Source organism: Nonomuraea sp. NPDC005650, from assembly GCF_040605375.1.
Taxonomy (GTDB): Bacteria; Actinomycetota; Actinomycetes; order Streptosporangiales; family Streptosporangiaceae; genus Nonomuraea.
In genome coordinates this window covers 1-230,686 of record NZ_JBEXCR010000017.1, presented here as the reverse complement: position 1 = coordinate 230,686, position 230,686 = coordinate 1, and the positions used below count along the sequence as shown (strand labels likewise).

Sequence of the window (230,686 nt, the reverse complement as noted above, 5' to 3'; positions counted from 1 at the left end):
CCAGCGGGCCGGTCGACGTCCAGCGGTACGCCGACGGTAGATCGCACGTACCGGGGGTGCCGCCGTCGACCCGGACGAGCTGCCACTGCTGGTTGGTGCCGTTCCAGTCGTCGTACTGGACGATGTTCGCGCCGTCGGCGGTGGAGGCGCCCTGGACCTCCAGGGCCTTGTTGCTGTGGCGCGAGATGAACCTCACATAGCCGTCGGAGCTGTCGGCCAGCCGCCACTGCTGGTTGGTGCCGTTGCCGTCGGCCCATTGCACGATCGCGCCGCCGTTGGCGGTCGAGAGGTTGTAGACGTCGAGCACCTTGCCGGAGTGGCGGGACTTGACGCGGTAGTAGCCGCCGCCGGAGTCGACGAACTGCCATTGCTGCTGGTTCTGGTTGTTCCTGGTCCACTGGGTGATGCGGCCGCCGTCGGCGGTCGAGAGGTTGTAGACGTCCAGGGCCTTGCCGCTGTTGCGGTTGACCAGGACGTACCAGGCGTTGGTGTCGACGGTGGCCGCGCTGGCGGGCTGGATGGCGACGAACAGGCTCGCCAATAAGGTGGCCACCGTCGCGAGGACGGCCAGGGATCTGAATTTCACGATGTGCTCCGATTCATCCGACTCGGACGAGTTGCCACTGCTGGTTGGCGCCGTTCCAGTCGTCGTACTGGACGATGTTGGCGCCGTCGGCGGTGGAGGCGCCCTGGACCTCCAGGGCCTTGCCGCTGTGCCGGCTGATGAGGCGGACGTAGCCGCCGCTGTCGGCGACCCGCCACTGCTGGTTGGCGCCGTTGCCGTCGGCCCACTGGACGATCGCGCCGCCGTTGGCCGTCGAGAAGTTGTAGACGTCCAGGACCTTGCCGGACAGCCGCGACTTCAGCCGGTACCAGCCGCTCTCCGAGCTGACGAACTGCCACTGCTGCTGGTTGCCGTCGTTGCGGGTCCACTGGGTGATGCGGGCGCCGTCGTTGGTCGCGAGGTTGTAGACGTCCAGGGCCTTGCCGCTGTTGCGGTTGACCAGCGCGTACCAGGCGGTGGTGTCGATCGGCGACGGGTTGGAGGAGCCGCCGTTGAGGGCGTCGAGGGTGGCGGTGTAGGCGGCCTTCTTGTTGCCCGACGCGTCGAACAGCAGGGGGTTCTCCCCGGTGCGCCAGGAGTCGCTGTCCCGGATGCCCCAGACGGTGATGCCGGTGCAGCGGGAGACCGCCAGGCAGGCGCGGGTCACCGAGGCGAAGATGCCGGCCTGGTTGGAGCCCTGGGCGACGTCGAGTTCGGTGATCTGGACGTCGACGCCGAGATCGGCGAAGCGCTGCAGGTTGGCCTGGTAGTCGCCGGGGAGCGAGGTGCCCAGGTGGGACTGGAAGCCGACGCAGTCGATCGGCACGCCACGCGACTTGAAGTCGCGGACCATGTTGTAGACGCCGGTGCTCTTGGCGTTGATCCCGTCGGTGTTGTAGTCGTTGTAGCAGAGCTTCGCGCCCGGGTCGGCGGCGCGGGCGGCCCGGAAAGCGGCCTCGATCCAGTCGTTGCCGGTGCGCTGGAGGATCGAGTCGCGCCGCCCGCCGCTGCCGCCGTCGGCGAAGGCCTCGTTGACGACGTCCCACGAGTGGATCTTGCCGCGGAAGTAGGTGGCGACCTGCGTGACGTGGTTGATCATGGCACTGCGCAGGGTCGAGCCGGACAGGCTCTGCGCCCAGCCGGGCATCTGCGAGTGCCACAGCAGGGTGTGACCGCGGATCTTCATGCCGCGCCCGCTCGCGTGGTTCACGATCCGGTCGGCGTTGGCGTAATTGAAGGAGTTGCGGGACGGCTCGGTGGCGTCCCACTTCATCTCGTTCTCGGCGGTGACCTGGTTGAACTCCCGGTTGAGGAGGTTCACGTAGGTCGAGTCGCCGAGCTTGCCTGCGGCGATGGCGGCGCCGAAGTAGCGTCCGCCGTGCTCGGCCGCCGATGCGCCCAACGTGGAGGCGGCATCCACCGAGCTGGGGAGCGCCGCCGACAGGCCGGCGACGACCAGCCCGGCGGCGAGGGCGGATAAGAGCCGTTTCATATGAGGTTCAGGCCTTTCTGGGCAGCCATATCAGGGGGTGGTGAGGTCGAAGCGGCGTACGGTCGCCGCGCCGCCGAGGGACTGGGTGGCGTAGTTGAAGATCCCGAAGCGGTAGCCCATGAAGAACTGCCAGGCGTTGTTCAACGTGAAGGCCGGGCCGAGGCTCACGAAGTTGCTGCCGTCGGTGCTGTAGGAGAAGCGGGCCTGCCTGCCCGAACCGGGCCTGATGTCGGCGTTGACCCGCAACCAGATCCGGCCGCCTGAGATGTTCGCGCTCGCCGCCTCGGTGCCGGTGCCGGTGGTCTGCCACGAGCTGTTCATGGTCAGCCCGTTGGTCATCACGACCCGGTTGACGCCGTTGTCGCGTTTGACGCCGATCCAGGCCGACTGGTCGCGCAGCATCGCCAGCCCGGCGCGGTCGCCGTTGGCCAGCTGCGAGTAGTCGAGCTCGATCGTCGCCGTCGACGACGGGCCCTGGATGCGGTGGGTCAGCGTGTTCCGGGCGTTGTAGAGGTCGTTGGTGACCGTCGCGGTCTCCAGGCGCAGGCCGTTGCCGGTGGAGAAGCGGCTGGTGTCGGGGTTGTGGTTCCACTCCCAGCGGGGCCCGAGGGTGACTGAGGTGAAGGTGTCGGGGCCGATCATGGGGGCCACGGTCCGGCTGGTCTGGATGTTCGGCTTCGGGTAGTTGACGCCCCACCCGCCGTTGACGGTCTGCACGGTCGGCCAGTCATTGGTCCAGGTGATCGGCGCGAGCGCGGGGACCCGGCCGCCGGGGTAGGCGTCGACGAACGACATGTAGTACCAGTCGCCGTTCTGGGTCTGGACGAGCCCGCCCTGGTGGGGGACGCCGCCGCCGGAGATGGGGCCGGGCATGTCGAGCAGGACCTGGCGCATCTCGTACGGGCCCCACGGCGACGTGGAGCGGAGCACGTACTGGCCGTTGGCGGGGCGGGTCAGCCAGATGTAGTAGTAGCCGTTGCGCTTGTAGAAGCGGGAGCCCTCCAGGGTGCCGACGTTGCTCGGAGTCTGGAACACCTGCTGCGAGCGCACCTGGCTGAGCCCGTCGGCCGAGAGCTGGGCCACGCTGATGGTGCCGTTGCCGTAGGCGACGTACATGGTGTCGTTCGTGTCGACCAGCAGGCCGGCGTCGTAGTAGCAGTTGTTGATCTGCGAGCGCTTGGTCCACGTGCCGTCGACGGCCGAGGCGGTGTAGACGTAGGTCCGGTTGAACTCGACGCAGCCGATCCAGTAGTAGGTGCTGTTGCTGGTGCGGTAGTTGAAGGCCGAGGCCCAGATGCCCTTCACGTACGCCCGGCCGCCGTTGAGGTCGTAGGCGGCGGAGTTGAAGTCGAGCCTCGGGACCGAATGCCCGGCGTACTCCCAGTCGACCAGGTTGTAGGAGCGCAGGATCGGCGCGCCCGGCGAGTAGTGCATCGTCGAGGCCGAGTAGTAGTAGGCGTCGCCGACCCGGATGATGTCGCCGTCGGCGAAGTCCTGCCAGACGACCGGGTTGGTGTAGTCGCCGCCCGGGTTCGGGGCGCTGCCGATCGGGACGAGCTGCCATTGCTGGTTGCCGCCGCCCCAGTCGTCGTACTGGACGATGCCGGCGTTGTCGGCGGTGGAGGCGTTCTGGACCTCCAGGGCCTTGGCGCTGTTGCGGTTGATCAGCCGTACGTATCCGCCCGTCGAGTCGGCCAGGCGCCACTGCTGGTTGGTGCCGTTGTGGTCGGCCCACTGGACGATGGGGCCGCCGTTGGCGGTGGAGGAGTTGTTGACGTCCAGGACCTTGCCGCTGTTACGGGACTTGAGGCGGTAGTAGCCGCCGCCGGAGTCGACGAACTGCCATTGCTGCTGGTTGCCGTTGTTACGGGTCCACTGGGTGATCCGGCCGCCGTCGGCCGTGGAGGCGTTGTAGACGTCCAGGGCCTTGCCGCTGTTGCGGTTGACCAGGACGTACCACGCGTTGGTGTCGACCGTGGCGGCCGACGCCGTGGGCGTGAGGAGCACGCCCACGAGCAGCAGGGACGAGAGAACCGCGAGCACGCGCCGCACAGGAACGGGTGACATCCGAAGCTCCTTGACTGGATCGAGGAGGGTGGCCACGAAATCTGTTAGCGTTAACATTCGATTCGGCAAAGCTGCATGGTCTACTTCGCTAAGTACGTTGTCGCGGAGTACATCCGACTGCCCGAGCCGGCGTCAACGCGAGGCGACCCCTGCCGACCTGGGTGTCGCCGACGGAACGTCGCCCCGCCTGGACATTCGTCCGGAGGGAGATCGCAGCGCATCGCCCTCGAATGTGAAAGTTTCACAGAAGTTACCTGCCGGCAACTGGGGAATTCGAATCAACGAGGCGTTAACTTGCTGGCGCCGCGCCACGGCAGCGATGAGAAACGGCTTCGGCCGGAGACCGAAATGTACCTGGATACACTCCCGATATGAGCTCGACCGGAGAACCCCCCATGGGCGAATCGGCACCTTCGGTACCACTGACCCTGACTCAGCTGGCCGAACTGGCAGGAGTGTCCACCGCTACAGTCTCCAAGGTCATCAACGGTCGGTCGGAGGTCGGGCCGACGACCCGCGCGCTCGTCGAGAGGCTCATCGAGGAACACGGCTATCGCCGGCAGCGTCGCCGCATCAAGCCGGCAAGCCTCATCGAAGTCGTCTTCCATGAGCTTGCCGGAGACTACCCGACAGAGATCGTCAAGGGAGTTCAGCAGGTCGCATGGGCCCATGGCCTGAGCGTGGTGCTCTCCGAACTCGGCGGCCGGCACACTCCCGGGCCCAGATGGATCGGGGACCTGCTCACCCGCCGTCCCGCCGGTGTGATCACCGTGTTCTCCGGGCCGGAGGACGATCAGCGCGTACGGCTGGCGACCCAGGAGATTCCCCTGGTGGTGCTGGACCCTGCGGGCAATCCGGGGCTCGGCGTACCGTCCGTGGCCGCCACGAACTGGAGCGGCGGCCTGGAGGCGACCCGTCACCTGCTCGAACTGGGTCACCGCCGCATCGCGATGATCACCGGACCCGCGTTCGCGCTCTCCAGCCGGGCTCGGCTGGATGGTTACCGTGCCGCTCTTGACGCCGCGGGTGTGCCGGTGGACCCCGCTCTCATCCGCGAGGGAAACTTTCAGATCGAGGACGGGATAGCCCACACTCGTCAATTGCTGAAACTGCCCGAGCCGCCCACCGCGATTTTCACCGCCAACGACGGGCAGGCCATCGGTGTCTATCATGCGGCTCATGAGCTGCGGTTACGCATTCCCGACGACCTGAGCGTGATCGGCTTCGACGACATGCCGGTCTCGCGCTGGGCGATACCGCCGCTCACCACCATTCACCAGCCGCTGCGCGAGATGGGTGCCACGGCCGCGGCCATGCTGATCAGCCTGGCCGAAGGGGAGATTCTGCAGCAGAAGAGGGTGGAGCTGGGGACCGAGCTCATAGTCCGCGAGAGTACGGCTGCTTTGCGGCGCAGCCGGGATCCGTCCTGATCTTGATTAAGTTACTGCCACCGCGGCGCGGACGTAGCGCTGGGGCCATGGCGTGCGTGGGAGGCGAGGGGCTGTGACGGAACTCCGGGAGACCGTGCTCGGCGACCCTGCCGAGCTGCCCGGACGTAGCTTGGGCGGGCGGCTGTTCGGGGGCTTGCTGCTCCTCCTCGCGCTGGCGATCTGCGGCGCCGGGGTGGACAAGGCGCTGACCGCGGCCAAGGTGAACGGCGTGCAGGGGACGCTGACCGTGGAGCGGTGCTGGATGCAGGAGCGCAGCGGCAGGGCGTTCGACGAGCCGCGCTGCTCGGGGAGGTTCCGGCCGGACGGGGGCGGAGAGCCGGTGGAGAACGCCGAGTACCGGGGCGGTGGCGCGGCGAATGTCGCGGTCGGCCAGGAGCTTGAGGTGCACCGGTCCGGCGCGACGTACAAGCTGTCCGGCGGCAGGGGCCTCGCGCAGGGCGTGATGGCGGTCTCCGGAGGGCTGGCCTTCTCGGCGCTGGCGGTGCCGTTCCTCGCGACGGGGATTCAGCCGCGCTGGTTCGGGCGCGGCCAGAACCGTACGCGGGTGCTGGCCATGGTGACGTTCGGGATCAAAGGGACGACGGCCGGGCGCGTGCGCAACGCGCTGCTGCTCGTCGGGCTCGTGGGCATGGCCGTCTCCTACATCACCTTCGGAGCCATGAGCTGAGGCGGGGCCGTATCGTCCGCCCCGCGATGGATAGGATCTCGGCCATGACGTCCGGCGAGGTTCCCGGCGAGCGGTTCCTCCTGCTCGTCTACCGCGTGCCCTCCACCACCTCCCGGGCCCGGGTGGCCGTCTGGCGCGAGCTCAAGCGCATGGGGGCGCTCTACGTCCAGCAGGCCGTGTGCGTGCTGCCCGACCGGCCGGGCGTCCGCGAACGCCTCGACAAGATCCGCGCCCGCATCGGCGAGCTGGAGGGTGAGAGCATGCGCTTCGTGCTCGACGACATCGACGAGCACGAGCGCCGCACGCTGGTCGGCTCCTTCAAGGAGAACTCCGCGAAGGAGTACGCCGAGATCGTCGAGGAGTGCGACACCAGGTTCTTCAAGGAGATCGAGTTCGAGCGCTTCCGCGGCAACTACACCTTCGAGGAGGCCGAGGAGATCCGGCAGGACCTGGAGAAGCTCAAGCGCTGGCTGCTCAAGGTCGAGGAGCGCGACTGGATGGCCGCGCCCGGCAGGGACGAGGCGACGGCCAAGGTGGCCGAGTGCGAGCAGTTGCTGGAGGCGTTCGAGGCGGACGTCTACGAGCGCGTGGGCGGCTCCGGGCGAGGATGAGCGGGGTCACCGCACGAAAAGCCGGTACGAAACTCGTGCTCCCGCACAAATCGGCCCACTGGCCCGGCCGGGTATGTTGCGCCAATGGACACCCATGACCTCGTGCTGAGCGGCGCCCGGGTCCTCGACCCGGAGACCGGTCTCGACACCGTCGCCCACGTAGGCGTGACCGGCGGCGCGATCTCGGCCGTCTCCACGCGTGCGCTGTCCGGCCGTGAGCACCTCGACGTCTCCGGGCTGGCGATCGCGCCCGGCTGGATCGACCTGCACAGTCACTCCCACACCGTCGCCGGGCACCGGCTGCAGGCGCTCGACGGCGTCACCACGGTGCTCGACCTGGAGGCGGGGCTCAGCCCCGTGGCGGAGGCGTACGCGGAAGCAGCGGCGGAAGGGCGCCCGCTCAACTACGGCTTCTCCGCCTCCTGGGGCATGGCCAGGATGGCCGCGGTCGGCGGGATGCCGCGCGGGGGAGGGCTGGCCGCCGCGCTCGGCGCCCTCGGCAGCCCGGCCTGGCAGGCGGAGGCGAGCCGGGCACAGCTCCAGGCGCTGCTCGGGCTGATCGAGGCCGACCTCGCCGACGGCGCGCTCGGGATCGGCCTGCTGATCGGGTACGCGCCCAGGGTGGACCCCCACGAGTACGTCGCGGTCGCCGCGCTGGCCGCCAAGGCGGGCACGCCCACCTACACGCACGCCCGCGACCTGGTCGAGCAGACTCCCGACCTGCCGATCGACGGCGCCGAGGAGATCGTCAAGGCGGCCGCGGAAACAGGCGCCCACATGCACTACTGCCACGTCAACAGCACGTCGCTGCGCCAGCTCGACCGGGTGCTGGCGCTGGTGGAGCGGGTGCGGGCCGAGGGCGCGCGGGTGACCACCGAGGCGTACCCCTACGGCGCGGGGATGACCGGTATCGGCGCCGCCTTCCTCGCCCCCGAGGCCCTGCCCGCCTCCGGCATCGGGCCGGAGTCCATCGTCTACGTCCCCACGGGAGAACGGGTCGCCGACGCCGAGACGCTCCGCAGGCTGCGTGCCGCCGACCCGGGCGGGCTCGCCGTCATCCACTTCTTCGACGAGGACGACCCCGCCGACCTGGCCTTCGTCGACCGGGCCCTGCTCAGCCCCGGCACCGTCGTGGGCTCCGACGCCATGCCGCTGACCTGGGTGGGCGGGCCGCCCGAGCCGCTCGCCTGGCCGCTGCCGCCGTCCGCCGTCACGCATCCGCGCACGGCGGGCACGTTCTCGCGCGTGCTGCGCCGCCACGTCAGGGAGACGGGCCGCCTCACGCTGCTGGAGGCGGTGGCCCGCTGCAGCCTGCTCCCCGCCCGGGTGCTGGAGGACGCCGTGCCCGCCATGCGGCGCAAGGGCAGGATCCAGCCGGGCTGCGACGCCGACCTGGTCGTCTTCGACCCGGAGACCGTCGGCGACCGGGCCACCTACGCGCGCAGCACCACCCCGTCGGCCGGCTACGCGCACGTCCTGGTCGGCGGCCGGTTCGTGGTGCGTTCAGGGGCGCTCCTGCTCGACGCGCTGCCCGGCCGTCCCATCAGGCGCTGAGCCCTCAGCCGGCCTCCCCGGGCAGCAGGCGAAGTTCGAGCGCGGCCACCAGGCGCACGTCCGGATCGGCGAGGTCGAGGCGGAACAGCTCGGTGATCCGCCTCAGCCGGTAGCGGAACGTGTTCGGGTGCACGTTGACCCGGGCCGCCGCCGCGGGCACGTCGCCGAACGCCTCAAGGTAGGCGCGCAGCGTCGGCAACCAGGCGGTCCCCCTGGCGGCGTCCTGCTCGACGAGCCCGACGAGGAGGCCCCGCCGCAGGTCCGGATGCTGGTCGACCAGCCGTCTCAGCCGGTGGAGCGTCAGCCGGGCCTGGACGTCCTCCACCCGTACGACGGCGGGGGCGTTCCGGCCGGCGACGTCCAGCACCAGATCGGCCTCGGCGCGCGAGGCGGCCACGCCGGTCAGGGCGGGAACGGTCGGCCCGACGCCGGCCCGCACCGGCAGGCCGAAGGCCCGGGTGACCGGGTCCGCGAACTCGCCCGCCAGGGCGCACGCCCGCGACCTCGTGCCCGCGACGAGGGCGTAGGCCCGCACGCCCAGGGCCACGGACGCGACGGCGCGGCGGTAGGCGGAGCCCGACAGGGCGACGAGGTCGGCGATCCGCCTGGCTGCGGCGGCGTCCGCGGGGGCGTCGCCGGTGCCCGTCCCGAGGGCGATCACCGTCACCGGCGCGACGAGGCCCAGGCCGGACGCGTCCTGCGACGCGCCGTCCAGCAGGCGTGTCAGCGCCTCCACACGCCTTCGCCGCTCGGGGTCGGTCTCGGCGCGGCGGCGCAGCAGGTGCAGCGCCACGTTCTCGGCGGCGGACTCGAGGGTCCGCCGCGCCTCCCGCCCCAGCGGCTCGTCTCCCTCGACGACCCAGATGCTGCCCAGCATCTCGTCGCCCGCCCGGACCGCGATGGCCAGCCGCCCCCGGTAGCCGTGCACGTCGAACCCGGTCACGCTGACGGCCCGCGCGCTCTGCCTGATCCGGTGAAACACGCCGGCGTCCTGGAGGCGGCGCTGCCACTCCTCCGGCACCTTCCGGCCCAGGATGTTCTGGCGGCGCGGCGGATCGATGCGGTGGCCGAGGTCGGAGTAGGCGAGCAGCCTGCCGTGCGGGTCCTCGACGGTGGAGGCCGCGCCCGCGCCCGCGGCCACGGCGTTGGCCAGGGCGAACAGGTCGCCCGCCGAGTCGTCCGTGGCGACGGCGCCGAGCAGCGCCGTGTAGAGCCCGCCCCAGGGCAACTCGGCGCCGGCCGCGAGCACGGCGATCCCCACGCTCTCCGCGGCGGCCACGACCGGAGGGGAGACCGGGCGGCGCAGCACGACCGCGGCCGGACGCGTTCGCGCGAGGCGGCCCAGCAGGTGGAGCTGCTCGTTCTCGCCCGTCACGCCGACGGCGAGCACGATGGGGTGGGCGTCCGCGGCCTGCGGGTCGCCGGAGTCGAGGATGACCGGCGGACCGGCGGGCCAGTCCTGGCCCGCCGGCGTGAGCAGCTCGATCCCGATTCCCGGTGGAAGCCGCGCGACCACGCCGCTCAGTGTCAGATCGGCCGGAGACATGGTGGTGGTTCCTTTCCGCTGTTGTGCCCGCACGAGAAAGCGGGGCACGGAGTGTGGCGTCCCGGACAAGACCGCGGCGGTTGGGGCGGGCCTAGCGTTCTCGGCATGACACGCCCACCCGCCCCGTACTCCCCGGCCAGGCGCGCCGGTGAGCTGCTGTTCGTCTCCGGCCAGCTCGGCTACCTGCCCGAGGGCCGGCTTGCCGAGGGCCTGGCCGCCCAGGCCCGCCAGGCGCTGGCCAACCTGGAGGAGGTCCTGGCCGGTCACGGCCTGAGCCGCGACGACGTCGTCAAGTGCCAGGTCTTCCTGTCCTCGATCGAGGACTGGTCCGACTTCAACGCGGTCTACGAGGAGCACTTCAACCGCCCCTATCCCGCCCGCTCAGCCCTCGGCGTCCGGCTGCACCCCGGAGCCCTGGTCGAGATCGAGGCCGTCGCGGTCTGCAGGACGCCATGACCCCGACGACCCCGACGACCCCGACGACCCCGACGACCGCGGACGTGCGCCGCGCCCGCGACGCGCTGCGCGGCCAGGTGATCCGCACGCCCGTGCTGTTCTCCGAGTCCCTGGACGCCCTCGCCGGGTGCCCGGTGTCCGCCAAGGCCGAGTGCCTGCAGCACACGGGCTCGTTCAAGGTGCGGGGCGCGCTGTACCGGCTGCTGACCATGCCTGCCCAGGCGCCGGCCGACGGGCTGATCACCGTCAGCGCGGGCAACGCGGCGCTCGGCCTGGCCCACGCGGCGCGCGAGTTCGGCGCGAAGCTGACGGTGGTCATGCCGGCGAGCGCGGTGCCGGAGAAGCTGGCGGCGGTGGCTGCGTACGGCGCGACCGTGGTCACCGAGGGCGTCGTGGACGCGACCGCCGCCTTCGCCAGGGCCGAGCTCCTGCGTGCCGAGCAGGGGCTCACCTTCGTGCACCCCTTCGACGACCCCATGGTCGTGGCCGGGGCGGCGACCGCCACGCTGGAGCTCCTGGAGGACCGGCCCGGCCTGGAACGGCTGCTCGTGCCGGCCTCGGGCGGCGGGCTGCTCGCCGGCGCGATCATGGCCAAGCGCACCCTGGGCTCCGCCGTGGAGATCATCGCGGTGCAGCCGTCGGGCGCGGCCGGGTTCGTCGCGTCGCTGGCGGCGGGGGAGCCCAGCGCTCCCGCGGTCATCCGCACCGTCGCCGACGGGCTCACCGCCCCGATGCCGGGGCGGCTCCCGTTCAAGCTGGTGGCGGCCGCCGGGATCAAGGTGCTCACCGTCGAGGACAGGGACATCCTGGATGCGATGGTGACGCTGGTCAGAACGTTGCGCGTGGTCGTCGAGCCGTCCGCCTCTGTCGGCCTGGCCGCGCTCACGCACGCGTCCGGCCTCCGGGACGGCCGCCCCACGGGCCTGATCCTGTCCGGCGGCAACATCAACTGGCGGCTGCTGGCGGACACGCTCCGCGTGCTCCCCGGCGTCGCATGACCCGAGGAGTCGAGTCTCATATGCGCCTGCGCGTCCATCCGCACGTCATGGTCTCCGGGGACGGCGGCCACGGTGTGCCCTGCGAGATCGGCACGCTCGAAGTGCCGGAGGTCCGTTCCCGGCCGGGGTCCCGGACGATCGAGCTGGCCTTCGCCCGCTTCCCCGGCCACGCGCCGGGCCCCGCGCTGGTCTACCTGGAGGGCGGGCCGGGATCGTCCGGTCTGTCCACCTGGCGGGAGCTGCCCGACCGCTATCTGCCCTTCCTGGAGTACGGCGACGTCGTCGTGTTCGACCAGCGCGGCACGGGCGCTTCCCGGCCCTGCCTGGAGAGCCCGTTCACCAGGGAGCTGCCGCTCGACCGGGTGGTCGACCGGGCGGAGTTCCTGGCGGAATCCCTGGACAAGGCGAAGGCCACGGCCGCCTTCTGGCGGGAGCGCGGCGTCGACCTGGACGGCTACACGACCGAGGAGAGCGCCGACGACGTGGCCGACCTGATGTCGGCGCTCGGCTACGAGACGTTCCGGACGATCGGCGGCTCGTACGGCTCCCACCTCTCGCTGTCGGTCATCCGCCGCCACGGCCACCGCCTGGACCGGAGCATCCTGTACGCGGTCGAGGGCCCCGGCGACACGTACAAGCTGCCCTCGGCCACCGACCGGCACCTGGCCGGGCTCGCCGCCATGGCGGCCGAGGCGCCCGAGCTGGACGGGCGGGTGCCCGACCTGCCGGGGCTGATGGAGCGGGTCTTCGAGCGCCTGGCCGGGACTCCGGCCGAGGTGGACGGCGTGGTGATCGGCGAGTTCGACGTCAGGTACCTCACCGTGTCGGGGCTGGGGCTGCCCTCGTTCCTGCGGCGGCTGCCCGGTCTCTTCCTGGCCATGGACGGCGGGGACTTCACCCCGTGGGCCGGGCACGTCAGAGGGCTGCGCACCGGACGGGCCGAGGCGCTCATGCCCCTGGTCATGGACGGCGCGTCGGGCGCCACGGCGGCGCGGCTGCGCAGGATCGAGGCGGAGGCGGCGGCCTCGCCGTTCGGCGACCTGATGAACCTGCCCTTCCCCGGCATCGCCGCCGCCGCCGGCGGGCCCGACCTGGGGGACGGCTTCAGGGCCCCGGTCCGCTCCGACGTCCCGGCGCTGCTGGTCAACGGCACGCTGGACGGGCGCACGCCCGAGACCAACGCGCTCGCCGTCCTGGAGGGTTTCGCCAACGGTCATCTCATCCTCGTCGAGAACGCGGCCCACGAATTCGCTCGGGACCAGCCGGAGGTGCGGGCCGCCGTCCACGCGTTCATGGGCGGCCGTACTCCGTCGCTCTCGCGGGCCCGGCTCGGCTTCGAGTTCGTGCCGGACCCGCGAGAGATCTGATGTCAGGAGATCTTGGGCGCCACCCTGCCCGACCACTCGACGGCGACGATCTTCCCGTCAAGCCTGACGAACCGGCCGTGTGGGCGCTTGCCCGGCCGACCGGCCTGCTGGAAGGCGTCGCCGGCGAGCGGGACCAGGGTGATGGGCTCCTGCACGGGCACTTCCAGGTCCGGCATGAGCTCGCGGTACCTGGCGATCAGCTCGTCGCTGAAGCGCCGCTCCACCGTGACGCGGTCACCGTCGGCGCTCATCACCAGCAGGTGGCCCTCGCCCCGGTCGTAGACGCCGGTCAGCTCGGCGAGCTGCTCCTCCGCGAGGTTCGCGGGGACGAGCGGCTCGGGCTCGGCGCCGAGATGGCCCTCCAGCACCAGCGCCCTGACCTCCTCCAGCAGCTCGCCCGCTCCCGCGCCGATGGAGTTGGCCAGGACCGCCAGGACGAGCCCGTGCTCGGGGACGAGGGTGAGCAGGGCCACGCCGACCGTCGTGCCGCCGGTGTGCTCGGCGACGCGGACGCCGCCCGCGTCGCGCAGGAACCAGGAGATCCCCACGTCGCCGTCCGTCGAGGTGCCGGCGGTGGAGGGCCGGCGCATCCGCCGCAACGTTTCCGGCTCCAGCACCCCGTCACCGTCGCCCAGGTGGAACCGCCCGTAGTCGAGCAGGTCGCCGACGCCGCAGAAGAGCCCGCCCGCGGGAGCCGCGCACCGTTCCATCAGCCACTGGCCGACGACCTCGGTGGCGCCGCCGGCCTGGCCCTTGCTGCCGTGCCCGACCACGAACCGGCGGGTGACGATGTCGGCGACGTCGAAGAAGCTGTGGGTCAGGCCGAGCGGTTCCAGCACCAGGTCTTTCACGGCGGCCTCGTACGTCGTGCCCATCACCTTCTCGACGACCCGGCCCGCCAGCGACAGCGCCGCGTTGTTGTAGGAGACGACCGCGCCCAGCGGCATGACCTGCTCGAACTCGGCCATCGTGGCGACGTAGGCGGCCAGGGCGCCGTCGTCCCTGCCGGTGTCGACGACGCGGTCGCCCTCCCAGCCGGCCGTGTGGTTGAGCAGGTGGAGCACCGTGACATGCTCGGCCGCCTCCGGGTCCTTGAGGCCGAGTTCGGGGATGTAGCGCCGGACCGGCGCCGCGAGGTCGATCTCGCCGCGCTCGACCAGCCGCATGACGGCGGTGGCCGTGACGGTCTTGGTCACCGAGCCGATCGCGAACAGGGTGGTCTCGTCCACGGGCAGCGGGTTGGCCGTGGAGGTGACGCCGTGGCAGGTGAGGAAGCGTTCGCCCTCGTGGAAGACGCCGACGGCCACGCCGGGCACGCCGAGCGGTTCGGCGCGTTCGGCGATCAGGCGCCGCAGGCGTTCGTGCAGGTCGCTCATGGGATTCTCCTCAGTGGTTCGCGTCGCCGGCCGCGGGGGCGGGCTCGATGTCGTGAAGCGGGCGCAGGTCGTGGGTCGCGCCCTCGTGGAAGACCACGACGCCGTCGGCGCCGAGCCGGGTCCAGGTGCCGTCGGGCTCGCGTACGACGGCGGCGTACTCGGGCACGCCGACGATCGGGACGTCCGTCGGCGTGCAGGCGAGCAGGCTGGTCAGCAGGTGTTGCCCCTTGGTGGTGTCACTGTGCGGGACCACGCGAAGGCCCGGCAGCACGCCGAGGCCGGGCCGCTTCCAGGAGAAGGAGTGGCCGTCCGCCGCCGGGTCCTCCTCCAGGGACGCGGAGATCCTGCCGGTGAGCGCCATCGCGCCCGCCGACTCGCCCGAGAGCACCGCGCCGGCCTGCCAGGCCGCCACGATCGCCCGCCACACGGGCGTGCCCTGCAGGATCTCGGTCAGCGGTCCCGGCCGCCCGCCGGTCAGCATGATGTAGCGGGCCTTGTCCGCCAGCGCGACGTTGGCGGGGTCGGACGCCTCCTCCCGGCTGAAGATCATCGGGCACGTGACGCGGGTGCCCAGGCGGCGGCCGTACAGCTCGACTCTGGCCTCCAGCATGCGCTGGAGCTCTTCCCGCGGCCACTCCGCGCCGGCGGTGGGGATGATCAGCACCTCGTCCCCGCCGGATCGTGCGAGCAGATCGGCGTCGATCTTGGCGTCGGTGTCGAGGTCGCTCAGCCCGATGAGGGCGAGAGGGCCTGGCATGGATGTCCTCCAGTTCATTCGAGAGAGAAGGTGACATGGAAGCCGGATTCCCCGACTACCTGTGCCGTTGCGGCCGCACCCACGTCCTGAGCGCCGGCCGCTGGCGCTGCGACTGCGGCGGGCCACTCGACCTGCCGATCACCGCGGCCGCCTGGCCGCCCCGGCAGGAGATCCACTCGATGTGGCGCCATGCCGGGAGCATCGCGGGCGCGGGGGCGCTGCCCTGGCCCGCGATCTCCCTCGGCGAGGGGCTCACCCCGCTCGTCGAGGCGGGTCCCCGGCTGCGGCTGAAGGTGGAGTACGCCTCGGTCACCGGTTCCTTCAAGGACCGGGGCGCGGTGGTGCTGGTGGCGCTGGCCAAGGCGCTGGGCGCGACTCGCGTGGTGGCCGACAGCAGCGGGAACGCCGGCACCGCGGTGGCCGCCTACGCCGCTCGCGCCGGTTTGGCCGCGGAGATCTTCGTCCCCGGGGGCACCAGCGAGAAGAAGGTCCGCCAGATCCGGGGCCACGGCGCGCAGATCACGCTGGTGGACGGCTCCAGGGAGGACACCGCGGCCGCCGCGGCCGAGCGGGTGGAGCGGGCGGGCCTGTTCTACGCCAGCCATGTGCACAACCCGTACTTCCTCGAAGGGACCAAGACCTACGCCCTGGAGCTGTTCGAGCAGCTGGGCGGGGCGGCCCCGGACACCGTCGTGGTGCCCGCGGGCAACGGGACGCTGGTGCTCGGCGCGTACCGGGGCTTCGCGGCGCTGCTCGCGGCCGGGCTCATCGAGCGCCTGCCGCGCATCGTCGCCGTCCAGGCCGAGCGCTGCGCGCCGGTCGCCGCGGCCTTCGGCGAGGGCCTGGCCGAGGTCCCCGCCGTGCCGCCGGCCGCCACGCTCGCCGAGGGCATCGCCATCGCGGCCCCCGCCAGGGGCGGGCAGCTGCTCCGGGCCGTGCGCGACAGCGGCGGCACGGTCATGACGGTGAGCGAGCAGGACATCGTCGAGGCACACGCCCGCCTGGCGGCCCAGGGGTTCTGGGTGGAGCCCACGGGCGCCGTCGCGTACGCCGCCGCCCGCCGGCTGGAGGCCGTGGGATCCCCGCTGGTCGAGGGCGGGGTCGTGGTCGCGCCGCTGTGCGGCTCGGGGCTGAAGGCGGCGCCGCCGGAGCGCTGAGCTCACGCCGCCCTCCTGGCCGCGTCGATGTCCCCGGCCACCGAGCGCGTGGCGGCCAGCTGCACCAGGGCGGCCGCCACCACGAACGGCACCGTCGACAGCAGGACGTACCGCAGGCCCATCCCCTCGGTCAGCGCGAGCAGCAGCGGACCGAGGACGCTGCCCAGCAGCTGGAACGGCACCGCGAGCTGGAACCCGACCCCGCGGTGCCTGGCGGGCAGCACGTGGGCCATCATCGCCAGGTAGGTGGGCGTCTGCATCGCCACGATCACCGAGAACACCACGTTGGCCGCGACGAACACCGTCAGCCCGGGCACCAGCCCGACCGCGAGCACCAGGACGGCGATCGCGAGCGTGCCCACGCCCTGGACGAGCGCCAGCCCCGACGGCCTGCGCGCCACGAGCCGGTCGTTGAGCAGGCCCGCCACGAGCACGGCGACCAGGCCCGCGACCAGCTGGGCCTCCATCATCATCGAGCGCTGGAAGGGGGTGAGGGCGTAGTCCCGCGCCGCCATCAGCGCGACCGTCATGGTGAGCGGGCCGCCGATCAGGCTGTAGACGAAGCCGCTGATGGCCTGCAGCCTGAGCGTCCTGATCGCCCACGCCGCGCGGACGCCCTCCCAGAAGCGCGGCGGGGGCGGCGGCTCCGCCGGGGCCCGCAGCCCCGCCGCCGCTCTGTCGGTGCCGCCCTTCACCGGCTCCTTCAGCAGGAACGTGGTGCAGGCCACGGCCGTGGCCAGGACCGCCAGCATGAGCGTGGCGTGCCGCCAGCCGTACGCGGTGACCAGCAGTCCCGCGACCGGCGCGCCGATGAGGCCGCCCACGGTGGCGGCGGCCTTCAGCAGCGCGATGACCCGCCCTCGCGACGCGGGCGAGTAGTAGTCGGCGAGCAGCGGGAGCTGGGCCACGCCGTCGGGCACTCTGGCGACGGAGCCGAGGGCACGCCCGGCGAGCAGGGTGGCGCCGTTGGGGGCCAGCGCCTGGATGAAGTCGCCCAGGTTCGCGGCGACCTCGCCGTACTGGATGAGCCTGACGCGGTTGCGCATCCGGTCCACGAGGTAGCCGAGCGGCAGCCCGGCCACGGTCGTCACGACCATGGTGACGGAGGCGATGGTTCCCACCGCGGTCAGCGAGAGGCCCAGGTCGTCCTGGATCTCGGGGAGCGCGAGCTGGAGCGCCTTGTCGTCCCACCCCGCCAGCAGCGAGGTCAGGCAGAAGACGAGCAGGGGGACCCGGGGTCCGCTGATGGTACGCGGATCGAGCTCGGCGAGCAGGGCACGCCGGCGGGTGACGGAAGGGGGTGGGGCCACATCGACTCCAAACAGGAGATGAATCAGCCGTTACAGCGAACTAGGTGTTGCGATCGTAGGGATCACCCGGCTGGGCGGAAGTGGCCGACCGGCCGCTCTTCGCGGCCACTAGGAGGAGGCGGCACAGGTACGCCCGATCGCACCATCGGCACCATGACCATCACTGTGTTGCGAGCGGCCCGCGTTCTGGATGTCGTGGCCGGAGTCATGCGCGAGGGCGCCGACGTGGCGGTGCGGGACGGCACGATCGTGGCCGTCGGCCCCGGCCTCGAGGGCGACTCGGCGCTGGACCTCGGCGACGTGTCCCTGCTGCCCGGGTTCTTCGACGTGCACCTGCACCTGACCGGGTTGCGCTCCTACGACGAGGGGCGCCTGCCCGACCGCGAGACGCTGGCCGTGCGCGCGGCCAAGGACTGCGAGACGCTGCTCGCGGCCGGGTTCACCACCGTGCGCGACTGCGGCGGCGCCATCGCGCTCAGGCTCAGGCCCCTGGTGGCGGACGGGACGATCCCCGGCCCGCGGATCTTCGCGGCGGGGCCCGCGATCTGCCAGACCGGCGGCCACGCCGACACCCACCACCTGCCCCTGGAGGAGGTACGCCGCCAGCCGGACGCGCTGATCGCCGACGGGCCCTGGGAGTGCCGGCAGGCCGTCCGCCAGGCCGTACGCGCGGGCGCCGACTTCATCAAGATCTGCACCACCGGCGGGGTCGGCTCCGAGCGGGACCACCCGCAGGACGCGCACTTCACCCCCGAGGAGATCGCCGCCATCTGCGACGAGGCCCACCGGCTCGGCCGCCGCGTGGCCTCGCACGCGCAGGGCACGGCGGGCGTCAGGGCGGCGGTGCTCGCGGGCGTGGACTCGATCGAGCACGGCTACCACCTCGACGAGGAGTGCGTCGCCGCGATGCGCGAGCGGGGCACCTTCTACGTGCCGACGTTCGCGTTGAAGACCTTCTTCGAGCGCACGTCCGACGGGGGTCACGGGCTGCCGGAATGGCGCGTACGCAAGCAGCGGGAGGTCGTGGGAGCCATGTCGGCCTCGCTCAAGCTGGCCAGGGAGGCCGGCTTGACGATCGCCACGGGGTCCGACTACTACGGCCCGCCGATGCGCAGCCACGGCGACAACGCCGACGAGCCGATCACGATGGTCCGCGACGGCATGCCGGCGGCCGACGCGCTGCGCGCGCTCACCCTCAACGGGGCGACGGTGCTGGGGATGGCGGACGAGGTGGGCAGCGTCGAACCCGGCAAGCGGGCCGACCTGGTGGCGGTCGAAGGGGATCCCCTGCGCGACATCGAGGCGTTGCGGCGGGTCCGCTTCGTCATGCAGGACGGCAAGGTGATCCACCACCGTCCCTGAACCCGCGCCGAGGCCGCCCTGGTGAAGCTGTCCGTGGACGTCCGAACGCCGACGATCGCCCCTGCCGGGCGACCGCCGAGCGCGCGCTCAAGCTGCATCAGGACAACCGCGGGCCGCAGGGCTCAGGACAGTTGCTCAGGAGTCGAGGTCAGGCCGTAGTAGATGCGCGGGGCGCCGTCCAGCCGGATCTTGACCTTGCCGTCGCGGGCGGTGAGCAGCCGTTCCCTGCCCAGGCAGTCGAGCTCCCGCACCGAGCTCCCGGCGGCGGCCACCTTCAGCTCCGTCTTGGTCGGCCAGCCGTCCACCCACGGCTCCGGCGCGGCGAACCACGTGGATCCCGCCGCGTGGTCGGTGTTGAGCAGGTACCCGTCCTTCCTGCTCCACAGGATCGAGACGGGTCCCTCCGGCGTGCTGAACAGCAGTCCCTTCAGGTCGGGGTCGGCCGGCTTCAACCAGCGCACGAACGTCGCCCGGTCCAGCACCTGCGCGGCCGTGGCGTAGGCGAGCATGGACGGCTTGGCGCTGGTGTCGCGGTTCATGAGCCCGTAGTGGTACTCGGAGTTGGCCGGGTCGGCCATCTGCGGCTTGCCGAGGACGCTGTCGTGCAGCTGGTACCAGTTCACGCAGCGCACCCCCTCGGCCTTGGCCAGCGCCAGGGTGAGCAGGACGTTCTCCGCGGCCTGCCGGTAGGTGTCGTGCCACCAGCTGTTCGGCTTCGTGCAGGCGTAGGCCTCGGTCAGCCACAACTCCTTGTGCCCGTACTCCGCGATCGTCTCGCGGGCCTTGCGCAGGCCGCCGAGGAAGTTCCAGTAGGAGCCGTTGGCGCCCTGCGTCCACTCCTCAGGAGGCGGCGCGTAGTCCGGCGTGAAGTTGCCCCTGCCCGGGTGGAAGGCGAACCCGTCGATGAGGTCCCAGCCGCCGGCGTCGTGGAAGTTCTTGGTCCAGACGTGGTCCATGCCGGCCAGGCCGGCGTTGAGCACCTTGGTGGGCGCTCCGGCGGCGGTCAGCCGGTCGCGTACCGGGCGTAATCCGTCCCGCACGTAGGCGGCGGCGGTCTCGCCGCTCATCCATGGCTTGTTCACCTCGTTGGCGACCTCGAAGTAGCCGGCTCCCGAGTTGATCGCCTTCTGCGTGTTCGTGTCGGCCCAGGCGGCGACCTCGGCGGCCGTTCCGCCCAGGGGGATCCCGGCGAGCTCGATGTTGTGGGCGATCCCCGCCGCGTCGAGGGCGGCGGGCGGGAGGCCCGGCCCGCCGTCGTAGGAGATGCGGACGCGCTGGATGCCCAGGCGTTTCATCAGTCCCACGACGGCGGCGGCGTCGGGCTGGAGCAGCCATGGGTAGTTGGCGATGCCGAACATGCTGTCGGCGCCGGCCTGGTAGGTGTGCGGTGGCAGGACGGCGAGGTTGGTGCGGGCGAACGCGCTGTCGGTGCCCGCGGTGGCGCGCACCTCGGTGAACACGATCCCGCGGGGTGGCGAGGTGACGGTGAAGGTCTGTCTCCACGCGGCTCCCGCCGCGACCGTGCCGGTCACGCTGCCGCTGGCCAGCGTCTTGCCGTCGAAGTCGCGGGCCCACCACGACAGCTTCACGCTGCGGGCGGCGTTCCCCCCGTTGGCGACCTCCGCGTGCAGGGCCATGGGCCGGCCGCCGGCGTCCCAGAGGGAGAAGGGCTGGTCGGTCCAGACCTCCACGCCGAGGGGCAGGCCCGCGCCCATGGTGCCGCCCGCGGCGGGCCGCATCGAGCCGAGCACCAGGTCGGCCTCCGTCACGGCCGCGCTCGCGGTTCCCGTGCCCGGGGCGTGGATCCAGGTGGCGTTGGTCCAGGCGGGGGTGGTGGTGGCCAGCCGGAAGTAGGCGCGGGTGTCGGCCCAGGTCTCCTGGTAGACGACACCGGCGTTGCTTTCGTACGGCACTCCGCCGCCGGCGTCGCGGTTCCACGCGGTCAGCGCGGCGAAGGACTCGGGCGCCGAGGGCGAGACGACGGTACGGCCGAGCATGAAGCCGGCCGGGATCAGCGTGGTCGAGCCGCCGACCTCCCAGCGAAGCTTGGCGCGGTGTGGCGCGACGCGGAAGACGCCGCGGACGGTGATGCCCCCGGCCGCGCCGGGGAGCGTGTAGTCGACCTGGATGGCCTGCGTGCCGTCCTGGAGTGTGACGAGCGACGGCGTTCCGCCGGTGGTGCGCTGGATGCCGGTCACGGAGTCCTTGGCCATGAACCCGGTGAGCCTGACCCGTTCCACGCCGCCGCCGTCGCGGACGGTGATGCCGCCGTCGGTGCCGGCGGTCAGCGTGATGCCGTCGGCGGAGATCGAAGGGGTGTCGGCCTGGGCCTGTGCCGCGGGAACCAAGGCCCCTGCGAGTCCGGCCGCTACGGCTCCGCCGAGGAAGCGGCGTCGGGGGATGTCAGACATGAAGAGCTCTTCCCTGTCGACCTAATGCGGATTAGGGAGATGTGTACTCCGGCTGGAACGGGAGTGTCAAGGGTGACCTGTGCGCATCAGGTAATCCGCCGGTAACGCCTTGACACGGTTTCCTAATACGGATTAGATGCCTCCTAATTCGCATTGACCCAGAGGAGTAGCCATGGATGTGCCAGCCTCCAGAAGGTGGATGGCGGGGGCGCTCGTGCTCGCCGCCGCGACGGCGGGCTGCGCGTCCGGCTCGTCGGGTGGGGACCCGGGCAAGACCGTGATCACCGTGGCGGGCATGCCTCCCACGACCGCCGCGAAGACCCGCGCCCAGTTCCTCGACGCGGTCGCCGCGTTCGAGAAGGCCAACCCCACCATCGAGATCAAGCCGACCGACACGCAGTGGGACGCCAGGACGTTCGCGACCAGGCTGGCCGGTGGCAACGCGGAGACGGTGCTGACCGTGCCGCTCACCGAGCCTCCGGGGCTCATCGCCCGGCGCCAGGTCGCCGACCTCAGCACCGAGATCAAGAGCCTGCCGCACGCGGGAGACTTCGACCCCCGCGCGCTGGCCCCCGCGACCGGCGCCGACGGCAAGGTTTACGGCCTGCCCGTCACCGAGTACGCGCTGGGCCTGGTCTACAACCGCGCCCTGTTCACGAAGGCGGGCCTCGACCCGGACCGGCCACCCGCCACCTGGGACGAGGTCAGGGCGGCGGCCAAGAAGATCGCCGGGACGGGGGCGGCCGGGTACACGCAGATGACGGTCAAGAACACCGGCGGCTGGATCCTGACCGCGATGACCTACTCCTTCGGCGGCCGGATGGAGAAGCAGGAGGGCGACAGGTACGTCCCCTCGCTCCTGGACGGCCCGGCGGAGCAGGCGCTGCGGCACCTGTCCGCGATGCGCTGGCAGGACGACTCCATGGGCGCCAACCAACTGCGCACCCAGCAGGACGCGGAGCGCGACTTCGCCGCCGGCAAGATCGGCATGATGATCGGCACCGTGAACAGCTACAACCGCTACACCACCCTCTACTCCGGCAAGCCGGACGACTTCGGCATCGCGGCGCTGCCGCAGCAGGGGAGCGGCAAGGCGACACTGCTGGGCGGGCTGGTGGCGGCCGTCAACGCCAAGGCCACAGCCGCGCAGCGAGCCGCCGCGGTGAAGTGGATCGACTTCTACTACCTCAAGCCCAACTACGACCCGGCGGCCGCCGAGCAACTGGCCGTGGCCAACGCCGCGGACAAGCTGGCCGTCGGCCTGCCCACGCTGCCGTTCTACGGCACGTCGGTGTCAGGCCCGGTGAACGCCGCGATCGCCAAGCACACCAACATCCCGGTGTCGAACTTCGCGCCCTACGTGAAGGAAACCGACAAGCTGGAGTACGTCGTCGAGCCTCCCGTCGCCGCCCAGGACCTGTACGGCGCGCTCGACACCGCCGTGCAGGCCGTTCTGACCCGCAAGAACGCCGACCCGCGCGACGAGCTGACCAAGGCGGCGGCGCGCGTCGCGCCGCTGCTCGAGAAAGCACAGTGACCCGGGGCAAGGGCGCCGCGGCCGCGCTGTTCCTCATCCCGACGGTGCTGGTCTTCGGCCTGTTCTCGTGGTGGCCGATCATCCGCAGCGTGGTGCTCGGCTTCCAGCAGACCAACCTGGTCGAGGCGGCGACCTTCGCGGGCCTGGACAACTTCCGCACCCTGCTCGCCGACCCCCTGCTGGGCACGGCGGTGCGCAACACGCTGCTGTTCACCGGCCTGGCCCTGCTGATCGGTTTTCCGCTGCCGATCTTCCTGGCGGTGGTGATGTCGGAGCTGCGGCGCGGCTCCGGGCTGATGCGGGTGCTGGTCTACCTGCCGGTGGTGGTGCCGCCGGTGGTGGCCGTGCTGATGTGGAAGTGGTTCTACGAGCCGGACTCCGGCCTGTTCAACCAGCTGCTCGGGTTGGTCGGGCTGGGACCGTACCCCTGGTTGCAGTCCACGGGCATGGCGATGCCGAGCCTGATCCTGGAGGCGACCTGGGCGGGCGCGGGCGGCGTCGTGCTCATCTACCTGGCCGCGCTGTCCAGCGTTCCCACCGAGCTGTACGAGGCGGCCGAGCTGGACGGGGCGTCGGTGTGGCGCAGGTTGTGGCACGTGACGCTGCCGCAACTGCGGCCCATCCTGCTGATCATGCTGCTGCTCCAGGTGATCAACACCTTCCAGGTGTTCACCGAGCCGTTCGTGCTGACCGACGGCGGGCCGGAGGACTCGACGGTCACGGTGCTGCTGCTGATCTACCGGTACGCGTTCGTCAACGGCGACTACGGCACGGCGGCGGCGTTGAGCGTGAGCCTGGCCGTGGTGCTGGCGGTGCTGTCCGCGGTGTACCTGCGGCTCACCAGAACTTGGGGGACGAAGTGAGGGGAGTGATCTCCGACACCGAAAGGCGTGGGCGCGGGATGCGCCTCGGGCTGGGCACCACCCAGGTGCTGCTCATCGTGGCCCTGGTCCTGGAGGGCGCCGGGCCGATCTACTGGATCTTCAAGGGCGCGATCTCCTCTACCCAGGAGTCGCTGCGCAGTCCGCTGGCCCTGTGGCCGGCGGACGTGCGATGGTCGAACCTGACGGAGGCGTGGACGACCCTGGAGGTCGGCCACTACCTGACGAACACCGTCGTGCTCGTCGGCGGCTCCTGGTTCACGCAGCTGTTCGTCGCGACGACAGGCGCCTACGCGCTGTCGGTCCTGCGGCCCTCCTACGGGAAGTACGTCTACGGCGCGGTCCTGGCGACGCTGTTCCTGCCCGGCACGGTCTCGATGGTCTCGCTGTACCTGACCGTCCTGGACCTGTCCATCGCCAACACCCCGCTGTCGGTGTGGTTGCCCGCCGGGGCGCACGCCTTCAATGTCCTGCTGGTCAAGCAGTTCTTCGACGGCATCCCCAAGGAGCTGTTCGAGGCGGCGCGCCTCGACGGCGCCGGGCCGTGGCGGATCTTCACCCGGGTGGTGCTGCCCATGTCGCGTCCGATCCTGGCCGTGGTATCACTGCTGGCTGTCATGAACGCGTGGAAGGACTTCCTCTGGCCCATGATCGCCATCACCGACACCGAGAGCCAGCCGCTGGCGGTGGCCCTGCCCCGGCTGGCGGACACCTCGGACCAGGCCCTGCTCATCGCCGGGATGCTGATCGCGATCATCCCGCCGGTCCTGGTGTTCCTGCTGTTCCAGCGGCAGATCATCCGGGGCATCGCCTTCACGGGGCTGAAGGGATGAGGGTCCTGGTCACCGGTGCGGCAGGCCGGCTCGGCTCCGCCGTACTGGCGGAGCTCGCGTCGCGGGACATCGCCGTGACCGCGCTCGTCGAGCGGGATCCCGGCCCGCTGGCGGCGGAGCGGGTCGTCGTGGGCGACGCCCGCGACCCGGCCGCCGTCCGCGCGGCCCTCGAAGGGGCCGACGCCGTCGTTCACACGGCGGCGCTGGCCTCGCCCGAGGTGGCGGCGCCCGAGGTGGTGTTCTCGGCCAACACGCAGGCGACGTTCGTCGTGCTGAACGAGGCGGGGGAGCAGGGGGTACGGCGGGCCGTGATCGCCGGCAGCCTGTCGGTCACCGGCCTGCCCTTCGCCAGGTCGCGCCCGCGCCCGCCGTACCTGCCGCTGGACGAGCACATGCCGTTGCAGGTCGAGGACCCGTACGCGCTGTCCAAGCAGGTGGACGAGGCCACGGCGGCGATGATGCACCGGCGGCACGGCATGACCGTCGCCGCGCTGCGCCTCCCCTTCCTCGGCGACCAGGCCCGGCTGGCCGCCCGCGCGGAGCGCCTGGCCGGGGATCCCGCGGCCGGGGCCGCGGAGGTGTGGAGCTACCTCGACCTGCGCGACGCCGCGCGTGCCTGCCTGCTCGGGCTGACGGCCCCGCTGCACGGCGCGCCGGTCATCTTCGTGGCCGCGCCCGAGACACTCGTGGCGACCCCCACCGAGGAGTTGCTGGCGGCGCACCACCCCGGCGTGCCACGCCGTACGGCGTCGCCCGGCAGGACCGTGGCCATCGATCTCGAGCCGGCCAGGCGACTGCTCGGATTCACTGCTCGGTATCGGTTCCCAGAGGAGCGACAATAATGATCATGCCGGAGACGCAGGCGCCGTGGCAGGCCAGGGACGGGCTGCGCATCACCGGCGTGCGCACGATCGTCACCGCCCCAGGCGGGGTCCCGCTCGTCGTGGTGCGGATCGACACCTCAGAACCCGGGCTGTACGGCCTGGGCTGCGCCACCTTCACCCAGCGCTTCCACGCCGTGGTCGCCGCGATCGAGCGGCACCTCGCTCCCATGGTCATCGGCCGGCATCCCGCCGACATCGAGGACATCGGCCGGATGCTGCACTACTCCTCGTACTGGCGAGGCGGTCCCGTGCACAACAACGCGCTGTCCGGCATCGACCAGGCGTTGTGGGACATCGCCGGCAAACGTTTCGGCGTGCCGGTGTACGAGCTGCTGGGCGGGCGGGTCAGGGCGGCTGCCGCCGTCTACACCGGGGCCCGCGGCGGCGGGGTCGAGGAGTCGATCGAGCGGGCCGCCGCGCTCACCGAGCAGGGTTACCGCTACGTGCGGCTGCAGGCGGGCGGGCCGGGGCTCGGCACGTACGGCGGCGTCGGCACGCCCGGCGGCTATCCGGACAGCCCCCACCCTGACGGCTGGGACGTCGGCCACTACCTGCGGAGCACGCCGAAGCTGTTCGAACGCGCCCGCGAGGTCCTCGGGGAAGAACTCGGCCTGCTGCACGACGCGCACAACCGGCTCACGCCGAAGGAGGCCGTGGTGCTCGCGCGGTCGCTGGAGCCGTACCGGCTGTTCTTCCTGGAGGACCCTCTCGCACCCGAGCACTTCGACCGGCTGCCCGAGGTGCGGGCGGCGGCGCCGATGCCGATCGCCTCCGGCGAGCTGGTCTCCTCGGTGACCGACGCGGCGCGGCTCATCACCTCCGGTGGCGTCGACTACCTGCGCCTGCACGTATCGGCCGTCGGCGGGCTGACGCCCGTGCGCAAGCTCGCCGCGCTGTGCGAGCTCACCGGGGTGCGGACGGCCTGGCACGGGCCGCCGGACGTTTCGCCGGTCGGCGCGGCGGCCAACGTCACGCTCGACGTCACCAGCCCCGCGTTCGGGATCCAGGAGGCGCACGTCTACCCGGAGACCGTGCACGAGGTGTTCCCGGGAACGTTGCGGACGGTGAACGGCTACATCACCCCTTCCGACCGGCCCGGCTGGGGCATCGACCTCGATGAGAACGCCGCCAGGCGCTACCAGCCGGAAACGCACCTGCACGAGCGATGGGCGGCGCAGGTGCGCAGGCCCGACGGCGGGATCGAGGCTCCGTGATCTACTACTTCTTGGGGGGAATGTCATGAGACCGAGCGGTCGCCCTCGTCAGGCGGACATCGCCCGGCTGGCCGGCGTCTCACAGCCGACCGTGTCCCTGATCCTCGGCGGCGGCGCCGCGGCCATGGGCATCGCCGAGGAGACCCAGCGCAAGGTCATGGCGGCCGCCGAGCAACTCGGGTACGTGCCCGACCCGATCGCCACCCGCCTGGCGGCCGGGCAGAACAACCTGCTCGGCCTCTACACCTTCACCGCGACCTTCCCCACCGAGATGTCCCACGCCTACTACCCGTTCCTGGTGGGCATCGAGGAGGAGTCGGCGGCGCAGGGCTACGACCTGCTGATGTTCATCGCCTCCAGCGTCACGGGCGAGCGCCCGCACGCCCAGGTGCTCAACCGGGTACGGCTGGCCGACGGCTGCCTGTTCCTGGGCAGGCACCTGCCCGTGCCGGAGATGGACCGCCTGCTGGCCACCGATCTGCCCGTCGTCTACATAGGGCGGCACGACGAATTCGGCGACCGCCTGCCCTACATCGGCGCAGACTACGTCTCCGCCGGCGCCTCCGTGGTGCGGCACCTGGCGGGGCTGGGCCACGAGCGCATCCTGTACGTGCGCGAGGACGACGAGGCGATCACCTCCGTCGACAGGGAGGCGGGCTTCAGAAGCGGCATGGACGAGTGCGGGCTGGCGGCCGAGGTGGTGCGCACCGACGGCGCCGACCTGACCCCCGACCGGCTGCGCGCCTGGCACGACCAGGGCGTCACCGCGATGGTCACCGAGGCCACCGACACCGACGCCGCCCACCGCGCCCTCCTGGCGGCTGCCGAGCGCGCGGGTCTCCGCTTCCCCGACGACCTCTCCCTGGCCACGCTCGGCGACCCCCGCGAGCGCGCGGCAGGGCTCACCGGCTTCGCCGTACCCCGTCGCGAGATGGGGGCCGCGGCCGTCCGGCTGCTCACGAAACTCATCGCGGGAGACCGTACGGTCCCCAGGCACCAGCTCATGACCTGCGAGCTGGTGCCGGGCGAGACCGCGGCACCTCCCCGCTAGCCCTCCCGAAAGGCAGCACCCATGACCGACATCCTCATCGTCGGCGGTGGGCTCGGCGGCGTCGCCGCAGCCCTGGCCGCCTGCCGCGCGGGCCACGACGTCGTCCTCACCGAGGAGACGGACTGGATCGGCGGCCAGCTCACCGCGCAGGCCGTACCCCCTGACGAGCACCCGTGGATCGAGAGCTACGGAGCCACCGCGACTTATCGTGACGTACGCGGCTCCATCCGCGACTACTACCGGCGCTGGTACCCCATGACCGGCGGCGCGCAGCGCTGGCGCGAGCTCAACCCCGGCGCCGGATATGTCAGCAAGTTGTGCCACGAACCACGCGTCTCCCTGGCGATCCTGCAGGCCATGCTGGCTCCCCACGTGGCCGCCGGACGCCTGCGCGTCCTCCTCGAACACCGCCCCGTCGAGGTCGAGGTGGACCGCGACCGCGTCAGAGCCGTCACGCTGCTGGACCTGCGCTCCGGCGACTCGCACACCATCGCCGCCGCCTACGTCCTCGACGCGACGGAGACCGGCGAGTTGCTGCCGCTGGCGAAGACGGAGTACGTCACGGGCGCGGAGGCCCGAAGCGAGCACGACGAGCCGCACGCGCCGGACGAGCACCAGCCGCTGAACATGCAGGGCATCACCTACTGCTTCGCCGTCTCCCACCACGACGGTGAGAACCACGTCATCGACCGGCCTTCGGACTACGGATTCTGGCGCGACTACCGGCCCGAGTTCTGGCCAGGGCCGCTGCTCGGCTTCAGCGCGCCGGACCCGCGCACCCTGGAGCCCGAGGCCCGCTGGTTCGACCCCAACCCGTCCGGTGACCCCCGCGGGGTGCTGGCCGACCAGAGCGCCCAATCAGGGGACAAGGACCTGTGGATGTTCCGCAGGATCCTCGCCCGCGGCCTGTTCGAGCCCGGCTTCGCCGCCTCCGACATCACGTTGGTCAACTGGCCGCTGAACGACTACTGGCTGCGCCCGATCATCGAGGTGGATGCCGAGACGGCGGCGCTGGCGCACAGGGAGGCCAGGCAACTGTCGCTGTCGTTGCTGTACTGGCTCCAGACCGAGGCGCCCCGCCCGGACGGCGGCACCGGTTTCCCCGGGCTCCGGCTCCGCCACGACGTGGTCGGCACCGCCGACGGGCTGGCGAAGTCCGCCTATGTCAGGGAGTCGAGGCGCATCCGCGCGGTCACCACCGTCACCGAGCACCACGTCTCCAGGGCCATCCTCGGTTCCCGCGGCACGCTGCGGCACCATGACTCCGTCGGAGTCGGCGCGTACCGCATCGACCTGCACCCGTCGACCGGCGGGGACAACTACATCGACATCGCCAGCGTGCCCTTCGAGATCCCGCTCGGCGCGTTGCTGCCTGTCAGGATGCGCAACCTGCTGCCCGCGGGTAAGAACGTCGGCACCACGCACATCTCGAACGGGTGCTTTCGCCTGCATCCGGTGGAATGGAACGTGGGGGAAGTCGCGGGCCAGTTGGCCGCGTACTGCCTGCGCCGGGGGGTGGAACCGCAGGAGGTCAGGGAGAAGGAGACCTTGCTGGAGGAGTTCACCGCGGAGCTGGACAGGATCGGAGTCGAACGCCACTGGCCGGCACCGGCGGGCTACTGATCCTCGACCCCGGCGGCCCTAACAGAAGTAGACGATCAGGCGGACGTTGTCCTCGCCGTGCGACCCGGCCAAGGCGCGCATCGCCGAGAAGACCGGCTCCCATTTTCGTGAATCCTCGAAGACGAGCCGGCGCCGGGTGAAGACGACGCGCCGGTAGACGTACTCGTCCAGCTCGACCTCGGCACCCTCCGGCCAGTTCCAATGGTCTTCGCAGTCCGCGCCGAGGAGGTCCGCCGCGGCGTCCTGAAGGCCTGCCGGTGGCCACACGAACCCGTCAGGCTCCAGCGTGCCGTCCGCCCGCCTGCGCAACCGCTCCAGGTGCAGGCGGGCGGGCCGGCCGTCCTCCATACAGGGCTCGTCCCAGTCGACCGCGGCGAGCTCGGCCCACGTGGCATACGAATGGCTGTGCCCGGCAGTGGGGTCCTCGGCCGCCGACCGGAGGTCCGAGGTGGCATCGGCGGGCAGGCCCCGTTGGCCGAACAGCGGCACGATGTCCTCTGCGCTGGGGTAGCCGAAGAGACAGTCCCAGGAGAGCCGGTCACCTCGCCCGTGACGGACTTCGTGCAGCTCCAGGGTCACGTGCCATGGCGGATTCCGCTCTCCCCGCGGCCGGCACTCGATGACCCCGTGTATGTCCACTCCCATGCGCACCGACTCTATGGAAAGAGGCTGTGCTTCTCAGGCAGATCGACGACGCCCGCCAGCGCCGAACCCGCGAACACGGTCAGGGCGACGGCGAGGACACCGAGCAGGAGCCAGGCGATCGGATGGCCGAGGTTGAGTGTCCACGAGGAGGAGCCGAGACGGGCGTGCACGAGCAGGGCCGGGTCGCGGCGGTTGACGTAGACGGCGCCGGCGAGGAACCAGTGGCGGTCGTCGTCGCGCTGGCCGACCCCGGAGTCCTCCAGTTCCTCGCCCGGCAGAGCGGGCAGCCGGTGCCCGGCCTGGCCCGCCTTGATCTCCCACCACACCCAGCCGCCCAGCAGCACGACGAGCGGGGCGTAGCCGGCCACCTGCCAGCCGATCGCGGGGGTGACGAGCTCCCACAACCGCAGAGCCGCGAAAAGCAGGCTCAGGTTCAGGCAGGCCGCTGACAGCAGCGACATCGCCGCGACGCCGCGCAGGTAGACGCGGTAGCGGCGGGCCGAGCCCTTGGGCCTGGCGGCATCGAGGTCGGGGCGGGCGCGCAGCACGGCCAGAACCACGGCGAGGACGATCAGGGCGACGGCGATCTGGTAGATCACCGGCTGGAACGCGCTCAGCACGGTCGTGGGCTCACGCTGCGAGGAGGCCGTGCCGTACCCGAGAAGCAGCGGCAGCGTGGCGGGCAGCCCGCCGTAGCGTGCCCAGCCGACACCAGCGGTGAGCAGCAGCACGGCCAGGGCGGGCAGGCCCCACGACCACGGCACGCGCACCGGGTCGGTGCGGAAGGCGGTGTCCACGGTGACGCCCTGACGTCGCTCGGCCGCCCACCCGCCGGCGAGCTTGGCGGTGCGGACCATGTGATGAGCGCGGTAGAACACCAGCAGGTCCGCGACCAGCACCGCCGTCGCGGTGAGGGCGATCGTGACGGCGGATCCCGTGACCAGCAGCACCGGGATCGAGATCGCCGCGGCGAGCGCGGCCGCCACGACGGTCAGGCGAGCGTGGAAGCGCCGTGCGGCGACTACGGCAGGATCGCCCACCCGCTGCGCGTTCACGCGCACCCCGAACGGCAGGGTGGGCCTGGCCAGCGCCGGCAGCGTCAGCATGAGGGACGTGACCAGGGCGATGACGATCGGGCCGGCGGCGAGGAGCGGGATCATGAGGTCTCCTCGAAGCCGGTCAGAAGAGCCTCGCACCGGCGCAGCACGTCCTGCCGGTCCATGCCGTGAACGGTGGCTTCGGCCAGCAGCACGCGCATGCGTTCCTCCCAGTCGTCGATGAAGGGCGCCTCGGGCGGGCCGGTGGCGGCATCGCGCCGTACGACCGCGCCGCTCTTGCGGTTGATCCGGATCACGCCCTGCTGTCGCAGCAGGTCGTAGGCCTTGTTCACGGTGTGGAAGTTGATGCCGAAATCCGCGGCGAGTTGCCGGGTGGAGGGTAGCGGGTCGCCTTCGCGGGCCTGCCGTCTGGCGATCGCCTCCACGATCCGGTCCCGGATCTGCTGGTAGATCGGGACCTCGCTGTCGAGGTCAAGGGTCAGCTGCACACCTTTACTCTATCTGATATACAACTAATAGAACAGATAGAGCTGGGAGGACACATCGTGTTGCAGATAGAGATCCACCAGGAGACGTTGTCCGTCGGCTTCGCCCCGTGGACGCGGCTGTTCACCAGGACCGGCGCTGTGAGCGTGCCGCTGACGGAGATCGCCGAGGTGCACCTGCTCGACCGGCCGCTCGCGGCCGCCACGGGCACGCACTACGGCCTGCTCGTCTCCGGCGTCATCAAGGTCGGCGCCTGGACGTCGCCGGCCGGCGTCAAGCGGCTGGTCGCCGCCCGGCGGGAGGCCGGCCTGCGGATCGTCCTGAAGAGCCGGGTGTCGGACTACGACGAGCTGATCCTCAGCGTTCCGGGCGCCGAACGGCTCCGGCGGCGGCTGATCGCGGTGCCGGCATGAACATCGAGGTGCGCGGCCTGACCAAGGCGTTCGGGCCGATCAACGCCGTCACCGACCTCGGCTTCGAGGCCGGAGCGGGCATGGTGACCGGATTCCTGGGGCCGAACGGCGCCGGCAAGACCACCACCATGCGGATGATGCTGGGCCTGGTCGCCCCGACCTCCGGCACCGCCACGTTCGGCGGCCGGCGCTACGCCGACCTGCCCCACCCGTCGGCCACCGTCGGAGCCGTGCTGGACGGCGCCGGCTTCCACCCTGCCCACACCGCCCGCGACCACCTGCGGGTCTACGCCCGCATGGGCCGGTGCGGCCCGGCCCGGGTCGAGCGGGTCACGGACCTGACCGGGGTGTCGGCCTTCGCCGGCCGTCCCACGCGCACCCTGTCCACCGGCATGCGGCAACGCCTCAGCCTGGCCACCGCGCTGCTCGGCGACCCCCAGGTGCTGCTGCTGGACGAGCCGGGCAACGGTCTGGACCCCGAAGGCATCGCCTGGCTGCGGCACTTCGTCCGCGAGCTGGCCGCCGACGGCCGGACCGTCCTCATCTCCAGCCATGTGCTCGGCGAGATCGAGCACATGGCCGACCACGTGGTGGTGATCCGTGACGGGCGGCTGGTCACCACCGGACCCATCGCCGGCCTGTACGGCACACCCACCGTGCTGGTCCGCTCTCCGCAGGCGGAGCTGCTAGCGGCCAGGCTGCTGGAGCGCGGGATCCGGGCAGAACATCCGCAACCGGACCTCCTGCGTATTCACGGCCTGAGCACCGCGGAGGTCGCTACCGCGGCCGCCTCCCACGGCGTCGCGCTGCACGAGATCACCCCCGAACGCCCCACCCTTGAGCAGGCATTCCTGCATCTCACCGGAGGTTCCCGATGACCGCGTTCCCGGCCGCGCTGCTCGCCGCGGAATGGACGCGCCTGACCGGCACCAGGCTCTGGCTCTGGGGCCTGCCGGCCGCGCTGGGCAGCGGAGCGCTCGTCGGCCTGCTCGCGCTCGTCGGGCCGGAGAACTTCACCCCTCCGCTGCCCGGGCTGAACACCGCCCAAGGCACCCACGTGCTGCTGGGCCTGCTCGGCTTCACCGTCTTCGCCCCCGCTCTGCTCGGCACCGTCGCCGTGTCCTCGGAGTACCGGCATCGGACCATCACCACGACGACGTTGTTCGCCCCCAGACGCTGGACCTGGCTGGCGGCCAAGCTGGCGGTCTACACCGGGGCCGGGCTCGCCTACGGCGCGCTCGCCGCGACCGTGGCCGGCGGCGCCCTCTCCGGCGTGGCCATGCTCAAGGGCATCACGCTCGGTCTCCCGGCCGGCACGGTCGCGGCCCTGCTGGCCCGCATCGCGCTGACCATGGCCGTCTACACCCTGCTGGGCGTCGCCGTGGGCGCTCTCCTGCGCAACCAGGTGACCGCCCTCGTCGCCGTCGGCGCCTACTTCTACCTGATCGAGACCGTGCTGATGCTCATCCCGGGAGTCAAGGTGCTCTATCCCTACCTCCCGGGCGGCGCCACCGCCGCACTGACCGGCTTCACCTATCTGGCGGACGCCGTCGCCGGTCAGACCGGTACCTCCGCGGCCCGGCTGCTGTCCGCGCCGGCAGGTGGTGCCGTACTGGTCTGCTACGCCCTGATCGCGGCCGCCGTCGCCGTCGCGGCCCCGTTGCGGCGGGACATCATGTAAGGGTCTCGTCGCGGGCGGCGCGCATGAACGCGGTCGTGCGGCGGAAACCCCCTACGAAATCGGGACCTGGAGATCGGCGAAGCGGGCGATCTTGACGTTCAGCGTGCCGGCGGTCTCGGGCAGCGCGAACAGGCTCCAGAACTCGCGTTGCTGCCCGGGGGCGAACTTCGTGGTGCTCAGGCGAACGCCGGACACGTCGGTGCAGGCGCAGTAGGAGTCGACGCCGTCGTCGTCGGCCACTTGGAGGCGGGCGGGCAGGTACTGGCGGCGGGCCTGTACGTCGGTCAGCGTGAGGTTGAAGGCGGCCCGGTACTTGAACGACATCCAGTCCCGCGCCTGGTGGAGCTCGTTGAACCAGGCTTCTTCCGCGCCCCGGTTCGTGATCCGGTACGTCAGCAGCCCGAGGCCGCCCGCCAGCCGGCGCAGGCCGGTGATCTCCATGGCAATCGGCTGGCCGTCCGCCTTGCCCGTGCCCGTCAGGCCCGTCGTGCCGGGAGCGGCGGTCGCGGCGGTCGTGGTCGGCGTGGCGGTCGTGGCCGGGCGGGGCTTGGCGAACGTCACCGTCACGCGGCGGTTGCGGCGTTTGCCCTCGTCGGTGTCGTTGCCGTACAGCGGGCGGCGTGAGCCGTATCCCTTGGCCTGGAATCCCACGCCCTGCCGCGTGACCGCCGTGGACAGCACCTGACGCACGGCCTGGGCGCGGCGGCCGGACAGGGGGTCGTTGATGGCGTCGGTGCCGGAGGAGTCCGCATGCCCCTCCACCCGTACGGTCTCGCCCGGCGAGGCGTCGATGAGCTTCGCGGTGCGGGCCAGGACCGCCTTGGCCTTGGGCGTGAGCGTGGCCTTGTCGACCGCGAACAGCACGTCGGAGGAGAGGTTCACCTGGAGATCCGTGCCGTCGTCCGCCGTCTCCTCCGACCTGTCGAGCGACTCGGACGGGGTCACGATGCGGCGGGTGACGGTGATGACGGGCTCGGCGTCCGGATCGGGGATCGTCATCCCGGGCGGCGTGACCGGCGGGTCGTCGCTGATCGGGACGTTCACCATCGGCGGCCCCACCGGGGTGACGACCGTGGTGGCGGAGGGATTGCCGGTGGGGGCGGGCATGACCGCGTACAGGCTGATGGACTCGCCCGGGTCGATGAAGTAGCCGAGGCCGTCACGGTCCTGGTCGCTGCACAGACACGGGAAGCCGGCCGGCTGGTACGGCAGGATCCAGGCACGCGCCTGCGCGTCCAGCACCCCGATGCCGGACGCCCATCGGATCCGGCCGAGCGGGCGGGTGTTGTCGCCCATCTCGCCGGTCCACGACAGCTTCTTCTCGCTGCCCGTGTTCGTCAGCCTGACCTGGGCGATCAGGTGCTTGCCTTTGACCCGGTCGAGCCCGACCACCTCGACTTTGAGGTTCTCGGTCATCGTGCTGGAGGTCTGCGCCAGCGCCGGACGGGTGTCCTGCGCGGTGCCGCTCGCGGTGGCCGAGGGAGGCGGGGCGGGGGAGGCGGACGTGCGTGGCGCGGCCTCGGGGGACACGGCGCAGGCCGAGGCGGTGAACAGAGCGAGCAAGGGGACGGCGATCCGGGAACCCATTGGAGAGATACTGCCGTATTCGGATCAAGAGCGCGTAATTGGCAGAAAAGGCCCTCTCGTCAGTGCACCATCCGGTGCGGGGCGGGCGGCGGCTCCAGGCTGACCCGGGCCACCGCCTGGACCTGATCAAGCTGCAGAGTGTCGCGCATGTGCGGCAGCGCGATCGTGGACAGGTGCCGGCTGAGCTCTCCCATAGGCGCCCTCTCGTCGGCGACCACGCGTAGCCGCACTTCAGGGCGGTGATGCGAGCCGGTCAAGCCCGCGTCGGCGCTGAGCACGGCCGGGCTCGACGCCACGTCGGCGGCGACCGCGTGCGCCATCCCGTCCGCGGACACTTCGGAGAAGCCGGTCGGCGACCTCTCCAGCCGGATCGGGCGGTGCGTGATCTCCCTGCGGCCCTGTGCCAGAAGCCAGCGCAACGCCAGCAGCGCCACCACGATCGACACGATTGCCACGGCCCACCAGATCGCCGGGCTGTTGCGGGCGAAGAACCCCTGCACGCCGCCGTCCACGATCGGAGTCCGCGCGGATCCGAAGCCGCCCAGCCCGCGGGCCGCCGCGAGCCCGCCCAGGACGACCAGCACCGTCCCGACCAGCGCGAGTCCCCATCGGTTGCCCCGGCTGGCCTTCCTGCTCACTTGCGCTCCTTGACGTCCACGGTCACCCGGTACGGCTCCACGAGGTCCAGTCCCGCCAGCCTGGTGAGCACGGCGGCGCGCACCTCCTGGGTGAACCTCTCCTTGTCCCACCCCGACGTGGCGGGCGTGACGGCGACGGTCCAGCCCCGAAGCCTGGCGTGGGCCGAGTGCACGCCCGGCACCTCCTCGGCCGCGTGTGCCAGGGCCCTGGTGAAGCTCTTGGGGCGCAGTCCGATGATCACGTCGGGGTCGCCGCTGCGTACCGGCATCATGCGCGGCCGTCCCGGCACCAGAGCGAGGATCAGCAGCGCCAGCCCGAGCAGGGCCACGACCATCGAGGCCACCACGAACAGCGGGTTCGACCACGGTGTGGACAGCGCCCAGCCGAGCATCCGGTCATAGGGCACCAGGCGCAGCGGAGCGCCGAGCAGCGCGGAGACGGTCTCGGCGGCCACGAGCAGGCCCAGAAGGGTGAGCAGCAGGGCCACCACGATGGCCGGAGCCCTCCTGGACGGGCGGAACGCCCGCCTGGCCGCCCGATCGGCGGCCCTGGCGCGCTTCGCCTGGTAGGCGTCTCCGGGGCCGCCCCCGGGTGGGATGGCGCCGTGCTCTTGCTCCGGTGTTCGCCCGGTCACGGCAGGTCACCGCCGAAGTCGGTGATGGTCACGTCCAGACGGGTGACGTTCAGGCCGGTCTGGGCGGCGACGCGAGCGATCACGTGCTGCCTGAGCCGCGCCCCCACGGCGCGCAGCGGTGACGGGTAGGCGACGTTCACGTCCAGGTGAACCATGGCCTGCTCGCCGCGGACCTCGGCGCCCGGCGAGCGCGACGTGCCTGTGGGACGCACCCGCAGCACCTCGGGAACCTCCTCGGCGGCGAGGCAGGCGATCTTGGCGACCACCCGGCCCGCGATCCGCGTGCGCCCGCGCACCTCGGGCGGCGGGGGCGTGAGCCGCTGCCCGGGCACGGTGGCGGTGCCTGTGGCGGTGCCTGCGATCACTTTCGCCTCACGGACAGGTTCACCTCGCCGGTCTCGGCGATCCGGCCGACGAGGTAGCCGACGGCGCCGAGCACCAGCACGATCAGGAACGCCACCAGCCCGCCGAACGCCCCGACGATCCCGAGAACGATGCCGACGGTCATCCCGATCACCGGTAGCCACTGGTTGTTCATGGTCCCTCCACGATGTCGTCCACGATGTCGTCGATGCGCACGTCCACCCGGCGCTCGCCGGCCAGGTCCGTCACGGCTCGCCGTACTTCGTCGGCGGTCTGCGGGAGCGGGCGGGCCGTCGTGGCCACGATGGCGATCTCGACCGCGCGGTCGTTCACGGAGACGCCGGTCAGCCGCCGGCCCGGCAGGTAGGTGGCCACGGTCCCGAACCGGCCGCCGGACAGCCCGGCCACGCCGGCACACGATCGCGCCCGCTCGGCGATCGCCCGCGCCTCGTCCTCGGCTGGGCGCGTTCCGGTTCCCGGGCCCGTGCCGGTTCCTGGGCCCGCGCCGGACCTTGGGGCCGGGCCCGTGTCCGTCATTGGACCCGCGGCTCCGTCTCGGTGTCCTGCCCGCGGCTCCTGTCGCTGTCTCGGTCGCGGTCCTGCTCGGGCAGATGGACGTCGTCGACGCGGATGTTGACCTCGGTCACCTCGAGCCCGCACATCCGCTCGACCGCGTTGATGACGTTCTTGCGCACCGCGCCCGCCAGGTCCGGGATCGCCATGCCGTACTCCACCACCAGGTCGAGGTCGATGGCGGCCTGCCGCTCGCCCACCTCCACCGACACGCCCTGCGTCACGCTCTCGTCGACACCGACCATGCCGCGTACGCTGCCCAGCGCGCGCGCCGCACCCCCGCCCATGGCGTGGACGCCGGACATCTCGCGGGCGGCGAGCCCGGCGATCTTGGCGACGACGACGTCTTCGATCCTGGTGGTGCCCTTCTCGGTGACCAGCCCGGTCCCCGGTCCGCCCTCGTACGTCCTGGCCCTCGGCACGGTCGTGGCCTGACCGGTTTCCGCAGCTCGGTTGGACATTGTGTCTGACACGACCCGTCACCTCCCTGGTTGTCCTCCTCAATAGGCACTGATATCCGCCTATGTGCACCTGATGCCTCATAAAAAGGACTTTGGGGGCATTTGTGGCAATTACTTACTAATGGGCGGTTGATGGTGGCCGCATGTCGCCGGATCGCGTCCCCGGCGAAAGAGGCCAGGCGCACGGATACGATCGAGTGGTTCCGTTCGGAGAAGGAGGCGCGGTGCCGGGCACGGAGGAGCAGGCCAAGGCTGTCACCTGGCTCATGCTGATCTACCGGGTGCCCAGCGAGCCGACCAGGCTGCGGGCCGCGGTCTGGCGCAAGCTGCGCAACCTCGGCGCCGTCTACCTGCAGAACTCCGCGGCCGCCGCGCCGCGCACGCCGCAGAGCGAGCGGGCCCTGCGGGCGCTGCGCAGCGAGATCGTCGAGTCGATGTCCGGGCAGGCGTTCCTGGTCACCACCTCGTCGGTCATCGGCGAGTCCGACCTGGTAGCGCTCTACAACGCCGCCCGCGACGACGAGTACGAGGAGATCCTCGACAAGTGCGCCGACTTCCACGAAGAGGTGGCCAAGGAGGTGCGGGCCAAGCACTTCACGTACAGCGAGCTAGAGGAGAACGAGGAGGACCTCACCAAGCTCAGGGGCTGGTACGAGAAGGTCAAGACCCGCGACGTCCTGGGCTCGCCGCGGCGCAAAGAGGTGATCAAGGCGCTCGACGACTGCGCGCGGACGCTGGAGGAGTTCGCCGCCTCGGTGTATGAGGCCGAGGACAACGCGATCTTCCAGCACGGCGCCGGGTGAGCGCGGGCGGCCCACCCCGGCTACCGGTCGCGGACGTCGATCCGCAGCGCGATGGCGAAGGCGGCCATCAGGCAGACGCCGAGCACCGGCGTGAGCACCGTCGACGGCACCGCGAACGCCAGCAGCGCCACCGTGCCCAGCGCCAGCGTGACGACCACGGCGACGGCTATCTTCCAGTCGTCGCCGACGATCAGGTCGTACCAGAACTGTCCGAACCCTCGGATGAACCCCATGCCTAGCTCCCTGAAGTAGTGGGCACGGCCTCGGGCCGCGCCTGCGACGGACGCCTGAGCGCGCGCACCATCAGGCGCGACAGCCCGTACCAGGCGGCGATGAGCACCAGGATCGCCAGGTCGGAGCCCGGCCACTCCAGGCTCTCGCGGCTGCCGGTGAAGATGCCGAGCCCCTCGACCGCCCAGTACGTGCCGAAGCCGGCCAGCAGCAGGCCGACGCCGTACTTGAGCGTGTTCTCCGGCACCTTCGACAGCGGCCCCCTGACGGCGATGCCGACGACGAGCACGAGGAGCACGCCGACCACGGCCGCCCCGATCGCCACCGGCATGTTGTCGGCGCTCAGGCCGAAGGTGATCACGATGAAGACGACCTCGACGCCTTCGAGGAAGACGCCCTTGAAGCTGATCATGAACGAGAACCAGTCGAGCCCCTTGGCCTTGACCTCGCCCGCGTCCTTCGCGGCGGCCACCTCGTCCGCGAAGATCTGGTCCTCGTCGTGCATGGCCTTGCGCCCCGACGATCTCAGGATCGCCTTGCGCAGCCACTGCAGGCCGAAGATCAGCAGCAGGCCGCCGATCGCGAGCTGCAGCGCCGCCTCCGGCAGCCAGGTCGCCAGGGCGTAGCCGGCGGCGGCGGTGAACGCGGCCAGGGCCACGAGGGCCGCGCCCACGCCCATCAGGGTGGAGCGCCAGCTCCGCGTCATGCCCATCGCCATGACGATCGTCAGGGCCTCCACCATCTCCACGATCGAGGCCAGCAGCACCGCCGCGCCCAGGCCCCATGCGGCCGCAGTCATCGGCCCACATCCTTCCGTTGCGCCATGAATGTAACAGTTGTTAGTTTTCCCATATATCGCTGGATATGTCCATGCAGGCCTGGATGCTCGCCCGTGCGAGATCGTCGTTCCAGGGCTCCGGCCAGGAAGAGAACTTGGCGATGACCAGCTCGGCCCTCTCGTGCACGAACAGCAGCTGGCCGTGGATGCCGAGGGCCAGATACGCGCCGCCCCGATCGCGGGGCGCGGCCACCCACCACTGGTTGCGGTAGTAGGCGCCGGGCAGCGTCAGCCACGGCGAGCCGTTCCGGGTGAAGGCCGCGGCCTGGCCGGCGTCGGGCTCCAGGGTGTCGGCGACCCAGCCCTCGGGCACCACCCGCGTCCCGTCCGGGCGCAGCCCGCCCCGTCGCAGGACCTCGCCGAGCCTGGCCAGGTCGCGGGCCGTGCAGCAGACCCCGATGTCGGCCAGGGCGTTGCCGTTGCGGTCCACCGTGATCTCGGCGTCGTACTCGGCGCCCAGCCCCTGCCAGAGGTGCTGCGAGATCAGCTCGGGCACCCGCAGGCCGGTCGCGCGCTCCGCCAGGATCCCCAGCACGCACGTCAGGGTCGAGCGGTACTCGAAGTCGCCGCCATGGGGCCGCACCCGGGTCAGCCGCCACAGGTGGCTGCGCGAATCCTCGTCCTCCCCGGGCGACTCTGGGAAGCTCGACGGGGGCGCCCACAGGCAGGTGGCGTAGTAGGCGCGCTGGAGTTCGAGCGTGGTGATGTCCTCGCGGGTGCCGGTCCGCATGTCCAGCACGTGGCGGACGCCGGCCCCCTCCAGCCCGGTGCCGCGGAACTCGGGCACGATCGCGCAGACCTCGTCGTCGGCCGACAGCGCCCCGGAGGCGATGACGGAGCCGACGGCCGTGGCCGTGATGGACTTGGAGACCGACATGCACAGGTGCCGGGTCGCGGGCCGCATCCCGTTCTCGTACCGCTCGTGCACGAGCCGGCCCCGGTGCAGCACGACCAGGGCGTCGGTGTGGGTGCCCTGGTCCAGCCCGTGCAGGCGCGGCTCGGGCCCGCCCGGCACGAGCTCGAACGCGGGCCCCTCACCTCGGGAAACGACCGCGGTGGGGATCAGCTCCCTGACACGCTGATACCCGACGACGTTGTGCGGGGGGCGCATCCAGTTCTCCAGCGTCACCGCTTCAGCGGACACGGTGGGGTCCTCCTTTGACGAAACCTTTCGGCACGGCTAGAAATGGCCTGTCCCCGCCGCTCGGCGGCCCCAGACACAGACGGAGATCAATGGCCACGAAGCGAGCGCGCCCCACGATCCGTGACGTGGCGATCCAGGCGGGCGTGTCGATGACGACGGTCTCCGACGTCGTCAACAGCAAGGGCCGGGTGGACCCCGCGACCCGCGAGCGGGTGCTGACGGCCGTCTCGGAGGTCGGGTGGCGGCCCCGGCGCTCGGCCCGCGCCCTGCGCTCCGGCCGGACCGGGGTGTTCGCCATGTGCCTGCCGGTGGGCCACGTCGGCGTGGGGGAGTGGCTGGTGAACGCCGAGTACGACATGGCCCTGGTGGCGGCGTGCGCCGCGGCCACCGTCGACTCCGACCGCCAGCTCCTCGTGGCCCCGCGGCCCAAGGACGTCAGGGACCTCGTACGGCTCGACGTGGACGGCGTGATCATCGCCGATCCGCGCGAGGGCGACCAGGCGCTGACGGTGCTCAACAACGCGGGCGTCCCCGCGGTGACCATCGACCGCGACATCCAGCGTACGGACGGCTGGTGGGTCGAGACCGACAACGCGGGCAGCACCGTGCAGGTGCTCGACCACCTCACCGCGCAGGGCGCCAGGAGCATCGCGCTGGTGACGGCCGACGCGCCCTGGGCCTGGTTCGAGGACACCTCGGCGGCGTACGCGCGCTGGTGCGCCGGGCACGGCGTCAAGCCGCTGGTCCGGCTGATCGACGTGGAGCGGCCCAGGGCGACCGCGGCGGCCGGTGTGCGCAGCCTGCTGCGGCTCAAGAACCCGCCGGACGCCGTCTTCGCCATCCCGTACGGCACCCCGCTCGGCGCCCTCGACGCCATCGTGGAGTCCGGGCGCTCGGTGCCCGGCGACATCCTGCTGGCCGGTGGCATGGACGGGCAGATGATGCAGGGCTCCTCGCCGCCCATCACCGCCGTGGACCTGCGGCCCGTGGAGATGGCCAGGGCGGCCGTCGAGCTGCTGGCCAGGCGGGTGGGCGGGGAGAAGGCCGCGGGCCCCGTCGTCATCGAGACGGCGCTGCGGATCCGCGAGTCGACGACGCGCTCCTGACCGGACCGGCTCACCCGCCCGCCGGGGACCCGGCGCTTGAGGGATCGGCGGCCGTTCACCCGACTGCCCGGGAGCCGGCGCCTGAAGGATCGGCGGGCGTTCACGCGCCCGCCAGCGATTCGGCCAGGGACACGCAGGCGCTGACGGTGTCCTGGGCGAGCAGCGTGGACCAGCCCTGCGGCCAGGTGGAGAACTTGGCGACGACCACCTCGGCCGGCTCGTGCACCAGCAGCAGCTGCCCGTGGATGCCCAGCGCCAGGTAGATCGCCCCCTGCGGGCCCGACTCGGCCACCCACCACTGGTTGCGGTAGTAGGCGCCGGGATCGGGCAGGTAGCGGGCGCCGTGCTCGGTGAAGGCCGCCCGCTGGCCGGCGTCGGGCACGAGCGTGTCGGCCACCCAGGCGCGCGGGATGGCCTCGACGCCGTTCACGTCGCCGTTGCGCCGCATGGCCTCGCCCAGGCGGGCCAGGTCCCGCAGCGTGCAGGAGACGCCGACGTCCGCCAGCGCGTTGCGGTGCCCGTCCACGCAGATCTCGGCGTCGCGCTCGGCGCCGATCCGCTGCCAGACCTCGCGCGAGACCAGCTCGGGCAGCCGGGTGCCGGCCGCGTGCTCGGCCACCAGGGCCAGCACGCAGGTCAGCACCGACCGGTACTGGAACTCGCCGCCGTGCGGCCGGACGTTGACCAGGTCGGCGAAGTACGAGGTCAGGTCGGTGCGCACGCCCGGGCGGGTCATGGGCGCCCACAGCGTGGCCTCCATGTCGGTCCTGGACTGCTCCTCGGTCAGCCGTCCGGTGCCGGTGCGCATGTCGAGCAGGTGGCGCACGGTCGCGTCCGCGAAGCTCGTCCCCCGCAGCGTGGGGACGACGTCCCCGGCCAGGTCGTCCGGGCTCAGCGCCCCTTGCGCGACGACCCGGCCGACCGCCGTGGCGGTGATCGACTTCGAGATCGACATGCACAGGTGCGCCGTCGCCGGGGTCATGCCGTTGTCGTAGTGCTCGAAGACCCTGCGGCCCCGGTGCAGCACCAGGAAGCCGTCCGTGAAAGTCCGGTCGAGCAGCCGGGCCAGCGGCTCCGCGCCGCTCCCGCCGCCGTCGTCGGGATGCGAGGTATAGCCCACCTCGCGCTCGCCGAGCGGCAGCGGCGCCCGCGGCAGCTCCATGACGGGACCGGCGCCGCGTTCGATGACCGCGGTCGGCACGATCTCCCTGACGTGCTGGAACGACCAGCGGTTGTACGGCGCCCGCAGCCAGTTGGCCAGCGTGGGCCGGTCCGTGACCGTCCGTGGGGGGAGGTGGATCGTCACACGTACCTCGCAATGCCGAATCGTTTCGGCAACCTTAGGCAGCTACCCCGAAAGGCGCAACAGCTATCCGGACATAGCGGCATTAGGTCGATCATTTCCATTGCCGAATGACCGTTGACACCATCAAGCGCCGGTGGTTGTATGTGCCGAAACGTTCAGGCAAGAACGCTTCGGTCGCCTGCGCTGCACGTCAACGGGCTGAAAAAGCACCCGATAGGCGCCGAGAGAGGAACAACATGAGCGCGCCCCCCACATCGCCTGACAGTTTCAGCATTCGCCCGCGTCTTGTCGCTTCCGTTACGGCCCTGTTGCTAGTCGTGACCGGCTGTGCCGGACAACCCGAGGCGGCCGGGCAGCCGGCCGGGCAACAGGCAGGGCAACAGACAGGGGCCACCGGCTCCTTCTCCTTCACCGACGACCGCGCCGAAACGGTTCGGCTGGACAAACAGGGCCTGCGGGTCGTCGCCCAGGAGGACGCCGCCAACGCCCTGATGCACCTCGGCATCAAGCCGGTGGGCATCTTCGGCGGCGCGCCGCTCAACGGCAACCCCATGCTCAAGGGCCTCGACCTGACCGGCGTCGAGTCGGTCGGCGAGGTCTTCGGCGAGGTCAAGATGGAGAAGCTGGCCGCGCTGCGGCCGGATGTCATCGTCTCGACCTTCTACACGGGCGACGGGGTGCTGTTCCCCGGCGGGGTGTACGGCTTCCAGACCGAGAAGATGCAGAACGACGCCAAGGCCATCGCCCCGATCCTCGCCATCGACTCGACCAAGCCGTCCTCCCACGTCATCCAGCGCTTCTCCGAGCTGGCCAAGGCGCTGGGCGCCGACGTCGACGGAGGGACGGTCGCGCAGGCGCGTACCACCTGGCAGAGCGCGGTCGAGGAGCTGAAGACCACCGCCAAGGAGCGCTCCAACCTGACCGTGCTGGCTGTGACCCCGGCTCAGGAGCAGGTCTACTTCGCCGTGCCCGACCTGTTCCCCGACCTGCTCGACCTCAAGGACTGGGGGGTCGACGTGATGACTCCCAAGGGTAAGCTCGTCAGCTCCTACTACGAGGCGGTCAGCTGGGAGAACGCCGCGAAATACCAGCCCAGCGTGGTCCTGGTGGACGCCCGCGGCTACACGCTCGGCAACGAGGCGCTGAAGAAGTACCCGACCTGGAACGCGCTGAAGGCCGTGCAGGCCGGCCAGGTCGGCTCCTGGGTGCGGGTCTCACTCAACTACGCCGACTACACCAAGCAGGTCCAGGATCTGACCGCCGTGCTCAAGCGCGCGGGGAACGTGTAGCCCGCATGGCGACCACTGTGCGCAGCTCCTTCCGGCGTGATCAGGCCGCTCCCCGCAAGGGCCTGGTCAACGGGCTGGGCCGGCCCGCCGGGCTGGTGATCGCGATCGCGGCGCTGGCCGCCGTCGCGCTCGCCAGCCTGGTGCTGGGCTCCCGGCACCTGCCGGCGGCGGCTGTCCACGACGCGCTGCTGAACTTCGACCCCTCGGACGAGGCGCAGACCGTCATCCGCTCCCTGCGCGTCCCGCGCACGATCATCGGGCTCCTCACCGGGCTGGCGCTCGGGCTCGCGGGCGCCGTGATGCAGGGGGTGTCCCGCAACCCGCTCGCCGACCCCGGCATCCTCGGCGTCAACGCGGGTGCCGCGCTGGCCGTGCTGACCGGGGTGCAGTTCTTCGGCGTCACGACCCTGCTCGGCTACGTGTGGTTCGCCTTCGGCGGCGCCGGCGTCGCGGTGCTGGTCGTGTACGTGCTCTCCAGCATCGGCAGGGACGGCGCCACCCCCGTGAAGCTCGCGCTGGCGGGCACGGCGGTCACGGCCCTGCTGGCCTCCTTCACCACGCTCGTCCAGCTCCTCGACGTCAGGACCATGGACGCCTACCGCGCCTGGGCCGCCGGATCGCTGGCGGGCCGCGGCGCCGACGTCGCCGCCGAGGTGTGGCCGTTCGTCGCCGTGGGCGCGATGCTGGCGCTGGCCAGTGGCCGGGTGCTCAACACGCTCGCCCTCGGCGACGACGTGGCCCGCTCCCTGGGCCAGAACGTGACCCGCGCCAGGATCGTCAGCGGCGTGGCGGTCATGATCCTGGCCGGCGCCGCCACCGCCGCGGCCGGGCCCATCGTCTTCATCGGCCTGACCGTGCCGCACATCGCCCGGGCGATCGTCGGCCCCGACTACCGCTGGATCCTGCCCTACAGCGCCGTGCTGGCGCCCGTGCTGCTGCTGGCCGCCGACGTGGTCGGCCGGCTCGCGGTGGCGCCGGCCGAGCTGCAGGTCGGCATCGTGACGGCGCTGCTCGGGGCCCCGGTGTTCATCGCCCTCGTCCGCCGCAAGAATCTGGCCTCCCTATGACCTCCACCATGGCTTCGACGCCTGACGTCCTGGAGCGGGTGTCGCGTACGCGCGGCCGCGTCGCCGCGCGCAAACGCGTGGTCACCATCGCCCTGGCGCTGGCCGCCCTGCTGGCGTTCTGCCTGAGCCTGTCCGTCGGCGACTTCACGATCTCGATCCTGCGCGTGCTGCCCGCGGTCTTCGGGGCGGGCGAGCGCGGCGAGGTGTTCGTCGTCCAGTCGCTCCGCCTGCCGAGGGCGCTGCTGTCCGTGCTGGTCGGGGCCGCGTTCGGCATGTCGGGCGCGGTGTTCCAGTCGCTCGCGCGCAACCCGCTGGCCAGCCCGGACATCCTCGGCATCACCGCGGGCGGCAGCCTGACGGCGGTGATGGGGCTGACCCTGCTGGGGCTCAGCGGCCTGCCGCTCTCCCTCGCCGCGACGGCCGGCGCGCTGATCACCGCGGGCCTCATCTACACCTTCGCCTACCGGCGCGGGATGTCGAGCTACCGCCTGGTCCTGGTCGGCATCGGCGTCGGGGCGGTCGCCACGGCGCTGACGCAGTTCTTCTGGACCCGCGCCCACGCCCACGACGCCGCCTCGGTCGCGCTCTGGCTGAGCGGCAGCCTCAACGGGCGCGGCTGGGAGAACATCGAGCCCGTCGTCCTGATGCTCCTCGTGCTCATCCCGGGCACGCTGGCCCTCGGCAAGCAGCTCAACGTGCTCGAACTGGGCGACGACTCCGCGACCGCCGTCGGCGTGCCCGTCCAGCGGGCCAGGCTGGTGCTCCTGATCGCGGGCGTGGCGCTGGCCGGGGCCGGGATCGGCGCGGCCGGGCCGGTGGCCTTCGTGGCGTTCGTCTCCGCGCCCGTCGCGCGGCGGCTGTCCAGGTCGCCGGGGCCCGCCCTGCTGCCCGCCGCCCTGACCGGGTCCGTCCTCGTCTGCGTGGCCGACCTGATCGGCCGTACGGCACTGTCCAGCTCCGAGGTCTCCGTCGGCGTCATCACCGGCATCGCCGGCGCCCCGTACCTGCTGTGGCTGCTGGCCACCACGAACAGCTCAGGACAAGGAGATTGACGGCCATGCCATCCTTCCGAGCCGACGACCTGCCGCACCCGGCCGGGGCGTCATACCCGGACGCCCTCGACTCCCTCAGCCCTGAGAACCCCGCGCGGCAGCTGTGCGGCCGCGGGCTCCGGCTCGGCTACGACGGCGCCGACATCGTCAGCGGCCTGGACATCGACATCCCGCCGGGGAAGATCACCGTGCTGGTCGGGGCCAACGCGTGCGGCAAGTCCACCACGCTGCGGGCGCTGGCCAGGCTGCTCAAGCCGCGCGGCGGGGCCATCACGCTGGACGGCAAGGCCATCCACGAGATGCCCTCCAAACAGCTCGCCACCAAGATCGGGATCCTGCCGCAGACGCCGACGGCGCCCGAGGGCATCACGGTGGCCGACCTCGTGTGCCGGGGCAGGTACCCGCACCAGAAGTGGTTCCGGCAGTGGACCGACGAGGACGAGCGGGTGGTCGCCTGGGCGCTGCAGGCCACCGGCACCGCGGAGATCGCGGGCCGGTCCGTGGACGAGCTGTCCGGCGGGCAGCGCCAGCGCGTGTGGATCGCGATGGCGCTGGCCCAGGAGACCGGGATCCTCATGCTCGACGAGCCCACGACCTATCTCGACGTACAGCATCAGATCGACGTGCTGGACCTGCTGGTGCAGCTCAACCGCGAGGAGGGACGGACCATCGCCGTCGTACTGCACGACCTCAACCTGGCCTGCCGCTACGCCCACCACCTGATCGCCATGCGCAAGGGCGAGATCGTGGCCCAGGGCGAGCCGGGCGCGATCGTCACCGAGGAGCTGGTGGAGGCGGTCTTCGGGCTGAAGTCGAAGGTGATCCCCGACCCGGTCTCCCAGACCCCGATGGTCGTGCCCATCGGCCGGCACCTGAGGTTCTGAGCGATGTCCATCAACTACCACTTCTCGGACGAACGCGACCCGCTGGCCCGCGGCCGGGGCATCGGGGAACGCTGGCGGGCCCAGATCCACGGCACGGCCGAGGACTACGCCTGGCTCTTCGACGCGGCCAAGCTCGACCGGCACACCGTGCGCCGCATCGCCGAGCAGGGCTACGAGCACCTGCGCGCCTGGGCCCCGGGGCTCGCCACCGAGCTGGCGGGCATCGCCCAGGGCGCGGGCCTGGAGCTGTGGGAGGTCGCGGCGCTCAACTGCCGGACCGAGATCCTGGTCAGGGGCTCCATCGCCGGGCTCAAGGAATGCACGGCGGCGGCCTGGCTGCCTCCGGGCGAGCCGCCCAACGCATTGCAGACCTGGGACTGGATCCCCTCGGTCGGCAACTTCACCGTGCTCCGGCACACCTCGCCCGCGGACCTGACGGTCGCCACGTTCGCCGAGAACGGCGTGCTGGGCAAGGCGGGCGTCAACAGCGCGGGGCTCGGGCTGCTGTTCACGCTGCTCTGCCACACCTCCGACGGCACGCGGGAAGGCGTGCCCATCCACGCGGTCGCCAGACATGTGCTCGACACCGCGCGATCCGTGCGGGACGCCGTGGACATCGTCCGGTCGGCCCCGCTCACGGCCTCGGCCTCGTTCACGGTGCTCACCTGGGACGGGCGGAGCCCGGACGGCGCCGTCATCGAGGCCACGCCCGAGGAGGTCGTGGTGCTCCCGCCCGAGGAGGGATTTCTGCTGCACACCAACCACTTCCTCGACCCGGGCCTGGCCAAGGGCGACCGGCTGGCGGCCATCGGCGACGACACCCTGCCCCGCATGGACGTGCTGCGCGAGCGCAGGTCCGTCATGACCGCGCAGAGCCGTACCGAATGGGCGAAGGGGCTCGTCCACCACTGGGAGGACGGCGCGCCGGTCTGCGCGCACCCCCGGCCGGGCGCGCCCGTCACCGACCGGTGGGAGACCAAGATGCTCATCAGCTTCGACCTCGAACGACACCGCCTGGTCCTGCAGGAGGGCGGCCCGTGCGCCGTCACGGCGGACGGCTGGACGGAGGTCGCGGTATGAGCTGGGACATCGCCGCGACCGGCCAGCCCGCCCGTGAGGTCTCCTTCACCACCTCCGAGGGCACCTGGATGAGCGTCTCCGTCGCCCCCGACGGCTCGGCGGTCGTCTTCGACCTGCTCGGCGACCTCTACTCCGTGCCGGCCGAGGGCGGCACGGCGACGCTGCTCCAGGGCGGCCCCGCGATGCACCGGATGCCGTCCGTCAGCCCGGACGGCGCCGAGATCCTCTACCTGAGCGACGCCGACGGGTTCGACAACCTGTGGGCCTGCGGCATCGACGGCTCGAACCCGCGGCAGCTCACGTGGGAGACCGACATGCTCCTGACCGACCCCGTCTGGGGCCCGGACGGGCGCAGCGTGATCGCGCCGGCCATGTTCCGCGCGCACCGCAGGCTCTTCTCCTCCCAGATCCGCCTCTTCGAGGGCCCCGGACAGGGACGGCTCCTCGTGGACGTGCCGGCGAGCGGGCGCGACGTGCTGGAGCCCGCGCTGTCACCGGACGGCGCCTGGCTCTACTACACCGAACGCCTGGTCAACCCCAAGATCTACGTGGACGCCAACCACGCCAACTACGCGATCAAGCGGCGCCGGCTGGAGGACGGGCACACCGACACGGTGGTCGGCGGCTTCGGCGGCGCCATCAGGGCTGCGCTCTCCCCGGACGGCAGGCGGCTGGCCTTCATCCGCCGCGTCATGGCCAAGACCGTGCTGTTCTGCCTGGACCTGACCCCCGACGGCCGGCAGCGCCCGGTCTTCGACGGCCTCGACCGCGACAACCAGGCGGTGTGGGAGCTGCAGGGCAACTACTACCCGAGGTTCTCCTGGTTCCCCGACAGCCGCCACGTCGCCATCTGGGCGGGCGGCGGCCTGCAGCGCATCGACATGGACGGCGGCGGGCGCACGCCGATCCCGTTCACCGCGGAGTGCCGCCACACGCTGATCGAGCCGGTCCGCGTCCGGCACGACCTGGCGCCCGAGAAGGTGACGGCGCGGGCGGTGCGGCACCTGGCCGTCGCGCCCGGCGGCCAGGACGTGGCCTTCACCGCGCTGGGACGGCTGTGGCACACCACCCGCGGCAAGGACGCGATCAGCCCCGTCGGCGACCACACGCGGCACGCCAACGAGCCGGCCTACAGCCGGGACGGCCGCCGGCTGGCCTACGTCGAGTGGGACGACGAGCGGGGCAGCACGCTGCGGGTGTGCCGGCGCGACCGCTGGGACGAACCCGCCGAGGTGACCGCGTCGTCCGGGGTCCTGCGCCAGCCGGCCTTCAGCCCCGACGGGACGCTGGTGGCGTACCGGCTGCAGGAGCACGACGTCCAGCTCGGCGGCTCGACCGCGCGCCCCGGCCTGTACGTGGTGAGCAGCCGCGGCGGCGAGCCCCGCTACCTGGGCCCGGCCGACGACGCGCCCGTCTTCGCCCCCGACGGCACGAGGATCTACGCGAGCGCCGTCGACTCCTCCGGCGAGGAGCCCGTCGAGGTGCTCTTCAGCGTCGACCTGCGCGGCGGCGACCGCAGGGAGCACGCCCGCGCGGCCGGCCCCGACACCTACGAGCTGCGCCTGAGCCCGGACCGCGAGTGGCTGGCCTTCCGGCACGCCGGCGAGTACCACGTCATCCCCTACCGGGAGACCGGCCACGAACTGCTGATCACGGCCGACACCCGCGAGGTGCCCTGCCACCGGCTCACCGGGAACGGCGGCTACGCGCTGGCCTGGGCCGCCGACGGCCGCAGCGTGCACTGGGCGCTCGGGCCGGAGCTGCACCTGCGGGAGACCCGCGACTGGTCGCAGGTCCGCGAGCCCGCGCCGGTGCGGCTCACCGCCGACGCCGACGTCCCCGACGGGTGCGTGGCGCTGACCGGCGGCACCGTGATCACGATGCGCGGCGAGGAGGTGCTCCACGAGGCCACGGTCGTCGTCCGGGGCAACCGCGTCGTCGCGGTCGGAGACGTCCCCGTGCCCGAGGACGCCACCGTCGTCGACTGCACCGGCATGACCCTGATGCCCGGCCTCATCGACGCCCACGGCCACATCGACGCCGGCACGGACAACGGCGTGACCCCGCAGAAGCAGGCGGCCAGGTACGCCGCGCTGGCCTTCGGCGTCACCACGAACTTCGACCCGTTCTCCACCGAGCTGCCGAACTTCGAGAGCACCGAGACCACCCAGGCCGGGCTCACGGTCGGCCCGCGCTGGATCGGCACCGGCTCGGCCATCCACGGCCGCCCGCGCAACGTCTTCCACCTCTACAGCCCGATCGACACCTACGCGGACGCCGAGGGCGTGATCAGGCGCAAGAAGGCGCTCGGCGCGCTGAGCGTCAAGAGCTACAAGCAGCCCGCGCGCCGGCACCGGCAGATGCTGGTCAAGGCCGCCCGCGAGCACGGCGTCAACATCGTGGTCGAGGGCGAGACCCACTTCTACAACAACATCAGCATGATCCTGGACGGCCACACCAACCTCGAGCACAACCTGCCCGTGGCCACCGTCTACGACGACGTCGTGCAGCTCATGGCCCTGGCCGGAGTGTCGAACACGCCCACGCTCGTGGTCGCGTTCGGCGAGCTGTTCGGCGAGAACTACATGTACCAGCGGACCGAGGTGTGGAAGGACCCCCGGGTCCGGACGTACGTCCAGGCGTGCCTGAGCGGCTACAGCCCGCTGAACACGCCGTACGAGGCCCCGCCCCACGCCCGCGCCATGACCACGATCCACGTGGCCGACGAGCTGTACGACATCGGCGTCCTGGCCGTTTCCCGCTCGGTCGACCGGCTCGACCGGGCGGGCGTGCGGATCAACGCCGGCTCGCACGGCGAGATCCCCGGCCTGGCCATGCACTGGGAGATGGCCCTGCTGGCCGCGGGCGGCATGCCGGCGCACCGCGTGCTGCGGACCGCGACGATCAACGTGGCCGAGAGCCTCGGCGTGGACCACCAGATCGGCTCGCTCGAACCGGGCAAGCTGGCCGACCTGATCGTCCTGCGGGAGAGCCCGCTGGACGACATCGGCAACTCCACGACCGTGGCGATGACGATGGTCAACGGGCGGCTCCACGACGCGTACTCCCTGGACGAGCTGGCCCCGCGTCCCAGGCCCAGGACCAGGTTCTACTGGGAGACCCGCGACACCCACGGCATCGACTGGTGCGAGGCCTGGGGCGGCGGCTGCTGCACGTGACCTGGGTCACCGGCAGCTCAACAGCCCGTACCATCGGCGCATGACGTGCGTGCTGGTCGTGGAGGACGATCTGGTCATCAGGTCGGAGCTGGTCGAGGCGCTGGCGGCCCAGGGGTATGAGGCGGAGCCGGCCGCGGACGGGGCCGAGGCGCTTGCGGTGGCGGGGCGGCGTCAGCCGGATCTGGTGCTGCTGGATCTGGGGCTGCCCGACGTGGACGGGGTGAGCGTGTGCCGGCGGTTGCGGGCGAGCGTGCCGGACACGGTGATCGTGGTGCTCACGGCGCGTACGCAGGAGTTCGAGGTGGTGGTGGCGCTCGACGCGGGTGCCGACGACTATCTGACCAAGCCGTTCCGGTTGACCGAGCTGATGGCCAGGATCCGGGCTCATCTGCGGCGGCGTGGCCCGGGGCAGGGGGATCGGGTGTTGACGGCGGGGCGGTTGCGGCTGGATGTGCCTGCCCGTCGGGCGTATGTCGGGGAGGCGGAGGTGGCGTTGCGGCCGAAGGAGTTCGATCTGCTGGCGGCGTTGGTGAGCCGGGCGGGTGAGGTGGTGACGCGCGAGCAGCTCATGGACGAGGTGTGGGACGAGAACTGGTTCGGTCCGACGAAGACGCTGGATGTGCACGTGTTCGCGCTGCGGCGCAAGCTGGCCTCGCATGGTGAGGGGATGGAGCGGATCGTCACCGTACGGGGGCGCGGCTACCGCTACCAGCCGTGATCCCGCCCAGGTCGCGATCGCAAGGTAAACGTCCCGCTAACCCCCTGCTCAGCGGGCGCTTTCCGGCCCGCTCGTAGCGTGCTGGACATGAAGGCAAGGCAGGGTGTCCTGGCTCTGGCCATCGCAGGGCTGGCGGCGGGCTGCGCGGTAGCAGCGCCCACCGAGACACAGACGCATCCCCAGTCACAGACGGCGCCGGTGGCCGCTCCACAGCCCACGGAGTCCAATCCGCCCGGCGACATCCCGGACGACACGGTGTTCGTGACCTACCGGCCTCCTGGCCAGCCGTACGAGGTGAAGGTGCCCGAAGGCTGGGCGCGCACGGACCTGCCGACCGGAGCCGGCTTCACCGACAAGCTGAACAGCGTCCGCGTCGAGACCAAGGCCGCCGCCGCGCCGCCGACGGCGGCGTCGGTCAGGAACCAGATACACAGCGGCGACATCCGCACGATCGACACGGTGACCAGGAAGGGCGGCCAGGCGGTACGGATCGTCTACCGCGCCGACAGCAGTCCCGATCCGGTCACCGGCAAGGTCGTGCGGGACGAGATCGAGCGCTACCTCTTCTACCGGTCCGGACGGGAGGCGATCCTGACCCTGTCCGGGCCCGTCGGCGCCGACAACGTGGACCCGTGGCGCACGGTCTCCGACTCCTTCCGGTGGGTGCCGTGATCCTCCAGGCCGAGGAGCTCTACCGGTTCTACCGGTCGGGAGAGGAGGAGACCAGGGCGCTGCGCGGCGTCACCCTGCAGGCGGCCGCGGGCGAGGTCGTGCTGGTCAGCGGCCCGTCGGGGTCGGGAAAGTCCACGCTGCTGGCCTGCCTGGGCGGGCTGGACGACCCCGACGGCGGCACCGTCCGGGTGGACGGCCACCGCATCAGCCACCGGCCGGAGGCCGAGCGGGCCGCGCTGCGCGCCCGGCTGGTCGGCGTGCTGCTCCAGAACGGCAACCTGATCGAGCACCTGACGGTGGCGGCCAACGTCGACCTGGCCCAGCGGCTGGCGGGGCGGCAGGACCGGCGTCTGCGCGAGGAGTTGCTGGCCCGTCTGGGGATCTCGGCCAGGGCACGGGCGTGGCCGAGCGAGCTGTCCGGCGGAGAGTCGGCCCGCGCCGGGCTGGCCGTGGCGCTGGCGAACCGCCCGGCGCTGCTGCTGGCCGACGAGCCCACCGGCGAGCTCGACCAGCACACGGAGGCGCCGGTGCTGCGGCTGATCCGCGAGCAGGCCGGCGAGCGGACCGCCGTGGTGATCGCCTCGCACAGCCCGGCCGTGCGCCGGCTGGCCGACCGGGTGATCGAGCTGAAGGACGGGCGGGTGACATGACCGCGCTGGTCACCTGCCAGAACCTGGCCAGGGCGTACGGCAAAGGACCGGACGCCCTGGTCGCCGTGCACGGCGTCACCTGCGAGCTGCGGCCGGGAGATCAGGTCGCGGTCACCGGCCCGTCGGGATCCGGCAAGACGACGCTGCTGCACCTGCTCGCCGGGCTCGACCGGCCCACGGCGGGGCGGATCGGCTGGCCCGCGTTCGGCGACCGCCCGCGGGGACGCGTCGGCGTGGTCTTCCAAGGGCCGAGCCTGCTGTCCCCGCTGGACGTCGCGGAGAACGTGGCGCTCCCGCTCATCATCGCCGGACTGGGGGAGGCCGAGGCCAAGGAGCGGGCGCTGATCGCGCTGGCCACCATCGGCCTGGCCGACCTGGCCGGATCGTTGCCGGAAGAGCTGTCGGGCGGGCAGGCGCAGCGCGTCGCGGTCGCCCGGGTGCTCGCCGCCGGGCCCCGGCTGATCATCGCCGACGAGCCGACCGCGCAGCTCGACTCGGACCTGGCCCGCCGCGTGGTGGACCTGCTCACCGCGGTGGCGTACCAACTGGACGCGGCTCTCGTGGTCGCCACCCACGACCCGGCGGTCGCCGCGCGGCTGCCCCGGGCCTGGACCATGAGCGACGGAGCGCTGACATGCTGATCCTCATCTGGCTGCGCGGCCTGCTGGCCCGCCGGGCGGGCAGGCTGGCCGCCGCCGCGGCGGGCATCGCGCTCGCCGTGGCCCTTCCCGCCGCACTGGGCGCGTTCCTCGCCTCCGCCAAGGAGACCATGACGGCCCGCTCGATCCAGCGGGTGGCCGTCGACTGGCAGGTGGAGCAGCAGCCGGGCCAGACCGTGTCCGTCCCGATGCCCGGCACCTCCAAACAGGTGAGCTTCGCCAGGATCGACGGATTCGAGTCCCGCCAGGCCGGGCAGACGCTGACCACGGGCGCGGGCCAGGTTCTCGGCCTGCCGGCCGACTACGCCGCCACCTTCCCTGGCGAGCTGCGCCTGCTCGCGGGCAAGGCGAACGGGCCCCTGCTGGCCCAGCAGACCGCCGCCAACCTGCACGCCCAGCCCGGCGCCATCGTCACCGTGCGCCGTCCCGGGCTGGCCGACGCCCCGGTGACGGTCGCCGGGGTGGTGGAGCTGCCCGCCGCCGACTCGCTGTTCCAGCGGGTCGGCGCCCCACCGGGCGCGCAGCCGCAGGCGCCCCCCGACAACGTGCTGCTGCTGCCGGAGGCCGACTGGCACCGGCTGTTCGACGGCATCCCGCGCGACCGGGTACGCACCCAGTTCCACGTCCGCATCGGCCATCGGCTGCCGGCCGACCCGGCGGCGGCCTACACCGCGGTCACCGGGCAGGCGCGCAACCTGGAGCAGCGCATGGCCGGTACCGGGCTGGTCGGCGACAACCTCGGCGCCGCCCTGGACGCTGCTCGTGCGGACGCCCTGTACTCGCAGGTGCTGTTCCTGTTCCTGGGCACGCCCGCGGTCGTGCTGGCCGCCCTGCTCGCCGCCCTCGTCACGCGGGCGGGGGCACAGCGGCGGGCGTCCGACCAGGCGCTGCTGCGAACCAGGGGCGCCTCGCGGGCCACGCTCGTGCGGCTCGCGCTGGCCGAAACCGCGCTGGTGGGCGTCGTCGGAGTGCTGGCCGGCCTCGGGCTGGCCGCCGTGGCCGGACGGGCGCTGTTCGGTTCGGCGGACGTGTCGTGGTGGGCCGCCGCACTGGGGCTGCTGGTCGTCGCCGCCACCGTGCTGCCGCCCACGCTGCGCGCCACCACCGTGTCGGCCGCCCGCCGCCCCGTCGGCGGGTCACGCCGCTCGCCCGCCTGGCTGCGGTACGGCCTCGACCTGTGGCTGCTGGCCGGAGCCGGCGTGGTCTTCTGGATCACCAGCAGGAGCGGCTACCAGCTCGTCCTGGTCCCCGAGGGCCTGCCCCAGCTGTCGGTCGACTACTGGGCCTTCGCCGGCCCCGCGCTGCTGTGGGCGGGTGCGGGCCTGCTCATCTGGCGCATCACCCGGATGATGCCCGTCACCTGGGCGGCCAGGCCGCTGGCCGGGAACCTGGCGGGCACCGTGTCCGCGATGCTGACGCGGCAGCGCGCGCCGCTGGCCCGCACGGCCACCCTGGCGGCGCTGGCCGTCGCGTTCGCGGTCTCCACGTCCGTCTTCGACACCACGTACCGGCAGCAGGCGCAGGTGGACGCCGAGCTGACCAACGGCGCCGACGTCACCGTCTCCCAGACCACCGCCACGCAGGGGCAACTCGCGGCCGTGCCCGGCGTGGCGCGGGTGGAGCCGTTGCGGCACCGCTTCGCCTACGTCGGCTCCGACCTGCAGGACCTGTACGGCATCCGCCCCGCCACGACCCGCCTGCACGACACCTACGTCTCCGGCGGCACCGCCAGGGAGATCCTCGACCGGCTCGCCCGCCAGCCGGACGCGCTGCTGGTCAGCCAGGAGACCGTCAACGACTTCCAGCTCCATCTCGGCGACCAGGTGCGGCTGCGCACCGAGGACGGCACCACCGTGCCCTTCCACTACGCGGGCATCATCACCGAGTTCCCGACCGCGCCCCGCGACAGCTTCCTCGTCGCCAACGCCGCCTACCTGGCCCGCCACCTGCCCACCGACACCACGTACCTCATCACCACCGACGGCACCCCACCCCGCCAGGTCGCCGCCGACCTGCGCCACAGGCTGGGGCCGACTTCGAAGGTCACCGACGTGGAGACCACGCGCCAGGTCATCGGCAGCAGCCTCACCGCCGTGGACCTGTCCGGCCTGACCGCCATCGAGCTCGGCTACGCGCTGGCCCTGGCAGGGCTGGCCACGGGCCTGCTGCTCGTGCTCGGCTTCGCCGAGCGGCGCCGCACGTACGCGCTGGCCAGGGTGCTCGGGGCGACCCCGCGCCAGCTCGGCTCGTTCGTGTGGGCAGAGGTGGCGGTGGTCGGCGTGGTCGCGGCCGGGCTGGGGGCCGCCTGCGGGTGGGCGCTGTCGAGGATGCTGGTCGCCGTGCTCAGCGGCGTGTTCGACCCGCCGCCCGACGCGCCGGCCGTGCCGTGGGCGTACCTGGCCGCTCTCGCGGTCCTCGGGCTGGCGGCGCTGGCCGCCGCCGGCGCGGCCACGGTCCGGGCCGCCCACCGCCCGCCGCTCACGGTGCTACGCGACCTGTGACCGGCCACCCGGGACCCGCCGCGCCGGAGTGCCCGGCTCGGCCGTGCGCGTACGGCGTCGCTGCTTCGTGGCCGCCGCGCCAGGTTTGGGCAGTCGCAGGAAGATCTTTGCGCGTTTTCGCGCGTTCGCTGTGTGCCGGCAGTAGCGCCCGCGACATCATGCCGCATGCCAAACGTGCAGCTCAGGGGACGATTTTCGGCCGAAATAGGACGCAACGCACTGCTGGTCATCGCAGCGCGCGCACTACGCACCTTCGGATACGGATGCACCAGCGTGCTCCTGGCCGAACTGCTCGCCCAGGACGGCGACGCCCCCTGGCAGACCGGCCTGCTGCTGGCCGTGGCCGCCACCGGGTCAGTGTTCGCGAGCCTCACACTGGGCCTCTTCGCCGACCAATGGGGACGGCGAAGAACACTGATCGCATGCGGCTGCCTGATGGCGGTCACCGGCACCGTGTTCGCGCTCAGCGAGTCCTACCCGATCCTGGTCGCCGCCGCCTTCATCGGAACGATCTCACCCTCCACCAACGACAACACCCCCTTCTCCGGCCTGGAACAGGCCATCCTCGCCCAAACCTGCCCCCAGGCCCGCCACACCGCCATCTTCACCTGCTACAACGTCACCGCCATGACCTCCGGCGCCCTCGGCGCCCTGGCCGCCGCCGCACTCGGACTCCAGCCCTGGACCTCGGCCCCCGACGCCGCCTTCGCCCTGTACGCCCTCCTGGCCGCCGGCACCGTGACCCTGTTCTGGCACCTGACACCACAAGCCGAAGCACCCCAGACCACACCACCCGGCCACAGCCGGCACCGCGTACGAGTGCCGGGCCAGGTCCGCCTGCTGGCCGCCCTGTCCGCTCTGGACGCCCTGTCCGGCGGACTGGCCGTCCAAGCCGTACTGGCCTGGTGGTTCGCCCACCGCTACGGCGCCACCACCACACAACTGGGCCTGGTGTTCTTCGCCGCCAACCTGCTGCCGGCCCTGGCCCAGCTCACCGCCCCGCTGCTGGCCGCCCGGCGCGGCCTGCTGGCCACCATGCTCCTGCCGCACACCGCGGCCAACCTGCTGCTGGCCTGCGTCCCGTTCGCGCCGGACCTGGGCACCGCCGTCGCCCTGCTGCTGCTCCGCCAGACCCTCTCCAAGATCGACGTACCGGCACGACAGGCCTTCACCGCCGCGGTCGTCCCCTCCGCGCATCGCACCGCCGCCGCCAGCATGACCAGCCTGGCCCGCAGCATCGCCGTCTCAGCCGCGCCCCTCGCCGCCACAACCCTGCTGACCGGCACCCTGGCCACGCTGGGAGCTCCGCTGCTGCTCGGCGCGGCCTTGGGCCTGGGCTACGACCTCGCCCTGTGGCGCGCCTACCGGGACGCGCCCCTGCCCGAAGGAGCCGGACCTGCCGACGCGAGCTGCTGACTCGAACCGTCGACTTTCCGCAGGCCCGGGGGCTTGCCGGCCGTTCGGTCTGGCGCGGCTTACGGGCGGAAGGTCACCTCCGGGAAGCGTCGAGAGGGCCGGTCCAGCAGGTGTCCCTTCCGGCGCAGATGGCGGTCGAAGAAGGCGAGCGGGTAGGCCCGCTGGATGGCCACGGCCCGTGCGGGGGCGAGCGTGCCGATCTGCTCGGCGACCTGCGAGGCGCTCAGGCCCAGCGCCGGCGCGGCCTGGGCGATGATCACCTCGAGGTCGGTGTAGGTGGCGTGCTCAGCGCCTTCGGCGCGCACCGCGAGCTTCCAACCTCTCAGGTGCGACCAGAACGTGGCCAGATCGGGGATGTTCTCCGGCCGGGCCTTGGTGGCCTCCATCAGCAGGTACGGGCGATCGAGTCCCGCCGTGACCACAGGGCCGGCGACGGGTCCGTCCAGGCTGAGGCCCGCCTTGATACGCGGATCCTCGAACATGGCGGAGGCGACCGTGGCGCCGCCCGCGGAGTGGCCGAACATGCCCACCCTGTCGAGGTCGAGCAGGCCGCGCAGCCCCGCGGGCAGGCGGCGACGCTCAGCGTCGGGATTGCCGCCGCGATTGAGCTGCGCCAGCCGGTCCAGGACGAAGCGGGTGTCGGCGACGCGCTGCTCGGCGATCAGCGCACCGGTTGCCGGACCGTCAGGGGCCGAGGCCACGACTCGCCCGCCGGGGAACTGGCCCACGCCGTCGAAGGTGTGGCCGATCGTCCCCACCACGTACCCCCGGCTGGCCAGTTCCTCGACCACCATAGTGTTCATCGAGCGGGGTGTGTCGTTGCCCGGCGAGTACAGCACGACGGGCAACCGGCCAAGCCGGCGGTCGGCGGGCGCGCCTTCGTGGCCATGCGTGAGCGGCAGCAGCACGGCTGCCGCGGGCAGACCCTCCGCACGCAGATACTCCCGTCCGGCCTTCGGCTCGATCCAGGGCGCGACCGGATGCCCGGCGGTTCGCCGGGCGGGGTAGGTCAGGGTGACCATGAGCTCTCGGGGGGTCTGGCCGCCGGCGAGGGGGTCGGGCCGGGAGCGGTCGACCAGGTGCAGGGAGACGGTGCCGAGCGGATGGGGCCCGGTCGGAGCCGGCAGGGTGAGCTGGACGGGTGGCCGGGGCTCGGCCACCCGCGCGGACGCGGGTTGAGCTATGAGCAGCGGCGCGAGGACCATCGCGGCGATCCCAGCGACGGTACGGGGAAGGGGCATGCGTTCTCCTCGGTTCGGACGTGCCTCACAGGCTGACCGGTGCTCCTCAGCCGTGTCGTCTGCCTGCGGGCATCGGCCGATCGGTCGATGTGGCGCCGATGGCGCGCTTCCTAGGCTGAGGTGGTGCTCCCCGCCCGCCTCGGATCAGCCCTCGACCTCTGCATCGCGGCCGGTTACGCCCTCCTGGTCTGGGGGCTGCTCACCCACGAGCTCGGCCCCGGGCCGGTGGCGGTCGCCGGGACCCTGCTGACATCCTTGGCGCTGGCCTTACGCCGTCGCCGTCCGCCGGTGGCGTTCGCGGCGGCGCTCGGGGCCTTCTGGCTGACGCCCGTGGACCCCGTCCTCGCCACGGTGGCTCTGGTGCCGATGGCCGCGGTGCTGTACACGGTGGCCGCCTCGCGTGATGTCCGCTCGGCCGCCTTCACGCTCGCGCTCGCTCTGACGGGACCGCTGGCCACGGCGGTGCCCGATTTCTCGCACAACGGGGCAGTTGTTCCTTTCGCTCTGATCCTCGTGGTCGCGTGGGCGGCGGGTTACGCCCTCGGCAGGCAGCGGGAGTACGGCAGGGTGCTGGTCCGCCACCATGAGCAATCGGCCGAGGCGGAGTCCCAGAGGGCCAGGGCGCGGGTGGTCGAGGAGCGGCTGCGGATCGCGCGCGAGCTGCACGACATAGTCGCCCACAGCATGAGCATCGTCACCCTGCAAGCCGGGTTCGGCCATCTGGTGATCGACGAACGTCCCACGGACGCGCGAGCGGCGCTGAGCGCGATCGAGACCACGGGCAGGCAGGCGCTGGCGGAGATGCGGCGCCTGCTGGGCGTGCTCCGCGACGAGGGAGACGAGGCCGCCGCCATCGCTCCGTTGCCGGGGCTGGCCGGCCTGGACGAGCTCGTAGCGCAGACCGAGCGGGCAGGAGTGAAGGTCGAGCTCACGATCAGCGGCGTTCCCGGAGCGCTGTCCCCGGGCGTCGACCTGACCGCCTACCGCATCCTGCAGGAGGCGCTCACCAACGTGATCAAACACGCCGGCGGCTCCATCGCCCGGGTCGCCATCGCCCATCACCCAGGCGAGCTGGTCCTGCATGTCACCGACGACGGCCGGGCACGGTATGCCGAGGTCGCCGTAGGCACCGGCCACGGACTCGTCGGCATGCGCGAGCGCGTCGCCGCGTGCAACGGGGAGCTGCGGGCCGGGCTCATGCCGTCCGGAGGGTTCGAGGTCGCGGTGCGGCTGCCGTACGAGGAGAGCGGGGCGTGAGCGTGCGCGTGGTGGTGGCCGATGACCAGGCGCTGGTGCGGACCGGGTTGTGCGGCATCGTGGCGACGGCCTCCGACCTGCACGTGGTGGGCCAGGCGGCGACCGGCGCGGAGGCGGTGGAAGTGACCGGCCGGACCCGGCCCGATGTGGTGCTCATGGACATCCGCATGCCCGAGATGGACGGCATCGAGGCCACCCGCCGGATCACCGCCGCCGGGCAGGCGCAGGTGATCATGCTCACCACGTTCGACCTGGACGAGTACGTCTACGAGGCGCTGCGCGGCGGTGCCAGCGGTTTCCTGCTCAAGGACGCCCGGCCGCCGGACCTGTTGACCGCCGTCCGGGTGGTCGCCGCGGGGGAGGCGCTGCTGGCCCCGAGCGTCACCCGGCGGCTGATCTCCGGCTTCGCCGCCCGGCCCGACCTCCGTCCCGGCTCGACGGAAGCGGCGCTGAACGGGGTGACCGAGCGCGAACGGCAGGTCCTGCTCCTGATCGCCCAGGGCCTGTCGAACGCCGAGATCGCTCAACGGCTCCACATCGGCGAGGGCACGGCGAAGACCCACGTGCGCCGCCTCCTGACCAAGCTCGATGCCCGTGACCGGGTCCATCTCGTCATCTTCGCCTACCGGTCAGGTCTGGTTCCTCCAGACCGCGCCACAGCCGAACGCGGTCCGCGAGGACAGTGGCGTTGAAGCGCCGCCGCGGTCGTCGGCACGTTCACGCGCAGAGAGTAACCAGGTAAAGGCCAGGGCTCCGCGAGCCCGGCGTCATCCGGCCGCTCGTCGTGCGCTTCATAATCTGGCTCCATGCGCCTGCTCGCGGTAATGGCAATCGTGCTCGTGGGCCTGACCTCCTGCGGCACGACGTCGGCTCCCTCAGAGGCGCCGCCCTCGATGGCGCACGTTTTGCCGGTGCCCTCCGCCGCGGCGTCGGACGTCTACGCCCATGACCGTCCGGGCCTGCTGAGCCCGGTGGTGGCGCACTATCCCGCGAGGGTGTACGTGCCCAACAGCCAGGCCGACACCCTGGACGTGATCGACCCGGCCACGTACAAGGTCATCAAAACGTACCGGGTCGGCCGACGCCCGCAGCACGTCGTCCCCTCCTGGGACCTGCGGACCCTGTGGGTCAACAACAACGACGGCAACATGCTGACCCCGGTCGACCCGGTCACCGGCAAACCCGGCAAACCGGTTCGCGTCGTGGATCCGTACAACCTGTACTTCAGCCCGGACGGCTCGTACGCGCTGGTGATGGCCGAACGGCTCAACCGGCTGGACTTCCGCGACCCGCACACCATGAGGCTCGACCACTCCCTGAAGTTGCCCTGCAGGGGTGTCAACCACGGAGACTTCACCGCCGACGGCGGCGTCTTCCTGGTCAGCTGCGAATTCTCCGGCCGGCTGCTGGCCATCGACTGGCGGGCCGCGAAAGTACTCAAGATCATTGACGTGGGGGCGGCGAACATGCCGCAGGATGTGAAGCTCTCCCCTGACGGGACCCTGTTCTACTGCGCGGACATGGCCGCGGGCGGGCTGTGGCTCGTGGACGCCCGCACCTTCGCCAAGGTCGGCTTCGTGCGCACGGGCAAGGGCGCGCACGGCTTGTACGTCAGTCGCGACTCCCGCGTCCTGTACGTGTCCAACCGGGGCGAGGGATCGGTCTCCGTGGTCTCCTTCGCGACCCGCAGGAAGATCGCCAAGTGGCGGCTGCCCGGCGGCGGGTCGCCCGACATGGGCGGCGTCTCGGCCGACGGCAGGCAGTTGTGGCTGAGCGGCCGCTACAACGGGGTCGTCTACGTGATCTCCACCTCGACCGGCAAGCTCATCCGCAAGGTCAAGGTGGGCGCCGGGCCGCACGGCCTGTGCGTCTACCCTCAGCCGGGACGCTATTCCCTGGGCCACACCGGAGTGTTCCGATGATCGGATGACACCGCTGGTCAGTGGGGCATGAGGACCTTGTCGATGATGTAGATGGTGGCGTTCCGAGTCTGCACGTTGCCGCAGACGACCTTGGCGTCATTGACGGTGAGCTTGGCGGGAGAACCCTTCACGGTCAGGTCGCCGCCCTGCAGGGTCTTGAGGGTGGCGTTCTTCAGCTCGGCCGGAGTCATCCTGCCCTGAATCGCGTGGTACGAGAGAACCTTGGTCAGCTCTTGCTTGTTGGCCATCAGCTTGTCCCGCGTCTTGACCGGGATCGCCTGGAAGGCATGGTTGTTCGGCGCGAAGAGCGTGAGGTGCGCGGCGGAGTTGAGCTTCTTCTGCAGGCCGGCCGTCTTGACCGCCTGCGACAGGATGGACAGCTCGGGAATCTGGGACAAGGCGGTACCGAGTCCCTTGTCGGCGATGCCGGGCAGGTTCTGTTTGATCGAGGCGCAGCCCGGCCCGACGGGCGTGGCGGTGACGGTCGGCGTGGGCGTCGGCGAGGGCACGTGGACGGATGCGCCGGCTGTACCGGTGACGGCGGTCAGCGCCACCGCTGCCGTGAGAAGTACTCGTTTCATTGCGATCCCCCCGACGTCGGTGTACGTGGTGCATGACCGGTGCCCCGGGCTTGCGTCCCGGGTTCCTCAACCTCAGTGTCGGAGGCCCGGGAGAACGTTTAAGCCATCTCTCCGCCAAAGCGGCACAAAAGGTGAAGACCGGGACTGCGACCGGATCGCTACGAAAGGTGCCCCTGCTCTTGCAGTTCAGGGGCACCTTTTTTCAGGTTCAGCCGGCGCCGGGGACGGTGACGTTCTGCTCCTTGAACTTGTAGCCCGTCTTGGCGGCGTCCTGCAGCAGGCTGTTCATGGAGCTCTTGCTGGCGTCGAGGTCGGCCGGTGTGGCGGTGCCGCTCTTCAGCTTGTTGGTGAGGTTGGTGAAGCTGCCGCTGACGGCCGAGACGGCCTTGCACAGCGTCGGATTGGCCATGGCGAAGTCCTTGGCGACCTTCAATTGGTGCAGGGCGAAGGCGCCGGCCACCGCCGCCTTCACGAATGTCCGCTTCCGCTTCTCCGCTCCTGCCTGGAAACCGCCGCTGCGCAGGGGCTTGTAGATGTAACGATGGAAGGCGCCCAGCGCGAGACCTGCGTGAAGCGCGAAGCGGGTCTTGGCGAGCCGCTTGGCATTGCCTCCCGTCGGGCAGGCGGAGGCGGGCGGGGTCTCGTTGCCTACGGTCGGCCTGGCGACTGCCGCTGGGTCGGTGGCAACCGCGGCTTCGGGGGGCGAGGTGGCGGTCGTGTTGTTTCCACAGCCAACGAGCACCGACGCCGCCAGCAGAACCGTCGCCGCATGCCCGGCAACGGATCGAATGCTCCGTACAGCCACTTCTCCCCCTACGGATGCCTATGAATTCCAACGGATTTCGCGGTGCACCGATCCGCGGTCCCGCGAGTGTCTCGGATGCCGGATCCGCCCCCGAGCCGGCAGTAGTACTCGTGTGAGCCTCGGATGCCACGGGCGGGCGGAGCGCCCGGCACATGAGGAACTTGCCGCCCTGGCCGTGAAGTAAGCGTGCCTTTGCCGCGTACGGGCCGTCTCAGCAGTCTGCCCAGCCGGACATTTTTGAGAAGGCTGACCATCGGTGAGTCAGCTTCGGATCACCTGCCGGTCGCGCTCCGGGAAGTCCCGTTCCCGGCATCGGCCGGGCGCGAGGGACATTGCCGATTATCTAGCGCCCCGGGTCGGTTAAGCACACGGTTGACCGGGAAGTCCGCCTCCGTGTCCCCCCGTCAACCGCCGGGAGGGAACGCGCCGTGACCAGGATCGAGCCGAACGCGGAGCCGCTGGCCTCCGCTCAGGTCAGCCGTACCCGGATCGGGCGGTTGATCGCCTCATGGATGTCCACCACCGACCACAAGGTGATCGGACATCTCTATCTCACCACCAGCTTCGTGTTCTTCCTCCTGGCCGGGATCATGGCCATGGTGATCAGGGCCGAACTGTTCTCACCCGGGCTCCAATTCGTCACGGCGGAGCAGTACAACCAGCTCTTCACCATCCACGGCACGATCATGCTGCTGCTGTTCGCGACCCCGCTCTTCGGCGGGTTCGCCAACGTGATCATGCCCCTGCAGATCGGCGCCCCCGACGTGGCCTTCCCCCGCCTCAACATGGTGGGCTACTGGCTGTTCCTGTTCGGCGGGCTCATCGTGATGAGCGGCTTCTGCACGGCCGGCGGAGCCGCCCCTTTCGGGTGGTTCGCCTACGCCCCGCTCTCGGGCGTGGAGTTCAGCCCGAACATCGGCGGCGACCTGTGGGTCATGGGCCTGGCCCTGTCGGGCCTGGGGACCATTCTGACCTCGGTCAACTTCATCACCACGATCATCTGCATGCGGGCGCCGGGCATGACCATGTTCAGGATGCCGATCTTCTGCTGGAACACGCTGCTGACCAGCATGATGGTGCTGATGGCCTTCCCCGTGCTGGCCGCGGCGCTGCTCGTACTGGAGTCGGACCGCAAGCTCGGCACCCACGTCTTCGAGGCGGGCAACGGTGGCGCGATGCTGTGGCAGCACCTGTTCTGGTTCTTCGGCCACCCCGAGGTCTACATCATCGCGCTGCCGTTCTTCGGCATCATCACCGAGATCCTGCCGGTCTTCAGCCGCAAGCCGCTCTTCGGTTACATCGGCATGGTCGGCGCCACCATCGCCATCGCGGGCCTGTCGATGACCGTGTGGGCGCACCACATGTTCGCCACCGGGCAGGTGCTGCTGCCGTTCTTCTCGTTCATGACGTTCCTCATCGCCATCCCGACCGGGGTGAAGTTCTTCAACTGGGCGGGCACCATGTGGCGCGGGCACCTGTCATTCGAGTCGCCGATGTTGTTCTCCGTGGGCTTTCTGGTCACCTTCCTGCTGGGCGGGCTCACCGGAATCATCCTCGCCTCGCCGGCGCTGGACTTTCACATCAGCGACACCTACTTCGTGGTGGCCCATTTCCATTACGTGGTCTTCGGCACCGTGGTCTTCGCCATGTTCGCCGGCTTCTACTTCTGGTGGCCCAAGCTGACCGGCAAGATGCTCAACGAGCCCTTGGGGAAGATTCATTTCTGGCTGTTGTTTCTCGGCTTCCACACCACGTTCCTGGTCCAGCACTGGCTCGGCATGGTGGGCTTCCCCCGGCGTTACGCCGACTACAGCGTGGTCGACGGATTCACCGACCTCAACCAGATCTCCTCGGTGGGCGGGTTCGTGCTCGGCGCTTCCACGCTGGTGTTCATCTACAACGTCTACTGGACGCACCGCCACGCGCCCAAGGTCACGGTGGACGACCCGTGGGGCTTCGGGAACTCGCTGGAATGGGCCACCTCCTGCCCGCCGCCCAGGCACAACTTCACGTCACTGCCGCGCATCCGTTCCGAACGCCCTGCCCTCGACCTGCGCTACCCGCACCCGACCGAACCGCCGTCGTCCTGAGCGGGGGACTACGTATTTCGCACCCTCGCCGGCCTGCGCCTGAAGTTCAAGGTACGCCGCGAGTTGAGCCTGGGTGGCGTGGCGCAGAGCGCCGGTTCCAGCTGGGTGAAACGTGGGTGAGACGGCGGTGAAAGTCGGCACCAGCACCGTATTCCCATGATGAAGACGCTGTTCTCGGGATGGTGCCGCTTATGGTGCTGATCGGGTAGAGCCGTGAGCTGACCGGCGGCCTGCAACTCATCGTCCAGAGCCTCTCAAATGTCGCATGTCAGGCTCCTCGGCATGGCCCGCTGATCAACAAGGCAACTTCGCGCTGTCTCTCATCACGCGCGATGTCGACGGGGGGAAGAGACCAAGTGACGATCGATGTGGCAAGTGGCCTGACCGAACCAGGCCGCGTCCACGAGGCGATAGAGACGCAGTGCCGGCGCACGCCGGATCGCACCGCCGTCGTGGCGGGCACCGTCCGGCTCGGCTACGCCGAGCTGAACCGCAGAGCCGACGACATCGCCCGCGCCCTGTCCGCGAACGGCATCGGGCGTGGACACCTGGTCGGCGTCTGCCTGAACCGGGACGAGTGGCTGCTGCCCACGCTGGTGGGGGTGTGGAAGGCGGGAGCCGCCTACGTGCCGCTGGATCCGGCCTACCCGGCGGACCGGTTACGGTTCATGGCAGCGGACGCCGCTGTGGTGGCCGTACTGGCCTCGGCCTCGCTGCGCGCGAGCGCCGCTCTCACCGGCGCCGAGGTCATCGTCGTCGACGACGTGCCACCGGGGGAAAGGGCGCCGTTCGTCCCCGGGGCTCCGGGCGACGCGGCCTACGTCATCTACACCTCCGGCTCCACCGGTACGCCCAAGGGCGTGGTCGTGGAGCACCGCAACACCATGAACCTGCTGCGCTGGGAGGCGTCCGCGTACACCGCCGCGGAGCTGGGCGGCATGCTGGCCGGCGCTTCCGTCTGTTTCGACGCGTCGATCAGCCAGCTGTTCCTGCCGCTGGTCACCGGCGGGACGGTGATCCTGGCCGACAACGTGCTGGCGTTGCCGAGCCTGCCGGCCAGGGATGAGGTGACCACGGTCTACGGGGTGCCCTCCGCGCTGTCGGTGCTGTTGCGCGAGCCGCTGCCGAGCGGGGTGCGGGCGGTGTTCGCCGGGGGAGAGCCGCTCACCGGCGGCCTGGTGCGGCGTGTCTACGCCAACCCCGGGGTGCGCCGGGTGCTGAATCTGTACGGGCCGGCCGAGTGCACCACCACCTGCGCCGTGGCCGAAGTGCCCAGGAACCACGAGGGCGAGCCGCCCCTGGGCGAGCCGGTCGCGGGTGCGGTGTTCTCGGTGCGCGACGCGGCGGGGAACCCCGTGCCGGACGGAGAGCTGGGCGAGTTGTGGATCGGCGGTCCCGTGGTGGCCCGCGGTTACCTGGGGCGGGACTCGCCCGCGTTCCGCACGGAGGAGGACGGCGGCCGGGTCTACCGCAGCGGCGACCTGGTCCGCCGGGTGGGCGGCGAGCTGAGGTTCGCCGGCCGCGCCGACGACCAGGTCAAGATCCGTGGCCACCGGGTGGAGCCCGGTGAGGTCGAGTCCGCGCTGGCCCGCCATCCCGCGGTGCGCCGGGCGGTCGTGCTGGCCGCGGCCGGCGACGACGGGATCGCGTTCCTGACAGGTCACGTGGCGGCCTCCGAGGTGAGCGAGCCGGAGCTGCGCGACTGGTTGCGCGCCCGGCTGCCCGACCACCTGGTGCCGACCAGGATCGGCGTGGCAGCGGACCTGCCGCTCACCCCGAACGGCAAGGTCGACCGGGCGGCGCTGCCCGGGCTCGGCGCCGTCCGGGCGGGCGGGCAGGCGCCGGTCGCGCCGCGCACCGAGGACGAGCGCCTGGTGGCGGAGGTGATCGCCGGCGTGCTCGGCCTGCCGCGGGTCGGCGCGCACGACCGGTTCACCGATCTGGGCGGGCATTCGCTGGCGGCGGCCGGGGTGGTCACCGAGCTGTCCCGCCGCCTCGGGCACGCCGTCCCCCTCGCCGCCTTCCTGTCCGCTCCCACCGCGGCCGGCCTCGCGAGCCGGATACGCCGGTCAGCGCCGGCGCTGGTACGCCACAGTGGCCGCACCCGCTACCCGCTCACCGGCATGCAGCGGGAGTTCTGGACCCTCAAGCAGCTCCACCCGCACACCTCTGTCACCACGCTCGGGATCCGGCTGCGTGTACGCGGCCCGCACGACACCGCCTCGCTGAGATCGGCGCTGGACGCGGTCGTAGGCCGGCACGAGGTGCTGCGCAGCACGGTCGCCACCGATGCGGACGGTGTGCCGTACAGCGTGGTGCACCCGCCCGTCACCGTGCCCCTCGTCGAGCACGCGGCGGGAGCGGACCCGGAGAAGGTGGCCAGGGCCGCGGCGACGCACGTGTTCGACGTGACGAGCGAGGTGCCGCTGCTGCGGGCCGAGCTGTGCCGGCTGGACGACACCCTCGCCGAGCTGGTGGTCGTGGTGGACCACATCGCCTTCGACGGCGCCTCGGCCGGGCTGCTGATGGCCGAACTGGCCGCCGAGCTGGCCGGGGAACGGGTCGCCGGGCCGGCGGTCCAGGTCGGCGACGTGGCCGAACAGCAGCGCGAACAGCAGGACCTGGCGCCGCTTCGGGAATTCTGGCGGAGCGAGCTGGCCGGCGCCCCCGTGGCGGGCCCGGCGCCCGCGGACCTGACCGCGGACAGGGTGATCAGGCCACTGCCCGAGGAGTTCGTGACGGGCGTGGACACGCTGGCCCGCGGCTGCGGCGCCACCCCGTTCGCGGTGTATCTCGCGGCCGTCGCCTTAGTGGGAGGCGAGCCCGACACGCTCGTCGGGGTGGCCGCGGCACGGCGGGCCAGGCCGGAGCTGACCGAGGTCGTCGGCCCGCTGGTGGACACGGTGCCGGTCCGGCTGCGGCCCACCGGCGAGCTGACCTTCCGCGACCTGGTCGGGCAGGCCGCGGACGCCACCACGCGAGCACTGGTCCACCAGGAGATCCCGCCCGCGGACCTGCCCCGCGCCCCGGTGCTGCTGGCCATGCAGCACGCCGAGGTGCCGGTACGCCTGGGCGGCCTGGAGCTGCTCACCGAGCTCGGCTCGGGCGCGGCGGTCCACGAGCTCAGCGTGCTCGTCAACCGCACCGCGACAGGCACCGAGCTGCACCTCGAGTACGGCACCGCGCACCTCGACCGGGCGGGGGCCGAGGCGTACCTGGACCGGTTGACCTGGCTGTTGTCGTGCGCGCAGGCCGACCCGGACCGGCCGCAGGCGGCGTTCGAACCGGCCACCCCGGACGAACGCGCCGCGCTGCTGGCCGCCGCGGCCGGACCCGAGCTGCCGGACCACCTTCCGACGGTGCCGGCGGCGGTGGCGGCGGTGGCGGCCCACACCCGCGGGACCGCCGTGGTAGGCCCCGGCGGCACCTCACTCGGCTACGCCGAACTGGACGACTGGTCCGGCCGGGTGGCGACCGCGCTGCCGGCGCACGGGGTGAGGCCGGGCGACGTGGTGGGCGTCTGCCTCCCGCGGGACCACCTGATGCCGGCGGCCCTGCTGGCGGTGTGGCGGGCCGGCGCGGCGTACCTGCCGCTGGACCCGGAGCAGCCGCCCGAGCGGCTGCGCCGGCTGGCCGAGGACGCCGGGGTGCGGCTGGTGCTCACCCGAGGCGGGCTGAGCGCCGCCGGCGTGCCCTCGCTGGACGCGGACCACCTCGCGGCCACGCACGGTGAACGGGGGGAGCTGCCGGAGGTACGGGCCGACGACCTGGCGTACGTCCTTTACACCTCGGGCTCCACCGGGACCCCCAAAGGCGTGGAGGTCACCCACGGCAGCCTGGCCGCCCTCGTGTCGGGGATGGCCGCGGCGCTGCGGCTGGGCCCCCGGGACGTCCAGCCGGCCGTGGCGCCCCTGACCTTCGACGCCTCCGCGTCCGAGCTGTGGAGTGTGCTCGCCGGCGGCGGCACCTGCGTGGTGGTGGACCGGGCCACCGCCGTGGCCGGGCACGCGCTGGCCGAGCTGATCGCGACCAGCGGGGCCACCGTGGTCGACCTGGTGCCCACCGCGTACCGGATGCTGCTGGCGGCCGGCTGGGCCGGCGACCCCGCGCTGCGGGCCGTCGTCGGCGGGGAGACCCTTGACCCGGCCCTGGCCGGGCAGATCCTGGCACGGGTCGGCGAGCTGTGGAACGCCTACGGCCCCACCGAGGCCACCATCACCTCGACCCTGCACAGGGTCGGCCCGCACGAGTCCGGCCAGGTGCCGATCGGGCTGCCGATGCCGGGGGAGCGCGCGTACGTGGTCGACTCCCTGCTGCGGCTGGTGCCGCCGGGCACGGTGGGTGAGCTGCTGCTGGGCGGCGCCGGCGTCGCCCGCGGCTACCGGGGTCGGCCCGATCCGACACCGGCGGCGTTCGTCGACGACCCCTTCACACCTGGCGGCCGGTGCTACCGGACCGGGGACCTGGCGCGGTGGCGGCGGGACGGGACGCTGGAGTTCCACGGCCGCGCCGACCACCAGGTGAAGGTACGCGGATACCGGATCGAGCTGGGCGAGGTCGAGGCGGCGCTGCACGAGGTGGCCGACGGGGCGGTCACCGTGGCAGGTTCGGGCGCGCAGGCGCACCTCGTCGGCTACGTCACGCCGGAGACGGCGGACCTGGCCGCGGTGGAACGGCACGTCCGCTCGCGGCTGCCCGGGCACCTGGTTCCCCGGCGGTGGGTCGCGCTGCCGGCTCTGCCCATCCTGCCCAGCGGCAAGGTGGACAGGGCGGCCCTGCCCGAGCCCGCCGACGCCCCGGAGGCCGCACGCGTCGCCCCTGCCACCGACGCGGAACGCCTGGCCGCCACCGTCTGGGCCACCGTCCTGGAACGGCCGGCCGTCTGGGCCGGCGACGACTTCTTCGCCCTGGGCGGGCACTCCTTCGCCGCGACCCGGGTGACGAGCCGGCTGCGCGAGGCGCTGGGGCTGGCCGTTCCCGTGCGGCTGTTGTTCGAGCGGCCGGTTCTCGCCGATTTCGCCGCCGGAGTGGAAGACCTGCTGGTTGCCGAACTGATGGACGGGAGTGACGGATGACCGAGGTGAGTCAGGACCGGATCGCCGAGCTGCTGCGGTCCCGTTTCGCCACCGCACAGGCGGCGGCCGAAACCTCCGGCGCCCGCATTCCCGCGCTGTCCGCCGTGGACATGCCGCTGTCTCCCGCGCAGGAACGGCTGTGGTTCCTGTCCCAGCTGGAGCCGGACACGCCCGCCTACAACGTGCCGCTGGCGCTGCGGCTGAGCGGGCCGGTGGACGTCGCCGCCCTCACCGCCGCGGTGGCCGACCTGGCCGACCGGCACTGGATCCTGCGCGGCGTCATCGACGGGACGAGAGTGCGGCAGGCCGACGGCGTGCCCGTCCGCGTGGTCGACGTGGATCCCGGCGCGCTGGAGCGCGAGCTGGCCGGCCAGGCCTGGCGCCCGTTCCGGCTGGACGCGGAGCCGCCCATGAGGGCCACGCTGTTCCGGCTCGGCGGTGACGAGTGGGTGCTCGCGCTGACCCTGCACCACATCGCCACCGATGCCTGGTCCGAACGGCTCCTGCTGCGGGACCTCTCCGCCCTGTACTCCGCCCGGCTCGGCCTGACGCCGCCGCCGCAACCGCCGGCCCTGCAGTACGCCGACGTCGCCGCGTGGGAGGCCGAGCAGCCAGAGGACGACCTGGACTGGTGGACGGGGCGGCTGGCGGGTCTGCCGCCGGTGCTGGACCTGCCGTTCGCCCTGCCCCGGCCCGCCGTGCCCACCTGGCTGGGGGCCGCGGTCGAGGTGGAGGTGCCCGAGTCGCTGGCCGCCAAGGTGCGCGCGGTGGCGGGCACGACGCCGTTCATGGTGTTCCTGGCCGGCCTGCAGGCGTTGCTGTCCCGCCTGTCGGGCGGCGACGACATCGCCGTCGGCGTGCCGCACGCCGGCCGGCACCACCCGGACGCCGAGGAGGTCGTGGGCTGCTTCATCAACACGCTGGTGCTGCGCACCGACACCTCCGGCGACCCGACCGGCGCCGAGTTACTGGACCGGGCCCGCGCCGGCGCGCTCGACGCGTTCGGTCACGCCCGCACGCCGTTCGAGCGGATCGTGGAGCGGCTGCAGCCGGAGCGGAACCTGTCGGTCACCCCGCTGTTCCAGGTGATGCTGAACGTGTACGACGCCGGCGCGCCGATGAGCCTGCCGGGCGTGGAGGTACGGGCGGAACCGCTGCATTCGCCGACGGCCAAGTTCGACCTGAACCTGCAGCTCGGCGACGACGGGAGGCGATTCGCCGGTGAGCTGCGTTACCGGAGCGACCTGTTCGCGGAACCCGCCGTACGGCAGCTCGTGGACTGGTACCTGGCACTGCTGGACGGGATGCTCACGGAGCCGGTCGCGCCGGTCCGGCTGCCCGCCGGCCCCGACCTGCGCGGCCCGGCCGGGGCCCTGCCGACGGACGTGCCGTTGCACGTGCTGTTCGAACGGGCGGCCGATGCCCGGCCCGACGCGATCGCGATCGCCGGGCGAGCGGACGGGACGACCGGCACCGCGGTCGCGTGGCAGGACGGCACGGTCGCCTCGCTCGGCTACGCGGAGTTGGACCGGCGGGCCAATCAGGTGGCGCACTGGCTGCTGGCCTGTGGGGTGCGGCCGCAGGAGCCGGTCGGGGTGCTGCTCGAACGACGGCCCGAGCTGGCCGTCGCCCTGCTGGGCGTGCTCAAGGCCGGCGCGGCGTACCTGCCGCTGGACCCGGTGTATCCGGCGCGGCGGACCGAGGCCGTGCTGGCCGACGCCGGCGCCCGGATCGTGCTCACCGAGTCGGAGCTCGTGGCCGCCGCGGCAGAGCCCGCGCACCGGCCGGACGTGGCCGTGCCGCCCGGACACCTGGCGTACGTGATCTACACCTCCGGCTCCACCGGGCAGCCCAAGGGCGTCGCCGTCGAACACCGGCAGATCACCCACTACCTGGGCGCCGTGGCCGAACGGATCCCCGCGGGGATGGGCTCCTTCGCCCTGGTGTCCACCGCCGCGGCCGATCTGGGCCTGACGAACGTGCTGTGCGCGTTGACGACGGGAGCCACCCTGCACCTGATCGACCACGACACCGCCACCGACCCCGTCGCGTACGCCGCCCACGTGGCCGCGCATCCGGTGGACGCGGTGAAGATGGTGCCCAGCCAGCTGGAGCTGCTGGGCATGGCCGCACTTCCCGGGAAACTGTTGATCCTGGCGGGCGAGGCCGTACCGGCGGACCTGTTGGAGCGGATCAGGGCGGCGCGGCCGGACCTGGCCGTTCAGATCCACTACGGGCCCACGGAGACCACGGTGTCGGTGCTGGCCTGCGACGCGAACGAGGTGCCGCCCGGCGTCGCGGCGCTGGGCCGCCCGCTGGCCGGAGTCGAGTGCCGGGTGGTGGACCCCGCCGGGCACCCGCTGCCGCCCGGCGTGCCCGGCGAGCTGTGGATCGGCGGGCCCAGCGTGGCCCGCGGCTACCTGGGCCGGGCCGACCTGACCGCGCAGCGGTTCGCCGGCGGCTGGTACCGAACCGGGGACCGGGTGCGGGTCGGCACGGCCGGGCTGGTGGAGTTCCTGGGCCGCGTCGACGACCAGGTGAAGGTGCGCGGGTTCCGGGTGGAGCTCGGCGAGGTGACCGCCGCGCTGCGCGCCCTCCCGCAGGTGGGGGAGGCGTTCGTGCAGCCGGTCGGCGCCGGCGCGCAACGCCGGCTGGCCGCCTGGGTGACGCCGTTCGCCGGAGAGGGCGTGGACGTCTCGGCGATCAGGGCCGCACTGCGGGAGCGGCTGCCCGACTACATGGTGCCCTCGGCGATCGGCGTGCTGGAGGCGCTGCCGCTCACCCCGAACGGCAAGGTGGACCGAGCGGCGCTCCCGGTGCCCGAGAGCGGCCGAGAGACGCGGATGCCGCCTGCCACACCCCAGGAGCACCTGGTCGCCGAGGTCTGGGCCGAGGTGCTCGGCCTGCCGCGGGTGTGGGCCGACGACGACTTCTTCGCCCTCGGCGGGCACTCCTTCGCCGCGACCAGGGTGATCGGCCGGCTGCGGGAACGGCTGGGCGCGGTGGTCGCGGTGCGGCTGCTGTTCGAGCGTCCGGTGCTCGCCGACCTGGCCGCGGCGCTCCCTCGTCCGGGCGCGGCGGTCAGGGAACGACGGGAGCGGGCGGACGGGCCCGTCCCGCTGTCCGGGGCGCAGGCCAGGCTCTGGTTCCTGGCCCAGTTGGAGCCGGCGAGCACGGCGTACAACGTGCCCGTGGCGCTGCGGCTGCGCGGGCCGCTGGAGGCGGACGCGCTGCTGGGCGCGGTCCGCGAGCTGGCCGAGCGGCATCACGTGCTGCGGAGCGTGATCGACGACTCCGGCGCGGAGCCCGTGCTCGTGGTACGGCCGGCCGAGGACGTGCCGGTGTCCACGGTGAACCTCGCTCCGTCGCAGGTGGCGGATGCGGTGGCCGCGCACCTGGCCACGCCGTTCGCGCTGGACCGGGAGCCGCCGATGCGGGCGGTCCTGCTCGTGGCCGGCGAGCAGGACCACGTGCTCTCGCTCACCTTCCACCACATCGCCACCGACGCCTGGACCCGCGGGCTGCTGCTGTCCGAACTGTCGGACCTGTACGCTTCCTGCCTCGGCCTTCGCCCGCCGCCGGAGCCGCCGCCCGCCCAGTACGCCGAGGTGGCCCCCGTACCGGACCTGGCCGAACTGGACTGGTGGGCCGAGCGGCTGAGCGGCCTGCCGCCGGTGCTGGATCTGCCCACCGACCGGCCGCGCCCCGCGGTGGCGGACTCCGGCGGCGCCTCGGTGGACCTGGAGCTGCCCGAGGAGCTGAGCGAGCGGGTGAGGGCGGTGGCCGCCGCCTATCGGGTGACGCCGTTCATCGTGTTGCTGGCCGGCCTGCACGTCCTGCTGGCGCGGTTGTCCGCCGGCACCGACATCCCGATCGGAGTGCCGGTCTCCGGCCGCGACCACCCCGACACCGAGGGCGTGGTGGGCTGCTTCCTCAACACGGTGGTGGTGCGGGCCGACGTGGGCGGCGAGCCGACCGGCCACGAGCTGCTGGCCAGAGTCCGAGAGGCGGCGCTCGGCGCGTTCGCCCACGCGGGCGTGCCGTTCGACCGGGTGGTGGATCGGCTACGGCCGGAGCGGAACCTCGCCGCGACACCGCTGTTCCAGGTGATGCTGAACTACCTCCCGGACACCGGACGGCCGGAGCTGGCCGGACTGGAGACCGCCGAGCTCCACCTGCCGGAGCAGACGACCAAGTTCGACCTGAACTGGCAGGTGCTCGACGCCGGCCCCGGCCGGCCGTTGCGCGGCGGTCTCGCCTACCGCGCCGACCTCTTCGACGCGGCCACGGCGGCCAGGCTCACCCGGTGGTACCTGGCGCTGCTGGCCGGGATGCTCGCCGACCTGGACGCGCCCGTGAGTGCGCACCCGATGGAGCCGGTGACCGGCCCCGTCGTGGCCGGCGAGCCGCTGCCGCCGTCGGCGGACACTCCCGTGCACCGGCTGATCGAGCGCTGGGCGGACGAGACCCCCGGCGCGCCGGCCGTGGTGGGCGCGGACAGGTGCCTGACCTACGCCGAGCTGGAGGCGGACGCCAACCGGATCGCCCACTGGCTGCTCGGCGCCGGAGTGGGCGCCGACGAGCCGGTCGGCGTGCTCCTGGAGCCGGGGGCAGACCTGGCCTGCGCACTGTTCGGCATCCAGAAGTCGGGCGGCGGCTATCTGCCCATGGACCCGGCCTATCCGGACGGCAGGATCGCCACGATGCTCGACGCCGCCGGGGTGTGGGCGGTGGTCACCACGGCCGAGTTCGCCGACCGGATCGGTCCGGGCCGCCGGGTGCTGGCGCTGGACCGGATGCCGTCCCTGCCGCACAGCCGGCCGCGGGTGGACGTACGGCCGGAACACCTGCATCACGTGATCTTCACGTCGGGGTCCACCGGCACGCCCAAGGCCGTGGCCGCCGAGCACCGCGGCGTCATGAGCTACCTGAGCGGCATGCTGTCGCGGATCGACGTGCCGGGCGGGTCGTACGCGGTGGTGTCCACGCCCGCCGCGGACTTCGGGCTCACCTGCGTTTTCGCCGCCCTGACCACGGGCGGCACGGTGCACCTGGTGCCGCGCGAGACGGCGATGGACCCCGCCGCGTTCGCCCGCTACCTGAGCGAGCACCGCGTCGACGTGGTCAAGTGCGTGCCCAGCCACCTGGAGCTGCTGGCCTCCGGCGGCGACCTGGCCGCGGTGCTGCCGGACGAGCTGCTGATCCTGGCCGGTGAAGCCTGCCCGTGGGACCTGGTGGAACGGGCCAGGGCCGCCCGCCCGGGACTGCGGATCCAGAGCCACTACGGGCACACCGAGTCCACGATGATCTGCCTGGTCTGCGACACCGAGGAGATCCCCGCCGAGCGCCGGACCGGCATCGTGCCGCTGGGCCGCCCCCTTCCGGGGGTGTACGGCCATCTGGTGGACGCCGGGATGCGGCCGGTGCCGATCGGGGTGCCCGGCGAGCTGGTGGTCGGCGGCCCTGGTATCACCCGCGGCTACATCGGCCTGCCGGAGCTGACCGCCGAACGGTTCGTGCCCGATCCGCTGACCGGTCAGGGCCGCTGTTACCGCAGCGGCGACCTGCTGCGCGTCACCGCGGACGGGCAGGTGGAGTTCCGCGGCCGCGTCGACGACCAGGTCAAGGTGCGCGGCTACCGGGTGGAGCCGGGCGAGGTGACCACCGCCCTGCGCGCCCTGCCCCAGATCGGCGACGCCGTGGTGCTGCCGGTGGGCGAGGGCAAGGCCCGCCGGCTCGCCGCCTGGGTGACGCCGTCCGGCGCGGGCACCGTGGACATCTCGGCGGTCCGGTCCGCGCTGCGGGAACGGCTGCCCGACTACATGGTCCCCGCCCAGTTCGTCGTCCTCGACCGGCTCCCGCTCAACCCGAACGGGAAGGTGGACCGGGCCGCCCTGCCCGAACCGCGGCCGGAGGCCGCCGCCTTCGTGCCGCCGGACACGCCCGGCGAGGAACTGGTCGCCCGGGTGTGGGCCGAAGTGCTCGGCGTGGCAGAGGTCGGGGCCAACGACGACTTCTTCGCCCTGGGCGGCGACTCCTTCGCCGCCGTGCGCGCGGTCAAGGAGATCGGCCGCGGCCTGCGGGTGATCGACCTGTTCACCCGGCCCACCGTCGCCGAGCTGGCCGCGTTCCTGGACCGGGAGCTCCTGGGCGGGGAGGTCGGCGGCGGGCTGCTGCACCGCCTGGGCGGCGGCCGTACCAGCGAGTTCACCCTGGTGTGCGTGCCGTACGGCGGCGGGTCCGCGGCGGTGTACCAGCCGCTGGCCCGGGCCCTGGGCGAGCGGGTCGAGGTGCTCGCCGCGGAACTGCCGGGCCACGACCCCGCCCGGCCAGAGGAGACGCCGCTGCCGCTGGACGAACTGGTGGAGGCCCTGGCCGCGGAGGTGGCCGGCACCGCCTCAGGCCCGATCGCGATCTACGGCCACTGCGTCGGCTCCGCGCCCGCGGTGGCCCTGGCACGCAGGCTCGAAGCCGACGGGATCCCCGTGCTGGGCGTGATCGCGGCCGGCAGCTTTCCCACGGCCCGGCTGCCCGGCCAGGCCCGGCGGTTCTTCCGTGGTGATCGCTGGGTCTCCGACCGGATGTTCCGCGACGCGCTGCGGGCCTCGGGCGGGCTGCCCGACGACCTGGACGAGGCCGCAGAACGGACGGCGGTGCGTGCGATGCGCCACGACGCCGCCCAGGCGCGGGAGTGGTTCGGCCGGGAGCTCGCCGGCCAGACGCCGCCACTGCGCGCCCCCATCCTGTGCGTGGTCGGAGAACGGGACCGCGCCACCGAGCTGTACGAGGAGCGGTACGCCGAATGGGCGGCGTTCGCGCCCAGGGTGGGGCTGACCGTGCTGCCCCGCGCCGGCCACTACTTCCTGCGGCACCAGGCCGAGCCCCTGGCCGCCCTGGTGATCGAGCACCTACGGCGCTGGGCCGCGGGGCGGCTGCCCGACCCGGTACGCCCGCCGGGCAGGACCGGCCTGGGCCGCTTCTACACCGTCGCCGGTGGGCAGCTCGTGTCGGCGGCCGGCACCGCGCTGAGCTCGTTCGCCCTCGGTGTCTGGGCCTACCAGCGCAGCGGCGAGATCCTGGACCTGGCTCTGATCACGATGTTGTCCCAGATCCCCGCCGTGCTGCTCACCCCGCTCGGCGGCGCCCTGGCCGACCGGGTGGACCGCCGCCGGATCATGCTGGCCTGCGACGCGATCTCCGGGCTCGCCATGCTGGCGCTCGTCGTGCTGCTGGCGACCGACCGGCTGGCCCTGTGGAACGTGTGCCTCATCGTCGGCGTCACCTCCATGGTCACCGCGTTCCAGCAGCCCGCCTACCTCGCCGCGATCGCGCAACTGGTGCCCAAGCCGTACCTGCCGCAGGCCAACGCCATGGCCAACGCCGGATTCGGGATCGGCAACGTGGTGGCGCCGCTCGCCGGCGGCGCGCTGATCGGCCTGTTCGGACTGTCCGCCGTGGTGGCCGTCGACGTGGCCACGTTCGCGGTGGGCGTGGCGACCCTGCTGGCGGTCCGGTTCCCCGACAGGCTCTTCCACCGGCGGGAGGAGACGTTCCGGGCGGCGCTGAGCGGCGGCTGGCGGTTCCTGCGCCGGCGCCCGCCGCTGATGTCGATGGCCTTCTACTTCGCCGTGGTGAACTTCTGCACCGCCCTGATGTGGGTGCTGATCACTCCAGTCGTGCTGGCCATCGGCTCTGCGACGGCCCTGGGCGCGGTGACCGCGGTCGGCGGCCTGGGCGCCGCCGCAGGCGCCGGAGTGGTGCTGGTGTGGGGCGGAACCCGCCGCCGGGCCACCGGCATGATCGGTTTCGTCGTCGGGTCCGGAATCGGCGTGGTGCTCATGGGCGTGTGGCCGGCGGTCTGGCTGATCGCGGCCGGGCTGTTCCTGCGGCTCGCCTGCATGAGCATCGGCAACGCGCACTGGCTGTCCATCATCCAGGTGAAGGTGGGCCCCGAGCTCCAGGGCCGGGTCCTGGCCGTCAACGTCATGCTGGCCACCGCCATGCAGCCGCTGGGCTTCCTGGCGGCCGGGCCGCTGGCCGGCTGGGCCCAGCAGTACACCTCCCGCCCGGGTGGGGGCGCCGCGGCGGTGCTGCTGGCCAGCGGGGTGCTGCTGGTGGTCTGGGGTCTGCTCGGGCTGCGTCACCGTCCCCTGCACCACCTCGAGGACGTGGTCCCCGATGCCGCGCCACCGCCCGAGTCCGCGGCCGACCTCGACGCCATCCAGGCGAAGGTCCTGCACGGATGACCCTCGTGACCATGGCCGACGTGACGGCCGCCACGACCCGGATCGCGCCCTACGTACGGCGCACACCGCTGCTGCGGCTGCCCGGCGAACGGCTCTGGATCAAGCCCGAGAACCGGCAGCACACCCGCTCGTTCAAGGTGCGCGGCGCGGTCAACGCCGTGGCGCGGCTCGCCGAACGGGGCGTCGGACATGTCATCGCCCAGTCCTCCGGCAACCACGCCCAGGCTGTCGCGTACGCCGCCGCCGAGCACGGCGTGCGGGCGACCGTCGTCCTGCCGGACACCGCGCCGGAGCTGAAGGTGACGGCCGCCCGCCGGCTCGGGGCCGAGGTGGTGATCGTGCCACCGGCCCTGAGGGAGCACACCTGCCTGGCCCTGGCCGACAGGTTCGCGGCCACGGTGGTCGGCTCCGACGACTTCGACGTCATCGCCGGGCACGGCAGCGCCGGCATCGAGATCGGCCGCGACCTGCCCGACGCGGGCACGATCCTGGTGCCCGTCTGCAACGGCGGCCTGCTGGCCGGGATCGCGGTCGCGGCCAAGGCCGTCAACCCGGCGATCAAGGTGATCGGCGTCGAGCCCGAACTGGCCGCCGACGGCGCGGACAGTTTCCGCGCGGGACGGCGCACCGCGTGGCCGGTACGGGAGACCTACCGCACCCGCGCCGACGGCCTGCGCGCCCCGATCCTGGGCGCCCTGGCCTGGGAGCACATCCAGCGGTACGTGGACGACATGGTGACCGTGAGCGAGGACCGCATCGATCTCGCCGCCGATCTGCTGGAGCACAAGCTCGGGGAGCGCGCCGAGCCCAGCGGCGCGGTGGCCACCGCGGCTTACCTCGCCCACGGGGCCACGCTGCCGGCAGGACCGGTGGTGGCCGTCCTGTCCGGCGGCAACGTGGCGGGCGCGCTTGCCGGGGGCGCATGACGATTGCTCCAGCGGTCGAAGGGTGAGGGTTCGGCCGCTCACGCCGACGCGCGTACGACCACGAGCGCGCCTGCCAGCGCCAGCACCAGGACGTCGACGGATATCGTCGCCGCCGAGTCGGACACCCGGATCCGGCTGACGATCGCCCCCACCATCAACACGACCAGCCCGATCGACGCGGCCACGCCGAGCAACGGCACCGCAAGGCCGACGAGCAGCCCCGCGCCCCCGGCCGACTCGCACACGCCGATCAGTCGCCACAACCCCGGCCGCAATCCGAGATGATCGCGGATCGCCAGCGACTGCGGCAGACCCAGCACTTTGATCCCGCCGGTCCCGACGAACAGGAGGCCGAGCAGGATCGACAACACGACAACGGCGACGCTCATCGGTGGCGACTCCAAAGATCCACACAGCAACCCACTGCCGAACAGCCTGCGCCATCGCGGCAACCAGATCACGATGAGTATGCCAGCCGTGCCCGTCGCGTCCCCGAGGGGATGGGAAGCGGCGGGACGCGGTCAGCCGTGCCTTCGCACGCGAAAAACCCGGTGACGTCGGTGGTCATCCCCGCGATAATCGCCGACGTGGAAAAGCTCGAGGTCGTCGTCGCCCATAACGAGCGCGCGACCCTGCGCCTCGGCGACGTGTTCCTGAAGATCGACTCTGATCAGACGCGCACCGACGTCGAGGTCGAGGCGATGGCCATGGCGCCGATCCCGACTCCGGAGGTCCTGTGGCGCAAGCCGCCCGTGCTCGCGCTCGCCGCCCTCCCCGGCACGGCACTCGGCCGCCTCGGCGAGCCGTCGACCGCGTCGTCGGCGGCGTGGGCCGCGGCGGGTGCCGCCGCACGGATGCTGCACGACGCGCCACTGCCGCCATGGCCCGGTCGGAGCCTCGACGAGATCGCATCGGCCCTCGACAGCGAATGCGAGTGGCTCGTCACGAACGGGGTCCTTCCCAGCGACCTGGTCAAGCGGAACCGCCGGATTGCCGAGGCTGCGCTCCGGCCGTGGACACCGGTGTTCACGCACGGCGACCTGCAGATCACCCACGTGTTCGTCGACGGTGACGAGATCACCGGCGTGATCGACTGGTCCGAGGCGAGCCAGGGCGATGCCCTGTTCGACCTCGCCATCTTGACGCTCGGACACGAGGAGCGCCTTGACGACGTCGTCGCCGGCTACGGCGCCGACGTCGACCTTGACGTGATCCGCGCGTGGTGGTCGATGCGAAGCCTGCTGGCGATCCGCTGGCTGGTCGAGCACGGCTTCGACCCGTCCTTGCCGGGCTGCGAGGTCGACGTGCTGAGATCCCGGATGTGAGGCTGTACGAGCCCGACTGCCACGAGTGCCGTTCTGCCCCATCGAGCGGGCCGTCTCCTGACGTACGTCGTCTCCCGGACCGACGAGGTCATGCTCCTCGAAGATCCCGGCCGCCGCGTTCGTGCCGGTCGGCGATGACGACGCGGCTGCGGAACGGCGGGCCGAGCTGGGCAAGCGCGACCGCATCGTACGGGCTTCATCGAGCCGTTGCTGTCACACCCTGTCCAACGGACTGCTGTTCAGGAGGGAGTGGATTTCTACTGAATCCGCCCCCGGGAGCATCGTTCGCCTTGGCGACGGCGACCTTGTCGTCACTGCGCGCGAACGCCACCACGGTCGCGCCGCCGCCGAGCAGCCGCGCGTACTGCACGCCGTAGCTTCCGAGTCCACCGATCCCGCTGGCGACGACCGTGCGCCCGCCTCCGAGTCTCCCGGCGGCCTGGAGCTTCTTCATCCCGCGGTAGGGGGTGAGTCCGGCATCCACCAGGGGCGCGAGGTACTGGGGCTGGAGATTCGTGTTCGGGTCGATGCGGACGAGGTGACGGCTGGGAGCCGTGACGTATTCCGCGAAGCCTCCGGGTATGGGCATTTTCGAGGGGAGGTGCTGAGCTGTGACGGTGACGTTCGGGTGTGCCGGACGTTCGCTGTCTGGTGAAACGCCTGCAGGAGAGGATCTTGGACGATAGCTTCGCGACATGCGTGCGCAATCAGCGATGTTGAGCAGTGAAGTGCCGTCCTCGTCCCGGATCATGGATTTCACGTTGGTCGAGACCGCGGCCGGGCCGCTCGTGGTCTGCGCCGACTCCGGGTACGGAGGAGTGTGGACCTGGGATCCCCTGCGAGATGTGTGGCAGGAGCGGCCGCTGGCCTTCGCCTGCGCGGGGGACCCGCTGGCCGCTCAGTACCCCGATGCTGAGAACGCCCTCGATTCGGTGGCCGCGGTCGTGTCCGATGGCCGCGTGGTCCTGGCGGCGGGAGGCGATGAACAGGGTTTCGCCTGCTGGGACTTGGAGAGCGGCGCGCTGATTCGGGGAGCCCGTTTCGACGACCCCTATCTTGCGGCCGTCACCGAAGTGCGGGGCGGGGGAGCGCCGCTGTTCGTGACCGCCACGCAGTACGCGGAGGAGATCCTGGTGTGGGGACCGTCCGCGGAGGCGCCTGCGGAGCTGCTCAACGAGGTCGGCCGGGTCGCCTGCCTCGCAGCCTCACACGGCCTTGGCTTCCCGCCGCTGGCGGCGGCGGGTGGGATGGACGGGGGAGTGGTTGTGTGGGATCTGCCGGCGGGCGGGGAGGTGGGGTCGTTCGACACCGACGAGAGACGGGTACTGGCCGTCTCACTGACGAGGCTCGCGGGTGACTCCATCCTGGTGGCGGGGGTCGAGGACGAGATCCAGGTGTGGGGCCTGGCCGACGAGCACGGGGATGATCCCCTCTACGACCCGCTGACCGGGCACGAGGAGGACGTCGTCGCCGTGGACACGGCCGTGGTCGGCGAGCGGACCCTGGCAGTGAGCGGGGGCGACGATGAGACGGTGCGCCTGTGGGACCTGGCGACCGGTACGCAGCTCGGCGATCCGCTGGTCGGCCACGAGGGGAGTGTCGAAACGGTCCAGACTGCCATCCTCAACGGGCGCCACGTCGCTTTGAGCGCGGGCCGGGACGGCAGGATCAATGTCTGGGACCTACAAACCATCGCGCGGTAGAGGGCCCATGTCGGATCTGCGGCCAGGCTCGTTCGGCGGCCCGGCGGCCCGGCGGCCCGGCGGCCCGGCGGCCCGGCCTGGAGTGAATACGTCCTCGTCCTGGCCGAGTTCGTCGTCCCGGTGAGCGACGACGTTCCCGACGGCATCGCCGCCTAGCTGCTGGCCGATCCCAGCACGCCACGGTCGGCTACGACGGCTTCTTCCTGCAGACCGCCGCCGGCTCCAACATCGGCCGCCTGCTGTCGCCCAGTTCCACGCGATCCAGCACATCAACATCGTCCGCAGCGACGCAGGCGCCCGGACACTGCGAGAGCGCTACCCGGGCGTTCCGGTGGTCTCCACCGCTCGGCCCACGTGGAAGGACGAGATCCGCGAGCACATCGGGGCCCGACCCGTTCCCGCCGCGGTCGATCCCGTGGGCGGCGCGCCGGCCGGAGATCTCCTGCGGTTGCTCTCACCCGGCGGAACCCTGATCACCTACGGCGTCCTGGCCGAGGAGCCCGTCCCGCTCCACGCCGGGGACCTCCTTCAGAAGAGCCCCGGGCTGCGGGGCCTGACCGGCCTCCGCCGGGCGCAGACCGTCTCCGCCGAGCTGCGCGCCCACGACCTGGCCACCGCCGCCCAGCTCATCGCCCGTGGCGCGGCCGAGGCGTTCGACGTGGCAGCCCAGTACGGCATCGACGAGATCGCGCAGGCCGTTGAGCACGCGGTCCGGCCGGGAAAGACCGGCACGGTTCTCGTCACCATTCCCTGATCCCTGCCGGATCGTCCAGGCTCGACCGGTCCGGGTGCCTGCCAACGGTCGTCATCGAGCATGCCACCCGGCGTCGCCCGGGCCGTCAAGAACCTGGATCTGGCGGATGCCGGTCGTCGGGTGCGCGGCCGGGGACAGGAAGTTCAGCGGCTCCGGCACCCCTCCACGCTACGGGGCGGTCGGCTTGCTGATCTGTCCTTCGGAGTCGACCACGATCACCTCGATTCCCTCGGCCGAGAACGGGGCCAGCGCGTCTTCAGGGGCCCCGGCGTCGGTCACCAGCGTCCAGGGCCGGGGGAGCCGGACCCAGGCGTGGAACGGACGTCGCCCGAGTTTGGCCGCATGCGCCAGCACGTACGTCCGGTGCGAGCTGCGCGCCATGAGCTCCTTGAGCCGGGTCTGCTGATGGTCGGCCTCGCAGATCCCGCGGTCCGCGGTGACTCCGTCGGCCCCGAGAAAGACGCGGTCGAACGACATCCGCTCCAGGGAGGTCTCGGTGATGGGGCCGACGAATCCCTGGCTGAGGTGGCGCAGCCGGCCGCCGAGACACACCACATGGAGGCCCTCGACGTCGTCGAGCTCTTTCAGCACCGTCAGGCTCGTGGTGGCGATCAGGAGCTGGGTGCTGGAGCGCAGCTCGTGAGCCAGGGCCCCGACGGTCGAGCCGGCGTCGAGCAACACGGACTCGCCGGCTCGGATCTGCTGGGCCGCCCACCGGGCGATTCCGCGTTTGGCCTCGAAGGCGTCGCCGACGCGCTGGCGCAACGAGTCCTCGGGGTGCGCGACGACGGCCATCGCGCCGCCGTACGTGCGGGCCAGCAGCCCCTGCGCGGTCAGCCGGGCGAGGTCACGCCGGATGGTCGAGGACGTCACGTCGAACGTCGAGGACAGCTCTTCGACGCTGGCCAGGCCACTGGTCGTGGCCAAACGCACGATCTCGGCGCGCCGACGCTCAGAGTTACTGGACAACGCTCCTCCTTTTCAACGCCCCGGGGTCAGCTGGCCGGGCTGGGAGACATCTGTGCGGCCTGCCGCAGCGCCTCGATCATGCTACCGACCTCGGCGAGGCCCTTCCCGGCGATGTCGAAGGCGGTTCCGTGGTCCACGGACGTGCGGATGACGGGCAGGCCCACGGTGATGTTCACCCCGGCCTCGATGCCGAGGATCTTCACCGGGCCGTGGCCCTGGTCGTGGTACATCGCCACGATGAGGTCGTAGTCTCCGCGCCCCGCGACGAAGAACGCCGTGTCGGCGGGCAGCGGTCCCTGCACGTCGATGCCGTCGGCCTGCAGGACCTCGATGGCGGGAACGATCTTCTCGGCCTCCTCCCCGTACCCGAACAGGCCGTTCTCCCCGGCGTGCGGGTTGATGCCGCACACGCCGATGCGCGGGTTCTCGATCCCGGCACGCCGCAGGGCCTCGTGGCCGCGGCGGACGGTCCGCTCCACCAGGCCGGGTTCGATCTTCGCGATCGCGTCGATCAGCCCGATGTGCGTGGTGACGTGGATGACCCGGATCTTCGGCGAGGACAACATCATGGACACCTCCTCGATCCCGGTCAGGTGCGCGAGGAGCTCGGTGTGGCCCGGGAAGATGTAGCCGCCCGCGTGCAGGGCCGCCTTGTTCAGCGGCGCCGTGCAGATCGCCTGCACCTCGCCGGCCATCGCCAGCCCGCTGGCGACGCGTACATAGTGGTACGCGGCCGCCCCAGCCACGGGGGAGACCTTCCCCCAGGGCAGATCCTCCGGCAGCAGCGCCAGGTCGATGACGTTGACGCGGCCCGGCTCGAACACGGCGTCGGCCACGGAGTCGACCGCCACGATCTCGGCGTCGATCCCGAGGATGCCGGCCGCCTGGCGCAGCCGTACGGCGTCGCCGATGACGACGGGACGGCAGAGCTCGGCGACGTGGGGGTCCTGGAGGGCGCCGACGATGACTTCCGGGCCGACGCCGGCCCCGTCGCCCATGGTGACGGCGATGATCGGGGTGGCCGAGGTGCGCGGCTGTGGGTCGACGGGGGCGGTGGTGATGCTCACTATGGGACCTTTCGCTGGGTTCTGGGGAGGGATGGGGGCAAGGGTTCCGAGGGAGTGCGGGGCCAGGGCCCTGACGATCTCGACGAGCGAGCCGGGCCCGCCGAAGCTGCCCGGGCGGGTGACCACCGAACGGCCGTCGGGCGTCCGGGAGTGGACGGCTCCCGGGTGCACCTGTCCGACCGGTGCCAGTTCCCGCACCTGGAGGGCGTCGAGGACGCGCCGGGCGGTCTCGCCGCCAGTCAGCACGAGGTCCACCGTCCGTGGGGACGCGCGCACCGCGTCCGCGACGACCTCGGCCAGCCGCCGCACGATGTCACGCGAGGCCGTGGGCAGGACGGCGCCGGCGGAGTCGAGGAAGGCCACGACCGCCTGGTCGCCGATCGGGATGCGGGGGAGGGGGTCCCGTTCGTCGGCCGTGCCGAGGAGCGCCGTCAAGGGCAGGGGGACGGGTACGGCTCCCGCCTCGACCAGCCGGCGGACCTGTTCGGCCGCGACCGGCTCGGCGCTGCCCACCACGACGAGCGGCGCCGGGCGGGCCACGTCGCCGTGCCGCGCGGTATGCGCGGGGACGGGCTCAGGCTCCTCGACGGCCGCGCCGAGACCCCGCAGGTGACGCCCGAGCGCGTCGGCGAGTCCACCGGATCCGACCAGCCGCACCGACGGTACGGCCAGCGCGGCACGCAGCACGGCGTCCAGATCGGCATCCGTCTCGGCGTCGCACAGCGCGAGGTGCGAGTCCTCGGCGCAGGAGGCGATCGCGGCGGAAAGCCGATCCGATCGCACGGTCGCGAGGTCCAGCACGCGGGCCGGAAGCGGCGCCAGGGCCGCCCCGATCGACGCCGGAGCGGGGACGCCGTCCACCGCCCAGGCGTTCGCCCGATGGAGGGCCACCCCGGACAGGTGCAGCACGCCGCCGCGCACCACCCGATCCAGGCCGGGCAGGGCAGGGGCGACGACGATGCCGGCCCCGGGCGCCGTGAGCGCGGCCACCTCCGCCGCGACGTTGCCGCGCAGCAGAGAGTCGATCTTCTTGAAGACCAGCCGCGCACGCCCGGCCGAGGCCAGGCCGACCGCGGAACGCACCGCCGCGGCGGCCTCGGTGGGAGGCCGGTGCCGGGAGTCGGTGTCGACCACCAGGATGTCGGCGGGATCACCATCGCCCCGTACAGCGTGGTGAGCGAGAACAATCCGTGTGCGTGTTCCGCGCATCATTATTCGCGCTGCCGACTCGGCCGCGCCCGAGAGGTCGTCGGCCACGACGAGGACACCGTGCGCGGCCGTGCTTCTCCTGGGCGTCAAGGAATCCCCCGATTTGATCGATATGTGCACCTCAGGCAGGCCCTCACTAACCCCGCGAACCCATGAATGGTCCGCTCCGGAGCGAGGCGTGCACGTCGGCGCAGCCTCCGTCTTGACTGGATGATGTCACAGCTTGCACAAAATGCGCTAGAGCTCTTGCGCGAAGCGCGCATGCATGTAATGGTGCAGCAACGTCGTTGTGACGTGGGAAACATCCGGTCCTGGCAGGCGGCCGCTGAGAAGCGCACCGCTGAGGACGGTCCAGAAAGCGAGAAGCCCCGTGACTCATCTCGGAAGCGGCCCCCAGTACTCCCGCCGAAGTCTTCTCCGCCTCGGTGCTCTCACCGGCGCGGCCATGACGTTGAGTCCCCTCGCCGCCTGCGCGGGACCGGGGCCCGTCCCCGGGGCCGGCTCTGGTGCCGGTTCCACCGCCGGTCCGGGCCTCACGCTGGCGCTCAACCGCTCGCTCGTGTCGCTGGACAACAAGCTCAACCAGTTCGACGCCGCCGTCAGCGTCCAGCGCGGCGTCCGCCAGGCGCTGACCTTCATCGATCCGAAGCTCGCCGTGCAGCACGTCCTGGCCGAGAGGTTCGAGCTGACGGCGCCCACCGAGTGGACGGTCAAGCTGCGGGACGGCGTCCGCTACTCCGACGGCAGCCCGGTCAAGGTCGAAGACGTCTCAACGGCCCTGCAGATGTATCAGAAGGTCCCCGGATCGTTCCTGGCCGGCCTGTTCCCCGAATGGCCGACGGTCACCCCCGTCGACGCGAGCACCTTCAAGCTCGTGACCGAGAACCCGGTGCCGACACTCGACTACCTGATGGCGAACATCCTGATCACCCCCGCCGCCGCGAACAAGGCGGAGGAACTCCAGGGCGGCATCGGCTCGGGCCCCTACGTCGTCACCTCCGCGAACCGGGGCACCGGCGAGTACACGCTGCAGGTCAACGACAAGTACTGGGGCCCCGCGCCCGGGATCAAGACCGTACAGGTCAGGTTCCTCCCGGAGGAGGCCAACCGCGTCGTCGCCCTGCGCAGCGGCGAGGTAGACGTGATCGACGCGATCTCCCCCGATGCGATCAGCCAGCTCTCCGGTCTCGGCGACGTGGAGATCCAGCAGGTGCCGAGCACACGCATCACGCAGCTCTTCTACAACTTCCGCAAGCCCTCCGGGCACCCCCTCGCCGACGCGCGCGTGCGCGAGGCCCTCAGCTACGCCATCAACGGCCCCTCCCTCATCAAGGACGTCTTCGCCGATTCGGTGACCCCGGCCCGGGGCGTGGTGGCCGACACCCTGACCGGGGCGGTGCAGACGGGCGAGTACGTCTACAACCCGCAGAAGGCCAAGCAGCTGCTCGAGGCCGCCGGGGTGAAGGATCTCAAAATCAAGATCATCTGGGAGACCGGGGAGTTCGCCAACGACACGAGCGTCATGGAGGCCGTGGTGGAGATGCTCAAGGCGGTCGGCGTGCAGGCCGAACTCCAGCAGTTCCAGCCGGGCGGCGACATCTCCAAGTGGCGGCAGGGCCGGGGCGGCGACTGGGACGTCCTCGGCAACGGCTACCCCGGCCCGACCGGGCTGGCGCTGACTCCGCTGCAGGGCATGTTCGCCGGCACGAAGGAGAAGGAGGCCACCCGGGACACCTACCACGGCTACGTGTTCCCCAAGATCACCGAAATGCTCCAGAAGGCCTCCCGGGAAACCGACAAGACGGCCCGGGACGCCCTGCTGGCCACCGCCCAGAAGGAGATCTGGAACACCTGGCCGTGCATGTGGGCCTTCGTCCCCAAGACCGTCATCGCCCGGCGCAAGCGCGTGCAGAACGTGCTGCTCAGCCCCACCAACTCCTACGACCTGGCAGCTGTCCGGCTGAATGGATGAATCGTGGTCCGATATGTCGCCCAACGTGTCGGGCAGAGCATCCTGACGATCTTCCTGACCGTCTCCACCGTCTTCGTCCTCGTACGGTTGGCGCCAGGGGATCCGGCCGCCGCCTACGCCAGCCCCCTGGCCACCACGGCGGAGCTCGAACGCATCCGCGTCCAGTTCGGCCTGGACAAACCGCTGATACAGCAGTACGGAATCTTCGTCCGTGACCTGTTCAGCGGCAACCTGGGCACGTCGTTCTCCTTCCAGGCCCCCGCCATGGACGTCGTCCTCAGCCGGCTGCCGTACACCGTCATGCTCGCCGTGTCCTCCATCCTGTTCGCCGCGGTCGTGGCCATCCCGCTCGGCGTCTGGATGGCGCGGCACGCCGACACCGCCCGCGAGCTGGGGGCCAACGTGGCCATGATCGCCGGCCAGTCGATGCCGGAGTTCTGGAGCGGCATCATGCTCCTGACCATCTTCGCGGTGCTCGTCCCCGTGCTGCCGGCATCCGGGTTCACCAGCTGGGGCGGCCTGGTGCTGCCGACCGTGACGGTCGGCATCCTGCAGATCGCGCTGATCTCCCGCCTGGTACGCCGGGAGATGGGGACCGGCTTCGCGGCTCCCTACCTGACGATCGCCCGCTCCCGCGGCATCTCCGAACGCGGCCTGACCTGGCGCTACGCCATGGGCAACTCGGCCGTCCCGGTGGTGACCGCGCTCGGCACCCGGTTCGCGGCCATGCTCAACGGCGTGGTGGTGGTCGAGGTCGTCTTCGCCTGGCCGGGCGTCGGATCGCTCGTCGTGCGCGCGCTGGAAACCAGGGACTATCCGCTGATCCAGGCGACCGTACTGGTCACGGCCATCCTGACGGTGGCCGTCCAGCTCCTCATCGATCTGGCCTACCCGCTGCTCGACCCGCGGGTACGACTCGGGAAGGCGGTGGCCTCATGACCGCCATGGAGGCCGGCCCCGCCGACGGCTTCAAGGGCCAGGACATCCCGGAGCCGCCCGCGCGGCCCAGCGCGGTGACCGCCAAGGATCTCGCGCGATCCGCGGCGGTCCGCCGCCGCAAGGGCGCGCGGCTGAAGCTGTGGGTCGGCTCGGTGTGCGTGGCCCTGGTGGTCGTGCCCGTCGTCCTGGCCAACGTGCTGCCGATTCCCGGGCCGGACGAGCAGAGCCTCGGCCTGCGCCGCCTGCCGCCGCTGACCGGCGGGCACCTGTTCGGAACCGACCAGCTCGGCAGGGACCTCCTCTCCCGGGTCCTGCACGGCGGCCAGGTCTCGCTCACCGTCGGGGTGCTGGCCATCGTCGTGTCCGGCGTCATCGGCCTCATCGCCGGCGCCGCGGCCGGATTCTTCGGCGGCTGGGTCGACACCGTGGTCTCCCGCCTGCTGGAAGCCCAGCTCTCGCTGCCCCTGCTGTTGATGCTGCTGCTGGTCGTCGCGCTGTTCGGCCCCTCCATCCCGGTCATCACCTTCGTGATCGCGATCGCGCAGTGGCCGGAGGTGGCCCGCCTGACCCGTTCCCTCGTGCTCGTCGAGCGGGAGAAACCCTACGTGGCCGCGGCCCGGGTGCTCGGCCTGCGCCGCGTCACCACCCTGCTCCGGCACGTGCTGCCCAACGTCGTCAAGCAGGCCACCCTCGTGATCCTGCTGCTGCTGGCCCAGGCCGTGCTGCTGGAGAGCGCGCTGAGCTACCTGGGCGCCGGTCCGCAGCGCCCGTTCGCCACCTGGGGCCGCATCATCTCCGACGGCCAGGACTACATCACGACGTCGTGGTGGCTGGTCACGCTGCCCGGACTGGTCATCGTGCTGCTCGTCGTCGGCGTCAACCTGCTCGGAGACGGGCTTCGGGACCGCGTCCGCAGGCGGAAAGGGAAGGTGAGCCGAGCATGACAGCCGAGTTCGACGAGGCTGATCGTCCCCTGCTGGAGGTCGAGGACCTGCAGATCGAGCTGATCACCGAAGCCGGCATCGTCCGCGCGGTCGACGGCGTCAGCTTCCTCATCCGGCAGGGCGAAACCGTGACGATCATCGGCGAGTCGGGGTCCGGCAAGTCCACCACGGCCATGGGCATCCTGCGGCTGCTCCCCCCGGAGCTGGCGGTCCTGTCCGGCAAGGCCCGCTTCCAGGGAGTCGACGTCATCGCCGACCCGCGCGCGGTGCGCGGTGTGCGCGGGCGTACCGTCTCGCTCATCCCGCAGGACCCGATGACGGCGCTCAGCCCCGTCCACACCATCGGGCAGCAGCTCCGTGAGGCCGTACGACTGCGGCATCGCGGCCTGTCCAAGTCGGAGACCATCGCGCGGTCGGTCGACCTGCTGGCCAAGATGCACATCCCCGATCCGGAGTCCCAGCTTCGCAAATATCCGCATCAGCTGTCCGGAGGCATGCTGCAGCGCGTGCTCATCGCGCTCGCGCTCGCCGGGTCGCCCGTGCTGCTCGTCGCCGACGAACCGACCTCCGCCCTGGACGTCACCGTCCAGGCGGGCATCCTCGACCTGCTGCTCGAAGTACAGGAGAACACCGGCATCGGCATCCTCATGATCACCCACGACATCGGCGTGGCGCGGCTCGTCTCCGACCGCATCCACGTCATGAAGGACGGGCGGTTCGTCGAGTCCGGCGAGGCCGAACAGATCGTCGACGCGCCGCGCAACCCGTACACCAGGAAATTGCTGACGGCGGTCCCACGGCTCGGCCCGTGGGACGAGGACGGCGAGTCCCCGGAGGCGTCCCCCGACGACGGGTCGCCCGCCGACCCGGTGGCACTGGGAGAATCTCGATGACCGACGACGCGTTCCTCGAGGTCGACGGCCTCGTCGTGGACTATCCCGTCGCCCACGGCATGTTCCGCGCGGTCGACGACGTCAGCTTCACCGTACGGCGGGGTGGCACCCTGGCCATCGTGGGGGAGTCGGGCTGCGGCAAGTCCACGATCGCCCGGTCGATCGTACGGCTGATCAAGCCCACCGCGGGCCGCATCGTGGTGGGCGGCACCGACATCGCGGGGCTGAGCGAGAAACAGCTGCGCCCGATGCGCAGCCAGGTACAGATGATCTTCCAGGACCCGTACGGATCGCTGGACCCGCACCTGTCGGCGGAGGAGATCGTCGCGGAGCCGCTGCGCGTGCGCGGAATGCGCGACAGACGCGCACGGGCCAAGGAGGCGGCCAGGCTCATCGACCAGGTGGGCCTGCCCGCCACGGCCCTGGAGCGCCGCCCGCCGGAGTTCTCCGGCGGCCAGCGCCAGCGCATCGGCATCGCCAGAGCCCTGGCCTCCAAGCCCGATCTGCTGGTCTGCGACGAGGCGACGAGCGCCCTGGACGTGTCCGTCCAGGCGCAGGTCCTCGCCCTGCTGACGAAGATCCAGGCCGAGACCGGCCTCACCTATGTCGTGATCTCCCACAACCTCGGTGTGGTCAGGGAGATCAGCGAGGACATCATCGTCATGAGCAAAGGCCGCCTGGTCGAGTCCGGCCCGACCCGGAAGGTGCTGGCCGCGCCGGCCCACCCCTACACCCGCGCCCTCCGCAGGGCCGCGCTGGACCCGGCCGCGATCCGCGGGCGCAAGCCGCGCGACCTGGTGCGGGCCCCGTCCGCCAAGCAGTCCCCCGCAACACCCGTTCAGCGAGGAACCGACCGATGACAACTTCCGTACCGGCGAGCTCCGTACTGTCCGGGGCGCGCATCGGCCTGTCCCGGCTGGTGCTGGGCACCATGACGTTCGGCGACACGGCCGACGCGAAAGAGGCCGCGCGCATGCTGGACGCGGCGCTCGACGCCGGAATCACCGGGGTGGACACCGCGAACGTCTACGCGGGCGGCGCGACCGAGTCCATCCTGGGGCCGCTGCTGGCCACCCGGCGCGACCGGGTCGTCCTCGCCACCAAGGCCGGCATGCCCCATCCGGACGCGGGCGATGACGCGCCGTTGTCCGCCAAGGCGTTGCGGGCGAGTATCGAAGGCAGCCTGCGCCGCCTGCAGGTCGACCACGTCGACCTGTTCTACCTGCACCAGCCCGACCGCCGCACGCCGCCGGCCGAGACGCTCGGCGCCGTCGCCGAGTTCGTCGCCGAAGGCAAGATCGGCGCGCTCGGCGTCTCCAACTACGCGGCCTGGCAGATCGCCGAGCTCAACCACACCGCCGACGCCGTCGGCGCGCCGCGCCCGGTCGTCGCCCAGCAGCTCTACAACCTCCTGGCCCGCAGGGTAGAGGAGGAATACCTGGAGTTCGCGCGGAGCACCGGCCTGACGACCATGGTCTACAACCCGCTCGGCGGGGGCCTGCTCACCGGCCGGCACACCTTCGAGCAGGACCCTTCCGCCGGCCGTTTCGGCGACTCCAAGCTCGCCCCCATGTACCGGCAGCGGTACTGGAACCCGGCGCTGTTCGAGGCGGTCACCGCCCTCGGCGAGATCGCCGCGCAGTCGGGCATCCCCCTCGTCGAGCTGTCCCTGCGGTGGCTGCTCCATCGCGACGGCGTGGGGGCGCTCCTGCTCGGCGGCTCCAAGGTCGAACACCTGCGCGCGAACATCGCGACCGCCGCGGCAGGGCCGCTTCCCGAGGACGTCGTGGCAGCCTGTGACCGCGTGGGCGCGACGCTGCGCGGCCCGATGCCCGCCTACAACCGATGAGAGCCGACCACCGAGGAGAAGGCCAGCCGTGAGCATCACCGACTTCACCGCCAGGATCCGCGCCCGCGAACCCGCACTGGGCTACTGGTCCGTGCTCGATTCGCCCGTGTCCACCGAGCGCATCGCGCGCCTCGGATACGACTACGTGTGCCTGGACGTCCAGCACGGGCTGCTGGGCTACTCGGGGCTGCTGAGCGGCCTGACCGCGATCGACGCGGGCGGCGTGTCCGCGGGCCTGGTCAGGGTCGAGGCGAACAACCCCGGCCACATCGGCCGTGCCCTCGACGCGGGCGCCGCGGGCGTCATCGTGCCTCTCATCGACACCGCCGAGGACGCCGCGGCGGCCGTCTCCGCGACCCGCTATCCGCCGAACGGGCGCCGCTCGTACGGTCCGATGCGCTCCGCGCTCCGCATCGGGCCGCGCCCCGCGGACAGCGACGCCACCGTGCTGGCCCTGGCCATGATCGAGACGGCACAGGGGCTGGCGAACATCGAGGCGATCTGCGCCACCCCCGGTCTGGACGGCGTCTACGTCGGCCCGTCCGATCTGTGCCTGGCCCTGGGCGGCGCCTTCCCCGGCGACCCCGCGATCGCCTCGCAGTTCGAGGACGCGCTGGTCACGGTGCGCGAAGCCGCCAGGTCCGCCGGCATCGCCGCCGGCATCCACACCCCCGACGGCGGGACCGCCGCCAAGCGCCTGGCCGAGGGATACACCTTCGCCACCATCGCCTCCGACCTCGTCCACCTCGAACAGGTCGCGAAGTCCCACCTGACCGACGCCCGAGCCCAGTCTCGCCAAGGAGAGCAGTGAGCCAGTCCCAGACCTCCGTTCCCGAACACCTGCCGATGGACGGTCTGATCCGCGTTCGCGACGACGATCCGGACCGCCACGAGGCGTACCTGATCGCGCCCGCCGTGCAGAACCACGCGGCCAACCTCATGTCGCTGAACGACGGTGATCTCGGCTGCGTGTGGTTCGGCGGCACGCAGGAAGGCGTCTCGGACATCTCCATCTGGTTCTCCCGGCTGCGGAAGGGCGCGGACACCTGGTCCACGCCCACGCGGCTGTCCGACGACATGACGCGTTCCGAACAGAACCCGGTCCTGTTTCCCACACCCGCCGGAGAGCTGTGGCTGCTTTACACCGCCCAGCACGCCGGCAACCAGGACACCGCCGAGGTCCGCCGCCGCGTCTCGCGGGACGACGGTCACACCTGGGGGCCCGTGGACACCCTCTTCCCCGCCACGAGCCGTGGCGGCGTCTTCGTCCGGCAGCCCGTGCTCGTGCTGCCGTCCGGCCGATGGCTGCTGCCCGTCTTCAACTGCGTCACCACGCCGGGCAGGCGCTGGGTCGGCGACCGGGACACCAGCTCCTTGATGATCTCCGACGACGAGGGACGAACCTGGCGCGAACAGCTCGTCCCCGAGAGCACCGGCTGCGTCCACATGAACGTCCATCTGCTGACCGACGGCACGCTGCTCGCGCTGTTCCGCAGCCGCTGGGCGGATTCGATCTACGCGAGCAGGTCGGAGGACGAGGGCCTGACCTGGAGCGCCCCCGCCGCCACCGAACTGCCCAACAACAACTCCTCCGTCCAGTACGTCACCCTGCGTGACGGCCGGCTCGCGCTGGTGTTCAATGCCAGCAGCGCGGCCGACGCCACCGAGCGGAGAGTCTCCCTGTACGACGAGGTCGACGACGACGGCCTGGCCGAGACCCCGGCGAGCCCGGCGAGTCCGGCAACCCCGGCACCCGCCGGGGGCGATGAGCGGACCGCGTTCTGGGGCGCTCCGCGCGCGCCCATGACCCTCGCGCTGTCCGACGACGGAGGGCGCACGTGGCCGATCCGCCGCGATCTGGAGGTAGGCGACGGCTACTGCCTGACCAACAACTCCCGCGACGGTCTCAACCGGGAGTACTCCTACCCGTCCATCCAGGAAACCGCCGACGGCGACCTGCACATCGCCTTCACCTACCACCGCCGCGTCATCAAGTACGTACGGGTGCGACCCGAGTGGGCCGCCCGCGCCACGGGCGTCTGACGTGCCGACGGACACCACGCCAGACCGCCACACCCCGGAGCAGCCGCCGCACGCAGTGGTGACCGGGGCCAGCTCCGGCATCGGCCGGGCCGTCGCCGCGCGCCTGCTCCGCGAGGGCTGGAACGTCACCGGGATGAGCCGTACCCGCCCTCCGGAGCACCACCAGGACAACCCGGCCTACTCGTGGATCCAGGCCGACCTGACCGACCTCGACCAGCTGGCCGAGTCGTCGGCCGCGGTGGGCGCCGTCGACGCCGTCGTCCACGCGGCGGGCCTGCAACGCTCCGCACCGCTCGGACGCCTCTCGGCGCCGGACGGCGCCCTCATGTGGCGGGTCCACGTCGAGGCCGCGACCGTGCTGGTGAACGCCCTCGCCGACGCGATCCGCCCCGGCGGCCGCGTCGTACTGATCGGGAGCCGCACGATGTCGGGCGTGGCGGGCAAGAGCCAGTACGCGGCGACCAAGGCCGCGCTCGTGGGCCTGTCCCGTTCCTGGGCCATGGAACTGGCCCCGCGTGGCATCACCGTCAACGTGGTCGCCCCCGGCCCGACGGACACCCCCATGCTGCGCGATCCCGGACGTGCCGCCACGCCGCCACGGGTTCCGCCGCTGGGCCGCTTCATCAGACCCGAGGAGGTCGCGGGACTGACGGCCTTCCTCCTCGGCCCGGAAGGAGGCTCGGTCACCGGCCAGCACCTGGTGATGTGCGGCGGCGCCTCCCTCTGAGCCGGCGGCTCCGCCGGGTGGTGGTGGTGAGTCAGCGCACGTCGGCGACTACGTCGTCGGATTCACGGCGGTCGCCGCCGGAGGGCCGTTGCCGCGGACCTCGTGCGAGAACGTAGGCGAACAGGACCGCCATGACGACCGCGCCCGCCCACATGGCCTGCTGCCAGCCGTCGACGAAGGACTCCTGGGCGGCTCGGGTCAGCGCCCGCGCCTGGGAGCCGGCCCCGTCGGCGGCGGCGAGGGCGTTGGCGACGCCCTCGCGGGCGGTGTCGGCGGCGTCGTCCGGCACTCCGTCGAGCCGGGAGTCGATGGCGCCGCGGTAGCCGGCGGTCAGGACCGCTCCGAGCAGCGCGACCCCGAGCGCGGTGCCGAACTCCCGGGTGACGTCATTGAGCGCGGACGCGACACCTTGACGCTCACGCGGCAGGGCGGAGGTGATGGCCTCGGTGGAGGGCGTCATCGTCAACCCCATCCCGAGTCCCATGGCGAGCATGCCGGGCAGGATCGAGAGGTAGCCGCCGTCGACGGAGACGAAGGCGGCCATGAGGACCAGCCCTGCGCCGCCCAGGAAGATCCCTGACGCCATCGTCGAGCGGCTGCCGATGCGGGCGGCCACCAGCGGGGCGAGGCCGGAGGCGAACATCATCAGCAGCGCCATCGGCATGAGCGCCAGGGTCGAGCGAAGGCCGGACCAGCCGAGCACCGCCTGGAAGTACGGGAAGAGGACCACGAAGATCCCTGCCTGCACGCCGAAGACCGTCAGGAGCGACACCGAACCGCTCGCCAGACCTCGCTCGCGGAACAGGCGGACGTCGAGGAGCGGAGCCTGTCGGCGAAGCTCCCATGCTACGAATCCGACGGCGGAGACGAGGCCGACGAGGAGGCTCAGGAGCGTCGCGGGCGAGGTCCAGCCTCGTTCGGGGCCCTCGTGGAGGAAAAGGACGAGCCCGACCACCGCGACCACGGACGACAGCGAACCGACGGCGTCGAACCCGTGCCCTGACGCCTCGCGCGAGTTCGGGACGGATCGCAGCGCCATGACGACGGCGACGACGACGAGCACGACCGGCAGGACGAAGAGCCACCGCCAGCTCGCCAGATCGACCAGGACGGCCGACAGGTACATCCCCAGGATGCCTCCGCCGCCGGCGACGCCGGTCCACACGCCGATCGCCTTGGAACGTTCCTCGTCAGGAAAGGTCGAGGTGATGACGGCGAGGGTGACCGGCATGATCATCGCCGCGCCCACGCCGCTCAGGAAACGCGCGGCGAGCATGATCTCGGCCGACGTGGCGAGTCCGGCCGCCGCGCTCGCCGTTCCGAAGACGAGCAGGCCGGCGAGCAGCACCGGCCTGCGGCCCCACCGGTCGCCCATCGCGCCGAGCGGCAGGAGCAGCGCGGCCAGAGTGATGGTGTAGATGTTGATGAACCACAGGACCTCGGTCTGCGAGGCGTCGAACACGACGGTGAGCTCCGGCTGGGCGACGTTCAGCCCGGACACCGAAGCGATGACCGCCATGAGCGCGACGCAGACCCCGACCAAGATCGTTCGTCGTTGTCGTGGGTCTTGGATGGTCGGGTCGGGAGTCATGGGATTCCTTTCGGGAAAGCAAGGGGAATCGGCGCCGCAGCAGCGGGCTCCGGCGCTGTCGGATGGCGTGCTCAGCGGCGTCGGGTGGCGCGCACGACGACATCGCGGAGGGGGGTCGCCTGGCCTCCGTGGCCGGTGAGCGTGCGGAGGTGCTCTTCGGCGGTGACGATCTCCCACTCCGTGGCGTCCATGCGCGCGGTGATGGCCGCGGAGGTGACCGAGACCTCGGCAGGATGATGGTGGCCGTGGCCGGTATGGCCCGGGGTGTGCAGGTGCCCCACGATGAGCAGCGTGCCGCCGGGAGCCACCCATCCGGCGATGCGGTCGTAGAACTCCAACTGGGGCATCGCCGGGTGGGCGTAGTGGGTCATGACCAGGTCGAACCGCGAGTCCGGGCTCCAGACGCTCAGATCCGTCTCAACCCACCGCAAGCGCTCGGGGGCCCCGCTCGCCGCCGCGCGCTCGGCGGCGCGAGCGAGGGCCGCGGACGAGATGTCGGCCGCGGTGACGTGCCAGCCGTGGGCGGCGAGCCAGATCGCCTCGGCACCGCCGCCGCACCCCGCGTCCAGTGCCGTCCCCGGTGTCAGGCCGCCGGTCTCACGAACGAGGTACGGGTTCGGCGGGTTGCCGCCCATGGATCCGGGGCCCCCAGCGAGCTCCTGCTGCCAGTGCCGCTCCCAGTAGTCCTTGTCGAATTCGTGCGTCACAGTTCCTTCTCCTCGTTCGCCGGTCGGGGTGTTCATGCTGCTGACAGAGGAGGCGGATGTGCAAACCTTGTTGCCGAATGGCAAAATGGAGGGATGGACGAAGCCCTTGACCGCACTCTCGACGCCGTCGGACCGAGGCTGAAACGCCTTCGGCTGCATCGAGACGTCACGCTCGCCGACCTCGCGGCGGAGACCGGCATCTCCACCAGCACCTTGTCCCGGCTGGAGGCGGGCCTGCGACGTCCCACGCTCGAGCAGCTGCTTCCGCTTGCCCGCGCCCACGGGGTCACCCTCGACGAGCTCGTCGACGCGCCGCCGACCGGTGACCCTCGCGTCAACCTGCGTCCCATCCCGTGCGGCGACGGCTCGGCCATCCTGCCGCTGACGCGCAGGCCCGGCGGAATCCAGGCGTACAAGTTCGTCCTCCCGGCCGGAAGCGACGACGCCGAGCCCGACCTGCGCACCCACGAGGGCTACGACTGGGTCTATGTCCTCAACGGGACGCTCCGCCTGGTCCTCGGGGAACACGACCTCATCCTCAAACCGGGGGAGGCCGCGGAGTTCGACACGCGCACCCCGCACTGGTTCGGGGCCACCGGCGCCGGTCCGGTCGAGTTCCTGAGTCTCATCGGGAAACAGGGCGAACGCGCGCACGTCCGCGCGGCACCGAGACCCGTCCCGGCTGTGTGACGGCGGTCGCGGCCCCGTTCGTGAAGGACGGGGCCGCAGCCGGCTACCAGCTTCCCGTGGCGCCGCTGCCACCGCCGAATCCACCGAACCCGCCGTCCGCGTCGGCCGCAGCCGGCGCTCCCAGCACGAGCACGCCGCAGACCGCCAGCATCACCGCGCCCGTCACGATACGCAGGCGGCGCCGCGTACGACCCTCATCGTTCCTGACCACCGGTCCTCCTCGCTGTCGCGTTGCACGCCGGGTCGCACCGCGTCGGCCGCCCGGCAAGGACCTCCCCAGAGTCACCAGCCCGTCCGGCGGATGGGAACCCTGAATCGGCGACTTACGTCGTTCGACGGATACTGACCGCCCGGCGGGACGGGCCGATTACGTCGTTCACCGGATGATGGCGTGCGGACCCGTTGTCCCATGCTGCTCGCAGTCGATGGCGAGGGGCCGGCCTGATGCGCCCCTCGCCGCACACCGAGCAGTGAGGATGCCGCTGTGTCGCAGACCGTCTTCTCAACGCCGTCGTGGTGGGCGGCCGGGCTCACTCTCGCGGAACGGCTGGCTCTCCCCGGGCCGCCGTCGCCCCCTCGCGAAGGCGTACGTCTCGAGCGGGCGGAGGCGCGCCTCGACCGATGGCGGACCGTGCCCGCCGTGCCCCCCGCCGACCGGATGATCGCCATGGCGCGAGTTCTTCAGCGTCATCTGCGACTGACAGGCCAGGGGCGTCGGACGTCATGCCGGCGCCCCGTTCCTGTCCCGCCCCGCGGCCGAGCGTGCCCGCGGTATGCGTAAACCCGGCATGCGTCCTGGGCGTCTCGTGATCATGCCCAACAGAGGAGCGCCACCTACGGCCCCGGCCGTACGTGACAGCCAAGCCTGGACCGTCGCGCTGCTCGCCGGGCTGCTCGTCCTGCTGCTCGGCGGTGCGGAGGGCCCGCGCTTACCGTACCGGCCGCCTTACGACGTCAGCTGCCCCGCGTGGACCGAACTGCACCGCGGGTTCGACGACACGCGGACGGAGGATCGGGAACGTGCCTTCCTGTGCCTGGTGCGGGACGCGGGCGGGCCGATGTTCCCCGCCGACAGGTCCGACCGGGCCCTCCTGGCGTCCGGCAGGGCATTGTGCGCGCAGCCGGGGTGGAGGAGAACCGACGAATGGCTCCGCAGCGGGGACCGGACGCTCAATATGCGGGGGCTGGACGGCGCCTTGGTGTTCCTGTGCCCCGACGTCGTCGGAGGTCCGGACCTGATGCCCTCGGACGAGCGGATGGCCGAGGAGCAGGCCGACTATGTCGCCGCCAGCAACGCCGCCTGCCGTGACCCGTGGCCCAGGACGCGGGCCCGCAAGCAGGGGACCGCCGCGTACTTCACGTCCGAAGGCGGCGGCTATCACCTCGCCGACGACGCGGATCCGGACAACCAGGACGGAGTCGAACGGGACTACGACGGGTTGCTCACGGGCGCGGAGACCGGCGTGGGCATCGAGACGATCAGAGCGATGAACGTCTGCGTGACCGTCAAGGCGTTCGACCAGGCTCCGCCGCTGCGGCTCAGGGGCTGGCGGGAAGTGGCCGAGGTGGGGGTCGAGAGCCGCAGCGGCCGGCTGATGGTGCCGGCCATGCGGCCGGGCGGCGAGGAAGGGGCCGGGCGGGCCCTGCCCAACCTGGCGGCCAAAGGGCCGGGGCACTACCGGGTGCGGGTGTACGCGCGGGCCGACGAGGATGCCGTCACCATGCTGCCCGCCGAGTGGCATCTGATCGTGGTCTATCCCGGACGGTCCAAGAAGCAGGTCGTCTACCGGTCCCGTGGGCCGGGATAGGACTCCGTCACCTCGACGACTGTTACTCAATGGGTTGGTTCATGCGCATAGTGTTACGGGCGGCGACCCGGCATGATCAACGCGGCAGGAGCGCCGCTTCCACTGGTCGGTGGCGTCTTCCGGAGCACGCACCTGCTGAAAGGGAATCCCTGTGATCAAGCGCGCCAACCTGACCGAACTCGCCCCAACTGCCGCCGGTCCCGGCTACCGAGGCCTCCCGCTGTTCCACTGCGGCGACGGTCGCTGGACGGGGAGCGGCGACTCGTGAACGCGGCCGTCCGGGCGGGCTGGGCCCGCCTGCGTTCGGTGCTGCCCGAACGGGCCGAACTGGCCGCGATGGGACGACGCCCGCGCCGGGACCTGCTGGCCGGCCTGACAGTGGCGATCGTGGCCCTGCCGCTGGCACTCGGATTCGGCATTTCGTCGGGGGCGGGGGCGGCGGCGGGGCTGGCCACCGCGGTGGTCGCGGGCGCGATCGCGGCCTTCTTCGGCGGATCGAGCCTGCAGGTGTCCGGCCCGACCGGCGCGATGACCGTGGTGCTGGTGCCGATCATGCATGAGCACGGAGCCTCCGGGGTGCTGACCGTCGGTGTGCTGGCCGGACTGCTGCTGCTGGTGCTGGCGCTGGTTCGGGCGGGCCGTTACATGACGCTGATCCCCGCTCCGGTGGTGGAGGGCTTCACCCTCGGCATCGCCTGCGTGATCGGCCTGCAGCAGGTGCCCGCCGCGCTCGGCGTCCCGATCCCGCAGGGCGAGAACGTCGCCGTGGTGGCCTGGCAGGCCGTCCTCGACTTCGCCGCCCGTCCGAACGGCTGGGCCGTGGCGATCGCCGTGGCCGTGGCCGCGCTGATGCTGGCCGGGGCGTGGTGGCGGCCCACCGCGCCCTTCTCTCTGGCGGCCGTGGCCGCCGCCACGGTCGCGGCCGATCTGACCGGCCTGGACGTGGCCCGCATCGGGCAACTGCCGGACGGGCTGCCCGCCCCCTCGCTGGCCTTCCTCGACGTGGCGACGCTGGGCACGCTGATCGCGCCCACCCTGGCGGTGACCGCACTGGCCGCTCTGGAGTCGCTGCTGTCGGCCGCCGTCGCCGACGGCATGAGCGGCGGCCACCGCCACGACCCGGACAGGGAACTGTTCGGACAGGGCCTGGCCAACCTGGTCGCGCCGCTGTTCGGCGGGGTCGCGGCGACCGGCGCGATCGCCCGTACCGCGGTCAACGTCCGCTCCGGCGCGCAATCCCGGTTGGCCGCGCTCACCCATGCCGCGCTCCTCGGCCTGATCGTTTACACCGCCGCCGACCTGGTGGCCAAGATCCCGCTGGCCGCGCTGGCCGGAGTGCTGCTGGCCACCGCGATCCGGATGGTGAAGATCGGCTCAGTACGTGCGATGGTGCACTCCAGCCGCGGCGACGCCGTGGTGCTGGCGCTGACCGCGATCGCCACCCTGGCCCTCGACCTGGTCCAGGCCGTCATCCTGGGCCTGCTCGTGGCCGGCGCGCTCGCGCTGCGCGCCATTGCCCGCCACGTCCGCCTGGAGGCCGTGCCGCTGCGCCCTGACCTTCCCGAGGACCACACCGAGGAAGAACACGCCCTGCTGGCCGAGCACATCGTGGCCTACCGCCTGGACGGACCGCTGTTCTTCGCCGCCGCCCACCGCTTCCTGCTGCAACTGTCCGATGTCGCCGACGTGTCGGTGGTCATCCTGCGTATGTCCCGCGTCACCACCATTGACGCCAGCGGCGCCCGGGTACTGGGCGACGCGATCGACCGGCTGCGGCGGCGCGGCATCACCGTCTATGTCTCCGGAGTCCGCGACGGCCACCACCAGTCGCTGCACGCCTTGGGCGTCCTCGCCCGGCTGAGCGCGTCGGGGCAGGTGTTCGCCACGACACCGCAGGCCGTCGCAGCCGCCCGGCTTCTGCTGCACCACGCCGGTGTCCTGCCCGCACCTCCGCTGCTGGCCGAGCCGCTCCCGCCCTGAAACGTATCGACGCCACGGTCGCCGACGGATGCCCATAACTCGTACAGTAGTGTACGAGTTATGGGCTGGATGCCACCAGGACGTGCGTCGGGACGAAGGAAGTAGGCGGGAGCCGAGAATGCTGCTTCACGAGACCTATCTGGATACCGAGTCGACCCGCTTTCACTACGCGCGAGCAGGAAACGGCCCGCCCGTCCTGCTCCTGCCCGGTAGCGGCGGGTGGAAGCTCACGTTCGAGGCGATGCTCGACGTCCTTGCCCCGCACTACACCGTCTACGCACTGGACCCGCCGGGACAAGGCGCCACGGAGATCCTCGACCGCGCGCTCCCGCTCGGAGCCGACGGGATCGCCCGGTCCATCGCCGGCTTTCTCGACGCGGTGGGCGTGCGGCGGCCGGCGATCGTCGGGCACTCCTGGGGCGGGGGGTTCGCGTTACGGTTCGTTGAGCTGCACCCCGACCGGGTGGCCCGCCTGGCGCTGATCGCGCCAGGTGGGCTGGAGGTCAGGGACACGTGGGAGTTCCGGCTCGCGCGGCTCCCGCTGATCGGTGAGCTCGCCGTTGGCCGGGCCTTGGCAGGCTCGGCGCGGCATCTGCTGCGCAAGTCCTTCGCCCACCGGGAACGCGTGCCAACGGATCGGCTGAACGACTACGTGCACATGATGAAGTCGTCGCGCCGGCGGGCAACCCTGCTCGCGGACCTGCTGCGTGTGGAGCGCTCGGTGCGGTGGTCGGACACCGAACGAGATCTACGCCTTGTCGACATACCCGTCCTGCTGCTGTGGGGCGGCGAGGACCGCATCCTCCCCGCGCGCCTGGTCGAAGGGTTCACTTCGCGGTTGCCCAGCGTGGAGGCACATGTCGTGCCAGGCGGCGGTCACTCGCTGCACGATGACTGCCCGGAAGAGACCTACGCGCTGCTGCTCCCGTTCCTGGGGGCCGATCATGCGTAGCGGTCCGGTGTAGGTTTCTACTCTGCGGTGCTGAAGAGTCGGCCGCCGCGAGCAGTTCGGTGGCGAGGATGGCGCGGGCGTTCCGGGCCATGTCCAGCAACCTTCGCGCCCCATGGGTCGCCATGGAGACGAAGTCCTCCTGGTTGCCCGCGGCCGGAATGCCGTCGACCGACGCCGGATGCGCGCGCTGCCTGTTCTCCGAGGCCAGGGCCGCCGCCGCGATCTGCAGGCTCATGAATCCCGAGGTGAGGCCGTCTCCGCCGGTGAGGAAGGCCGGAAGGCCGCTCAGCGAGGGGCCGATGAGAAAGGCGATGCGGCGCTCGGACATGGCTCCGATCTCCGAAAGGGCGATCGCCGGCATGTCGGCCGCGAACGCGACCGGTTCGGCGTGGAAGTTCCCGGCCGAGACGACCTCTTCGGTCTCGGAGATCAGGAGCGGGTTGTCCGAGACGCTGTCCGCCTCGATCTCCAGGGTGGCGCGCGCGTGCTCGATCAGGTCCAGGCAGGCCCCGAGCACCTGCGGCATGCACCGCAGGCTGTACGGGTCCTGCACCCGGACACCGATGCTCGCCGTCCGATAGTCGCCGGAAGCGAGCAGCGCTCGACCAGCTCGTGCGAGCGTTTGACGGCGTGCCGCGCGGACTCGCTCAGGCGGAGAACGATCGGACCGCGGCCGAAATACAGCTCACGCCAGCCGGCAAGGCCGTTACTTCCGGGACTGATGTTCAAAAGCACTGGACTTTCCTTCGGTCAATGTGACGATCGGCGCCACACCTCTATCTCATCCAGCCCATCCCATAAAGACAAATAATGTTGTTCGGTCGATCTATCACGAAAATTTATCGAGCCGAGGTCCTGCAGGAACGAGCGAGCCGGTCGAGCGATGGAAGCGTGGGTAGTCCGGCTTCAGCCACCGGCGGGCAGGCGGTCGAGCGTACGGGTGAGGGCGTCGCGGCCCGCGCGCAAAGCGGCGGCCGGATCGGGGCGGTCCGATGCCTGCCAACGGACGTAGACCATGGTGGAGTCATGACGCACGGCTACGGCGACGTGTGCCACGGAGTCGTGATCGAACGGCTGGCGTAGCAAATCAGGGCGGCCTATGGCGAAGGTCACGATCTCGCCGGTCCATGGGCCCCGGCTGAGACGTCCGCGGCGGGGGCGATGCTGTAGGACCGTGCATCCTCGGAGCCGCAGGGGCTGGCCTCGTCCTGGGTGGCGGCTCCTGCTCCGGTGGCGAGCGGCCGGAGGCGGGCTCGTTCAGCGCTCTGTTCATCGGGCAGGACCAGCACGTCCTCACGAACGGAGACCTCGCCGATCAGGCGGCGGGCGACGGCGGGCGCACCGTTGTAGGCGTTCTGCTCGAAAAAGGAGTCTCGGCAGACCAACTCGTGCGAGAGGGGGCCATCGCCCGGGCGCGGCCACGACGCCACGTCCTTGCCATATGCGGACGGAGGGGGCAGGGCCGCGGCCATCGCGGCCGAAACCGACCGCGTGGCGGTGGTGACGGGTGCGGACCTGGCAGGGTCGCCGCCGACGGCGGCCAGCACGGACGTGGCCGATGCCGTGCCCTGACTCAGTACCTGTGGGTCCGGCACTCCATCCACCTCGAAAGCCCAGGCCCACGTCACCTCCGCCAACAGTCCGCCACGCGCTGCCACGATCGTGGCCCCGGCGCCCGGGTCGCCGTGTTCCGTCCAGCCATCCGTGGTGGCCAAGGCCCGCACGCCACGCCACCCCGACTGGTTGAAGTCGGCCACGTCCTTGAGCACGTAACCGTCAGAACGGCCGCACTCCTTGGTGCCACGGCGGGTCGTCGCGACCGCGCTCACCGCCGCCTCTGGGGAGGTGATCCAGAAACGCACCTCCAGCGGCTCGTCCATCTCCGAGCAGCTTGCCGCTTTAGGCGGGCACACCCTTGGGCGGCATCCGCGTCTCCATGCTCTCCGGCCAGCACCAGGAGAGAAGAGGGGTGCCAGGGAGGGTGACGTAGGGAGCGTAGCGGACGTTGTCGTCGAGGAACCCGCGCAGTCGGCCGGCGATCTCCTCGACCGAGGCGGCAGCCCGTGCCGACGCCGTCTCCGGGATGCCCACCCCGGGCGGCGGGGACGGGCTAAGTGGATGACGGTACACCGCACCCCGAGCCGAACTCATTGGACCCTGCAGCTGCCTGGGGACGACGAGGCGCAGCTGGAGGACCTGCCCGTGCTCTGCCACCGGCTCTCCGAGCTCCGGGAGCGGCGGACGACGGTCTTCGGTGTCCCGGGTGATGAGGTGGCGCGCCGGGCTGCCTCGCTGCCGTCGGTCTGGCGTGACCGAGGTCAGGTCGGCGCGGGTTCCGCCCGGGCCTGCGCCCGCGCGATGCGCGCCTTGACGTCGCGGAAGTGCAGCCGCATCGCCTCCCGGGCGGCCTCGGGGTCCCGAGCGCGAAGCGCCGCCACGATCCGGCGGTGGTTGACGGCGATCTCGGCGCTCCGCTCCTCCGGCGGGCCGAGCGTCGGCTCGACCTCGTGGTAGACGTCCCAGAACAGGCCGATCAGCTGCAGCACCAGTTCGTTGCCGCACGAGTCGTACAGCAGCGCGTGGAACGCCCGATCGGCTTCCCGGTCCCGATCCATGCCATTGGCCAGGGCCTCCAACGCGGCGAGCCGGGGAGCGCTGGTGCTCTCGGCCACCTGGCCGATCAGCCCGGTCTCGAGCAGCTCGCGGACCTCGACCAGATCGTGCAGCGCCCGGATCCCGCCCGGCCCAGAACGCACCCGGAAAGCGAACGACGGGGTCAGCGCGTCGAGCGGCGCGTGCCCGACGAACGTCCCATGACCGTGCCGGATCTCGACGATGCCCAACGCCTGCAGGGCCCGCACGGCCTCGCGGACGCTGTTGCGGCTCGCCCTGAGCAGCTCCATCAGTTGCACTTCGGTCGGCATCGGTGACCCGGGGGCCAGCCCGCGCTCGTGAATCAGGGAGACGATGCGCTCCTGAAGCGACGCGCCGTCACGTGTAGGCATGCCACCTCCAAGCTCGTCGAAGACCTTTCTTAAAAACATCCCACCTCTTCGTCCCAGAAAGCCAGCCGAGGTAGGAAAGTTTACGTCGACGACACAGATGTCCCACCGGGCGGCCATGGTCAGTTCGTACGCTGGTCCGGGACATAGGATGTTCTATGCCCACCAATCGGACGGCGGGGCGTCGTGAGGACATTGAGCTGTTCTCGGTAAGCGATCGCGACTCACGGTGATCTTCAGATTGTCCGGTCGTTCTCGTGGTGGAGCACGATGAGGGCCGCGGCGGCGACGGCGGCGATCCGACGCGTGGACGTCGAGGAACCAGTCGCAGCATCACTACCGCCTGGGCGAGCAGCTCAGCGACCTGCGGCCTTCCAGGTGCGGCGCTGATGCCACTCGGCGTGCAGCAGCGTTCGTAGCGCTACGAGATGTGAGGTTCGAGGTCCGCCTGTTCCAACTCTGCGACGATGCGGTCAGCGCGGCGACGTAGCCGACGAGCTTCGCGCGGCTCGATGTGGGCCAGGAGTTGCAGCGCCATCACACGGAGGCGTAACAGGCCGGCGTCGCCGGCCCGTTCGATGGCGGCGCGGACGTGGCGGAGCGCGCGGTCGCGGTCGCCGAGTTTCCAGTGGCAGTACGCCAGTCCGTGATCACGCCGGAACAGCGCAAAGGAGGCGGGGCTGCGGGCGTCGATGGATCGATAGAGCCGCGCCGCTTGCGACAGGCGTGCCTCCGGCTGGGCGTGGATCAGGTGATACGCGCGCTGATCGGCCCAGCGCGCGTGGTAGCAGTCTCGCTCGCCGTCGGATGGCAGCAGTGCGATCTGCGACTGAGCCCGCGTGAGCACCTCGTCGGCGCGGGCCGCCTGCCCGGCGTCCATCTCGAGCCGGGCCTCGAGCAGCGCCGACTCGATCTGTGCGGCCAATTGTGTCGCGCCACTCGCGCGGACAAGCCGGAGCCGGGCGCCCTCGAGGTCTCCTCGGCGCAGCGCGACCGAGGCCAGGCCAAGGTGGATCCAGCATGCGGCCGACGACTCGGCGATCGGCGGCCGATCCCACAACCAGAGCTGCGCCTCGCGCAGTGACAGCGGCAGATCTGCGAAGCGGGAGTGGTACTGCCCCATCCAGCGTGCGGTGTGTTCGAGCGGGCGCGGCACGCCGAAGTAGTGCAGCAGCCAGCGCCCGTACTGCCCGCCGGGCGCGTTGCCTCGGGTCTTGAGGCGGCGCAGCCCGCGCTCGATCGTTCCCGGATCACACGGCAGCCCCACTGACGGGCCGGCGCGCCGGATGAGCATGTGGGTCAGCGCGGTCCACCCGCCATGCTCGCAGGTCAGTTGTTCGAGGTAGCGCTGCCATGTGCAGCCCATCGGGGAGATGTCGTTCACGGCCATGTCCGAAACCGTGTCCTGTCGCGCTCCCGGTGTCGATCAATACCGTGCTCGGTATGGAGACCTTCAAAGCCATGACCTACAACGTTCTCGCCCAGTCCTTTGCCCACCGCGATCGTTACCCCCGCTCCACTCCCGAGGCCCTCGACCCGACCCGTCGTCACGCCCTGCTGCTCGCCCGCATCGAAGAGTTCGACGCAGACCTGCTGTGCCTGCAGGAACTCGAGCCCGCAATCTACGATGGCCTACGCGCTCGCCTGGAAGCCACCCACCATATGGCCTACGTCCAGCGCAACCGGCGCCCCGACGGTATGGCCGTCTTCGCCCGGCGCTCGCTTTTCGGCTGGCTCGGACACGACGAACTGCACTTCGAGGCGCACCGTCCCGGCAACGACGACTTGGCGCTGATCGTCCGGCTCACCCTCGATGGTCAGCCGCTCCACGTCGCTTGCACACACCTGGCATGGCAACCTGAGTCGACGCCTCGCGCCGAGCATCTCGGCTACCGTCAGATGCTCGAGCTCGCCGCGTACCGCGACGCCAAGGCCCCAAACGCCACCTGGATCTTCGCTGGCGACTTCAACGCCATATCGCAGAGCATAGTGCTGGCGGCCGCGCTGGAGCGGGGGATGGACGAGAGCTGCCGGAGCCAACGGCCGTGGGACACCTGCGCCATCAACGGCCGACCGCGTAAGCTCGACTACCTGCTGTTCTCGACGGGACGACTGGAGCCGCGACCCGGTGTCCTGCCCAAGCTCTTTCGCGACACCGCGATGCCGTCGCTGACCGAACCCTCCGACCACCTGCCACTTCGCGTCGACTTCTCGCCGATCCCATGATCGGCCAGGCCTGCGATGGCACTCTTCGGGCACGCAAGGGTTGCACGGTGACGAAGTAAATGGCCGCCACATCAGTGATGCGCCTGGGCTCGCTACAGGCAGGGCGGCGCCTGCGTCGCATCGAAGGTCTTGACGTATCTTGTGTGACATTGAGCCGTTCTCAGCGAGTGAAGATCACGTTGTGTGATGCCGACATGGTCCAGTCATACTCGCGGTAGAGCAGGACGAGTGCAGCGCGGGTGATCTTGCCGATGCGCCATGGGTCGAGGCTGACCCGGCGCAGCGCTTCGAAGGTGACGGTGAGCAGGGCGTTTGCGCGTTCGCCGACGCCGCGCAGGCCGCGAAGCAGGTGGTTGTAGGTGTGCTGATCGTCGCTGAGCTTGCGGTCGTTCTTCTTCTTGACCGGGACCCGGACGACATCGGCGGCGCCCTCATAGCCCAGATCGGCCAGGGTCGGAAGGGTGGCGCGGACGGCGGCCAGAGTCGATCTCTAGACGAGACAACTTCTACCAGGGGCTCTACGCTTGCCGATCATCGGCTGCGGCACGTCAGGGCACGCGACGGCGCTACGCAGAGCGACTGGTCGTTACAGACAATGGCTCATTGACGCCGGGGGCGCTTGGCGGCAGTCGGGGTACGGTCCTGCTGCCTGTCCGGGTGGGCACGCCTTGCCGTGAGACGGCGCTGGACGTGCTCGTCGCCGTGGGTCTTGACGGCCTGTACGCGTACAGCGCAGCAGGCGAGTTCTATGCGCCCGGCGGAAGGACAGGCACGACCGCGTCAACGCGGCGAGGTGATGCGCTTCCTGGCCCGCGTCGCGGCTGTCGCCGCCCCGATGCCGCCCGGGCCGTACCACCCGCCGCCCGCCAAGACGCAGGCGCCGGCCGCTCCGTATCCGGTGATCCATCGTGAGGTTCCCGCGGCCATCGGGATCAAGGTGGCCGCAGTGGCACACGGCCGGCGTCGCCGGTTACGACTCGACGACCGTACGTCGCCCACTCGAATATCGCCGCCCTCAGCTCAGCCGGCGCCAGTTCGTGGCCCACCTCGGCGACTGGGCCGACACAGGCACCCGAGTCCGGTGGCCGTACGGCTAAGACCACTGGGCCGGGCACAGTTTGCCCGAGGACCATAGGACGTAGGACGTCCTCTGCCGCCCTCTGGTCCGTAAACACCGTCAAGGCGCGGCGATGGCGCCCCCGGGGCCCGAGAGCGCCATCGCCAAGCGGTTCGTGTCGCCTTAGCTGACCTGATCGAACGGCAGCCGCAGCCCCAGCCGCCCGCCGATCGGGAGGTTCCACTGCCGGATCAGGTCCAGCTCGGCGTCGGTGAGGGCGCGCCGGTAGAGGCGTACCTCGTCCAGCGACCCACGGAAGCGGTCCACGCCGTCGATCCGCTGTCCGATGTGGAGTCCCTCGACCCCGAACTCCTTGCCGAGGGTCACCGACCCGGCCGGCGCCGCCGCCGACGAGACCTGCACGCCGTCCACCAGGAGCCGGAGCTCGCCACGTACCCGCTGGAGCGCCACGAAGTGCCATTGTCCGTCGTTGTACGCGCTCGGCGACTGTACGGTCACGTTGAACCGGTCGACGGAGAGGACCGCCCGGATGCGGTTGCTGGCCGGCTCGGCCCGCAGCCACAGCGCCGGCGGGTTGGTGCCCCTGTTCACCCGGTGGAACCAGAGGATCGCGTGCGAGCCGGCCTGCTCCGAATACCGGATCCAGGAGGTCAGCGTGAAGTCCTTCGCTCCCAGGTCGATGGAGTCGTTGAACGGCACCTCCACCCGGTCGTCCACCCGGTCCAGGGCCAGCCCGTTGCCGAACCGCCCGTCAGTGGTCTGCGCACCGCCGCGGACATACGCCTGGTTGCGGTACGGCGAACTGTCCGGCGTCGTCGGGCCGGGCACTGGGGGAGCGGGGATGCCGGGCGGGGTGCCGTTCGGAGTCTCCAAGTACGCCTCGTTGAACCGCGCGAACCGGATCTGCTCGTACGGCGTGATGTTGCCGGCCTCGTACATCAGGGCCGCTTCGTCGCCGTCCAGACGCACCATGTCCGAGTACGCCGACGGCCCCCAGTAGAAGACCTTGCCCTCATCCCATGTCTCGAAGCGGCGACCCTCGTCGTAGGACGACCGGATCCCCATCGCCTCCCGGGCGCCCGGGTGCATCGGCGAGGAGAAGAGGATGCGCCCGTCGCTGAACCGCAGCAGCGCCGCCTGGACGTCGGTCGTCGCCAGCGCCGGCTTGGTGCGGAACGGGGCGTCCCACGTCTGGCCGCCGTCGCTGCTGGTCGCGTACGCCCGGCTGCCCTCGTCGGTGCCGCGCTCGCGGGCCGAGGCGTAGATCCGCCCGTCGGTCAGCTCGACGACGGTGACCTCCTGGGCGATGACCGTGCCGTCGTCGCGGGAGGTCTCGGCGCCGATGTTCCAGGTCACCCCGCTGTCGTCGCTGTAGAGCAGGTGCGTGCCGTAGACGTGCTTGCCGACCCGGTCCCAGCTCTCGAAACTCGCCCCGACGATGAGCCGGCCGGCGTGCGGGCCGAGCTTGAGCTGGATGCCGTGCATCGGGCCGGTGGCGTACCAGAAGTTCCACTCCGGACGCTTGCCCTCGGTCATCTCCCTGGCGGCGGACCAGGTCGCCCCGTGGTCGTCGCTGTACTGCACCCAGGGGTCGCGGTCACAGCCGTTCGGGCACGGCTCCGGACCGTTGTGGGTGCTGACCAGTACGACCCGCCCGGTGCGCTCGTCGACGATCGGCACCGGGTTGCCGTGGGTCGTGCCGTTGCCCTCCGAGATCACCTGCAGCGGTCCCCAGGTGCGCCCGCCGTCGGCGGAACGACGCAGCACCAGGTCGATGTCCTCGTCGTCGCCGCAGTCCTTCACCCGTCCCTCGGCGAACGCGAGGACCATGCCGTTCGTGGCCCGCACCACGGCGGGGATCCGGAAGCAGCCGTATCCGAAGTCGCCCTGTTTGTAGAGCACCTGCTCGTCCACGAACGGTGCGGCGTCGGCGGTCGCGCCGGGCTCGAAGGTTGCCGCCGGCGCCGCGCTCGCCGGCGCGCTGAACGCGCTGACGAGTAAGCCCGCAAGCACCACTACGGCGCCCGCCCGGCGGCGCCGGGAGCGGCGCCCGGTACGGCCCTCCGGGGGATGACCATCGTGCATGTCCTCGCCCTTCCTGACAGGAGAAGATTACGAGGGGACATCCTACGTCCAACGTCCCATGTTAAATAGATGGTGAACGTAGAATGTTTCACCAAAGGCGGGCGATTGTGTTGCCCTGCCTGTAAAGGCGCGTCCGGTGCAGGGCGGCTGGCCTGGCATCAAAACGGGGCAGGTCCACGCGGAGGGGCCGACCCTGCTCGGCTGCGCAACCGCTCGTACTGCGACACCAGAACGCGGTCCCGCGGGTGCGCTACGAACCCGCCGGCCGCCTCTCGCACCCGATACCCCGCCGTCAACGGGGCAAGATCTTTCCGACCAGAGCTGCTGACGCGATGAGGTGAGGCGTCGCCAGCAGATGAGCGCGCAGGCAAGCTTGAGGAAGGCCTCGTGGATGTCGCCCGGACTTCTCTGCGGACGCGCAGGCGGCGTGCGGCGGCTGTCCAAGCGACCGGTCGCGCCGGGAATGTCTATCGAAGGTGTGACGCGTCCGTGGGCTGGTCCGCGACAGGCTCGGCGCATGAACATCACACGCGTTCTGGCCGCGGCGGTCACGCTGGTGGCCCTCTGCCAGTCGCCCGCCACAGCCACTACCAGGGAAGGCGCTTTGAGCTGGGGCGACTGCCCGGGAGGTGGCGGCGCCATGGGCATGCGCTGCGCCACACTGCGGGTTCCGGTGAACTGGTCGAAGCCAGGCGGGCGCACGATCGAGCTCAAACTGGGCCGGCTGGCCGCCACCGGATCCCGCCCGGCCAAGGGGGCGGTGCTGGCGAACTTCGGTGCGGGCGCGCCGGGGATCGCCTACCTTCGCGACGTGCCGGGTGTGGTGGCCGCGTTCACGCAGCTCCGGCAGAGCATGGACATCGTCACCTGGGACCCACGCGGCTACACCAACGGCTACAGCACGCACCTGCCGTGCGAGATCAAGAGCAAGACCGATCCCGTACTGCCCAAAGACCAGGCGGGATTCGACAAGATCGCAGCCGGCAACCGGGCGGACGCCGCCCCGTGCCACGATCCCGACCCCGAGCTGTTCGACAGCATCGGCTCGCTCACGCACGCCCGCGACATGGAGGCGATCAGACGCGCCCTCGACGAGTCCAAGATCAACCTCTTCATGGGATCGTACGGCGGAGCCTTCGGGCAGGCGTACGCGCAGCTGTTTCCGAAGCGCATCCGGACCATGGTCCTGGACGGGACGGGCAACATGAGCGACCCGGAGAAGGAGAACGAGGCCCGGGCGCGAGACAGCGAGCGGCGGCTGCGGCGCTTCCTCGCGTGGTGCGCCGACGAACCCTCCTGCGTGTTGCGGGGCAAGGACGTACCGCGTCTGTGGCAGGCACTTGTGGCGCGGGCGGATCGCGTACCGCTCCAGCCGGGCGGCTTCGACGGCGTCAAACTGCAGGACTACCTGGGACAGGCGCTGATCTCGCAAGGACCCGAGCGGTGGCCGGCCATCGCCGAGGCCATCTCCGCCGCCGCTGGTGGCGACGCGTCCAAATTCGCCGCCTTTCCCGCCCAGGGTGGTCCGAACCCGGACATCATCGCCTGTCAGGACATGCCGCGACCTGCCGACTATGCTGCCCTGAAGGCTTCCACGAAACGGCTGCGCGCCGTCGCGCCCAACACCGGGACGGGCGGCACGACGGTGACCAGGCTTCGCTGCCTCGGCTATCCATCGCCGGTGACCTTCCCTACCGGGCCGCTGCCCGAGACCGTGCCGCCGCTGCTCGGCGTGGGCACCTGGGCCGACTTCCCGGGCACCGAGCGGGTCATCCGCCAGGTACGGGGAAGCGGGACGACCTACCATGACGGGCCGGGCCACGAGATCTACCTCTCGGGCAACGCCTGCGTCACGGCGAAGGTGAACGCGTACTTCGTCGACAAGATCCTCCCTGCTCCCGCCACCGCGTGCTGATGCCCGGGTTCGCCCTGACAGGTGGCTGTGGCCAGGCTGACCCGCATGCCACCTGAGCACAGCGGTCGGCTCCGGAAGTTCCGCCTGCCTGCAGGCACCCGTCGCCTCCTCCAGCCCACTCGCCTGCCGACAGACGGGAGTCGTCGCTCCCCTCAGCCCACCCGCCAGCCGACAGACGGGAGCCGTCGCACGCGAAAGCGGCCCCTGCCGGTGATCGCGGATGCCCTGCTGGCGCTCGCCGCCGCGGCCGCCATCTACGCGGCGGCGAGCTGGGAGCGGGCACTATGGGGCCTGACCGGGGCGAGCGGAGGAGCCAGCGCGCCGGCGTGCCAGGTGGGCCGGGCATAGGCATTCCACTGTTGCTGGCCGTCGTGGGTGCCTTCTCGGGCTGGGCGAGATCGCGCATACGGCTGGCTGACGAACGCCCGGCGCACTGCGGTGGACTTTGAACGTCAGTCCTCGCATAGCGGGGCCCACCTGACCGTCGCGGCGATCACGCTGATGAGCCGGAGACTCACTCGCGTCAAGCCCGCCCATGCCTGGACCGGGCATCGGGCCGACGCAGCCCAGGCGGGCTCGGAGGGTGACGTGTCAATGCGGGTGCCGGCACGCGTGATCGTGATCGAACCTAGTTCTACGATCACCCTTTCAGGCTCTTCAGAGCAGAGCCGGGGTCGTCGACGTAGAAGCGGATCGTGGTGATGTGCTCGCGACGGCCGAGGGGCCTGGTGACGGCGATCGGCCCGGCCAGGTTGATGATCAGGTTGGTCTGGGCGTCCACTCCCAGCGTGAGGTGGCCGTCCGCCACCTTGATCACACCGCGCGCGTCGTAGTTGCGGCTCACCTTGACTGAGGCGATGAGGTCGCGCGGGACGCGCAGATCGAAGTACGCGCCGTACCGGATGCGCAACTCCTCCGCGGTCACGACATGCGGCCGGGTGACACACGCCGCACCGAGGGCCAGCACGAACAGGAGTTGATAGACATCGGCCGCCATGACGACGGCGCGCAGGCCGGCCGGGGCGTCCGAGACCGCCAGCATCCACTCCAGGCCGATCGCCTGCACGACCACGGCGAACAGCAGCATCAGCAGCAGCGGCCGCTGATTCTTCGCATACGACAGGGCAGTGCCGCTCGGCGGCACCCCGTCCTGGCGTCGCCTGGCCCACAGGGCGAGGCTGGCCAGGTTCCTGGACTCCGCTTTCATGAGCATGCGCACCTGCAGCGGCACCAGAGCATCGGCGACCGTCCCCAGCGCGCCCAATGGCGCCGCGCCGGCTTCTCGAGCGGCCTTGAACAGCCGATACGCGTGCACATATCCCATGACGGACAATGGCGCGACCACCGCCGCAGCCACCAGTCCCGCGGGTGTGGGCGTCAAACGTCCAGCAGCCATCAATAAAGCGAGGAGCAGGTCCAAGCCCGCCACTGCCAGCAGGGTGTTACGGGGGAGGCTGAGCCGCATTCTCATTCCCTTCACCATCGGAGGAGCTATAAAGATCATAGACTTTGGCCATTGCTCGCCATGCAGGGCATCCCCGGGGCTGGCAATAATCATCTGCCACGTGCGGTTTCAGCGCGTTTTCAGGCGAAATTCAGTGGCCGCCGATAAATTGTTTTGGCGCGTGTCCGTGATTGGCGGCCGGCGCTGTGAGGGCTGCCGCACGGTACGTTCGGCTTCGCGCCCTTCACGCATCGCGTCGCGGGCCGCTTCACAGCAGAATTGCCGCCGGGCCCAGGGCGACGCGGAGCGGCCCGTCTCCCGCACCTCCGCCAACCAGAACGATGCGGTGCGAACGGTTTCCGGCGTTTTGACAGCGGCGCCCACTATCGTCCGGCCCGATCGGAGAGCGCATCGCGCCGCGGGGTGCCTCCCGCAGTGTCCTGCAACGGCCCGCCCCAACCGCATCGGGGAGTACGTCCTCAAGGTGCTGCTGTGCTGCTGTGCTGCGTGAAGTCGGTGGTCGGGTGCTCTCACCTCGCTGGAGTTTGGGGGGTCCATGCCGTCGAAAGGGGCGATGCGCGCAACGCGGCCCGGATTGACCACCGTGACAATCCTTGCGAAGGCACCAAGGGCCAGGAAATCCGCTGATCCAGTTCGTGGATGCTGGGTCAAACGATTGGCGACTCACGGCCAACGACACCTGGCCGCAACGTGCATACCGTAACCGCATGATCATCTCTAAGGCTCGCCTGGCCACGACGCTCACGGCACTCGTTCTGGCCTCCGGTGCCGCGCTGGCCACCGCTCCCGCAGTCGGCGCCACCACCACGGATGAGGTCGCCGCGGCCGCTGTCGTCTGTCCTTACAAGACGTTGCGGCCGACCCAGCGCTACCTGTCCGCCACGGGCACCACCTTCAGCGGCTCCTGGGCCAGAGGCGCAACGCTTAATGTCTACCAGGGCTCCGCGTCGAACGGCCGGCTGGGGACCACCTCCGGGTACTGGGTGAAGTCGGCCGATGTGACCAGTGCCGGCCAGTGCCGATACTGATGTTCTGCTCGGTAGGCCCCTGCCCTTCTGCGGGCGGGGGCCTACCTCCCCACTGTGAGGGCTTGACGATGCGACTGGGGTGAACCGCGCCGAGTTTGACGGTGTCCGGGTCGGCGACATGGTTCCGCACTGTGAACTGGGATCAGGGTGGCGGCTGCGACCGTCGCGAAGTGCTGTTGTCGCATGTCTACCGGTTGGTGAGCTGCTGGCCGTGCTGGGCCGCTCTGGTCTGTCCAAGGACGTTGAGCTCCCGCTGGGTAACCATGTGATCGCGATGCGTGTTAGCCTCTTGGCGGCTTTTGTCCCCAAACGTAAGGCAATAAGGACTATGCGGAAGAAACTGGTAGCCGCTGCACTGATGACGGGAATCGTGGGCACGCTCGTAAGCGGCGTACCCGCGGCCAGTGCAGCCACCAGCGCCGACGCGAAGCTGAGGTGTGTCACCCACACGACGTGGGTCAAGGGCAACACGCGCTACCTGAAGGTGAGGAACGGCTGTGCCAGGACCGTCAAGGTCAATCTGATCCAGACCGGGCCCGACTCCGGCTACAAGCCGATCAACGTCGGGAAGACGCGCACCTGGGAAGGGGGCAGTGCGCGCAAGCCCTGCGGCCTCAGGGTCTACTACAAGGGCACGCGCTACTACAACAAGCTCTGGGACCCGAAGTGGGGCATTTGCTAACCAGAAGCTCGGCGGGCCGCCCGGGAACTCCGCGTCGGCCGCTGGTTTGACGCTCTCCGCCGGAAACGGATGATCGGATCTCGTCATCATCCAGAGGACCCGAGGGACCTGGCCCTGCGACGGTCCGGCAACCTGCCCTGATGGGAAAGGTGCCACTGCCAGGATCGATGAGATGAGGTCCGATGAGCGTACGGCTCGAAGTTCCCATGCTCCACGGCCCTTTGCCCGGCTCGAACCGATGGCAGGACGGCGAGCCTTCTGCGATCCGCCGGCCGAGCCGGGCGCGCGATCACGGCACATCCGACCGGACCGGCCACCACATGTCCCGGCTGCACCCAGTCGCAGATCAAGGGCTCGCGACCGTCGAGGTCTCCGATCCGGTCCGCTTCGCCCGAGGCTGATCGCGGCTCGGCAGGCGTGATGTGATCGCCTTCGAGGCGCGGAAGGCGCTGAAGCAGTCGGACCTGGCTGTGGCCGCGGCGGTTTCGTCACCCTGCCGGAGCAGGCCGACATCCTGGGCTTGGAAGCGGGCCAGCGCGTGCGGCCACTGGTGAACACCGTACGCGGCCCGGCCGACGATTTCTCTCCGATTCCCGCCCGTTCGGGAGCATGGAAGCGGCTGCATGATCATGACCCCGGAAACTCTTCGACGCTTTCTGACGGTTGCCTCGACGCAGAGCCGATCACTACTCTGAAAGGAGCGTGCGAGGGCGCTGCCAGTCCGCGGGCAGGGATTTTCCCACCTCGAGCAGCACGTCAACGCACTGGACAAGACCAACCTCTTTCCGGCCGGGCAAGCGGACCTCGGCGATGAAGGAGGTTGCCATGTCCGATCGTCATTTCGAGCTGCCGGCCCATCCGAACCTGGACTACTACCGCAAGCAGGCCAAGCACCTGCATCACGCGTACGCGGAGGGCGATGCGGCAGCCGAAGCCCGGGTTGCCGACGTGCTGGGCGATCGAGCCGCCGAACGGTTCTTGCTCAGCGACGCCCAGTTCGTGCTGGCGCAGGAACACGGATTCCGGACCTGGGCCGAGTTTCGCGCCCACGTCGAAAACCGCAGTACCACCGAAGAACGGCCGGTCTCCCGCCTCATGGGGGTCAGGCCGGGCATCTACGCCTCGATGGCCGACGCCCTCCTCGTCGAGTTGCGCCGCGGCGATCCCGGCGCGCTGCGACGGTTGCGGGCCTACGTGCCCCGGCACGCCACCGCGACCCCCGCCGCGACCCCCGCCGCGACCGCCGAGCTTCGCGACGCGCGGCTGATCATCGCGCGGGAGCTCGGCTTCCCGACCTGGCGGGAGCTCGTGTCGTTCACCGAGAAATCCCTGCGCGATCTCGACGAACGTCGCGAGAAGCGGCGGCAACTGCACCGCGAGGCCGAAGCCCTGCTGGCCGGCGACACGGATCGGCTGGCCGGTCTGACCGCTGAGCAGGCCGAGACCCTGCTGCACATGCTCGCGGGCCCCGAGCTGATCCCCGGTGTCCGGCTCCAGCAGGAGCTCGGCGTGCCGCGCGCCTCGGTCGATGTCCTGCTCGGCAAGGCCACGAACCTGGATCTCCCGCTCACCTGGGCTGCCCGCTCCAACCGGGTCGAATACGTACGCCTGCTGCTCGACGCCGGCGCCGACCCTGGCATCCGGAAATGGGGCATCACCCCGCTGGAGGACGCCATCTACCACGACAACACGGAGGTCGTCGACCTGCTCGCCGAGCGCGGAATCGTCCCGCAGGCGCTCTGGACGTATGCCGCCTGCGGCCGGCTGGATCTGGTGCGGGCCTGTTTCGACGAGGACGGCAGGCTCCGGCCGGACGCCGCGTCGGCGCGCCCCGACCTCGCCGACACCGGCGCAGGCTTTCCCTCTCGGCTGCCGCCGACCGATGATCCGGAGGAGATCGTGGGGGAGGCGTTCGTCCATGCCTGCCAGCACGGCCGGTTCGAGGTCGTGCGCTGGTTCCTCGACCGCGGCGTCCATCCCGACGTCGCGCCCTATCTCGGGCGGACCGGCCTGCACTGGGCGATCCCGGGCGGTCGTCTCCAGGTGATCCGCCTGCTCCTGGAACGCGGTGCCGACCCATCCATTCGCGACGATCTCCTCCAAATCGACGCCGACGGCTGGCTGCACATAGCCTTCGCCGCTCGCCCGCACGATCCCGTGGCTCAGCAGCTCCACGATTTGATCGAGTCTCGAACGCGCTGAGTTGCCGCTGCAGGTCCGGGCTGCCCAAGCCGCGATCAACCCGTAGTACCCGCAGTCGACGCCGCCGCCCTGGAGTCCGAGGCAGGGCTGGTTTCTGGAGACCCTCGTTCATGAGCTCACGCAGCACGGCGACGTGCCGCATCGGGTCAGGATCGCCGTGGCGCCGCTGTTGTCCAGCACGTCGTGTTCGTCGGCTTGCCTCGCCGCGTACGATGCCGGCGTTGGTGACCTGATCCGCGCGTACCAGATCAACGCCCTCGGTACAGATCCACACGCGCAGCAGCGCTGTCGCTTCGCGCAGTGCGGTGCCGGCGGTCGCGATCGCCTTGGGCGCCGACCGCTCTACGTTGGCGAGCGCGGCGGCCGGGCGCTCGCGCTCGCCCGGTTTCAGAGCGGCGTCGCCGAGCTGACGCGCCAGGAGTTCGAGGTACGCGGCGAAACGCCGGTATCCGCTCCGCAGAGACCTCCGGAAAGACGAGCGAGGTTAAGAATTCTTGACATGGTGTCTGCTCCGCTTTACGTTAGGTCGTGTTAAAGATTCTTTACATGGAGGGCGGGATCACGATGAGAGCAGTCACCTACCGCAAGTACGGCGCCCCCGACGTCCTGACCGTCGAGGACGTCCAGACCCCCACACCCGGCGACCAGGACGTGCTGGTGAAGATCCACGCCGCGGTGGTGACGGCTACGGACGCCACCTTCCGCGCCGGCGAACCGTTCTACTCCCGGATGTTCACCGGCCCCGTCAAGCCGAAGGCCGAGACGCTGGGCGGCGAGTTCGCCGGCGAGGTCGTGGCGGTCGGCAAGGACGTCACCCGCTTCGCGGTGGGCGACCGGGTCTTCGGCGACACCGGCCCGGCGTTAGGCGCCCACGCCGAGTACGTGCGCGTGCCCGAGGACGGGGCGCTGGCGGCCATGCCGACCGGCCTGGACTACGCCCAGGCCGTCGCCGTCCTGGACGGCGTGCTGACGGCCCTGCCCTTCCTCCGCGACCACGCCCAACTGCGGGAGGGACAGGAGATCCTCATCAACGGCGCCGCCGGCAGTGTGGGCGCGGCCGCGGTACAACTCGCCAAGCACCTGGGGGCGCGGGTCACCGGGGTGTGCAGCGGGGCCAAGCGGGAGCTGGTGAGATCGCTGGGCGCCGACGAGGTCATCGACTACGCCGCAGAGGACTTCACCCGCGCGGGCCGTACGTATGACGTCGTTTTCGACGCCGCGGGCAAGAGTTCGTTCCCACGGAGCAAGCGCGTGTTGAACAGCGGCGGCGTCTACCTGTCCACCGTTCCCTCCCCGGGGATCCTCCTGCAGTCGTTCTGGACGCGGAAGCTGGGCGACAAGCGGGCGATCATCGCCTTCACCGGTCTGCGCCCCACCACCGACAAGGCCGAGGACCTGCGCTTCCTGGCCCAGATCACCGAGGCCGGGCAGATGAAGCCGGCCATCGACGGCCGCTACCCGCTGGCGGAGGCCGCCGACGCGCACCGGCGCGTCGACTCCGGCCGCAAACAGGGCTGCGTCCTGATCACCATGGACCACGACGCCAAGTGACGCCAATGCCTCTGGTGCTGTTCGGACAGCCGGCTCCACAGCGTCTGCAAGCACCGGGCGACGCGCACCTGATGGCCGCCGCGCTCGCCGCGGAGGCGGGGCTCCCCGGCGGCGATGACGCCGACGAGGTGCGTTCGGCCCAGTCCAGGGTGTGCTGCCGGCCGGGCTGGACGCGGGCGGCGGCCCGCTCGAGTTCGGCGACGCGGGCCTCGATGGTGTGGGCGAACTCGCGGCGGGCGTGCTCCTGCCGGGTCACGTCGGCCAGGTAGTCGCCCGCCCTGGGGGTAGCTTCAGCCGAAGAAGACTCAGGTCCGTCGCACCAGCCCAAGACCACCGCATTAGAGCAGCCCGGAGGGCCGGGATCCCATCACGGGAGCCTGACCTCCGCGAACACCGGCCGATGGTCGGTGTGCCGCAGCTCCAGCACGCGGAAGTCCCGCACCGCCATCCGCGAGTCCGCCAGCACATGGTCGATCGTCACGCCGGGCGCGCGCAACGTGCGGCCCAACGCCTGCGGCCAGGTCGCCGTGAATCCCCGCCCCATGACGTCAGCGGCGTCCCGATAGCCGGACGCCAGCAGCTCACGCATCGGCAGGTGGTCGAGCGTGGCGTTGAAGTCCCCCGCCAGCAGCCGCAACTCCCCGCCGCCGCGCGGCAGCGCGTGGAGACCGCCCTGCCAGCACGGTTGCCGGCCGGTACGTTTGGGCGCACACGGGTGCACGGAGACGATCTCCACGCGGGCTCCGCCGGGATGCGCGAGCCACGCCCTGGCCTGCCCGAACGCACCCAGCTTGATCGTCTCTCCGGCCGTCAGCGGATACCGCGCGTACACGGCGGACCCGCCGACCCCCGGCAACGGCCGCGCGACGGCGTGCGGCAACGCCTGGCGCAGACCCGCCTCCTCCAGCCGCCGCATCGCGTCCGGCGTGAGCTCCTGCAACGTCAGCACGTCCGGCCGCACCTGGCCGACCAGGGCCACCAGCTGGGCCGTGTCCGCCTGACCCACCATCAGGTTGACCGCCAGCACCCGCAACACCGGCCCGCCCGCAGCCGGATTGCCGTCGGCGAAGGCCCGGGGCACGACGGCGAGCCCCAACGCCACCACGGCCGCGATCCCCACCACCCCCGCCGCCCGCCGTCTCAACACCCACGCCAGCGCCCCACCGGCAACCGCCCCGGCCGCCGCATAAGGGGTGTACGCCACCATCGGCACCCACGGCCAGTCCGGCTCGAACCCGCTCAGCCGCAACAGCGCCCACCCGGCGAACGGCACGACAGCGATCCAGCTCATCCATGTACGCACACCTCGTATCGCCACAAAGCCCGATGTGCGTTCACGCGAAGGTGTTCAGCGTGCGTGCGGTTCCGTCGACTCTGGCCCATGCCGGCCCTCGCCCCCAACACGACGGTGTCCTCAGACCGCTCGTACGTCCGGCTGAACTGGCCGCGGTCGCCCACGCGCCGATGCAGCACTGCGAGCACGGGGCCCATGGGCCACTGCGACCGGCGGCGCGCCGAAGGAGATCGGGTACGCAACACCTTCCACCGGATGCCTCTATAACTGCCTGCGGACGACGACGTGCGGCGTTCCTGCCGCCGGTGACGGCTCCTGCCTGACGCCCTCGGCGACGAATCACCCGGTCAGGGATGTTGGTCGCCCGGCAGATGCCATGGCAGGAGAACCGGCTCCCGCGGCGGGCGTCCGCCGACGAGCCGTGTCAGCAGCGGAGCGAGCCCCGCCGGCACGACCGGCTCGGTCGCCGACGTCAGCTCCGGTAACGTCCACCAGTGGAAACGATCAGTGACCGCACGTTCCTCTTCGTCCATGCCGGATGTATCCACCTCCATGTCGTGCACGCGTAGCACGAAATAGGAGTCATGCCCGGAAAAGACCTCGCCCTGCATGGCCCATGTCCCTACGCTCGTCGCCACCACTCGTCCCAGGGCCTGAGGGGTTACCACGTGACCGAGCTCTTCCCGCAGCTCCCGAGCCGCCGCCTGCTGCGGGGTCTCTCCAGGATCGATGGCGCCTCCCGGGGTGAACCACGCATAGAAGGGTCTCTCGACCTGGAGCAAGAGGCCGCGGTAGAGCAGGAGCCGATCCAGGTGATCGATCAGCAGCACCCGGGCTGTCGACCGGGAGATCATCTTGTCCATGACACGACCCTACGCAGGAGGCCACACCAGCTCGCAGGGTCGAGCTGTCCGGGTTCCGGTTCCGCTTCTCGGTGTCGGCCTGAGTTGGCGAGCTCCGCGCGCGCTCAGGGGGCGGGGAGGCTGCTTCGACCGGCTTGATCTACAACCAGACCGTACGCCGGTGTCGCCCGTGACTGATGGTCCACAATGGCCTGCATGTCTGCTACGCCCGAGAAGCATGTTGAGGCCGCATCTTCGTCGCGATTCAACGACTACGACAGGATCGCCGGGGGGTACACGGCCGAGAACGAGACCAGTCTCGTGAACGCGTACTACGAACGGCCCGCGATGCTGGAACTCGCCGGGGATGTGACCGGAAGGCGCATCCTCGACGCCGGTTGCGGCTCGGGTCCCCTGTTCGCCGAGCTGCGCGATCGAGGCGCCCTCGTCACCGGCGTCGACGCGAGCGCGGGGATGCTGGAGATGGCCCGACGGCGGCTGGGTGCCGACGCGGATCTGCGGGTCGCCGACCTGGCCGGCCCGCTGCCCTTCCCCGACGACGCGTTCGACGATGTCATCGCGTCCCTGGTGCTGCATTACCTGGAAGACTGGGGACCGACACTGGTCGAGTTGCGACGCGTGCTGAGGCCTGGCGGCCGACTCCTCGTCTCGGTCGATCATCCTTTCGTCATCACCCTCTTTCAGCACATGGCCGGGGAGAAGCCCAAGTACTTCGAGACCCGTAGCCGGACCGAAGAATGGACCATGGGCGGGCAGACCGCCCAGATGAGCTTCTGGGACCGGCCGCTGCACGCGATGACCGAGGCCTTCACCGCGGCCGGCTTTCGCATCAGCGTCATCAGCGAACCGCCGTTCGTGCCGGAAGCCCGCGAACTGTTCCCCGAGGAGTTCCGCGAGATCACCGGCCCGAGGTTCCTGAGCTTCCTGTTCTTCGTTCTGGAAGCCGACTGACGGCGCCTCATGGCTTGGCGCTTCAGCGGGCGATTCCCGCCGACTGAAGCGCTGAGTCACAGTCATGGACAGCAGCTGATGATGCCGATGACCTCGGTGGTGGTGTCGGGGACGTCCGCGCCAGTGGCGACCACGTACCGGACCGGGCAGGTCACCCTGTCGAAGACCGGGTCGATGTTGCTCTGGGCATGCTGCTCGGCGGACATCTTCCCGGCCATGCCCATCGTGGAGTGTAAGGGCAGCGACCGGCGCCACAGCCGCCGGATCCGCTCCTCTGCGTAGGAGAAGTCGAACGGGTACGCGCCGTCCACGGACACCACCCCCAGGACGCGGTCCGGATTCCGGCCGGCCCAGTGCAGCGCGACGGGCGCGCCATAGGACCAGCCGACCAGAAGCGGCCGGTCCACGCCCCTGGCCGCAAGGACGGCGCCGACGTCACGGACGTGCGCCTCGAACGAAGCGGCCGCGGCCTCGATCGGCCGCGGGCCCTCATGTCGTAGGTGATATGCCGGTAATCGCTGCCGAGTTCGGCGATGACACGCCGCCAATACCGCTGATTGGCGAACTGGCCGTTGAGGTAGAGCACGGAAGGGCCGGGCCCACCGGTGTCGGTCACGGCCAGCGCGGTGTCGTCGACCGGCACCATGCCGATCCAGGGGGAGTTGACGTTGGCCACCCGTTCAGCTGCGGCGGCGCCACCTCGCGGGCAACTCTCGCGGCGTCGGTATCCGCCTCATCGCGGACGATCCACCCCATCCGGTGCCGGTCGACCTGCTGGCCGGGCTGCTGAGGGAATGGATGGGCGGTCAGCTCGCCTCTGAGTGTGATGGACGGTCGCCTGGTCACCGCGTTCACACGGTCACAGGCCGATGTTGGACTTGGCGCCCATGTAGGAGCCTGCGCCCGGCCATCCGGTCCGTGCCAGCTCGACGAAACGCGAGGAGAAACCGATCGCCGGCAGGTCGGCCAGCGGCAGGAACCGCACGCCGCGGATCGGCGTGGTGTCGGCGCCCTCGGTGACCGCGCCGACGCTGCCACCTGTGCGAGTGGCCTCGAACGTCAGATGCACGACGTGGGTCCCCCCACCGGGCAGGTGGTCGCACACGTACAGCAACCGGCCGACCTCGACCTCGACGCCGGTCTCCTCGCTCATCTCCCGGGCGAGGGCGTCGGCGAGGCTCTCACCCTCCTCCACCTTCCCGCCGGGCAGCGACCACGAGCGGCCGGTGTCGGTGTCCTGGTCAAGGAGCAAGATGCGATCACCCTCGACGACGACGCCGGTGACTCTCACTTTCATCACCGCGGCACGCTATCCCACGAGGTCGTGTCATGTGCCGAGACCAGGCAGGTGGTGGCGGCGGCCGGAGGGTTGGGCACACAGGTGCACCCTCGCCGAGGGAGTGGCAGTCCGCGGACAGCCGGCCCGGCATCGTGCATCTCCTGAAGGAGATTTCCGACCTGGACCTGGATCCCGCTCACGTTGTCATCGTCTACCACCCCTGCTACGAGGCGTTTGTCGCCTGGGCCACGAGATCTTGAGCCTCGACAGCTGTGGGTGGCGTTCGGCGACAACCTGGACCCGGTGTCCAACCCGCTGGCCGCACTGCGGCAGTCCGCCCCCTGCGCAGGTGCTGGACAACCTGATGATGCTGGAGGGCCGGGCCTTCGGTTGACCTTGAGTTGACTCTAGGACGAATAATTCCGCCCAAGACCCGACGTGGATGGGCAGCATGAGGGGATGTCGTATGAAGTACCGCACGATCGGCAGCGATCCGAAGACCCGCCGTGATGTCAGCGTGCTGAGTCTGGGGGCGATGCTGTTCGGCACCGCCATCGACGAGGCGACGTCGTTCGCCATTCTCGACCACTTCGTCGAGGCCGGCGGCAATTTCCTCGACACCGCCAACAATTACGCCTACTGGGTCAACGGCACGCAGGGAGGTGAGAGCGAAGCGCTGCTCGGCCGCTGGCGGCATAGCCGCAACGTCGGCGATGAGATCGTCATCGCCACCAAGCTTGGAGGGCGGCCCAACGCTCCGGCGAGCGGCCTCAGCCACGACCTTGAAGGCCTGTCCGCCCAGGTGATCAGGGAGTCTTCGGAGCGAAGCAGGGAACGGCTCGGCGTGGACAAGCTGGACCTGCTGTACGCGCATGCGTACCTCGAAGGTTCGACGGTGCCGCTGGAGGAGACCGTCGAGGCTTTCGCGGATCTGGTTCAGGGAGGCGCCGTGGGTCTTCTCGGGGCGAGCAACCACTGGGCCTGGCGACTTGAGCGGGCCCGGAACCTGGCGGCCGGGGCAGGTCTGCCCGGTTATGAGGTCCTGCAGTATCACCACTCCTACCTGCGTCCGCGCACCGATCCGCCGACGCTGCGGTCCAAGGACGGAAACTTCGGCGTGGTCGAGGGGAACCTGCTCAGCTATCTGAGAGCCGAGCCCGGGCTCACGCTGGTCGCCTACTCGCCGTTGCTGGGCGGCGGTTACGTACGTGAGGACAAGCCGCTCGATGCCGCGTTCGACCACGCCGGCACCCCTCGGCGGCTGGCGGCACTGCGGGAAGTGGCGCAGGAGACCGGAGCGACAGTCAACCAGGTGGTGCTCGCCTGGCTCATCGGTGGCGAGATTCCGGTGATCCCGTTGGTCGGCGCCTCGTCGGTCGAGCAGTTGGAGGAGAGCCTGGCCGCGGTGGATGTGGAGTTGACGGCGGACCAGCGGGCGAAACTCGACGCCGCGTACTGAGCGCGACTTTGACGGAGACTCTGGACTGCCGGCTGCGGCCGACGAAGCCGGCATAAGGTTCTGTGTGTTCCACCCCCCAAAACCGGCTTCTCCTGGTGTTCGTCGTCACGCTGAGCCTCCTGGTGCCCGGTATGCCTCCTGCCCTCGCCGGTGATCCGGCCGACTATCCCGAGTACCCGTACCCGACGAGCGATGAGGGCGCCTATGACGAGCCTCATCGGGGCCAGTTCCACTTCAGCCCGCGCAGCGGGTGGATGAACGACCCCAACGCCCCGCTGTACTACAAAGGCACGTACCACCTGTTCTTCCAGCACAATCCGCACGGGCTCGGCTGGGACACCATGCACTGGGGACACGCCGCCAGCCCCGACCTCGTGCACTGGACGCAGCGGCCCGTCGCGCTGGAGCCGGTGCAGGCCCGGCGGACGATCTCCGCGAGCACCCCGCTGGCCGGGGTCGCGGGCGACACCTACGAGGTCATCGCCGAGTTCGACGTCGCCGGGGCCACGGCGTCCGAGTTCGGCCTGTTGCTGCACACCCGCGCCGACGGGGGCTATGACCGTAAGGTCGCCTACGACCGCGCCGGCCAGACGTTGTACGGCGCGCCCCTCGCGCCCGAGCGTGGCCGCGTCAGGATGCGCGTCCTCGTCGACCGCGGCCAGCTCGAGATCTTCGGCAACGACGGCAGGCTCTTCTACAGCGACAACGTCGACTTCTCGGCCGCGCCCGGCAGCCGGGGAGTGGCGGTGTACGCGGCGGGAGGCCGGGTGAAGCTGGTCTCACTGAAGTATCACGACCTCGTACGCACCTGGCCGCCGTCCACGTCCGGCACCAACCCCGGCAGCAACATCGCGGGGCCGTGGCGCCCGGTCGGCGGCGCCTGGACCAGCCTGGCCGACGGCAAGACGGGCACCGCGCTGTCCGGCGGCAACGCCTTCTACCTGAGCGGCCGGACCGGCACGGACTTCACCTACGAGGGAGATCTCCGGCCCGATCGGCCCGGGGCCGCCGCGGCCCTCACCTTCAGGGCCGGCGTCGACCTGGCCACCCATTACACCGCCAACGTCGACACGGTCGGCTTCGTACGGCTGTGGTGGCCGGGGGCGGTGCTCGCCGACTTCCGCACCGCGATCACGCCCGGCACCTCGTATCACCTCAAGGTGGTCGCGAACGGGCCGCGCATCCGGGTGTACTTCGGCGGCGGCGCCGAGCCGGTGATCGACGTGACGGACACCGCCACCGGCGGCGGCTATTTCGGGCTCAACGTCTGGAACGGCACCGGCACCATCCGCGCCGCCACCGTCACCTGACGGCCCGCCCGTCCGCGGTCCCAGAGCGCCGCCGCGCGAACACCGGGCCGCCTGGCCGTCCGTGATCTCAGAGCGCCGCCGTGCGAATGGCCTCCCAGTGGTCTCAGGGCGCCGCCGTGCGAAAGCCCGCGTTGCCCATGCTGGAGTCCGGCGTGTTGGACGATCTGGCGGCGTTCCGGTAGCGGTTGCAGTAGGAGTCGTGGCACAGGTACGAGCCGCCCCGCAGCACGCGCAGCACCGGCGACACCTGGGAACGCGGGTTGCTCGCCGGCCCCTGCGCGCGGGCGCGTTTGGCGTACGCGCGTGGGTCGAAGGGGTCGTCGCACCATTCCCAGACGTTGCCCACGGCCTGCCAGAGCCCGAAGCCGTTCGGCCGGTACGTGCGCACGGGCGCGGTGGCCGGCCAGCCGTCCTCGGCGGTGTTGCGGTCGGGGAAGGAGCCTTGCCAGATGTTGGCCTGCCAGCGGCCCCGCTCGTCGAGGAGGTCGTCGCCCCAGGGGTAGCGGGCCCCTTCGAGGCCGCCGCGGGCGGCGCGTTCCCATTCGGCCTCGGTGGGCAGGCGCCGTCCGGCCCAGGCGCAGTAGGCCTGGGCGTCGTGCCAGGTCACGTGGACGACGGGGTGGTCGTCGCGCCCGTCCAGGTCGGAGCCGGGGCCTTCGGGGTGCCTCCAGCCGGCGCCTTCGACGGCGAGCCACCACGGAGCGCGGGGCGAGCGGCCGATCACGGACGCCCGCGGGTGGACCAGCGTGTGGAAGACCGCCGAGGATCCGGCGGTCTCGGCCTCGGTGCGATAGCCCGTGTCGTCGGCGAAGCGGGCGAAGTCGGCGTTGGTGACGGCGGTGGCGTCGATGTCGAACGCGTCGAGCGCCACTTCGTGCACCGGCGTCTCACCGTCTCCGGCCAGGCCGTCGCCGAAGGCGTCGCCCATGCGGAAGGTCCCTGCCTCGACGCGGCACTGCTCGATCAGATGGACACCGCGCCCGGCGGGAAGCGGCCCCCGGGCCGGTGGCGGCGCGAGGCGAGGCGTGCAGCAGGACCTATCGACAGAGCGTGACACTTGTGTCATGGTATCACCATTCCACTTGTGGCACGGTTAACTCCGTTACAAGGACGGGCACATTTGATGAAGCTTGAGATTCTGCTGCTCGGCGCGCTGCTCAGCCGCCCCAGCACCGGCTACGAGCTGAAGAGGTTCTTCGATACGCACGGCCGGTTCATGCGCTCGAACACGACCATGAGCCAGGCCTACCGGACGCTGGCGGCGATGGAGGAACGCGGCTGGGTCGAGCACACGATCGAGGAGCGCGCCGGGGCGAGCAACGCCAAGCGCTACCACGTGACCGAAGAGGGCCACACGGTCTTCACCGACTGGCTGACGCGCCCGTACAACCCGCCGACGCGCTTCCAGGAACCGGACCTGTACGCGCGGCTGGGCAGCGCCGGTTTCATGACGGTCGAGCAGGTGATCGGCATCCTCGACGTCGAGATCAACACCCGGGTGGCCGAGGTCGCGCGGTACCGCCATCGTGACCGCAGCCGGTTCGACGAGCCGCCACGGGGCTACGACGTGGAGCTCGGCAGCCAGATGGACGAGTGGCTCCACCGGCGTGGGGCCGAGGCGATGGACCGCCACATCGCCTCGCTCATCGAGCTGCGCCGGCGGCTCCTCGACGGTGAGCCGATCATTTCCGAGTCCGCCGAGGAGGCGACGCGATGAAGGCCGTCATCTTGATGTTCGACAGCCTCAACAGGCACCTGCTCGCCCCCTACGCCGACACCTTCGTCGACGCGCCCAACTTCGCGCGCCTGGCGGCCAAGGCCGTGACGTTCGACAACTTCTACGCCGGGTCGCTGCCGTGCATGCCCGCGCGCCGCGAGATGCACACCGGCCGGTACAACTTCCTGCACCGCAGCTGGGGCCCGCTGGAGCCGTTCGACGACTCCATGCCCGAGCTGCTCAAGCGCGCGGGCGTGCACACGCATCTCGCCTCCGACCACCCGCACTACTGGGAGGACGGCGGCGCGACGTACCACACCCGCTACAGCACCTGGGAGTTCTTCCGCGGCCAGGAGGGCGACCCGTGGAAGGGCGTGGTCGGGGACGACGGCGGCGCGGCGGGCCCGTTCGGTGCGATGAAGCGGCAGGACGCGATCAACCGCACGTACATGGCGACCGAGGCCGAGCACTCCCAGACGCTCACCGTGGACGCCGGGCTGCACTTCCTCGAGACGAACGCGGACGCCGACCGGTGGCTGCTGCAGATCGAGCTGTTCGACCCGCACGAGCCGTTCTTCACCCACCAGCAGTACAAGGACCGCTACCCGCACGACTACGACGGGCCCGCCTTCGACTGGCCGCCGTACCAGAAGGTGCTGGAGCCGAAGGAGCAGGTCGAGCACGCCCGCTACGAGTACGCGACCCTGGTGTCCATGTGCGACCGCTCGCTCGGCCGCGTCCTGGACTTCATGGACGAGCACGCCATGTGGGACGACACCATGCTCATCGTCAACACCGACCACGGCTTCCTGCTCGGCGAGCACGGCTGGTGGGCCAAATCGGTGATGCCGTGGTTCAACGAGCTGGTCCACCTGCCGATGTTCCTGTGGGATCCCCGCACCGGCGGCCGGGACCAGCGCAGGGGAGCGCTCGCGCAGACCATCGACATCGCCCCGACCGTGCTGCGCTACTTCGGCCTCGAACCCACCCCCGACATGCAGGGCCACGACCTCGCCACCACGGAGGGTCACGAGGGGGCCCTGTTCGGCATCCACGGCGGGCACGTCAACGTCACCGACGGCCGCTACGTCTACATGCGCGCGGCCAAGGACCAGGCCAACGGCCCGCTCGAAGAGTTCACCCTCATGCCCACCCACATGCGCACCCGCTTCTCGGTCGCGGAGCTCCAGGAATGGGAGCCGGCCGAGCCCTTCACCTTCACCAAGGGCCTGCGCACGATGCGCATGCCCGCCTCGCCCACCTGGATGAACCCCTGGCGGCATGGCACCCTGCTGTTCGACCTGGACCGCGACCCGGCGCAGGAGGCCCCGATCGTCGACGACGACGTCGAGCTGCGGATGATCGAGCTGCTGCGCCGCCTCATGGTGGCCGCCGACGCGCCGGCCGGCCAGTTCGAACGCCTGGGCATCCCGCGCGAGGGCGAGGTCACCCGCGAGCACCTGCTGATCCGCGAGCAGCGCGAACGCGCGGCGGCCGTGGCCGTGCCGCTGCCCATGGGGGCGGACCTCCAGGCGGAGCCGCTGCTCCGCACGCCTCTCCTGGAGCTGCTGCGGATCACCGGCGCCAAGGACGTCCTCGCGCAGGAGGCGCCGGCGCTGGTGCAGTCGGAGCTGCTCGCCGCACCCGTTTCCATGAGCCTGCTCGACCTCGCCCGCCTCGGATACGTGCCCGCCGCGGTCCTGCGCCGCATCGACGAGCAGTTCGGTCTTCTCCCGGTTACACCCGTCGCCTCATCCGATTGAGGCCGGCGTCTCTCCACCGCAACACTGCAGACAGGGGCACCGCATGGATGCCAGCGCCTCCACCGCGTCCGTACAGCCAGGAGCGGCTCAGGCCGCCAACGTCCCCCATCGCTGGCGCAATCTCGCCGTCCTCTCCGGCGTGAGCGTCGTCGACAACACCGAAGCCGGTCTCATCAACACCGTCTTCCCCACGCTCGCGGCCGCGCTCCGGCTGGACAGCGGTCATCTCGGCGTCATCGCGGCGCTCGGCAAGATCGCCAGCGTTCCGGCCGGCCCGTTCTGGGTGTGGCTGTCCGGCAGGATAGGCCGGCGCGGCGCGCTGGTCGCCACGACGGTGACCGGCGGCCTGTTCGGCATCGCCGCCGGTTTCTCCCAGAACTTCGTCCAGCTCCTCATCTGCTGCACCCTCATGTCCGCCGCGGTGATCGGCGGCTCTCCCATCGCCATGGCCGTCATCACCGACTCCTTCCCCGACGAGCAGCGGGCCAGGGCGAACGGGATCTTCTTCGGCACGCTCCAGCTCGCCGCCATCGTCCTCGGGCCCGTCATGGCGATCTTCGTCGGGCTGGAGGACGGCTGGCGCTGGGCGCTGTGGACCCTGGGCGGCGTCTGCATCCTCGCCGGGCTCGTCGTCGCCGCCTTCTTCACCGACCCGGGCATCGGATCCGCCGAGAAGCAGCTCGCCGACCTCTCGAGCGAGGACCGGGCGAAGGCGAAGGTCACCGTCGCGTCCGTCGCCGGGCTGTTCCGCATCCCCTCGTACACCGTGATGATGCTGAGCCGGCTCCTGTCGGGACACCTGCTGATCGTCATCTTCGGCGTCCAGTTCCTCGTCACCGAGCGGGGCATCGACAACGCCACCGCCATCCTGGTGGCGCTGCCGTTCGGCCTCGGCTACAGCGTCGCCACGCTGGGCGCCGGGTTCATCCTGCCGCGGCTCGACCGGATCATGCCGGACCGGGGCCGCGTCCTGGTCCTGCAGCTGGCCCAGATCCTGTTCGCCGTCATCGCGTTCTTCGGCACACAGTTCCGGTACGAGGACATCGCCGTCTACGCGGTCTTCTGGGCCTTCCTGGGCGCCTGCCAGGGGCTGAACCCGCCGGTCAACCGGCCCATCGTGGCCGCCGTGGTGCTGCCCGAGCTGCGCGGGCAGGCGTACGCGATCTGGTTGTCGGTGTTCGAGACGATCGCGTGGGCGCTGTTCTCGCTGCTGGCCGGCTCGCTGGCGGCGACCCTCGGCATCCAGGGCGTGTTCCTGTGGGTGCTGGTCATCCTGATGCTCGTCAACGGCCTCCTGCTCTCGATCCTGTACGTCACCTACCCGCGCGACGCCCGCCGGATCGGCCAGGCCCTCGAACTCCGCCGCAGGGAGGCGCTGGCGGACTGAGTCACGACGTCTCCCGGTGAACGACGACGGCCCAGACGGCGGGCTCGGCCGGGGGCGTGTCCTCGACCCCGAGCACGTGCAGCGCGCGGTGGGCGACGTACCGGCCCAGGCCGGCCACGTCCACGCGCACGCTCGACAGCGCCGGCACCAGCAGCCGCGCCAGGGGGCTGTCGTCGTGCCCGACCACCGCGAGGCGGCCGGGCAGGGCGACCCCCGCGCGCACGGCCGCACCCACGACGGCGGCGGCGATGTCGTCGTTGTAGGCGATCACCCCGGTGACGCCGTCGTCCACCCAGTCCCGTACGGCATCGGCCGCGGAGCCGTCCTCGTCGGAGACCGTCCGCACGTCGGCGATCTCGAGGCCGAGCTCCGCGGCCCGCGCCCGCGCCAGGGAGGCGCGCAGGCTGGCCAGCGCCTCCAGGCGCGGGTCGCCCGTGAGCGCGACGGCCAGCCGCGCGTGCCCCCGCTCGTGAAGATGCTCCACCTGGAGGGCGGGGCCGGCCCGCAGGGACGGCACCTCGTGCAGCTCGGAAGGCTCCTCGCCGGGCAGCAGCCGCACCCCCGGCGCCCGGCGGAGCGCGTCGAGGTAGTCGCGGGGGAGGGGGACGACCGGGACGACGAGGTCGGGGTCGAGCGTCTCCCACAAGGGACGGGACCGGCCGCCGGCGTGCCGGGCCCAGGTCACCAGCGAGTAACCGGCGCGGTCGAGGACGTGGGTCGCCTCCTCCAGGTACTGGCGCATGCTGTGTTCGACGGGCCAGTCGGGCAGGACGAACAGGACGATGCGGTTGCTGCCCCGGGCGAGCGCCCTGGCGGCGGCATGCGGCCGGTAGCCCAGGCGTTCGGCCTCGGCGAGCACCTTGCGCCTGGTGGCCTCCGAGATTGTCTGGCCCGGCGTGTCGTTGATGACGAACCCCACCGTGGCCCGCGAGATCCCCAGGGACCGCGCGATGTCGCTCGCCGTCACCCGCCGTGCCCGTCCGCCCATGCCCGTCCTCCCCGTTCCGACCCTGGCACTTGCGCGCGCTAGTGCCCCAAGGTTAGCGTCGCGCAGACAGCTAGCGCGCGCTAGCTCTCGCTCACCCCGCAGGACAGAAAGGTCACGACATGACCGACGGACGATCCGCCGTCGAACGGCTCACGCTCGAGGAGAAGGCGCGGCTCGTGTCCGGCGCCAGTTTCTGGACGACCGCGGAGGTGCCGCACGCCGGCGTGCCGGCCGCGCTGCTCACCGACGGCCCGCACGGCGTACGCATGCAGCGCTCCGGCGTGGACCACCTCGGGCTCGCCGACAGCATGCCCGCCACCGCGTTCCCCACCGCGGCGGCACTGGGCTCCTCATGGGACGAGGGCCTCCTGCATGAGATCGGGGAGGCGCTCGCGGTCGAGGCCAGGGCACTCGGCGTGGACGTGCTCCTCGGCCCGGGCGTCAACATGAAGCGCTCCCCGCTGTGCGGACGCAACTTCGAGTACTTCGCCGAGGACCCGCTGCTGGCCGGCGTCATGGGAGCCGCGTGGGTCTCCGGCCTGCAGTCGCGCGGCGTCGGCGCGTCGGTCAAGCACTTCGCGGCCAACAACCAGGAGACCGACCGCATGCGCGTCAGCGCCGAGGTCGACGAGCGCACCCTGCGGGAGATCTACCTGCGCGCGTTCGAGCACGTCGTCCGCGAGGCGCGGCCGGCCACGATCATGTGCTCGTACAACCGGATCAACGGCGTGTACGCGTCGGAGAATCCCTGGCTGCTCACCACGGTCCTGCGCGAGGAGTGGGGCTTCGACGGCTACGTGGTCTCCGACTGGGGCGCGGTGCACGACCCGGTTGCCGCCGTACGATCCGGGCTGGACCTGGAGATGCCGGGCACCGGCGGCCGCAGCGCCGCCGCCATCGTCGCGGCCGTGCGCAACGGAGAGCTCAGCGAAGAGATCCTGGACGTCGCCGTCGAACGCCTCGTGGGCACCCACGACCGGCTGCGGCAGGGGCGCGCGGACGCGGCGCCCGACTTCGACGCCCACCACGCGCTCGCCCGCCGCGTCGCGGCCGAATGCGCGGTCCTGCTCAAGAACGACGGCGGCCTGCTCCCGCTGGACCCGGAGTCCGGCGGCCGGATCGCGGTGCTGGGCGAGTTCGCGCGCACCCCGCGTTACCAGGGCGCGGGCAGCTCCCTCATCAACCCGACCCGGCTCGACGACGCGCTGACCGCGATCCGCGCCGCCACCTCGCGCGAGGTCGCGTTCGCCCCGGGGTTCCGCCTCGACGGGACGCCCGACGCCGCCCTGCTCGCCGAGGCGGTGGAGGCCGCCCGCGACGCCGCCGCGGTGCTGGTGTTCCTCGGCGAGCCGTCGGAGGCCGAGTCCGAGGGCTTCGACCGCGAGGACCTGGACCTGCCGGAGGCACAGCTCCAGCTGCTTGAAGCGGTGGCCGCGGTCAACCCGTCGGTCGCGGTCGTGCTGAGCAACGGCGGCGTCGTGCTGACCGGCCCGCTCACCGACCACGCGGCCGCCCTGCTGGAGATGTGGCTGGCGGGCCAGGCGGGCGGCGGCGCCGCGGCCGACCTGATCTTCGGGCACGCTGACCCCTCCGGCCGGCTCGCCGAGACCGTGCCGCACCGGCTCTCCGACACGCCCGCGCACGTCAACTGGCCCGGCTCGGAGGGCGAGGTGCTCTACGGGGAGCGCCTCTACATCGGCTACCGCTGGTACGACCGGACCGGGCGGGACGTGGCCTTCCCGTTCGGGTTCGGGCTGTCGTACACCACGTTCGCCTACTCCGACCTCGCCGTGCACGTCCCGGACCCGGCGCGGGCCGAGGCCCGCGTCGAGGTCACGGTGACGAACACCGGCACGCGGGCGGGCGCCGAGGTCGTCCAGGTGTACGTCAGCGACCCGGTCGCGGACGTGGACCGTCCCGAACGCGAGCTGCGCGGCTTCCGCAAGGTCCGCCTGGCTCCGGGCGAGAGCGCCCGCGTGGTGATCGAGCTCGACGCCCGGGCGTTCAGCTACTGGAGCACCCGGCAGGGCCGCTGGGTGGCCGAGCCCGGCGAGTACGGCGTCCACGTCGGCCCCTCCTCCCGCGACCTGGTCCTGGAGCAGCGCGTCCACCTGGACGTGGAGCCCACGTCGGCTCCGCTCAGGGCCGACAGCACCCTGCAGGAGTGGCTCGCCCACCCCCGGGGCCGGAAGATCGTCGAGGAGATCCTGCTGAAGGCCGCCGACGGGGAGCCGAGCTTCTTCACCGATCCGGCCAGCCAGGCGCTGATCGCCCAGATCCCGCTGGCCACCCTCCTCAGCATGGGAGCCGGGAACGGCGGGCAGCAGCCGCCGGCCATGGACGACCTGCTGCGGATGGCGGGCTCCGAGGCCCCGGCGAGCTGAGCGGACGGCCGCGCGGCGACCTCCTCGGGAGGGGCGCCGCGCGGTCGATCATCAACGGCTGAGCGTGGCCGGTTCCCAGGCGGTGACGCCGAGGAGGTTCGTGGCGCCGAGGTCGAAGTGGCCGCTGACGCGCCGCCGGTCCGGGCCGGCGGTGACGACGAGGGTGGCGCCGACCGCGGGCGGCAGGGTGGTGCCGCCGTAGGTGTTGCGCCAGGCGAGGGTGAAGCGGGCCGATCGGCCTGGCCGTACGGTCACGGCCTTCGGCCCGGGATCCCGGATCGCGGTGGTGACCTGCCGCGCGCCCCGGTCGATCGTCACCTTCAGCGGCTCGCCCTCCCCGTCCAGGAGGCGGACGCGGGGATAGCCCTTGACGTGCCGCACCGCGCCGCCGCAGTTGGTGAGCGTCACGGTCTGGACGCGCAGCCCCATGGCGGCCGTCGGCTCTTCGGCGTACAGGAGCAGTCCCGAGCCGGCGCAGGACGGGCTCGGGGACGGGGACCACACTGTCGGCGGCGGCTGGACCAGGGGATGGACGGACGGAAGAGCCGTGGGACGGGGCGGCGCGGCGGCGGGCGCCCGCGCGCCGCAGCCGGCCGCGAGGAAGAGCATGGCGGCGGTCAACCAGGCGGTCATGGCGGTCATCGGCATCATCCTGCCGCAGAACTCCCACCCGCCGGGTGCGGTCGTCCGGGGGAGGCGAGCTGGGCGAGCAGCGCGGGCATGCGCTCCAGCTCGATGGGCAGGCCCGCCCGCAGGGCCGCGTACTCCGCGCCGGGCCCGCCGAGCTCGATGAGCTCGCCCCAGCAGTGTTCGAGCTCCTCTCTGGCCTGCCGGAGCCGGCCGTGGTCGCCTGCGTCCCGCGCGTCCCGGTAGCGCGCGCGGGCCTCCTGCTCGCGCCGCATGAGCGCGCTGTCGCCCGGCGCGGGCACGGTCTCGCCGAGCAGCTCGGTCAGCGCCCTGGACTTCACCGTCCGGACGACGTGGGCCGCGAGAGAGCCCGGCTCGGGTTCCACCCCGGGCGGCAGCGGCTGGGTGGCCAGCGTGGCCAGGTGGTCGATCACGACCTCGGCGAACCTCTCGGCGGCGCCCCTGGCCGCGCCGCGCAGCTCGTCGTCGATGATGGCGAAGTGCACCGACTGCAGGTGGTCGAGCGCGGCGACGAGGTGACCCGCGGCCGGGTACGGGTCAAGCCGGCGGAGCATGAGCCCGAGCAGCTCATGGAACTGGGCGCTCATCGCGAACCCGCCGCGCTTCTCCGTGCGTTCGATCCACTCCTCGATGACCATGGTGTCGGGGATGTCCACGGTGAAACCGTCCGCCTGGGCGACGCCGGTGATGCCCCGGACGAGCCGGCGACGGCCGGGGACGGGGACGCCCCCGTTGATGAGCTCGCGCAGGATCCAGGGGTTGCTCAGGGAGGGCTCGGGCAGGAAGCGGTCCACGGTCACCTCGCCGCGCAGCAGCGGCCCGTAATCGACGGGGTTGCGTGAAAGGCGCAGGTGATGCCTCCCGACGCTGCTGCTGACGGTGTCCGCGTCGGCGACGATCCGCTCCACCCCCATCGTCGTCGCCCCGGGCTCGGCGGGCGGGATGGCCGCGGCCCGGCGTACGAGCTCCTCGGCGGACCGCAGGTCGCCGTAGGAGGCGTGCATCAGCGCGGCGGTCGCCGCGACCTCCCGGCGCACCTCGGGGTGCACCCGCTCGTCCGTCGTGGCGCGCAGCACCGCGGCGTCGGCCTCGGCCAGCGGCAGCGTACGCCGCGCGGTCGGCCGTGCGGGATCGACACCGGGGAAGGTCGTGAGGACGTTCGCCAGGGCCATCGCCTCCGCGTTGACCGCCCCGATGTCCCGGTACAGCCGCGCGGCGGTCCAGTAGCTCATGACCGACTCCTCGTGGCGGCCGTGCAGCCGGTTGGCCAGCCCGCGGACGGTGTGGAGATAGCAGCGGTACGCGGCGTACGTGGAACGCAGCGGCTCCTCGGCCGTCAGCAGCCACGGGTAGGTGCTGTCGGCCAGGTCGAGCAGGGACAGGCCCTCGTCCGCCCACTTCAGCGCGATGTCGAGCAGGGGCGGGCGGCCCTCGGCGCGTTCGAAGGGCAGCAGGAGCGTGTCGTCGACGTCGCCCAGCGCCGTCTTCTCGCTCTCGTCGGTGAGCACCTCCACGAGCTGGAGGGCGGAGTTGACGTGGATGTTCCACATGCGGTCGAGCTGCAGGGCCTTGCGCGGCCGCCCCGGCCCCAGCAGGTCGCGGGCGACGCGGATCCGCTCCATGAGGGTCAGCGCCCGGCCCAGGTCGTCGGACCAGGCGCGGCGGAGCTGCTCGCGGCGCAACTGCACGGAGAACAGATAGTGCGCGGCGTCGAGCCGGTCGATGGTGTGGCGCAGGGGGACCTCGAGCCGGCTCTCGGCGTAGGGGGTGGAGAAGAGCACGAGGGCGAGGGCGGAGCCGATCAGGGCGCCCAGGTCGTCGTGGACGGCTCCCGCCGCCGTCACGCAGAACCAGGCCAGCCCCAGCTCGGCTCCGTACAGGCCGGAGAACCTGTCCCGGTTGAGCCGCATGCCCGCGGGGGCCTTGATGTACGTGACCTTGGCCAGCGAGCCCCGTCCGACCAGCAGGTACACGAACCTCAGGACCAGCATGGCCGCCGCCACGCACACCGTGCCCAGGACGAATCCCAGCACGCCGGGCGGCCAGACCCGGACGAACCAGGACCCCGCCGGCCCCAGGGCGAGCAGCGTCGCGCCGAGCAGCCAGATGACCGCGCCCAGCCAGATCTGGCCGCGGTGCCAGCGGGTCAGCCCCGCCGTGGTGATGCCCACCAGGCCGAAGTGCGGGCGGATCAGCAGCACGTACATGATCAGCAAAGTGCTCAGAACGGTGGGCCACGAGCGGGCGTGCGCCCAGAGCACGGCGATCGGCGCGATCGGCGCCAGGATGCAGAAGGTCCTGGCGACGCGGACCTTCGCCGACGCCGGCGGCAGCGCCCCGAGGACCCAGCCGGCCAGCAGCGGGATCGTCCACCACGACAGGTCCGCGAACGGCACGCCGCCCGCCACCATGACGGCGCCGCCGGCCAGCGCCGCCAGGCAGCCGAGGAGCCCGAGCGCCAGCCCCAGCGCGGCCACGCACGCCAGCGCGCCCGGCCCGGCCCGCAACACCGCGGTGTACGGCTCGGCGGCCACCAGGCCGACCAGCGCCCACCACAGGACCCGGCCCGCCCGGAAGGCGGCCACCACCGCGCCCTCCTGCCGCACGCGCAGCGCCAGGTCGGCGTTGACGAGCGTCTTCTCGATGAACTCCGGATACCGGTAGAAGTTGAGGTTGACGGGCATGAGCCCCTCCCTACGGGAGTTCGAGCACGAGGTGGACGGTGCCGTCGGGCAGGGCGGCCGTGAGCTCGGCCAGCTGGTCGCGGGTCACCGCCAGGACGACGCCGCGCTCGCCCAGCACGTCGAGGACCACGGCGCCCGGGACGGTGGCGGAGGCCGCCCCGGGATTCTTCGGGACGACGTGGATCGTGACGGTCTCGCCCCGGCCCAGCGCGGGCGTGACCAGCAGCTGGGGCGGCCCGAGCGCGAGGGCCGAACGCCCCGACAGGCGCCCGCCGGGCAGAGCCGGACCGAGGTCCCAGGGCGCGATCGGCGACCTCGCCGCGACCGGCCGCAGCGTGTACCGGCCGAGCAGGCGGCCGGAGGCGTCGCCGGTCACGTCGCCGGCGGTGAGCACGTGGTAGGCGGGCAGGTCGCGGGCGGCGGCCCCGGAGCCGGGGGACCGCCGGACGGCGGCGACGCCGAGGGCGGCGCACCCGAGGAACACCACGGCGAGCAGGGCGACGAGCACCGGGCTGGTGCGCGAGCGCCGCACCCGGAAGGGCGGGATCGGCCTGGTGGCCACGCTGGGCGGCCGCTCGATCTCGGGTGGCCGTTCGTCGGTTTCGGGCAGCGGCTCGTCGGCGTCGGGTGAGGGTCCGCCGGTGTCGGGTGAGGGTTCGCCGGTGTCGGGCGCTGGGGGCGGGCCCTTCGGGTAGCCGAGGTGGGCGGCCCGGTCGGTGCTCACGCTGCCGCGCATCCACATCTGGTCGAGCGCGGTCCACTGCTTCAGCTCGGCGTCGAAGTCGGCGGGGCGGTCGAGCCCGATGGCGTCCAGCAGCAGCCAGCGGTGCACGTCGAACGCCGACCGGTAGAGCTGCCCGTACGGCTCGGCGGCGCGGATCGCCGCCCGGTAGCCGCCCCAGGCGACCAGCAGGCCGCCGGACAGGCAGAGGAGCACCCCGTACCAGGGCAGCAGGAACGCTCCCAGCAGCCCCCCGACGACCGCGAACGCGCCGCCGAGCGCGCTGATCGTGATCGCGAGCTCCAGATCCGCGGTGGCCAGGGCGAACGCCTGCCGGAACGCCTCCGGCAGCACGGGGTAGAGGCGCGGCCAGGCGGTCGAGGAGTCGAGGCGGTAGCGGTCGGCGCTGTGCTCGGCGGCACCGCGCAGGATGTTCCCGAACGTGGTGGGCATGAGCTGCCGTTCGCTCACGGGGTAGGAGGCCCACCGGTCGTCCTCCTCGGTGAGCCACAGGAAGAACACCCGATGCCGGCGGGTGAGCCGCCCCGCCAGCCGCTCGCCGCCGGGCAGGTCGCGCCACTCACCCTGGTACCGCTTGATCAGGGCGGGCAGCCGCGCGGCGAACAGCTGGGCCGACAGCAGCACCAGCACCAGTGCCAGCAGGGTCAGTAGGACGCGTGACTCGGCGTTCAGGCCGCTCCACCAGCGCAGGGTCTCCGTCCAGCCCACGCCCGCGGCGATCACCGCGCCGAGCGCGGCCAGGAAGATCAGGATCGGGATGAGCACCGTGGAGAACAACCGGCGGTCGAGGGCGCCGAAGAGCGCGTCGAACAGGCCACCCACGTCAGCGCGTCCCGTAGAAGGGCACGAAGTCGTGGCCGGAGACGCAGTCGTAGGTCTCGGTCTGCTGGAAACGGGTGAAGGTGTTGACCTCCCCGCAGGTCCGGCAGCGGATGCGGAGGGGCGGCGCCAGCGACCTGGGCCGGCCGAGCCCGTCGCCGGCGCCCAGCTCGTTGGGGTCGGCCAGGGCGCGGGCCAGCTCGGCGCGGACGGCCGGCACGGGCACGACGCCGACGGGACGCTCGCCGGGATCGGTGAGGACGAGCGCGTCCGCGCCGGCGAGGAGCGCGTCCAGCACCTCCTCCGAGTTCAGGACCACCGCGAGCGGGGTGTCGGCGGGGATCGCGATCGCCGGGCCCGGCCCGGCGGGCCCGATCAGGCCGGCGGTGCGCCCCTGCGCGTCGACGAGCACGAACGGCCGCTCTCCCACCTGCTCGGGGACGTTCTCCCCGCGCAGGAAGCCGGTGTCCGCCAGCTCGGAGACCGGCCGGCCCGAGGTCACCTCTCCCATCTCCACCTCTCAGTACCAGTCGCCGACGAGGACGAAAGGAGCCCAGTAGTACGGGTCCGCGAACACCTGGGACCCGGGCCCGGCGTCGACGGCGGGCCCGGCGAGCATGATCCGCTTCTGGGCCACCCGCAGCAGCTCCAGGTCCGGGGCGCTGAGGCCGGGCGTCCTGAGCGTGTCGGCGAGGAGGCGCAGCGCCGCTTCGACGTCGCCGGAGCGGGCCAGCATGCGGGCCTCCTCGCGGGCCAGGGCGGCCGTCGCGGCGGGTTCGTCGCCGAGGCGTTCGCGTGACTCGCGGGCATGGGCGAGCACGTCCGCGAGCGTGCGCTCCGGCAGCAGGGCCTGCGCCTGCCGCAGCGCCTCGGCCTTGGAGGTGCCGCCGGCCAGCGCGGCGTAGAAGTCGCGCAGCAGCATGCTGGTCGACAGCTCGTCCACGCGCCACAGGGTCACCAGCGCCGACGGCGCGCCCGCGTAGAGCAGGGCGCGGGTCAGCCCGATCAGCTCGTCGCCCGGCCGCCGGTCGCTGACGCCGGTCTCGCACGCGCCCAGCGTCACCAGGTCCACGTCGAGAGTCATGCCGAGCAGGTCCTCAGCGGTCAGGCGGCCGTCGGCCAGCTCGATGCCGGACTTCATGGGCTCGTCGGGGTCGAAGACGCCGTGCGCGCTGAAGTGCAGGATCCCGGGGGCGGCGTCGTCCGCGGCGAGCGCCGCCAGCAGCTCCGCCCGTGAGGCCGTCTTCCCCACCAGCGTCCTGGTGGGCCCGAGCTGCGCCGCGATGGCCCGCGCCTGCTCGCGGGCGAAGACCAGGGGCCGCTCTGCGGGCGGGTCCGCGATGATCAGCGCGGAGTCGCGCCGCCGTCCGGTCCTCTTGGTCAGGCAGTACTGCAGCACGGACGCGCTCGGCGTCACCACCACCGGATTGCGCCGGGACAGCGGAACCCCGTCGTCCACGGGCACGGCGTGCAGCGGCAACCGGTGCAGCACGTCGTGCGGGACGAGATACACCAGGTCCCCGGGGCGTGCCCACCGCGTCACGGGCGCCACCAGCCGGGCCAGCGGCTCCTCGCGCAGCAGCGCGCCCAGCGCCGGACGGCCCCCGCCCAGCTCCACCCGGATCCGCTCGGCCAGCGCGCGGATCTCGGCGCGGGAGAAGGGGACGGTGACCAGGTCAGCCTCGGAGGAGTCGGCGGTGACGCCGAAGACCAGGGCGCGCTCGTCGCTCAGGAAGTATTCGACGAGGACGATGCGCGGCGTGCCGACCGCCCCCGTCGCTCCCTGCATGAGACCTCCAACGCGGTGGATGTCACAACGAGCTATCGATCAGATTGTGACAGCGACCATGCCGCAGGGCCATCCGGTATTCGGGGTCAGTCCACGGAGGTGTCCCAGGCTTCCTGCCGTACCTCCAGGTACGGGGAATCGCGCAGGTCGCGGAGGAGCTCCCGCCACGGTGCCGCCCACTCGGTGCTCCGGCCGCCGGCCTGGGTGAGCATGAGCGCGAACAGCTCGCCGGACAGGTCGCCGCGGGCGGCCAGCCGCCGGGCCGGGGACAGGGCGGCCGCGATCGGCAGCGCCGGCAGCCACCCGTACTCGCCGAACAGCTCCGAGACGACCTGGCCCGCCGTCCGGACGGCGAGCACCGGCCGGTCCGCGAGCAGGCCGGCCAGCGCGCACAGGCCGTCGCCGAGGCCGTCCCCGTCCGTGTCCCTGGGGAGCAGGGCCACGCCCAGCGCGGCCGCCTGGGGCAGCAGGAGCGGCTCCGCGGCGAGCACGTCCATCGCGTCCCCGGCGAGCCGCCGCCGCCACGGCTCCATCTCCTCCGGTCTCATGGCCAGGCTGCCGGTGATGGCCGCCACGCGTTGCCGGGCCGGGGTGCGCAGGTCCTCCCCGGGTACGGCGGCGGCCAGTCTGGCGAGGACGTCCAGCGTCTGAGACCGGATGACCCCGGCCCGCAGCAGCCCCTGGAACACCTCCATGACCTGCCCGGTCGTCTCCGGTCTCGCCACGGCCTCGACGATCTCGCCGAGGTCGCCCCGGTACCAGCGCGCCCACAGGCCGAACGCCTTCGACGCGCGGAAACTCACCCCTGGCTGGTCGGCGGCCATGAGGAGCCGCCGGACCAGGTCCGCGTAACGGGCGCGGGCGCTGGGGGCGTACTCCATCGGGTGGGCCTGGAAGAGCGTGCGCAGCATCAGCTCCCCGGCGTGCCGGCCGGCGGCGTCCCCGAGCGCGTCCAGGGTCCGCGGGTCCTCGGGCATCGTGCGCAGCACCGAGGCGACGGCCACCCGTACGTCCCGGTGCAGCCCGGGGTCCGCCCACGCCCGCAGCAGCACCTCCACCGCGCCGGGCGGGCGGTTGCGGCCGAGCTGGCGGGCGGCCAGCTTGCGCAACGTGACCTTGCTGCCGGGGGCGGTCAGCGCCTCCTCCAGCAGCGGCCCGAGCAGGGACGGGGCGACCGAACGGCAGCAGCGCGCCAGCGCGGCCACCGCGACGCGGGAGGCCGGTCCGCCGGCATGGCCCACCAGCACGGGCGCGGCCCGGGAGGGCTCGCCGGCGTACGCCATGGTCGTGACGGCGGCCTCGGCAAGCATCGTCTCCTCCCGGTCCGCCCATGTGGTGAGGAGGTCCAGCCCGCCGGCGATCCGGCCGGTCGTCTGGACGGCGGCCAGCCGGGCGGCGATGGGCAGGCCCTCGTCGTGGACGGCGGCGGTGAGCTCGGCGCGGATCCGTTCGCACTGGGCGGGCGTCCATCGGCCGGCGTCGCCGCCGTCGATCCGCGGCACCCACGCGGGGTTGCCGAATCGGCCGTCGCGGGGGCTGTCCAGGAGGGGGAGGAGGAGGTCGGTACGGCGCCGGGCCAGGGTGCGCCAGACGGCGGGCAGCGTCAGGGCGGACGGATCCTCCCGTACGAGCTCGACGACCCACTCCTCCCGCTCGGCCAGCCCGCCTCCGTGCGCCCGCTCCGACGACCCAGGGGACGTGGGACGGGAGGTTCGCGGGCGGCGGTGCGGGCGGGTCAGCCACAGGTCGGCGGCCTCGCGGGCGAGCGGCTCCGGCGCCGTTCGGACTGCGGCGCGCAGGTCGTCCTGGAGCTCGGCGAGCGCCCATGCGCGACGGCCGAGCGCGTGGGCCAGAGCCACGGCCAGGGCGAAGTCCTCCCGCTCGCGCGCGGCGCGAAGGTGCGGTCGCAGCACCGCGAGCAGGTCGTGCTCCTGCCCCGCGCGCAGCACCAGGTCCAGCCGGTGCGGCTCCGCGACCTGGCCGGAGGAGTGAGAGCGGCGGCGACGGACGGGGGAGTGCCGGGGCTCCCGCGCGGGCAGACCGCTCGCGCCGTGCCGAGCCACGAGCCTGCCGTACGTGTCCAGCGCCCACGCCGTCAGCGCGGGCGCGGTGGCCGGGTCGTGGTGCCGCAGGACCCGTCCGGCCAGGCTCCGGAGCGCCTCCTGGGTGGCGGGGGAGGAGTCCGGGGCCTCGACGGCGTCGGCCGCGACGCGTTCCAGCGTTCCGGCACAGGAGTCGTCGAGCAGCGCGGGCGGCACGTCGCCCAGAGCGGTCAGCAGCTCCCGGCGGAGCGGGTCCTGTTCGTTGGCGGTGCGCAGCGCCAGGTCGAACAGGAGCGCGTGCAGCGCCGCCCGGTCCCGGGTGCGGGCCGTGGCCTGGAGCAGCAGCGTCCTGGCCGGCCCGCGCCGCCGCGGGTCCCCGCCCACGGCGGCCTCGCGCAGCGGGCCGACTGCCTCCTCATAGGGCAGGTACGAGGTGAGCTTCAGCGGGATGTCCGGATCGTCCAGGCGGGAACGGGCCGAGTGCCACACCGACTCGTGCCAGGCCAGCATGCGCCGGGCCTCGGCCGCCGCCACCTCGGCAGGCAGCCGGCTGAGCAACGGCATCGCCCACAACTCGGTCGAACCGCCCCTGCGCGCGGCCACCGCCTCGAAGATCGCGGCCCGGCGGGCGGGCGGCAGGGAGTGCAGCACCGGGCCGAGCCGGCGTCCGGACGAGGCCAGACGCAGGATCTCCGCGTCCGAACCCGACCGCAGGTGGCGGAGCACCGCTTTCGGCGGCCCCGCCCAGCCCGCCACAACCGGGTCGGCGAACACCTTCCCGGCCCGCACGGCGTCCACCTTGAACAGCGCGTTCACGACCGGGGCGGGAAGCTCGCTCAGGCAGTGACGCAGCTCGTGCTGTTCCAACAGGGCCAGCATCCGAGCGGCCGGCATCTGGGCTGCTGGGATTCGGGCTGCCGCCATTTGGCCCGGCGGCATCTGGGCCGCCGGCATCTGGCTGGCTGGCACCTGGGTCGGTGGCATCTGGGCCGTCGGCATGTGGGCCGGCTCGGCGAGGGCCGCGAGCACCACGCCCGCGCCCCGGCGCCGCCACCAGCTCCACGCGTGCACGCCACTGTCCAGTTCGAGCTCGGCCACCGTCATGACCGCGCCCGGGTGCCGCTTGGCCAGCGCCGTCCAGGACGTCACCGCGTGCGCGACGTCCGGCAGCCATCGCGAGACGGTCCCGGCGCCGCAGGCCGGCAGCAGCGCCGCCGCCTCGCGCGCTCCCCACTGGGCGTGGACGTCCGGCAGGAGCGATTCGGCCAGCGCTTCCCGGCGGGCCAGCGCCAGCGTGCGATACAGCGCGAACCGCAGCACGGCCGACGCGTCCTGGAACGCCGCGGCCACCGCCGGATCCGGCACGGGCAGGGTGCGCACCGCACGCAGCGCCGCGCGCCGCAGCCCCATGTCCGGTCCCGCGAGAACTTCCTTGATGTGATCGAGGTCGCGTGCCGCCATGGCCACGTGCAGCGCCATGCGCCGGGCGTACCGATCCTGCGCGGACAGATCATCCAGGAGCACCCGCAGCCGGGAGGTGCCGGCCAGCCGACGGGCGTGGAGCGCGAGCGCCCGCATGCGTCGCGGATAGGGGAGCGGCGCGAGACGCGCCAGCAAGGCGGCGGCGGGGATGTCGAGGGCCGGCTCCTCGGCCGGCTCCAGGGGCCTCAACGGGCTGGGCGGAGATCGCCCTTTCCACTAGTCATGCCGACGATAGTGGCCGATCACCTCCCCGCCACGCAAGTCCGGCCGCTCAAGGTCGGATCCGGGCCGGGCCAGGTCGCGGTTCGGCTCCGCGACATCGGCATCCGGCACCGCCCCGCGCACCGGCCGGACCCGCTCGCCGACGATCAGGACCTGCCCCACCCCGCGGCCGCGGTCCTGCGAGACGGCTGTGTGGGGTAGGACTTGCCGGGTGAGTGATGTGCCGTGCCAGTGGCTGCTCGCCCTGCGGGCGCGGGGCGGCGGGCACCCGCCCGCGGCGTCCCCCGCCACCCTGCTCGTGGCCCGCGACTCCGTTGGGGAGGGGCCGACGGGGTGGGCGGTGGAGACGGCCGTGTGGATGACGCGGGAGGTCATCCGGCAGGTACCCGGCTACGGCGGCGGGCGGACGCCGTTCGAGACGTTGCGGCGTTCCGTGGAGGCCAGCGTGCTGGCCGCGCTGACCGGGCTGCTGCTGGACATCCGCCCGTCCCCGGAGATGGTGCCGATGGAGGCCGTGGAGGGCAACGCGGAGCTGGTACGGCGCGGAGTGCCGCTGGACCAGGTGCTGCGCGGGGTACGGATCGGGCACGCGTGCCTGCACCAGCGACTGATGGACGCCATCGAGGCCGAGCCCGCCCCCGTGCGGCTGGCCGAGAGCCACCGGGTGAGCGAACTGCTGTTCTCCTACGCCGACGCGCACGCCAGCCGGATGGCCGAGGAGTACATCGCCGAACGGGACCGCTGGCAGGCCAGCACGGAGGCCGCGCGGCGCCGGATCGTGGACGACATCCTGGGCGGGCGGCGCGTCGACCCGGAGGCGGCGAGCCGGACCCTGGGCTACGAGGTGGCCCGGCACCACCTCGCCTTCGTGGTGACCGCCGATGGGCTCGACACCCCGGCCGAGGTGCTGCGGCGCTTCGCCGCGGAGGTCGGCCGGGCGGCGGGCGGGCAGGGGGTGCTGACCGTGCAGGCGGGCCCGTCGGACGTGTGGGCCTGGACGGCCCGGCCGTCACCGGCCCTCCCCGCGCTGGAGATCCGGGTGCCGGAGGGGCTGCGGCTGGCGGTGGGGCCGCTCGCGTACGGGGTGGCCGGGTTCCGCCGCAGCCATCTGGGGGCGCGGGAGGCGCAGGACTTCCTCGGCGGGCAGACGCGGCTGTGCCGGCACGCCGACATCCGGGTGCGGTCCCTGCTGGCCGCCGGGGGAGAGCGGGCCCGCTGGTTCGCCGAGGAGACGCTGGGCGCGCTGCTCGGCGGGGACCGGCGGACGGCGGACCTGCGCGAAACGCTGCGCGTCTACCTGGCCGCCGGCCGCAGCCCGCAACGCGCGGCCAACCTGCTGCACGTCTCCCGCAACACCGTGTCCTACCGGATCAAGCGGGCCGAGGAACTGCTCGGGCACGCCCTGCCGGACGATCTGCTGGAGCTGCGCCTGGCCCTGGAGATCGCCCGTACCCTGCCCTGAGCCCAATCACAGCCTCGTTGTTTGGGCGGTGAGCACAAGCGACCGGGGCCGGAGCCCTCGTTGAATCGGCGTGACGAGCCGATGACGAAGGGAAGCTCATGCGGATTGCCAACCTCGCCGGCCGGGCGGTGCTCCTCGCCGACGGCGGCGCGATCGACATCGAGCAGGCCGGAGGCGGGCGCTTTCCCGCCGATCCGCAGGCGCTGTTCGAGCGCTGGGACGAATTGCGGTCCTGGAGCACCGACGCCGAGCCGGTGCCGTTCGAGGAGGCGGAGCTGGGGGCGCCGGCGCCCGCGCCGCGCCAGGTGTTCGCGATCGGGGTGAACTACCGCGATCACGCCGCGGAGTCGAAGATCGAGCCGGGCGCCAGGCCACCGGTGTTCACCAAGTTCGTCTCCTGCCTGGCCGGTCAGGACGCGGTCGTCACGCTGCCGGAGGGCGGGCTGACCGACTGGGAGGTGGAGCTGGTCGCGGTGATCGGCCGGTACGCCCACCGCGTGGCCGCGGCCGACGCCTGGCGGCACGTGGCCGGGCTGACGGTGGGGCAGGACCTGTCGGAACGGCTCACCCAGCTCGCGCCGCCGCAGCCGCAGCAGTTCTCCCTCGGCAAGTCCTTCCCCGGGTTCGGGCCGATGGGGCCGTGGCTGGTCACCCCGGACGAGTTCGCCGACCCCGACGACCTGGAGATCGCCTGCCATCTGGACGGCGAGCGCATGCAGCACGCCCGTACCAGTCAGATGATCTTCTCGGTGCCCGAGCTGGTCGAGAAGCTGTCGTCGGTGATCCCGCTGCTGCCCGGCGACGTCATCTTCACCGGCACCCCGGGCGGGATCGGCGGCACGCGTACCCCGGCCCGCTTCCTGGCCCCGGGCGAGCGCCTGCACAGCACGATCGAGGGCATCGGCACCCTCCGGACCACCTTCAGGGGAGCCTGACCATGGCGCTGCACCGCCTGACCCGCGTCACCATCGGCGTCCCGGACGTCGCCGAGACCGCCGCCTACTACGCCGACTTCGGGCTGCGGCCGACCGGCGAGAGCACCTTCGCCACCGCCGACGGCGGCGAGCAGCTGCGCCTGGTGCGCACGCCCACCCGGCGCCTGGTCGAGCTGGGCGTCGGCGTGGACGACGCAGACGACCTGGGCCGCGTCGCGGCCGGCCTGGCCCGCCTGGACCTGGCCCTGGACGCCGACGGCCGCGTGACCGACCCCGGCACGAAGGTCCGCGTCCAGGTGTCGATCGCCGCCCGGATCACCCGCGCGGCCGAGCCCGCCCCGGTCTACAACGGCCCCGGCCGCGCCGACCGGGTGGACGCCCGCGCCCCGGGCCTGCTGCGCGAGCAGCCGGTACGGCCCCGCAAGCTCGGCCACGTGGTGCTCGGCTCCACCGACCAGGAGGCCAGCCAGCGCTTCTTCACCGAGGGCCTCGGGTTCAGGGTCAGCGACGAGGTGCCGGGCATCGCCGCGTTCCTGCGCTGTTCGACCGACCACCACAACGTGCTGGTCCAGCCCGCGCCGGTGCCGTACCTGCACCACAGCTCCTGGGAGGTCGAGGACGTGGACGAGATCGGCCGCGGCGCCCACCGGATGCTCCAGGGGCACCCCGAGCGGCACGTGTGGGGCCTGGGCCGGCACCACATCGGCTCGAACTTCTTCTGGTACCTCAAAGACCCCGCGGGCAACTTCTCGGAGTACTACTCCGACCTGGACTGCGTGGTCGACGAGGCGATCTGGAAGCCGGAGGTCTTCGACGACCTGCGCATCCTCTACAGCTGGGGGCCGCCGGTGCCCCCGTCGTTCATCGAACCGGAGGATCTGGCGGCGCTGATGGCGGGGGCGCACGGCGCATGAGCCACCACACCGACGGCGACCGCCCCCTGGTGCTGGTCCCCGAGGACCTGCCGCTGGTGGAGGCGGTGCCGCTGGCCGGGCGCGACCTGCCCGCCTCCACCTACGACCTGCTGCGCCGCACCGCCACCGCGGCCCCGGACGCGCCCGCCCTGCACCTGCTGGGCGAAGGCGAGGAGGTCACCTGGAGCTACGGCGAGCTGCTGACCCGCGTGCACCGGGCCGCCAACCTCTACACCGACCTGGGCATGTCGCCCGGCGGGACGGTGGGGCTGCTGCTGCCCAACTCCGGTACCGCCTACGCCGCCCTGCTGGGCGCCCAGGCCGTGGGCGTCGCCAACCCGGTCAACCCCATGCTGGCCGAGCGGCACATTGTCGACATCCTCACGCTCACCGGGGCCGAGATCCTGGTCGTGGCCGCCTCCCTGGAGGAGAAGGCGCTGCGGGTCGCCCGGAGCCTGCCGGGGCTGCGCGCGCTGCTGGTCGCCGGCGGCCCATTCGAGCGGCTCTGTGCCGAGCGGCCCGGCGACCGGCTGATCACGTCGTACCGGCCGGGACCGGGGGAACTGGCCGCGTACTTCCACACCGGCGGCACCACCGGCATCCCCAAGATCGCCCCGCACACCCACGCCATGGAGGTCTACATGGCCTGGGCGCTCGGCTGTTCTGGCGCCTACGCGGGGGGCGGGGTGGCGCTGGCCGGGTTGCCGCTGTTCCACGTCAACGCCGTGCACGTGACCGGGCTGGCGCCGTTCATGCACGGCGCGAGCGTCGTCAGCCTCGGCCCGCTCGGCTACCGGGACAAGACGCTCATGGCGGACTTCTGGCGCATCATCGAGCGCTATCGGGTCACCGCGTTCTCGGCCGTCCCGACCGTGTACGCCGGCCTGCCGCCGATCCCCGACGGGGTGGACCTGTCCAGCCTGCGCGCGGGCGCGGTCGGCGCCGCGCCGCTGCCCGGCCGGGTCCGGGCGGCGTTCGAGGAGACGGCCAAGGTGCCGATGCTGGAGGGGTACGGCCTGACCGAGGCCACCTGCGCCAGCGCGGCCACCCCCGCCTTCGCGCCGCGGGCCGGATCGGTCGGGCTGCGCCTGCCGTACCAGCAGATCAAGGCCGTCACCGTGGACGCCGGCGAGCGGCCGACCGGCGACTGCCCGCCCGGCCGGAGCGGGGTGCTGGCCATCAGGGGGCCGGCCGTCTTCCCCGGCTACCTCGGCCCGGACGGCCCCGACCCCACCGGCAAGATCTTCGACGGCTGGCTGGTCACCGGCGACCTCGGGCACGTGGACGCCGACGGCTACGTCTACCTCACCGGCCGGGCCAAGGACCTCATCATCCGCGGCGGCCACAACCTCGACCCGCGGCCGATCGAGGAGTCGCTGCTGGCCCACCCGCAGGTGTCGGGCGCGGCCGTGGTGGGCCGTCCCGACGCGCACGCGGGCGAGGTCCCCGTCGCCTACGTGACCGTCAGCGGCCCGGTCGCCGAGCCCGACCTGCTGGCCTGGGCCCGGGCACGCGCCGCCGAGCCCGCCGCCGCCCCCAAGGCCGTCCACATCCTCGACGCGCTGCCCGTCACGACGGTCGGCAAGATCGTCAAGCCCGAGCTGGTCGCCGGCTCCGTCCGCAGGGTCATCACCGAGCTCCGCCCCGGCGGCCCGGCCGAAGTCGTACTGGAGGACGGCCGCCCGCTCGCCCTGATCGGCGATGACCCCGAACTGGCCGCCGCCCTCGACCGCCACCTCATCCGCCATCGCACGGTGACCCCATGATCGACCAGAAGGTCCGCGACTTCCTTGACCGGCACACCGCCGGGGTGCCGGCCACCACCCGCCCCGACGGCACGGCCCGCCAGTCGGTGGTCTACTTCGCCCTCGACGGCGACCGGCTGCTCGTCTCCACCGAACCCCGCCGCGCCAAGTCCAGGGACGTGGTGCGCACCGGCCGCGCCTCCCTGTGCGTCATGCGCGGCGCGGCGCCTCACCCGTCGGTGACCCTGGAGGGCATCGCCCGCATCCGCGCCACGGGCATCGGCGCCGACACCGCCACGGTGTGGTCCCGTATCGGCGGACGGCCGGTCGAGCCGATGACCGACGCGGACCTGGCGGGGATGAACCGGCTGATCCTCGAGATCACCGTCGGGCGCGTCTACGCCGTCAGCTACCTCGACGAAGACGAAGGAGAACGCCCATGACCGGCCGCATCGACGTGCACCAGCACATGATCCCCGAACCGTACGCCCGCCGGCTGCGCTCGCACGGCGTCGACGCGCCCGGCGGGCGGCCGCTCCCGGCGTGGAGCCCGGCCGAGGCGGTGGAGATGATGGACCGCCAGGGCATCGCCACGGCCATCGTGTCGCTGACCACGCCGGGCGCCTACCTGGGCGACGGAGCCGACGCGGCCTCCGTGGCCAGGCAGGCCAACGAGTACGGCGCCGAGCTGGCCGCGGCCCGCCCCGGCCGGTTCGGCTTCTTCGCCACGCTGACGCTGCCCGACGTCGGGGCCGCGATCGCCGAGGCCGGGCACGCGCTCGGCGGGCTGTCCGCCGACGGGGTGATCCTGCTGGCCAACAGCCGCGGCGTCTACCTGGGCGACCCGGCCTTCGACCCGCTCATGGGCGTTCTCGACGAGCACGCCGCGATCGTCCTCGTCCACCCCGCGGAACTGCCCGGCCCCGCGGTCGACGGCATCCCGCCGTTCGCCGCCGACTTCCTGCTCGACACCACCCGCGCCGCCTTCAACCTGATCAAGCACGACGTGCCGCGGCGCTTCCCGCGCATCCGCTTCATCCTGGCCCACGCGGGCGGGTTCGTCCCGTACGCGGCCCACCGCCTGGCGATCACGATCTTCGGCGAGACCGGCCGCGACCCGGACCAGGTGCTGGCGGACTTCGCCGGCTTCTACTTCGACACCGCCCTGTCCTCCAGCCCCGCCGCCCTGCCCTCGCTGCTGGCCTTCGCCAGGCCCGGCCACGTCCTGTACGGCAGCGACTGGCCCTTCGCCCCCGAACCGGCCGTGACGTACTTCAACACCTGGGCCGACGACGCGGCGATCAACCACGGCAACGCCCGCGAGCTGTTCCCCCGCCTGAAGGAAGCACCCCATGCCTGAATTCGACACCGACGTGCTCGTCGTGGGCGGCGGCGGCGCCGGCCTGACCGCCTCTATGCTGCTGTCCCGGCTCGGCGTCGCCCACCTGCTGGTCAGCGCGCTGCCGGCCACCTCGGCGCTGCCCAAAGCCCACCTGCTCAACCAGCGCACCATGGAGATCTTCGCCGAGCTCGGCATCGCCGAGACCGTCTACCGGCGCGGCACCCCGCCCGAGCAGATGCGTTACTCCGGCTGGTACGCCGGGCTCGCCGGGCCCGCCGGCGACTACGGCAGGCGCTTCGGCCTGATCGAATCCTGGGGCTGCGGCGGGCTGTCGGCCGACTGGGCCGTCGCCAGCCCGCAGCGCCAGACCAACCTGCCCCAGATCCGGCTGGAGCCCATCCTCAAGAGCCGCGCCGAGGAGCTGGCCCCCGGCCGGGTGTGTTTCCACCACGAGGTGACCGCCTTCACCCAGGACGCCGACGGCGTCACCGCCACCGTCCTGGACCGCGGCGCCGGCCGCCCCTACCAGGTGCGCGCCCGCTACCTGCTGGCCTGCGACGGCGGCCGCACGGTGGGCAGGCAGCTCGGCATCGCCATGGAAGGCGCCCGCGACCTGGCCCGCATCGCCACCGTCCACCTGTCGGCCGACCTGTCGGCCTGGGCCCGCGACCCCGAGGTGCTCATCCGCTGGCTGTCCCTCCCGCACACCGGCGGCGCCGCCACCATGGTCCCCATGGGGCCCGACCGCTGGGGCCCGGACTCCGAGGAATGGGTCGTCCACCTCAACTACGCCACGGACGACCCGCGCGGCCTCGACGACGAGCAGGTGATCGCCGACCTGCGCGCCGCGCTCGGCCTGCCGGACCATCCGCTCACCGTGCACCTCATCACCCGCTGGTCCATCGAGGGAGTGGTCGCCGACCGCTTCCGCGACGGCCGCGTCTTCCTGCTCGGCGACGCCGCCCACCGCCACCCGCCCACCGGCGGCCTCGGCCTGAACTCCGCCATCCAGGATGCCGCCAACCTCGCCTGGAAACTCGCCGCCGTCCTGTACGGCCACGCCGCCGAGCGGCTCCTGGACACCTACGAACCCGAACGCAAGCCGGTCACCGCCCGCAACGTGCGACGCTCGGTGGACAACGCGCTCAACCACATCGTCACCGCCCAGGCCGCCGGCATCGTCCCCGGCGCCGGCCCGGAGGCGAACTGGCGGCAGCTGCGCCGCCTGTGGAGCGGCCTGCCCGAGGACGCCGGACCCGCCCGCGCCGTCCGCCGCGCCATCGCCGCCCAGTCCATGGAGTTCAACGAGCACAACGTCGAGTACGGCTACACCTACAGCTCGGCCGCCGTCCTGCCCGACGGCACCTCCGAACCCGGCAATCCCGACCCCGTCCGCCTCTACCAGCCGTGCGCCCGCCCCGGCCATCCCCTGCCGCACGCCTGGCTGGACGACGACCACGGCCGCCGCCTGCCCGTCCACGACCTCCTCCGGCCGGGCCGCTTCCTGCTCGTCGCCGGGGAGAACGGTCAGGACTGGTGCGAGGCGGCCGCCGAACTGGCCACCGCCTGGCCGCTGGACGCCGTGCGCGTGGGCCATCTGGACGGCGATCTGCTCGACCCGCGTTCCACCTGGACCCGGCATCGCGGCCACGGCCCGGAAGGCGCGGTCCTGGTCCGCCCGGACCGGTTCGTCGCCTGGCGCGCCCAGGAGGCGACCGACGCGACGGCGCGACTGTCCCAGGCCCTGCGCTCGCTCCTGGGACACTGACCTCTCCGGCGGGTGCCCGCATATGCCGGGCGTCGGTCACGGGGTCACGGGTGCGTCGTTCTCGGTTCCTGGCCGGTCTTCGGCGTCCGTGGGCAGATCCTGGGCCGGGTCCGGGCGCTCGTCGCGGGAGGGCGCGCAGCTCTGGCCGCAGCCGCCGAAGCGGGCCGCGTTCACCGGGGTGAAGTCCGAGGCGGGCACGTCCTTCAGCGCCGCCGTCATGGTGTCCTTCCAGATCGGCCCGGGCACCGAGGCGCCGGCCACCGCGCCGAAGGTGCGGCCGCCGATCGTGACGCCGGTCAGCTTGTACCGCTGGGAGCCGCGCGGGTCGCCCAGGCTGACCGCTCCCGCCAGGTCGGGCGTGAACCCGGCGAACCACGCCGTGGCATACCCGTCCGTGGTGCCCGTCTTGCCCGCCGCCGGGCGGCCGATGCCGCCGACCCCGCGCATCGTGCCCTTGGTGAAAACGCCGGACAGGACGTGCGCGGTGGCGTCGGCCACCTCCGGGTCGAGCGCCTTGCGGCACGACGGGCCGTACGAGGTCGCCGCGCCCGTGCTCGCCTCGGTCACCTTGGTGACGACCATGGGCGCGCAGTACGTGCCGCGCGCCGCGATGGCCGCGTACGCGGTGGCCACGGTCACCGGGTCCATCTCGTTGATCCCGAGCGTGAACGTCTCGTACTCCTGCAGCGGGCCCCCGTCCGCCCGTCTGATGCCCAGCGACTTGGCCGTCCGCACCGTCTCGCACAGGCCGACCCGCTGCTCCAGCGCCATGAAGAACGTGTTCACCGACCCCCACGTGCCGGTCGCGAGCGTCTTGAAACCGGGCGAGCCCTCGTCGTTGGTGACCGTCCAGGACGGGATGCCCATGTTCTGACCCTTGCAGTTCTTGAACGAGGCGTAGCCAGGGGCGGTGTAGGCGTTGGTGACGCTGATCCCGTCGTCGATCTTCATGCCCTGGGCGAGCGCCGTGATCAGCGTGAACGTCTTGAACGTCGAGCCCGCCTGGAAGCCGATCAGCCCGCCGTGCCGCTTGTCCGCCACCGGGTTGTAGGAGATCTCCTTCCGCTTGGCCGAGCGGCCGTAGGGGCGGCTGGCCGCCATCGCCTTGATCTTGCCGGTGCCCGGCTCGACCAGCGCCTCGGCGGCGAGCGAGTGGTCCGAGGCGAAGACGTGCTTCCTGATCGCCGCCTCCGCCGCCCGCTGGGCCTTCGGGTCGAGGGTCGTGTAGATCTTCAGGCCGCCGCGGGCGAAGCGCTGCTTCCTGGCCCGCTCGGTCCTGCCGAAGGCGGGGTTGGCGAGCAGTTCGTGGCGTACGTACTCGCAGAAGTAGGGATAGCGGCCGGCCTGGCAGCCGTTGGGCGCCTCGACGCCCTTGTAGCCGAGCTTGTCCGCCTTGGCGCGCGCCGCCTGATCCGGCGTGATCCGGCCGAGTTGCGCCATCCGGTCCAGCACCACGTTCCGGCGCTCCAGCAGCAGCTTGCGGGCCTGCCCGCCGAGCGCGGGGTCGGTCCTGTTGGGGTCCTGGACGGCGCCGGCCAGGGTCGCCGCCTGGGTCAGGTTCAGGTCGGCGGCCGGGACGCCGAAGAAGCGCCGCGCCGCCGCCTCCACGCCGTTGGCGCCCGCGCCGAAGTAGGCGATGTTCAGATACCGGCGGAGGATCTCGTCCTTGGAGTACTTCTCCTCGACGCCCATCGCGTACCGCAGCTCCTTGAGCTTGCGGGCGTAGCTGGCCTCCAGGGCCTTGTTCTTGCCCGCCTCGGAGTCGGCCGAGTTCAGCAGCACCTGCTTGACGTACTGCTGGGTGATCGACGAGCCGCCCTGGGCGATGCCGCCCGAGGTGAGGTTCTTGACCAGGGCCCGGGCGGTGCCCTCCAGGTCGAGCGCGCCGTGCTCGTAGAAGCGGTAGTCCTCGATGGCGACGATCGCCGTCTTCATCACATCGGCGATCTGGTCCAGGCGCACCTCCCTGCGGTTCTCCGCGTAGAACTGGGCGATGCGGTTGCCCTCGGCGTCGTACACGACCGAGGTCTGGGCCAGGGGCGGCTCTTCGAGCTGGGCGGGCTTGAGATCGAGCGTCTCGGCGGCCGAGACGAACAGGGAGCCCGTGCCGCCGACGGCGGGCAGCGCGATCGCGGCGACCACGGTGCCGGCGGCCATGGCCGCTCCGGCCAGACGGGCAAGGCTCAACAAGGATCTCGAACGGGACATGGGCGTCATGACAGCACAGGGGAGTTTGCGCTGTCCAAGACTGATATGCCTCGATTATTGATATTCGAATGGATATCGCCGCAGGTCCGGCGCGCCGCCCTCCTGGTCGGGCGGCGCGCCGCGTTGCCTACGTCACTCGCCGGTCATCGCGGCGTGCATGCGCAGGTACGGCTCGGCGTCCTTCGGCCTGTTCTGCCGCTGCAGCGTACGGCCGAGCAGCAGGCAGGCGTACCCCTCCGCCGGGTCGCGCTCCAGCACCAGCCGGAGCTCGGCCTCGGCCCGGCCGAGCTGGGCCGAGTGGTAGTAGGCGCGGGCCAGCAGCAGCCGGGCCGCGAGGTTGTCCGGGGCCGCGGCCACCACCTGGGCCAGGATGCGGGCGGCACCGATGTAGTCCTGCGAGTCGAAGAACCGGCGCCCGCGCTTGTACTCCTCGGCCAGCCTCTCGATCGGCATGTTCACTCCTGTCCGGTGTGCGGAAGGCGCTCGGCGGGGACGACGCCCAGGCGGCCGGCCTGGTAGTCCTCCATCGCCTTGAGGATCTCGGCGCGGTTGTTCATCACGAAGGGGCCGTACTGGACGACCGGCTCCCGGATCGGCTGCCCGCCGAGCAGCAGCACCTCCAGATTCGGCTCGGCCTGGGGCTGAGCCGGGTCGGCGGCCACGGTGAGCGCCCCGCCCTGGCCGAAGACGGCCAGCTGTCCCTTGCGGACAGGCTTGCGCTCCTCGCCGACGTAGCCCTGCCCGGCCAGCACGTAGGCGAGCGCGTTGTAGGCGGGGTTCCACGGCACCTCCAGCCGCGCGCCGGGGCTCACGGTCGCGTGCACCATCGTGATCGGGGTGAACGTGACGCCAGGACCGGCGTGCCCGTCCAGTTCGCCGGCGATCACCCGCAGCAGCGCGCCACCGTCGGCCGAGGCGAGCAGCACCGACTGGCGACCGCGGATGTCCTGGTAGCGGGGCGGGTGGAACTTGTGCGCGCGCGGCAGGTTGACCCACAGCTGGACGCCGTGGAACAGCCCGCCCGAGACCACCAGGTGCTCCGGCGGCTTCTCGATGTGCAGCAGGCCCGATCCCGCGGTCATCCACTGGGTGTCGCCGTCGGTGATCGTGCCGCCGCCGCCGTTGGAGTCCTGGTGCTCGAAGATGCCGTCGATGATGTAGGTGACGGTCTCGAAGCCGCGGTGCGGGTGCCAGGGGGTGCCCTTGGGCTCGCCGGGCGCGTACTCGACCTCGCCCATCTGGTCCATGTGGATGAACGGGTCCAGCGCGGACTGCGGCACGCCGGCGAACGCGCGCCGCACCGGGAACCCCTCGCCCTCGAACCCGCTGGGCGCGGTGGTCACCGACGTCACGGGCCGCCGCGCGACGGAGGCCGGGTCGGGTACGGCGACGCGGGGCAGGGCCAGGGTGTCAGCGGTGATGGCGGGCATAACCCCTCCTGTTGGTTGAAAATTCAATCGGTTGCCCGCCACAACGCGCGGCCACCTCCGGGCATTCCCGGCCGGGTCACGACGGCGGTGGAGGGCTTCCTCGACGACGTCGTGTGGCGTCAGGGCGGGGTCAGCAGCTCTCCCGCATGACGCGCGCCAGCTCGTCGGGCCGCATGGGCGGCTCCGGCAGCGGATGCGCCGCCGACGCGCGGAACCCGTCGAGGATCAGCGCCAGATGCCGCCGCCACACCTCGGGCCGGACGGCGGAGGTGGCCTCGACCGTGCGGGCGATGCCCCACGTCACGAACGCCATGTCCTCCAGCGTGCAGTCCGGCCGCAGCACCCCGGCCTCGTGCGCCCGGTCGATGATCCGCGACATCATCGTGTACCCGCGGGCGTGGTCGTCGGCCTGGTCATCGGGTGGGGCGGCCTGCGGGCCCCGGCGTGAGACGAGGTCGTTGTAGCCGCGGTCGGCGGCCTGCAGCTCGCACACCCGCTCCAGGAAGTGCACCAGCCCGTTCCACGCGTCCGGCATCGACAGGGCGTGCTCCGAGATCTGCACCACGGTGGCGGTGCGGTCGGCGAAGACCGCCTCGACGAGGTCGTCCCGGCTCGGGAAGTGGTTGTAGAGGGTGCCGCTGCTCACCCCGGCCGTGCGGGCGATCTCGTCGAGCGGGACGTCGAGCCCGCGGGCGGCGAACAGGTCTCTCGCGGCCGTCACCAGCAGGTCGCGGTTTCGCTGAGCGTCCCTGCGGAGCGGTCTGGCGTGGGTGGGCATGCGGCCCATCGTAGCGAAGTTGAGAACACTCCCAACTTCTGCGTATGCTTCCAGCACAGAAGTTGGGGCAACAGTCAATTTAACTGAATGCATTAAGGAGACTCTCATGAGCAGAACCCTCGCCATCTTCGGCGCCGGCCCCGTCATGGGCCTGTCCCTCGCCCGCCGCTTCGGGCGCGAGGGCTTCCGGATCGCGCTCGTCGCCCGGACCAGGGCGAACCTCGACCGCCTCGTCGCCGAGCTCGCCCGCGACGGCATCGAGGCGGCCGGCTTCACCGCCGACGTCTACGAGCCCGACCAGATCGCCGGCGCGGTCGCGGCCATCAAGGAGGCGTACGGGCGGATCGACGTCGCGGAGTTCAGCCCGGGCGGCGGGAACATGGGGGAGCAGGTCGTGTCGACGCTCGACATCGATGTCGAGAACACGCGGGTCATCCTGGACCAGTTCCTGCTTTCGGCGATCGCGCTGGTGCGGCAGGTGCTGCCCGGCATGGTCGAGCGCGGCGACGGCGCGATCCTGTTCACCGCCGGGCAGTCGGGCATCCACCCGACGCCGGCCCTCGGCAACGCCGGCATGGCGCAGGCGGCGCTGCGCAACTACTTCCACACCCTGAACGCCGAGCTCGCGGGCAAGGGCGTCTACGTGGGGGCGGTCAACGTGGGGGCGCTGATCGAGGGCAGCGTGCCGCACCGGGGGATCGTCGCGTCCGGGACGCCGCTCGCCTTCGAGCCGGAGGTGATCCATCCGGACGTCTTCGCCGAGAACTTCTGGGAGCTGTACGCGAAGCGGGACCGGGTGGAGGCGCTGGTGGGGAGCTTCGGCCGGTAGCCCCCCGCCCGGCCGGGGGTTGGGTCAGGAGGACTGGACGGGCAGCCCCGCGGCCGTCCAGTCCTCGATGCCCTCGCGGTACTTGCGCACGTCGGTGTAGCCCAGCGCGGTGAGCCGGTCGGCGACCTGGCCGCTGTTCGGGCATGCCGGGTTCGAGCAGTACGTGATGATCGCGGCGTCAACGCGAGGTGGCGTGGCGCGGGCCTCAGGCGGCCCGCGCCACCGCGCTCACTTGCCGAAGCCGGCGGTCAGACCGGCCAGCAGCTGGCGGCGGCCCACCACGTACAGGATGAGGATGGGCAGCGAGGTCAGGACGACGGAGGCGAGCACCGCGGGCACGTTGATGCTGTACTGGCCCTGGAAGGTCCACAGCGCCAGCGGCAGCGTGCGCTGCTCGGGGCTCTGGGTGAGGATCAGCGGCAGCAGGAACCCGTTCCAGATCGTCAGCGCGTTGTAGATGGTCACCGTCACCACGGCGGGCCTGGTCAGGGGGACCGCCAGGTGCCAGAGCGTGCCGAGCTCGCTGGCGCCGTCGAGGCGCATCGACTCGAACAGCTCCTTGGGCACGTCCCTGATGAAGTTCGACAGGATCAGCACCGACAGCGGGATCGCGAACGCGATCGACGGCAGGATCAGCGCCATGGGCGTGTCGTAGAGGCCGAGCCTGATGATGATCAGGTAGATCGGGATGATCGTGGCCTGGTGGGGGATGGCCAGGCCCATGAGGAACGCCGAGTTGGTCCAGCGCAGGAACCGGCCCCTGCCGCTGCGGACGATCGCGTACGCCGCCATGAACGACACCACCACGGCGGGCACCACCGCGCCGAGCGTGACGACGACGCTGTTGAAGAAGTAGCGGATGAAGTCCGACTCGATGACCATCTGGTAGTTGGCCAGCGTGGGCTCGGCCGGCGGCACGAGGGGGTTCTCGACGTAGTAGTTGCTCTGCGACTTGAAGCTGGTGATGACGATCCAGTAGATCGGCACGACCACGACCGCCAGCCAGAGCCAGGCGATCGCGCCGCCCACCCAGTTGGGGCGGCGGGTCACCCCTTTGAGGCGGGGAGCGGTGGGCCGCGACGTCGCCTGCGTGGCGTCGTCCGCGAGCGTCGTCGTCATGTCAGGCACCTTCCAGCTGGCTGTGGCTCGCGTCCCGGCCGCCGAGCCGGCGCAGCAGCAGCGCCAGCGCCAGGCCCACCAGGACCAGGATGACCGCGATCGCGCTGGCCGGGCCCATCAGGTTGGCCTGGAAGCCCCTCTTGTACATCTCCAGCGCGAGCACCCGGGTGGCGTCCCCGGGGCCGCCGGCGGTGAGCACGAAGATGAGGTCGAAGAAGACCAGCGAGCCCACGACCATCAGCGTCGAGGACGTGATGATCGTGTACTTGAGCTGGGGCAGGGTGATGCTGAAGAACATGCGGACCCGGCCGGCGCCGTCGATCTCGGCGGCCTCGTACATCGAGCGCGGGATCTGGCGCACGCCGCCCTGGTAGATCAGCGAGTGGAACGGGATGAACTGCCACGACACCACGAAGATCACCACGCCGAAGGCGAGGACGGGCTCGCCGAGCCAGTCCTGCACGAGGAGCGGGATCCCCAGCCCGGCGCCGAGCCCGAAGTTCGGGTCGAGCAGCGCCTTGTAGGTGATCGCGATGGCGGCCGAGCTGAGCAGCAGCGGGATGAAGTAGACCACCGAGAGCACCGCGCGGTAGCGCTGGAAGCCGGCCAGGAACGTGCCGAGCAGGATGCTCGCCGGCGTCTGCACCGCCCACGACAGCGCGATGACCAGGAACGTCACCCACAGCGCGTGCGGCAGGCCGGGATCGGAGAGCACCGCCCGCCAGCTGTCGAAGCCCGCCGGGCGGATCTCGCCGAGCCCGTCCCAGGCGGTGAAGCTGAGCAGGAACACCCCGACGAGCGGGATGACGGCGAAGGCGACGAAGAACAGCAGGGCCGGCACGGCCAGCCAGGCCAGGCCGCGCCCCTGGCCGCCGGGCACGGCGGCCGGGGACGCGTTTCCCCTGGCGGAGATCGGGGGGACCGTCACTTGCCTATGACCTCGTTGAGGTTCGTGGCGAACTGCTTCGGCGAGACCGACAACTGGAACAGCTTGGCGATGTTGTCCAGCAGGACCTCGGCCGCGGTCGGGCTGAGCGCCTGGTCCCAGGACTGCTGGTACGACTTGGCCTGGCTGGCGACGTCGTAGACGAACCGCTGCCACGTCCCGTCCATGTCGGTGCCGAACTGCGAGTCGGTGCCCTTGACGATGGGCACGAAGCCGTTGCTGATCCAGTCCTTGTTCTGCGCGTCGGAGTTCATCTCGGTCGCGAAGAACTTCTTGACGATCTCCTTGGCCTCGGGCGTCGCCTTGGAGGAGATCGACATGTACTGGGCCGGGTTGCCCACGGTGTCGCTGGGGTCGCCCTTGCCGCCGTCGACCGGCGGGAAGTTCATGTACCCGAGGCTGCCGCCCTTGACGAAGTCGCCGCCGGTGTCGCGCATGTTGCCGTACGTCCAGCCGCCGTGCAGCATCATCGCGGCCTTGCCGGTGTAGAGCAGCGCCTGGTCGGCGTTGGAGTCGGCGGTGATCGAGGAGAAGCCCTTGATGAAGCCGTTGGCCTTGATGAGGTCCTGCATCTTGGTCAGGGCGTCGATGGCGGCCGGGTTGTTCCAGGCGTCCTTCTGGCCGTCGAAGACGGCCTGGAAGACCTCGGGGCCGCCGATGCGGTCGAAGAGGAACTCCAGCCACATCATGTTCGTCCAGCGCGACTGGCCGCCGAGGGAGAACGGCGCGATGCCCGCGGCGTTGAACTTCTTGACCAGGTCCATGATGTCGCCCCAGCTCTGCGGGGGCTGCGCGCCGACCTTCTCGAAGAGCTTCTTGTTGTAGAACAGGACGATCGGCGTCACGGCCTCGACCGGCAGCGCGTAGATCTTGCCGTCGACCGTGGCCGCGCCGAAGGAGGACGGGAACAACTTGTCCTTCAGCGCCGCGTTCTGGTCGAACCACGACGTGAGGTCGTCGACCTGGCCGGCCTGCACGTAGCTCTTCAGACCGCCGCCGCCCCAGCCCCAGATGATGGTGGGCGCCTCGCCCGCGCCGATCGCGGTCTTGATCTTCGTCTTGAAGGCGTCGTTCTGGAACATCGTGGTCGCGAGCTGGCCGCTGGGGTTGGCCTTGTTGAAACGCTCGACGGCGCGGGTCCGGACACCTTCTTGTGGCTGTCCGGTGAGATACCAGTAGGCGGCCTTGCCGGCTCCGCCACCCGAGCTGGTGCTGCCGCCGCCGCCACCGGCGCCGGCCTGGGTCGGGCCGTTGCCGCCGCAGGCCGCCAACGCGGCTCCGAGGGGAACGCCCATGGAGAGGCTGAGGAAGGTGCGGCGAGAAGTTGACCTGTTCTCCACGCTGATCTCCGTACTTGAACGCCGGGGGGATTGGCCGCGCGGCTCGTTGATCGTCGGATGTCGGTGGCGGGCGGCCGTGGACGCGGCGCCTGCCGAAGCCGCTCGTCACGTCTCCTTAGAGTGAGCTCGTCGAAACATTTGCGACATGCCGCGTGGTCCGTCAATTTAGGTTTCGACTCTGGGCCTGTCAAGACCGTCATATCCGGGAATCTGCCCTTTCCAGCAGGGCGTGTGTAAAGTACTCAGGCGCGGCGTTCATCTGGTCGTCTGTAATCAGGGACGCATGCTCACAGGCCACTCGACGACATCGAAACATTTCGAAATAATCACGGCGGGAATCGGCTTTAAGGAGAGCAGATGACGGCTCTGGATCGCATCCCCGCGATGGACGGCGTGCTCCGCCCGTGGCAGGACCCGGCGCTCCCGGTGGCCGACCGCGTCGAGGCCCTTCTCGCGGAGCTGACCCTGGAGGAGAAGGTCGGCCAGCTCGGCAGCCGCTGGCTCGGCAACGACATGCAGCACGACCTGGCCGACGACGCCGAGACGGTCAACGTCGCGCCGATGCAGGACGTGTTCGCGGCCTCCGGCACGGTTCCCCTCGACCAGGCGGCCGAGCACGGGCTCGGCCACCTCACCCGCGTGCACGGCAGCGCGCCCGTGACCGCGCGGGAGGGCGCCGACGAGGTGGTCAGGCTGCAGCGGGCCGTCGTCGAGCGCTCCCGGCTCGGGATCCCGGCCATCGTCCACGAGGAGTGCCTGACCGGGTTCACGACGTACGGGGCGACCGTCTATCCGGCGGCCATCGCGTGGGGTGCGACGTTCGACCCGGAGCTGGTGGAGCGGATGGCGGCGGCGATCGGGCGCGACATGCGGGCCGTGGGCGTGCACCAGGGCCTGTCGCCCGTGCTGGACGTGGTGCGCGACTACCGGTGGGGGCGGGTCGAGGAGACGATGGGCGAGGATCCGTACCTCGTCTCGATGCTCGGCGCCGCCTACGTGCGCGGGCTGGAGAGCGCCGGGATCATCGCCACCCTCAAGCACTTCGCCGGATACTCCGCCTCCCGGGCGGCCCGCAACCACGGGCCCGTGCCGATGGGGCGGCGCGAGCTGATGGACATGATCCTGCCGACGTTCGAGACCGCCATCGCGCTGGGCGGCGCGCGGTCGGTGATGAACTCCTACTCCGACGTGGACGGCGTGCCGGCCGGGGCGGACCCCTGGCTGCTGACCGAGGTGCTTCGCGAGCAGTGGGGCTTCACCGGGACGGTCGTGTCGGACTACTGGTCGATCCCGTTCCTGGCGACCATGCACCTCGTCGCCGCCGACACCGCCGAGGCGGGCGTGCAGGCCCTCAGCGCGGGCATCGACGTCGAGCTGCCCGACACGCTCGGCTTCGGCCCGCACCTGGTCGAGCGGGTACGGAGCGGCGAGATCCCCGAGTCGCTGATCGACCGGGCGGCGCGCCGCCTGCTCACCCAGAAGGTGCAGCTCGGGCTGCTCGACCCGGACTGGACGCCCGAGAAGTCCGTGTCCGGGGCCGCCGGCGTGGACCTCGACTCGCCGGGCAACCGGGCGATCGCGCGCGAGCTGGCCGAGCGGTCGATCGTGCTGCTCGACGCCGGTGACACGCTGCCGCTGAGCCCCGGGCCGCGCCGGATCGCGGTCGTCGGGCCGTGCGCCGACGATCCGCGGACGTTCATGGGCTGTTACGCCTTCCCCAACCACGTGCTGCCCCGCCACCCCGGGCTCGGGCTCGGCATCGAGGCGCCCAGCCTCCTGCACGCGCTGCGGGCCGAGCTGCCGGACGCCGAGATCGTCCACGAGCGGGGCTGCGACGTGCAGGGCGAGGACCGCTCGGGGTTCGCCGCCGCGCTCGAAGCGGCGCGCGGGGCCGACCTGTGCGTGGTGGCCGTGGGCGACCTCGCCGGGCTGTTCGGCCACGGCACCTCGGGCGAGGGCTGCGACGCCGATGACCTGCGCCTGCCCGGGGTGCAGGAGGACCTGGTGGCCGAGCTGGCCGCCACGGGCACGCCGGTCGTCGCCGTCGTCGTCTCCGGCCGTCCGTATGCGCTGGGCCGGGTGCACGGGGGCGCGGCCGGGCTCGTCCAGGCGTTCATGCCCGGCGAGGAAGGCGGCGCGGCCATCGCCGGCGTGCTGTCCGGCCGGGTCCAGCCGTCGGGCCGGCTGCCGGTGCAGATCCCGCGCGGGCACGGCGGGCAGCCCGGCACGTACCTGCAGCCGCCGCTGGGCACCAACAGCCAGGGCATCAGCAACCTCGACCCGACCCCGCTCTTCCCGTTCGGGTACGGCTCCGCCTACACCACCTTCGAGGTCGGCGACCTGCGGATCAGCGACGCCGAGGTGCCGGTGGACGGCGGGTTCGGCGTGGCGGTCAGCGTACGCAACACCGGCGACCGGGCCGGCGAGGAGGTCGTCCAGCTCTACCTGCACGACCTCGTCGCCCAGGTCACCCGGCCGGTCCGGCAGCTGACCGGGTTCGCCAGGGTCCGGCTGGAGCCCGGGGCGAGCGCCCGCGTGACGTTCGAGGTGCACGCCGACCGGACGGCCTTCACCGGACGCGATCTGAGGCGCATCGTGGAGCCCGGGGACATCGAGGTGTCCGTCGGCACGTCGGCGGCCGACCTGCCGTGCCGGGGCACGGTGCGGCTGACGGGGGCGGCCCGGGTCGTCGGCCACGACCGGCGCCTGGACACGCCCGTGTCGGTCGAGCGGGAGGGGGGAAACGATGCCGTCCAGTTCTAGACGCGCCACGCTGGCCACGGTCGCGGCCTCGGCGGGCGTGTCGGTGGCGACCGTGTCGAAGGTGCTCAACGGCCGCAGCGACGTGGCGCCGACCACCCGATCCCTGGTGCAGTCGCTGCTGCGGGAGCACGACTACATCGCGCCGTCGCCGCGCCGGGACGGGGCCGTCGCCACCGACATCGTCGAAGTGCAGTTCGACGACGACTTCAGCACCTACTCCACGGAGATCATCCAGGGCTTGGTCGTGGCCGGGGCCGAGGCCGGCGTCGGGATCGTCGTCAGCGTCAGGAAGAAGATCGACCACGCCGCCGCGTGGGCCCGCGACCTGGCCGCCGCCGGGCGCCGGGCGCTGATCTGCGTCACGTGCGACCAGCTGACCACCAGGGAGCTCGCCGCGCTGTCCCGCGTGCAGCTGCCGCTGGTCGTGATCGACCCGCTCCACCTGCCGCACGCCGGCGTGACCAGCGTCGGCTCGACGAACTTCGCCGGCGGGCTGGCCGCCACCCAGCACCTGCTGTCCCTCGGCCACCGGCGCATCGCCTACATCGGCGGCCCGGCCATCGCGGCCTGCAACCAGGCCCGACTGCACGGCTACCGCGCCGCCATGGAGGCCGAAGGCGTGCCGGTGCCGCCCGCCTACACGCGATCCGGGCACTTCCGCTATGAGGACGGGCTGGAGTACGGCGCGGCCGTGCTCGACCTGCCGGAGCCGCCGACGGCGATCTTCGCCGGCTGCGACGAGAGCGCGCTGGGCGTCATGGAGGCCGCCAGGGCGCGGGGCCTGCGCATCCCGGACGATCTGAGCATCGTGGGGTTCGACGACACCCAGATGGCCCGGATGGCCTCCCCGCCGCTGACCACCGTCCGCCAGCCGCTGCGCGAGATGGGCGGGGTGGCGCTGCGCACGGCGTTGAGGCTGGCGGCCGGCGAGAAGATCGACTCCCACCACGTCGAGCTGGCGACCGAGCTGATCGTCCGCGCCTCCACGGCGGACGTGACCTGCGCGGAGCGCGGCTGACCGGCATGAGTTTTGTCAGGCGCCTTGCGAATATTCCGTAAGGTGCCTTACCGTTCTTGGGATGATCAACGAATCCGGGGTCCAGCGGCCCGCCTACGCCGAGCTGCAGGCCAGGCTCGGCAACCCGCTCGGGGTGGAGGAGGCCCGCGCCCGCTGGAGCGCCCTCGTCAAGGCCGCCAGGGACGGGGAGACCATCCTGATCACCCGCGAACGCTGGGAGTGGGCCGCGCTCGTGCCGCTCTCCAGGGTGCCCGGCATCCTGAGCGGGCTCCCGCTCGTGCCGCTCTCGACCGCGCGGGGCAAGCTCGGCGACCTCGTACGGCAGGTCGCGCAGCCGTACGACGAGAGCCCCATCCTGCTGGGCCGCCACCGCACCCCGGTCGCCGCCCTGATCGCGGCCCGCGGCCTCGTCAACCGGCCCGCGACCCCGTCCAGGACGGGCGCCGAGGCGATGCTGGTCGACGGGCACGCCATCACCCTCACCTGCGACCTGGACGCCCCGGCCGGCCCGGTCTTCTCCGCCGTGGCCGTCGACCGGAACGGCGGGGTGGTCGCGGCGGGTGCCGGCGCCGACCTCCGCGAGGCCCTGCGCACCCTCACCCCGACGCGGGACTGACGGGAGGACCCGCACCGCGCGGACGGCGGCGCCTGAACCGCAGGACGCGGGCCGCCGCTAAGGTGTTGGGGATGAGTGAGAGGGCTCCCTACCCGGCCGGCGCCACGGTGCTGGTGGTGCCCGTGCCCGAAGCCGAGCCCGTCGTGGGTGGCCAGCGGGCGTTGTTCGACCCGGCGGCCCGGTTCGGGGTGAGCGCGCACGTCACGGTGCTCTACCCGTTCCTGCCCCGGCCGGAGATCGAGGACGGGACGGTGGCGGAGCTGGCGGGGCTGTTCGCCGCTCACCGGCCCTTCGAGGCGGCCTTCACCGGCTGCGCCCGCTTCCCCGGCCTGCTCTACCTGGCCCCGGAGCCCGCCCAGCCCTTCGCCGCCCTCACCCGGAGCGTGACGGGCAGGTGGCCGGCGCTGCGCCCGTACGGCGGCCGGTACGGCGAGACCGTCCCGCACCTGTCCGTCGGCTACGGCGAGGACGAGGTCCTGGACGGCGTCGAGTCCTCCGTCGCGCCCGGACTGCCGTTCACGACCCGCGTCACCTCCGTCGACCTGGCGAGTTTCGACGGGACCCGCTGGACGCCGGTCACGCGCTTCCCGCTGGGCCGAGGACCGGCATCGCAAGGATGAGAGAACCGCGGCCCCGAGGGCAGCTCATCAGGGTCTCATCTCGCTGAATCCCGGTCAGGGGTTGTGGAAGGCGACCTCCGGGCCGGCCGGTGAGGGGCCGTCGAGCAGCGGCTGCCTGCGGCCCTTCAGGTGCCGGTCGAAGAAGGCGCCGACATAGGCGCGGGTGAGCTCCAGCGAGCGCTGCGGCGAGAGGGCGTCAGGGCTCGACATGCCGGCCGCCCGCTGCAGGATGGACAGGTCGGTGAAGCTCGAGTGGTCGGTACGCGCCACCGTGAGCCAGCGCTTCCACCCGCTCATCTTCGTCCAGCCCTCGTCCCAGGTGTGGTCCTTGCCGGGCACGTGGTCGGACTGGCTGCCCATCAGCTGGAACGGCCGGTCGAGCGCAACCGCGGGGTGGAAGGTGCCGTCCAGGTTCGCCCCGGCCCGTACGCGTTTGTCCACGGCCATGGTGGCGGCAGCGGCGTCGCCGCCGAGGGAGTGACCTGCCATGCCGATCCGCTTGGAGGCGATCATGCGGGCCTTCTTCCAGGCGGGGTGCCGGCCGGTCAGCTCGTCGAGGACGAAGGAGACGTCCTTGGTCCGGTTCGCGGTGATGGCCGCCTGCCCGCCCTCCGGTGGCTTGGGCTGGTCGCAGAGCGGGGCGCAGGTGATGGTCCGGCCGTCGGGCAGGGTAGTGCCGGAGGACTCGTAGGCGTGGTCGACCAGCGCGACGACGTACCCGCGGCTGGCCAGGTCCTCGGCCAGGAAGGTGAGGCCGGCGCGCGGGAGGCCGAGGCCGAGAGCACCACCAGCGGGTAGCGGCCCTGCTTGGGCGGGGCGCCGGCGCGGGCGTAGGTGCGGGTGCCGCTGATGAGCTCGGCGGGGATCTTGGCGCCGGGGGCCTTGCGCTGGAGCAGGGACGCGGCCTCGGCGGTGGTCATGTACGGTGCCGGGCTGCCGGTGGCGGAGCGGGCGGGGTAGTACATCGAGACCATGAGCCGGCGCGGTCCCGACTCGGGCACCCAGGGGTCCTTGCGGCTGCTGTCCACCAGGGGCAGGATGTCCCGCCCGACCCGGTTCGGCCCGGTCGGGCGGGGGAGCTCCAGCCGGAGGCCGGCGGTGGAGGCCGGGGCGGGGGTGGGTTGCCCGGACGCGGAGGCGGTCGCCGCCGTGGCGGTGAGCACGGTCAGGGTGAGGCAGGCCGTCAGCGGGATGGCCGGCAGGCGGGTTTTCATCGGGTTTCCTCTCGTACGGGTCATACGTCGCGGCGACGTACGACGATCAGGGTCAGGACGGCGGCGGCGAGCGGCCACAGCGCGAAGGCGGCCCACGAGCCGGCCACCGTGGGCAGGGCGGGGTCGTCGCGGAGCTGGGGCAGGCCCAGGCAGGTCCGCCAGACGTAGAAGGGGACCAGGGCGTACAGGTCGTTGAGCCACTGGTGGACGGTGGGCCGGAAGAAGGTGGGCACGATGACCAGCGCGGCGCAGACGGTGACGACGGCGGCGGCGGTGTGCCGTGCCAGCGCGCCGATGCCCATGCCGGTCAGCGCCGAGACCGGGGCGAGCAGCGCGTTGGCGGCCAGGACGCGCAGCACGCCGGGGTCGCCGAGCGAGGCGGCGACGCCGCGCCCGGAGAGGATCGCCTGGCTGACGCCGAACGTGCCCGCGGAGACGAGCGCGCCGGCCGCGAGCGTGACGGCGGCGGTGACGACGAGTTTGGCGGCCACGACGCGATGGCGGGCCGGGACGGCCGTGAGCGTCGTGCGGATGAGGCCGGTGGCGTACTCGCCGACGATGGTCAGGGCGCCCAGGCTGCCGGCGCCGATCATGAGCATGGAGGCGGCCAGGCCGCTGAACGCCTCGCCCAAGGGGTTGAACCTGGCCTTCTCCATCGCGGTGAAGGCGGGCCAGCTCTGGTAGGCGTCGAGGCTGCTCTGTACGGCCAGGGCGACGATGGCCAGCGTGCCCAGGCCGAGCAGCCACGAGGTCGAGCGCAGCGACCAGATCTTGATCCACTCGGCGGCGAGCAGGTCACGGAAGGTGCCGGCGGTCGTCGCTCGATGCCCGGCCTGATGTCCGGTGGGCTCCGTGCTCGTCGCGGGTCCGGCCTGATGCCCCGCGTGATCGGCGGTCATCGCGGATCACCGGCTCGATGTTCGGCGTGACCGGCGGTCAGCTCCATGAACGCCTGCTCCAGCGAGGCGGCCCGCGGGGCGAGCTCGTACAGCATGATCCGGCGCCGGTGGGCGAGCTCGCCGATGCGGGCGGCGCTCAGCCCGGTCACGGTCAGGGCGTCGCCGCCCTCCGGCCGCACGTGCGCTCCCTCCAGACCGAGGACGGCCGCCAGCTCGGCGGGGTCGGGAGTGCGTACGGCGACGGACGCCCCGGCCCCTCGGGCGGCGAACCCGGCCAGGCTCTCCTCGGCGATCAGCTCGCCGCGGCCGATGACGACGAGGCGGCCGGCGGTGTTCTCCATCTCGCTCATCAGGTGGCTGGAGACCAGCACGGTGCGCCCTTCGGCGGCCAGCCGCCGGAACAGACCGCGTACCCAGAGCACGCCCTCCGGGTCCAGCCCGTTGATCGGCTCGTCGAACATCAGCACGGGCGGGTCGCCAAGCAGCGCGGCGGCGATGCCCAGCCGCTGGCGCATGCCCAGGGAGAACCCGCCGACCCGGCGGCGCGCCACCCCCGCCAGGCCCACCTCCTCCAGCACCTCGGCCACCCGGCGCCGGGACAGGCCGTTGCTCCGGGCCAGCGCGTGCAGGTGGGCGTGCGCGGTGTGGCCGCCGTGGACGTCGCCGGCGTCCAGCAGCGCGCCGACGTGGCGCAGGCCCGCCGGCCGGTGGCGGCCGTCGACGGTGGCGCTGCCCGACGTCGGACGGTTCAGGCCGAGGATCATGCGCAAGGTGGTGCTCTTGCCGGCGCCGTTGGGGCCCAGGAACCCGGTGACGTGCCCCGGCCGAACGGTGAACGTCAGGCCGTTCACCGCCGTCACCGCGCCGTAGCGCTTGGTCAGTCCGTTGACTTCGATCACCTGCCCCACGCTGTCGCAGGTCAATGGCGTGTCACATCTGGCCGCGGGCCTGTTCCGGCCCGGCGGGGGTGGCCCGCGGGCATAGGCCCGGCGGCCGATGTCCGGCCTCCGGGCCGGTGACTACGATCGACGGATGCGCGACAGAAGGCCGGAACGGCTGCCGGGCGGCGTGTGGACGCTGCTCACCTGGTGCGGCCTGGCGGGCCTGGTGCCGGTGCTGTACGCCCTGACGCTGACCGACGGCGAGAACCTGCTCCCCGTGGGCCTCCCGCACGCGGCGTTCGCCGCCGCCATGGTGTTGCCCCTGGCCTGGGCGCGGCGGCGGCCGGCCATGGTGCTCGCGGTGCTGCTGGCCGAAGTGGTCGCGGCGGCGGCGACGGGGCTGCCGGCGCAGCGGTTCTGGCCGCTCTTCCTGGCCGGGGACGTCCTGGTCTGCCTCGTGACCGCCGCCCGGTCGCGCCGCGCCGGGCTGGCGGCGGCGGCCGTCACGCTCGCCGTCCAGGAGGTGGTCTGGCAGGTGGACCTGCTGCGCCACGGCCTGCGCGCCCTGGCGCCCGGCTTCCTCGCGCTGTCGGTCCTGCTCGGCCTGGGCGTCGCGGTCGGCTGGCTGGCCGGGGTGTCGATCCGGCAGCGGCGCGAGTACGACCGCGCGCTGCGTACGCACGCCGCTGCCCAGGCGGTCACGGACGAGCGGCTGCGCATCGCCCGCGAAGTGCACGACATGGTCGCGCACAGCATCGGCATCATCGCCATCCAGGCCGGTGCGGGCGCCCGCGTGATCGACAGCAGACCCGAGCAGGCGCGCGAGGCGCTGGGCGCGATCGAGACGATCAGCAGGCAGACGTTGAAGGGACTGCGGCACCTGCTCGGCGCGCTGCGCGAGACCGGACACGAGCACCCCGAGCCCGCGCCCGCGACGGGGCTGGCCGACCTCGACGGGCTGGCCGAGGCGGCCACGGCAGCCGGGGTCCGGGTGGACGTGCACAGGCGCGGGCGGCCACGGCCCCTGCCCGCCGCCGTCGACCGGTCCGCCTTCCGCATCGTCCAGGAGTCCCTGACGAACGTGCTACGCCACGCGGGCACCGACCACTGCCAGGTCACGCTCGACTACGGGAACGAGGAACTGCGCATCGACGTTGTCGACGACGGACACAGCGGACACAGCGGACACAGCGGACACAGCGGACACAGCGGACACAGCGGACACAGCGGACACAGCGGACTCGGCATCGCGCCCCGCGACGGCACCGCGCCTCGTGACGGGAGCAGGCCCAGTGGCGAGAGCGGGCACGGGATCGTCGGGATGCGTGAGCGGGTCGCGCTGCTGGGCGGTGACTTCAGCGCGGGACCCCGGCCCGATGGCGGGTTCCGCGTCACCGCTCGCCTGCCGGTCACGGCCGGACGTGTGAGCGCCGTGGCGGAGGCGTCGTGACGATCCGCGTCGTGCTCGCCGACGACCAGCCGTTGATCCGGGCCGGCCTGCGCATGGTCATCGACGGCACCCCCGGCGTCGAGGTCGCCGGAGAGGCCGGGACCGGGGCCCAGGCGGTCCAGCTCACCAGGCGGCTGCGTCTCGACGTGGTGGTGATGGACATCCGCATGCCCGGCATGGACGGCATCGAGGCCACCCAGACCATCGCCGCCGAGTCCCCGGGCACGCGGGTGATCATGCTGACCACGTTCGACGACGACGAGAACGTCTACGCCTCCCTCCGCGCGGGAGCCAGCGGATTCCTGGTCAAGGACATGGCGCTGGAGGACATCCTGTCCGCCGTGCACGTCGTCGCCGCCGGGGATGCCCTGATCGCGCCGAGCGTCACCCGCCGCCTCATCGAGGACTTCGCCCGCCGCCCCGCCCCGGCTCCCCGGCCGCGCGAGCCGGAGGGCGTCACCGGGCGCGAACGCGAGGTGCTGACCCTGGTCGGGCGCGGCCTGTCCAACGCCGAGATCGCGGCCGAGCTGCACATCAGCCCCGGCACGGCCAAGGCGCACGTGGCCAGCCTGCTCGCCAAGCTCGCCGCCCGCGACCGGATCCAGCTGGTCATCATGGCCTACGACGCGGGCCTGGTGTCACCGTCCCGCTGATCGCGACACCGCCCACGCCCGGGAAAGCTGATCGCGACACCGCCCACGCCCGGGAAAGCTGATCGTGACGCCGCCCACGCCCCGGGAGAAACCGGGAGCGCGGGCGGCGTCGCGAGGGTCAGCCGCTGTACGGAGCGACCGTGATCTTGTCGATCACCGGGGCGTACTGCGCGCGGAGGAGCACCCCGGGGAAGGTCTCCGACGCGTAGGTGGTGCCGTCGAAGTTCGGCAGTTCCTCGGCCGAGAAGCGCACCGTGTTCTGGCCCTTCTTCAACCGCACCGGGACCGTGAGCTCCCAGAAGTTGTTCTCGTGGAAGGTGTGGGGGAACAGGACGCGCTGCGCGGCGGCGCCGTTCACCGAGATGTCGGCGTGCCTGGCGAGCGGGTCCGGGTTGTAGTGCGTGGCGGCCGACTGCTCCGGGTTGGAGTAACGCACGCGCATGGCGTAAGTCCCGTCGGCGGCGGCCCGCACGTCGAAGGTGAGCGTGTTGGTGTTGCCGGGCGTGCCGCCGACCCCGGTCACCGCGCTCCCGCCACTGGCCAGCGAGAGCTGCGACGCCTTCGCCGTCCCGGCGAGGCGGGCGGACTCCGCCTCGTACCCGGTGGCCGGCAGCGCGCCGTCGGCGGGCCGCACCTCGAGCCGGTCGATGAGCGACGTGCCGGACCGGCCGGTGACCGTGACCTTGTTGACGCCGCCCGACAGCGACACCGCCGCGGTCGCGTCGCCGCGCCGGGCGCGGTCCAGCACGCGTACGCCGTTGACCGTCAGCGCCGCCTGGCCGGAGCCGAGCAACTTGAGGTCCAGGGTGGCCGGGGCGTCCTTCGCGGAGTACACCCAGAAGGTGGCCGACTGGTCACGCCCGGCCGCGACGACCCCGGAGCCCGAGAGCGCGGAGCCGGATGGGGCGGTCCCGGAGCCAGGGAGCGCGCCGTCGTGCGCCGCGTAGGACGGGCGGGCGCCGTGCAGGTCGGCCAGCTCGGCCTCGTAGATCGAGGTCGCCGCCGCCGGGTTGGGCAGCGAGAGCCGGATCCGGTCGACGATCGCGTCGCCCTTGGTGGCCTTGGCGCCGTCGAGGCTGCGCGCCGCCAGGGAGAGGACGTGCTTGCCCGCCGTGAGCTCCACGGTGGTGTCCGCGTGGTCCCACACCACCCACTTGTAGCCCAGCGGCAGGAACAGCTCCTGCTCCGCGCCCCCGTCCACGCGTACGAAGACGTTGGTCGGGCCCTGCTCGCGCACTCGGTCGAAGGTGTTCAGCGAGTTGGCGAACACGCTGAGGTTGTAGCGGCCGGCCTTGGGCACCTCGACGGTGAAGTCGAGCACCCCGTCCGAGCCGGTACGCAGCCCGCCGACGTCGTAGCGGCCGGAGGTGTAGAACTTCGACACGTCCGAGGGGGAGCCCTCGGGGCCGTTGCGGCTGTAGCCGCCGCCGGTGTACTTCGCGTCCTCGGCCTCGTACGAGCCTTCCCACAGCTTGGGCGCGGGCGTCGTCGCGGTGCCCGGCCCGGCGGGGGTGAGGACGATCTCGTACGCCGACGACTCCTTGAGCCTGGGCAGGTCACCGGCGCCGAAGTCGAAGACCACGGTGCCGTCCTTCACCTCGACGTCGCGCTCGGCGACGATCTCCGGCTGCGGCGAGTCGCCGACCTGGCCGGTCCACGGGATCTCCCGCACCCAGGCGTGCACGCGGCGGCCGAAGACCTTGGCGGGGACGTGCTCGAAGCGGATGTGCCCGGCGCTCTCGGCGCCGCCGAAGATCGCGCGGGCCTGCCTCTTGCCGGGGTCGAGCGTCGCGACGCCCTGCAGGGTGTAGTTCTGCCCCGGGTACGGCGGCGTGACCCGCACGGTGTGGCCGCTCATGCCGCCGTAGGCGTTGAGCAGCCACCACTGGCCGTTGCCCCGGTTGGCCTGGACGGCCGAGTCGGACAGGTTGCCGTCGATGTTCCAGTACGCGATGTCGGCGTCGACCTTCGACTCCTCGATGGCCGACACCCACTGGATCATCTGGCCGGGCACCGAGGTGTGGTAGTTGAAGGCGTACTCGTTGACGTTGATCGGCAGCCGCTTCCCGGCGTACTTCGAGCCGGCGAAGGCGTCGGCCTCCATCTCGCGGTAGCGCTTGACACTCGCCCTGACCTGCTCGGGGTGGCTGAGCTCGTGCCAGGTCATCACGTCGGGCACGGTGCCGGCCTGTACGACGTGCTCCAGGTAGCCCTTGACCTGGGCGTACAGGACGCTGGTGTTGGGGCCGGCGATCCGGGCGGCCGGCATCCTGGCCTTGATGAGGGCGTAGATGTCGTCCCACGCCTTGAAGTAGTCGCGCGGGTCGCTGAGCCAGCTCACCCGGTTGTAGCTCCACTCGCCGGTGCCGAACATGTTGCCCTCGGGCTCGTTGAACGGCACGAAGACAATGTTGTCCTGATATTTCGGGTCGAGTTGGAGGACCTGGTCCACCTGCTTGGCGATCTTCTGCTTGTACAGGTCGAGCTTCTCCTGCGGCGTGGCGCCGGGCCACTGGTAGGGGAAGCCGCGGTGGATGTCGGTCATGTAGATGTACACGTCGCCGTCGGTGCTGTCGGCCAGCGGCTTGACGACCTCCAGGGCGTCGGCGCCGGGGTGCTGCGGGCCGTCCTGGGCCTTGGTCGAGACGGTGCGCAGGCGCATGCCCTCGATCAGGTTGTTCGTCGGCACCCCCGGCCCGTAGAGGCCGTACAGCGTGCCGGACGCGCCGCCGTGGAAGGGACCCGTGTCCTCGGCGAGGTCGATGACGAGCTGGCCCTCGCGGATCACGGTGACCTCGGCCGTGACGGGCCGCCCGCCGGCCGTGCCGGTCACGGTGAAGGTCCCGGCCGCGGCGTAGTCCGCGGGGTCCACGGGCGACCAGGCGATGGGCAGCTCGCGATCGTAGCCGTCGGTGAAGGTGGCGCGGACCGCGGCCGGCAGGGCGGGCGCGGTGCCGATGGTCGTCCGGACGGAGAACGCGCTCTGGGCGAGGCCCGTCGGGGTGGGGGCCTGGCCGCCGGCGACGGCCGCCACCTGCTCCGCCGACAGCGCGGCGCCGTAGACGCGGAAGTCGTCGATCGCGCCGTCGAAGAGCGGGTCCTGGTAGAACGAGCGCCCGATGAACCCGGCGGAGGTCGTGGCGGCGTCGATCAGCTGGGCGGCGCTCACGGTGGTGGCCGCCGAGGCCACGGCGGCGCCGTTGAGGTAGGTGGTGACGCGCTTGGCGGCGGTGTCGAGGGTGACCGTCAGCGTCTTCCAGGCGTCGGCGGGCAGCGGGGCGTAGCCCGTGACCTTGGCCTCTCCGCCGCCTCCCGAGGTGGTGACCGCCGTGCGCAGCACGCCGTCCCCGTTGTACGGCGTGCTGAACAGGTAGCGGCTGGTGTCCTTGCCGAGCGCGTAGATCCACTGCCAGGGCGCGGCGGTGCCGTCCCACTTCACGCGCGCCGACACGGTCAGGTCGGTCCTGCCCTTGACGGCGTCCAGCGGCAGCCGCACGTACGCGCCGTCGGAGGTCGGCGCGCCGCCGGGCAGGCTCAGTGCATGGCCGTCCGCGCCGTCGACCAGCGCCGCGGTGGAGCCGTTGACCAGCGTGCCGTTCAGGCCGTTGCCGGAGGAGTCGGCGATGGAGCCGGTGGCGAGGTCGTCGGAGTCGAAGGTGTAGACGAGCACGGGAGGGGGCGGATCCACGGTCCGCGCATGCGCGGAGCCCGCGGTTAAGGCGGCGACGAGGGCGGCCGGGAGCAGCCCGGCCCACATGGCCTTGATGGTCATGACGAAGTCCCTGGGAGGTGTGAGCGTTAACAAATCGCAGGGAGGGTGTTCGGTGAACGCAACTGAGGGTTTCGCGTAGGTTACGTAGCCGCGCCCGACACGTCAATGGGCGTTTCCGGCGGGTCACGATTCGATATCGCCGACCGGCCTCACTCTTGACGCCCGCTCGCCGGCGGCGCGACAGTCGGGGCACATCGTTGAACCGGTTCGCTGATTCCGGCGGCCCGCAGGTGGAGCTCGTTCCCGGCCATGACCGGCGGCGGGCCGATCGATCCTGCAGATCCCCAGGAAAAGGCGCTGACCGGTCGGTGATCCGAGGGTGCTCGCGACGCAACTGTCGAACCGGTTCAACTACGTGCAGGAGGTGAGAGTGGCGACGATCGGAGACGTGGCCCGGGAGGCCGGGGTGAGCCGCAGCACGGCGTCCTACGCGCTGTCGGGCAAGCGGCCCATCTCGGAGGAGGTCCGCCGCCGCGTGCTGGCGGCCGCCGAGGCGCTCGACTACACGCCGAACGCGGGCGCCCGGGCGCTGGCCACCTCCCAGACCAAGGTCCTCGGTCTGCTCGCCCAGTTCCACGAAGACGAGTTCGCGCCCGCGATGATGCAGTACATCCTGGGCGTCACGAACACCGCCCGCGACCTGGGCTACGACACGCTGCTGGTCACCGAGGCCGACGGCGTGCGGGCGCTGCGGCGCATCACCGACTCGCGCATGGTGGACGGCGTCGTCCTGATGAACATCGCGCAGGTCGACCCCAGGCTGCCCATCCTGCGGGCCGCGCCGCAGCCGGGCGCCCTGGTCGGCCTGCCGGGCGACTGTTCGGGGCTCGACGTGTTCGACCTCGACTTCGAGGAGGCCGGCCGGGTCATGGTGGAGCACCTGCACCGCCTCGGCCACCGCGAGCTCATCCTGATCTCGCAGCCCGAGCACGTCGTCGAGCGGGGCGGCGCGTACGTGTGGCGCCTGCGCGACGCGGCACTCGAACGGGCCCGCCAGCTCGGCGTCACCCTGCACGCCGTGTACGGCGAGTCCCGGCAGCCCGCGGTCGGGCGCCTGCTCAACGCCCTGCTCGACACCTACCCGTCGGCGACCGGCCTGCTGATCAACAACGAGGCGGCCACCGCGGCGCTGCCCTCCGTCGCCCACGGGCGAGGGCTGCGGGTGCCCGAGGACCTCTCGGTCATCGGGCGCTACTCCGAGGAGTTCGCCGCGACCTTCTCCCTGCCCTATTCGTTCATCGAGAGCGCACCCGACCGGCTCGGCGCCATGGCGGTACGCCAGCTCGTGCGCCGCGTGGAGTCGCCGGCGGCCCGCGACGAGCCGTTCGTCGTGCGCTTCATCTCTCCCGAACTGGTCTCGCGCGGAAGCACAGCGCCCCCAGCCGCCCGCTAGCCCGACCCCTCGACTACTTCCGGCCGCGCTCGAATGTGAGCGCTAACATTGGAGGCCTCGATGAACCGCACGTCGGTTTCCGCGAAGGCGGCGGTCCTCGGAACCGCCCTTCTGGCCCTGTCCGCCTGCGCGTCCGCCCCCCAGGGCGGCGGCTCCACCACCACCTCCGCCTCCGCGGGCGGCGCCGGCGCGTACACGTGGTGGGACCCGTACCCGCAGCACGACGCGGCCTCCGCCTGGGCCAAGCGGGTGGACACCTGCGGGCGGCAGGCCGGAGTCACCATCCAGCGCACCGCCTACGACACCACCGCGCTGACCAACCAGGCGCTGCTCGCCGGCCAGGAGGGCAACGCGCCGGACGTCATCCTCCTGGACAACCCCGCCGTCTCGACGCTCGCGGACGCCGGGATGCTCACCACGATGTCAGATTTCGGCCTGGACACCGCGCGCTTCGACAAGAACCTCATCGCCGCCGGCGAGCTGGACGGCAAGACGTACGGCATCCCCATCGGCGCGAACACCCTCGCCCTCTACTACAACAAGAAGATCCTCGACGCGGCCGGCGTCGACCCCGCCTCGATCAAGGACTGGACCACGCTCAACGCGGCGCTGAAGAAGGTCAAGGCCGCGGGCAAGAAGCCGATCACGTTCTCGGCCATCGGCACGGAGGAGGGCTCGTTCCAGTTCCTGCCGTGGTTCTGGGGGTCCGGCGCGCAGCTGACCCAGCTCGACTCGCCCGAGGCCGTCGCGGCGCTCGACCTGTGGACCAAGTGGGTCAAGGACGGCACCGCCCCCAACTCCGTCATCAGCAACTCCCAGAACACCACCTGGGAGGAGTTCCTGACCGGGGAGTTCGCCTTCGCCGAGAACGGGACCTGGCAGATCAACAGCGCCGGGAAGGCGGGCTTCCCCACCGGCATCGTGCAGATCCCCGGCAAGGACGGGGGCACCGCCCCCACGCCCACCGGCGGCGAGTTCATCACGGTCCCGGTGCAGAAGGACACCAAGCGCTACGCCGCCACCAAGAAGATCCTCGAATGCATGACGACGCCCGAGGGCCTGGTGGAGACCGGCACGACGTTCGCGTACTACATCCCCTCCACCGCCGAGGGCCAGCAGGCCATCCTCGCCAAGGAGCCGGACCTGAAGCCGTGGGTCGACGCCGTGAAGTCGGCCAAGGGCCGGACCAGCGACAACCTCGGCACCAAGTACCCGAAGATCTCCGAGGCCCTGTGGACGGGGGTGCAGAAGGCGCTGAGCGGCTCGGCCACTCCCGCCGACGCGCTCAAGCAGGCGCAGGCCCAGGCGAAGCAGGCCACCGGCGGCTGATCCGATGACCACTCTCAGCAGCGAGGCCGGCGAGGCGGTGGCGGTGGGCAGGGCGGCGCACGCGGCTCCCCGGCGGGGGCGTTCGCGGCGGTGGACGGCCTACGCCTTCCTCGCGCCGCTCGTGATCTACCTGCTCGTCTTCTACGCCTATCCGCTCTACCGCAACATCGACCTGAGCGTGCACGACTACACGCCGCGGGCGTTCGTGCGGGGCGACCCGGAGTTCACCGGGCTGGCCAACTACCGGGACATCCTGTCCGACGACACCTTCCTGCGGGCGCTGCGCAACACGGCCCTGTTCACGCTGGTGTCCATCGCGGCGCAGTACGCGATCGGCCTGGCGCTCGCGGTCTTCTTCCACCGCAACTTCCGCCTGTCCGCGGTGCTGCGCGCGATGTTCCTGGTGCCGTGGCTGCTGCCGCTGATCGTCTCCGCCTCCACCTGGTCGTGGATGCTCAACAGCGACAACGGCATCGTGAACGCGGCGCTGGAGGCGTTCGGGATCGGCCAGATCAACTGGCTCACCTCGCCCGACACCTCGCTGCTGGCCGTCACGATCGCCAACATCTGGCTCGGCGTCCCGTTCAACCTGGTGATCCTGTACGCCGGGCTGCAGAACATCTCCGCCGACCTGTACGAGGCCGCCGGCCTGGACGGGGCGAACGGGTGGCAGCGCTTCCGGCGGATCACCTTCCCGCTGCTGCGCCCGGTGTCGGCGATCACGCTGTTGCTCGGCCTGATCTACACGCTCAAGGTCGTCGACATCATCTGGATCATGACGCGGGGCGGACCGGCGGACGCCTCGACGACGCTGGCCATCTGGTCGTACCGGGAGGCGTTCGGCACCGGCCAGCCCGACTTCTCACCGGCGGCGGCCGTCGGCAACCTGCTCATCCTCATCGCCTTCGCCGCCGGGCTCCTGCACGTGCACCTGCAGCGCAAGGAGGAGCGCGCATGAAGACCTGGAAGACCGCCGTGGGCGTCGTCCTGGTGGGGCTGATGCTGTTCCCGGTCTACTGGATGTTCAACGTCTCGCTCACCAAGACGGGCGACATGCGGGCGGACCCGCCGCACTGGTTCCCCTGGAACCCCACGTTCGAGGGGTACGCGGCGGCGCTCGCCCAGCAGCTGCCGGCCCTGGCCACGAGCCTGTTCATCGGCCTGGGCACCGTCGCGCTGACGCTGCTCGTGGCCCTGCCCGCGGGCTACTCGCTGGCCAAGCTGCGCCCGCGCGGCGCGCGCGGGATCGACTTCCTGCTCCTCGCCGCGCAGATGATCCCCGCCGTCGTCATGGCGATGGGCTTCTACGCCATCTACATCCGGCTCGGCCTGCTCAACACCGTCCCCGGCCTGATCGTCGCCGACTCGACGCTGGCCGTGCCGTTCGGGGTGCTGCTCTTCCGGGCGTTCATGGCGAGCATCCCCGGCGAGCTCATGGCCGCGGCGCAGATCGACGGGGCGGGCACCTGGCGGACGTTCCGGTCGATCATCCTGCCGCTGAGCCGCAACTCGGTGATCACGGTCTCGCTCTTCGCGTTCCTGTGGGCGTGGTCGGACTTCATCTTCGCCTCGACCCTCAACCGCAACAGCGACGTCATCCCGATCACGCTCGGGATCTTCCGCTACATCGGCAACAACACCACGCAGTGGAACTCGATCATGGCGACCGCCGTGATCGCGTCCGTTCCCGCGGCCTTCCTCCTGGTCCTCGCGCAGCGCTACATCGCCGCAGGGGTCACCGCGGGCGCCGTGAAGGACTGACCACCCATTCGTCGAAAGGTTCACACATGTCCAGCCCCGTGCTGCCGTCCCACGGCCGGGTGCGTCCCCTCGGGCTCGCGCAGGTCTCCATCACCGGGGGGTTCTGGGGGAGCCGGCAGGCCGTGAACGCCACGGCGACGCTCGCCCACTGCGAGTCGTGGATGGAGCGGCTCGGCTGGCTCGCCAACTTCGACCGCGTCGCCGACGGGACGACCGCGCCCGACCGCCCCGGCTGGTCGTTCTCCGACTCGGAGGTCTACAAGCTCCTGGAGGCGCTGTCCTGGGAATGGGGCCGTACCGGCGACCTGGCGGCGGAGGCGGCGATCAAGCGGCTCACCGCGCGCGTCGCCCGCGCCCAGGACCCGGACGGCTACCTCAACACCTGCTTCGGGCACGGCGGGCAGCCGCCGCGCTACAGCGACCTGGAGATGGGCCACGAGCTCTACAACACCGGCCACCTCCTGCAGGCCGCGGTGGCCCGGCTGCGCACGCACGGCGAGGACGACCTCGTACGGGTGGCGCGGCGGGCCGCCGACCACGTGTGCCGCACCTTCGGCGCGGACGGCCGGCCCGGGATCTGCGGGCACCCGGAGATCGAGGTCGGCCTGGCCGAGTTCGGGCGGGCGCTGGGGGAGGAGCGCTACGTCGAGCAGGCGCGGATCTTCCTCGACCGCCGCGGGCACGGCACGCTCAGGGACATCCCGCTGGGCCGCGCCTACTTCCAGGACGACCTCCCGATCCGGGAGGCCGACGTGTGGCGCGGCCACGCGGTCCGCGCGCTCTACCTCACCGCCGCCGCCGTGGACGTCGCCGTCGAGCGCGGCGACGACGAGCTCCTGCGGGCCGTGGAGCGGCAGTGGGAGCGCTCGGTCGCGCGCCGCACGTACATCACGGGCGGCATGGGCTCGCGCCACCAGGACGAGGGCTTCGGCGAGGACTGGGAGCTGCCGCCGGACCGGGCCTACTGCGAGACGTGCGCCGGCGTCGCCTCGATCATGGTCTCCTGGCGGCTCCACCTGGCCACCGGCGACGTCCGCTACACCGACCTGATCGAGCGCACGCTCTACAACGTCGTCGCGACCTCCCCGAGCCCCGACGGCACCGCGTTCTTCTACGCCAACCCCCTCCACCAACGCTCCCCTGGCCGGCCGGCGGACCCGGACGAGGTGAGCCCGCGCGCCGAGGCCGGCGCCAGGGCCGCGTGGTTCGACGTGTCCTGCTGCCCCACGAACGTCGCCCGCACCCTGGCCGGCCTCCAGGGCTACCTCGCCACCGCCGACGACGACGGCCTCCAGCTCCACCAGTACGCCCCCTCGACCATCCGCGCCGAGCTGCCGGACGGGCGGCAGGCCGCGGTGGAGGTCGAGACCGCCTATCCCGACAGCGGGACCGTCCGCGTCCGGATCCTGGCCGACGGGCACTGGACGCTCGCCCTGCGGGTCCCGGCCTGGGCCGCCGGGGCCACGGTCGCCGTGGACGGGCGGGCGCGGCCGGTCGAGCCCGGCCTGGCCACGGTGCGGCGGGCGTTCCGGGCGGGCGAGGTGATCACGCTCGAACTGCCGATGGAGCCCCGCTTCACCTGGCCGGACCCCCGCATCGACGCCGTACGCGGCTGCGTCGCCGTCGAACGCGGCCCCGAGGTCCTGTGCGCCGAGTCCCACGACCTCCCGCGCCCCGGCGGGCTCGACGTCCTGGCGATCGACCCCGGGTCCGCCCCCAGGGCCGAACCCGGCGGAGCGCTGGTCCGCGGCCGCCTGGCCGCACCCCCCGACCGGCCGTGGGCCTACTCCGGCGCCCCGGCCACCCCCGCGGCGGACGCCGGCTGGTTCGACGTGCCGCTGCGGCCGTACCACTCGTGGGCCCGTCGCGGCCCGTCGAGCATGCGTGTCTGGTTGCCCACCGAAGGAGAGTGACACGATGTCCCGAATCCGAGTGCTCGCCTTAGCCCTGGTCACCACGGCCACTGCCCTGGTGACCACCTCGCCCCCGGCCGCGGCCGCCGGCGCGACGCTGACCGTCGACGTCGCGCAGCAGTTCCGGCCGGTCACCCACGTCGCCTCCGGCGGCCTGTACGGCCTGGCCGAGAACTCCCGGCCGGCCGACTCCACCCTCCTCCCGATCAAGGTCAACTCGCTGACCCAGCCCGCGCCGGGCGTCGGCCAGCGCCCCAACGGCCAGCCGCCCGGCGGCGACTCGCTGCTGGTGGCCCCGCAGGCGACCAGGGCCGGCGCGGGCGAGTTCATCCGCATGCCGGACATCTATCCCGACTTCCCGTACCGGTGGGTGAGCTGGGACGACTGGCTGGCCAAGGTCAACACCATGGTCAACGCCCGGCTGTCGGCCACCACGGTCTCGAACGTCATCGGCTGGGAGCTCTGGAACGAGCCCGACTACACCTGGAACACCGCCGCCGCGGGCAACTTCAACGACGCCTGGGTGCGCACGTACCGGGCGGTGCGCGCGCTCGACACGCTCACGCCGATCGTCGGCCCCAGCACCGCCACCTACAACCGCTCCTGGATGCAGTCGTTCCTCACCAACGCCAAGAACACCGGCACCCTGCCCGACATCATCTGCTGGCACGAGCTGCAGAACCCCACCAGGATCGCCTCCGACCTCGCCGACTACCGCAACCTGGAGTCCTCGCTCGGCATCAGCCCGCGCCGCATCTCCATCAACGAGTACGCCGCCACCGGCGAGGTCGACGTCCCCGGCCGGATCGCCAGCTACGTCGCCAAGTTCGAGCGCGGCGGCGTGGAGTCCGCGCACCGGGCCTTCTGGTACGAGTACGGCACCATGAACGGCCTGGTCGTCAACAACAGCCAGCCCACCGGCACCTGGTGGCTGTACAAGTGGTACGGCGACATGGCCGGCAACATGGTCACGACCACGTCGACCACGACGACGGGCCTGGACGGGTTCGCCTCCTACGACGGCACCCGCAAGATCGTCAACGTGGTGTTCGGCAACGAGGCCGGCACCAACACCGTCAACCTCACGGGCCTGGGCGCGCTCGGCTCCAGCGTCCGCGTCACGCTGACCTCGACCCCGTCCAGCGGCCGCTTCACCGCGGTCACCGCCCCCACCACGATCTCCACGACGACCCAGACGGTCAGCGGCGGACAGCTCAGCGTGTCCGTGCCCGGCATGGTGGCCACCAGCGCCTACCAGCTCGTCGTCGAGCCGGTCAGCGGGGTGCCCGCCTACCAGCAGCGGTACGAGGCCGAGAACGCCTCCGTCTTCCGCGCCCAGCGGCTGAGCGCCTCCAGCGCGTCGGGCGGCGGGTACGTGGGCCGGATCGACAACTCGGGCACGCCGCGCACCGACAGCTACGTCGACTTCGTCGTCAACGTGCCCACGGCGCGCTCGTACACGATGACCATCGGCTACGCCAACGGCACCGGCGCCACCGCGACCCAGGGCCTGGCCTACAACGGCGGCTCCTGGAGCACGGTCAGCTACCCGCCCACCGCGGGGTGGGGCCAGTTCGGCTCCACCGTCAGCACGATCGTCACGCTCCGGGCCGGGTACAACGTGATCCGCCTGGCCAAGGGCTCGCCGTTCTTCGCGGGCGGCACCGGGTACGCCGAACTCGACTACATCCAGCTCACGTGACCTTGACGACGGTCCGGCGGCACCCCGCCGGACCGTCGGTCTCCGGTGCTATAGAAGAGCGATGACATCTGTGACGTTTCGCGACGAGACCGCGACCGGCCGGGAGCTGGCCGCGTTCTCGCTGCCCGGCCTGCCCGAGCGCATCACGGCCAGAGAGCTCGTCCGGCTGCGCGTGCGCGAGGAGGTCGCCCGCCACAACGCCGGCGGCAGGCTCGACTGGGCGGAGCAGGCCGACGCCGCCGAGGCCGCGTTCGCCCGCAACGGGTTCCTGCTGCTGGTGGGCGAGCGCCAGATCGAGGACCTGGACGCCGAGATCGACCTGACCGCCGACCCGGTGGTGTCCTTCGTCAAGCTCGTGCCCCTGGCCGGGGGCTGACGGGGGTCACCCCTTGATCTGCCGGACGATGCTCTCGTCGGTGATCCGGCTGTCGGCGGCCAGGAGGAGGGCCTTGCTGACGATGAGCGCCAGCCGCCCGTCGTCCTCGAACGGCAGGAACAACCCCGCCTCGCGGCCGGCGGCGGACACGATGCACAGGTAGACGTCGCCGGGCTCCATGAGGATGTTGGCGCTGCCCAGGTGGATCTTGTAGGTGCGCAGGTCGCCGCGTACGACGAGGTAGCGGTCGGTGAGCGTGCAGCGGCCGGCCACGGCCAGGCGCGGCAGGAGGCGGGCCAGCGCGTCGCGGCGCACCTCGGCCGACGGCGACAACTCGCCGAAGGAGGCCGCGCGCCAGTAGTCGAGGTGGCGGTCGTGCCCGCGGTCGGCCCACTCCGGGTCGGCCGCGATCGAGGTCACCGCCACGAACAGGTCCACGTCCCGCATGGCCTCGCTGAACACCAGCGCCGGCACCTCGGCCAGTGGCGTCTCCCGCCACTCGCCGTCCGCGCGCCGGTGGAAGCGCACCTGGTCGGTGGAGGCGTGCTCGCCCGGGTCGCCGTACAGGTAGTCGTGGAAGAACGACGCCCGCCACCGCCCCTCGGCCAGCACGCGCGTGGCCTCGCCGGCGCCGCCGCCGTCCCAGGGGCCGAGCATGTCGGCCCGCCACCCCCGGGCCTTGAACATCGCGTACAGCCGCCGGTAGTCCACGATGTGGCCGGCGAACCGGTTGGAGTAGCCGGCGGTCCGCTCCTCCGCCGGCGTCAGCGGGTAGACCTCGCGGAAGGCCTGCTTGAACGGCTGCCTGATCCGCCCGTCGGCCACGGCCTCCCGCCAGCGGGCCACCTCGTCCGGCGTCGCGCGGGCGGGATGCCACAGGCGTACCCGCCCGCCCTCCGCCCCGCCGAGCGCGGCACGCCACTCGCCGGGGGCGACCTCGGCCTCCCAGATCAGCCGCCGGGCCACCGCGGAGGCGATCCGGTGCTCGGCGACCTGCTCGCGCCAAGTGTCGTACGGCTGCGCGGCCTCGCCGGCGAAGCCCGCCTCCAGCGCCCTGACCAGGGTCTTCACCTGCCGCTGCACCTGCTTGACCAGCTCGCGCAGGCGCTTGACCTCCTCGGGGCGCTCCTTGCGCACCGCCGCGGGCACGCTCTTGAGCGGCCGGTCGCCGTGCCACCACGTCAGCGCGAACTCCCCGTCCCCGCCCGCCGCGACGACCGCCCGGTGCTCGCCGAGCGTCGACTCCAGCCGCCCGCCCGGCCCGAAACCGAGATCCGGCATGCGGAAGGCCACCTCGACGCGGTCGGCGAGGCCGGGCTCGGCCTTGCGGATCATCCGGTCGAGCTGCTTGACCACGCCCGCGTGCCGGGTGAGCGCGCGGGCCGTGCGCAGCGCCGTGATCGCCTCCGGCGTCGGGAAGCGTTCGGCCGCCCGCGCGATCTCGTACAGCAGCGCCTGCGAGGGCAGGGTCTTCGCCGCCGTGGGGGCGACGGCGACCCGGCGCAGCAGCCTGTCGAGCAGCTCGGGCAGCCACGGCTCGTCGCGGAAGAGCGCCAGCCGGGCGGCCCGCCCGACCGCCGCCGTCTCGGCCGCTCCGAACGCCTTGTCCGCCCGGTAGGGGAGCTCGCCCGCGTGGATCGCCGCCAGCCGGTCCGCGGCGGCCTCCAGCGTCGAGCGGGCGAGGTCCACGTATGCCGGCATCGCGGCCAGCCGCTCCCACGCGTCGGGCAGCTCCGGCGGCGACCCGTACGACCGGGGCCCGATCTCGGCCAGCAGCGCCCTGCCCGCCGGGTCGAGGCCCATGAGCAGGTCGAACTCGGCGGCGGCCAGCGGCTCCCGCCGTTCTTCCACGACCTCGGCCAGCTCGTCCATCCCGGCCAGAGCGGCTACGGCGAGGAACGCGTACGAGTGCTCGACCCGCTTCTCACGGGCCATGAACTCGACCAGGGTGCGCGCGGGCGCGGCGAGGGCCGCCGACGGCGCGCCGCCGGGGCAGCGCAGCAGCGCCGCCGCGGCCAGGCACAGGTCGGCCCACTTCCGGCGCTCCAAGCCGTCGACCAGAGCCTCGAACAGCGCCACGCACGCCTCGGGGGAGAAGGCCGGCTGCCGCTCCTTGGCCTGGTTCTCGACCGCGACCCGCATCGAGAAGGCCGGGCCGCCGCCGGTCACCCGGTAGGCGAGGGGCAGCAGGGCACCCAGGTCGGCCGCGCTCAGCAGGGCCGCGTCCGGCCACGGGGCGGGATAGCCGGCGCCGGGCTCGGTCAGATGGTGGTGGATCCGCTGCGCGGTGGGGGAGAGCTGCATGTGACAGGTCCTCTAGGTTTTGCGGCCGACGCCGCAGACCGCGTTGACCACCGCGGGCTGCGGCTGCGCCCCTGCCGGGGGCCGCCAGAGCGGCGTGGAGACCACGCCGGGGTCCACGAGGTCGAGCCCTTCGAAGAAGCCGGCGAGCCCCTCGGGGCTGCGCAGCGTGTAGGGGAAGGCGGCCCGCTCGTTGTAGGCGCTCACCGCCGCCACCAGCGAGGGGTTGGCGTCGACGCCGTCGGACAGCGCCAGGTGGCTGCCGGGCGGCAGCGCCGCGACGTACTGGCGGACGAGGCCGGCGGCCAGGCCGTCATCGGGGATCTGGCCGGCGATGCTGAGCATCATCAGGCCGATCGGCCGGGAGAAGTCCAGGGTCTCGGCCGCCGCCGCGAGGATGGTGCCGGGGTCGCGCACGTCGGCGTCGACGTAGCCGGTCCGGCCCTCCGGGGTGCCGGCCAGCAGGGCGCGGGCGTGCACGAGCACCAAGGGGTCGTTGTCGACGTAGACGACGCGGGCCTCGGGGGCCAGGCGCTGCGCCACCTCGTGGGTGTTGTCGGCGGTGGGCAGGCCCGAGCCGATGTCGAGGAACTGCCGGATGCCCGCCTCGGTGACGAGATAGGTCACCGCCCGCCGCAGGAACTCGCGCTGGAGCGTGGCCACCTGCGCGAAATCGGGGAAGGCGCGCAGCAGATTTTCCCCTGCCTCGCGGTCGACGTCGTAGTTGTCGGTCCCGCCGAGCAGGTAGTTCCAGACCCGGGCGGAATGCGGCTTGGTGCGGTCGATCCTGGGGTCGGCGTCCATTGCCGAAGCCTATACGATCTTCCCCATCATCCCCCGTTCGCGTTGGGAGCCGGAGCCATGGCTGACGAGACCCGCGGAGACCTCGCTGCGAAGATCGACTCGGGAGTGCCGCACGCGGCGCGCATCTGGAACTACTGGATGGGCGGCAAGGACCACTTCGAGGCCGACCGGGCCGCGGGCGACGCCGTCGCCGCGGTCTACCCCGAGATCGTCACCATGGCCAATCAGTCGCGGCGCTTCCTCATCCGCGCCGTCGGCCAGCTCGCGGCGGAGGCGGGCGTCCGGCAGTTCCTCGACATCGGCACCGGCCTGCCCACGATGCAGAACACCCACGAGATCGCCCAGGGGATCCACCCGGACGCGCGCATCGTCTACGTCGACAACGACCCGATGGTCCTCGTGCACGCCCGCGCCCTGCTGCGCAACACCACGCCCGAGGGCGTGACCACGTACATCGACGGCGACTACCACGAGCCCGAGCTGATCATCTCCGACGCCCGCAACGTGCTCGACTTCACCAAGCCGATCGGCGTGATGTTCATGGGCGTGCTCGGTTACGTGGAGGACTTCGACGTGCTGCTGTCCATCGTGCGCCGGGTGATGGACGCCGTCCCCTCCGGCAGCTACCTGGTGCTCTGGGACGGCTCCGACACCGGCGACGCCGTCAACGAGGGCAGCGCCAAGCTCGCCGAGAGCGGGGCCGTCCCCTATTACCTGCGCAGCCCGAAGCAGCTCGCCGAGTGCTTCGCCGGCCTGGAGCCGGTCGAGCCCGGGCTGGTGCCGATCGCGGACTGGCGGCCCGGCGACGACGCGGACGAGCCGATCGACGCGTACGGCGCGGTGGCCCGCAAGCCCTGAGCCCTGACGAGGATCGCGGCCGCGCGCGCCGGGCGCGAGCCCGTCACGTCGTGTCAGACTGCGAATATGGCCCACACCCATGACGCAGAGGACCCGGCGTGCGCGGTTGCCCACAGCGAGGCTCCCGCCGAGCCTGCCGGGCGGACGCTGGTCGCCGTCTTCGCCTCCCCGGTGGCGGACTGCCTGCTGAGGTTCGGGGCGGAGCTCGGCTTCCGCCCGATCCTCCTCGAACCCGACCCCGGGCGCGGCCTCCCGGGATTCACGGCGGTGACCGAGCTCGGCGGTTATCTCGACGCCACGGCCGACGTGGTGCTCACCGACCACCATCGCGAGGAGATCGGGCCGGTCCTCCGGGACGTGCTCAAGTTCCCCGTCCGGTGGGTCGGCATCATGGGCAGCGCCCGCCACACCGCGCCGCACGTACGGGCGCTGGCCGACCTCGGCGTGCCGCCTGACGAGATCGCCCGGGTGCACCGGCCCATCGGGCTCAACATCGGCTCGCGCACCCCGCCCGAGATCGCCGTCGCCACCCTGGCCGGCCTGATCGCCGACCGCAACGCCCGCCCGGGCGGCTTCGCCTTCTGACCGCCCGCCCGGGCCGGCTTCCGACCGCCCGCCCGGGTCAGCGCAGGTGGGCGGCCGACCAGCAGTCCGTCGCGCCCGGCTTGCCGCACCGCTTCAAGGCGTCGAGGGACTTGCTCAGGGGGGCCGTCCTGGCGTTGGCGGGGTCGTTGGACTCCTCGCGGGGGTCGGTGACGGTGTTGTAGTACTCGGGCTTCGGATCGCCCTTGTACTCGACGTAGAGCTCCCCGGCCGTGCGCACGGCCGAGTAGCTGGGCGGCCGGGAGTTGCCCCGCTTCATGGCGTCCGCGTCCGGGTCGGGCAGGCCCGGCGTGCGGGGGTTCGGCTTGACGTGCTCGATCAGCGCCGCGTCGCGCCAGCCGGTGACGTTCTGACCCTGGATGAGGGGCAGCAGGCTGCGGCCGTCGCGGCTGTCCCGCGTCGCGGGGGCGACGCCGGCCATGTCGAGGAAGGTCGCGAACAGGTCCACGTTCTGGGCGATGGCGTGGCTCACCAGGTCGCCGCGCGGCCCCGAGAGCGGGCGCCTGACCAGGAGCGGCACCCGTACGTCGTGGTCGTAGGCGGTGGACTTGCCGCGCACCAGGCGGTGCTGCCCCAGGTGGAAGCCGTTGTCGCTGGTGAACACGACGTACGTGTTCCGCTGCTCCTCCTGGGTCAGCGCGGACAGGACGCGCTGCACCACGTCGTCGATCGACTGCACCATGCGGATCCGGTTGCGGAAGTCCTCGCGGAGCTTGGCGACGAGCTTCGGGCCGATGGGCTTCCGCCGTACCCAGGAGGGCTTGTCGGCGGTGTCCTCGTTGAACGACGGCAGGGCGGTCACGTCGATGGAGTCGCAGTCGGGGCCGCCGCAGTCGCCGTGCGGGAACTCCCCGGCGGGGAAGCGGTCCTTCGGCCGGTCGCGGGGCGCGGGCGGGAAGCGCGGCTCGGTGTCACCGGGCTTGACGTCGACCCTGTTGTGCGGCGAGAAGGGCGAGACCTGGAGGAAGAACGGCTCGCCGGGGGCGTAGCGGCGGGAGCGCTCGATGAAGCCCACTGCGCGCTGCCCCAGCTCGTCGACCAGGTACGTGCCCTTGGAGGCGTCGATCGGCCGCCGGGCGCCCGCTTCCTCCTTGACGTAGCGGGTGAGCCGGTACCTGAACTCGTTGTAGCCGCCGCTCGCCGTCACGTGCCACTCGTCCCAGCCGGCCGGGACGTGGTAGCCGGGGCCCGCGGGATACTCGTTGATGTACTTGCCCAGGTAGCCCGTGCGGTAGCCGGCCTGGTGCAGGGAGACGGCGTACGTCCTGGCCTCGTGCTTCGCGAACGCGCCGTAGCCGCCGTGGTCGTAGCCCTGGTTGGTGCGCACGCCGGTGTTGTGCGGGAACTGGCCGGTGAACATGGTGGCGCGGGACGGGCAGCAGAGCGAGTCGGCCACGTAGTAGTCGGTGAACGTGGTGCCGTCGCGGCTCAGGCTCCGGACCGTGTCCATGTACTGGAGCAGCTCGGCGGACATGTCGTCGACGAGGAAGAAGATGATGTTCGGTCGCTTGGGCGGGGCGAGGGTGCCGGCGCCCGCCGGGGACGCGACGGTCAAGGCGAGGAGGAAGGCGAGCGCAACCGCCCAGCTTTTCCTGATATTTCCGGACATCGGGGTGAGCAGTCTCTTCGGCAGGGGACGGGAGGTTGGGGGTGCGATGCACGGTAATTCAGGACAAAGCACTCAACCAACTTCATATCACCCGCGAGAGTGTGCTCCGGAGCCGGGAGAAGGCGCCGGGATGGCTCCCGGCGCACCGCTGCCTAGTTCCAGATCCCCGGGACCTCGGCCGGGACCTTGTCCCCGAGCTGCTTCCGGTCGAGCACGTCACCCTCCAGAGGCAGGAGAACGGTGACCTCACGGCCCCAGTCCGCGTACCGGGTGCTCGACTCGACCGTGACGGAGCGGTCGTTCAAGGGGAGCACGGCCTTGGCGGACAGCCGCTCGACCAGGCCGTCACCGCCGAACCACAGGGTGTAGGTGATCTTGCCGCTCTTGGGGCGCATGCCGAAGCGCGAGGCGAAGGAGGGGGACACCGCCGCGAGCGCGGGGGCCTTGATGGAGCCCTTGACCACACCGTCGCGAGAGGACGTGCGGTGTGACAGGAGCGTCTTGAGCGTGGCGGGTTCCAGGATCTCCAGGACCAGGTTGCTCGGCGGCAGGTCGGCCGGCCCGTAGCGAACCCAGCCGGCGCCCTCGGGCAACGCGTTGGCGACCACCGGGCCGGAGACGTAGCTCACGTCCCGCGTGGAGATCATCCTGATCGGCCCTTGCTGCAGGGCCTCGACCTCCTCCGGCCTCGACTTCTTCACGCTGCGGAGGAGTTCCTTGCTGTACCGCAGGGTCTGGGCCACGTCGGACGCGGCCGCGCCGCGCCGGTCGAACCCGATCGTGCCCTCCAGCCCGGAGGTGACGACCAGGCTGCTCGTGTACGTCACCTTCGCCGTGGCCTGCACGTTGACGGCCCGGCCGGTGGCTAACTCGGCCTTGAGCTCCTTGACCGGGTCGATCTTGGGTGCCGCCTGCGCCGGCGTCGCGGCGAGCTGCGCCACGCCCGCGACCACGGCGACACCGATGATGGCTCGCTTCATGGGTTTCCTTGGGAACGGTCCGAAAAGTCGCGAACAATCTGGTGCATCGAAGATCATCAGTCAAGTCGAACCACGACATCCGGCATGTCATGGGTTGATCTCACGCCGTACGGGGGCGAGCATGGTCAGCGGCGGCCGACGACAGAGGAGGCGTGCCGGCGTGAACGACCAGAACGGGGACGCGCGCAAGATCCCGCGCCCGGCCGCATCCGGCTCCTGCCCGGTCCGGCGCGCCGACGACGGGACGTGGGAGGTCCGCGGCTACGCGCAGGCCCGCGCCGTGCTGCGCAGCGACGACACCGTACAGGCAGGGCTGGGCATCGAGACCGTGGAGAAGCTGCCCGCCAAGGTCCGGCGGCCCGTCCTCTACCGCGACGGGCCCGAGCACCGCGAGGACCGGCGCCAGACCGCGCGGTTCTTCACGCCCCGCAGGGTGGACGAGCGGTATCGCGACCTGATGGCGCGCGTCGCCGACAGCCGGCTCGCGACGTTGCGGGCGGCGGGGGAGGCGCAGCTGTCGGAGCTGAGCTTCGGCATGGCGATCGAGGTGGCGAGCGCGATCATCGGCCTCACCTCCAGCAGGCCCGGGATCCGCGGCCGGTTGGAGCGGTTCTTCCCCGAGAAGTTCGGCCGGCCGGGCCTGACCAGCCCGAGCGGCGTCTACTGGATGATCAGGCAGAACGTGAACTGGCTGCGCGTCTACCTGGCCGACGTGCGCCCGGCGATCCGCGCCCACCGCCGCGAGCCGCGCGACGACCTCATCTCGCACCTGATCTCCGAGGGGTGCACGGACGCCGAGATCCTCGGCGAGTGCCTGACCTTCGCCGCGGCCGGCATGGTGACCACGCGCGAGTTCATCTGCGTCGCGGCCTGGCACCTGTTCACCGATGAGGCGCTGCTGGAGCGCTACCGCGCGGCGGACGAGCCCGGACGCCTCGCCGTCCTGCACGAGATCCTGCGGCTCGAACCCGTGGTCGGGCGCCTGCGCCGGCGCACCACGGCCGCCCTCGCCCTGGCCGGCCCCGACGGACCGGTCACGGTGCCGGCGGGCGCGGTGATCGAGGTGCTCGTCGACGCCGCGAACACCGATCCCTCGGCCGTGGGCTCGGGCCCGCTGTCGGTCTGCCCCGGCCGCGACATCGACGGGGGCACGGGCGCCGCTGCGCTGTCCTTCGGCGACGGCCCGCACCGCTGCCCGGGGGCGGGTATCGCCATCCTGGAGACCGACGTCTTCCTCAGCCGCCTGTTCGCCATGGACGGGGTGCGGATGGCGTCGGCGCCGCGCGTGAGCTTCAACAACGACATCGGCGGCTACGAGATCCGCGGCCTGGTGGTCAGCGTGGGTGAGTGACCCGGCGGCCTGCACGCCTCGACCTGGCGGTCATCGCCGGCAAGCGGCGAGGCGGGCGTCACGTCCCGGCCAGGTGGCCGGCGCAGGGGAGCGGCGGGGCGGGTGTCACGCCTTGGCCAGGTGGCGGCGGCCTGCTTGACCATGCCGCGGGCCGATGATCCCGCGACCGCCACCCCGCCACGGCCGCGGGTCCCCGGCCACCATGACCAGCTCGGCGAGCACGTCCAAGCGAAACAGCACGTCCTGACCGGCCCACCCATGCGCACCGTGGCGAGAAGCCGTGCCGGCGCAGGGGTCAGGAGGAGGCGGCGGTGGTGCGCACCGCGGTGACCATCACCGTGGCGTACCGCATCCTGAAGGCGCCCCCCAACGCATCGACTGCGGCGCCGACGCCCGTGAGCACCTCCTGCAGCGTGGCCGCCGGGAGCCGGGTGTGGACGCCGGTGGTGGGCAGCAGGTCCAGCCACTCGTCGCGGGTGTAGGGCCGCTCCCAGTCGAGCCGCCACTGCTCCACCTCGCCGAACGCGCCCGCCGTGCGGATGCCGTCGGCGGCCTTGGCGCGCAGCGACGCGTACGCGTCGGAGTCGGCCAGCGCGCGCTGATAGATCGGCGCGTCGGGCATGACCCTGCGGTAGACGGCGGCGATGGCTTCACCGAGCTCGGGCGGGGGCTGGAACGTGTTCCAGAACACGGCCATCCGCCCGCCGGGACGCAGCACCTGCGCCGCCTTGGTCGCGCCGGCGACCGGGTCGACCCAGTGCCAGGCCTGGCCGGCGATGACGGTGTCGAAGTCCCGGCCGGCAGGGTCCCAGTCCTCGAACCTCGCCACCTCCACCTCAAGCCCGCCGTTCCGCGCGAAGTCGGCCATCCGCTCGTCGGGATCGACCCCGAGCACCCGGCAGCCGGCCGCCTGGAACTGCCGGGCCTCGATGCCGGTGCCGCAACCGACGTCGAGCACGTCGGGCCCGGGGCTGCCGGCCACGACGCGGGTCACCATGGCGTCGGGGTAGTGGGGCCGGGTCCGGTCATAGCGTTCGGCGTCCACGCCGAACGATTCCGCCATCTGCCGAGCTTGATGGGGTTCGGGTACGGGAAGTGAGTCTCCCGGCTGCGCTATAGTGGGCATGCGCCCACTATGAATGGGCAAGCGCCCACTCGTCAACCTGGCGAGGCCGAACGACGGAAGGCGGGATGCGTGGTGCCGACTGGGGTGGCCCTCCGCGACGTGCGTGAGCAGCTGTTCGACGCCGCCGAACGGATCCTGCTGCGGGACGGGCCGAGCGCGCTGACCAGCCGGGCGGTCACCACGGAGGCCGGCTGCGCCAAGGGCGTCCTGCACCGGCACTTCGACGACTTCGACGCCTTCCTCGCCGAGTTCGTGCTCGATCGCGTCGACCGGATGGACGCCCAGGCCGCCGCCCTGCGCGAGTCCGCCGGCACCGGCACCGTCGCCGGCAACCTCGTCGACGCGCTGACGGCCGTCTTCGGGTCGGTCGCCGTGGCGATCGTCCCCCTCATCACCTTCCGGGACGAACTACGCGCCCGGCTCCGCCAGTCCTGGCCGGCCGGAGTCCCGGTCCTTACGGAGGCCTGCGTCATGATCGCCGTCTATCTGGCGGAGGAGCGGGACCTTGGACGCATCGCGGCGGACGCCGACGTCGACACACTCGCCCCGACCTTGATCGGCGCCGGGCACCTGCTGTTCGCCGACCGGACGGGCACTCCGCCGGATCGCGACGCCGTCCGCAGGATGGTGACCACGGTCATCGCCGGCGCGGTGCCATAGGGAGCGCCGACGGCCAGCTCATCGCCCCGGCTCATGGCCCCCGCCGATGGATCGCCCGCCGCCGTCCGGCGCTCGCAGCCGGGCCTGCCGGTTGAGGTGGCGGCTCGGGTTGCCGTGACGAGGCGCCAGCCACTCAGGGTGCTGGGATGAGGCGCCAGTGGCCCGGGTCGCCGTGGTGAGGTGCCAGTAGCTCGTCTGTCGTGACGAACTGCACCGCCGAAGCCCGAGCCCCGGCCAGCGTCGGCGGTGGCCGATGTCTCAGCCTGGCGCCTTGCGGCTGAGGTTCTCCCAGGTGCGGTACTCGGCGGTGCGGGCCTCCTCCATCTGCAGCACGATGTCGTAGGAGGCGCTGCCGACGATCAGGCGCACGGGTGGGTTCGGCAGGTTGACCAGCTCCATGATGGCCGGTGCGGCGGTGCTCGGGTCGGGCCCCGCGTCGTCGCCCCAGAGCTCGGTCAGCTTGGCGCGCAGCGGCTCGTAGACCGGGTTCGGCTCCGTGGCCGTGGTGCCGGTCGTGAAGAGCCCGGTGTCGTAGCCGCCCATCTGCAGGATGGTGACCTTGATACCGAACGGCTCCACCTCCATGGCCAGGGCCTCGCTGGCCGAGTTGAGCGCCGACTTGCCCGCCGCGTACAGGCCGACCGACGCGAACCCGCCGCTCGCGCCCATCGAGGTGACCTGCAGGATGTGGCCGGAGCCCTGCTCGCGCAGGTGCGGGACGACAGCCTGGGCCACCCAGATCGCGCCGAAGAAGTTGACGTCGAAATGGGCCCGGATCTGCTCCTCCGTGGCCTCCTCCACCATGCCGAACAGCAGCCCGCCGGCGTTGTTGACCACGATGTCCAGCCGTCCGAACGCGGCCACCGCCCGATCCACGCCCTCACGGACGGCGGCGCGGTCGGACACGTCGAGCGGCATCCGTACGAAAGTGTCGGGATATTTCTGGCACAGGTCGGACAGCGGCTCCACATTGCGCGCGCCGGCCACGACCCGCTCGCCCGCGGCCAGCGCCGCCTCGGCGAACGCCCTGCCCAGGCCCCGGGACGCACCGGTGATGAACCATACGCGGGTCATGAAAACCTCCTCATGAACGAGACGAGACGTAGCGTCTCGCGATGTCCGGAACTCTAAGCGGACTCCCGGGAGGAGTCAAGACGGACCGTCTCGTCTCGTTCGGGTGCTACGCTGAACCGCATGTCCAAGCGACCCGACCCGGCCCGCCGCAGTGAGCGCTCGCGGCAGGCCGTCCTCGACGCGGCCCGCGAGCTGGTCTCCGAAATGGGATACGCCAAGGTCTCGATCGAGGCCATCGCCGCCCGTGCGGGCGTGGGCAAGCAGACGATCTACCGCTGGTGGCGCTCCAAGGGAGCCGTGATCTTCGACGCCTTCCTCGCCCTCAGTCAGGTCGACGACGCCATCACGTTGCCCGACACGGGCGACATCGAGGCCGATCTGAAGCTGGTGATGCGGGCGACGGTGGCGGAGTTCGCCGATCCGGATTTCGAGGCGCCGATCAGGGCGCTCAACATGGAGATCGTCAACGATCCCGACCTCGCCGCCCAGTATCGCGAGAAGCTCGCGGCCCCGGTCGACGAGGCCAAGAAGGTCCGGCTGCGCAGCGCGCAGCGCGCCGGTCAGATCGCCGCCGACGCCGATCTCGACCTGGCGCTGGAGCTCCTGTACGCCCCCCTGTTCCAGCGCTGGCTGCACCGCTCGGGTCCACTCACGCCCGAGTACGCCGACGCCCTCGTCGACCTCATGCTCAAGGCCCTGCGCCCCGACTGAACTCACCCCCGGACTGTCGTAACTATACCTTCTAGAAGGTATAGTTACTGGCATGCGACCGAGCCAGAGGAACCAGATCCTGGATGCCGCGATCCGTGTGACGGAGCGCGACGGCATCACCGGCCTGACGCTGGAGTCGGCGGCCGAGGAGGCCGGAGTGACCAAGGGCGGGCTCATGTACCACTTCCGCACGCGCGACGAGTTGCTGGTGGCGATCCAGAGGCATCTGACCGACGCCTGGGAGGACCACCTCACCGCCGAGCTGGGCAAGCCGCTGGCGGAGGCGTCGCCGCACGAGGCCGTCGAGGCCTACATACGGGTGGGCATGCACGGTTCGGCGAGCAAGGCGGACCTGGCGTTCATGGTCGAGTCGGCCACCAAGCCGGAGCTGGCCGAGGTATGGGACGACCTCATCGGCCGCTGGGCCCCGCCGCCCGCTTCGACCGAGCCTCGCGACATCGACCTGTTGCTGGCCCGGCTGGCCGTCGACGGGCTGTGGCTGGGGGAGGCCACGGGCGGGATCCCGTTGCCCGAGCCGGTCAGGAAGGCCCTTCAGGACCGGCTGCTCGCGCTGGTCGAGGCCGACGCCGGCTGAGGAACCTCCCCGAGTAGCCCCCGTACCTGCCCAGCCACCCCGGCGACCGGGACCACTCCGGTCACCGGGGCCGGCCGCGTGACCCCGCACCGCCACCTCGCCGCCCGCGCCCGGCCGAGCCGTGAGGCCCCGCGCGGTGGGCTGGCCCCTCGCCGCCGCGTCCTCGCCATCCGCGACGGACCTATCGCCGCACCGGCTCCGCCGCGAAGCGTCCGCCACTCATGACAAACCGATGGCCGCATCGGTCCCGCCGCGAAGCCCGAAACCCCCGTGACGGACCGGCCGCCTCGCCGCGAGCCCGGTGCGTGCTCAGCCTGCCCATTGACCCCCATTTCCAGGGAGGACCCCATGACGAACACGATGACCGAGCTGAACCCCAGACGCTGGGCGGCGCTGGCCGTCCTGTCGGCGAGCCTGTTGCTGATCACGATGGACATGACCATCCTCAACGTGGCGCTGCCGCAGATCTCGGCCGACCTGCGCCCGGGCGCGGTGGAGCTGCTGTGGATGATCGACATCTACTCCCTGGTCGTGGCGGGCCTGCTGGTGGCCGTCAGCGCGCTCGGCGACCGCTGGGGGCGCAAGCGCATGCTCGTCTCCGGCTTCACCCTGTTCGGCCTGGCCTCCGTCGCCGTGCTGTGGGCCGACAGCCCGGCCGAGGTGATCGCGGTACGGGCGCTGCTCGGCGTCGGCGGTGCGATGATCATGCCGTCCACCCTGTCGATGATCCGCAACCTGTTCACCGACGCCCGCGAGCGGGCCACTGCGCTGGGCGTCTGGGCGGCCATGGCGGCGGTGGGCGGCGCGCTCGGCCCGATCGTGGGCGGGCTGCTGCTGGAGGTCTTCAGCTGGCACGCCGCGTTCCTGGTGAACGTACCGATCATGGTCGTCGCCGTCGTCACCGGGCTGTTGCTGCTGCCCGAGTCCCGCAACCCCGACCCGGGCCGCTGGGACGCCCTGGGCACGGCGCTGTCGATGGTCGGCATGATCGCCCTGGTCTACGCCATCAAGCACCTGGCCACCGAGGGCCTGGACGTCTGGACCGCCCTCACGGCCGTCCTGGCCGCCGTCACCTTGACCTGGTTCGTACGGCGGTGCCTGCGCCGCCCCGACCCCCTCCTGGAGATCCGGCTCTTCCGCGGCGGCGCCTTCACCTCCGGCACCGTGGCCGCCTTCACCACCTCGATCGCCATGGCCGGCATGATGCTGCTCATGGTCCAGTGGGCGCAGCTCGTCCAGGGCTACTCGCCGCTGCAGACCGGCCTGGCCATGCTGCCCATGGCGGTCGGCTCCGCCGTGCTCTCGCCGCTGGCGCCGGCCCTGGCCGTCCGGATCGGCGCGCGTACGGTGCTGGCCGGCGGGCTGGCGATCGGCGCGCTCGGCTTCGCGGTGCTGTGGATCGCCCCGACGACCTACCTGTGGGTGGCCGTGTCGATCCTGCTGATCGGAGCGGGCATGGGCTCGCTCGCCATCGCCTCCGCCGTGATCATGTCGGGCGCCCCGGCGGAGAAGGCGGGCAGCGCGGCCGCGATCGAGGAGACCTCCTACGAGATCGGCGGCACCTTCGGCGTCGCGGTGCTGGGCAGCCTGGCCGCCGCCCTCTACAGGGCCGAGCTCCCCGAGAACGCCACCGACGCGGTCCGCGAGTCGCTCGGCGGCGCGCTGGCCGCCGCCCGCGCGCTCGGCTCCTCCGACCTGGCCGCCCAGGCCACGCTCGCCTTCACCGAGTCGCTGCGGACGACCAGCCTGTACGGGGCGGTGCTCATGCTGCTGGCGGCGGCGGCCGTCTGGTGGCGCACCCCCGCCCGGCTGGACCTGGCCGCGGCGCAGCACTGAGCGCCCCGGGCAACGAAGACGTCGACCCCGATGATCACGTTCCGCTTCCATGAGTGCACGTTGAGTAGGCCATACTCATGCGCCCCGCGAGGCCGTCCCTGACGCTGGTCAGCGAAGGGTCTTCGAACGAGGGAGTGGTGTTCAGTGCTGATCGTCACCTTCGCCGGCCGGGCCGCGATCCCCGGTCCCGCCGCCGGCACCGGTTACAGCATCTGGTCCTACCGGGTGGACACGAACAATCCGGGGCCGGGCGGTCAAGGGGATCTCACGCCGGGTCAGCGCATCGCCATCGGCTTCCCGCGCGGGGTGGACGTGCGCGGCCCCGAGCAGTACCCGGGCGTCCCGCAGCTCGACGGCATCTTCGTGCTGCGGGACACCACGGCCAGCCGCGTGTACGCGGGCCGGCAGATCAGCTCGCCGGGGCCCCAGACGATCTCGTTCGTCGCGCCGTCGGTCGAGTCCTCGTACGAGGTGCTCGTGGCCAAGGCGCCGCAGGGGCAGACGCTCGACTCGGTGCCGTTCCTGGCCGGGGCGGGCACCACGGCGCAGCCCCTCCAGGTCATGACCGCGCCCATGGCCGGCGCGCCGATCTTCAACGGGCGGCCGCCCGGCGACTTCACCGGCACCCTGCCGTACGCGAGCGAGCTGTTCGGCGTCTACCAGCCGCTGGCGGGCTGGTTCGGCCAGAACGGCTCCCTGCGGGCCATGCGGGCGGTCGCCGACGAGCGGCTGGTCGGCCTCGGCGGTGGCGCGTTCGCCGGGGAAGCCGCCCGCGCGCTGGAGCACGAGGGGCTGGCGGCGCTCGCCGAGCGGTTCGACGCGCTCGCGCAGGGCGTGTTGTCGCCGGTCGGGCTGGTCAACCTGTTCAGGGAGTACTTCTTCGAGTTCGACACCTTCCTGGGCGGCCCCGTCGGCCACCTGTGGATCAGCCCCGGCGGCATGGTCGAGGTGGTCGAGAGCAGCACCCGCCGCACGCTGGTCGAGCGGACCGCCGAGCAGTCGGAGGAGACCTCGCGCAAGGTCGAGGAGAGCCTGACCGACCAGGACGACCTCGCCGACGGCGTAAAGGAGGACAACGCCAACGACACCAACCTCGGCGTCACCGCCAGCGGCGGCGTCAACACCGGCGTCTACCACGCGGACGCCAGCGCCAGCTTCGCGCTGCAGACCACGGTCAAGCGCTCGTCGGAGCAGACGCACAAGCACACCCGCACGCAGAGCTCCAAGACCACCAGCGAGATCAAGCGGAACTTCAAGACGACGTTCAAGACGGTCACCGAGACCACCGACACCTCCAGCCGCCGCTACGTCGTGCAGAACACCACGGACGACCTGGTCAACTACGAGCTGCGGCGCAAGATGCGCAAGGTCGGCGTCCAGGTGCAGCACATCGGCGCGCGGCTGAGCTGGCAGGTCTACCTCGACGCACCCGGGCGCGAGCTCGGTCTCGGCGAGCTGGTGCACGTGGTCACCGCACCCGACCTGACCGCGGTGCCCAAGCCCGACATCCAGCCCTATCCGGCCGAGCAGCAGGTCACCTACCACCTCGCCGTGCCGTTCGTGCTCTACCAGGGCGCCGACGACGAGGCGGAGAACACCTACCAGACCTCCAACGAGAACATCAACCACGGCATCTTCCGCCCCGACGTGGGCGCGAACGACATCATCGAGTTCCGGTTCGACTTCCCGCTGCCGCCCCCGCCGCCGGGGACCACGCTCAAGAAGATCGGCATGCTCGACTTCCACGGCGCGCAGGTCAGGTTCACCACGGACGCCGCCGACCTCGGCGCCAACCCCGACTCCGCGACCAACACGCTGAAGGTCCGGCTCACCTACGCCAACTTCGAGGGCCGCAAGTTCATGCCGTTCGACGCGATCATGGTCTACGAGCCGACGCCCGAGGCCAAGCACGCCGTGGACGTCCTCAACGACGCCGCCAGGACCGCCTACGACCGCCGGGTGGCCGCGCTCCAGCACGAGGCGTACGGGAACGCCGTGCGCGACCGGCTGCGGCTGGTCAGCGGCCTGCGCCCGCGGTCCTCGGAGGACCTGCGCGACGAGGAGCGCCAGACCGTCTACGCCCACCTCATCCGCCGGCTGCGGCTCTTCGACGACGACCACCTCGGCTCCGAGCTGATCCGGCAGATCTTCGACGTGGACGAGATGCTGTACTTCGTCGCCCCCGACTTCTGGCGGCCGATCGACGTGCCCCCGCCGAGCCAGGGCAGCGTCGGCAAGTACCCCGTCCCGCCGGCGCCCTGGGACCTGCAGGATCCCGGCGTGCTCGGCGGGCAGACCGTGCTCACCTGGTACGCCCACACCGACGCGAGCAACGCGCTCGACGAGCAGCTGCACACCGTGCCGGAATGGCGGGTCAACTACCTGGTCACCGAGGAGACCCAGCCCGCCCCGCTGGGCAGCTCGCTCGGCTGGCTGATCCAGGAGGACGGCGACGAGCGGCGCAACGAGTTCCTCAACGCCGCCTGGGCCAAGGCGGTCCTGCCGATCCGGCCGGGGCACGAGGTGGAGGCGCTCAGGTGGCTGGCCCAGGCGAACGTCGAGGGCGAGGCCGGGCTCGGTCTGCCGTACCCGATGCAGCCGGGCGACCCGCCCGCCTACCAGGGCAAGACGGTGGGCCAGGTCCTCGACCTGCTCGCGGCCGAGCTCCAGGCGGCCAACACCGACATCACCAAGACGCTGGCCACGGAGGAGGTCTTCGAGACCGGGTTCGACCCGCTGGAGGGCGGGTTCCGGCCGGCCGCGCCGTACCAGGTGTTCGACCAGTGGGTGGAGGTCCTGCCGACCGACCAGGTGGTGGCGGTGCAGGTCCGGTACGACCCCAAGACCGGGCAGCAGCTCTGACATGGCCTTCACGACGACAGTCAGGTGGCGGCGGCCCGGCGAGGCCGCCCACCCCCTGCTCAAAGGCGCGGTGCAGGTCGAGCTGCGGGCGCTCGACGCCACCCAGTCGGCGCGCTGGGCCGATCCGTCGGCGGGGCAGGCGTGCCCGCCGGCGGGGGCGCCGGGCGAGGTGTCGGCCGCCTTCACCGTCCCCGACACGGCGGCGGCGCTGCGGCTGAGCCTCACCGTGCGGCTGCGGGCCGCGGGCCAGGACGAGGAGGCGCTGTCGGTGGTTCAGCGGCTGACCGTGGCCAGGCCGGGGGTGCTCGTGCCCGACGCCTACCGGCTCGACCGCTTCGCCACGCACCTCAGGCGGCGCGGCGGAGGCGGCGAGGTGCTCCAGGACGTTCCGAGCGCGCAGCCGACCGGCATGGCGCGGTCCTTCTTCGGCCGCCATCCGCTGCTGCGCATGGCGGCAGGGGACACCCCCGAGATCGACACCGAGTTCCTGGACGTCACCAACCTGTGGTGGGCGCTGCACTTCCGGGTGTGCCGGAACAACCACGAGGACGGCTTCAACCCCTGGTACCTGGAGCCGACCTGCAACGACCGGCCGGAGCGGCTGCGGGTGCTGCTGAACACCCGCGTCACGCCCATGCTGTGGTTCGCGAGCCTGCCGCCCGTGCGGGAGCTGCCCAGCGAGACCTCGGTGGGCGGGTACCTGTTCCTGCGGCCCGTCGGCAGCGCCTACGCCTACCCCGCCACCTGGCCCGACGTGCTCGCCGCGCCGGCGCACGCCACCACCGGCCTGCGCAACCTGTGCCGGTACGTGCTCCAGGGCCACACCAGGACCGGCAAGGCCAAGATCACCGGGGTGCCGGACTGGCACCAGCTCATCGACCACAGCTTCGACGCCGACCACCCGCTTAACGCCTACTCGTTCCTGCCGTGCGGCATGGAGTACGCCCTGGACAGGACCGCGCCCAAGCTCGTGTCCGAGACGCGCTCCCTGCGGGTGCTGCTGCTGCCGGTGCCGGAGAAGAACAGCCCCGGCTACGGCTACGGCGGCATCGTCGGGCCGGGCAACACCGCGCGCCTGGCGGCCGCGATCCGGCTGCTGTGGACCAGGGGAGGGTTCGGCGGGCACGGTCAGCAGCTGCTGGAGCAGGGCGAGATCGCTCCGCCGCAACCGCCCCAGCCCGGGGCCGAGCCACCCGCGACGGGGACGCTGCGGGTGGCCCAGGACACGTGGGTGGGCGCGTACAGCAGCGGTGGCCACGGGCTGTGGGAGCTGCTGAACGATCCGGGCAACCGCACGGGCGTGGCCCGGGCGCTGGTCTTCGACACCGTGGGCTTCACCGACCCCGGTCAGGACCGCCTGCTGGCCACCGCCAAGGCCCGCGCCGCGGCGCGCCGCCCGGGGCTGCAGGCGCGCATCGTGTGGAGTCCGTACGCGATGGGTCACCAGCCGCCGGCCGCCTTCCTCGCAGCCCTGCGCGGGCTCGGCGGCCAGCCGGTCGTCTGGCCCAAGGCGGGCCCGAGCTACTTCGGCGCCCCGCCCAACCCGGCCAACCCCTGGGCCGAATACGTCTTCGCCGACGCCAAGCCGTGGACGGCCGCCAAGTTCCCGGCCGGGCAGCTGAGCGGGTGGTGGCACCAGTTCGCGGTCTTCGCGGGCGAGGAGATCCACGGCGACCCCCGGGATCCCGCCTCGATCAGCTTCATGGAGGCCACGATGGCACCCTGACCGTTCGAGGAGAGCCCCGGGTGCGGGTCGTGGCCGGCCGAGTCGCCCGTGAGACCGACCGGTAGATTGCGCGCATGTCCTCCACCCCGCGCCCGGACGACCGGGTCGCTTCCGCGTTCCGGTTCGCCACCGAGCTGGTCGCCTGGGTCGCCACCCCATGGGCCCTGGCCACGCACTCCGTCCCGCTGGCCGTGCTGTCGGTGGTGGTGCTGATCGGCCTGCCCACGCTGTTCTCCACCCCGGGCGACAAGCGGAACGTGATCGTCGCGGTGCCGGGTGCGGTGACGATCGCGCTGGTCCTGCTGCAGCTCGTGGCCGCGGTGGCGGCGTCGTGGGCCGCCTGGCCGGTGTTCGCCGCCGTGGCGGTGTCGGTGCTGGCCGTGGTCACCGCGGTGCTGGAGCTGCCGCGCTGGCGGTGGCTGCTCACCTCCACCTGAGCGAGCGGGCCGCCCGGGCGATGGGAACGCGTTGAGCGGCCTACCCGGCCGGCGGTGCGAACGCCTCGTGGAGCTCGGAGATCGAGGCCATCTCGGCGACGAACCCGAACCGGCCCGCCCGCATCTGCCGCGCCCCGTCCAGGAATGACCGCAGGGCGAGCCGGGAGAGCGCGCCGCCGATGCTCACCCGGCGCACGCCGACCTCGGCGAGCTGCTCCAGCGTGATCGAGGGGTCGGCGAAGCCCATCACCACGTTGACCGGCCTGCCGACGGAGGAGACGACCGCGCGCATCTGGTCGAGCGTGCGCAGCCCCGGCGCGTACAGGACGTCGGCGCCCGCCGCCTCGAACGCCTGCAGGCGCCTGATCGTGTCGTCGAGGCCGGCGACGCCGTACAGGAGGTTCTCGGCCCTGGCGGTCAGGACGAGCGGGACGGGCAGCCCGCGGGCGACCTCGACGGCCGCGTGGATCCGCTCGACGGCGAGCCCGAAGTCGTAGATCGGCGCGCCGGGGTCGCCGGACGCGTCCTCGATGGACGCCCCGACCGCGCCGCACGCGCAGGCGTCGGCGATCATCCTGGCCGCCTCGGCGGGCTCGTCGGCGTAGCCGTTCTCGAGGTCGGCGTTGACGGGCAGGGACGTCGCCTCGCTGATGACGCGGCAGTTGTCGAGGACGTCCTGCCGCCCGGCCCGGGTGCGGCCGAGCACGTTGGCCACGCCGAGGCTCGTGGTGGCGACGGCCTCGAATCCGAGGCCGGCCAGCAGCCGCGCCGTCCCGGCGTCCCACGGGTTGGGCAGCAGGAAGGGCTCGGGTCGCTCGTGCAGAGCCCGGAAACGGGTGGCCTTGGCCGGCTGATCGGTCATGAGCTCACTGTCGTCGCCGCCCTGTTGATCCGTCAAATGCATAGATCTGACCTTTTACATCAGGAATACTGATGGGTTGTGACAGTGGAAGAACTTGAGACGTTCGTGTGCATCGCGCGGCTGGGCGGGTTCACGGAGGCGTCGAGACGGCTCGACCGGTCGCAGCCTGCGATCAGCCGCCGGATCAAGGAGCTGGAGCGGTCGCTGGGCGCGGCGCTGTTCGAGCGGGCCGGCCGCCGGGTGGTGCTCACCGAGGCCGGACGCGCGCTCCTGCCGTACGCCGAGGCCGCCCTCGCCGCGATCCGCGACGGCGAGCGGGCCGTACGGGACCTGTCGCGCGAGCCCGCCGAGGCGCGGGTCCTCAGCCTGGCCATCGTCGGCACCCTGGCCGACTCGCACCTCGTCCGGGCGCTGCGCGCGTTCGAGGCGGAGTTCCCCGAGGCCGCGGTCGACCTGCGCACCGCGACCAGCCGCGAGGTCAGCGCGCTGGTGCGCGGCGGCGAGGCGTCACTGGGCCTGCGTTACTTCCCCGACGCCGACCCCAAGCTGGAGTCGATCCCGCTCGGCGTGGAGAGGCTCCTGGTCGTGGTGCCCGCCTCGCACCCGGTCACCGCCCGCAGCCTGCCCGACCTGCGGGCCCTGCGGGGGGAGCGGTGGCTCGGCTTCCCGCCCGAGCGGGGTCAGTCCGACTCCTTCGGCCACCTTCTCGAACGCCTGCTGGCCGAGTCAGGCCCGCCGGACCCCGCGATCACCAGGGTCGACAGCCTGACCGCGCAGCGCAGGCTGGTCGAGGCCGGGCTGGGCGTCGCCCTCATGCCCGTCAGCAGCGTCCGGGAGGAGCTGCGCATCGGCAGCCTGCGGGCGATCGAGGTGGACGACCTCGACGCGGGCCTGCCCGTGGTCGCCGTCCGCAGGAGGCGCGGCTACCGGAGCCGGCTGGCGGCGGCCTTCCTGGACACCCTCAAGGACCACCTGCCTGAGCTGCTCGGCTGACGCGAGTGCATGATCATCCGAGTTTCGATGGAACCGCCGGGCGGGCAAGCGCTGTCCAAGCTATGGGCGACGCCCACGCGGGCGCCTCACAGAGCGCCTGGACGGCGCCGCGGATGGCCCTTCCCGTCCGCGGACGCGTGCTGGACGTCGCCCCCGCCAAGCCCCGTCACCTCAGCTTCCCGTCGAGCACCCGCTCCAGGAACGCGTCCAGGTTGGCGGCGGCACGCGCGACCCGCTCCGCCACGGTGAGCGACTCGAACCGGGTGCCCAGCTCCGTCTGCTTCCTGTCGCGGACGTAGAGGGAGCAGGCCAGGTCCGCGCACATGTAGGCGCCGACCGTGTTGCCCTGGCGGCCCGCCGCCCCGACCCTGGGCGCGGTGAACAGCGCCACGCCGGTGCCCGAGTGCGGCGTCAGGCAGACCGAGCACAGCGTGGACTTCGTGAAGCTCCTGCGCACCTCCTGCGCCAGGCGCAGCGCCACGCCGACCGGCTCGCCGCCGCGCTCGGCCACCAGGTACGCCCGCTCGGGCGCCCCCGGATCGCGCCAGCCCAGGAAGTCGAGGTCGGACCAGGGGGACCCGGACAGGCCGCCCGGCAGGCCGAGCCGGCGGGCCTCGCCCTTGGAGCAGTTGACGAAGGACGTGCGGATGTCGTTCTCAGTGAGGGGATTCACGATCGTTTCCTTGGGGGTTGCTCGGCCAATGCCTCAGCGCGACGTCGAGCACGTCGAGGATCTTCGTCCAGGTGTCCTGGAGGTCGCGCGGATGGTTGAACCCGCTGCTCGCCTCCAGGCTGAAGAACCCCTGGTACGTGCTGCGCAGCAGGCGGATGGCGTCGGTCAGGTCCGGCTCGGGCAGCCCGTACGCGCTCAGGTGCGCGTACGTGATGGACATGATGCGCAGATGCCCCGCGGACTCGGCCACCACGGCCGGGTCCAGGGGCAGCTGGGTCGCCTGATAGCGGCCGGGACGGGTGCGCGCGAACTCGCGCCAGGCACTGGCGAACCCGGCCAGCGACTCCTTGCCCGCCCGCCCCGACGTCGCGTCCGCGAGCCGGTCGGCCAGCTCGCGCGCGGCCACGATCGCCACGCGGACCCGCAGGTCCTTGAGGTTCTTGACGTGCGAGTACAGGCTCGCGTCCGCGACCCCGAACCTGCGTGCCAGCGCGGACACGGTGATGCTGTCGAACCCGACCTCGTCGGCCAGATCCGCGGCCGCCTCGGTCACTCGATCCGCCGTCAGCCCGGCACGCGCCATGGCCACCTCCCTAACCTAAGCCACCTAGTGGTTATCCTAGGAGTCCTAGGCTAGCAGGCTCGGCCGTACGCGGACGCGGCGCTAGCCTGTCGGATCATCGATTTTGATCTTGTCTCCTGTGTCGGAGATGAAGATGACCAGCAGCTTCGCCCGTTCCGTCTGGCTGGTGTTCTCCGAGAGCACATGATGGGAGCCCGGCGGCTCGACGAAGCTCTCTCCCCGGCGGTAGGTGCGCACCGGCTGGCCGCTGAGCCGACTGCGCAGGGTGCCTTCGAGCACGTAGACGTAAAGGAAGGCATCGCCGTGCCGATGCGGCACCGCGCGTGCGCCGGGCGGGAAGTCTGCGATCGCCGAGGTGAACGTCTTGCCCTTGACGTTCGGAAGCGCTTGTTCGTACAGAATCGTCAGCGTCTCGGTCGGTGGCCGCGAGGTCGCGGCGGTAACCGGCACCTCGGCGGCGACCGGCACCGTGCCGGTCGCACGCTCCGTCGCGGGAGCGCACGCGGCCGCCGCGGCCACGAGGCCGGCGGCCAGGAGGCCACCGGCGAACCGTCCTCGGAGCATGACGACTCTCCCATCCTGCGTGGATCTTCGAGGCGGACCGGGGCGATCGCGAGACTCCCGGCTTCCGGCCCCAAGGGCTCGCCGCACCACCGGACACAGCCGAAGCGCTTACCTCGGAGCGGACTTGCTCGAGCACACTGCCCGGGCAACCCGACGCCTACCGAGGGCGAGTTCAAGCCTTGGTGATGGTGTGTTCAGACGCAGGTCGAGCCGCCCGGCGAGTTCGTGCGCGGACCGTCGGACGCGGCCCGCTATTCGCCTTCCGTGACCCGGATGATCGTCTTGCCGGGGGGCCGCTGGGCCGCCGCGAGCGCCGAGGGCGCCTCGGAGAGCGTCCGCACGGCCCCGACGATCGGGCGGAGCCGCCCGTCCCGGAGCCGCCGGGCCAGGTCCGCGAGCCGGGCGCGATCGGGCTCGACGACGAAGAAGATCGCCCGTCCGTCCCGGGGCTGCACCGTGGGCGGCGAGGCGATGGTGACGAGCGTGCCGCCGGCGCGCACCAGCGCCGCCGAGCGGTCCAGGACGTCGCCGCCGATCACGTCGAGCACCACGTCGACCTGACCGGCATCGTCCAGGGGATCGGCCTGCAGGTCCAGGAAGGCGTCCACGCCGAGACCGAGCGCCGTGTCCCTGCCGCGGGCCCGGCCGGTGCCGATCACCCGGGCTCCCGCCTCACACGCGAGCTGCACCGCGATGGAGCCGACGCTGCCCGCGGCGCCGTGGATCAGGACGGTCTGGCCGGCGGCGAGGCGGCCGTGGTCGAACAGGCCCTGCCATGCGGTCAGCCCTGAGATCGGCAGCGCGGCGGCCGCGATGTGGTCGACGTCGGCCGGCAGCGGCGCCAGGTTGCGGGCCTCCACCGCCGCATACTCGGCCAGCGTGCCGTTGCGGGCCCAGTCGGCCATCCCGAACACCCGCTGGCCGACGGTCAGACCGGTGGTCCCGTACCCCAGCTCGGCGACGACACCCGACAGCTCGTGCCCGGGCACACTCGGCGTCCGGTCGCGGCCCGCGCGGTCGGCCCATGTTCCCGGCCAGTCGAGCTCCCCGCGGGTGAACGCCGCGGCGTGCACCCGCACGATGACATCGTTCTCGGCGGCGTGCGGGTACGGCTCTTCCGTCAGGGAAAGCCCAGCCAGGCCGGCGGCACGGTCTCGGACGGTGATGGCTCGCATGGCAGATCCTTACCAGTGGTGAAGACACCGAGCAGAAAGAACGTACCCGCACCGTTTCGTTCATGCGGGACGGCTCCCTCGTGGCGTGGACCGCACGGGACCGATCACCCTGCCAGGCGCTCCAGAGGGCGCCCCGCGTCCGGACCGCCGCCGACCCACGCGCCGGCCCCGGCCGACTGCTCGCGCCGGACGATCTCGACCGTCACGAACTGCGCCTGCCGCGGGTGCCGGGAGACGCGGGCGGAGGAGGCGCAGCACGCCGCCGCGATCTCCCCAGCGAACGCCTCGAGGTCCTCGGCGCAGATCCCGGCCCGCAGCAGCAGGAAGGCCCTTTCCCCGAACTCCTGCGGCGATATCCAGAGCACCAGCGGAATCCTGCCCTTGCGCGTGTGCATCGGCGTCTCCAGGAAGACCCGCTGCAGCCGGTGCCGGGAGAACAGGCACCAGAAGTGACGGCGCAGCCAGGCGCGGCCGGCGGGGACGGTCGCGGGCACGCTGACGCTCCCGGCCAGCGCGAACGCCGCCCACCAATGCCCCTGCCCCGCGGCGGCGGCCGTCACGGTGATCGCGGCCCCCGCCAGGACCAGCAGCGCGATCTCCGTACGCCACCGCCACAGCACGACGACCGGCCGCGCGGCCGGGAACGGCGTCCCGGCCCGCGCGTACGGATTGTGCCGCTCGTTACGAGAAGACATGGCCCCCGACCTCCTCGGCCCGGTACGCCGCCGTCCGGGCGGCCTTGAGCGCGTCGAAGCGCGGGTCGCGGTAGCGCCGGGCGCCGAAACCCGCCTTGGTGACCGTCCATCCCCGGCGGACGGCCCACTCGTCCTCCTCCACGCAGAGCGCGAAGTCGGCTCGGGCGAGCAGCTCGGCGGCCCAGGACCGGATTCGCGAAATCCGCTCGGCGAGGTGAATCATCGTCCCCCCTCAGCTCAAAGTCCCCCGAATCGCTGTCGTCTGGCCAGTTTCCCGCCGGAGCATCAGATGTCCGATAAGGCTGCCTTCCGAGTCATGGTTCGGTTTTCCTCACCGGAGGGTGCGAACCGATCAAGGTGTGTTGAGCGGGCGCGCACGGGAGGACTACCGTTTGCTGGTGATGCAGTTGCGGATAGTGATCGCCGAGGACAGCCTGCTCGTGCGCGCCGGCATCCAGGCGCTCGTCGCCACCGAGCCGGGCGTCGAGGTCGCCGCGGTCTGCTCCGGCTACGACGCGTTGATGGCCGGCGTCGAGCGGGAGAAACCCGACGTGGTGGTCACCGACATCCGCATGCCGCCGACCCTGACGGACGAGGGCATCCGGGCGGCCACGGCGCTGCGCCGGACCCATCCGGAGGTGGCCGTCCTCGTGCTGTCGCAGTTCCTGGACCCCGGCTACCTGCTGGCGCTGATCGAGGGGGGCAGCAGCAGGCGCGGATACCTGCTCAAGGAGCGCGTGGCCGCCCCGGGCGAGCTGATCTCGGCGGTGCGGACGGTGGCCTCCGGCGGGTCGTTCATCGATCCCGTGGTCGTCGACTCGCTCGTCTCGGCCAAGGCCCGCAACGAAGGCGACGCGCTGCGGCGGCTGACGCCCAGGGAGAGCGAGACCCTGGCCGAGGTCGCCGCCGGCCGGTCCAACCTCGCCATCGCGGCCGGCTTCGGGGTCTCCGAGCGCGCGGTGGAGAAGTACATCAACTCCATCTTCATGAAGCTCGGCCTGCACGGCGACCGCGACACCAACCGCCGGGTCAAGGCCGTCCTGATGTTCCTGGACTCCGATTCGTCATCAGGACAGTGATGCTGGCACCACCGACAGGACGGCGCGCGGGTGCGACGATCGGGCTTGTGGAGCAGCACCGCGTGAGCGTTCTGGTGGTGGACGACCTGCCGTCGTTCCGCCGGGCCGTGGCCGCTGTGATCGCCGTGGCCGACGGCTTCGAACTGGCGGGGGAGGCGGCCAGCGGCGAGGAGGCGCTCGGCTTCATCGAGGAGCGGGCGGTCGCCATGGTGCTGATGGACGTGAACATGCCGGGCATCGGAGGGCTGGAGGCCGCGCGGCGGATCAGGCGCTCCCACCCCGGGACGGTGGTCGTCCTGCTGTCGGTGGACGACACCGAGGAACTGCCCCGGGACGCGAAGGGGATCGGGGCCCACTACCGGCACAAGGACCGCTTCGGCCCCGACGAATTGGAGGCACTGTGGAGCGACGGGGGGCCCGCGGCGTCTTAGCGGGCCTGTGGGGGACAGAGACCATCGAGATGGGCGCGCCCGAGTGGGAGCGGTTGCGCACCTACATCCTGGCCGACCTCGCCGGCGTCGCCGTGGCCACCGGCTGGCTCCTCGCGCTGCGCGCCGGGGCCGTGCGGAACGACTGGCTGATCGCCATCGTCGCGCTGCTCCTCGTGATGGCCGCGTTCCTGCTGCGCGCCATCCACCTCATCCACCGCTACCGGCGCTTCGCCGCGGTCGTCGTCTTCGCGGTCTCCAACTGGGTCGTGGCGGTCGCCGTCACCGCGATGGTGCCCTTCGCGCTGGCCACCCTGACGCTGGCCGTGCTGCTGCCGGTGCTGGTGGCCGTGCAGCACATGAACCACGCGCGGCTGTCGGCGATGCTCGGCGCGACCATGCTGGCCGGGACGGTCCTGGTGGCGGCCGGCAGCCTGCTCGGCGGGGTCGGCCTCGAGCAGGCGGCGCCTCCGGCGGTCACGCACGCGCTGGCCATCGTGTTCGTCCCGTTCATCACCATCCTGGTGTCGCTGGCGGCCTGGCAGAACCACGCCATGCTGGTCGCCAGGGCCGAGGCGCTGCGGGAGTCGCGCGCCCGGCTGGTGGCCACGGCCGACCGCGAGCGCTGCCAGATCGAGCGCAGCCTGCGCGACGGTGCCCAGCGGCGCCTGGACGCCGCGGCCGCGCAGTCGCGGGTCGCGCGGCGGCTGCTGCCCACCGACCCCGGCCAGGTGGGGCCGCTGCTGGGGCGGCTCTCCGACGCCCTGCAGGAGGCCAGCGCCGAGCTGCGGAACCTGGCGCACGGGATCTACCCGCCCCAGCTCGCCCAGTACGGGCTGGAGACGGCCCTGCGCGCCGCCGCGCAGCACAGCCCGCTCCCGACCACCGTCCGCGCCTCCGGGCTGGGCCGCTACCCGCCCGAGATCGAGATCAACATCTACTTCTGCCTGCTGGAGGCCCTGCAGAACGCGATCAAACACGCGGGCGACCGGGCCAGGGTCACCATCTCCCTGCTCGACCGCAACGGCCTGTCCTTCGACTTCCACGACACCGGCCCCGGCTCCACGTCCGACCTGCTCCACACGGGCGAGGACGTGACGACCATGAACGACCGCCTCGGCGCCATCGGTGGCACCCTCACCATCGACACCCCGCCGGGCGGCGGGCTGCACCTGCACGGCCACCTGCCCCGGGCCGCGCTGGAGAGCGCCGGGGTCCGGCGTTCGCTGCGGGAGCCCGGCACCGCCGTCCGCACCTTCCTGCAGCGCGTCTGGGACGTGATCGCCCGGCTGTACGTCGGCCTCCAGCGCCGCACCGACCCGCATCCGCACCGGTACATCACCACCGGTCTGTGGGCGATCCTGGGGGTCGCGCTGGTCGCCGGGACGGGCGCGGTCGCGGACTTCGCCGGCTCGCGCGCCACCTGGCTGCTGGTCCTGGCGGGCGGCTGCCTCGCCGTGGCGCTGATCATCGTGGGGGCCCTGCGCGTCGTCAGGCGCGGCCGCCTCGAACGCGCGATCGGCATCTCCGCGGCCGTCACCTGGTGTTACGCGCTCGCGCTGACCGCGATGCTCCCGGCCGCCCTCCCGTACGCCACGCTCATGACGGTGTCGCCCGTGCTGCTGTCGGTCGCGTACCTGTCCCGGCGGCGTTTCAAGGCCGTCATGGCCTGCACCATCGGCACCGCCGGGGCCGTCACGCTCGCGGCGCGCTTCTCGCCCGGCGTCGGCCTCGAGGGTCTGGCCGTGGACGTCCTGGTCATCGTCCTGGTCGTGCTCGGCCTGACGAGGGCTTCGTTCCTCGCCTGGCAGAACCACGTGATGCTGGTCGCCAGGGCCGAGGCGTTGCAGGAGTCGCGGGCGCGGCTGGTGGCGGCGGCCGACCGCGAGCGCCGCCAGATCGAGCGCGACCTGCACGACGGCGCCCAGCAGCGGCTGGTGGCGGCGGCGGTCCAGTCGCGGGTGGCGCAGCGGCTGCTGGCCACGGACCCCGAGCAGGTAGAACCGCTGCTGGCGCAGCTCTGCGGCGACCTGCGGGAGGCGGAGTCCGAGCTGCGCGACCTGGCGCACGGGATCTACCCGCGGCAGCTGGCCGAGCACGGGCTGGAGACGGCCCTGCGCGCCGCCGCGCGGCACAGCCCGCTGCCCGCCGCCGTCCGCGCCTCCGGGCTGGGCCGCTACCCGCCCGAGATCGAGATCAACGTCTACTTCTGCCTGCTGGAGGCGCTGCAGAACGCCAACAAGCACGCGGGGGAGGGGGCCGGCATCACGATCGCGCTGCGCGGCGGCGACGGGCTCTCCTTCGACTTCCGCGACACCGGGCGCGGGAGCCGCCCCGACCTGGTCCGCAGCGGGTACGGCATCACCAACATGTACGACCGCCTGGGCGCGATCGGCGGCACGCTCACCATCGACACCTGCCCCGGCGCCGGCCTCCGCCTGCACGGCCACATCCCGGACGTCCCCCGCGTCGACGGGTAGCCCCCTCCGGGCGCGGGGAGGGCTCTGATACTCTCTCGGAGAGATCGTCCTCAGGAGGTGAGACCCATCAACGCTGTGGCAGGCCGGGTGCTCCCTCCCCATGATCAGGATTAGGTGACCGCGGGAGCGCCCATCGGCATCCCGAAAGGCTCTCATGTCGGTTTTTTCGTCATCTGTCCCCTCGGCCGTCTCCCCCTCCGCCATCGTCGCCAGGCTGCGCGCCGCCGGCTGCGTCTTCGCCGAGGACGAGGCCGAGCTGCTCGTCTCCACCGCCCGCACCCCCGCCGAGCTCGCCGCGATGGTCGAGCGCCGCGCCGCCGGCGAACCCCTCCAGCACGTCCTCGGCTGGGCCGAGTTCTGCGGCCTGCGGGTGGTCGTGGAGCCGGGGGTGTTCGTGCCCAGGCCGCGCACCGAGTTCCTCATCGGCCAGGCCGCCGCGCTGGCCCCCGGGCTCCCCGGGCCGCCGGTCATCCTCGACCTGTGCTGCGGCAGCGGCGCGGCCGGGGCGGCGCTGGCGGCAGGGCTGGAACCAGGGCTGGAGGGCGTCGAGCTGCACGCCGTCGACGTCGATCCCGCCGCCGTGCGCTGCGCCCGCCGCAATCTCGCCGCCCTGCCCCTCCGCCCCGGCGGCACGCTCACGAGCCGGGTCTACCAGGGCGACCTGTACGATCCGCTGCCCGCCTCGCTGCTGGGCCGGGTGGACCTCGCGATCGCGAGCCCCCCGTACGTGCCCTCGGGCTCCATCGTCCTGCTGCCGTCCGAGGCCCGGCTGCACGAGCCGCTCATGGCGCTCGACGGCGGCGGCGACGGGCTCGACGTCGTGCGGCGGGTGATCGCCGGCGCGCCGCGCTGGCTCGCCCCCGGCGGCCACCTCCTGGTCGAGACCAGCAAGGGGCAGGCCGGCGCGACCGCCGAGGCCGTCGCCCGGGCGGGACTGGCCGTCCGGGTGGCGAGCTCGGACGAGCTGGACGCCACCGCGGTGATCGGGACCCGCCCTTAGCGATGTTAAGGTGTCCCGCGATGGCACAGAAGGGACTGGCGCGGGACACGGTCGTGCGCGCCGCGCTGGAGCTGCTCGACGAGGTGGGCCTGGACGGGCTGTCGGTGCGCCGCCTCGCCGCCCGGCTCGGCGTGCAGAACCCGGCGCTCTACTGGCACTTCCGCAACAAGCAGGAGCTGCTGAACGAGATGGCGCGCGAGCTGCTCGCCCCCGAGATGGGCGGCCCCGGCGCGGGCGAGTCCTGGCGGGAGTGGCTGGCCCGGCGGGCCCACCGATATCGGCGCATGCTGCTCAGCCATCGTGACGGGGCGCGGCTGGTCACCGGGAGCGACCCGGGCGCGAGCGTGGCGCGGGCGTTCGAGGAGGAGCTGAAGATCCTGGTCGGGCTCGGGTTCACGCCCGGCCAGGGCCTGCACGCCATCGGGTCCGTCAGCCACTACACCCTCGGCTTCGTGCTCAACGAGCAGGCGCAGCGCGAGCGCCGGGAGCGGGGCGAGACCCGGGAGCTGTCCGCGTACGCCGACTTCCCCCTCACGGTCGCGGGCGTGCGCGAGGGCGGGGCCCCCACGAGCGAGGAGGCGTTCGCGTACGGGCTGCGGCTCATCCTCGACGGCGTGGCCGCCTCCCTCGGGAGCGACTGAAACTCCTGGAATGATTTGCCCCTTTTGATGGGCGGCGTGCTGTTATTTGTCCGTGGACTTCGCCACTGATCCGCGCTTTCATTTTCTCCGTCGGTTCGGCTTTGAATTACGGGGGTCAGATGGCTCGTTCGCGGAGAATCATGCAAATCGCCGTCGCATTCACGCTGACGGTGGGCGCCGCCCCTCCCGCGTCGGCGGAGCGGCGGGACCCCGTGCGGATCACGCGCTTCCTCGGGGAGCAGAGGCTGTCGCACCTGCTGAAGTTCCAGGACACCACGGTGGGCGGGCTGTCGGGGATCGACCGCGATCCCGCCACCGGCACCTGGTACTTCATCTCCGACGACCGCTGGCGCTACAACCCCGCCCGCTTCTACACCGGGCGGCTGGATTTCGACAGCGAGACGGGGGAGTTCGTCGGCGCACGGGTGACCGGGGTCAAGACGCTGACCAGGGCCGACGGCACGCCCTACCCGGGCTACGGCCAGCCGGGCGCGGCCGACCCCGAGTCGATCAGGTTCGACCGGTGGAGCGGGCGGCTGGTCTGGGGAGACGAGGGGGACCGGCCGGACGGCCGGAATCCGGCCATTCCGATTTCCGCCGCCGGCGTGCGCACGACCGACGTTCAGGGGCGTCATATCGGAGAATTGCGGGTGCCGCCGAATTTGCGGCTGACGGACACCGAGAGCGGGCCTCGGCGTAATTTCGGCTTCGAAGGGCTGGCGGTCACGGAAAACGCGATCGTCGGCGTCACCGAGGGGCCGCGCTACGAGGACGGGCCGGTGCCCTCGGTCGAGCGCGGCGCACCCGCGCGCGTGACCGTGTGGAACCGCCGGGGCACCGCGCGCGCCCAGTACGCCTACCCGCTCGACCCGCTGCCCACCGCGCCGATCCCGCCCGACGGTGACTCCGACAGCGGCGTCTCGGAGATCCTGGCCATCGACGACAACCGCTATCTCGCGCTCGAACGCTCCTGGATCCAGGGCGTGAACTACCGGGTCAAGCTGTACGAGATCGACCTGCGCGGCGCCACGAACGTGCTGGCCAGGGACGACCTCGCGCAGGGCATGCCGTACCGGCCGGTGACCAAGCGCCTGGTCCAGGACCTCGGCGCCTTCCGTCCGCCGACGCAGAACCTCGAGAGCCTGGCCTGGGGCCCGCGCCTGGCCGACGGGACGTGCACGCTGGTGATCGGCTCGGACGACAACTTCGACCAGCGCGAGGTGACCCAGTTCCTCGCCTTCGCCGCGACGGGCTGCCCGTGAGGACGCCGGGGGCGCGCCACCGCGCCGAGCCGTATCGTGCCTGCTCAGGCGGCAGGGCTGGCCGCCACGTGGGTGGGTAGCGTGCTGGATATGGCCACCTTCGACCTGACCAGGATCCGGGCGGTCGTCTTCGACACCGACGGCGTGGTCACCGACACGGCGCGGGTGCACGCCGCCGCGTGGAAGCACGTGTTCGACGCGTTCCTGCGTGGCCGGTCCGCGCCGTTCGACGTGCGCGCGGACTACCTCGCCTACGTGGACGGGCGCTCCCGGCTGGACGGGGTGCGCACGTTCCTGGCCTCGCGCGGCATCTCGATCCCGGAGGGCGGCCCGCAGGACGAGCCGGGCGCGGAGACCGTGCACGGGCTGGGGCTGGCCAAGGACGCGCTGTTCGTGGAGGCGATCGCGCACCACGGCGTGGCCGCCTTCCCCTCCACCGTCGCGCTGCTGCACGAGCTGCGCCGGCGCGGCTGCCGCACCGGCGTCGTGTCGGCCAGCAGGCACTGCCGGGCGGTGGTGTCGTCGGCGGGGCTGCTGCACCTGTTCGACGTGCTGGTCGGCGGCGACGACGCCGCCGAGCTGGGGCTGCGCGGCAAGCCGGATCCCGCGCTGTTCCTGGAGGCCGCGCGCCGCCTGGAGCTGGCCCCCGCCGTGGTGGCGATCGTGGAGGACGCCCTGCCGGGCGTCGAGGCCGCCAGGAAGGGCGGGTTCGGCCTGGTCGTCGGGGTGGACAGGAGCGGGCTGCGGGAGCCCGGGGACGGGCCGCGGGCCGTCGCGGGCGGCGCCGCCGAGGCGATGCGGGCCGCCGGGGCGGACGTCGTGGTCGCCGACCTGGCCGACGCCGACGTCTCCGGCCGCGTGCCGGTGGGACGGCCATGAACGACTGGACGCTCGTGTACGACGGCTTCGACCCCAGCGGGGAGGGGACGCGGGAGGCGCTGTGCACGCTCGGCAACGGCAGGTTCGCCACCCGCGGCGCCACCCCGGACGGCGAGCCGCGCACGCCGGGCACGTACGTGGCGGGCTGCTACAACCGCCTCGACTCCGTCGTGGCCGGGCGCACCGTGACCAACGAGGACATGGTCAACCTGCCCGACTGGCTGCCGCTGACGTTCGCCACCCCGGGATCGGAGTGGTTCCGGCCCGAGCGGGCGGCGCTGCTGTCCTACCGGCACGAGCTGGACCTGCGGCACGGCGTGCTGGTGCGCGACCTGCGCTGGCGCGACGGCGAGGGCCGGGTCACGCGGGTACGGCAGCGCCGCCTGGTGTCGATGGCCGCGCCGTGCCTGGCCGCCCTGGAGACCACGTTCACCGCCGAGAACTGGTCGGGGCCGATGCGCGTGCGCGCCACCCTGGACGGCCGGGTGGCGAACCGGGGGGTGGCCCGCTACCGCGACCTGCGCGGCGACCACCTCACCGGGCACGCCACCGGTTCGGAGGACGAGCTGGCCTGGCTGACGGCGAGCACCCGCGGCTCGCACGTCACCGTGGCCCTGGCCGCCCGGGTCGACGTCAACGCCCTCAGTACGGGCCGCACGCCCGCCCCGGACCGGTCGCCCGGGGCGCGGCCGCGGCCCCGTCCCGGCCACGTCTTCTCCGACCACGTGCTCGACCTCGCGCAGGGCCGGCCCGCCACGCTCACCAAGATCGTGGCGCTGACGACCTCGCGCGACCCCGCCACGCACGACCCGCGCTCGGCGGCGCTCGGGCACGTGCGCCGCGCGCCCCCCTTCGACGGCCTCCTGGCCGCCCACGAGGCCGCGTGGGAAAGGCTGTGGCGGCGGGCCGGTCTCGACCTGGGCGGCCACCGGCTGGCGCAGGCCGTCCACCTGCACATCTTCCACCTGCTCCAGACGCTCTCCCCGCACACCGCCGACCTCGACGTCGGCGTGCCCGCCCGCGGCCTGCACGGGGAGGCGTACCGGGGCCACGTGTTCTGGGACGAGCTGTTCGTGCAGCCGTGGCTGAGCCTGCGCTTCCCCGAGGTCTCGCTCGGCCTGCTGCGCTACCGCTGGCGGCGGCTGCCGGAGGCCAGGGCCGCGGCCAGGGCGGCCGGGTACGAGGGCGCGATGTTCCCGTGGCAGAGCGGCAGCGACGGCCGCGAGGAGACCCCGGCCCTGCACCTCAACCCGCTCTCCGGACGCTGGCTGCCCGACCGCTCCCGCCTGCAGCGGCACGTCGGCCTGGCCATCGCCTACAACGTGTGGCAGCACTACCTGGCCACCGGCGCCATGCCGGCGTGGTGCGCGGAGCTGCTGCTCGACATCGCCAGGTTCTTCGCCTCGCTGGCGGTGGTCCACGGCGACCGGTACGAGATCCGCGGTGTCATGGGGCCCGACGAGTACCACGACGGCTACCCGGGCGCGGAAGTGCCGGGGCTGGCCAACAACGCGTACACCAACGTCATGACCGCGTGGCTGCTGATGCGCGCCCGCGACACCGCCTGCCTGGCGCCCGAGCTCGCACCCCCGGACGCGGAGCTGGCCCGCTGGGACGACATCAGCCGCCGCCTGCGGGTGGACTTCCACGACGGCGTGATCAGCCAGTTCACCGGGTACGCGGACCTGCCGGAGCTCGACTGGCGGCGCTATGGCGGCGTGCGGCGCCTGGACCGGGCGCTGGAGGCCGACGGCGACGACGTCAACCGCTACAAGGCCTCCAAGCAGGCCGACACCCTCATGCTCTGCTACCTCCTGACCGGCGACGAGCTGACCGCCATCCTGGAACGGCTCGGCTACCCGGTCGAACGCGGGCTGATCCCCCGTACCGTCTCCTACTACCTCGACCGCACCAGCCACGGCTCGACGCTCAGCGCGGTCGTGCACGCCTGGGTGCTGGCACGTTCCAACAGGGCGCGGTCCTGGAGGTTCTTCACCGAGGCCCTCTACAGCGACATCAAGGACGTGCAGGGCGGCACCACCGCGGAGGGCATCCACCTGGGCGCCATGGGCGGCACCCTCGACCTCCTGCAACGCTGCTACCTGGGCCTGGAACTGCGGCCGGACGGGCTGCGGCTGGACCCGCTGCTGCCCGGCCGGCTCGGCGTGCTGTCCATGCCGATCCGCTACCACGGGCGCCAGATCTTCATCGACGCCGATCACCACGAGGCACGCGTGAACGGCACCGCGCGCCGTACCTATACGCGAGGAGAAGCCATCATGACTGGCACCGGAGATCTCGGACGCCGCCTCATCCACTGTCGCGAACGTCTCGGCCTGAGCCGCGAACAGGTCGCCGAGCGCGCGGCCATGTCAGCCGGCTACCTGAAATACCTGGAGGAAAATCCCGATATGCCGGACACGGGTGCCCTTTACCGCCTGGCGGACGCCCTCCAGACCACGGTGCACGAGCTGCTGGGCGGCGGCGTGGACCGCCCGCCCGGGCGCGGCCCCGCCATGGCCAACCCGACGTTGGAGGTGCTGGACCAGGAGGAGTGCCTGCGCTTGATCTCGCCGGGCGGGATCGGGCGGGTGGCGTTCAGCGGCAGGCACGGGCCCACCGTGCTGCCCGTCAACTACAAGCTGCACCACGGCGTGATCGTCTTCCGCACCGCGTCCGGCGGCCCGATGGACGAGGATCTCCGCTCGGGGCTGGAGGGAGTGGACATCAAGATCGCCTTCGAGGTCGACAAGATCGACGAGGCCAACCGCGAAGGGTGGAGCGTCCTGGTGCAGGGGCCCGCCCACCACGTGACGCCGGAGGAAATGGAAGAGGTGGCCGACTCGGGCGTCACACCCTGGGCGGGCGGCGAGCGCCGCCTCTACATCCGCATCGTCCCGCAGCAGATCGCGGGCCGCCGCATCCACGGCATGTAGCACCGGGCAGACCATCGGCGGCGTTTCGCTGCTGATCAGGAGCGGCCGGCTGGGATACTTCCCTGGCCGGCGGGCACGATCATCATTGTCAGGAGGTCCCGCATGAAGCGCTTCACCGGGCGTACCCTTCCGGTGCTGGTCCTGCTCGCAGTGGCGGCCGCGGGTTGCGGGGCCGTCAGAGATCCGCGGGGCTCGGTCACCGTGACGGCCTCGCCCGAGGACACCACCCCGGCGGCCGACCCCACGAGCACACCACCCGGCACCGCCACGCCTACCCCCCGAGGGGGCCTGGTCGCCGGCCGTTACCAGCCGCTGTGGCCGTTCTCCACGCCGGGTGAGGCGACGGCGTGGCGGGAGGCGTACCGCAGGGACGGCCGCCAGGCGTGGCACCTCGACGCCGGCCGCACCGCGATCGCCTTCACCCGCGACTACCTCGGCTTCACCGAGATCGACCAGGTCGCCAAGTCCGTCCGGTCGGGCGACCACGCGCGGGTGCACGTCGCCTACAACGCGGAGGAGGGTCCGCGAGCGCTGGTGGCGGCCGTCGTGCACCTGGTCAGGTACGGCACGGGCGAGGACGCGCCGTGGGAGGTGGTGGGCACCGACGACACCTCGTTCTCGCTCACCAGACCCCGCTACGGCGCCGTCGTGCGGTCCCCGCTGACCGTAGGCGGCAAGATCACGGGCGTGGACGAGAGCGTCAGGGTCCAGGTCCGCCGGCCGGGCTCGACCACCCCGGTGGGGGAGTCGTGCTGCGTGGGCGCCGGGGGGACCGACTCGCCGTGGGCGGCCCGGGTCGCCTTCAAGGCGCCCCCGGGGCGGACGCTGACCGTCGTGGCGTCGACCGGCGGCCACGTGGCCACCGTCGAACGCTTCGCGGTGACGGGCGTGAACGTCCTCACGCCCTGACCGGAGGTGAGGATGCGTCCGGACATCGCCCCATAAGTACGCCGTCCCGGCGACGCCGCACGGAAACGCATACCCCCCGCTAGCTGCGATGTCACCGATTGATCCGTTAGCCTCGGCATCGGTAACAGGCGGGTACGCGCGCCGCCAGGACCGGGGCCGGAGACCGCAACACAGCGAGGTGCTCATGAGCCAACTGGACAACGCCCCGCCGGAGAGCGGGTCCCTGGCTGAACTCGCCAGGAAGCACGGGCTGCGCCCCGCCATCGCGCGCCCGGGACTGCCCGTCTACACGCGCCAGCTGTGGGAGCGGCGGCACTTCATCCTGACGTACGCGACCTCGCGCAACGTCTCCAAATACTCGGGCTCCGCGCTGGGCCAGATGTGGCAGGTCCTCACCCCGCTGCTGAACGCGGCCATCTACTACGTGATGTTCGGCCTCATCCTCGGCGGCAGCAAGAACATCGACAACTACCCGGCGTTCCTGCTGACCGGGATGTTCGTGTTCACGTACACGCAGCGGACCGTCACCGCGGGCGCCAAGTCGATCTCGGGGAACCTGTCGCTGATCCGCGCCCTGCACTTCCCCCGGGCGTCGCTGCCGCTGGCGTACACGATCCAGGAGTTGCAGCAGCTCACCATCTCCATGGGGGTGCTGCTGCTGATCGTGACGCTGACGGGGGAGTTCCCCACGTGGTTCTGGCTGATGGTGCCGATCGTGCTGGTGCTGCAGACGTCGTTCAACATCGGGGCGGGGCTGGTGATGGCCCGGCTGGGGTCCACGCTGCGGGACCTCAGCCAGTTGCTGCCCTTCATCATGCGCACGTGGCTGTACGCGTCCGGGGTGTTCTTCGCCATCCACGACAAGGTCGTCAACAGCGCCCGCCTGCCGGAGTGGGTGGCCACGGTGATGTACCTCAACCCGGCGGCCTCCTACATCGAGTGGATGCGCGACATCCTGATCGGCAGCCACGTCCCGCCGCGCACGGTGTGGCTGTCGTGCGTGTTCTGGGCGGTGTTCGGGCTGATCTTCGGATTCTGGTACTTCTGGCGGGCCGAGGACCGTTACGGCCGGGGATGATCGGGTGCGGCGGGCGGGTTGCACAAGGGAATGAACATCTACGATCCCGCTGAGGAGACCGCATGAGCGCACCCACCGACGACCACCCCGTACGGCAGCTCCGGCTGGTGGTGGAGGCCGAGGACTACGAGGCCGCGCTGGCCTTCTACCGCGATGTGCTGGGCCTGCCCGAGCAAGCCGCCTTCTCCGGCGGCGACGGCGCGCGGGTGGCGATCCTGGACGCCGGGCGGGCCACCCTGGAGATCGCGAACCCGGCGCAGAAGAAGATGATCGACGACGTCGAGGTGGGCCGTCAGGTGGCGCCCAGGCTCCGGGTGGCGTTCGAGGTGGACGACGCGCGGGGCACCACCGAGCGGCTGGTGGCAGCCGGTGCGACGGAGGTGGCGCCGCCCACGGTCACCCCCTGGGAGTCGCTGAACGCCCGGCTGGACGCGCCCGCGGGCCTGCACATCACGGTCTTCCAGGAGCTGCGCGACCTGGAGGAGCGCCGCACGCTCGACGGCTTCGGCACCGACGACCCGGGCCCGGCCGAGGTCTGAGGGAGCCGGCGGGGTGATCGGCGCGGACGCCTGAGCGCGTCTGCGGGGCGCCCGCACCGGCCGCGGCGGCTCCAGCACCGTCGGGCCGGACGGGGCGCCCCGCGCCCGCACCCCGTCCACCAACCGGGTTCATCCGGGTGACGCATCCCATCCCCTTCACCATAAACGCTCGGAGATCACCGCGATTCACGCGAATACCGGCCTTGAGCAGGGAGGGGCCTTGACTCGGGCCCTGACGACGCATGCGAATTCGGTATAGGACGAATCCGGGTCAGGGCTCCTGGCGCAGGTGGGCGAGCCGTTCGGTGAGGAACTCCCGCTCGGCCGCGTTGTCACTCAGCCCCAGCGCCGCCCGGTACGCCTGCGCCGCCTCCGCGTCCCGCCCCAGCCGGTGCAGCAGGTCGGCCTTGGTGGCGGGCAGGTAGCGGTAACCGGCCAGGCGGCCGTCGCGTTCGAGCGACTCCACCTCGGCCAGCGCCGCCGCCGGGCCGTCCACCATGGCCAGGGCGACCGCCCGGTTGAGCGCGACCACGGGCGAGGGCCAGACGCGGAGGAGCTCCCCGTACAGGACGAGGATCTGCGGCCAGTCCGTCTCCTCGTACGTGGCCGCCTGGGCGTGCAGGGCCGCGATGGCCGCCTGCAGCGTGAACCGCCCGGGCGGCCCCGACGTCAGCGACGCCACCAGGAGCCGGTCCGCCTCGGCGATCAGCTCGCGGTCCCAGGCCGAGCGGTCCTGCTCCGCCAGCCGGAGCAGGCGCCCGCGCCCGTCGGTACGGGTGGCGCGCCGGGCCTGGTGCACCAGCAGCAGCGCGAGCAGCCCGGCGGCCTCCCGCTCGGCGGGCAGCAGCAGGTGGAGCAGGCGCGCGAGGTCGAGCGCCCGGTCGGTGAGGTCGTCGCGGACGAGCTCCCGCCCGGAGTGCGCGGTGTGACCGGTGCTGTAGAGCAGGTGGACGACGGTCAGCACCGCGTGCACGCGGCCGGTCAGCTCCGCCCCGGACGGCACCCGGTACGGGATCCGCGCGGCGGCGATCTTCTTCTTGGCCCGGGTGAGCCGGGCGGCCATCGTCGCCTCGGCCACCAGGAACGCCCGCGCGATGTCCGCCGTCGCCACCCCGCACACCAGCCGCAGCGTGAGGGCGACGCGGGCCTCGGGGGCGAGCGCCGGATGGCAGCAGGTGAAGATCAGCCGCAGCCGGTCGTCGGGCATGGCGCCGGGCTCGGGCATCGGGGCCTCCTCCGGCTCCAGCAGCAGGGGCAGCTTCCGGTCCAGCGTCCTGGCGCGCCGCAGCACGTTGAGCGCGTTGCGGCGGGCGGCCGTGGTCAGCCACGCGCCGGGCCGGCGGGGCACGCCGTCGCGCGGCCAGGTGCGCAGCGCCTGGACGTAGGCGTCCTGCACCGCCTCCTCGGCCGCGTCCAGGTCGCGCGTGACGCGCACCGTCGCAGCGAGCACGAACGCCCACTCGCGGCGGTGCGCCTCGGCGACGGCCTCCTCGACCGCGGCACCCCGATCGGGGGCGCCGCTCAGCCCTCCTCCACGATCTCGAAGCCGACCAGCGGCCTGACCTCGACCCCGCCGTGCACGATCGGGGTGAGCCGGGCCAGCTCCAGCGCGTGGTCGAGGTCCCGCGCCTCCAGCACGAACACCCCGGCCAGCACCTCCTTCGTCTCGATGAAGGGCCCGTCGGTCACCAGGTCGCCACGGAGCGAGGTGGCCGTCTCCGGCGGCTCCAGCCCCATCCCGGCGACGATCCGCCCGCCCCGCGCGGCCACCTCGGCGGGCAGCGCCAGGTGCCCCCGCTGGACCTCCTCGGGCAGCTCCTCCGGCGGGACTCGCTCGTACAGCAGCACCGCGTACTGCGCCATCATGTTCCTCCGCTCGCTCTCACGGTCCTTCTACAGCACCGACCACCGGGGCAGAGCGGAATCGACAGGGCGGCGCGGCGAATTCCGCCCGCCTACGACTGGCGCCTGCGCCGCGCGTCGGCCAGCGACCAGGCCGCCTCCCACTCGCGGTAACGCCCCCGGTCGAGCAGCCGGCGGACGCCCGCGAACCCCGCCGCCGCGACCACCGCCGTCGCCAGCACCAGCAGCAGCGCGGTCGCCACCGCGGTGACCCGGAGGTCGACCGGGCTCGGCGGCGCGGCGACCCTCCGGCCGCCGGGATCGATCCAGATCCGGATCGGCGTGCCCGCCTTGGCCAGGGGCGGCGCCATCACCGAGCCGGAGATCTCCAGCCCGGAAGGCGTCGTCCAGCGCGCCGGGGCGGGCTCGGTCCGGGGGACCTCCCCGAACGACAGGCTCGTGACCGGCGCGCCGGCCAGCAACGTCGCCACCACCTCCCGGCGCCCGTCGTCGGCCGCCCGCAGCGCGTGCTCGTACGCCTGGCGCCCCGCCACCGCCGCGGGCCAGCCGCTGAGCAGGACGAGGAGCACCGTCACGAGCAGCGCGGCACTCTCCAGACGGTCGGAGCGCCGCCGCAGCGGGTTGCCGTCAGGCCGGTGCCGCCGCACCCACCGCATCACCGACTCGGTCACGTGCTTCATCATGCACCAGATCACCTCACCGGGCGGCGGGTCGGGCCCGGACGTGCATGCGCTCCCCCTGGGGGCCGAACAGGGCGAGGATCTCGGCCGGCTCCTGGCCGGGGTTGGAGAACGCGTGCGGCGTCCGCGTGTCGAACTCCGCCGCCTCCCCCTGTGTCAGGATCACCTCGTGCTCCCCGAGGAGCAGCCGCAGCCGCCCCGACAGCACGTACATCCACTCGTAGCCCTCGTGGACCTTCTGGTGCTCCCGGCCCGGCTCGTAGCCCGGCCAGCGCGGCGGGAGGATCTGCTTGTACGCCTGCACCCCGCCGGGCCGGCGGCTCAGCGGGATGAACGTCGCGCCGTGGCGCTTCATCGGGCGCATGTGCACGCGCGGGTCACCGGTCACCGGCGCGTCGATCAGCTCGTCGAGCTGGACCTGGTGCGCCCGCGCCAGCAGCAGGAGCAGCTCCAGGGTCGGCCGGCGCTGGCCGGACTCCAGGCGGGACAGGGTGCTGACGGAGATGCCGGTGCTCGTGGACAGCTGCGCCAGCGTCGAGCCGCGCTCCTGGCGCAGCGCCCGCAGCCGCGGCCCCACGGACTGGAGCACGTCGTCGAGGTCCATGCGACCTACTTTGCCATTTCGGCAACGGAAGTTGTCAAATCGGCGGCGGCTCGCGGACAGTGTCGGACGTCGGAATCACCGGAAGGAGAGGCGCGATGGACGCGAGGTACGACGTCGTGGTGGTCGGGGGCGGTGCCGCCGGGCTGAGCGGGGCGCTCACGCTGGGCCGGGCGCGGCGCAGGGTGCTGGTGGTCGACGCCGGGCGGCCGCGCAACGCTCCCGCCGAGGGCGTGCACACCTACCTGGGGCGCGAGGGCGTCTCGCCGCTGGAGTTGCTAGCCGCCGGCCGCGAGGAGGTGATCGGGTACGGCGGGGAGATCGTGACGGGCACCGTCGCCACCGCCGAGCGGCTCGACGGCGGGGGCTTCCGCCTCGTGCTGGCGGACGGGCGCTCGGTCGAGGCGGACCGCCTGCTGGTCGCCACCGGCCTGACCGACGAGCTGCCGGACGTGCCGGGCCTGGCCGAGCGGTGGGGCAAGGACGTGCTGCACTGCCCGTACTGCCACGGCTGGGAGGTGCGCGACCAGAAGATCGGGATCCTGGGCACGGGGCCGCTCTCGGTTCACCAGGCGCTGCTGTGGCGGCAGTGGAGCGCCGAGGTGACCCTCTTCCCGCACACCGCGCCCGAGCTCCGCTACGAAGAGCGGGGGCAGCTCGCCGCCAGGGGCGTCACCGTGGTCGAGGGCAAGGTGGCGGGCCTGGAGGTGACGGACGGCAGGCTGTCCGGGGTGCGGCTCGCCGACGGGCGCGTGGTCGCCTGCCAGGCCGTCGCGACCGCCGGACTGCTAACCGCCCAGGTGGGCCCGCTCGCCGCGCTGGGGCTGGAGGCGGAGGAGATGGAGATGTCCGGGCACGTGATCGGCACCCGCGTGCCCGCCGACCCGGCCGGCGCCACGAGCGTGCCCGGGGTGTGGGTGGCCGGTAACGTGACCACCCTGAACGAGCAGGTCATCGGCGCCGCGGCGGCGGGCGTGCGGGCGGCGGCGGCGATCAACGCCGACCTGGTCGCCGAGGAGACCCGCCGCGCCGTCGCCGCCATGGACGCCCACGGGACCCCCGAGGAGTACTGGGACGCCCGCTACACCGCGAGCGGGCAGATCTGGAGCGGGAACCCCAACGCGATGCTGGTCCGCGAGGCGGCGGACCTGGAGCCCGGCACCGCGCTGGACCTGGGGTCCGGTGAGGGGGGCGACGCGATCTGGCTCGCCGGCAGGGGCTGGCGGGTCACCGCGGCCGACGTCTCCGGCGTGGCGCTCGAACGCGCCGCCGGGCACGCCGCCGCGGCGGGCGTCGCCGACCGCATCGACTGGCAGCGGCACGACCTGGGCGCGTCCTTCCCCGACGGCGTCTTCGACCTGGTCTCGGCCTGCTTCCTGCACTCGTTCGTGAACCTGCCGCGCGAGGAGATCCTGCGCGCCGCCGCGTCGGCCGTCGCCCCCGGCGGGGTGCTGCTGGTCGTCGGGCACGCGGGATGGCCGTCCGAGGCGCACGACCCGCACCCCGACGTGCACTTCCCCACGCCGCAGGAGGTTCTGGACGCGCTCGAACTGCCGGACGGGCAGTGGGAGGTGCTGCGCTGCGAGGAGTACGAGCGCGCCGACCACGTTCCGGTCGCCCGGTCCGGCACCGGCCGGGACAACGTGCTCAAGGTCCGGCGGCTGCCCGGCTGACCCGGTCCCTAGCGGGGGGTCTCGCTGCGGTAGGAGTGGCCGAGCTCGGGGCCGAGGCCGAAGTAGTGGCGGAAGTTGTAGACGAGCGGGCTCCACGCGGCCGGGTCCACGTGGTGGGTGCCGGGCACGACGATGCGCGGGTCGGCGTGCACCCTGCTCACCACGGCCTCCACGATGACGAACGACCCCGAGACGTCGTGGCCCACCCGCTCCGCCCGCGCCTCGAACTGGAGGGGGCACTCGGCCACCCGCGGCGGCCGTACGGTCTCGGAGGGCTCGGGCCGCAGCCCGGCCGCGGCGAACTTGCCGGGCTCGTAGCGGCAGCGCGCCTGCTTGCCCGCCGGCACCGGGTGCCGCCCGGTGAGGGGCGCCAGCCGTTCGACCGCCTCCCACTGGTGGGGGGCGGGCAGGCTGATGACCAGCTCCGGGCGGCTCATGAGGTTGCGCGCGGTCTGCCCCTCGGCGCCCAGCCCGAGCACGATCACCTGGCCCAGGGCCCAGGCGGAGGACATCGGGGCGAGGTTGACCGTCCCGTCCGGGTTCTCCGTGGACAGCAGGACGACCGGCGTCCCGAAGTACAGGATGCTCGGCTCGATGGTCACATGGGCGGCGGAGGTCGCGGTGTTCATGTGGGCGAGCCTAGGAACGGGACGTTCAACTCCGGACCGAAACGTCGTAGCGAATCTGACCCGTAAATCCCGCCTCAGCTGGGCAGGCGGCAGCGAACCCCAGCTGGTGTTCGGCGGGGGTTTGGTGGGCGAGGAAGGTCAGCTTGGGT

General features: G+C 71.9%; 199 protein-coding genes, 2 pseudogenes and 1 riboswitch (1 of these 202 cut by a window edge). Of the genes and pseudogenes, 116 read left to right on the top strand and 85 right to left on the bottom strand.

The features are described 5' to 3' along the window. The 3 genes in view from ABZS69_RS29185 to ABZS69_RS29175 are tightly spaced (at most 46 nt apart) and all read right to left on the bottom strand, a layout consistent with a single transcriptional unit that may run on beyond the window. Positions 1-553, bottom strand: the start of a protein-coding gene (locus tag ABZS69_RS29185) for a non-reducing end alpha-L-arabinofuranosidase family hydrolase (protein WP_355378221.1). It extends 860 nt beyond the left edge of the window; the window shows 553 of its 1,413 coding nt (coding positions 1-553); the start codon lies at positions 551-553; the stop codon falls past the left edge of the window. A 46-nt stretch (positions 554-599) separates the two neighbouring features. Then, entirely contained in the window at positions 600-2,036 is a 1,437-nt protein-coding gene (locus ABZS69_RS29180) for an endo-1,4-beta-xylanase (protein ID WP_355378141.1), read from the bottom strand. Positions 2,037-2,066: 30 nt separating this feature from the next. After that, the gene (locus ABZS69_RS29175) at positions 2,067-4,103 is read right to left on the bottom strand and encodes a family 43 glycosylhydrolase (RefSeq protein WP_355378139.1); all 2,037 of its coding nucleotides are present in this window, start codon (positions 4,101-4,103) and stop codon (positions 2,067-2,069) included. A 371-nt stretch (positions 4,104-4,474) separates the two neighbouring features. On the opposite strand from ABZS69_RS29175, the gene ABZS69_RS29170 reads away from it, so the two are divergent. The 4 genes from ABZS69_RS29170 (at position 4,475) to ABZS69_RS29155 (ending at position 8,386) form a co-directional block, all read left to right on the top strand. Continuing rightward, a complete protein-coding gene (locus ABZS69_RS29170; protein ID WP_355378138.1) occupies positions 4,475-5,533 on the top strand; it encodes a LacI family DNA-binding transcriptional regulator in 1,059 nt (352 codons plus the stop codon). A 73-nt stretch (positions 5,534-5,606) separates the two neighbouring features. Continuing rightward, positions 5,607-6,221 (top strand): hypothetical protein, encoded by a 615-nt coding sequence (locus ABZS69_RS29165; protein WP_355378136.1) that lies wholly within the window; start codon positions 5,607-5,609, stop codon positions 6,219-6,221. A gap of 44 nt (positions 6,222-6,265) precedes the next feature. Beyond that, positions 6,266-6,832: a Chromate resistance protein ChrB gene (locus ABZS69_RS29160; RefSeq protein WP_355378134.1), complete on the top strand. Its 567-nt coding sequence runs from the start codon at positions 6,266-6,268 to the stop codon at positions 6,830-6,832. 84 nt (positions 6,833-6,916) lie between these two features. Further along, a complete protein-coding gene (locus ABZS69_RS29155) occupies positions 6,917-8,386 on the top strand; it encodes an amidohydrolase family protein (RefSeq protein ID WP_355378132.1) in 1,470 nt (489 codons plus the stop codon). 4 nt (positions 8,387-8,390) lie between these two features. Here ABZS69_RS29155 and ABZS69_RS29150 read toward each other — a convergent pair whose 3' ends face one another. Continuing rightward, a complete protein-coding gene (locus ABZS69_RS29150; RefSeq protein ID WP_355378130.1) occupies positions 8,391-9,932 on the bottom strand; it encodes a helix-turn-helix domain-containing protein in 1,542 nt (513 codons plus the stop codon). 105 nt (positions 9,933-10,037) lie between these two features. Between ABZS69_RS29150 and ABZS69_RS29145 the strand changes: the two genes are divergently transcribed. From ABZS69_RS29145 to ABZS69_RS29135, 3 genes are read left to right on the top strand one after another with little or no spacing between them, the layout of a single operon-like run. After that, positions 10,038-10,388 (top strand): Rid family hydrolase, encoded by a 351-nt coding sequence (locus ABZS69_RS29145; RefSeq protein ID WP_355378128.1) that lies wholly within the window; start codon positions 10,038-10,040, stop codon positions 10,386-10,388. Continuing rightward, positions 10,385-11,386: a threonine/serine dehydratase gene (locus ABZS69_RS29140; RefSeq protein ID WP_355378126.1), complete on the top strand. Its 1,002-nt coding sequence runs from the start codon at positions 10,385-10,387 to the stop codon at positions 11,384-11,386. Before ABZS69_RS29145 ends, ABZS69_RS29140 begins: the two co-directional genes overlap by 4 nt. A 20-nt stretch (positions 11,387-11,406) precedes the next feature. Continuing rightward, positions 11,407-12,753 carry an alpha/beta hydrolase gene (locus ABZS69_RS29135; protein WP_355378124.1) on the top strand — a complete coding sequence of 449 codons (1,347 nt, stop codon included), beginning with the start codon at positions 11,407-11,409 and terminating at the stop codon, positions 12,751-12,753. A gap of 2 nt (positions 12,754-12,755) precedes the next feature. Here ABZS69_RS29135 and ABZS69_RS29130 read toward each other — a convergent pair whose 3' ends face one another. Next, positions 12,756-14,129, bottom strand: a complete 1,374-nt coding sequence (locus tag ABZS69_RS29130; protein WP_355378123.1) for a serine hydrolase domain-containing protein — start codon at positions 14,127-14,129, stop codon at positions 12,756-12,758. 10 nt (positions 14,130-14,139) lie between these two features. Further along, a complete protein-coding gene (locus ABZS69_RS29125; RefSeq protein WP_355378121.1) occupies positions 14,140-14,886 on the bottom strand; it encodes a Type 1 glutamine amidotransferase-like domain-containing protein in 747 nt (248 codons plus the stop codon). Positions 14,887-14,921: 35 nt separating this feature from the next. Here ABZS69_RS29125 and ABZS69_RS29120 point away from each other — a divergent pair, with 35 nt between their 5' ends. Further along, positions 14,922-16,043: a pyridoxal-phosphate dependent enzyme gene (locus ABZS69_RS29120; RefSeq protein ID WP_355378119.1), complete on the top strand. Its 1,122-nt coding sequence runs from the start codon at positions 14,922-14,924 to the stop codon at positions 16,041-16,043. A 2-nt stretch (positions 16,044-16,045) separates the two neighbouring features. Here ABZS69_RS29120 and ABZS69_RS29115 read toward each other — a convergent pair whose 3' ends face one another. After that, positions 16,046-17,353 (bottom strand): MFS transporter, encoded by a 1,308-nt coding sequence (locus tag ABZS69_RS29115; protein WP_355378118.1) that lies wholly within the window; start codon positions 17,351-17,353, stop codon positions 16,046-16,048. 153 nt (positions 17,354-17,506) lie between these two features. On the opposite strand from ABZS69_RS29115, the gene ABZS69_RS29110 reads away from it, so the two are divergent. After that, positions 17,507-18,715 (top strand): amidohydrolase family protein, encoded by a 1,209-nt coding sequence (locus ABZS69_RS29110; RefSeq protein ID WP_355378116.1) that lies wholly within the window; start codon positions 17,507-17,509, stop codon positions 18,713-18,715. Positions 18,716-18,837: 122 nt separating this feature from the next. On the opposite strand, the gene ABZS69_RS29105 is transcribed toward ABZS69_RS29110, so the two are convergent. Next, the gene (locus tag ABZS69_RS29105) at positions 18,838-21,126 is read right to left on the bottom strand and encodes a hypothetical protein (protein WP_355378115.1); all 2,289 of its coding nucleotides are present in this window, start codon (positions 21,124-21,126) and stop codon (positions 18,838-18,840) included. A gap of 172 nt (positions 21,127-21,298) precedes the next feature. Here ABZS69_RS29105 and ABZS69_RS29100 point away from each other — a divergent pair, with 172 nt between their 5' ends. From ABZS69_RS29100 to ABZS69_RS29070, 7 genes are read left to right on the top strand one after another with little or no spacing between them, the layout of a single operon-like run. After that, positions 21,299-22,663 (top strand): extracellular solute-binding protein, encoded by a 1,365-nt coding sequence (locus ABZS69_RS29100; RefSeq protein WP_355378112.1) that lies wholly within the window; start codon positions 21,299-21,301, stop codon positions 22,661-22,663. Continuing rightward, on the top strand, positions 22,660-23,526 hold the full coding sequence (locus ABZS69_RS29095; protein WP_355378110.1) for a sugar ABC transporter permease: 867 nt from the start codon (positions 22,660-22,662) through the stop codon (positions 23,524-23,526). The genes ABZS69_RS29100 and ABZS69_RS29095 overlap by 4 nt, the downstream gene beginning before the upstream one ends. A gap of 38 nt (positions 23,527-23,564) precedes the next feature. Continuing rightward, positions 23,565-24,377, top strand: coding sequence for a carbohydrate ABC transporter permease (locus ABZS69_RS29090; RefSeq protein WP_355378108.1), 813 nt, complete (start codon positions 23,565-23,567; stop codon positions 24,375-24,377). Further along, entirely contained in the window at positions 24,374-25,219 is an 846-nt protein-coding gene (locus ABZS69_RS29085) for an NAD(P)-dependent oxidoreductase (RefSeq protein WP_355378107.1), read from the top strand. Before ABZS69_RS29090 ends, ABZS69_RS29085 begins: the two co-directional genes overlap by 4 nt. Positions 25,220-25,224: 5 nt before the next feature. After that, positions 25,225-26,475 (top strand): enolase C-terminal domain-like protein, encoded by a 1,251-nt coding sequence (locus ABZS69_RS29080; protein ID WP_355378105.1) that lies wholly within the window; start codon positions 25,225-25,227, stop codon positions 26,473-26,475. 25 nt (positions 26,476-26,500) lie between these two features. Continuing rightward, on the top strand, positions 26,501-27,526 hold the full coding sequence (locus ABZS69_RS29075) for a LacI family DNA-binding transcriptional regulator (protein WP_355378104.1): 1,026 nt from the start codon (positions 26,501-26,503) through the stop codon (positions 27,524-27,526). A gap of 21 nt (positions 27,527-27,547) precedes the next feature. After that, on the top strand, positions 27,548-29,149 hold the full coding sequence (locus tag ABZS69_RS29070; RefSeq protein WP_355378103.1) for an FAD-dependent oxidoreductase: 1,602 nt from the start codon (positions 27,548-27,550) through the stop codon (positions 29,147-29,149). A gap of 18 nt (positions 29,150-29,167) precedes the next feature. On the opposite strand, the gene ABZS69_RS29065 is transcribed toward ABZS69_RS29070, so the two are convergent. From ABZS69_RS29065 to ABZS69_RS29055, 3 genes are read right to left on the bottom strand one after another with little or no spacing between them, the layout of a single operon-like run. Continuing rightward, positions 29,168-29,794, bottom strand: coding sequence for a hypothetical protein (locus ABZS69_RS29065; RefSeq protein WP_355378101.1), 627 nt, complete (start codon positions 29,792-29,794; stop codon positions 29,168-29,170). 11 nt (positions 29,795-29,805) lie between these two features. Further along, positions 29,806-30,954, bottom strand: coding sequence for a hypothetical protein (locus tag ABZS69_RS29060; RefSeq protein WP_355378099.1), 1,149 nt, complete (start codon positions 30,952-30,954; stop codon positions 29,806-29,808). Continuing rightward, on the bottom strand, positions 30,951-31,340 hold the full coding sequence (locus ABZS69_RS29055) for a GntR family transcriptional regulator (protein WP_355378097.1): 390 nt from the start codon (positions 31,338-31,340) through the stop codon (positions 30,951-30,953). The genes ABZS69_RS29060 and ABZS69_RS29055 overlap by 4 nt, the downstream gene beginning before the upstream one ends. Positions 31,341-31,397: 57 nt before the next feature. Here ABZS69_RS29055 and ABZS69_RS29050 point away from each other — a divergent pair, with 57 nt between their 5' ends. From ABZS69_RS29050 to ABZS69_RS29040, 3 genes are read left to right on the top strand one after another with little or no spacing between them, the layout of a single operon-like run. Further along, positions 31,398-31,751, top strand: a complete 354-nt coding sequence (locus ABZS69_RS29050; protein WP_355378096.1) for a hypothetical protein — start codon at positions 31,398-31,400, stop codon at positions 31,749-31,751. After that, a complete protein-coding gene (locus tag ABZS69_RS29045; protein WP_355378095.1) occupies positions 31,748-32,629 on the top strand; it encodes an ATP-binding cassette domain-containing protein in 882 nt (293 codons plus the stop codon). Before ABZS69_RS29050 ends, ABZS69_RS29045 begins: the two co-directional genes overlap by 4 nt. Further along, entirely contained in the window at positions 32,626-33,432 is an 807-nt protein-coding gene (locus ABZS69_RS29040; RefSeq protein WP_355378093.1) for an ABC transporter permease, read from the top strand. The genes ABZS69_RS29045 and ABZS69_RS29040 overlap by 4 nt, the downstream gene beginning before the upstream one ends. A gap of 51 nt (positions 33,433-33,483) precedes the next feature. Here ABZS69_RS29040 and ABZS69_RS29035 read toward each other — a convergent pair whose 3' ends face one another. From ABZS69_RS29035 to ABZS69_RS29005, 7 genes are read right to left on the bottom strand one after another with little or no spacing between them, the layout of a single operon-like run. Beyond that, entirely contained in the window at positions 33,484-35,019 is a 1,536-nt protein-coding gene (locus ABZS69_RS29035; RefSeq protein ID WP_355378091.1) for an OmpA family protein, read from the bottom strand. 59 nt (positions 35,020-35,078) lie between these two features. After that, positions 35,079-35,657 (bottom strand): alkaline shock response membrane anchor protein AmaP, encoded by a 579-nt coding sequence (locus ABZS69_RS29030; RefSeq protein ID WP_355378089.1) that lies wholly within the window; start codon positions 35,655-35,657, stop codon positions 35,079-35,081. Continuing rightward, positions 35,654-36,292 (bottom strand): DUF6286 domain-containing protein, encoded by a 639-nt coding sequence (locus tag ABZS69_RS29025; RefSeq protein ID WP_355378087.1) that lies wholly within the window; start codon positions 36,290-36,292, stop codon positions 35,654-35,656. Before ABZS69_RS29025 ends, ABZS69_RS29030 begins: the two co-directional genes overlap by 4 nt. Then, positions 36,289-36,657 carry an Asp23/Gls24 family envelope stress response protein gene (locus ABZS69_RS29020; protein ID WP_355378086.1) on the bottom strand — a complete coding sequence of 123 codons (369 nt, stop codon included), beginning with the start codon at positions 36,655-36,657 and terminating at the stop codon, positions 36,289-36,291. Before ABZS69_RS29020 ends, ABZS69_RS29025 begins: the two co-directional genes overlap by 4 nt. Then, entirely contained in the window at positions 36,654-36,830 is a 177-nt protein-coding gene (locus tag ABZS69_RS29015) for a hypothetical protein (protein WP_355378085.1), read from the bottom strand. The genes ABZS69_RS29020 and ABZS69_RS29015 overlap by 4 nt, the downstream gene beginning before the upstream one ends. Continuing rightward, complete coding sequence (locus ABZS69_RS29010) at positions 36,827-37,192, bottom strand: hypothetical protein (RefSeq protein ID WP_355378083.1); 366 nt, start codon at positions 37,190-37,192, stop codon at positions 36,827-36,829. The genes ABZS69_RS29015 and ABZS69_RS29010 overlap by 4 nt, the downstream gene beginning before the upstream one ends. Then, complete coding sequence (locus ABZS69_RS29005) at positions 37,189-37,701, bottom strand: Asp23/Gls24 family envelope stress response protein (protein ID WP_355378081.1); 513 nt, start codon at positions 37,699-37,701, stop codon at positions 37,189-37,191. The genes ABZS69_RS29010 and ABZS69_RS29005 overlap by 4 nt, the downstream gene beginning before the upstream one ends. A 212-nt stretch (positions 37,702-37,913) precedes the next feature. Between ABZS69_RS29005 and ABZS69_RS29000 the strand changes: the two genes are divergently transcribed. Next, positions 37,914-38,492, top strand: a complete 579-nt coding sequence (locus ABZS69_RS29000; protein ID WP_355378080.1) for a Chromate resistance protein ChrB — start codon at positions 37,914-37,916, stop codon at positions 38,490-38,492. A 20-nt stretch (positions 38,493-38,512) separates the two neighbouring features. Here the strand turns inward: ABZS69_RS29000 and ABZS69_RS28995 are convergent, their stop codons facing one another. The 3 genes from ABZS69_RS28995 to ABZS69_RS28985 are packed head-to-tail and all read right to left on the bottom strand — an operon-like array spanning position 38,513 to position 40,705. Continuing rightward, entirely contained in the window at positions 38,513-38,725 is a 213-nt protein-coding gene (locus tag ABZS69_RS28995; protein WP_355378078.1) for a hypothetical protein, read from the bottom strand. A 2-nt stretch (positions 38,726-38,727) separates the two neighbouring features. Beyond that, on the bottom strand, positions 38,728-39,522 hold the full coding sequence (locus tag ABZS69_RS28990) for a hypothetical protein (RefSeq protein ID WP_355378076.1): 795 nt from the start codon (positions 39,520-39,522) through the stop codon (positions 38,728-38,730). A gap of 40 nt (positions 39,523-39,562) precedes the next feature. Then, positions 39,563-40,705, bottom strand: coding sequence for a serine hydrolase (locus ABZS69_RS28985; protein WP_355378074.1), 1,143 nt, complete (start codon positions 40,703-40,705; stop codon positions 39,563-39,565). Between the two features lie 89 nt (positions 40,706-40,794). Here ABZS69_RS28985 and ABZS69_RS28980 point away from each other — a divergent pair, with 89 nt between their 5' ends. Next, positions 40,795-41,811, top strand: a complete 1,017-nt coding sequence (locus ABZS69_RS28980) for a LacI family DNA-binding transcriptional regulator (protein ID WP_355378072.1) — start codon at positions 40,795-40,797, stop codon at positions 41,809-41,811. Between the two features lie 100 nt (positions 41,812-41,911). Here ABZS69_RS28980 and ABZS69_RS28975 read toward each other — a convergent pair whose 3' ends face one another. Continuing rightward, positions 41,912-43,117, bottom strand: a complete 1,206-nt coding sequence (locus ABZS69_RS28975; protein ID WP_355378070.1) for a serine hydrolase — start codon at positions 43,115-43,117, stop codon at positions 41,912-41,914. Positions 43,118-43,434: 317 nt separating this feature from the next. On the opposite strand from ABZS69_RS28975, the gene ABZS69_RS28970 reads away from it, so the two are divergent. The 12 genes from ABZS69_RS28970 (at position 43,435) to ABZS69_RS28915 (ending at position 58,284) form a co-directional block, all read left to right on the top strand. Then, positions 43,435-44,406, top strand: a complete 972-nt coding sequence (locus ABZS69_RS28970; protein ID WP_355378068.1) for an ABC transporter substrate-binding protein — start codon at positions 43,435-43,437, stop codon at positions 44,404-44,406. Between the two features lie 5 nt (positions 44,407-44,411). After that, positions 44,412-45,473 (top strand): iron ABC transporter permease, encoded by a 1,062-nt coding sequence (locus ABZS69_RS28965; RefSeq protein WP_355378066.1) that lies wholly within the window; start codon positions 44,412-44,414, stop codon positions 45,471-45,473. An 8-nt stretch (positions 45,474-45,481) separates the two neighbouring features. Continuing rightward, positions 45,482-46,525 (top strand): iron chelate uptake ABC transporter family permease subunit, encoded by a 1,044-nt coding sequence (locus ABZS69_RS28960; protein WP_355378064.1) that lies wholly within the window; start codon positions 45,482-45,484, stop codon positions 46,523-46,525. A 5-nt stretch (positions 46,526-46,530) separates the two neighbouring features. Further along, positions 46,531-47,409, top strand: a complete 879-nt coding sequence (locus ABZS69_RS28955) for an ABC transporter ATP-binding protein (protein WP_355378061.1) — start codon at positions 46,531-46,533, stop codon at positions 47,407-47,409. Positions 47,410-47,412: 3 nt separating this feature from the next. Continuing rightward, complete coding sequence (locus ABZS69_RS28950; protein WP_355378059.1) at positions 47,413-48,489, top strand: C45 family peptidase; 1,077 nt, start codon at positions 47,413-47,415, stop codon at positions 48,487-48,489. Further along, on the top strand, positions 48,486-51,668 hold the full coding sequence (locus tag ABZS69_RS28945) for an amidohydrolase family protein (RefSeq protein WP_355378058.1): 3,183 nt from the start codon (positions 48,486-48,488) through the stop codon (positions 51,666-51,668). Before ABZS69_RS28950 ends, ABZS69_RS28945 begins: the two co-directional genes overlap by 4 nt. Positions 51,669-51,708: 40 nt before the next feature. Next, positions 51,709-52,386 (top strand): response regulator transcription factor, encoded by a 678-nt coding sequence (locus tag ABZS69_RS28940; protein ID WP_355378056.1) that lies wholly within the window; start codon positions 51,709-51,711, stop codon positions 52,384-52,386. An 87-nt stretch (positions 52,387-52,473) separates the two neighbouring features. Continuing rightward, the gene (locus ABZS69_RS28935) at positions 52,474-53,058 is read left to right on the top strand and encodes a hypothetical protein (protein WP_355378054.1); all 585 of its coding nucleotides are present in this window, start codon (positions 52,474-52,476) and stop codon (positions 53,056-53,058) included. Next, positions 53,046-53,708 carry an ABC transporter ATP-binding protein gene (locus ABZS69_RS28930; RefSeq protein WP_355378052.1) on the top strand — a complete coding sequence of 221 codons (663 nt, stop codon included), beginning with the start codon at positions 53,046-53,048 and terminating at the stop codon, positions 53,706-53,708. Before ABZS69_RS28935 ends, ABZS69_RS28930 begins: the two co-directional genes overlap by 13 nt. Further along, positions 53,705-54,349: an ABC transporter ATP-binding protein gene (locus tag ABZS69_RS28925; protein ID WP_355378050.1), complete on the top strand. Its 645-nt coding sequence runs from the start codon at positions 53,705-53,707 to the stop codon at positions 54,347-54,349. The genes ABZS69_RS28930 and ABZS69_RS28925 overlap by 4 nt, the downstream gene beginning before the upstream one ends. Then, positions 54,343-56,868 carry an FtsX-like permease family protein gene (locus tag ABZS69_RS28920; RefSeq protein ID WP_355378048.1) on the top strand — a complete coding sequence of 842 codons (2,526 nt, stop codon included), beginning with the start codon at positions 54,343-54,345 and terminating at the stop codon, positions 56,866-56,868. The genes ABZS69_RS28925 and ABZS69_RS28920 overlap by 7 nt, the downstream gene beginning before the upstream one ends. 165 nt (positions 56,869-57,033) lie before the next feature. Then, complete coding sequence (locus ABZS69_RS28915; protein WP_355378046.1) at positions 57,034-58,284, top strand: MFS transporter; 1,251 nt, start codon at positions 57,034-57,036, stop codon at positions 58,282-58,284. Positions 58,285-58,343: 59 nt separating this feature from the next. Here ABZS69_RS28915 and ABZS69_RS28910 read toward each other — a convergent pair whose 3' ends face one another. Then, positions 58,344-59,525 (bottom strand): lipase, encoded by a 1,182-nt coding sequence (locus tag ABZS69_RS28910; protein ID WP_355378045.1) that lies wholly within the window; start codon positions 59,523-59,525, stop codon positions 58,344-58,346. A gap of 123 nt (positions 59,526-59,648) precedes the next feature. On the opposite strand from ABZS69_RS28910, the gene ABZS69_RS28905 reads away from it, so the two are divergent. The 3 genes from ABZS69_RS28905 to ABZS69_RS28895 all read left to right on the top strand — a co-directional run bounded on the left by ABZS69_RS28905 (position 59,649) and on the right by ABZS69_RS28895 (position 62,704). After that, the gene (locus ABZS69_RS28905; RefSeq protein ID WP_355378043.1) at positions 59,649-60,782 is read left to right on the top strand and encodes a sensor histidine kinase; all 1,134 of its coding nucleotides are present in this window, start codon (positions 59,649-59,651) and stop codon (positions 60,780-60,782) included. Next, a complete protein-coding gene (locus ABZS69_RS28900; protein ID WP_355378041.1) occupies positions 60,779-61,474 on the top strand; it encodes a response regulator transcription factor in 696 nt (231 codons plus the stop codon). The genes ABZS69_RS28905 and ABZS69_RS28900 overlap by 4 nt, the downstream gene beginning before the upstream one ends. Before the next feature lie 114 nt (positions 61,475-61,588). After that, entirely contained in the window at positions 61,589-62,704 is a 1,116-nt protein-coding gene (locus ABZS69_RS28895) for a YncE family protein (protein WP_355378039.1), read from the top strand. A 17-nt stretch (positions 62,705-62,721) separates the two neighbouring features. Here ABZS69_RS28895 and ABZS69_RS28890 read toward each other — a convergent pair whose 3' ends face one another. Together ABZS69_RS28890 and ABZS69_RS28885 are read right to left on the bottom strand one after the other, a co-directional pair. After that, complete coding sequence (locus ABZS69_RS28890; RefSeq protein ID WP_355378037.1) at positions 62,722-63,258, bottom strand: fasciclin domain-containing protein; 537 nt, start codon at positions 63,256-63,258, stop codon at positions 62,722-62,724. Positions 63,259-63,493: 235 nt separating this feature from the next. Further along, entirely contained in the window at positions 63,494-64,090 is a 597-nt protein-coding gene (locus tag ABZS69_RS28885; RefSeq protein WP_355378035.1) for a hypothetical protein, read from the bottom strand. Positions 64,091-64,527: 437 nt separating this feature from the next. Between ABZS69_RS28885 and ctaD the strand changes: the two genes are divergently transcribed. The 4 genes from ctaD (at position 64,528) to ABZS69_RS28865 (ending at position 80,427) form a co-directional block, all read left to right on the top strand. Continuing rightward, positions 64,528-66,180: a cytochrome c oxidase subunit I gene (ctaD, locus tag ABZS69_RS28880; protein WP_355378220.1), complete on the top strand. Its 1,653-nt coding sequence runs from the start codon at positions 64,528-64,530 to the stop codon at positions 66,178-66,180. A 356-nt stretch (positions 66,181-66,536) separates the two neighbouring features. Further along, entirely contained in the window at positions 66,537-71,255 is a 4,719-nt protein-coding gene (locus ABZS69_RS28875) for an amino acid adenylation domain-containing protein (RefSeq protein ID WP_355378033.1), read from the top strand. After that, positions 71,252-79,501 carry an amino acid adenylation domain-containing protein gene (locus ABZS69_RS28870; protein WP_355378031.1) on the top strand — a complete coding sequence of 2,750 codons (8,250 nt, stop codon included), beginning with the start codon at positions 71,252-71,254 and terminating at the stop codon, positions 79,499-79,501. The genes ABZS69_RS28875 and ABZS69_RS28870 overlap by 4 nt, the downstream gene beginning before the upstream one ends. Beyond that, entirely contained in the window at positions 79,498-80,427 is a 930-nt protein-coding gene (locus tag ABZS69_RS28865; protein ID WP_355378029.1) for a pyridoxal-phosphate dependent enzyme, read from the top strand. The genes ABZS69_RS28870 and ABZS69_RS28865 overlap by 4 nt, the downstream gene beginning before the upstream one ends. A gap of 38 nt (positions 80,428-80,465) precedes the next feature. Here the strand turns inward: ABZS69_RS28865 and ABZS69_RS28860 are convergent, their stop codons facing one another. Then, positions 80,466-80,816, bottom strand: coding sequence for a DoxX family protein (locus ABZS69_RS28860; protein WP_355378027.1), 351 nt, complete (start codon positions 80,814-80,816; stop codon positions 80,466-80,468). Between the two features lie 198 nt (positions 80,817-81,014). Here ABZS69_RS28860 and ABZS69_RS28855 point away from each other — a divergent pair, with 198 nt between their 5' ends. After that, positions 81,015-81,752: a phosphotransferase gene (locus tag ABZS69_RS28855; RefSeq protein ID WP_355378025.1), complete on the top strand. Its 738-nt coding sequence runs from the start codon at positions 81,015-81,017 to the stop codon at positions 81,750-81,752. A 196-nt stretch (positions 81,753-81,948) separates the two neighbouring features. Here ABZS69_RS28855 and ABZS69_RS28850 read toward each other — a convergent pair whose 3' ends face one another. Next, positions 81,949-82,503: a hypothetical protein gene (locus tag ABZS69_RS28850; protein WP_355378023.1), complete on the bottom strand. Its 555-nt coding sequence runs from the start codon at positions 82,501-82,503 to the stop codon at positions 81,949-81,951. Between ABZS69_RS28850 and ABZS69_RS28845 the strand changes: the two genes are divergently transcribed. Beyond that, a complete protein-coding gene (locus ABZS69_RS28845) occupies positions 82,502-83,455 on the top strand; it encodes a hypothetical protein (RefSeq protein ID WP_355378021.1) in 954 nt (317 codons plus the stop codon). The genes ABZS69_RS28850 and ABZS69_RS28845 overlap by 2 nt on opposite strands. Before the next feature lie 331 nt (positions 83,456-83,786). After that, entirely contained in the window at positions 83,787-84,209 is a 423-nt protein-coding gene (locus ABZS69_RS28840) for a zinc-binding dehydrogenase (protein WP_355378019.1), read from the top strand. A gap of 168 nt (positions 84,210-84,377) precedes the next feature. Here ABZS69_RS28840 and ABZS69_RS28835 read toward each other — a convergent pair whose 3' ends face one another. Both ABZS69_RS28835 and pdxA read right to left on the bottom strand, forming a co-directional pair. Next, positions 84,378-85,178 carry a DeoR/GlpR family DNA-binding transcription regulator gene (locus tag ABZS69_RS28835; protein ID WP_355378017.1) on the bottom strand — a complete coding sequence of 267 codons (801 nt, stop codon included), beginning with the start codon at positions 85,176-85,178 and terminating at the stop codon, positions 84,378-84,380. A gap of 26 nt (positions 85,179-85,204) precedes the next feature. Beyond that, positions 85,205-87,502, bottom strand: coding sequence for a 4-hydroxythreonine-4-phosphate dehydrogenase PdxA (gene pdxA / locus ABZS69_RS28830; protein ID WP_355378219.1), 2,298 nt, complete (start codon positions 87,500-87,502; stop codon positions 85,205-85,207). Between the two features lie 397 nt (positions 87,503-87,899). On the opposite strand from pdxA, the gene ABZS69_RS28825 reads away from it, so the two are divergent. The 9 genes from ABZS69_RS28825 to ABZS69_RS28785 are packed head-to-tail and all read left to right on the top strand — an operon-like array spanning position 87,900 to position 96,821. Then, complete coding sequence (locus ABZS69_RS28825) at positions 87,900-89,426, top strand: ABC transporter substrate-binding protein (RefSeq protein ID WP_355378015.1); 1,527 nt, start codon at positions 87,900-87,902, stop codon at positions 89,424-89,426. Positions 89,427-89,429: 3 nt separating this feature from the next. Next, on the top strand, positions 89,430-90,365 hold the full coding sequence (locus ABZS69_RS28820) for an ABC transporter permease (protein WP_355378013.1): 936 nt from the start codon (positions 89,430-89,432) through the stop codon (positions 90,363-90,365). Further along, positions 90,362-91,309, top strand: a complete 948-nt coding sequence (locus ABZS69_RS28815) for an ABC transporter permease (protein WP_355378011.1) — start codon at positions 90,362-90,364, stop codon at positions 91,307-91,309. Before ABZS69_RS28820 ends, ABZS69_RS28815 begins: the two co-directional genes overlap by 4 nt. Continuing rightward, positions 91,306-92,202, top strand: a complete 897-nt coding sequence (locus tag ABZS69_RS28810) for an ABC transporter ATP-binding protein (protein WP_355378009.1) — start codon at positions 91,306-91,308, stop codon at positions 92,200-92,202. The genes ABZS69_RS28815 and ABZS69_RS28810 overlap by 4 nt, the downstream gene beginning before the upstream one ends. Continuing rightward, on the top strand, positions 92,199-93,062 hold the full coding sequence (locus ABZS69_RS28805; protein ID WP_355378007.1) for an ABC transporter ATP-binding protein: 864 nt from the start codon (positions 92,199-92,201) through the stop codon (positions 93,060-93,062). Before ABZS69_RS28810 ends, ABZS69_RS28805 begins: the two co-directional genes overlap by 4 nt. Further along, positions 93,059-94,051 (top strand): aldo/keto reductase, encoded by a 993-nt coding sequence (locus ABZS69_RS28800; RefSeq protein WP_355378006.1) that lies wholly within the window; start codon positions 93,059-93,061, stop codon positions 94,049-94,051. The genes ABZS69_RS28805 and ABZS69_RS28800 overlap by 4 nt, the downstream gene beginning before the upstream one ends. Before the next feature lie 28 nt (positions 94,052-94,079). Further along, positions 94,080-94,862 carry an aldolase/citrate lyase family protein gene (locus tag ABZS69_RS28795; RefSeq protein ID WP_355378004.1) on the top strand — a complete coding sequence of 261 codons (783 nt, stop codon included), beginning with the start codon at positions 94,080-94,082 and terminating at the stop codon, positions 94,860-94,862. Then, on the top strand, positions 94,859-96,094 hold the full coding sequence (locus ABZS69_RS28790) for an exo-alpha-sialidase (protein WP_355378001.1): 1,236 nt from the start codon (positions 94,859-94,861) through the stop codon (positions 96,092-96,094). Before ABZS69_RS28795 ends, ABZS69_RS28790 begins: the two co-directional genes overlap by 4 nt. Before the next feature lies 1 nt (position 96,095). Then, positions 96,096-96,821 (top strand): SDR family oxidoreductase, encoded by a 726-nt coding sequence (locus tag ABZS69_RS28785; protein WP_355377999.1) that lies wholly within the window; start codon positions 96,096-96,098, stop codon positions 96,819-96,821. 31 nt (positions 96,822-96,852) lie between these two features. On the opposite strand, the gene ABZS69_RS28780 is transcribed toward ABZS69_RS28785, so the two are convergent. Both ABZS69_RS28780 and ABZS69_RS28775 read right to left on the bottom strand, forming a co-directional pair. Continuing rightward, complete coding sequence (locus tag ABZS69_RS28780) at positions 96,853-98,412, bottom strand: MFS transporter (protein ID WP_355377997.1); 1,560 nt, start codon at positions 98,410-98,412, stop codon at positions 96,853-96,855. A 71-nt stretch (positions 98,413-98,483) separates the two neighbouring features. Next, positions 98,484-99,119, bottom strand: coding sequence for a class I SAM-dependent methyltransferase (locus ABZS69_RS28775; protein ID WP_355377995.1), 636 nt, complete (start codon positions 99,117-99,119; stop codon positions 98,484-98,486). A 93-nt stretch (positions 99,120-99,212) separates the two neighbouring features. Here ABZS69_RS28775 and ABZS69_RS28770 point away from each other — a divergent pair, with 93 nt between their 5' ends. Continuing rightward, positions 99,213-99,809, top strand: a complete 597-nt coding sequence (locus ABZS69_RS28770; protein WP_355377993.1) for an XRE family transcriptional regulator — start codon at positions 99,213-99,215, stop codon at positions 99,807-99,809. Between the two features lie 43 nt (positions 99,810-99,852). On the opposite strand, the gene ABZS69_RS28765 is transcribed toward ABZS69_RS28770, so the two are convergent. Then, entirely contained in the window at positions 99,853-100,020 is a 168-nt protein-coding gene (locus tag ABZS69_RS28765) for a hypothetical protein (RefSeq protein ID WP_355377991.1), read from the bottom strand. A 601-nt stretch (positions 100,021-100,621) separates the two neighbouring features. On the opposite strand from ABZS69_RS28765, the gene ABZS69_RS28760 reads away from it, so the two are divergent. The 3 genes from ABZS69_RS28760 to ABZS69_RS28750 all read left to right on the top strand — a co-directional run bounded on the left by ABZS69_RS28760 (position 100,622) and on the right by ABZS69_RS28750 (position 104,549). After that, the gene (locus ABZS69_RS28760) at positions 100,622-101,617 is read left to right on the top strand and encodes a hypothetical protein (protein ID WP_355377989.1); all 996 of its coding nucleotides are present in this window, start codon (positions 100,622-100,624) and stop codon (positions 101,615-101,617) included. 336 nt (positions 101,618-101,953) lie between these two features. Beyond that, positions 101,954-103,597: a SulP family inorganic anion transporter gene (locus ABZS69_RS28755; protein ID WP_355378217.1), complete on the top strand. Its 1,644-nt coding sequence runs from the start codon at positions 101,954-101,956 to the stop codon at positions 103,595-103,597. Between the two features lie 118 nt (positions 103,598-103,715). Further along, a complete protein-coding gene (locus tag ABZS69_RS28750) occupies positions 103,716-104,549 on the top strand; it encodes an alpha/beta fold hydrolase (protein WP_355377988.1) in 834 nt (277 codons plus the stop codon). Positions 104,550-104,589: 40 nt separating this feature from the next. Here ABZS69_RS28750 and ABZS69_RS28745 read toward each other — a convergent pair. The 6 genes and pseudogenes from ABZS69_RS28745 to ABZS69_RS28720 form a co-directional block, all read right to left on the bottom strand. Continuing rightward, positions 104,590-105,165: pseudogene (locus ABZS69_RS28745) on the bottom strand (aromatic amino acid lyase); the annotation flags it as partial. Between the two features lie 290 nt (positions 105,166-105,455). Next, the gene (locus ABZS69_RS28740) at positions 105,456-105,662 is read right to left on the bottom strand and encodes a hypothetical protein (RefSeq protein WP_355377986.1); all 207 of its coding nucleotides are present in this window, start codon (positions 105,660-105,662) and stop codon (positions 105,456-105,458) included. Then, a complete protein-coding gene (locus ABZS69_RS28735) occupies positions 105,659-106,429 on the bottom strand; it encodes a hypothetical protein (protein ID WP_355377985.1) in 771 nt (256 codons plus the stop codon). The genes ABZS69_RS28740 and ABZS69_RS28735 overlap by 4 nt, the downstream gene beginning before the upstream one ends. Positions 106,430-106,448: 19 nt before the next feature. Next, on the bottom strand, positions 106,449-106,679 hold the full coding sequence (locus ABZS69_RS28730; protein ID WP_355377983.1) for a hypothetical protein: 231 nt from the start codon (positions 106,677-106,679) through the stop codon (positions 106,449-106,451). A 188-nt stretch (positions 106,680-106,867) separates the two neighbouring features. Then, entirely contained in the window at positions 106,868-107,554 is a 687-nt protein-coding gene (locus ABZS69_RS28725; protein WP_355377981.1) for a FadR/GntR family transcriptional regulator, read from the bottom strand. Between the two features lie 418 nt (positions 107,555-107,972). Next, positions 107,973-108,941 carry a hypothetical protein gene (locus ABZS69_RS28720; RefSeq protein ID WP_355377980.1) on the bottom strand — a complete coding sequence of 323 codons (969 nt, stop codon included), beginning with the start codon at positions 108,939-108,941 and terminating at the stop codon, positions 107,973-107,975. A 53-nt stretch (positions 108,942-108,994) separates the two neighbouring features. Here ABZS69_RS28720 and ABZS69_RS28715 point away from each other — a divergent pair, with 53 nt between their 5' ends. Continuing rightward, positions 108,995-109,777: an endonuclease/exonuclease/phosphatase family protein gene (locus ABZS69_RS28715; protein ID WP_355377979.1), complete on the top strand. Its 783-nt coding sequence runs from the start codon at positions 108,995-108,997 to the stop codon at positions 109,775-109,777. A 160-nt stretch (positions 109,778-109,937) separates the two neighbouring features. Here the strand turns inward: ABZS69_RS28715 and ABZS69_RS28710 are convergent. Together ABZS69_RS28710 and ABZS69_RS28705 are read right to left on the bottom strand one after the other, a co-directional pair. After that, positions 109,938-110,231: pseudogene (locus tag ABZS69_RS28710) on the bottom strand (transposase family protein); the annotation flags it as partial. Positions 110,232-111,017: 786 nt separating this feature from the next. Further along, positions 111,018-112,940 (bottom strand): sialidase family protein, encoded by a 1,923-nt coding sequence (locus ABZS69_RS28705; protein WP_355377977.1) that lies wholly within the window; start codon positions 112,938-112,940, stop codon positions 111,018-111,020. Between the two features lie 517 nt (positions 112,941-113,457). On the opposite strand from ABZS69_RS28705, the gene ABZS69_RS28700 reads away from it, so the two are divergent. Both ABZS69_RS28700 and ABZS69_RS28695 read left to right on the top strand, forming a co-directional pair. Then, on the top strand, positions 113,458-114,855 hold the full coding sequence (locus tag ABZS69_RS28700) for an alpha/beta fold hydrolase (protein ID WP_355377975.1): 1,398 nt from the start codon (positions 113,458-113,460) through the stop codon (positions 114,853-114,855). A gap of 210 nt (positions 114,856-115,065) precedes the next feature. Continuing rightward, the gene (locus ABZS69_RS28695; protein ID WP_355377973.1) at positions 115,066-115,203 is read left to right on the top strand and encodes a hypothetical protein; all 138 of its coding nucleotides are present in this window, start codon (positions 115,066-115,068) and stop codon (positions 115,201-115,203) included. A 292-nt stretch (positions 115,204-115,495) separates the two neighbouring features. Here the strand turns inward: ABZS69_RS28695 and ABZS69_RS28690 are convergent, their stop codons facing one another. After that, on the bottom strand, positions 115,496-116,320 hold the full coding sequence (locus ABZS69_RS28690; protein ID WP_355377971.1) for a hypothetical protein: 825 nt from the start codon (positions 116,318-116,320) through the stop codon (positions 115,496-115,498). Between the two features lie 707 nt (positions 116,321-117,027). On the opposite strand from ABZS69_RS28690, the gene ABZS69_RS28685 reads away from it, so the two are divergent. From ABZS69_RS28685 to ABZS69_RS28665, 5 genes are all read left to right on the top strand, one after another. Continuing rightward, complete coding sequence (locus tag ABZS69_RS28685; protein WP_355377969.1) at positions 117,028-117,348, top strand: hypothetical protein; 321 nt, start codon at positions 117,028-117,030, stop codon at positions 117,346-117,348. A 79-nt stretch (positions 117,349-117,427) separates the two neighbouring features. Beyond that, positions 117,428-118,030, top strand: coding sequence for a hypothetical protein (locus ABZS69_RS28680; RefSeq protein WP_355377967.1), 603 nt, complete (start codon positions 117,428-117,430; stop codon positions 118,028-118,030). 83 nt (positions 118,031-118,113) lie between these two features. Beyond that, positions 118,114-118,203, top strand: a riboswitch (SAM riboswitch). Positions 118,204-118,855: 652 nt separating this feature from the next. Next, entirely contained in the window at positions 118,856-120,232 is a 1,377-nt protein-coding gene (locus ABZS69_RS28675) for an ankyrin repeat domain-containing protein (RefSeq protein WP_355377966.1), read from the top strand. 528 nt (positions 120,233-120,760) lie between these two features. Then, the gene (locus tag ABZS69_RS28670; protein WP_355377964.1) at positions 120,761-121,783 is read left to right on the top strand and encodes an NAD(P)-dependent alcohol dehydrogenase; all 1,023 of its coding nucleotides are present in this window, start codon (positions 120,761-120,763) and stop codon (positions 121,781-121,783) included. Positions 121,784-121,788: 5 nt separating this feature from the next. Further along, entirely contained in the window at positions 121,789-122,052 is a 264-nt protein-coding gene (locus ABZS69_RS28665) for a hypothetical protein (RefSeq protein ID WP_355377963.1), read from the top strand. 98 nt (positions 122,053-122,150) lie between these two features. Here the strand turns inward: ABZS69_RS28665 and ABZS69_RS28660 are convergent, their stop codons facing one another. Further along, on the bottom strand, positions 122,151-123,074 hold the full coding sequence (locus ABZS69_RS28660) for an endonuclease/exonuclease/phosphatase family protein (protein ID WP_355377961.1): 924 nt from the start codon (positions 123,072-123,074) through the stop codon (positions 122,151-122,153). Positions 123,075-123,424: 350 nt separating this feature from the next. Continuing rightward, positions 123,425-123,940: an NUDIX domain-containing protein gene (locus ABZS69_RS28655; protein WP_355377959.1), complete on the bottom strand. Its 516-nt coding sequence runs from the start codon at positions 123,938-123,940 to the stop codon at positions 123,425-123,427. 186 nt (positions 123,941-124,126) lie between these two features. On the opposite strand from ABZS69_RS28655, the gene ABZS69_RS28650 reads away from it, so the two are divergent. Next, complete coding sequence (locus tag ABZS69_RS28650) at positions 124,127-124,891, top strand: class I SAM-dependent methyltransferase (protein ID WP_355377957.1); 765 nt, start codon at positions 124,127-124,129, stop codon at positions 124,889-124,891. Positions 124,892-124,953: 62 nt separating this feature from the next. On the opposite strand, the gene ABZS69_RS28645 is transcribed toward ABZS69_RS28650, so the two are convergent. Both ABZS69_RS28645 and ABZS69_RS28640 read right to left on the bottom strand, forming a co-directional pair. Beyond that, entirely contained in the window at positions 124,954-125,439 is a 486-nt protein-coding gene (locus ABZS69_RS28645) for an alpha/beta fold hydrolase (RefSeq protein WP_355377955.1), read from the bottom strand. 311 nt (positions 125,440-125,750) lie between these two features. Next, on the bottom strand, positions 125,751-126,188 hold the full coding sequence (locus ABZS69_RS28640; RefSeq protein ID WP_355378215.1) for an NUDIX hydrolase: 438 nt from the start codon (positions 126,186-126,188) through the stop codon (positions 125,751-125,753). Between the two features lie 448 nt (positions 126,189-126,636). Here ABZS69_RS28640 and ABZS69_RS28635 point away from each other — a divergent pair, with 448 nt between their 5' ends. Next, positions 126,637-127,629, top strand: coding sequence for an aldo/keto reductase (locus ABZS69_RS28635; RefSeq protein WP_355377953.1), 993 nt, complete (start codon positions 126,637-126,639; stop codon positions 127,627-127,629). A 131-nt stretch (positions 127,630-127,760) separates the two neighbouring features. After that, positions 127,761-128,939, top strand: a complete 1,179-nt coding sequence (locus ABZS69_RS28630) for a GH32 C-terminal domain-containing protein (RefSeq protein ID WP_355377951.1) — start codon at positions 127,761-127,763, stop codon at positions 128,937-128,939. Between the two features lie 103 nt (positions 128,940-129,042). Here ABZS69_RS28630 and ABZS69_RS28625 read toward each other — a convergent pair whose 3' ends face one another. Continuing rightward, complete coding sequence (locus ABZS69_RS28625; RefSeq protein WP_355377949.1) at positions 129,043-129,996, bottom strand: formylglycine-generating enzyme family protein; 954 nt, start codon at positions 129,994-129,996, stop codon at positions 129,043-129,045. A gap of 66 nt (positions 129,997-130,062) precedes the next feature. Between ABZS69_RS28625 and ABZS69_RS28620 the strand changes: the two genes are divergently transcribed. The 3 genes from ABZS69_RS28620 to ABZS69_RS28610 are packed head-to-tail and all read left to right on the top strand — an operon-like array spanning position 130,063 to position 133,806. Then, the gene (locus ABZS69_RS28620; RefSeq protein WP_355377947.1) at positions 130,063-130,656 is read left to right on the top strand and encodes a PadR family transcriptional regulator; all 594 of its coding nucleotides are present in this window, start codon (positions 130,063-130,065) and stop codon (positions 130,654-130,656) included. Then, positions 130,653-132,419, top strand: a complete 1,767-nt coding sequence (locus ABZS69_RS28615; RefSeq protein WP_355377946.1) for a sulfatase — start codon at positions 130,653-130,655, stop codon at positions 132,417-132,419. Before ABZS69_RS28620 ends, ABZS69_RS28615 begins: the two co-directional genes overlap by 4 nt. A 43-nt stretch (positions 132,420-132,462) precedes the next feature. After that, on the top strand, positions 132,463-133,806 hold the full coding sequence (locus ABZS69_RS28610) for an MFS transporter (RefSeq protein WP_355377944.1): 1,344 nt from the start codon (positions 132,463-132,465) through the stop codon (positions 133,804-133,806). A 1-nt stretch (position 133,807) separates the two neighbouring features. On the opposite strand, the gene ABZS69_RS28605 is transcribed toward ABZS69_RS28610, so the two are convergent. After that, entirely contained in the window at positions 133,808-134,794 is a 987-nt protein-coding gene (locus tag ABZS69_RS28605) for a LacI family DNA-binding transcriptional regulator (protein WP_355377942.1), read from the bottom strand. Between the two features lie 119 nt (positions 134,795-134,913). Between ABZS69_RS28605 and ABZS69_RS28600 the strand changes: the two genes are divergently transcribed. Beyond that, a complete protein-coding gene (locus ABZS69_RS28600; protein ID WP_355377940.1) occupies positions 134,914-137,178 on the top strand; it encodes a glycoside hydrolase family 3 C-terminal domain-containing protein in 2,265 nt (754 codons plus the stop codon). A 51-nt stretch (positions 137,179-137,229) separates the two neighbouring features. Here the strand turns inward: ABZS69_RS28600 and ABZS69_RS28595 are convergent, their stop codons facing one another. The 6 genes from ABZS69_RS28595 to ABZS69_RS28570 form a co-directional block, all read right to left on the bottom strand. Next, positions 137,230-137,820, bottom strand: coding sequence for a DUF4232 domain-containing protein (locus ABZS69_RS28595; RefSeq protein ID WP_355377939.1), 591 nt, complete (start codon positions 137,818-137,820; stop codon positions 137,230-137,232). A gap of 5 nt (positions 137,821-137,825) precedes the next feature. Further along, a complete protein-coding gene (locus ABZS69_RS28590) occupies positions 137,826-140,510 on the bottom strand; it encodes a hypothetical protein (RefSeq protein ID WP_355377938.1) in 2,685 nt (894 codons plus the stop codon). Positions 140,511-140,520: 10 nt separating this feature from the next. Next, positions 140,521-142,074, bottom strand: coding sequence for a hypothetical protein (locus ABZS69_RS28585; RefSeq protein ID WP_355377936.1), 1,554 nt, complete (start codon positions 142,072-142,074; stop codon positions 140,521-140,523). 1 nt (position 142,075) lies between these two features. Then, entirely contained in the window at positions 142,076-142,582 is a 507-nt protein-coding gene (locus ABZS69_RS28580) for a hypothetical protein (protein WP_355377935.1), read from the bottom strand. A gap of 9 nt (positions 142,583-142,591) precedes the next feature. Further along, positions 142,592-143,860 (bottom strand): CHAT domain-containing protein, encoded by a 1,269-nt coding sequence (locus ABZS69_RS28575; protein ID WP_355377934.1) that lies wholly within the window; start codon positions 143,858-143,860, stop codon positions 142,592-142,594. Between the two features lie 86 nt (positions 143,861-143,946). After that, positions 143,947-147,573: a hypothetical protein gene (locus ABZS69_RS28570; protein ID WP_355377933.1), complete on the bottom strand. Its 3,627-nt coding sequence runs from the start codon at positions 147,571-147,573 to the stop codon at positions 143,947-143,949. A 33-nt stretch (positions 147,574-147,606) separates the two neighbouring features. Between ABZS69_RS28570 and ABZS69_RS28565 the strand changes: the two genes are divergently transcribed. The 8 genes from ABZS69_RS28565 to ABZS69_RS28530 all read left to right on the top strand — a co-directional run bounded on the left by ABZS69_RS28565 (position 147,607) and on the right by ABZS69_RS28530 (position 155,772). After that, a complete protein-coding gene (locus tag ABZS69_RS28565) occupies positions 147,607-147,807 on the top strand; it encodes a hypothetical protein (RefSeq protein ID WP_355377931.1) in 201 nt (66 codons plus the stop codon). Between the two features lie 10 nt (positions 147,808-147,817). Continuing rightward, complete coding sequence (locus tag ABZS69_RS28560; protein ID WP_355377930.1) at positions 147,818-149,068, top strand: helix-turn-helix domain-containing protein; 1,251 nt, start codon at positions 147,818-147,820, stop codon at positions 149,066-149,068. A gap of 98 nt (positions 149,069-149,166) precedes the next feature. After that, a complete protein-coding gene (locus ABZS69_RS28555; RefSeq protein WP_355377927.1) occupies positions 149,167-150,003 on the top strand; it encodes a fumarylacetoacetate hydrolase family protein in 837 nt (278 codons plus the stop codon). 2 nt (positions 150,004-150,005) lie between these two features. Further along, positions 150,006-150,917: a VOC family protein gene (locus tag ABZS69_RS28550; protein ID WP_355377924.1), complete on the top strand. Its 912-nt coding sequence runs from the start codon at positions 150,006-150,008 to the stop codon at positions 150,915-150,917. Next, on the top strand, positions 150,914-152,683 hold the full coding sequence (locus tag ABZS69_RS28545; RefSeq protein WP_355377923.1) for an AMP-binding protein: 1,770 nt from the start codon (positions 150,914-150,916) through the stop codon (positions 152,681-152,683). The genes ABZS69_RS28550 and ABZS69_RS28545 overlap by 4 nt, the downstream gene beginning before the upstream one ends. Further along, positions 152,680-153,105, top strand: coding sequence for a pyridoxamine 5'-phosphate oxidase family protein (locus ABZS69_RS28540; RefSeq protein WP_355377921.1), 426 nt, complete (start codon positions 152,680-152,682; stop codon positions 153,103-153,105). Before ABZS69_RS28545 ends, ABZS69_RS28540 begins: the two co-directional genes overlap by 4 nt. After that, positions 153,102-154,022, top strand: a complete 921-nt coding sequence (locus ABZS69_RS28535) for an amidohydrolase family protein (RefSeq protein WP_355377919.1) — start codon at positions 153,102-153,104, stop codon at positions 154,020-154,022. The genes ABZS69_RS28540 and ABZS69_RS28535 overlap by 4 nt, the downstream gene beginning before the upstream one ends. After that, positions 154,015-155,772 carry an FAD-dependent monooxygenase gene (locus tag ABZS69_RS28530; protein WP_355377917.1) on the top strand — a complete coding sequence of 586 codons (1,758 nt, stop codon included), beginning with the start codon at positions 154,015-154,017 and terminating at the stop codon, positions 155,770-155,772. Before ABZS69_RS28535 ends, ABZS69_RS28530 begins: the two co-directional genes overlap by 8 nt. Positions 155,773-155,808: 36 nt before the next feature. On the opposite strand, the gene ABZS69_RS28525 is transcribed toward ABZS69_RS28530, so the two are convergent. From ABZS69_RS28525 to ABZS69_RS28510, 4 genes are all read right to left on the bottom strand, one after another. Next, complete coding sequence (locus ABZS69_RS28525) at positions 155,809-157,959, bottom strand: transglycosylase domain-containing protein (RefSeq protein ID WP_355377915.1); 2,151 nt, start codon at positions 157,957-157,959, stop codon at positions 155,809-155,811. Between the two features lie 153 nt (positions 157,960-158,112). Then, positions 158,113-158,433 carry a tetratricopeptide repeat protein gene (locus ABZS69_RS28520; protein ID WP_355377913.1) on the bottom strand — a complete coding sequence of 107 codons (321 nt, stop codon included), beginning with the start codon at positions 158,431-158,433 and terminating at the stop codon, positions 158,113-158,115. Between the two features lie 2 nt (positions 158,434-158,435). Beyond that, complete coding sequence (locus ABZS69_RS28515) at positions 158,436-159,410, bottom strand: pirin family protein (protein WP_355377911.1); 975 nt, start codon at positions 159,408-159,410, stop codon at positions 158,436-158,438. A 130-nt stretch (positions 159,411-159,540) separates the two neighbouring features. Then, on the bottom strand, positions 159,541-160,188 hold the full coding sequence (locus ABZS69_RS28510; protein ID WP_355377910.1) for a helix-turn-helix domain-containing protein: 648 nt from the start codon (positions 160,186-160,188) through the stop codon (positions 159,541-159,543). A gap of 106 nt (positions 160,189-160,294) precedes the next feature. On the opposite strand from ABZS69_RS28510, the gene ABZS69_RS28505 reads away from it, so the two are divergent. Beyond that, complete coding sequence (locus ABZS69_RS28505; RefSeq protein ID WP_355377909.1) at positions 160,295-161,017, top strand: SDR family NAD(P)-dependent oxidoreductase; 723 nt, start codon at positions 160,295-160,297, stop codon at positions 161,015-161,017. Positions 161,018-161,041: 24 nt separating this feature from the next. Here the strand turns inward: ABZS69_RS28505 and ABZS69_RS28500 are convergent, their stop codons facing one another. The 4 genes from ABZS69_RS28500 to ABZS69_RS28485 are packed head-to-tail and all read right to left on the bottom strand — an operon-like array spanning position 161,042 to position 164,422. After that, on the bottom strand, positions 161,042-161,188 hold the full coding sequence (locus ABZS69_RS28500) for a rhodanese-like domain-containing protein (RefSeq protein ID WP_355378213.1): 147 nt from the start codon (positions 161,186-161,188) through the stop codon (positions 161,042-161,044). Positions 161,189-161,245: 57 nt separating this feature from the next. Beyond that, a complete protein-coding gene (locus ABZS69_RS28495; RefSeq protein WP_355377907.1) occupies positions 161,246-162,136 on the bottom strand; it encodes a carbohydrate ABC transporter permease in 891 nt (296 codons plus the stop codon). A gap of 1 nt (position 162,137) precedes the next feature. Continuing rightward, positions 162,138-163,064 carry a sugar ABC transporter permease gene (locus tag ABZS69_RS28490; protein WP_355377906.1) on the bottom strand — a complete coding sequence of 309 codons (927 nt, stop codon included), beginning with the start codon at positions 163,062-163,064 and terminating at the stop codon, positions 162,138-162,140. Then, positions 163,061-164,422 (bottom strand): extracellular solute-binding protein, encoded by a 1,362-nt coding sequence (locus ABZS69_RS28485; RefSeq protein ID WP_355377904.1) that lies wholly within the window; start codon positions 164,420-164,422, stop codon positions 163,061-163,063. The genes ABZS69_RS28490 and ABZS69_RS28485 overlap by 4 nt, the downstream gene beginning before the upstream one ends. 357 nt (positions 164,423-164,779) lie before the next feature. Between ABZS69_RS28485 and ABZS69_RS28480 the strand changes: the two genes are divergently transcribed. From ABZS69_RS28480 to ABZS69_RS28465, 4 genes are all read left to right on the top strand, one after another. Continuing rightward, positions 164,780-167,185, top strand: a complete 2,406-nt coding sequence (locus ABZS69_RS28480) for a glycoside hydrolase family 3 N-terminal domain-containing protein (RefSeq protein ID WP_355377902.1) — start codon at positions 164,780-164,782, stop codon at positions 167,183-167,185. Further along, positions 167,169-168,203, top strand: a complete 1,035-nt coding sequence (locus tag ABZS69_RS28475) for a substrate-binding domain-containing protein (RefSeq protein WP_355377900.1) — start codon at positions 167,169-167,171, stop codon at positions 168,201-168,203. Before ABZS69_RS28480 ends, ABZS69_RS28475 begins: the two co-directional genes overlap by 17 nt. A 61-nt stretch (positions 168,204-168,264) precedes the next feature. Further along, complete coding sequence (locus ABZS69_RS28470; protein WP_355377898.1) at positions 168,265-168,819, top strand: hypothetical protein; 555 nt, start codon at positions 168,265-168,267, stop codon at positions 168,817-168,819. Between the two features lie 71 nt (positions 168,820-168,890). Beyond that, on the top strand, positions 168,891-169,439 hold the full coding sequence (locus ABZS69_RS28465) for a 2'-5' RNA ligase family protein (protein WP_355377897.1): 549 nt from the start codon (positions 168,891-168,893) through the stop codon (positions 169,437-169,439). Between the two features lie 54 nt (positions 169,440-169,493). Here the strand turns inward: ABZS69_RS28465 and ABZS69_RS28460 are convergent, their stop codons facing one another. Genes ABZS69_RS28460 through ABZS69_RS28445 form a run of 4 tightly spaced genes read right to left on the bottom strand, consistent with a single transcriptional unit; the run spans position 169,494 to position 172,451 of the window. Beyond that, entirely contained in the window at positions 169,494-169,952 is a 459-nt protein-coding gene (locus ABZS69_RS28460) for a hypothetical protein (RefSeq protein WP_355377895.1), read from the bottom strand. A 32-nt stretch (positions 169,953-169,984) separates the two neighbouring features. Continuing rightward, positions 169,985-170,653, bottom strand: a complete 669-nt coding sequence (locus tag ABZS69_RS28455; protein ID WP_355377893.1) for a hypothetical protein — start codon at positions 170,651-170,653, stop codon at positions 169,985-169,987. Between the two features lie 20 nt (positions 170,654-170,673). Further along, on the bottom strand, positions 170,674-171,552 hold the full coding sequence (locus ABZS69_RS28450) for an ABC transporter permease subunit (protein WP_355377891.1): 879 nt from the start codon (positions 171,550-171,552) through the stop codon (positions 170,674-170,676). Beyond that, positions 171,549-172,451 carry an ATP-binding cassette domain-containing protein gene (locus ABZS69_RS28445; protein ID WP_355377889.1) on the bottom strand — a complete coding sequence of 301 codons (903 nt, stop codon included), beginning with the start codon at positions 172,449-172,451 and terminating at the stop codon, positions 171,549-171,551. The genes ABZS69_RS28450 and ABZS69_RS28445 overlap by 4 nt, the downstream gene beginning before the upstream one ends. Positions 172,452-172,584: 133 nt before the next feature. On the opposite strand from ABZS69_RS28445, the gene ABZS69_RS28440 reads away from it, so the two are divergent. After that, on the top strand, positions 172,585-173,883 hold the full coding sequence (locus ABZS69_RS28440; RefSeq protein ID WP_355377887.1) for a histidine kinase: 1,299 nt from the start codon (positions 172,585-172,587) through the stop codon (positions 173,881-173,883). After that, positions 173,880-174,536, top strand: coding sequence for a response regulator transcription factor (locus ABZS69_RS28435; protein ID WP_355377885.1), 657 nt, complete (start codon positions 173,880-173,882; stop codon positions 174,534-174,536). The genes ABZS69_RS28440 and ABZS69_RS28435 overlap by 4 nt, the downstream gene beginning before the upstream one ends. A gap of 118 nt (positions 174,537-174,654) precedes the next feature. On the opposite strand, the gene ABZS69_RS28430 is transcribed toward ABZS69_RS28435, so the two are convergent. After that, the gene (locus tag ABZS69_RS28430) at positions 174,655-178,308 is read right to left on the bottom strand and encodes a LamG-like jellyroll fold domain-containing protein (RefSeq protein ID WP_355377883.1); all 3,654 of its coding nucleotides are present in this window, start codon (positions 178,306-178,308) and stop codon (positions 174,655-174,657) included. Between the two features lie 319 nt (positions 178,309-178,627). Between ABZS69_RS28430 and ABZS69_RS28425 the strand changes: the two genes are divergently transcribed. From ABZS69_RS28425 to ABZS69_RS28395, 7 genes are all read left to right on the top strand, one after another. Then, positions 178,628-179,701, top strand: coding sequence for a LacI family DNA-binding transcriptional regulator (locus ABZS69_RS28425; RefSeq protein WP_355377881.1), 1,074 nt, complete (start codon positions 178,628-178,630; stop codon positions 179,699-179,701). 60 nt (positions 179,702-179,761) lie between these two features. After that, entirely contained in the window at positions 179,762-181,030 is a 1,269-nt protein-coding gene (locus ABZS69_RS28420) for an extracellular solute-binding protein (RefSeq protein WP_355377879.1), read from the top strand. A 4-nt stretch (positions 181,031-181,034) separates the two neighbouring features. Next, the gene (locus tag ABZS69_RS28415; protein WP_355377877.1) at positions 181,035-181,988 is read left to right on the top strand and encodes a sugar ABC transporter permease; all 954 of its coding nucleotides are present in this window, start codon (positions 181,035-181,037) and stop codon (positions 181,986-181,988) included. Then, positions 181,985-182,791, top strand: coding sequence for a carbohydrate ABC transporter permease (locus tag ABZS69_RS28410; RefSeq protein ID WP_355377875.1), 807 nt, complete (start codon positions 181,985-181,987; stop codon positions 182,789-182,791). Before ABZS69_RS28415 ends, ABZS69_RS28410 begins: the two co-directional genes overlap by 4 nt. Before the next feature lie 26 nt (positions 182,792-182,817). Beyond that, positions 182,818-184,704 carry a beta-L-arabinofuranosidase domain-containing protein gene (locus tag ABZS69_RS28405; RefSeq protein ID WP_355377873.1) on the top strand — a complete coding sequence of 629 codons (1,887 nt, stop codon included), beginning with the start codon at positions 182,818-182,820 and terminating at the stop codon, positions 184,702-184,704. Positions 184,705-184,708: 4 nt separating this feature from the next. Then, positions 184,709-186,406 (top strand): hypothetical protein, encoded by a 1,698-nt coding sequence (locus ABZS69_RS28400; protein ID WP_355377872.1) that lies wholly within the window; start codon positions 184,709-184,711, stop codon positions 186,404-186,406. Positions 186,407-186,467: 61 nt separating this feature from the next. Next, on the top strand, positions 186,468-186,782 hold the full coding sequence (locus tag ABZS69_RS28395) for a hypothetical protein (RefSeq protein WP_355377870.1): 315 nt from the start codon (positions 186,468-186,470) through the stop codon (positions 186,780-186,782). Positions 186,783-186,788: 6 nt separating this feature from the next. Here ABZS69_RS28395 and ABZS69_RS28390 read toward each other — a convergent pair whose 3' ends face one another. Both ABZS69_RS28390 and ABZS69_RS28385 read right to left on the bottom strand, forming a co-directional pair. Next, complete coding sequence (locus tag ABZS69_RS28390; RefSeq protein ID WP_355377868.1) at positions 186,789-189,086, bottom strand: DUF4132 domain-containing protein; 2,298 nt, start codon at positions 189,084-189,086, stop codon at positions 186,789-186,791. Between the two features lie 12 nt (positions 189,087-189,098). After that, complete coding sequence (locus ABZS69_RS28385) at positions 189,099-189,887, bottom strand: SAM-dependent methyltransferase (protein WP_355377866.1); 789 nt, start codon at positions 189,885-189,887, stop codon at positions 189,099-189,101. Positions 189,888-189,944: 57 nt separating this feature from the next. On the opposite strand from ABZS69_RS28385, the gene ABZS69_RS28380 reads away from it, so the two are divergent. Next, a complete protein-coding gene (locus ABZS69_RS28380) occupies positions 189,945-190,745 on the top strand; it encodes an SAM-dependent methyltransferase (RefSeq protein WP_355377864.1) in 801 nt (266 codons plus the stop codon). A gap of 66 nt (positions 190,746-190,811) precedes the next feature. Then, positions 190,812-191,330: an XdhC family protein gene (locus ABZS69_RS28375; protein ID WP_355377863.1), complete on the top strand. Its 519-nt coding sequence runs from the start codon at positions 190,812-190,814 to the stop codon at positions 191,328-191,330. A 37-nt stretch (positions 191,331-191,367) separates the two neighbouring features. On the opposite strand, the gene ABZS69_RS28370 is transcribed toward ABZS69_RS28375, so the two are convergent. Next, entirely contained in the window at positions 191,368-192,903 is a 1,536-nt protein-coding gene (locus ABZS69_RS28370) for a sulfatase (RefSeq protein ID WP_355377861.1), read from the bottom strand. A 206-nt stretch (positions 192,904-193,109) separates the two neighbouring features. Continuing rightward, positions 193,110-193,937 (bottom strand): hypothetical protein, encoded by an 828-nt coding sequence (locus ABZS69_RS28365; protein WP_355377859.1) that lies wholly within the window; start codon positions 193,935-193,937, stop codon positions 193,110-193,112. Positions 193,938-194,097: 160 nt separating this feature from the next. Between ABZS69_RS28365 and ABZS69_RS28360 the strand changes: the two genes are divergently transcribed. Beyond that, positions 194,098-195,288 carry a cytochrome P450 gene (locus tag ABZS69_RS28360; protein WP_355377858.1) on the top strand — a complete coding sequence of 397 codons (1,191 nt, stop codon included), beginning with the start codon at positions 194,098-194,100 and terminating at the stop codon, positions 195,286-195,288. 105 nt (positions 195,289-195,393) lie between these two features. Here the strand turns inward: ABZS69_RS28360 and ABZS69_RS28355 are convergent, their stop codons facing one another. After that, entirely contained in the window at positions 195,394-195,528 is a 135-nt protein-coding gene (locus ABZS69_RS28355) for a hypothetical protein (RefSeq protein WP_355377856.1), read from the bottom strand. Positions 195,529-195,583: 55 nt separating this feature from the next. Continuing rightward, positions 195,584-196,351, bottom strand: coding sequence for a class I SAM-dependent methyltransferase (locus ABZS69_RS28350; RefSeq protein ID WP_355377854.1), 768 nt, complete (start codon positions 196,349-196,351; stop codon positions 195,584-195,586). Positions 196,352-196,486: 135 nt separating this feature from the next. Here ABZS69_RS28350 and ABZS69_RS28345 point away from each other — a divergent pair, with 135 nt between their 5' ends. After that, positions 196,487-197,074, top strand: a complete 588-nt coding sequence (locus ABZS69_RS28345; RefSeq protein ID WP_355378212.1) for a TetR/AcrR family transcriptional regulator — start codon at positions 196,487-196,489, stop codon at positions 197,072-197,074. A 258-nt stretch (positions 197,075-197,332) separates the two neighbouring features. On the opposite strand, the gene ABZS69_RS28340 is transcribed toward ABZS69_RS28345, so the two are convergent. Further along, positions 197,333-198,148: an SDR family NAD(P)-dependent oxidoreductase gene (locus ABZS69_RS28340; protein WP_355377853.1), complete on the bottom strand. Its 816-nt coding sequence runs from the start codon at positions 198,146-198,148 to the stop codon at positions 197,333-197,335. 120 nt (positions 198,149-198,268) lie between these two features. Between ABZS69_RS28340 and ABZS69_RS28335 the strand changes: the two genes are divergently transcribed. The 6 genes from ABZS69_RS28335 to ABZS69_RS28310 all read left to right on the top strand — a co-directional run bounded on the left by ABZS69_RS28335 (position 198,269) and on the right by ABZS69_RS28310 (position 206,315). Next, complete coding sequence (locus tag ABZS69_RS28335) at positions 198,269-198,859, top strand: TetR/AcrR family transcriptional regulator (protein ID WP_355377851.1); 591 nt, start codon at positions 198,269-198,271, stop codon at positions 198,857-198,859. 52 nt (positions 198,860-198,911) lie between these two features. Beyond that, complete coding sequence (locus tag ABZS69_RS28330) at positions 198,912-199,454, top strand: TetR family transcriptional regulator (RefSeq protein WP_355377850.1); 543 nt, start codon at positions 198,912-198,914, stop codon at positions 199,452-199,454. Between the two features lie 348 nt (positions 199,455-199,802). Then, a complete protein-coding gene (locus ABZS69_RS28325) occupies positions 199,803-201,290 on the top strand; it encodes an MFS transporter (RefSeq protein ID WP_355377848.1) in 1,488 nt (495 codons plus the stop codon). Between the two features lie 144 nt (positions 201,291-201,434). Further along, a complete protein-coding gene (locus tag ABZS69_RS28320) occupies positions 201,435-204,152 on the top strand; it encodes a hypothetical protein (RefSeq protein WP_355377845.1) in 2,718 nt (905 codons plus the stop codon). Position 204,153: 1 nt separating this feature from the next. Continuing rightward, positions 204,154-205,878 (top strand): hypothetical protein, encoded by a 1,725-nt coding sequence (locus tag ABZS69_RS28315; RefSeq protein WP_355377844.1) that lies wholly within the window; start codon positions 204,154-204,156, stop codon positions 205,876-205,878. Positions 205,879-205,952: 74 nt separating this feature from the next. Further along, positions 205,953-206,315 (top strand): hypothetical protein, encoded by a 363-nt coding sequence (locus tag ABZS69_RS28310; RefSeq protein ID WP_355377842.1) that lies wholly within the window; start codon positions 205,953-205,955, stop codon positions 206,313-206,315. 40 nt (positions 206,316-206,355) lie between these two features. Here the strand turns inward: ABZS69_RS28310 and ABZS69_RS28305 are convergent, their stop codons facing one another. Next, the gene (locus ABZS69_RS28305; RefSeq protein ID WP_355377840.1) at positions 206,356-207,177 is read right to left on the bottom strand and encodes an isocitrate lyase/phosphoenolpyruvate mutase family protein; all 822 of its coding nucleotides are present in this window, start codon (positions 207,175-207,177) and stop codon (positions 206,356-206,358) included. A gap of 78 nt (positions 207,178-207,255) precedes the next feature. On the opposite strand from ABZS69_RS28305, the gene ABZS69_RS28300 reads away from it, so the two are divergent. Beyond that, positions 207,256-208,170: a LysR family transcriptional regulator gene (locus ABZS69_RS28300; RefSeq protein WP_355377838.1), complete on the top strand. Its 915-nt coding sequence runs from the start codon at positions 207,256-207,258 to the stop codon at positions 208,168-208,170. Positions 208,171-208,336: 166 nt separating this feature from the next. Here ABZS69_RS28300 and ABZS69_RS28295 read toward each other — a convergent pair whose 3' ends face one another. The 6 genes from ABZS69_RS28295 to ABZS69_RS28270 form a co-directional block, all read right to left on the bottom strand. Next, positions 208,337-208,843 (bottom strand): FBP domain-containing protein, encoded by a 507-nt coding sequence (locus ABZS69_RS28295; RefSeq protein ID WP_355377836.1) that lies wholly within the window; start codon positions 208,841-208,843, stop codon positions 208,337-208,339. Then, positions 208,827-209,426: a WHG domain-containing protein gene (locus ABZS69_RS28290; RefSeq protein ID WP_355377835.1), complete on the bottom strand. Its 600-nt coding sequence runs from the start codon at positions 209,424-209,426 to the stop codon at positions 208,827-208,829. Before ABZS69_RS28290 ends, ABZS69_RS28295 begins: the two co-directional genes overlap by 17 nt. An 81-nt stretch (positions 209,427-209,507) precedes the next feature. Then, positions 209,508-209,990, bottom strand: a complete 483-nt coding sequence (locus tag ABZS69_RS28285) for a cupin domain-containing protein (protein ID WP_355377833.1) — start codon at positions 209,988-209,990, stop codon at positions 209,508-209,510. A 251-nt stretch (positions 209,991-210,241) separates the two neighbouring features. Then, the gene (locus tag ABZS69_RS28280) at positions 210,242-211,165 is read right to left on the bottom strand and encodes an NADP-dependent oxidoreductase (protein WP_355377831.1); all 924 of its coding nucleotides are present in this window, start codon (positions 211,163-211,165) and stop codon (positions 210,242-210,244) included. A 104-nt stretch (positions 211,166-211,269) separates the two neighbouring features. Further along, entirely contained in the window at positions 211,270-211,860 is a 591-nt protein-coding gene (locus ABZS69_RS28275; protein WP_355377830.1) for a hypothetical protein, read from the bottom strand. Further along, complete coding sequence (locus ABZS69_RS28270; protein ID WP_355377829.1) at positions 211,847-212,083, bottom strand: hypothetical protein; 237 nt, start codon at positions 212,081-212,083, stop codon at positions 211,847-211,849. Before ABZS69_RS28270 ends, ABZS69_RS28275 begins: the two co-directional genes overlap by 14 nt. 184 nt (positions 212,084-212,267) lie before the next feature. Between ABZS69_RS28270 and ABZS69_RS28265 the strand changes: the two genes are divergently transcribed. The 11 genes from ABZS69_RS28265 to ABZS69_RS28215 all read left to right on the top strand — a co-directional run bounded on the left by ABZS69_RS28265 (position 212,268) and on the right by ABZS69_RS28215 (position 225,091). Further along, a complete protein-coding gene (locus ABZS69_RS28265) occupies positions 212,268-212,939 on the top strand; it encodes a response regulator transcription factor (protein ID WP_355378210.1) in 672 nt (223 codons plus the stop codon). Between the two features lie 62 nt (positions 212,940-213,001). Beyond that, positions 213,002-213,370 (top strand): response regulator transcription factor, encoded by a 369-nt coding sequence (locus tag ABZS69_RS28260; protein WP_355377827.1) that lies wholly within the window; start codon positions 213,002-213,004, stop codon positions 213,368-213,370. Continuing rightward, positions 213,340-215,847: a histidine kinase gene (locus ABZS69_RS28255; protein WP_355377825.1), complete on the top strand. Its 2,508-nt coding sequence runs from the start codon at positions 213,340-213,342 to the stop codon at positions 215,845-215,847. Before ABZS69_RS28260 ends, ABZS69_RS28255 begins: the two co-directional genes overlap by 31 nt. A gap of 154 nt (positions 215,848-216,001) precedes the next feature. Then, positions 216,002-216,847, top strand: a complete 846-nt coding sequence (locus ABZS69_RS28250) for a putative protein N(5)-glutamine methyltransferase (protein ID WP_355377824.1) — start codon at positions 216,002-216,004, stop codon at positions 216,845-216,847. A 20-nt stretch (positions 216,848-216,867) separates the two neighbouring features. Continuing rightward, positions 216,868-217,488, top strand: a complete 621-nt coding sequence (locus ABZS69_RS28245) for a TetR/AcrR family transcriptional regulator C-terminal domain-containing protein (protein WP_355377822.1) — start codon at positions 216,868-216,870, stop codon at positions 217,486-217,488. A 140-nt stretch (positions 217,489-217,628) separates the two neighbouring features. Then, positions 217,629-218,750 (top strand): esterase-like activity of phytase family protein, encoded by a 1,122-nt coding sequence (locus tag ABZS69_RS28240; RefSeq protein WP_355377820.1) that lies wholly within the window; start codon positions 217,629-217,631, stop codon positions 218,748-218,750. Positions 218,751-218,840: 90 nt separating this feature from the next. Beyond that, positions 218,841-219,629, top strand: coding sequence for an HAD-IA family hydrolase (locus ABZS69_RS28235; RefSeq protein WP_355377819.1), 789 nt, complete (start codon positions 218,841-218,843; stop codon positions 219,627-219,629). After that, positions 219,626-222,565 carry a pyridoxamine 5'-phosphate oxidase family protein gene (locus ABZS69_RS28230; RefSeq protein ID WP_355377818.1) on the top strand — a complete coding sequence of 980 codons (2,940 nt, stop codon included), beginning with the start codon at positions 219,626-219,628 and terminating at the stop codon, positions 222,563-222,565. Before ABZS69_RS28235 ends, ABZS69_RS28230 begins: the two co-directional genes overlap by 4 nt. Before the next feature lie 102 nt (positions 222,566-222,667). Beyond that, entirely contained in the window at positions 222,668-223,474 is an 807-nt protein-coding gene (locus tag ABZS69_RS28225) for a hypothetical protein (protein WP_355377816.1), read from the top strand. Positions 223,475-223,658: 184 nt separating this feature from the next. After that, positions 223,659-224,552 carry an ABC transporter permease gene (locus ABZS69_RS28220; RefSeq protein WP_355377814.1) on the top strand — a complete coding sequence of 298 codons (894 nt, stop codon included), beginning with the start codon at positions 223,659-223,661 and terminating at the stop codon, positions 224,550-224,552. Between the two features lie 62 nt (positions 224,553-224,614). Beyond that, positions 224,615-225,091 (top strand): VOC family protein, encoded by a 477-nt coding sequence (locus ABZS69_RS28215; protein WP_355377813.1) that lies wholly within the window; start codon positions 224,615-224,617, stop codon positions 225,089-225,091. Positions 225,092-225,362: 271 nt separating this feature from the next. Here the strand turns inward: ABZS69_RS28215 and ABZS69_RS28210 are convergent, their stop codons facing one another. The 4 genes from ABZS69_RS28210 to ABZS69_RS28195 form a co-directional block, all read right to left on the bottom strand. Beyond that, on the bottom strand, positions 225,363-226,541 hold the full coding sequence (locus ABZS69_RS28210) for a DUF6596 domain-containing protein (protein ID WP_355377812.1): 1,179 nt from the start codon (positions 226,539-226,541) through the stop codon (positions 225,363-225,365). Positions 226,542-226,612: 71 nt separating this feature from the next. Further along, entirely contained in the window at positions 226,613-226,957 is a 345-nt protein-coding gene (locus tag ABZS69_RS28205) for a YciI family protein (protein WP_355377810.1), read from the bottom strand. 89 nt (positions 226,958-227,046) lie between these two features. Continuing rightward, a complete protein-coding gene (locus tag ABZS69_RS28200; protein ID WP_355377809.1) occupies positions 227,047-227,637 on the bottom strand; it encodes a hypothetical protein in 591 nt (196 codons plus the stop codon). Between the two features lie 13 nt (positions 227,638-227,650). Then, positions 227,651-228,238, bottom strand: a complete 588-nt coding sequence (locus tag ABZS69_RS28195) for an XRE family transcriptional regulator (protein ID WP_355377807.1) — start codon at positions 228,236-228,238, stop codon at positions 227,651-227,653. A gap of 95 nt (positions 228,239-228,333) precedes the next feature. Here ABZS69_RS28195 and ABZS69_RS28190 point away from each other — a divergent pair, with 95 nt between their 5' ends. Then, positions 228,334-229,908 (top strand): bifunctional NAD(P)/FAD-dependent oxidoreductase/class I SAM-dependent methyltransferase, encoded by a 1,575-nt coding sequence (locus ABZS69_RS28190; protein WP_355377806.1) that lies wholly within the window; start codon positions 228,334-228,336, stop codon positions 229,906-229,908. 8 nt (positions 229,909-229,916) lie between these two features. On the opposite strand, the gene ABZS69_RS28185 is transcribed toward ABZS69_RS28190, so the two are convergent. Further along, a complete protein-coding gene (locus ABZS69_RS28185) occupies positions 229,917-230,537 on the bottom strand; it encodes a flavin reductase family protein (protein ID WP_355377804.1) in 621 nt (206 codons plus the stop codon). Positions 230,538-230,686 lie beyond the last annotated feature (149 nt).

Coding starts and splice junctions, on each gene's coding strand:
- ABZS69_RS28375 (WP_355377863.1), top strand. CDS start 190,812: ATGGCCCACACCCATGACGCAGAGGACCCGGCGTGCGCGGTTGCCCAC.
- ABZS69_RS29180 (WP_355378141.1), bottom strand. CDS start 2,036: ATGAAACGGCTCTTATCCGCCCTCGCCGCCGGGCTGGTCGTCGCCGGC.
- ABZS69_RS28465 (WP_355377897.1), top strand. CDS start 168,891: ATGAGTGAGAGGGCTCCCTACCCGGCCGGCGCCACGGTGCTGGTGGTG.
- ABZS69_RS28725 (WP_355377981.1), bottom strand. CDS start 107,554: ATGCCTACACGTGACGGCGCGTCGCTTCAGGAGCGCATCGTCTCCCTG.
- ABZS69_RS28600 (WP_355377940.1), top strand. CDS start 134,914: ATGACCGACGGACGATCCGCCGTCGAACGGCTCACGCTCGAGGAGAAG.
- ABZS69_RS28335 (WP_355377851.1), top strand. CDS start 198,269: ATGTCCAAGCGACCCGACCCGGCCCGCCGCAGTGAGCGCTCGCGGCAG.
- ABZS69_RS28780 (WP_355377997.1), bottom strand. CDS start 98,412: ATGACTCCCGACCCGACCATCCAAGACCCACGACAACGACGAACGATC.
- ABZS69_RS28705 (WP_355377977.1), bottom strand. CDS start 112,940: ATGCACGATGGTCATCCCCCGGAGGGCCGTACCGGGCGCCGCTCCCGG.
- ABZS69_RS29145 (WP_355378128.1), top strand. CDS start 10,038: ATGACACGCCCACCCGCCCCGTACTCCCCGGCCAGGCGCGCCGGTGAG.
- ABZS69_RS28450 (WP_355377891.1), bottom strand. CDS start 171,552: ATGACCGCCGATCACGCGGGGCATCAGGCCGGACCCGCGACGAGCACG.
- ABZS69_RS28815 (WP_355378011.1), top strand. CDS start 90,362: ATGACCGCCATGGAGGCCGGCCCCGCCGACGGCTTCAAGGGCCAGGAC.
- ABZS69_RS29175 (WP_355378139.1), bottom strand. CDS start 4,103: ATGTCACCCGTTCCTGTGCGGCGCGTGCTCGCGGTTCTCTCGTCCCTG.
- ABZS69_RS28650 (WP_355377957.1), top strand. CDS start 124,127: ATGGCCTGCATGTCTGCTACGCCCGAGAAGCATGTTGAGGCCGCATCT.
- ABZS69_RS28285 (WP_355377833.1), bottom strand. CDS start 209,990: ATGCTCCGAGGACGGTTCGCCGGTGGCCTCCTGGCCGCCGGCCTCGTG.
- ABZS69_RS28220 (WP_355377814.1), top strand. CDS start 223,659: ATGAGCCAACTGGACAACGCCCCGCCGGAGAGCGGGTCCCTGGCTGAA.
- ABZS69_RS29045 (WP_355378095.1), top strand. CDS start 31,748: ATGAACATCGAGGTGCGCGGCCTGACCAAGGCGTTCGGGCCGATCAAC.
- ABZS69_RS28860 (WP_355378027.1), bottom strand. CDS start 80,816: ATGAGCGTCGCCGTTGTCGTGTTGTCGATCCTGCTCGGCCTCCTGTTC.
- ABZS69_RS28920 (WP_355378048.1), top strand. CDS start 54,343: ATGCTGATCCTCATCTGGCTGCGCGGCCTGCTGGCCCGCCGGGCGGGC.
- ABZS69_RS28555 (WP_355377927.1), top strand. CDS start 149,167: ATGCGGATTGCCAACCTCGCCGGCCGGGCGGTGCTCCTCGCCGACGGC.
- ABZS69_RS28305 (WP_355377840.1), bottom strand. CDS start 207,177: ATGACCGATCAGCCGGCCAAGGCCACCCGTTTCCGGGCTCTGCACGAG.
- ABZS69_RS28310 (WP_355377842.1), top strand. CDS start 205,953: ATGTCCTCCACCCCGCGCCCGGACGACCGGGTCGCTTCCGCGTTCCGG.
- ABZS69_RS28690 (WP_355377971.1), bottom strand. CDS start 116,320: ATGCGGCTCAGCCTCCCCCGTAACACCCTGCTGGCAGTGGCGGGCTTG.
- ABZS69_RS28460 (WP_355377895.1), bottom strand. CDS start 169,952: ATGATCGCCTCCAAGCGGATCGGCATGGCAGGTCACTCCCTCGGCGGC.
- ABZS69_RS29100 (WP_355378112.1), top strand. CDS start 21,299: ATGGATGTGCCAGCCTCCAGAAGGTGGATGGCGGGGGCGCTCGTGCTC.
- ABZS69_RS29170 (WP_355378138.1), top strand. CDS start 4,475: ATGAGCTCGACCGGAGAACCCCCCATGGGCGAATCGGCACCTTCGGTA.
- ABZS69_RS28325 (WP_355377848.1), top strand. CDS start 199,803: ATGACGAACACGATGACCGAGCTGAACCCCAGACGCTGGGCGGCGCTG.
- ABZS69_RS28615 (WP_355377946.1), top strand. CDS start 130,653: ATGAAGGCCGTCATCTTGATGTTCGACAGCCTCAACAGGCACCTGCTC.
- ABZS69_RS28540 (WP_355377921.1), top strand. CDS start 152,680: ATGATCGACCAGAAGGTCCGCGACTTCCTTGACCGGCACACCGCCGGG.
- ABZS69_RS29135 (WP_355378124.1), top strand. CDS start 11,407: ATGCGCCTGCGCGTCCATCCGCACGTCATGGTCTCCGGGGACGGCGGC.
- ABZS69_RS28800 (WP_355378006.1), top strand. CDS start 93,059: ATGACAACTTCCGTACCGGCGAGCTCCGTACTGTCCGGGGCGCGCATC.
- ABZS69_RS28550 (WP_355377924.1), top strand. CDS start 150,006: ATGGCGCTGCACCGCCTGACCCGCGTCACCATCGGCGTCCCGGACGTC.
- ABZS69_RS28315 (WP_355377844.1), top strand. CDS start 204,154: ATGGCCTTCACGACGACAGTCAGGTGGCGGCGGCCCGGCGAGGCCGCC.
- ABZS69_RS28400 (WP_355377872.1), top strand. CDS start 184,709: ATGTCCCGAATCCGAGTGCTCGCCTTAGCCCTGGTCACCACGGCCACT.
- ABZS69_RS29110 (WP_355378116.1), top strand. CDS start 17,507: ATGACCATCACTGTGTTGCGAGCGGCCCGCGTTCTGGATGTCGTGGCC.
- ABZS69_RS28420 (WP_355377879.1), top strand. CDS start 179,762: ATGAACCGCACGTCGGTTTCCGCGAAGGCGGCGGTCCTCGGAACCGCC.
- ABZS69_RS28605 (WP_355377942.1), bottom strand. CDS start 134,794: ATGGGCGGACGGGCACGGCGGGTGACGGCGAGCGACATCGCGCGGTCC.
- ABZS69_RS28535 (WP_355377919.1), top strand. CDS start 153,102: ATGACCGGCCGCATCGACGTGCACCAGCACATGATCCCCGAACCGTAC.
- ABZS69_RS29150 (WP_355378130.1), bottom strand. CDS start 9,932: ATGTCTCCGGCCGATCTGACACTGAGCGGCGTGGTCGCGCGGCTTCCA.
- ABZS69_RS28685 (WP_355377969.1), top strand. CDS start 117,028: ATGATCATCTCTAAGGCTCGCCTGGCCACGACGCTCACGGCACTCGTT.
- ABZS69_RS28825 (WP_355378015.1), top strand. CDS start 87,900: ATGACGTTGAGTCCCCTCGCCGCCTGCGCGGGACCGGGGCCCGTCCCC.
- ABZS69_RS28770 (WP_355377993.1), top strand. CDS start 99,213: ATGGACGAAGCCCTTGACCGCACTCTCGACGCCGTCGGACCGAGGCTG.
- ABZS69_RS28945 (WP_355378058.1), top strand. CDS start 48,486: ATGAGCTGGGACATCGCCGCGACCGGCCAGCCCGCCCGTGAGGTCTCC.
- ABZS69_RS29125 (WP_355378121.1), bottom strand. CDS start 14,886: ATGCCAGGCCCTCTCGCCCTCATCGGGCTGAGCGACCTCGACACCGAC.
- ABZS69_RS29010 (WP_355378083.1), bottom strand. CDS start 37,192: ATGACGGACACGGGCCCGGCCCCAAGGTCCGGCGCGGGCCCAGGAACC.
- ABZS69_RS28235 (WP_355377819.1), top strand. CDS start 218,841: ATGGCCACCTTCGACCTGACCAGGATCCGGGCGGTCGTCTTCGACACC.
- ABZS69_RS29060 (WP_355378099.1), bottom strand. CDS start 30,954: ATGATCCCGCTCCTCGCCGCCGGCCCGATCGTCATCGCCCTGGTCACG.
- ABZS69_RS28940 (WP_355378056.1), top strand. CDS start 51,709: ATGACGTGCGTGCTGGTCGTGGAGGACGATCTGGTCATCAGGTCGGAG.
- ABZS69_RS28935 (WP_355378054.1), top strand. CDS start 52,474: ATGAAGGCAAGGCAGGGTGTCCTGGCTCTGGCCATCGCAGGGCTGGCG.
- ABZS69_RS28865 (WP_355378029.1), top strand. CDS start 79,498: ATGACCCTCGTGACCATGGCCGACGTGACGGCCGCCACGACCCGGATC.
- ABZS69_RS28950 (WP_355378059.1), top strand. CDS start 47,413: ATGTCCATCAACTACCACTTCTCGGACGAACGCGACCCGCTGGCCCGC.
- ABZS69_RS28750 (WP_355377988.1), top strand. CDS start 103,716: ATGCTGCTTCACGAGACCTATCTGGATACCGAGTCGACCCGCTTTCAC.
- ABZS69_RS28225 (WP_355377816.1), top strand. CDS start 222,668: ATGAAGCGCTTCACCGGGCGTACCCTTCCGGTGCTGGTCCTGCTCGCA.
- ABZS69_RS28330 (WP_355377850.1), top strand. CDS start 198,912: ATGCGACCGAGCCAGAGGAACCAGATCCTGGATGCCGCGATCCGTGTG.
- ABZS69_RS28545 (WP_355377923.1), top strand. CDS start 150,914: ATGAGCCACCACACCGACGGCGACCGCCCCCTGGTGCTGGTCCCCGAG.
- ABZS69_RS28635 (WP_355377953.1), top strand. CDS start 126,637: ATGAAGTACCGCACGATCGGCAGCGATCCGAAGACCCGCCGTGATGTC.
- ABZS69_RS28965 (WP_355378066.1), top strand. CDS start 44,412: ATGGCGACCACTGTGCGCAGCTCCTTCCGGCGTGATCAGGCCGCTCCC.
- ABZS69_RS28640 (WP_355378215.1), bottom strand. CDS start 126,188: ATGAAAGTGAGAGTCACCGGCGTCGTCGTCGAGGGTGATCGCATCTTG.
- ABZS69_RS28910 (WP_355378045.1), bottom strand. CDS start 59,525: ATGCCCCTTCCCCGTACCGTCGCTGGGATCGCCGCGATGGTCCTCGCG.
- ABZS69_RS28660 (WP_355377961.1), bottom strand. CDS start 123,074: ATGAGCTGGATCGCTGTCGTGCCGTTCGCCGGGTGGGCGCTGTTGCGG.
- ABZS69_RS28385 (WP_355377866.1), bottom strand. CDS start 189,887: ATGGACGCCGACCCCAGGATCGACCGCACCAAGCCGCATTCCGCCCGG.
- ABZS69_RS28195 (WP_355377807.1), bottom strand. CDS start 228,238: ATGGACCTCGACGACGTGCTCCAGTCCGTGGGGCCGCGGCTGCGGGCG.
- ABZS69_RS28440 (WP_355377887.1), top strand. CDS start 172,585: ATGCGCGACAGAAGGCCGGAACGGCTGCCGGGCGGCGTGTGGACGCTG.
- ABZS69_RS28365 (WP_355377859.1), bottom strand. CDS start 193,937: ATGAAGCGAGCCATCATCGGTGTCGCCGTGGTCGCGGGCGTGGCGCAG.
- ABZS69_RS28925 (WP_355378050.1), top strand. CDS start 53,705: ATGACCGCGCTGGTCACCTGCCAGAACCTGGCCAGGGCGTACGGCAAA.
- ABZS69_RS28230 (WP_355377818.1), top strand. CDS start 219,626: ATGAACGACTGGACGCTCGTGTACGACGGCTTCGACCCCAGCGGGGAG.
- ABZS69_RS29085 (WP_355378107.1), top strand. CDS start 24,374: ATGAGGGTCCTGGTCACCGGTGCGGCAGGCCGGCTCGGCTCCGCCGTA.
- ABZS69_RS28810 (WP_355378009.1), top strand. CDS start 91,306: ATGACAGCCGAGTTCGACGAGGCTGATCGTCCCCTGCTGGAGGTCGAG.
- ABZS69_RS28715 (WP_355377979.1), top strand. CDS start 108,995: ATGGAGACCTTCAAAGCCATGACCTACAACGTTCTCGCCCAGTCCTTT.
- ABZS69_RS28700 (WP_355377975.1), top strand. CDS start 113,458: ATGAACATCACACGCGTTCTGGCCGCGGCGGTCACGCTGGTGGCCCTC.
- ABZS69_RS28565 (WP_355377931.1), top strand. CDS start 147,607: ATGCCGACGATAGTGGCCGATCACCTCCCCGCCACGCAAGTCCGGCCG.
- ABZS69_RS28380 (WP_355377864.1), top strand. CDS start 189,945: ATGGCTGACGAGACCCGCGGAGACCTCGCTGCGAAGATCGACTCGGGA.
- ABZS69_RS28270 (WP_355377829.1), bottom strand. CDS start 212,083: ATGATTCACCTCGCCGAGCGGATTTCGCGAATCCGGTCCTGGGCCGCC.
- ABZS69_RS28610 (WP_355377944.1), top strand. CDS start 132,463: ATGGATGCCAGCGCCTCCACCGCGTCCGTACAGCCAGGAGCGGCTCAG.
- ABZS69_RS28760 (WP_355377989.1), top strand. CDS start 100,622: ATGCCCAACAGAGGAGCGCCACCTACGGCCCCGGCCGTACGTGACAGC.
- ABZS69_RS28655 (WP_355377959.1), bottom strand. CDS start 123,940: ATGGACAAGATGATCTCCCGGTCGACAGCCCGGGTGCTGCTGATCGAT.
- ABZS69_RS28675 (WP_355377966.1), top strand. CDS start 118,856: ATGTCCGATCGTCATTTCGAGCTGCCGGCCCATCCGAACCTGGACTAC.
- ABZS69_RS28480 (WP_355377902.1), top strand. CDS start 164,780: ATGACGGCTCTGGATCGCATCCCCGCGATGGACGGCGTGCTCCGCCCG.
- ABZS69_RS28720 (WP_355377980.1), bottom strand. CDS start 108,941: ATGGCCGTGAACGACATCTCCCCGATGGGCTGCACATGGCAGCGCTAC.
- ABZS69_RS28845 (WP_355378021.1), top strand. CDS start 82,502: ATGGATTTCACGTTGGTCGAGACCGCGGCCGGGCCGCTCGTGGTCTGC.
- ABZS69_RS29160 (WP_355378134.1), top strand. CDS start 6,266: ATGACGTCCGGCGAGGTTCCCGGCGAGCGGTTCCTCCTGCTCGTCTAC.
- ABZS69_RS28205 (WP_355377810.1), bottom strand. CDS start 226,957: ATGATGGCGCAGTACGCGGTGCTGCTGTACGAGCGAGTCCCGCCGGAG.
- ABZS69_RS28495 (WP_355377907.1), bottom strand. CDS start 162,136: ATGACGACGACGCTCGCGGACGACGCCACGCAGGCGACGTCGCGGCCC.
- ABZS69_RS28895 (WP_355378039.1), top strand. CDS start 61,589: ATGCGCCTGCTCGCGGTAATGGCAATCGTGCTCGTGGGCCTGACCTCC.
- ABZS69_RS28245 (WP_355377822.1), top strand. CDS start 216,868: ATGGCACAGAAGGGACTGGCGCGGGACACGGTCGTGCGCGCCGCGCTG.
- ABZS69_RS28250 (WP_355377824.1), top strand. CDS start 216,002: ATGTCGGTTTTTTCGTCATCTGTCCCCTCGGCCGTCTCCCCCTCCGCC.
- ABZS69_RS28510 (WP_355377910.1), bottom strand. CDS start 160,188: ATGCCCACCCACGCCAGACCGCTCCGCAGGGACGCTCAGCGAAACCGC.
- ABZS69_RS28805 (WP_355378007.1), top strand. CDS start 92,199: ATGACCGACGACGCGTTCCTCGAGGTCGACGGCCTCGTCGTGGACTAT.
- ABZS69_RS28915 (WP_355378046.1), top strand. CDS start 57,034: ATGCCAAACGTGCAGCTCAGGGGACGATTTTCGGCCGAAATAGGACGC.
- ABZS69_RS28280 (WP_355377831.1), bottom strand. CDS start 211,165: ATGCGAGCCATCACCGTCCGAGACCGTGCCGCCGGCCTGGCTGGGCTT.
- ABZS69_RS28455 (WP_355377893.1), bottom strand. CDS start 170,653: ATGAAAACCCGCCTGCCGGCCATCCCGCTGACGGCCTGCCTCACCCTG.
- ABZS69_RS28410 (WP_355377875.1), top strand. CDS start 181,985: ATGAAGACCTGGAAGACCGCCGTGGGCGTCGTCCTGGTGGGGCTGATG.
- ABZS69_RS28275 (WP_355377830.1), bottom strand. CDS start 211,860: ATGTCTTCTCGTAACGAGCGGCACAATCCGTACGCGCGGGCCGGGACG.
- ABZS69_RS28980 (WP_355378072.1), top strand. CDS start 40,795: ATGGCCACGAAGCGAGCGCGCCCCACGATCCGTGACGTGGCGATCCAG.
- ABZS69_RS28240 (WP_355377820.1), top strand. CDS start 217,629: ATGCAAATCGCCGTCGCATTCACGCTGACGGTGGGCGCCGCCCCTCCC.
- ABZS69_RS28390 (WP_355377868.1), bottom strand. CDS start 189,086: ATGCAGCTCTCCCCCACCGCGCAGCGGATCCACCACCATCTGACCGAG.
- ABZS69_RS28505 (WP_355377909.1), top strand. CDS start 160,295: ATGAGCAGAACCCTCGCCATCTTCGGCGCCGGCCCCGTCATGGGCCTG.
- ABZS69_RS28995 (WP_355378078.1), bottom strand. CDS start 38,725: ATGGGGTTCATCCGAGGGTTCGGACAGTTCTGGTACGACCTGATCGTC.
- ABZS69_RS28395 (WP_355377870.1), top strand. CDS start 186,468: ATGACATCTGTGACGTTTCGCGACGAGACCGCGACCGGCCGGGAGCTG.
- ABZS69_RS28575 (WP_355377934.1), bottom strand. CDS start 143,860: ATGCAGGGAGCGACGGGGGCGGTCGGCACGCCGCGCATCGTCCTCGTC.
- ABZS69_RS28955 (WP_355378061.1), top strand. CDS start 46,531: ATGCCATCCTTCCGAGCCGACGACCTGCCGCACCCGGCCGGGGCGTCA.
- ABZS69_RS28620 (WP_355377947.1), top strand. CDS start 130,063: ATGAAGCTTGAGATTCTGCTGCTCGGCGCGCTGCTCAGCCGCCCCAGC.
- ABZS69_RS29105 (WP_355378115.1), bottom strand. CDS start 21,126: ATGTCTGACATCCCCCGACGCCGCTTCCTCGGCGGAGCCGTAGCGGCC.
- ABZS69_RS29035 (WP_355378091.1), bottom strand. CDS start 35,019: ATGGGTTCCCGGATCGCCGTCCCCTTGCTCGCTCTGTTCACCGCCTCG.
- ABZS69_RS29080 (WP_355378105.1), top strand. CDS start 25,225: ATGCCGGAGACGCAGGCGCCGTGGCAGGCCAGGGACGGGCTGCGCATC.
- ABZS69_RS28290 (WP_355377835.1), bottom strand. CDS start 209,426: ATGGCGCGTGCCGGGCTGACGGCGGATCGAGTGACCGAGGCGGCCGCG.
- ABZS69_RS28415 (WP_355377877.1), top strand. CDS start 181,035: ATGACCACTCTCAGCAGCGAGGCCGGCGAGGCGGTGGCGGTGGGCAGG.
- ABZS69_RS28185 (WP_355377804.1), bottom strand. CDS start 230,537: ATGAACACCGCGACCTCCGCCGCCCATGTGACCATCGAGCCGAGCATC.
- ABZS69_RS28340 (WP_355377853.1), bottom strand. CDS start 198,148: ATGACCCGCGTATGGTTCATCACCGGTGCGTCCCGGGGCCTGGGCAGG.
- ABZS69_RS29140 (WP_355378126.1), top strand. CDS start 10,385: ATGACCCCGACGACCCCGACGACCCCGACGACCCCGACGACCGCGGAC.
- ABZS69_RS28665 (WP_355377963.1), top strand. CDS start 121,789: ATGCCTCTGGTGCTGTTCGGACAGCCGGCTCCACAGCGTCTGCAAGCA.
- ABZS69_RS28200 (WP_355377809.1), bottom strand. CDS start 227,637: ATGATGAAGCACGTGACCGAGTCGGTGATGCGGTGGGTGCGGCGGCAC.
- ABZS69_RS29130 (WP_355378123.1), bottom strand. CDS start 14,129: ATGAGCGACCTGCACGAACGCCTGCGGCGCCTGATCGCCGAACGCGCC.
- ABZS69_RS29065 (WP_355378101.1), bottom strand. CDS start 29,794: ATGGGAGTGGACATACACGGGGTCATCGAGTGCCGGCCGCGGGGAGAG.
- ABZS69_RS29070 (WP_355378103.1), top strand. CDS start 27,548: ATGACCGACATCCTCATCGTCGGCGGTGGGCTCGGCGGCGTCGCCGCA.
- ABZS69_RS29075 (WP_355378104.1), top strand. CDS start 26,501: ATGAGACCGAGCGGTCGCCCTCGTCAGGCGGACATCGCCCGGCTGGCC.
- ABZS69_RS28515 (WP_355377911.1), bottom strand. CDS start 159,410: ATGCCCGCCATCACCGCTGACACCCTGGCCCTGCCCCGCGTCGCCGTA.
- ABZS69_RS29040 (WP_355378093.1), top strand. CDS start 32,626: ATGACCGCGTTCCCGGCCGCGCTGCTCGCCGCGGAATGGACGCGCCTG.
- ABZS69_RS28405 (WP_355377873.1), top strand. CDS start 182,818: ATGTCCAGCCCCGTGCTGCCGTCCCACGGCCGGGTGCGTCCCCTCGGG.
- ABZS69_RS28530 (WP_355377917.1), top strand. CDS start 154,015: ATGCCTGAATTCGACACCGACGTGCTCGTCGTGGGCGGCGGCGGCGCC.
- ABZS69_RS28580 (WP_355377935.1), bottom strand. CDS start 142,582: ATGGGAGAGGTGACCTCGGGCCGGCCGGTCTCCGAGCTGGCGGACACC.
- ABZS69_RS29090 (WP_355378108.1), top strand. CDS start 23,565: ATGCGCCTCGGGCTGGGCACCACCCAGGTGCTGCTCATCGTGGCCCTG.
- ABZS69_RS28350 (WP_355377854.1), bottom strand. CDS start 196,351: ATGGCGGAATCGTTCGGCGTGGACGCCGAACGCTATGACCGGACCCGG.
- ABZS69_RS28430 (WP_355377883.1), bottom strand. CDS start 178,308: ATGACCATCAAGGCCATGTGGGCCGGGCTGCTCCCGGCCGCCCTCGTC.
- ABZS69_RS28990 (WP_355378076.1), bottom strand. CDS start 39,522: ATGACTGCGGCCGCATGGGGCCTGGGCGCGGCGGTGCTGCTGGCCTCG.
- ABZS69_RS28215 (WP_355377813.1), top strand. CDS start 224,615: ATGAGCGCACCCACCGACGACCACCCCGTACGGCAGCTCCGGCTGGTG.
- ABZS69_RS29015 (WP_355378085.1), bottom strand. CDS start 36,830: ATGAACAACCAGTGGCTACCGGTGATCGGGATGACCGTCGGCATCGTT.
- ABZS69_RS28735 (WP_355377985.1), bottom strand. CDS start 106,429: ATGGACGAGCCGCTGGAGGTGCGTTTCTGGATCACCTCCCCAGAGGCG.
- ABZS69_RS28520 (WP_355377913.1), bottom strand. CDS start 158,433: ATGCCGATCGAGAGGCTGGCCGAGGAGTACAAGCGCGGGCGCCGGTTC.
- ABZS69_RS28190 (WP_355377806.1), top strand. CDS start 228,334: ATGGACGCGAGGTACGACGTCGTGGTGGTCGGGGGCGGTGCCGCCGGG.
- ABZS69_RS28755 (WP_355378217.1), top strand. CDS start 101,954: ATGGGACGACGCCCGCGCCGGGACCTGCTGGCCGGCCTGACAGTGGCG.
- ABZS69_RS29120 (WP_355378119.1), top strand. CDS start 14,922: ATGGAAGCCGGATTCCCCGACTACCTGTGCCGTTGCGGCCGCACCCAC.
- ABZS69_RS28850 (WP_355378023.1), bottom strand. CDS start 82,503: ATGATCCGGGACGAGGACGGCACTTCACTGCTCAACATCGCTGATTGC.
- ABZS69_RS28475 (WP_355377900.1), top strand. CDS start 167,169: ATGCCGTCCAGTTCTAGACGCGCCACGCTGGCCACGGTCGCGGCCTCG.
- ABZS69_RS28960 (WP_355378064.1), top strand. CDS start 45,482: ATGGCTTCGACGCCTGACGTCCTGGAGCGGGTGTCGCGTACGCGCGGC.
- ABZS69_RS28870 (WP_355378031.1), top strand. CDS start 71,252: ATGACCGAGGTGAGTCAGGACCGGATCGCCGAGCTGCTGCGGTCCCGT.
- ABZS69_RS28595 (WP_355377939.1), bottom strand. CDS start 137,820: ATGACCGCCATGACCGCCTGGTTGACCGCCGCCATGCTCTTCCTCGCG.
- ABZS69_RS28590 (WP_355377938.1), bottom strand. CDS start 140,510: ATGCCCGTCAACCTCAACTTCTACCGGTATCCGGAGTTCATCGAGAAG.
- ABZS69_RS28470 (WP_355377898.1), top strand. CDS start 168,265: ATGATCAACGAATCCGGGGTCCAGCGGCCCGCCTACGCCGAGCTGCAG.
- ABZS69_RS28630 (WP_355377951.1), top strand. CDS start 127,761: ATGCCTCCTGCCCTCGCCGGTGATCCGGCCGACTATCCCGAGTACCCG.
- ABZS69_RS29155 (WP_355378132.1), top strand. CDS start 6,917: ATGGACACCCATGACCTCGTGCTGAGCGGCGCCCGGGTCCTCGACCCG.